207 protein-coding genes, 4 tRNA genes and 1 riboswitch (2 of these 212 running past the window's edge) are annotated in these 230,686 nt (G+C 58.8%); of the genes, 122 read left to right on the top strand and 89 right to left on the bottom strand.

Going from position 1 to position 230,686, the window contains the following annotated elements; translation table 11 throughout:
- On the bottom strand, positions 1-623 hold the 5' portion of the coding sequence (locus RAN89_RS12580; protein ID WP_313866633.1) for a hypothetical protein. The gene continues 1,276 nt to the left of window position 1, outside the view; the window shows 623 of its 1,899 coding nt (coding positions 1-623); the start codon lies at positions 621-623; its stop codon lies beyond the left edge, outside the window.
- Between the two features lie 3 nt (positions 624-626).
- Entirely contained in the window at positions 627-1,100 is a 474-nt protein-coding gene (locus tag RAN89_RS12575) for an EVE domain-containing protein (RefSeq protein WP_313866632.1), read from the bottom strand.
- 293 nt (positions 1,101-1,393) lie between these two features.
- Between RAN89_RS12575 and RAN89_RS12570 the strand changes: the two genes are divergently transcribed.
- Genes RAN89_RS12570 through RAN89_RS12550 form a run of 5 tightly spaced genes read left to right on the top strand, consistent with a single transcriptional unit; the run spans position 1,394 to position 15,105 of the window.
- A complete protein-coding gene (locus RAN89_RS12570; protein WP_313866631.1) occupies positions 1,394-2,920 on the top strand; it encodes a TolC family protein in 1,527 nt (508 codons plus the stop codon).
- Positions 2,917-3,690, top strand: a complete 774-nt coding sequence (locus RAN89_RS12565; RefSeq protein WP_313866630.1) for an efflux RND transporter periplasmic adaptor subunit — start codon at positions 2,917-2,919, stop codon at positions 3,688-3,690. The genes RAN89_RS12570 and RAN89_RS12565 overlap by 4 nt, the downstream gene beginning before the upstream one ends.
- 58 nt (positions 3,691-3,748) lie before the next feature.
- Positions 3,749-11,617 carry a tandem-95 repeat protein gene (locus RAN89_RS12560; RefSeq protein ID WP_313866629.1) on the top strand — a complete coding sequence of 2,623 codons (7,869 nt, stop codon included), beginning with the start codon at positions 3,749-3,751 and terminating at the stop codon, positions 11,615-11,617.
- Positions 11,614-12,993 (top strand): efflux RND transporter periplasmic adaptor subunit, encoded by a 1,380-nt coding sequence (locus RAN89_RS12555; RefSeq protein ID WP_313866628.1) that lies wholly within the window; start codon positions 11,614-11,616, stop codon positions 12,991-12,993. Before RAN89_RS12560 ends, RAN89_RS12555 begins: the two co-directional genes overlap by 4 nt.
- Positions 12,994-12,996: 3 nt before the next feature.
- Positions 12,997-15,105: a site-2 protease family protein gene (locus RAN89_RS12550; protein WP_313866627.1), complete on the top strand. Its 2,109-nt coding sequence runs from the start codon at positions 12,997-12,999 to the stop codon at positions 15,103-15,105.
- A gap of 30 nt (positions 15,106-15,135) precedes the next feature.
- Here RAN89_RS12550 and RAN89_RS12545 read toward each other — a convergent pair whose 3' ends face one another.
- The 4 genes from RAN89_RS12545 to RAN89_RS12530 all read right to left on the bottom strand — a co-directional run bounded on the left by RAN89_RS12545 (position 15,136) and on the right by RAN89_RS12530 (position 19,542).
- Positions 15,136-15,879: a carbon-nitrogen hydrolase family protein gene (locus tag RAN89_RS12545; protein ID WP_313866626.1), complete on the bottom strand. Its 744-nt coding sequence runs from the start codon at positions 15,877-15,879 to the stop codon at positions 15,136-15,138.
- A gap of 13 nt (positions 15,880-15,892) precedes the next feature.
- Positions 15,893-17,179 carry an amidohydrolase family protein gene (locus RAN89_RS12540; protein WP_313866625.1) on the bottom strand — a complete coding sequence of 429 codons (1,287 nt, stop codon included), beginning with the start codon at positions 17,177-17,179 and terminating at the stop codon, positions 15,893-15,895.
- Between the two features lie 99 nt (positions 17,180-17,278).
- Positions 17,279-17,932 (bottom strand): uracil phosphoribosyltransferase, encoded by a 654-nt coding sequence (upp, locus tag RAN89_RS12535; RefSeq protein WP_313866624.1) that lies wholly within the window; start codon positions 17,930-17,932, stop codon positions 17,279-17,281.
- Positions 17,933-17,952: 20 nt separating this feature from the next.
- On the bottom strand, positions 17,953-19,542 hold the full coding sequence (locus RAN89_RS12530; RefSeq protein ID WP_313866623.1) for a helicase HerA-like domain-containing protein: 1,590 nt from the start codon (positions 19,540-19,542) through the stop codon (positions 17,953-17,955).
- Positions 19,543-19,676: 134 nt separating this feature from the next.
- On the opposite strand from RAN89_RS12530, the gene RAN89_RS12525 reads away from it, so the two are divergent.
- The 23 genes from RAN89_RS12525 (at position 19,677) to RAN89_RS12415 (ending at position 42,433) form a co-directional block, all read left to right on the top strand.
- Positions 19,677-20,396, top strand: coding sequence for a YebC/PmpR family DNA-binding transcriptional regulator (locus RAN89_RS12525; protein ID WP_313866622.1), 720 nt, complete (start codon positions 19,677-19,679; stop codon positions 20,394-20,396).
- Positions 20,397-20,405: 9 nt separating this feature from the next.
- On the top strand, positions 20,406-21,698 hold the full coding sequence (gene purD / locus RAN89_RS12520) for a phosphoribosylamine--glycine ligase (RefSeq protein WP_138515354.1): 1,293 nt from the start codon (positions 20,406-20,408) through the stop codon (positions 21,696-21,698).
- Positions 21,667-22,356, top strand: coding sequence for a 1-acyl-sn-glycerol-3-phosphate acyltransferase (locus RAN89_RS12515; RefSeq protein WP_313866621.1), 690 nt, complete (start codon positions 21,667-21,669; stop codon positions 22,354-22,356). The genes purD and RAN89_RS12515 overlap by 32 nt, the downstream gene beginning before the upstream one ends.
- Positions 22,349-23,272, top strand: coding sequence for an oxygen-dependent coproporphyrinogen oxidase (gene hemF / locus RAN89_RS12510; RefSeq protein WP_313866620.1), 924 nt, complete (start codon positions 22,349-22,351; stop codon positions 23,270-23,272). Before RAN89_RS12515 ends, hemF begins: the two co-directional genes overlap by 8 nt.
- Positions 23,269-23,886 (top strand): nicotinate (nicotinamide) nucleotide adenylyltransferase, encoded by a 618-nt coding sequence (gene nadD, locus RAN89_RS12505; RefSeq protein ID WP_313866619.1) that lies wholly within the window; start codon positions 23,269-23,271, stop codon positions 23,884-23,886. Before hemF ends, nadD begins: the two co-directional genes overlap by 4 nt.
- Positions 23,886-24,617, top strand: a complete 732-nt coding sequence (gene rsfS, locus RAN89_RS12500; protein ID WP_313866618.1) for a ribosome silencing factor — start codon at positions 23,886-23,888, stop codon at positions 24,615-24,617. The genes nadD and rsfS overlap by 1 nt, the downstream gene beginning before the upstream one ends.
- An 8-nt stretch (positions 24,618-24,625) precedes the next feature.
- The gene (gene rlmH / locus RAN89_RS12495) at positions 24,626-25,093 is read left to right on the top strand and encodes a 23S rRNA (pseudouridine(1915)-N(3))-methyltransferase RlmH (RefSeq protein WP_313866617.1); all 468 of its coding nucleotides are present in this window, start codon (positions 24,626-24,628) and stop codon (positions 25,091-25,093) included.
- Positions 25,094-25,095: 2 nt separating this feature from the next.
- Positions 25,096-25,716: a Maf family protein gene (locus RAN89_RS12490; RefSeq protein WP_313866616.1), complete on the top strand. Its 621-nt coding sequence runs from the start codon at positions 25,096-25,098 to the stop codon at positions 25,714-25,716.
- Entirely contained in the window at positions 25,698-27,173 is a 1,476-nt protein-coding gene (gene rng / locus RAN89_RS12485; protein WP_313866615.1) for a ribonuclease G, read from the top strand. Before RAN89_RS12490 ends, rng begins: the two co-directional genes overlap by 19 nt.
- Before the next feature lie 9 nt (positions 27,174-27,182).
- Positions 27,183-29,654 carry a glycosyltransferase family 4 protein gene (locus tag RAN89_RS12480; protein ID WP_313866614.1) on the top strand — a complete coding sequence of 824 codons (2,472 nt, stop codon included), beginning with the start codon at positions 27,183-27,185 and terminating at the stop codon, positions 29,652-29,654.
- Between the two features lie 198 nt (positions 29,655-29,852).
- Positions 29,853-31,019 carry a nucleotide sugar dehydrogenase gene (locus tag RAN89_RS12475; protein ID WP_313866613.1) on the top strand — a complete coding sequence of 389 codons (1,167 nt, stop codon included), beginning with the start codon at positions 29,853-29,855 and terminating at the stop codon, positions 31,017-31,019.
- Positions 31,020-31,027: 8 nt separating this feature from the next.
- The gene (locus tag RAN89_RS12470; protein ID WP_313866612.1) at positions 31,028-32,008 is read left to right on the top strand and encodes a UDP-glucuronic acid decarboxylase family protein; all 981 of its coding nucleotides are present in this window, start codon (positions 31,028-31,030) and stop codon (positions 32,006-32,008) included.
- 56 nt (positions 32,009-32,064) lie between these two features.
- Positions 32,065-32,766 carry a DUF268 domain-containing protein gene (locus tag RAN89_RS12465; RefSeq protein WP_313866611.1) on the top strand — a complete coding sequence of 234 codons (702 nt, stop codon included), beginning with the start codon at positions 32,065-32,067 and terminating at the stop codon, positions 32,764-32,766.
- A 39-nt stretch (positions 32,767-32,805) separates the two neighbouring features.
- Positions 32,806-33,726: an alpha-1,2-fucosyltransferase gene (locus tag RAN89_RS12460; protein WP_313866610.1), complete on the top strand. Its 921-nt coding sequence runs from the start codon at positions 32,806-32,808 to the stop codon at positions 33,724-33,726.
- A 14-nt stretch (positions 33,727-33,740) separates the two neighbouring features.
- A complete protein-coding gene (locus RAN89_RS12455; protein WP_313866609.1) occupies positions 33,741-34,757 on the top strand; it encodes a glycosyltransferase family 2 protein in 1,017 nt (338 codons plus the stop codon).
- A gap of 33 nt (positions 34,758-34,790) precedes the next feature.
- On the top strand, positions 34,791-35,819 hold the full coding sequence (locus RAN89_RS12450) for a glycosyltransferase family 10 domain-containing protein (RefSeq protein WP_313866608.1): 1,029 nt from the start codon (positions 34,791-34,793) through the stop codon (positions 35,817-35,819).
- Between the two features lie 65 nt (positions 35,820-35,884).
- Positions 35,885-37,093, top strand: coding sequence for a glycosyltransferase family 2 protein (locus tag RAN89_RS12445; protein ID WP_313866607.1), 1,209 nt, complete (start codon positions 35,885-35,887; stop codon positions 37,091-37,093).
- A gap of 23 nt (positions 37,094-37,116) precedes the next feature.
- Entirely contained in the window at positions 37,117-37,890 is a 774-nt protein-coding gene (gene rfbF / locus RAN89_RS12440; protein ID WP_313866606.1) for a glucose-1-phosphate cytidylyltransferase, read from the top strand.
- Positions 37,887-38,960 (top strand): CDP-glucose 4,6-dehydratase, encoded by a 1,074-nt coding sequence (gene rfbG, locus RAN89_RS12435; RefSeq protein ID WP_313866605.1) that lies wholly within the window; start codon positions 37,887-37,889, stop codon positions 38,958-38,960. Before rfbF ends, rfbG begins: the two co-directional genes overlap by 4 nt.
- Positions 38,957-39,517 carry a dTDP-4-dehydrorhamnose 3,5-epimerase family protein gene (locus tag RAN89_RS12430; RefSeq protein WP_313866604.1) on the top strand — a complete coding sequence of 187 codons (561 nt, stop codon included), beginning with the start codon at positions 38,957-38,959 and terminating at the stop codon, positions 39,515-39,517. Before rfbG ends, RAN89_RS12430 begins: the two co-directional genes overlap by 4 nt.
- Positions 39,514-40,737, top strand: a complete 1,224-nt coding sequence (locus tag RAN89_RS12425) for a methyltransferase domain-containing protein (protein WP_313866603.1) — start codon at positions 39,514-39,516, stop codon at positions 40,735-40,737. The genes RAN89_RS12430 and RAN89_RS12425 overlap by 4 nt, the downstream gene beginning before the upstream one ends.
- Positions 40,738-40,752: 15 nt before the next feature.
- Positions 40,753-41,652, top strand: coding sequence for an NAD-dependent epimerase/dehydratase family protein (locus RAN89_RS12420; RefSeq protein WP_313866602.1), 900 nt, complete (start codon positions 40,753-40,755; stop codon positions 41,650-41,652).
- 1 nt (position 41,653) lies between these two features.
- Positions 41,654-42,433, top strand: a complete 780-nt coding sequence (locus tag RAN89_RS12415; RefSeq protein ID WP_313866601.1) for a cephalosporin hydroxylase family protein — start codon at positions 41,654-41,656, stop codon at positions 42,431-42,433.
- Positions 42,434-42,454: 21 nt separating this feature from the next.
- Here the strand turns inward: RAN89_RS12415 and RAN89_RS12410 are convergent, their stop codons facing one another.
- Genes RAN89_RS12410 through RAN89_RS12365 form a run of 10 tightly spaced genes read right to left on the bottom strand, consistent with a single transcriptional unit; the run spans position 42,455 to position 50,887 of the window.
- Positions 42,455-43,603, bottom strand: a complete 1,149-nt coding sequence (locus RAN89_RS12410) for a WavE lipopolysaccharide synthesis family protein (protein ID WP_313866600.1) — start codon at positions 43,601-43,603, stop codon at positions 42,455-42,457.
- A gap of 30 nt (positions 43,604-43,633) precedes the next feature.
- A complete protein-coding gene (locus tag RAN89_RS12405) occupies positions 43,634-44,365 on the bottom strand; it encodes a glycosyltransferase family 2 protein (protein WP_313866599.1) in 732 nt (243 codons plus the stop codon).
- The gene (locus RAN89_RS12400; RefSeq protein WP_313866598.1) at positions 44,362-44,691 is read right to left on the bottom strand and encodes a hypothetical protein; all 330 of its coding nucleotides are present in this window, start codon (positions 44,689-44,691) and stop codon (positions 44,362-44,364) included. Before RAN89_RS12400 ends, RAN89_RS12405 begins: the two co-directional genes overlap by 4 nt.
- A 22-nt stretch (positions 44,692-44,713) precedes the next feature.
- On the bottom strand, positions 44,714-45,454 hold the full coding sequence (locus RAN89_RS12395; protein WP_313866597.1) for a glycosyltransferase family 2 protein: 741 nt from the start codon (positions 45,452-45,454) through the stop codon (positions 44,714-44,716).
- Positions 45,451-46,086 carry an HAD family hydrolase gene (locus RAN89_RS12390; protein WP_313866596.1) on the bottom strand — a complete coding sequence of 212 codons (636 nt, stop codon included), beginning with the start codon at positions 46,084-46,086 and terminating at the stop codon, positions 45,451-45,453. Before RAN89_RS12390 ends, RAN89_RS12395 begins: the two co-directional genes overlap by 4 nt.
- Positions 46,083-46,712 (bottom strand): PI-PLC domain-containing protein, encoded by a 630-nt coding sequence (locus RAN89_RS12385; RefSeq protein ID WP_313866595.1) that lies wholly within the window; start codon positions 46,710-46,712, stop codon positions 46,083-46,085. Before RAN89_RS12385 ends, RAN89_RS12390 begins: the two co-directional genes overlap by 4 nt.
- Before the next feature lie 24 nt (positions 46,713-46,736).
- Positions 46,737-47,624, bottom strand: coding sequence for a DUF6492 family protein (locus RAN89_RS12380; RefSeq protein WP_313866594.1), 888 nt, complete (start codon positions 47,622-47,624; stop codon positions 46,737-46,739).
- Positions 47,621-48,337 (bottom strand): polysaccharide deacetylase family protein, encoded by a 717-nt coding sequence (locus RAN89_RS12375; protein ID WP_313866593.1) that lies wholly within the window; start codon positions 48,335-48,337, stop codon positions 47,621-47,623. Before RAN89_RS12375 ends, RAN89_RS12380 begins: the two co-directional genes overlap by 4 nt.
- A 10-nt stretch (positions 48,338-48,347) precedes the next feature.
- Positions 48,348-50,096: a lipid A export permease/ATP-binding protein MsbA gene (gene msbA / locus RAN89_RS12370; protein WP_313866592.1), complete on the bottom strand. Its 1,749-nt coding sequence runs from the start codon at positions 50,094-50,096 to the stop codon at positions 48,348-48,350.
- Entirely contained in the window at positions 50,093-50,887 is a 795-nt protein-coding gene (locus tag RAN89_RS12365) for a glycosyltransferase family 2 protein (protein WP_313866591.1), read from the bottom strand. Before RAN89_RS12365 ends, msbA begins: the two co-directional genes overlap by 4 nt.
- A gap of 95 nt (positions 50,888-50,982) precedes the next feature.
- On the opposite strand from RAN89_RS12365, the gene RAN89_RS12360 reads away from it, so the two are divergent.
- The 7 genes from RAN89_RS12360 to RAN89_RS12330 all read left to right on the top strand — a co-directional run bounded on the left by RAN89_RS12360 (position 50,983) and on the right by RAN89_RS12330 (position 55,492).
- Complete coding sequence (locus tag RAN89_RS12360) at positions 50,983-51,834, top strand: glycosyltransferase family 2 protein (protein WP_313866590.1); 852 nt, start codon at positions 50,983-50,985, stop codon at positions 51,832-51,834.
- A 14-nt stretch (positions 51,835-51,848) separates the two neighbouring features.
- Complete coding sequence (gene tolB / locus RAN89_RS12355) at positions 51,849-53,108, top strand: Tol-Pal system beta propeller repeat protein TolB (protein WP_313866589.1); 1,260 nt, start codon at positions 51,849-51,851, stop codon at positions 53,106-53,108.
- A gap of 27 nt (positions 53,109-53,135) precedes the next feature.
- Complete coding sequence (gene pal / locus RAN89_RS12350) at positions 53,136-53,678, top strand: peptidoglycan-associated lipoprotein Pal (RefSeq protein WP_313866588.1); 543 nt, start codon at positions 53,136-53,138, stop codon at positions 53,676-53,678.
- Positions 53,679-53,681: 3 nt separating this feature from the next.
- Positions 53,682-54,476 (top strand): tol-pal system protein YbgF, encoded by a 795-nt coding sequence (ybgF, locus tag RAN89_RS12345; protein ID WP_313866587.1) that lies wholly within the window; start codon positions 53,682-53,684, stop codon positions 54,474-54,476.
- Positions 54,477-54,532: 56 nt separating this feature from the next.
- Entirely contained in the window at positions 54,533-55,279 is a 747-nt protein-coding gene (locus tag RAN89_RS12340; RefSeq protein ID WP_313869393.1) for a tRNA threonylcarbamoyladenosine dehydratase, read from the top strand.
- A 44-nt stretch (positions 55,280-55,323) separates the two neighbouring features.
- Positions 55,324-55,399: transfer RNA gene (locus RAN89_RS12335), tRNA-Lys, on the top strand.
- A gap of 17 nt (positions 55,400-55,416) precedes the next feature.
- A tRNA-Lys gene (locus tag RAN89_RS12330) sits at positions 55,417-55,492 on the top strand.
- Between the two features lie 77 nt (positions 55,493-55,569).
- Here RAN89_RS12330 and RAN89_RS12325 read toward each other — a convergent pair.
- The 6 genes from RAN89_RS12325 to dapC all read right to left on the bottom strand — a co-directional run bounded on the left by RAN89_RS12325 (position 55,570) and on the right by dapC (position 62,977).
- Complete coding sequence (locus RAN89_RS12325) at positions 55,570-57,510, bottom strand: ABC-F family ATP-binding cassette domain-containing protein (protein WP_313866586.1); 1,941 nt, start codon at positions 57,508-57,510, stop codon at positions 55,570-55,572.
- A gap of 103 nt (positions 57,511-57,613) precedes the next feature.
- Positions 57,614-58,516 carry a 50S ribosomal protein L3 N(5)-glutamine methyltransferase gene (prmB, locus tag RAN89_RS12320; protein WP_313866585.1) on the bottom strand — a complete coding sequence of 301 codons (903 nt, stop codon included), beginning with the start codon at positions 58,514-58,516 and terminating at the stop codon, positions 57,614-57,616.
- A complete protein-coding gene (dapE, locus tag RAN89_RS12315; protein WP_313866584.1) occupies positions 58,513-59,700 on the bottom strand; it encodes a succinyl-diaminopimelate desuccinylase in 1,188 nt (395 codons plus the stop codon). The genes prmB and dapE overlap by 4 nt, the downstream gene beginning before the upstream one ends.
- On the bottom strand, positions 59,700-60,869 hold the full coding sequence (locus RAN89_RS12310; protein ID WP_313866583.1) for a PilT/PilU family type 4a pilus ATPase: 1,170 nt from the start codon (positions 60,867-60,869) through the stop codon (positions 59,700-59,702). Before RAN89_RS12310 ends, dapE begins: the two co-directional genes overlap by 1 nt.
- Before the next feature lie 23 nt (positions 60,870-60,892).
- A complete protein-coding gene (gene dapD / locus RAN89_RS12305; protein ID WP_087493920.1) occupies positions 60,893-61,717 on the bottom strand; it encodes a 2,3,4,5-tetrahydropyridine-2,6-dicarboxylate N-succinyltransferase in 825 nt (274 codons plus the stop codon).
- 48 nt (positions 61,718-61,765) lie between these two features.
- On the bottom strand, positions 61,766-62,977 hold the full coding sequence (gene dapC / locus RAN89_RS12300; RefSeq protein WP_313866582.1) for a succinyldiaminopimelate transaminase: 1,212 nt from the start codon (positions 62,975-62,977) through the stop codon (positions 61,766-61,768).
- 83 nt (positions 62,978-63,060) lie between these two features.
- Here dapC and RAN89_RS12295 point away from each other — a divergent pair, with 83 nt between their 5' ends.
- The 6 genes from RAN89_RS12295 (at position 63,061) to RAN89_RS12270 (ending at position 72,491) form a co-directional block, all read left to right on the top strand.
- Positions 63,061-63,432 (top strand): Hpt domain-containing protein, encoded by a 372-nt coding sequence (locus RAN89_RS12295; RefSeq protein ID WP_313866581.1) that lies wholly within the window; start codon positions 63,061-63,063, stop codon positions 63,430-63,432.
- A gap of 128 nt (positions 63,433-63,560) precedes the next feature.
- Positions 63,561-67,076: a chromosome segregation protein SMC gene (smc, locus tag RAN89_RS12290; protein WP_313866580.1), complete on the top strand. Its 3,516-nt coding sequence runs from the start codon at positions 63,561-63,563 to the stop codon at positions 67,074-67,076.
- Between the two features lie 22 nt (positions 67,077-67,098).
- Positions 67,099-68,136, top strand: a complete 1,038-nt coding sequence (locus RAN89_RS12285; protein WP_313866579.1) for a cell division protein ZipA C-terminal FtsZ-binding domain-containing protein — start codon at positions 67,099-67,101, stop codon at positions 68,134-68,136.
- A gap of 15 nt (positions 68,137-68,151) precedes the next feature.
- Positions 68,152-70,242 carry an NAD-dependent DNA ligase LigA gene (gene ligA / locus RAN89_RS12280; protein WP_313866578.1) on the top strand — a complete coding sequence of 697 codons (2,091 nt, stop codon included), beginning with the start codon at positions 68,152-68,154 and terminating at the stop codon, positions 70,240-70,242.
- Positions 70,239-70,781, top strand: coding sequence for a peptide deformylase (def, locus tag RAN89_RS12275; protein WP_313866577.1), 543 nt, complete (start codon positions 70,239-70,241; stop codon positions 70,779-70,781). The genes ligA and def overlap by 4 nt, the downstream gene beginning before the upstream one ends.
- An 87-nt stretch (positions 70,782-70,868) precedes the next feature.
- The gene (locus RAN89_RS12270) at positions 70,869-72,491 is read left to right on the top strand and encodes a sensor domain-containing diguanylate cyclase (RefSeq protein WP_313866576.1); all 1,623 of its coding nucleotides are present in this window, start codon (positions 70,869-70,871) and stop codon (positions 72,489-72,491) included.
- A 12-nt stretch (positions 72,492-72,503) separates the two neighbouring features.
- Here the strand turns inward: RAN89_RS12270 and RAN89_RS12265 are convergent, their stop codons facing one another.
- Positions 72,504-75,101 carry a [protein-PII] uridylyltransferase gene (locus tag RAN89_RS12265; protein ID WP_313866575.1) on the bottom strand — a complete coding sequence of 866 codons (2,598 nt, stop codon included), beginning with the start codon at positions 75,099-75,101 and terminating at the stop codon, positions 72,504-72,506.
- 13 nt (positions 75,102-75,114) lie between these two features.
- Positions 75,115-75,924: a type I methionyl aminopeptidase gene (gene map, locus RAN89_RS12260; RefSeq protein WP_313866574.1), complete on the bottom strand. Its 810-nt coding sequence runs from the start codon at positions 75,922-75,924 to the stop codon at positions 75,115-75,117.
- Positions 75,925-76,082: 158 nt separating this feature from the next.
- Here map and purL point away from each other — a divergent pair, with 158 nt between their 5' ends.
- From purL to RAN89_RS12245, 3 genes are all read left to right on the top strand, one after another.
- The gene (purL, locus tag RAN89_RS12255; protein ID WP_313866573.1) at positions 76,083-80,108 is read left to right on the top strand and encodes a phosphoribosylformylglycinamidine synthase; all 4,026 of its coding nucleotides are present in this window, start codon (positions 76,083-76,085) and stop codon (positions 80,106-80,108) included.
- A gap of 130 nt (positions 80,109-80,238) precedes the next feature.
- Positions 80,239-80,877 carry an NAD(P)H-dependent oxidoreductase gene (locus RAN89_RS12250; protein ID WP_313866572.1) on the top strand — a complete coding sequence of 213 codons (639 nt, stop codon included), beginning with the start codon at positions 80,239-80,241 and terminating at the stop codon, positions 80,875-80,877.
- Positions 80,874-81,110, top strand: a complete 237-nt coding sequence (locus RAN89_RS12245) for a hypothetical protein (protein WP_313866571.1) — start codon at positions 80,874-80,876, stop codon at positions 81,108-81,110. Before RAN89_RS12250 ends, RAN89_RS12245 begins: the two co-directional genes overlap by 4 nt.
- A 3-nt stretch (positions 81,111-81,113) precedes the next feature.
- On the opposite strand, the gene RAN89_RS12240 is transcribed toward RAN89_RS12245, so the two are convergent.
- Positions 81,114-83,132, bottom strand: a complete 2,019-nt coding sequence (locus RAN89_RS12240; RefSeq protein ID WP_313866570.1) for a peptidase U32 family protein — start codon at positions 83,130-83,132, stop codon at positions 81,114-81,116.
- 64 nt (positions 83,133-83,196) lie between these two features.
- Here RAN89_RS12240 and RAN89_RS12235 point away from each other — a divergent pair, with 64 nt between their 5' ends.
- Together RAN89_RS12235 and RAN89_RS12230 are read left to right on the top strand one after the other, a co-directional pair.
- Complete coding sequence (locus RAN89_RS12235; RefSeq protein ID WP_313866569.1) at positions 83,197-84,372, top strand: MFS transporter; 1,176 nt, start codon at positions 83,197-83,199, stop codon at positions 84,370-84,372.
- Between the two features lie 21 nt (positions 84,373-84,393).
- A complete protein-coding gene (locus RAN89_RS12230; RefSeq protein ID WP_313866568.1) occupies positions 84,394-85,140 on the top strand; it encodes an acetyltransferase domain-containing protein in 747 nt (248 codons plus the stop codon).
- A 52-nt stretch (positions 85,141-85,192) separates the two neighbouring features.
- Here RAN89_RS12230 and RAN89_RS12225 read toward each other — a convergent pair whose 3' ends face one another.
- From RAN89_RS12225 to RAN89_RS12205, 5 genes are read right to left on the bottom strand one after another with little or no spacing between them, the layout of a single operon-like run.
- A complete protein-coding gene (locus tag RAN89_RS12225) occupies positions 85,193-85,975 on the bottom strand; it encodes a foldase protein PrsA (protein ID WP_313866567.1) in 783 nt (260 codons plus the stop codon).
- Positions 85,976-85,996: 21 nt separating this feature from the next.
- A complete protein-coding gene (locus RAN89_RS12220; RefSeq protein WP_313866566.1) occupies positions 85,997-86,293 on the bottom strand; it encodes a BolA family protein in 297 nt (98 codons plus the stop codon).
- Positions 86,290-86,871 (bottom strand): septation protein A, encoded by a 582-nt coding sequence (locus tag RAN89_RS12215; RefSeq protein WP_313866565.1) that lies wholly within the window; start codon positions 86,869-86,871, stop codon positions 86,290-86,292. Before RAN89_RS12215 ends, RAN89_RS12220 begins: the two co-directional genes overlap by 4 nt.
- Positions 86,868-87,275, bottom strand: a complete 408-nt coding sequence (gene msrB / locus RAN89_RS12210) for a peptide-methionine (R)-S-oxide reductase MsrB (RefSeq protein WP_313866564.1) — start codon at positions 87,273-87,275, stop codon at positions 86,868-86,870. Before msrB ends, RAN89_RS12215 begins: the two co-directional genes overlap by 4 nt.
- 42 nt (positions 87,276-87,317) lie before the next feature.
- Positions 87,318-88,802 carry a protein adenylyltransferase SelO gene (locus tag RAN89_RS12205; protein ID WP_313866563.1) on the bottom strand — a complete coding sequence of 495 codons (1,485 nt, stop codon included), beginning with the start codon at positions 88,800-88,802 and terminating at the stop codon, positions 87,318-87,320.
- A 137-nt stretch (positions 88,803-88,939) separates the two neighbouring features.
- Here RAN89_RS12205 and RAN89_RS12200 point away from each other — a divergent pair, with 137 nt between their 5' ends.
- The 13 genes from RAN89_RS12200 to RAN89_RS12140 all read left to right on the top strand — a co-directional run bounded on the left by RAN89_RS12200 (position 88,940) and on the right by RAN89_RS12140 (position 104,791).
- Positions 88,940-90,568 carry a 3-(methylthio)propionyl-CoA ligase gene (locus RAN89_RS12200; protein ID WP_313866562.1) on the top strand — a complete coding sequence of 543 codons (1,629 nt, stop codon included), beginning with the start codon at positions 88,940-88,942 and terminating at the stop codon, positions 90,566-90,568.
- A 154-nt stretch (positions 90,569-90,722) separates the two neighbouring features.
- On the top strand, positions 90,723-92,822 hold the full coding sequence (locus RAN89_RS12195) for a 3-hydroxyacyl-CoA dehydrogenase NAD-binding domain-containing protein (RefSeq protein WP_313866561.1): 2,100 nt from the start codon (positions 90,723-90,725) through the stop codon (positions 92,820-92,822).
- A gap of 38 nt (positions 92,823-92,860) precedes the next feature.
- Positions 92,861-94,036: an acetyl-CoA C-acyltransferase gene (locus RAN89_RS12190; RefSeq protein WP_313866560.1), complete on the top strand. Its 1,176-nt coding sequence runs from the start codon at positions 92,861-92,863 to the stop codon at positions 94,034-94,036.
- An 83-nt stretch (positions 94,037-94,119) separates the two neighbouring features.
- Positions 94,120-95,952, top strand: a complete 1,833-nt coding sequence (locus RAN89_RS12185) for an acyl-CoA dehydrogenase (RefSeq protein ID WP_313866559.1) — start codon at positions 94,120-94,122, stop codon at positions 95,950-95,952.
- Entirely contained in the window at positions 95,952-96,176 is a 225-nt protein-coding gene (locus RAN89_RS12180) for a hypothetical protein (protein WP_313866558.1), read from the top strand. The genes RAN89_RS12185 and RAN89_RS12180 overlap by 1 nt, the downstream gene beginning before the upstream one ends.
- 95 nt (positions 96,177-96,271) lie before the next feature.
- Positions 96,272-97,063 (top strand): SDR family oxidoreductase, encoded by a 792-nt coding sequence (locus RAN89_RS12175; protein ID WP_313866557.1) that lies wholly within the window; start codon positions 96,272-96,274, stop codon positions 97,061-97,063.
- Complete coding sequence (locus RAN89_RS12170; RefSeq protein ID WP_313866556.1) at positions 97,060-97,524, top strand: PaaI family thioesterase; 465 nt, start codon at positions 97,060-97,062, stop codon at positions 97,522-97,524. The genes RAN89_RS12175 and RAN89_RS12170 overlap by 4 nt, the downstream gene beginning before the upstream one ends.
- An 82-nt stretch (positions 97,525-97,606) precedes the next feature.
- Complete coding sequence (locus RAN89_RS12165) at positions 97,607-99,289, top strand: isovaleryl-CoA dehydrogenase (RefSeq protein WP_313866555.1); 1,683 nt, start codon at positions 97,607-97,609, stop codon at positions 99,287-99,289.
- Between the two features lie 17 nt (positions 99,290-99,306).
- A complete protein-coding gene (locus RAN89_RS12160) occupies positions 99,307-100,245 on the top strand; it encodes a glutathione S-transferase family protein (protein WP_313866554.1) in 939 nt (312 codons plus the stop codon).
- On the top strand, positions 100,242-100,805 hold the full coding sequence (locus RAN89_RS12155; protein ID WP_313866553.1) for a GNAT family N-acetyltransferase: 564 nt from the start codon (positions 100,242-100,244) through the stop codon (positions 100,803-100,805). The genes RAN89_RS12160 and RAN89_RS12155 overlap by 4 nt, the downstream gene beginning before the upstream one ends.
- Before the next feature lie 40 nt (positions 100,806-100,845).
- Positions 100,846-101,754: an SDR family oxidoreductase gene (locus RAN89_RS12150; RefSeq protein ID WP_313866552.1), complete on the top strand. Its 909-nt coding sequence runs from the start codon at positions 100,846-100,848 to the stop codon at positions 101,752-101,754.
- Between the two features lie 74 nt (positions 101,755-101,828).
- On the top strand, positions 101,829-102,443 hold the full coding sequence (locus RAN89_RS12145) for a methylamine utilization protein (protein WP_313866551.1): 615 nt from the start codon (positions 101,829-101,831) through the stop codon (positions 102,441-102,443).
- A gap of 29 nt (positions 102,444-102,472) precedes the next feature.
- Complete coding sequence (locus tag RAN89_RS12140; protein WP_313866550.1) at positions 102,473-104,791, top strand: putative bifunctional diguanylate cyclase/phosphodiesterase; 2,319 nt, start codon at positions 102,473-102,475, stop codon at positions 104,789-104,791.
- Position 104,792: 1 nt separating this feature from the next.
- On the opposite strand, the gene RAN89_RS12135 is transcribed toward RAN89_RS12140, so the two are convergent.
- Positions 104,793-105,746 carry a histone deacetylase family protein gene (locus tag RAN89_RS12135; RefSeq protein ID WP_313866549.1) on the bottom strand — a complete coding sequence of 318 codons (954 nt, stop codon included), beginning with the start codon at positions 105,744-105,746 and terminating at the stop codon, positions 104,793-104,795.
- A 137-nt stretch (positions 105,747-105,883) separates the two neighbouring features.
- On the opposite strand from RAN89_RS12135, the gene RAN89_RS12130 reads away from it, so the two are divergent.
- Positions 105,884-106,045 (top strand): hypothetical protein, encoded by a 162-nt coding sequence (locus RAN89_RS12130; RefSeq protein ID WP_313866548.1) that lies wholly within the window; start codon positions 105,884-105,886, stop codon positions 106,043-106,045.
- 221 nt (positions 106,046-106,266) lie between these two features.
- A complete protein-coding gene (locus RAN89_RS12125; RefSeq protein WP_313866236.1) occupies positions 106,267-107,427 on the top strand; it encodes an IS30 family transposase in 1,161 nt (386 codons plus the stop codon).
- Between the two features lie 748 nt (positions 107,428-108,175).
- On the opposite strand, the gene RAN89_RS12120 is transcribed toward RAN89_RS12125, so the two are convergent.
- The 3 genes from RAN89_RS12120 to RAN89_RS12110 form a co-directional block, all read right to left on the bottom strand.
- Positions 108,176-108,589 carry a VOC family protein gene (locus RAN89_RS12120; protein ID WP_313866547.1) on the bottom strand — a complete coding sequence of 138 codons (414 nt, stop codon included), beginning with the start codon at positions 108,587-108,589 and terminating at the stop codon, positions 108,176-108,178.
- Between the two features lie 40 nt (positions 108,590-108,629).
- Positions 108,630-109,901 (bottom strand): class I SAM-dependent methyltransferase, encoded by a 1,272-nt coding sequence (locus RAN89_RS12115; RefSeq protein WP_313866546.1) that lies wholly within the window; start codon positions 109,899-109,901, stop codon positions 108,630-108,632.
- 63 nt (positions 109,902-109,964) lie between these two features.
- The gene (locus RAN89_RS12110; protein ID WP_313866545.1) at positions 109,965-110,717 is read right to left on the bottom strand and encodes a substrate-binding periplasmic protein; all 753 of its coding nucleotides are present in this window, start codon (positions 110,715-110,717) and stop codon (positions 109,965-109,967) included.
- Positions 110,718-110,800: 83 nt separating this feature from the next.
- On the opposite strand from RAN89_RS12110, the gene RAN89_RS12105 reads away from it, so the two are divergent.
- From RAN89_RS12105 to RAN89_RS12090, 4 genes are all read left to right on the top strand, one after another.
- Positions 110,801-113,242, top strand: a complete 2,442-nt coding sequence (locus tag RAN89_RS12105; RefSeq protein WP_313866544.1) for a Tex family protein — start codon at positions 110,801-110,803, stop codon at positions 113,240-113,242.
- Positions 113,243-113,316: 74 nt separating this feature from the next.
- Entirely contained in the window at positions 113,317-114,123 is an 807-nt protein-coding gene (locus RAN89_RS12100; protein ID WP_313866543.1) for an HDOD domain-containing protein, read from the top strand.
- 7 nt (positions 114,124-114,130) lie between these two features.
- Positions 114,131-115,294 carry a patatin-like phospholipase family protein gene (locus RAN89_RS12095; protein ID WP_313866542.1) on the top strand — a complete coding sequence of 388 codons (1,164 nt, stop codon included), beginning with the start codon at positions 114,131-114,133 and terminating at the stop codon, positions 115,292-115,294.
- A complete protein-coding gene (locus RAN89_RS12090; protein ID WP_313866541.1) occupies positions 115,291-116,274 on the top strand; it encodes an alpha/beta hydrolase in 984 nt (327 codons plus the stop codon). Before RAN89_RS12095 ends, RAN89_RS12090 begins: the two co-directional genes overlap by 4 nt.
- Here the strand turns inward: RAN89_RS12090 and RAN89_RS12085 are convergent.
- Positions 116,271-116,816, bottom strand: a complete 546-nt coding sequence (locus tag RAN89_RS12085; RefSeq protein ID WP_313869392.1) for an EAL domain-containing protein — start codon at positions 116,814-116,816, stop codon at positions 116,271-116,273. The two genes, RAN89_RS12090 and RAN89_RS12085, sit on opposite strands and share 4 nt — an antisense overlap.
- Complete coding sequence (locus RAN89_RS12080; RefSeq protein ID WP_313866540.1) at positions 116,698-118,683, bottom strand: diguanylate cyclase domain-containing protein; 1,986 nt, start codon at positions 118,681-118,683, stop codon at positions 116,698-116,700. The genes RAN89_RS12085 and RAN89_RS12080 overlap by 119 nt, the downstream gene beginning before the upstream one ends.
- 192 nt (positions 118,684-118,875) lie before the next feature.
- Here RAN89_RS12080 and RAN89_RS12075 point away from each other — a divergent pair, with 192 nt between their 5' ends.
- A complete protein-coding gene (locus RAN89_RS12075) occupies positions 118,876-120,036 on the top strand; it encodes an IS30 family transposase (protein ID WP_313866236.1) in 1,161 nt (386 codons plus the stop codon).
- 376 nt (positions 120,037-120,412) lie between these two features.
- Here the strand turns inward: RAN89_RS12075 and RAN89_RS12070 are convergent, their stop codons facing one another.
- Complete coding sequence (locus RAN89_RS12070; RefSeq protein WP_313866539.1) at positions 120,413-121,549, bottom strand: iron-containing alcohol dehydrogenase; 1,137 nt, start codon at positions 121,547-121,549, stop codon at positions 120,413-120,415.
- Between the two features lie 55 nt (positions 121,550-121,604).
- On the opposite strand from RAN89_RS12070, the gene RAN89_RS12065 reads away from it, so the two are divergent.
- A complete protein-coding gene (locus RAN89_RS12065) occupies positions 121,605-122,597 on the top strand; it encodes an alpha/beta hydrolase (protein WP_313866538.1) in 993 nt (330 codons plus the stop codon).
- A gap of 12 nt (positions 122,598-122,609) precedes the next feature.
- A complete protein-coding gene (locus RAN89_RS12060) occupies positions 122,610-123,476 on the top strand; it encodes a YbgC/FadM family acyl-CoA thioesterase (RefSeq protein WP_313866537.1) in 867 nt (288 codons plus the stop codon).
- Between the two features lie 13 nt (positions 123,477-123,489).
- Here the strand turns inward: RAN89_RS12060 and RAN89_RS12055 are convergent, their stop codons facing one another.
- Both RAN89_RS12055 and ygfZ read right to left on the bottom strand, forming a co-directional pair.
- Entirely contained in the window at positions 123,490-124,125 is a 636-nt protein-coding gene (locus RAN89_RS12055) for a protein phosphatase CheZ (protein WP_313866536.1), read from the bottom strand.
- Between the two features lie 104 nt (positions 124,126-124,229).
- Positions 124,230-125,159 (bottom strand): CAF17-like 4Fe-4S cluster assembly/insertion protein YgfZ, encoded by a 930-nt coding sequence (gene ygfZ, locus RAN89_RS12050; RefSeq protein ID WP_313866535.1) that lies wholly within the window; start codon positions 125,157-125,159, stop codon positions 124,230-124,232.
- Positions 125,160-125,169: 10 nt separating this feature from the next.
- On the opposite strand from ygfZ, the gene mltG reads away from it, so the two are divergent.
- From mltG to RAN89_RS12020, 6 genes are all read left to right on the top strand, one after another.
- The gene (mltG, locus tag RAN89_RS12045) at positions 125,170-126,186 is read left to right on the top strand and encodes an endolytic transglycosylase MltG (protein WP_313866534.1); all 1,017 of its coding nucleotides are present in this window, start codon (positions 125,170-125,172) and stop codon (positions 126,184-126,186) included.
- A gap of 10 nt (positions 126,187-126,196) precedes the next feature.
- Positions 126,197-126,853: a dTMP kinase gene (gene tmk / locus RAN89_RS12040; RefSeq protein ID WP_313866533.1), complete on the top strand. Its 657-nt coding sequence runs from the start codon at positions 126,197-126,199 to the stop codon at positions 126,851-126,853.
- Entirely contained in the window at positions 126,850-127,875 is a 1,026-nt protein-coding gene (locus RAN89_RS12035) for a DNA polymerase III subunit delta' (protein ID WP_313866532.1), read from the top strand. The genes tmk and RAN89_RS12035 overlap by 4 nt, the downstream gene beginning before the upstream one ends.
- Entirely contained in the window at positions 127,872-128,234 is a 363-nt protein-coding gene (locus tag RAN89_RS12030) for a PilZ domain-containing protein (RefSeq protein ID WP_087493824.1), read from the top strand. Before RAN89_RS12035 ends, RAN89_RS12030 begins: the two co-directional genes overlap by 4 nt.
- A gap of 70 nt (positions 128,235-128,304) precedes the next feature.
- Positions 128,305-129,096, top strand: coding sequence for a TatD family hydrolase (locus tag RAN89_RS12025; RefSeq protein ID WP_313866531.1), 792 nt, complete (start codon positions 128,305-128,307; stop codon positions 129,094-129,096).
- Complete coding sequence (locus RAN89_RS12020) at positions 129,093-129,752, top strand: ankyrin repeat domain-containing protein (protein WP_313866530.1); 660 nt, start codon at positions 129,093-129,095, stop codon at positions 129,750-129,752. Before RAN89_RS12025 ends, RAN89_RS12020 begins: the two co-directional genes overlap by 4 nt.
- Before the next feature lie 45 nt (positions 129,753-129,797).
- Here the strand turns inward: RAN89_RS12020 and RAN89_RS12015 are convergent, their stop codons facing one another.
- Positions 129,798-130,712, bottom strand: a complete 915-nt coding sequence (locus RAN89_RS12015) for an FHA domain-containing protein (protein ID WP_313866529.1) — start codon at positions 130,710-130,712, stop codon at positions 129,798-129,800.
- 99 nt (positions 130,713-130,811) lie between these two features.
- On the opposite strand from RAN89_RS12015, the gene RAN89_RS12010 reads away from it, so the two are divergent.
- The gene (locus tag RAN89_RS12010; RefSeq protein WP_313866528.1) at positions 130,812-131,285 is read left to right on the top strand and encodes a hypothetical protein; all 474 of its coding nucleotides are present in this window, start codon (positions 130,812-130,814) and stop codon (positions 131,283-131,285) included.
- 6 nt (positions 131,286-131,291) lie between these two features.
- On the opposite strand, the gene RAN89_RS12005 is transcribed toward RAN89_RS12010, so the two are convergent.
- From RAN89_RS12005 to guaB, 5 genes are read right to left on the bottom strand one after another with little or no spacing between them, the layout of a single operon-like run.
- The gene (locus tag RAN89_RS12005; protein WP_313866527.1) at positions 131,292-132,221 is read right to left on the bottom strand and encodes an LD-carboxypeptidase; all 930 of its coding nucleotides are present in this window, start codon (positions 132,219-132,221) and stop codon (positions 131,292-131,294) included.
- A 7-nt stretch (positions 132,222-132,228) separates the two neighbouring features.
- Complete coding sequence (gene tadA / locus RAN89_RS12000) at positions 132,229-133,425, bottom strand: tRNA adenosine(34) deaminase TadA (RefSeq protein ID WP_313866526.1); 1,197 nt, start codon at positions 133,423-133,425, stop codon at positions 132,229-132,231.
- A 10-nt stretch (positions 133,426-133,435) separates the two neighbouring features.
- On the bottom strand, positions 133,436-135,274 hold the full coding sequence (locus tag RAN89_RS11995; RefSeq protein ID WP_313866525.1) for a putative bifunctional diguanylate cyclase/phosphodiesterase: 1,839 nt from the start codon (positions 135,272-135,274) through the stop codon (positions 133,436-133,438).
- 56 nt (positions 135,275-135,330) lie between these two features.
- Positions 135,331-136,977, bottom strand: a complete 1,647-nt coding sequence (gene guaA, locus RAN89_RS11990) for a glutamine-hydrolyzing GMP synthase (protein ID WP_313866524.1) — start codon at positions 136,975-136,977, stop codon at positions 135,331-135,333.
- A 12-nt stretch (positions 136,978-136,989) separates the two neighbouring features.
- Positions 136,990-138,459, bottom strand: coding sequence for an IMP dehydrogenase (gene guaB / locus RAN89_RS11985; RefSeq protein ID WP_313866523.1), 1,470 nt, complete (start codon positions 138,457-138,459; stop codon positions 136,990-136,992).
- Between the two features lie 73 nt (positions 138,460-138,532).
- Between guaB and RAN89_RS11980 the strand changes: the two genes are divergently transcribed.
- Positions 138,533-139,042, top strand: a complete 510-nt coding sequence (locus RAN89_RS11980; protein ID WP_313866522.1) for a DUF4124 domain-containing protein — start codon at positions 138,533-138,535, stop codon at positions 139,040-139,042.
- 26 nt (positions 139,043-139,068) lie between these two features.
- On the opposite strand, the gene RAN89_RS11975 is transcribed toward RAN89_RS11980, so the two are convergent.
- Together RAN89_RS11975 and RAN89_RS11970 are read right to left on the bottom strand one after the other, a co-directional pair.
- Positions 139,069-139,416, bottom strand: coding sequence for an RnfH family protein (locus RAN89_RS11975; RefSeq protein WP_313866521.1), 348 nt, complete (start codon positions 139,414-139,416; stop codon positions 139,069-139,071).
- Positions 139,417-139,426: 10 nt separating this feature from the next.
- Complete coding sequence (locus tag RAN89_RS11970) at positions 139,427-139,870, bottom strand: type II toxin-antitoxin system RatA family toxin (protein ID WP_313866520.1); 444 nt, start codon at positions 139,868-139,870, stop codon at positions 139,427-139,429.
- 80 nt (positions 139,871-139,950) lie between these two features.
- On the opposite strand from RAN89_RS11970, the gene smpB reads away from it, so the two are divergent.
- The 4 genes from smpB (at position 139,951) to RAN89_RS11950 (ending at position 142,256) form a co-directional block, all read left to right on the top strand.
- A complete protein-coding gene (gene smpB / locus RAN89_RS11965; RefSeq protein WP_313866519.1) occupies positions 139,951-140,424 on the top strand; it encodes an SsrA-binding protein SmpB in 474 nt (157 codons plus the stop codon).
- Between the two features lie 91 nt (positions 140,425-140,515).
- A complete protein-coding gene (locus RAN89_RS11960) occupies positions 140,516-140,890 on the top strand; it encodes a COG4315 family predicted lipoprotein (protein WP_313866518.1) in 375 nt (124 codons plus the stop codon).
- Positions 140,891-140,896: 6 nt separating this feature from the next.
- Positions 140,897-141,427 (top strand): RNA polymerase sigma factor, encoded by a 531-nt coding sequence (locus tag RAN89_RS11955; protein ID WP_313866517.1) that lies wholly within the window; start codon positions 140,897-140,899, stop codon positions 141,425-141,427.
- Positions 141,428-141,437: 10 nt separating this feature from the next.
- Positions 141,438-142,256, top strand: a complete 819-nt coding sequence (locus RAN89_RS11950; RefSeq protein WP_313866516.1) for an anti-sigma factor family protein — start codon at positions 141,438-141,440, stop codon at positions 142,254-142,256.
- A 19-nt stretch (positions 142,257-142,275) separates the two neighbouring features.
- Here RAN89_RS11950 and RAN89_RS11945 read toward each other — a convergent pair whose 3' ends face one another.
- From RAN89_RS11945 to RAN89_RS11890, 12 genes are all read right to left on the bottom strand, one after another.
- Positions 142,276-143,388 carry an enoyl-CoA hydratase/isomerase family protein gene (locus RAN89_RS11945; protein WP_313866515.1) on the bottom strand — a complete coding sequence of 371 codons (1,113 nt, stop codon included), beginning with the start codon at positions 143,386-143,388 and terminating at the stop codon, positions 142,276-142,278.
- The gene (locus RAN89_RS11940; protein WP_313866514.1) at positions 143,385-144,257 is read right to left on the bottom strand and encodes a DMT family transporter; all 873 of its coding nucleotides are present in this window, start codon (positions 144,255-144,257) and stop codon (positions 143,385-143,387) included. Before RAN89_RS11940 ends, RAN89_RS11945 begins: the two co-directional genes overlap by 4 nt.
- A gap of 134 nt (positions 144,258-144,391) precedes the next feature.
- Positions 144,392-146,215, bottom strand: coding sequence for a translational GTPase TypA (typA, locus tag RAN89_RS11935; RefSeq protein WP_313866513.1), 1,824 nt, complete (start codon positions 146,213-146,215; stop codon positions 144,392-144,394).
- Between the two features lie 14 nt (positions 146,216-146,229).
- A complete protein-coding gene (truB, locus tag RAN89_RS11930; protein WP_313866512.1) occupies positions 146,230-147,231 on the bottom strand; it encodes a tRNA pseudouridine(55) synthase TruB in 1,002 nt (333 codons plus the stop codon).
- 4 nt (positions 147,232-147,235) lie between these two features.
- Entirely contained in the window at positions 147,236-147,604 is a 369-nt protein-coding gene (gene rbfA / locus RAN89_RS11925) for a 30S ribosome-binding factor RbfA (RefSeq protein ID WP_087493804.1), read from the bottom strand.
- Between the two features lie 14 nt (positions 147,605-147,618).
- Positions 147,619-150,549 (bottom strand): translation initiation factor IF-2, encoded by a 2,931-nt coding sequence (gene infB / locus RAN89_RS11920; protein ID WP_313866511.1) that lies wholly within the window; start codon positions 150,547-150,549, stop codon positions 147,619-147,621.
- Between the two features lie 24 nt (positions 150,550-150,573).
- Positions 150,574-152,070, bottom strand: a complete 1,497-nt coding sequence (gene nusA / locus RAN89_RS11915; RefSeq protein ID WP_313866510.1) for a transcription termination factor NusA — start codon at positions 152,068-152,070, stop codon at positions 150,574-150,576.
- A gap of 64 nt (positions 152,071-152,134) precedes the next feature.
- On the bottom strand, positions 152,135-152,734 hold the full coding sequence (gene rimP, locus RAN89_RS11910; protein WP_313866509.1) for a ribosome maturation factor RimP: 600 nt from the start codon (positions 152,732-152,734) through the stop codon (positions 152,135-152,137).
- Positions 152,735-152,881: 147 nt separating this feature from the next.
- Entirely contained in the window at positions 152,882-154,486 is a 1,605-nt protein-coding gene (locus RAN89_RS11905) for an ABC transporter ATP-binding protein (protein WP_313866508.1), read from the bottom strand.
- Positions 154,483-155,517 (bottom strand): ABC transporter permease, encoded by a 1,035-nt coding sequence (locus RAN89_RS11900; RefSeq protein WP_313866507.1) that lies wholly within the window; start codon positions 155,515-155,517, stop codon positions 154,483-154,485. The genes RAN89_RS11905 and RAN89_RS11900 overlap by 4 nt, the downstream gene beginning before the upstream one ends.
- A gap of 135 nt (positions 155,518-155,652) precedes the next feature.
- A complete protein-coding gene (locus RAN89_RS11895) occupies positions 155,653-156,678 on the bottom strand; it encodes a microcin C ABC transporter permease YejB (RefSeq protein ID WP_313866506.1) in 1,026 nt (341 codons plus the stop codon).
- The gene (locus tag RAN89_RS11890) at positions 156,675-158,441 is read right to left on the bottom strand and encodes an extracellular solute-binding protein (RefSeq protein WP_313866505.1); all 1,767 of its coding nucleotides are present in this window, start codon (positions 158,439-158,441) and stop codon (positions 156,675-156,677) included. The genes RAN89_RS11895 and RAN89_RS11890 overlap by 4 nt, the downstream gene beginning before the upstream one ends.
- Before the next feature lie 75 nt (positions 158,442-158,516).
- On the opposite strand from RAN89_RS11890, the gene fabI reads away from it, so the two are divergent.
- The gene (gene fabI, locus RAN89_RS11885) at positions 158,517-159,302 is read left to right on the top strand and encodes an enoyl-ACP reductase FabI (protein WP_313866504.1); all 786 of its coding nucleotides are present in this window, start codon (positions 158,517-158,519) and stop codon (positions 159,300-159,302) included.
- Positions 159,303-159,418: 116 nt separating this feature from the next.
- Here the strand turns inward: fabI and RAN89_RS11880 are convergent, their stop codons facing one another.
- The gene (locus RAN89_RS11880) at positions 159,419-161,689 is read right to left on the bottom strand and encodes an Orn/Lys/Arg family decarboxylase (RefSeq protein ID WP_313866503.1); all 2,271 of its coding nucleotides are present in this window, start codon (positions 161,687-161,689) and stop codon (positions 159,419-159,421) included.
- A 131-nt stretch (positions 161,690-161,820) separates the two neighbouring features.
- On the opposite strand from RAN89_RS11880, the gene RAN89_RS11875 reads away from it, so the two are divergent.
- Both RAN89_RS11875 and RAN89_RS11870 read left to right on the top strand, forming a co-directional pair.
- Positions 161,821-162,246: an NfeD family protein gene (locus RAN89_RS11875; protein WP_313866502.1), complete on the top strand. Its 426-nt coding sequence runs from the start codon at positions 161,821-161,823 to the stop codon at positions 162,244-162,246.
- Positions 162,247-162,258: 12 nt separating this feature from the next.
- The gene (locus RAN89_RS11870) at positions 162,259-163,167 is read left to right on the top strand and encodes an SPFH domain-containing protein (protein ID WP_087493795.1); all 909 of its coding nucleotides are present in this window, start codon (positions 162,259-162,261) and stop codon (positions 163,165-163,167) included.
- Positions 163,168-163,229: 62 nt separating this feature from the next.
- Here RAN89_RS11870 and RAN89_RS11865 read toward each other — a convergent pair.
- The 4 genes from RAN89_RS11865 to RAN89_RS11850 form a co-directional block, all read right to left on the bottom strand.
- Positions 163,230-163,319 (bottom strand) — tRNA-Ser (locus RAN89_RS11865).
- A gap of 104 nt (positions 163,320-163,423) precedes the next feature.
- Entirely contained in the window at positions 163,424-163,660 is a 237-nt protein-coding gene (locus RAN89_RS11860; protein ID WP_313866501.1) for a hypothetical protein, read from the bottom strand.
- A gap of 83 nt (positions 163,661-163,743) precedes the next feature.
- Complete coding sequence (locus RAN89_RS11855; RefSeq protein ID WP_313866500.1) at positions 163,744-164,178, bottom strand: DNA polymerase III subunit chi; 435 nt, start codon at positions 164,176-164,178, stop codon at positions 163,744-163,746.
- Positions 164,175-165,620: a leucyl aminopeptidase gene (locus RAN89_RS11850; RefSeq protein ID WP_313866499.1), complete on the bottom strand. Its 1,446-nt coding sequence runs from the start codon at positions 165,618-165,620 to the stop codon at positions 164,175-164,177. The genes RAN89_RS11855 and RAN89_RS11850 overlap by 4 nt, the downstream gene beginning before the upstream one ends.
- 23 nt (positions 165,621-165,643) lie before the next feature.
- On the opposite strand from RAN89_RS11850, the gene lptF reads away from it, so the two are divergent.
- The 7 genes from lptF to RAN89_RS11815 all read left to right on the top strand — a co-directional run bounded on the left by lptF (position 165,644) and on the right by RAN89_RS11815 (position 172,438).
- Complete coding sequence (gene lptF, locus RAN89_RS11845; RefSeq protein ID WP_313866498.1) at positions 165,644-166,747, top strand: LPS export ABC transporter permease LptF; 1,104 nt, start codon at positions 165,644-165,646, stop codon at positions 166,745-166,747.
- Positions 166,744-167,850: an LPS export ABC transporter permease LptG gene (lptG, locus tag RAN89_RS11840; RefSeq protein ID WP_313866497.1), complete on the top strand. Its 1,107-nt coding sequence runs from the start codon at positions 166,744-166,746 to the stop codon at positions 167,848-167,850. The genes lptF and lptG overlap by 4 nt, the downstream gene beginning before the upstream one ends.
- Complete coding sequence (locus RAN89_RS11835; RefSeq protein WP_313866496.1) at positions 167,847-168,227, top strand: sirohydrochlorin chelatase; 381 nt, start codon at positions 167,847-167,849, stop codon at positions 168,225-168,227. Before lptG ends, RAN89_RS11835 begins: the two co-directional genes overlap by 4 nt.
- Positions 168,228-168,276: 49 nt before the next feature.
- The gene (locus RAN89_RS11830; protein WP_313866495.1) at positions 168,277-169,242 is read left to right on the top strand and encodes a CysB family HTH-type transcriptional regulator; all 966 of its coding nucleotides are present in this window, start codon (positions 168,277-168,279) and stop codon (positions 169,240-169,242) included.
- Between the two features lie 125 nt (positions 169,243-169,367).
- Positions 169,368-170,528, top strand: a complete 1,161-nt coding sequence (locus tag RAN89_RS11825; RefSeq protein WP_313866494.1) for a pyridoxal phosphate-dependent aminotransferase — start codon at positions 169,368-169,370, stop codon at positions 170,526-170,528.
- Between the two features lie 77 nt (positions 170,529-170,605).
- Positions 170,606-171,790 carry a PQQ-dependent sugar dehydrogenase gene (locus RAN89_RS11820; RefSeq protein WP_313866493.1) on the top strand — a complete coding sequence of 395 codons (1,185 nt, stop codon included), beginning with the start codon at positions 170,606-170,608 and terminating at the stop codon, positions 171,788-171,790.
- Between the two features lie 78 nt (positions 171,791-171,868).
- Entirely contained in the window at positions 171,869-172,438 is a 570-nt protein-coding gene (locus RAN89_RS11815; protein WP_313866492.1) for a hypothetical protein, read from the top strand.
- 26 nt (positions 172,439-172,464) lie between these two features.
- Here RAN89_RS11815 and hrpA read toward each other — a convergent pair whose 3' ends face one another.
- Positions 172,465-176,619, bottom strand: a complete 4,155-nt coding sequence (hrpA, locus tag RAN89_RS11810; RefSeq protein WP_313866491.1) for an ATP-dependent RNA helicase HrpA — start codon at positions 176,617-176,619, stop codon at positions 172,465-172,467.
- Positions 176,620-176,691: 72 nt separating this feature from the next.
- Between hrpA and argA the strand changes: the two genes are divergently transcribed.
- Complete coding sequence (gene argA, locus RAN89_RS11805) at positions 176,692-178,041, top strand: amino-acid N-acetyltransferase (RefSeq protein WP_313866490.1); 1,350 nt, start codon at positions 176,692-176,694, stop codon at positions 178,039-178,041.
- Positions 178,042-178,088: 47 nt separating this feature from the next.
- Here the strand turns inward: argA and RAN89_RS11800 are convergent, their stop codons facing one another.
- The gene (locus RAN89_RS11800) at positions 178,089-178,580 is read right to left on the bottom strand and encodes a disulfide bond formation protein B (RefSeq protein ID WP_313869391.1); all 492 of its coding nucleotides are present in this window, start codon (positions 178,578-178,580) and stop codon (positions 178,089-178,091) included.
- A 178-nt stretch (positions 178,581-178,758) separates the two neighbouring features.
- Between RAN89_RS11800 and RAN89_RS11795 the strand changes: the two genes are divergently transcribed.
- Both RAN89_RS11795 and RAN89_RS11790 read left to right on the top strand, forming a co-directional pair.
- The gene (locus RAN89_RS11795; protein WP_087493783.1) at positions 178,759-179,031 is read left to right on the top strand and encodes an oxidative damage protection protein; all 273 of its coding nucleotides are present in this window, start codon (positions 178,759-178,761) and stop codon (positions 179,029-179,031) included.
- 19 nt (positions 179,032-179,050) lie between these two features.
- Positions 179,051-180,802, top strand: a complete 1,752-nt coding sequence (locus RAN89_RS11790) for an FAD-dependent oxidoreductase (RefSeq protein ID WP_313869390.1) — start codon at positions 179,051-179,053, stop codon at positions 180,800-180,802.
- A 16-nt stretch (positions 180,803-180,818) separates the two neighbouring features.
- Here the strand turns inward: RAN89_RS11790 and RAN89_RS11785 are convergent, their stop codons facing one another.
- From RAN89_RS11785 to RAN89_RS11755, 7 genes are all read right to left on the bottom strand, one after another.
- Positions 180,819-181,559 carry a hypothetical protein gene (locus tag RAN89_RS11785; protein WP_313866489.1) on the bottom strand — a complete coding sequence of 247 codons (741 nt, stop codon included), beginning with the start codon at positions 181,557-181,559 and terminating at the stop codon, positions 180,819-180,821.
- A 24-nt stretch (positions 181,560-181,583) separates the two neighbouring features.
- Positions 181,584-182,552 (bottom strand): ABC transporter permease, encoded by a 969-nt coding sequence (locus RAN89_RS11780; protein ID WP_313866488.1) that lies wholly within the window; start codon positions 182,550-182,552, stop codon positions 181,584-181,586.
- The gene (locus RAN89_RS11775; RefSeq protein ID WP_313866487.1) at positions 182,545-183,672 is read right to left on the bottom strand and encodes an ABC transporter permease; all 1,128 of its coding nucleotides are present in this window, start codon (positions 183,670-183,672) and stop codon (positions 182,545-182,547) included. The genes RAN89_RS11780 and RAN89_RS11775 overlap by 8 nt, the downstream gene beginning before the upstream one ends.
- On the bottom strand, positions 183,669-185,171 hold the full coding sequence (locus RAN89_RS11770; RefSeq protein WP_313866486.1) for an ABC transporter ATP-binding protein: 1,503 nt from the start codon (positions 185,169-185,171) through the stop codon (positions 183,669-183,671). Before RAN89_RS11770 ends, RAN89_RS11775 begins: the two co-directional genes overlap by 4 nt.
- 180 nt (positions 185,172-185,351) lie before the next feature.
- The gene (locus RAN89_RS11765; protein WP_313866485.1) at positions 185,352-186,335 is read right to left on the bottom strand and encodes a BMP family lipoprotein; all 984 of its coding nucleotides are present in this window, start codon (positions 186,333-186,335) and stop codon (positions 185,352-185,354) included.
- Between the two features lie 210 nt (positions 186,336-186,545).
- Positions 186,546-187,475 carry a pseudouridine-5'-phosphate glycosidase gene (locus tag RAN89_RS11760; protein ID WP_428984507.1) on the bottom strand — a complete coding sequence of 310 codons (930 nt, stop codon included), beginning with the start codon at positions 187,473-187,475 and terminating at the stop codon, positions 186,546-186,548.
- A gap of 2 nt (positions 187,476-187,477) precedes the next feature.
- The gene (locus RAN89_RS11755; protein ID WP_313866483.1) at positions 187,478-188,419 is read right to left on the bottom strand and encodes a carbohydrate kinase family protein; all 942 of its coding nucleotides are present in this window, start codon (positions 188,417-188,419) and stop codon (positions 187,478-187,480) included.
- An 82-nt stretch (positions 188,420-188,501) separates the two neighbouring features.
- Here RAN89_RS11755 and RAN89_RS11750 point away from each other — a divergent pair, with 82 nt between their 5' ends.
- The 22 genes from RAN89_RS11750 to RAN89_RS11645 all read left to right on the top strand — a co-directional run bounded on the left by RAN89_RS11750 (position 188,502) and on the right by RAN89_RS11645 (position 207,163).
- Positions 188,502-189,434, top strand: a complete 933-nt coding sequence (locus RAN89_RS11750; protein ID WP_313869389.1) for a ribokinase — start codon at positions 188,502-188,504, stop codon at positions 189,432-189,434.
- A gap of 36 nt (positions 189,435-189,470) precedes the next feature.
- Positions 189,471-190,469: a nucleoside hydrolase gene (locus tag RAN89_RS11745; RefSeq protein WP_313866482.1), complete on the top strand. Its 999-nt coding sequence runs from the start codon at positions 189,471-189,473 to the stop codon at positions 190,467-190,469.
- A 38-nt stretch (positions 190,470-190,507) separates the two neighbouring features.
- The gene (locus tag RAN89_RS11740; protein WP_313866481.1) at positions 190,508-191,353 is read left to right on the top strand and encodes a 2OG-Fe(II) oxygenase family protein; all 846 of its coding nucleotides are present in this window, start codon (positions 190,508-190,510) and stop codon (positions 191,351-191,353) included.
- Between the two features lie 240 nt (positions 191,354-191,593).
- Positions 191,594-191,962, top strand: coding sequence for a DUF2946 family protein (locus tag RAN89_RS11735; protein WP_313866480.1), 369 nt, complete (start codon positions 191,594-191,596; stop codon positions 191,960-191,962).
- A 72-nt stretch (positions 191,963-192,034) separates the two neighbouring features.
- Positions 192,035-192,316, top strand: a complete 282-nt coding sequence (locus RAN89_RS11730) for a copper-binding protein (RefSeq protein WP_313866479.1) — start codon at positions 192,035-192,037, stop codon at positions 192,314-192,316.
- Complete coding sequence (locus RAN89_RS11725; protein WP_313866478.1) at positions 192,313-192,963, top strand: hypothetical protein; 651 nt, start codon at positions 192,313-192,315, stop codon at positions 192,961-192,963. The genes RAN89_RS11730 and RAN89_RS11725 overlap by 4 nt, the downstream gene beginning before the upstream one ends.
- Before the next feature lie 10 nt (positions 192,964-192,973).
- A complete protein-coding gene (locus RAN89_RS11720) occupies positions 192,974-193,300 on the top strand; it encodes a heavy-metal-associated domain-containing protein (RefSeq protein WP_313866477.1) in 327 nt (108 codons plus the stop codon).
- The gene (locus RAN89_RS11715) at positions 193,297-193,692 is read left to right on the top strand and encodes a hypothetical protein (RefSeq protein ID WP_313866476.1); all 396 of its coding nucleotides are present in this window, start codon (positions 193,297-193,299) and stop codon (positions 193,690-193,692) included. Before RAN89_RS11720 ends, RAN89_RS11715 begins: the two co-directional genes overlap by 4 nt.
- A 248-nt stretch (positions 193,693-193,940) precedes the next feature.
- Positions 193,941-194,732, top strand: coding sequence for a sulfite exporter TauE/SafE family protein (locus tag RAN89_RS11710; protein WP_313866475.1), 792 nt, complete (start codon positions 193,941-193,943; stop codon positions 194,730-194,732).
- A gap of 19 nt (positions 194,733-194,751) precedes the next feature.
- On the top strand, positions 194,752-196,569 hold the full coding sequence (locus RAN89_RS11705; RefSeq protein WP_313866474.1) for a nitrite/sulfite reductase: 1,818 nt from the start codon (positions 194,752-194,754) through the stop codon (positions 196,567-196,569).
- 30 nt (positions 196,570-196,599) lie between these two features.
- Entirely contained in the window at positions 196,600-197,013 is a 414-nt protein-coding gene (locus tag RAN89_RS11700) for a DUF934 domain-containing protein (RefSeq protein WP_313866473.1), read from the top strand.
- Positions 197,010-197,810 (top strand): phosphoadenylyl-sulfate reductase, encoded by an 801-nt coding sequence (locus RAN89_RS11695; RefSeq protein WP_428984447.1) that lies wholly within the window; start codon positions 197,010-197,012, stop codon positions 197,808-197,810. The genes RAN89_RS11700 and RAN89_RS11695 overlap by 4 nt, the downstream gene beginning before the upstream one ends.
- Positions 197,807-198,739, top strand: a complete 933-nt coding sequence (gene cysD / locus RAN89_RS11690) for a sulfate adenylyltransferase subunit CysD (RefSeq protein ID WP_313866472.1) — start codon at positions 197,807-197,809, stop codon at positions 198,737-198,739. Before RAN89_RS11695 ends, cysD begins: the two co-directional genes overlap by 4 nt.
- A complete protein-coding gene (locus RAN89_RS11685; RefSeq protein ID WP_313866471.1) occupies positions 198,739-200,112 on the top strand; it encodes a sulfate adenylyltransferase subunit 1 in 1,374 nt (457 codons plus the stop codon). Before cysD ends, RAN89_RS11685 begins: the two co-directional genes overlap by 1 nt.
- 108 nt (positions 200,113-200,220) lie before the next feature.
- Complete coding sequence (fdxA, locus tag RAN89_RS11680) at positions 200,221-200,550, top strand: ferredoxin FdxA (RefSeq protein WP_313866470.1); 330 nt, start codon at positions 200,221-200,223, stop codon at positions 200,548-200,550.
- A gap of 13 nt (positions 200,551-200,563) precedes the next feature.
- Positions 200,564-201,637 carry an NAD(P)/FAD-dependent oxidoreductase gene (locus tag RAN89_RS11675; protein ID WP_313866469.1) on the top strand — a complete coding sequence of 358 codons (1,074 nt, stop codon included), beginning with the start codon at positions 200,564-200,566 and terminating at the stop codon, positions 201,635-201,637.
- 68 nt (positions 201,638-201,705) lie between these two features.
- A tRNA-Asn gene (locus RAN89_RS11670) sits at positions 201,706-201,781 on the top strand.
- A 78-nt stretch (positions 201,782-201,859) separates the two neighbouring features.
- Positions 201,860-202,135 carry a DnaJ domain-containing protein gene (locus RAN89_RS11665; protein WP_313866468.1) on the top strand — a complete coding sequence of 92 codons (276 nt, stop codon included), beginning with the start codon at positions 201,860-201,862 and terminating at the stop codon, positions 202,133-202,135.
- Between the two features lie 13 nt (positions 202,136-202,148).
- Positions 202,149-202,703: a hypothetical protein gene (locus RAN89_RS11660; RefSeq protein WP_313866467.1), complete on the top strand. Its 555-nt coding sequence runs from the start codon at positions 202,149-202,151 to the stop codon at positions 202,701-202,703.
- 32 nt (positions 202,704-202,735) lie between these two features.
- A complete protein-coding gene (locus RAN89_RS11655; RefSeq protein ID WP_313866466.1) occupies positions 202,736-203,485 on the top strand; it encodes a hypothetical protein in 750 nt (249 codons plus the stop codon).
- A 16-nt stretch (positions 203,486-203,501) separates the two neighbouring features.
- Entirely contained in the window at positions 203,502-204,719 is a 1,218-nt protein-coding gene (locus RAN89_RS11650; RefSeq protein ID WP_313866465.1) for a hypothetical protein, read from the top strand.
- Between the two features lie 96 nt (positions 204,720-204,815).
- A riboswitch (cyclic di-GMP riboswitch) is annotated at positions 204,816-204,900 on the top strand.
- Positions 204,901-205,057: 157 nt separating this feature from the next.
- Entirely contained in the window at positions 205,058-207,163 is a 2,106-nt protein-coding gene (locus RAN89_RS11645; protein WP_313866464.1) for a putative Ig domain-containing protein, read from the top strand.
- A 36-nt stretch (positions 207,164-207,199) separates the two neighbouring features.
- Here the strand turns inward: RAN89_RS11645 and RAN89_RS11640 are convergent, their stop codons facing one another.
- The 9 genes from RAN89_RS11640 to RAN89_RS11600 all read right to left on the bottom strand — a co-directional run bounded on the left by RAN89_RS11640 (position 207,200) and on the right by RAN89_RS11600 (position 215,881).
- Positions 207,200-207,544, bottom strand: coding sequence for an L-rhamnose mutarotase (locus RAN89_RS11640; RefSeq protein WP_313866463.1), 345 nt, complete (start codon positions 207,542-207,544; stop codon positions 207,200-207,202).
- Positions 207,541-208,317, bottom strand: a complete 777-nt coding sequence (locus tag RAN89_RS11635; protein WP_313866462.1) for an L-fucose dehydrogenase — start codon at positions 208,315-208,317, stop codon at positions 207,541-207,543. Before RAN89_RS11635 ends, RAN89_RS11640 begins: the two co-directional genes overlap by 4 nt.
- A 25-nt stretch (positions 208,318-208,342) precedes the next feature.
- Positions 208,343-209,227: an L-fucono-1,5-lactonase gene (locus RAN89_RS11630; RefSeq protein ID WP_313866461.1), complete on the bottom strand. Its 885-nt coding sequence runs from the start codon at positions 209,225-209,227 to the stop codon at positions 208,343-208,345.
- The gene (locus RAN89_RS11625) at positions 209,224-210,516 is read right to left on the bottom strand and encodes an L-fuconate dehydratase (protein ID WP_313866460.1); all 1,293 of its coding nucleotides are present in this window, start codon (positions 210,514-210,516) and stop codon (positions 209,224-209,226) included. Before RAN89_RS11625 ends, RAN89_RS11630 begins: the two co-directional genes overlap by 4 nt.
- A gap of 1 nt (position 210,517) precedes the next feature.
- Positions 210,518-211,372: a fumarylacetoacetate hydrolase family protein gene (locus tag RAN89_RS11620; RefSeq protein WP_313866459.1), complete on the bottom strand. Its 855-nt coding sequence runs from the start codon at positions 211,370-211,372 to the stop codon at positions 210,518-210,520.
- A 126-nt stretch (positions 211,373-211,498) separates the two neighbouring features.
- Positions 211,499-212,443, bottom strand: a complete 945-nt coding sequence (locus tag RAN89_RS11615) for an ABC transporter substrate-binding protein (RefSeq protein WP_313866458.1) — start codon at positions 212,441-212,443, stop codon at positions 211,499-211,501.
- Positions 212,444-212,533: 90 nt separating this feature from the next.
- Positions 212,534-213,532, bottom strand: coding sequence for an ABC transporter permease (locus tag RAN89_RS11610; RefSeq protein ID WP_313866457.1), 999 nt, complete (start codon positions 213,530-213,532; stop codon positions 212,534-212,536).
- A 47-nt stretch (positions 213,533-213,579) separates the two neighbouring features.
- Positions 213,580-215,091 carry a sugar ABC transporter ATP-binding protein gene (locus tag RAN89_RS11605; RefSeq protein WP_313866456.1) on the bottom strand — a complete coding sequence of 504 codons (1,512 nt, stop codon included), beginning with the start codon at positions 215,089-215,091 and terminating at the stop codon, positions 213,580-213,582.
- A 28-nt stretch (positions 215,092-215,119) separates the two neighbouring features.
- Positions 215,120-215,881, bottom strand: a complete 762-nt coding sequence (locus RAN89_RS11600) for an SDR family oxidoreductase (protein ID WP_313866455.1) — start codon at positions 215,879-215,881, stop codon at positions 215,120-215,122.
- A gap of 205 nt (positions 215,882-216,086) precedes the next feature.
- On the opposite strand from RAN89_RS11600, the gene RAN89_RS11595 reads away from it, so the two are divergent.
- Positions 216,087-216,935: an IclR family transcriptional regulator gene (locus tag RAN89_RS11595; protein ID WP_087493752.1), complete on the top strand. Its 849-nt coding sequence runs from the start codon at positions 216,087-216,089 to the stop codon at positions 216,933-216,935.
- A gap of 38 nt (positions 216,936-216,973) precedes the next feature.
- Positions 216,974-217,930, top strand: a complete 957-nt coding sequence (locus tag RAN89_RS11590; RefSeq protein ID WP_313866454.1) for a chemotaxis protein — start codon at positions 216,974-216,976, stop codon at positions 217,928-217,930.
- Positions 217,931-217,942: 12 nt separating this feature from the next.
- Here the strand turns inward: RAN89_RS11590 and RAN89_RS11585 are convergent, their stop codons facing one another.
- On the bottom strand, positions 217,943-218,524 hold the full coding sequence (locus RAN89_RS11585; protein ID WP_313866453.1) for an MOSC domain-containing protein: 582 nt from the start codon (positions 218,522-218,524) through the stop codon (positions 217,943-217,945).
- Between the two features lie 11 nt (positions 218,525-218,535).
- Positions 218,536-219,609: a 3'-5' exonuclease gene (locus RAN89_RS11580; protein ID WP_313866452.1), complete on the bottom strand. Its 1,074-nt coding sequence runs from the start codon at positions 219,607-219,609 to the stop codon at positions 218,536-218,538.
- A 97-nt stretch (positions 219,610-219,706) separates the two neighbouring features.
- Between RAN89_RS11580 and RAN89_RS11575 the strand changes: the two genes are divergently transcribed.
- From RAN89_RS11575 to RAN89_RS11565, 3 genes are all read left to right on the top strand, one after another.
- Positions 219,707-220,165, top strand: coding sequence for a flavodoxin domain-containing protein (locus RAN89_RS11575; RefSeq protein WP_313866451.1), 459 nt, complete (start codon positions 219,707-219,709; stop codon positions 220,163-220,165).
- A 61-nt stretch (positions 220,166-220,226) separates the two neighbouring features.
- Entirely contained in the window at positions 220,227-221,144 is a 918-nt protein-coding gene (locus tag RAN89_RS11570) for a CoA transferase (RefSeq protein ID WP_313866450.1), read from the top strand.
- Positions 221,145-221,176: 32 nt separating this feature from the next.
- Positions 221,177-222,262, top strand: coding sequence for an acyltransferase family protein (locus RAN89_RS11565; protein WP_313866449.1), 1,086 nt, complete (start codon positions 221,177-221,179; stop codon positions 222,260-222,262).
- A 9-nt stretch (positions 222,263-222,271) separates the two neighbouring features.
- Here RAN89_RS11565 and RAN89_RS11560 read toward each other — a convergent pair whose 3' ends face one another.
- The 3 genes from RAN89_RS11560 to RAN89_RS11550 form a co-directional block, all read right to left on the bottom strand.
- On the bottom strand, positions 222,272-224,149 hold the full coding sequence (locus tag RAN89_RS11560; RefSeq protein ID WP_087493746.1) for a potassium transporter Kup: 1,878 nt from the start codon (positions 224,147-224,149) through the stop codon (positions 222,272-222,274).
- Between the two features lie 76 nt (positions 224,150-224,225).
- The gene (locus RAN89_RS11555; protein WP_313866448.1) at positions 224,226-224,912 is read right to left on the bottom strand and encodes a response regulator; all 687 of its coding nucleotides are present in this window, start codon (positions 224,910-224,912) and stop codon (positions 224,226-224,228) included.
- The gene (locus RAN89_RS11550) at positions 224,909-226,423 is read right to left on the bottom strand and encodes an ATP-binding protein (RefSeq protein ID WP_313866447.1); all 1,515 of its coding nucleotides are present in this window, start codon (positions 226,421-226,423) and stop codon (positions 224,909-224,911) included. Before RAN89_RS11550 ends, RAN89_RS11555 begins: the two co-directional genes overlap by 4 nt.
- An 85-nt stretch (positions 226,424-226,508) precedes the next feature.
- Here RAN89_RS11550 and RAN89_RS11545 point away from each other — a divergent pair, with 85 nt between their 5' ends.
- Positions 226,509-227,222, top strand: a complete 714-nt coding sequence (locus RAN89_RS11545) for a YebC/PmpR family DNA-binding transcriptional regulator (protein ID WP_313866446.1) — start codon at positions 226,509-226,511, stop codon at positions 227,220-227,222.
- Positions 227,219-227,587: a DUF1294 domain-containing protein gene (locus RAN89_RS11540; protein ID WP_313866445.1), complete on the top strand. Its 369-nt coding sequence runs from the start codon at positions 227,219-227,221 to the stop codon at positions 227,585-227,587. The genes RAN89_RS11545 and RAN89_RS11540 overlap by 4 nt, the downstream gene beginning before the upstream one ends.
- A gap of 64 nt (positions 227,588-227,651) precedes the next feature.
- Here RAN89_RS11540 and RAN89_RS11535 read toward each other — a convergent pair whose 3' ends face one another.
- Both RAN89_RS11535 and glgA read right to left on the bottom strand, forming a co-directional pair.
- A complete protein-coding gene (locus RAN89_RS11535) occupies positions 227,652-230,132 on the bottom strand; it encodes a glycogen/starch/alpha-glucan phosphorylase (RefSeq protein WP_428984446.1) in 2,481 nt (826 codons plus the stop codon).
- Positions 230,129-230,686, bottom strand: partial view of a glycogen synthase GlgA gene (glgA, locus tag RAN89_RS11530; RefSeq protein WP_313866443.1) — the 3' portion only. 912 nt of this gene lie beyond the right edge of the window; only the last 558 of its 1,470 coding nucleotides appear in the window; its start codon lies off the right edge, out of view; it ends in the stop codon at positions 230,129-230,131. The genes RAN89_RS11535 and glgA overlap by 4 nt, the downstream gene beginning before the upstream one ends.

The raw sequence follows: 230,686 nt of genomic DNA, 5'->3' as shown, positions 1-230,686 counted from the left end.
GGGGCGAGTACGCGTTGCACCACGGCATCCCGCACCATCCTTCGGGTCGAGCCATCCAACTTGTCGCCCAGCAGGTAAAGCGCCTGAGCCAGTTCGTTGGCGGTGTCGGCGGCAAACAAATCCACCTCAAAACGCTGCCCGCGGAAATTGCGCAAATCCTTGTCATGGGCCGGCCACGTCCAGGTGGGCTGTGTGCTCAGGGCTTGGAGCAAGCGTGAGATGGCGGGCAGGTAGCTGCCCGCCCACTGGCTGCATTCCGCCAGCACCAGCACATGCAGCCCCGCTTTGCGCGCATTCATCATGCGTTCACCATCGCCACGAACGCCATTGCGGCTGTATTCGAGGTAGGCCTCGTCGTCCCACGGAGGCACGGTCTGCGCGGCGATTTTTTCAGCGGCTTTGGTGACTTCTTGCAGGCGCCGTTGAACGTCCGCTTGCCCCCAGGCGGAACGATCCTGACAAGCTGGCCCCAAACCGGATGGCTGCTCTGCCAATTGTTGGGCGAGGCTCGCCACCCGCGCGTGCGCAATGTCTGCGAAACGACCGGCATGGGCACTGGAAAGCAGCGCACCTGCCAGCCAAAGAACGCACGCCCACAGCTTCGGAAAACACGGCCTCGGCATCACTCAGACTCCCGGATGCCCGAGCACGCTCACGATGTGTTGCCAATGCGCAGGCTCCACCGGCGTGATGGACAGCCGGTTGCCTTTTTTGAGAATGAGGAGATCGGCGAGGGCCGCATCAGCCCGAAGCTCCGGCAACGTGAGGTTGCGCGTCTTGTGGACTACCTGGACATCGACCAGGAGCCAGCGGGGCGCTTCGGGCTTGCTCGCCGCATCGAAATAGGGTGACGCGGGGTCAAATTGGGTGGGGTCTACCTTGATGCCGGACGCGACCCGCGCAATGCCCACCACACCGGGCTGCGCACAACTGGAGTGGTAGAACAGCACCCCATCGCCCACCTGCATGCTGTCGCGCATGAAATTGCGGGCTTGGTAGTTGCGCACGCCGGTCCAGCCCACGGTGGCGTCGGGCATGGCCAGCACGTCGTCAATCGAAGCCTCGGCGGGCTCGGCTTTCATGAGCCAGTAGTGGGGCATTGTTTTCCTATCGCACTTTTTCAAGCATGGATAAAGCCTGTTGCTGCTTTCCTAGTGCTTCACTGTATGCCATGGCTGGCTTGTTGACATTTTTTGGCTGATTTTCGCTGGGTCAATGTCCAAGATCGGATCGCTTGGCAGCAGTGGCATCGGCCCCTCGTCATTCACTTGTGTCAACTCCATGACTGCAACATGGACTAATTTTTATGTTGGATGATTGAATAATTTGCTTAAATCATTTTTATTAAGCATAATTAACAAATACAATTTATTCAATTTTAAGGAGATGCGTAATGCGTCAAGGCAAGCTGATTCAAATTTTCACGTTGTCTGCCACAGTGATGGCGCTTGCGGGTTGCGGGACGATCACGCCCAGTCCCTTGACGCAAGACGAGCTCAACCAGACCAACCGGACTGACAAGTCCATGGCCTCCAGCGCGGTCGAGCCGATCGATGGACCGTTGACGCTGGACGAGGCCATGGCCCGGGCGCTCAAGTACAACCTTGATCGCCGAACCCGGTTGATGGAGGAGGCCCTGTCCATGAACCAGCTGGAGATGGCTGAATTTGATGCTCTCCCCAAACTGGTGGCCCAAGCGGGATATACCGCTCGGGACAAGGAGCGAGCCACCTACAGCAGCCAGTACACACCGAATCAGGTGGTGTCCAGTTTTCAGACTTCTTCCTATTCGAGCGAACGTAACCACGGAACCGCCGATCTCGGGTTGACTTGGAGTCTGTTGGATGCCAGCGTGGGCTACTACGGAGGGAAACAGCAGGCAGAGCGGGTGCTTATCGCTGCGGAAAAGCGCCGAAAGGCGATGCATGTACTTATGCAGGATGTACGCACGGCCTATTGGCGAGCAGCAAGCGCCCAACAATTGCGTAGCCAAGTGCAACAGACCATTGCGAATGCCGAAAGTGCCTTGGCTGACTCCCGAAAAGTTGAGGCTGAGCGGGTCCGCAACCCCATGGATGCACTGCGCTACCAGCGGCAGCTCCTGGAGAACCTGCGGCTGCTGGAATCCATAGAGCAAGAACTCGCAAGTGCCCAAGTCGATCTGGCGGCACTGGTGAACGCGCCTTTGGGCCAACCCATCACTATTGCGGAGACCTCTCTGGCCTTGTCGGAGGACAGCATGCTTACTTTGCCAATCCAGCGATTGGAGGATTTCGCGCTGGAGAACAACGCTGACCTGCGTGAGCAGCACTACAACAGCCGAATTGCCAGGCAAGAAGTGCAGAAAACCATGGCCCGCATGTTTCCAAACTTGAACTTTAACTACGGCTTCAAATACGACGCTGACCAGTACCTCGTCCACAACAACTGGAATGAAGCTGGTTTACAGCTTTCATTCAATCTATTCAACATTCTGACGGCTCCTACCCAGACCAAGCTGGCGGAGGCGGGGGTGAAATTGGCCGATCAACGCCGGGTTGCTTCCCAAATGGCCGTGATTACGCAATTGCATCTCGCTCGTCTGCAATTGATCAACGCGCGCAAGCAGTTCCTACGAGCGGACAGTGTGTACGAAACGGATGTGCGTATTGCGTCTTTGGTACGTAGTCGTGCCAACGCCCAAGCACAAAGCAAACTGGATGAAGTGGCGAACGACACCGCTGCGATTCTGAGTCTGCTTCGCCGTTACCAGGCTCTCGCCCAGGTCAATGTGGCAGAGAACCGTTTGATCGCAAATCTGGGGCTCGAGCCTCGTCTGGGAAGCACTGATGCTCTGAAATTGAAGGAGTTGACGCAACAAATTTCCATGAATAACCGCCAGCCTTGGGCGCCACTTCTCTCCGGAGCCGAAAAGCCATGAGAGTCACCCTCAAGTCTCTGACCGTGTTGTGGCTGGGCGTTTCAGCATGCGTCTCAGTATCCGCACAGGTCCCGCCACCGGCGCCTGCTCGCCCCGCCGTGGAACGGCAGGAAATCCGCGCACAGCTGATGCCCAGGCGCTTTACGACCTTGGCTGCAGAGCTTCCTGCAAAGGTGAGCAATGTCCATGTTCCAGAGGGCGGAGCCTTCAGGGCTGGTCAGGTCCTTGTTAGTTTTGATTGCACGCTTCCCCAGGCCCAGCTGAAGAAAGCGCAAGCCGAGTTGGACGGTGCTGAACAAACCCTGCAATCCAACAAGCGCTTGTTGCAACTCAATGCCGTAGGCCAATTGGACATGGAGCTGTCCGCTTCAGCAGTGAATAAAGCCAACGCGGAAGTCAGCACCCAGAAGGCCATGCTTTCCAAATGCCATGTCATTGCACCTTACGGCGGTCGCGTGGCTGAGCAAAAGGTGCGCGAGCAGCAATTCGTGCAAGCGGGTCAGCCGCTCATGGACATCCTGGATGACAGCGTTCTTGAATTGGAGTTTCTGGTTCCTTCGGCTTGGCTGGGGTGGTTGCGTGCCGGTGGGAGTCTGAAAGTCGACATTGACGAAACCCGCAAGACATACCCTGCAAAGTACATCCGTATAGGCGCAAGGGTTGATCCTGTGAGTCAGTCTATCAAGGTAGCAGCGGCAATTGATGGCAGATTTCCAGAGCTCATCGCGGGAATGAGTGGCAGAGTCAGTGCCAATCCGCCGCAACGTTAGACATCGCCGCCAGCCCTAGTCCCCCCCCCCCACTTATTTTCCGATTGACGGAGACATCATGAACCGCATTTATCAGAGCATTTGGAATGCCATCACTCAAACGTTTGTGGCGACGCCTGAGTCGGCTCGTTCGAAAGGCAAGAGTGGCAGCAGCGTCTGCGCCGCATCGCCAAATGTGACGGGAGTGCCCGCTTTCAGTGGCTTTCGTTCCATGGTCCTGGAGCAGCGGTTTGTGTTTGACGGCGCCGCCGTCGCGGATTTCGCATCCATGAGCGAGGTGACAGGTGTGAACGCACCGTTGATCAGCTTCGCGCTGGCAGACAAGTCGGTGGTAGCTCCCAATTTGCTCGCAGCCCAGGCTACTGCAGAGAGGCTGGTCACTGACTTCATCAGCCGTGGTGATGCCAAAGAGCAATTGTTCGCACTGTTTAACGGCGGTTCATCGGGTGCGCCGTCGGTCCAATGGACCACCGCTTTTGATCAATTTATCAAGAACATGGACTCCATGGACTCGCCAGTTCGTGTGGAGTTGCGGAGTGCGCAAGACATGGGCGGTGCAAAGGGGGCGTTTGCCCTGGTTGGTGTGGATGAAACTCCCACCATCTTTATAAACGCCGATTGGTTGTCGGGGAATCCGGCCACCGGCACCGCAGCGGCCGACGCTGCATCCATCACCAAAGTGCTGGTGGAAGAGTGGGGCCACTACATGGATTCGACCTTGAATCCCGAGTCTGACACACCGGGTGACGAGGGCGAAATGTTTTCGCGTGTCGTTGTTGACGGGGTTGACACCCAGACACTGTCCTATTTGTCCCAACAAGACGATCACGGAACCCTGTCCATCGATGGGCAAGACGTACAGGCTGAGTTTGCGAATTTCAATTTCAGCAACGCCTATGAGATGGTGTATGACCTGAACAATAACGGGGCCATTGATAACACTGAGCGCTGGGCTGACAAAGAGCAGAACTTGCACTACTTCAATTCGAATAACAGCCTGGGAGCGGTGCAGGTTCTGGATGGAACAAACAACCAGAATTTCAGTGGCAACGACGTATCGGCAACATCCATCGTCATCGGTGGCACCACTTACCACGGTTGGATCAGTCGCCCCATCAAGGCCAATGGCGACGTCAAAGGTTTCTATTTCTGGACCGATGTGGGCGGCAGTTTCGGTGGCAAGGCGGCGTTTACCAGTCTTACCATTGCGCAGGCTGACGGCAACATGGACGGCGACAGTAACTCCAGCGACAACCGGGGTTTCTTGTTGGTAGTGGATCAGTCATGGTTCGATTCGCAAATCCAGACCAACAGGACCCAATTCAATATCAACAATTCCAAGGACGGTGCCTTGGGTAATGTGTATGTGGCCAACGTCGGGTCGTCTTCCGATCGGGTGGACTCCGCCATCAATAGCCTCATCGTTCCCAACAGCGGTCCGACACCAGCCAACGACATCGGCACCGTGATCGAAGACCAGACACTGACAGTCAGCGCTGCCAATGGGCTTCTGGCTAACGATACAGACCCCAACCATGACCCGCTCACTGTGACGTCCTTTTCAGTCAATGGAGTGAGTGGAACGGTCGGATCTGCATTGCCGGTGACAGGCGGCAGTATCACGGTGAATGCGGATGGCAGTTACTCCTTTGTTCCTACTCAGGGATACACTGGCCCCATTCCGGTGGTGAGCTATACCATCTCTGATGGCCACGGAGGCATAGCCACCGCGTCACTCTCTCTCGTTGTGACCCCCGTGAATGATGCCCCCTCGGGGACAGACAAGACGATCACTACAAGAGAGGGGATTGCCTATACCTTTGGTGCGGGTGATTTTGGATTTGCTGACCCCGATGACAGTCCCGCCAATACACTTTCATCGGTCATGATCACCACCTTGCCGGGTGCCGGTTCCTTGACGCTCAACGGTGTAGCCGTGACCGCAGGACAAGAAATCTCTCTGGCCGACCTGAGCAAGTTGAAATACATATCCGCGGCGAATGCCAACGGCGCAGGATACGCAAGTTTTACGTTTCAAGTCCGCGATAACGGCGGCACCGCCAATGGCGGCGCCGATCTGGATGCGTCACCCAACACGATCACATTCAATGTGACCAATGTAAATAGCGCACCTGTCGCATTGGCGGACACGTCCAGCTCCAGTGGCGCGGTCGCAGCGGTCGAATCAGGGTACGGGGTTGCGGGCAGCAACGCCACGGGGAATGTCCTGAGCAATGACACCGATCCCGATAGTGGGGACAGCCAAACCGTGGTGGGTGCGACCGGCACCGGCGCGACCTCCGGAACCGGCCCGTTTACCGTGGTGGGGCGATACGGAACTCTCACCATCAATGCCGACGGTAGCTACAACTATGTGGTGGACGATACCAATCCGGCGGTGCAGGCTTTGCGCTTGACCTCCAACACGCTGACAGACCATTTCGGTTACACGATGGAAGATGGTGGCGGACTCCGGTCCAGCAGCACTTTGGCGGTGACCATTACCGGTACCAATGATGCGCCGTTCGCCAATCCGGACTTCAATCGTTTCACTATCAGCACCACGAGCAACGTCACTCTGACCGGCAATGTGCTCACCAATGACACCGACGTTGATACCAATGGCGAAACCAAGTCGCTGGTGGGGTTGGAAGCGACCGGCACCTATGTGAGCTACGCTGCAGGGGGCTCCAGCACGTCACTGGCCTTTGCCGCTTCCAACAACAGCTTTTTCAACGGCGTTGCGGTGGGTGATTTTGTCTACTTCCAAACCAGCGCAAGTCCCGCCCGTTACTACCACTTGCTCACGAGCGGTGATGCCAAGATCACGGTGACCTCCAAAGCGACCAATGCAGACGGAACCTTTGCGATCGGGCTGAGTGGAACCGTAGCCAAATACGGAACCACGGCTATCACCTTGTCTACCCAGACGCTGGTGTTTGCGACTAACGACGTTGCAGACAACTCGAATATCACAGGAACGTCGAAGGAAGCTTCCATCACAAGTTCCACAACGATCACCAAGTCCACGGTGACGCTGAGTGGAACTTCGGGGGAAATTGCGGCCGGCATGACCGTTTCAGGCACCAACATTCCTCCGGGCTCCAAGGTGTTGGACGTGACCAGCAGTGGTGGCAACCTGATCGTGACCCTCGATCAGTCGGTTACGAGTGCGCCCTCGGGGACGATCACTTTCACTGCCCTAGCGGGCTCGACCGTAACCGGCAAATATGGAACCTTGCAAATCAACGCCGACGGAAGTTACACCTATACCTCAGACGTAAACGCCTCCGGTGGTGTTTCGGGTGCCGACGCGTTTAGTTACAAGATGCAGGACGCCGGCGGTGTGACATCCGCGTCTACGCTGACCATCTATGCCCAATCGTCAGCCAGCGGCGCAGTGGTCGCCAGCACCGATGCCGCCACGGTGACGGAGGACACGACGCTGAGCAGAAACGCAGCGACGGGATTACTTGCCAACGACACAGCGAGCTCGGGCACGAAGTCCATCACGGCGTTCACATGGGGTGGAAGCAGCGGCACTCTGGGGACCCCCATGACGATCAGTGGTGTGGGTACGCTCACCATCAATTCCGATGGAAGCTACAGTTTCGCGCCCGCCGCAAACTACACAGGTGCCATTCCGGTGGTGGGTTACACGATGACGAACGGCACTACCAGTGCATCTTCCACCCTGACACTGACTATGTCTGGCGTCAACGATGCACCGGTCGGGGTTGCTGATACAGCACAGGCATATGAGGCTGGCGGTTACGCGAATGGTTTGGCGGGAATCAACCCCAGCGGTAATGTCTTGACCAACGATTCGGACCCTGACGGAAACACGCTCACGGTATCCGCAATATCAGGGGGCACCGTAGGTCAGGCCAAAGCCGGTTCGTATGGATCAATCACCCTCAACAGTGACGGAAGCTACACCTACACGGTTAACAACAGCAACAGTTCTGTTCAAGCCTTGGCTGTAGGAAGCACTCCACTGACCGACACGTTTACCTACACAGTGTCAGATGGCAGCTTGACTTCAACGGCCACATTGACGGTTTCCATCCGGGGAGCCAATGATGCACCTGTGAACACATTGCCGGGTACATCGCCCAGTATTGCGGAAGGGGCGACTGGCTCCATCAGTGGTCTCTCAATGGCAGATGTAGATGACACCAGCAACATGACCATCACGCTCAGCGTGAGCAATGGCACCATTTCTGTGAGCAATCTCAGCGGTACGTCCGTGTCAGCCGGAAGCAATGGAACAGCAACACTGACCTTGTCTGGCAGCAAAGCTGACCTCAATACCGCTCTCGGTTTTCTTACCTACACCGGTGCGGCCGGCTTCAGCGGCACAGATACCTTGAGCATGGAGACTATGGATGCCGGTGGACTGCTGGATCTGGATACCCTTGATATCAACGTGACCGCCGATAACCGCGCCCTTACCGTATCAGGTACGACGGTCAACGAGGCCTCCCCCTACGTGTTTTTCACTGTAGGGGGCGCGACGGGGCAGCAAGTGACGCTGGCTATCAACAGCGGCACGGCGACTCTGGCGGCTGACTTTTCACCCAATTTGGAATATTTCGATGGTACGAGCTGGCAGCCCTATGGTGGTGGCCCTCTGACCATGCCGGGAGCGACGCTTTTGGTACGCACCGCGGTGTACAACGATGCGGCCTTCGAAGGTTTGGAGTCCCTGACGCTGACAGCCAACAACAAATTCGGGACCTCAACCATTGGAAATTCCTACATCAAGGACGATGGGACCGGTGATGTGTTTCTTGCGTCAAACACTTCAGGAAATCCTGACACCTCAGGTACAGGCTTTCCCGCGAGCCTGGATGATGACCGGCCGGTTACAGTGAATAACGTATCTGTCAACGAAGCCTCTCCTTACGCCGTATTCACGGTAACTGGCGCCTCCGGCCAGGTGATTCAACTTGCGCTGGGCAGTCAGACCGCGTCGGTGGGGACAGACACAGGTAACACCCCTTCGGGCACAGAGCTGGAGTATTTCGATGGCTCTGCCTGGGTAGGCTATACACCATCCTCCAACATCACCATGACAAGTGCAACTCTGTTGGTTCGCACTGCCATTACGAATGACGGAACGTTCGAGGGGCAAGAGGCCTTTTACTTGGCGGTAACCAAAGCCAGTAACAGCAATGTCTCCTACGGAATTGGCAGTATTTACGACGACGGAACGGGTCAGATCTTCCTGGAGTCGAATACTTCCGGCAATGCAGATATATCGGGTACCGGTTACCCCGCCGCCTTGGATGATGACCGTTCTTTGAACATAGATTCGCCCGTTGTCAACGAAGCTTCCAATTACACGGTGTTCACGTTGGGCGGCAATTCAGGACAAACTGTCTCACTGGCTTTGGTAAATGAAAGCAGCAACGGGACCGTAACCGGCAAAGCCAATGTCAACGCCCTTCAGACGCTCAAAGTGTGGGATGGACAGACCTGGGCGGACTACAGCGCCGGCAATTTGCCCACATTCGACGCTTTCGGCAAGGTTTATGTGCGTGTGGACATCATTGCAGAGCAAGACAGCCCTTACGAGGGCGCGGAGAGCTACACACTGAATGCCACCTTGTCAGGTCGGGCGGGTGCAGTGACTGGCGTTGCAACCATCATGGACGATGGCACTGGAGTCAAACAGGACGGCACGTTCTCAGGTAGCGGCAATACTCTAAGTGTCAACACGAATACGACGGGACTGGATGACGACCGGACCATTTCCGTCGGGGATGTGGCCGTTGTCGAAGGCACGGACAACTACGTGACTTTCTCTGTGACGGGTGTGGCGGGGCAGCAGGTCGCATTGGTGTTGGTGTCTACTGGCAGCGCCAGCCTGGGTGTGGCGGGGACCAATGATGTGAGTGATGTCATCGAGATCAATGATGGTAGCGGCTGGGTGACTTATACCGGTTCGCTCGCTCTGCCGTCCAGTGGGGTCCTGCAAGCGCGTGTGGCACTCAGAAATGATGCGACCGTTGAAAGCACTGAATCGTTCAAGTTGCGTGCTACCAATCTCGGCGGGGCCACTTTTGACGGAACCGCGACCATTCTGGATGATGACGGGCCCGCGACTTTCAGCATTAACGACGTTTCGGTCAACGAGGCGGCAGGAACTGCCACATTCACTGCTACCCGCAGCGGAAATACATTCAGTTCAGTGAATGTGGACTACGCTACGTCGGGCGGAACGGCCATCTCTGGTACGGATTTCACCGCCGTTTCCGGCTCGCTCAACTTCGGGCCGGGTGAAAACTCCAAGACGTTTACTGTGGCAATCACGAATGATGTTGTCTTCGAGGGTTCTGAGGCATTTACTGTGACGTTGAGTAATCCAAGCGCTGGAGCAACCCTTACCCGGGCCACCGGAACTGGCACCATTCTTGATGACGGTAGCGGGGCGGGAGGTTCCGACGACGACAGGCCGACCGTCACAGTCAGCAGCGTGACGGTTAGTGAGGCCTCGCCGTATGCGGTATTTGAGATCAGCCTGAGTAACCCCAGCTCTTCGACAATCAGTTTCACTCCTACTTTGAATTCGGGTTCGGCGACCGTGGGTAGTGATACCGGAAATTCAGGTGCGCTTCAGTACTTTGACGGCAACCATTGGGTGGGGGCCAGTGGTGGGATCACGCTGGCGGCGAACACCACGAGTGTCCTGGTGCGCACGGCCATTACGCAAGACTCTGACTATGAGGTCAGCGAAAACTTTACCTTGACTACCGGCCTGATATCAGGCGGAGTCGCGAATACCTCTGGTGCTACCGGCACCGGTACCATCAAGGACGATGGCACCAGCACCAACATCTTCGACGAGAACAACCGCAGCCCGATCCCGACGGTTGGTCCCGCGGACAACGATAATCTGAATCCGCAAGCGGAAGCTGATTCTGCGCGCTACACCCCGGGTAGTGCGAAAACAATTTCCATTCTGGACAATGACACCGGAGGTGATGCAGTCGTACCGTTGAGCGTTGTGTTTGTCTCAGCCAATGCAACTGATGGTGGCAAGACATTGGTGGTTGCGGGCCAAGGAGTCTGGGTAGTTCAAACCAACGGTAGCATTACTTTCACACCGGAGGCCGGTTTCTCCGGTGATCCGTCTCCCATAACCTACTCGGTATCCAACGCGCAAGGCAACACTTCAACGGCGACCGTAACTCTGAAAGCAGAGCCATTGCCGCCAGCGGCTTCGCAGCCTCCTGCTCCCGTACCACTGCCGACTCCAATACCAGTTGCACCTGCAATCATTACCGAGCCACCCGCTCCGCAAGTTGCCAGCTTTGATTCTGCGACTCAGCTGATAGAGCGTACACCGCTGGCTGCGGTGGCATTCAGGGAGTTTTCAGATACCTTGACCAGCAGTTCAGGCTTCCGCGTGGCAGTGGAATCTGCTTTGGAGTCTGCAAGTGAGCCCAGGCTGAGTGTGTTCAATGGCGTTGCAAACCAGTTTGCGCTATCGGGCCGAACGACTTCGTTCTCCCTGCCATTTGACGCTTTCAGTCATACCCGCTCAGATGCTGTGGTGTCGCTCAAGGCCATGCAGCTGGATGGTTCTCCACTTCCCCCGTGGATTGCCTTCGACGCCCAAGCCGGCAAGTTTGAGGTCGATGCTCCCAACAACTTTACAGGTGAACTCAAAATCATCATTATTGCGACGGATGGCGCCCGTGAAGCAAGGGCACAGTTCACCTTCACCATTGGCGATGCCCAAAGCCAAGTCAAGCCCTTCGTGAAAGGGCGTCCGGGCCTGACAGAGCAAATGCTGAAGATGGGACGTGCGGAAAGTAGTTTCCACCTCGCAACAGGCAAGCCTGTGTGGTCTGACGGCAAAAACGCCACACGTATTGAGCGCTCTGCAGCTGAAACCGTAGAGGCACGACGAATTTGATCCTGAATCAGTCCAATCCGAACGCCACGCTGCCCACGTTGTATGAACTCGTCAGGCGGGCGAGGGCTGCAGCCAGCACTACTGAGCTGGGTTTTTTGTTAGTCAATGAAACCCACCTTTTGACGCCCTACAGGCAGGGAATGCTGTGGTTTGCAGATCAGGGGCTTCAAAGCCACTCTGGTGTGGTGGTGCCTGACGAACATGCGCCCTATGGCCAATGGGTCAATAAGGTATGCGACGGGATCGTCAAACGGGAAGAGCTTGCAAAAGTCTCCGCTGTGCGAGTGGGGCCTTCAAATGTCCCTTCCGAAATGGCGGCGGATTGGGCTGCGTGGTGGCCTGTGCATGGATTGTGGGTCGGCTTGCCCGGAACCCGAGGACTGAAGCCGGGCGGATTGTTGCTGGTGCGTGAGGAAGCTTGGTCTGACGATGATCTCTTGCTTCTGACGGAGTGGCTAGACGCCTGGTGGCATGCTTTCAGGGCGCTCCGTCCGACAACCCCTTGGAACTTGCGAAGCCTAGGCGCTCTTGTCGCAGATTGGTTCCGCCCCAAAGCGGGGCAAGCGTGGTGGAAGCAGCCGCTTGTGCGATGGGGGGTGGTGCTCTTGTTCGTTATGGTTTTTCCAGTGCGACTGAGTGTGTTGGCTCCCGGTGAGTTGGTGCCCGCGCACCCTACGGTCATACGTGCGCCGCTGGATGGCGTGGTCTCGGTATTCCACGTACAACCCAACCAATTGGTGAAGCAGGGACAGTTGTTGGTCGGCTTTGACGAGGCTTTGATTCAAAGCCGCGTGGATGTCGCCGAGCAGAATCTGGCAACGGCAGAAACCGAATACCGGCAAACTTCGCAGCAGGCGCTGCAGGACGCAAAGCTACGCGGTCAGTTGGCTTTGAGTACTGGAAAAATTGAAGAAAAACGCGCAGAAGTGGCGTTTTTGCGAGGGCAACTGGAGCGCTCGCGGGTGACTTCCCCCAGAGATGGGGTAGTGCTTTTTGATGACCCAGCAGAATGGATAGGCAAACCGGTTACCGTGGGTGAACGCATCTTGCGTATCGCAGAACCAGAAGATAGTGAAGTGGAGGTTTGGCTTCCGCTGGCAGATGCTATTGATTTATCCCCTGGCGATGCTGTGACGATGTATCTGAATGCTAGCCCACTATCACCCGTATCAGCGCGCGTTCGCTATGTGGCTCACGAGGCGATGCCGCGACCTGACGGCCTTTTTGCTTACCGGTTACGCGCCACCTTGTCAGAGAAAACAAGTCATCGGGTGGGCCTGAAGGGAACGGCTAAAGTTCAAGCCGGCTGGGTGCCATTGGGCTTCTGGATCTTGCGACGACCCATCGCCTCCTTGCGCACCACTTTGGGGATTTGATTGATGCCGCTTCCCAGCTTGCGAGAGGAGTTGGATCTGTTGGCAGGTCCCGTATTGGGAGATGGGCAGCCGAGCTGGACGCTGCATGACCCGGTGCGCAATCAATTCATACGACTTGATTGGCCCATGTATGAAATCTTGTGCCGATGGTCTTTGAACGATCCTGCACGGATCGCAGAGTCGGTAAGTGCTGACACGACCTTGAAGATAAGCTGCGCCGAGGTGGAGCAAGTCGCCGGGTTTTTACAAGATAACCAGCTAGTACATCTTGGCAGCCATGCAAGTGCCAGCCAATTGGCTGAGCGCAAAGCACGAATCTCAGGCGGTGTCTTCCAGTGGCTTTTGCATCACTATCTGTTTTTTCGTATCCCTTTGGTCCATCCGGATGCGTGGCTGACCCGATGGCTCAAAGTTGCAGGCGTTTTCTTTACACCAAAATTTTTGTGGCTGACTTTGGGGGCACTGGCGCTGGGCTTGGTACAGGTTTTCAGGCAATGGGATTTGTTCGTGACCACCTTGGTCGATACCTTCAGTTTGCCAGGTCTTTGGTCGTACGGCGTGGCGTTGGCATTGGTGAAAACGGCGCATGAGTTGGGCCATGCGTTTACGGCCAAGCGGCTGGGGTGCAAGGTTCCTGCGATGGGGGTGGCTTTTTTGGTGATGTGGCCGGTGGCGTACACCGATACCAATGACACTTGGCGTTTGACCGATCGTCTGCAGCGACTGCAGGTAGCCATTGCTGGTATTGCTACCGAGCTAATGATCGCTGCGTGGGCAACTCTGGCCTGGGCGTTGTTGCCCCATGGCGAGCTGCGATCGGCCGCCTTTGTACTGGCCACAACAAGTTGGATCACCTCGGTGGTGATCAATGCCAGTCCTTTCATGCGTTTCGATGGTTATTTTGTGCTGTCGGACTGGTTAGACATGCCGAATTTGCACTCACGTTCTTTTGCTCTTGCACGTTGGCATTTGCGAGAGGTGTTGTTTGGCCTCAATGAGCCCCCGCCCGAGCATTTTCATTCGGGAAAGCGCAACGGCCTGATTGCCTTTGCCTGGCTGGTCTGGTTGTACCGCTTGACCTTATTCTTGGGTATCGCCGTACTGGTCTACCACTTTGCCTTCAAGTTGCTGGGCATCTTTTTATTCTTTGTAGAAATTATCTGGTTTGTTTGGATGCCTATACGTCAGGAATTTTTGGCATGGTCCAGCCGCTGGCCGACCATTCGCCTCAGCCGGGTTGCCCGCCGGCGAGCCATTTTCGCTGCTTTGATCTTGTTGTTATTTTTTGTGCCTTGGCCGACACATGTGACCGCAAGCGGCATGTTGAAACCCGTAGACGTTTGGCCTGTGTACGCGCCCTCCGGTGCACGCGTTGAGGAATTACCTCTGCGGGAAGGCGTAAAAGTGGTGCCCGGAACTCCGCTAGTCAGACTGTTTGTTCCGGATCTTCAGCTCCGCAAAGAGGCGCTGATAGTCCGTATCGAGAATCTAAGGCTTCAGGCTGCTGCCTCCAATTTTGACGAAAACGCAAGGCAACGAATGCTTGCAACTGAGCAGGCACTGACAGGCGCTCAAGCAGAACTTGCAAGCCTGAACACAGAAATGTCGACATACTCACCCGTTGCACCATTTGCGGGCACCTTCAGGGACACAGATCCGGATCTGCATGTGGGCCAATGGTTGGGTCGTCGGGAGCGTATCGGTGTGGTAGTGCGCGATGACGGTAGATGGTTGGTTGAGACGTGGCTTGATGAGGAAGCAATTCAACATATCCACCCGGGTGATGCAGCCAGCTTTTCTGCCGATGGCTCTGGTATTGGGGCTTTGAACATGACGGTGAGCAGTATCGACAAGGATGCCAGTCATACGCTGCCACGACCAGAGTTGGCAACGGTAGCGGGGGGGCATATCCCTGTGCGCGAAAAGGCGGGGCAGTTGAACCCGGAGCGGGCCATCTTCAGGGTGGTGCTGGCGCCCGTCGAGGAAATTCCTGAGAGTGCGTCGCTGATGTCGCGTCGCGGAGAAATCAGTATCCGCGGAAGCTGGCAGGTTCCTGCATGGCGTTATGTGCGGCAGGCAGCCGCCGTACTTGTCCGTGAAGTGGGTTTTTGAGCTGGTAGAGAAACTGCTTCCGGGATGCCCTCAGTCGCGGCTGGCGATGACCAGGCAGTCTCCGGTACCCCTTGCCACGGCGAGTAATTCCCCTTGTGAATCCCATATTCCGCTTCTCCCTGCCGACAAATAGCCCCCCGATGGTCCCCCATGGTTGGCGATCACAACCGTCATCGCGTGTTCGCGCGCGTAGCGGGCCCACAGGGGTGCTTCGGCGGCATAGCCATTGGCAGAAGTGAGGATGCCCGCTGCGTAGACGCAGGCGCCTGCAGCAGCAGCTTGCGCTGCATGGCTGGGGTAATTAGTGTCGGCACAGATCGCACTGGCGATCTGCTGTCCTGCCCATGCCTGCAGGCCTACCTGCGCTGAGCCGGCGGTGGCGAATCGGGTTTCGCTGCCATGCAGGTGGTACTTCGCGTATACGTAGTGTTGGCCATCCGGTCGCAAGGTGATGGCGCCAACAAAGGGCAGGGCGCTGCCACTGTCCACTGGCGCGCCCACGGTGATGGCCATGCCCGTGCGTTGGGCTGCTTCGCGCAGGGGCGCCAAGAGCGCGTGGTCCGCGTGCAGCACCAAGTCGGGCATTGCGGCCAACTCGTAGCCGGTGAGGGACAGTTCCGGGAAGACCAGCCACTGCACGCCATGCTGCGCAGCGGCTTCCACAAAGCGCAGGTGGTTTTGCACATTGGCCGCCACGTCCAGCGGGACCGAGGTGCTTTGCGCAGCAGCTATCGCGAATGCTATGCTTTTGCTAGCTGCTTGCGCAATATCCATGAGCGCTAGAGACCTATTTGGTACGTAAGAAGGATGTGCTCGCCGGCCGGCCGGGCAGAGTCAACGTTGCTGTCCGCGCCGGTGTTTGTGCCACTAGAGTACCCCGCCGCCAGACCTTGAGGCGGGTGGCTTTGAGGCGGATGGCCTCGATGGGGTTTTGCGCTTGCAGCAGCACCAGGTCGGCGTGGCAGCCTTTTTCCAGGCCATAGCCCTGCAGGTGCAGGATGCGGGCGGGGTTGGTGGTGACGGCATCAAAGCACTGCTGCATGGCGGGCTGGCTGGTCATTTGCGCCACGTGCAGGCCCATGCTGGCGACCTCAAGCATGTCGCCGCTTCCCATGCTGTACCAAGGGTCCATGCAACAGTCCTGACCAAAGGCGACGGTCATGCCGGCTGCCATGATTTCAGGCACGCGGGTCATGCCGCGGCGCTTGGGGTAGCTGTCGTGCCGGCCCTGCAGGGTGATGTTGATGAGCGGGTTGCTGACCACGCTCAGTTGCGCCTCCGCCATGAGCGGCAGCAGTTTGCTCACATAGTAGTTGTCCATGCTGTGCATGGAGGTCAGATGACTGCCAGTCACGCGGCCGTGCAGGCCCAGGCGGTTGGCCTCAAAAGCCAGGGTTTCCACATGGCGCGAAAGCGGGTCGTCCGACTCGTCGCAATGCATGTCGACCAGCTTGCCTTGCTCGGCGGCCAGCTCACACAGCAGTTTGACGCTGGCAGCGCCGTCCGCCATGGTGCGCTCAAAGTGGGGAATGCCACCGACCACGTCCACGCCCAGCGCCAGTGCTTTTTTGAGGTTGTCTATGCCGCCTTTGCTTCTCAGGACACCGTCCTGTGGAAACGCGACCAGCTGAAGATCGATATAGGGCGCGACTTTCTTTTTGACAGCCAACAGGGCTTCCACCGCCAGCATGCTCGCGTCGCTGGTGTCCACATGGCTGCGGATGGCCAACAGACCGTTGGCGACGGCCCAGTCGCAGTAGGCCAGCGCGCGGTGCACCAGCGCATCAAAGGTCAGGTGCGGTTTGAGCTCGCCCCACAGCGCAATACCTTCCAGCAAGGTGCCGCTCTGGTTCAGCCGCGGCAAACCCAGGCTGAGCGTGGCGTCCATGTGGAAGTGCGCATCCACAAATGGGCTGCTGAGCAACATGCCGCCGGCGTCCACCACCTCCGCCGCCGCAGCGGCTTCTGGCGTGAGCCCTTGTGTCACCTCGGTAATGCGGCCGCTTTGTACCGCCACCGACATGTGGCTGCGCCCGTCGGGCAAGGTGGCGTTGTGGATAAGCAGGTCGAGCATGGTGAAAACTCCCGCACCCCGTGAGGCAGAGTGCTATCAAAAACCTAGCTGCCCGTGCAGATTCCACGGGCGCTAACGGTCATTTTTATTGTTTATCGCCTACTGGGTACCGAAGATGCGATCGCCCGCGTCACCCAGCCCCGGCATAATGTAACCATGGTCGTTCAGGCCCCGGTCGATGGCCGCGGTGAAGATGCGAACATCGGGGTGTTCCTTGTACATGGTGTTGATGCCCTCGGGGCAGGTCAGCAGGCACAGGAATTTGATGGACTTGGGCTTGCAGGCCTTGAGGCGCGTGACGGCCGCAGCCGCTGAGTTGCCGGTGGCCAACATGGGGTCCACGACGACAACATCGCGTTCTTCCATATTGCTGGGCATCTTGAAGTAGTACTCCACCGCCTGCAGGGTTTTGGGGTCGCGGTACAGGCCCACGTGGCCTACGCGGGCGCCCGGCACCACGGAGAGCACGCCGTCCAGAATGCCGTTGCCGGCACGCAGCACGCTGGCAAATACCAGCTTCTTGCCGTCAATAACCTTGCCGGTGGTGGTTTCCAACGGGGTTTCAATTTCCAGATCTTGCAGCGGCATGTCGCGACAGACTTCGTAAATCATCAGGCCGGCCAGCTCGTTGAGCAGCCGACGGAAGCTGCTGGTGCTGGCTTCCTTTTTGCGCATCAGGGTGAGCTTGTGCTGCACCAGCGGGTGGTCGATGAGGGTGACGTTGGCGCGTGCTGCGGGATCGATGGTGACCATGTTTTTGTTCCTTGTAGTGGTTATCGCTTGCTGCCGCCCAGAATGCTGCCCAGCACTCCTCGGATGATCTGGCGGCCCACTTCGCGGCCGATAGAGCTGGCCGCACTCTTGATGAGCTGCTCGCCCACGCTGGCGCGTGAACGGCGGGCGCCGCCACCCAGCATGTCACCAATGCTGTCCAGGATGCCGCCGCCAGCCGGCGCTGCCTCCGGCTCCGCAGCAGGCGCTGCGCGGCCGGCACGTGTACGCGGAGTGGCAGGGGCGGCATCGCCTTCAGCTTCCGCTTCCGCTGCAGCCGGCGCACGGTTTTGCGTGCGGCCTTTGAGTGCCTCGAAGGCCGACTCCCGGTCCACCGCCTTCTCGTAGACACCCGCGACGATGGATTCGGTGATCAGCGTCTTGCGTTGCTCGGGGGTGATGGGGCCGATCTGGCTGGCCGGTGGAATGACGAAGACGCGTTCTGTGAGAGAGGGGCGGCCTTTTTCATCCATCAGGCTCACCAAGGCCTCGCCCACCCCCAGCTCGGTGATGGCGGTCGCCACATCCAAGCCCGGATTGGCGCGCATGGTGTCGGCAGCGCTTTTGACGGCCTTCTGGTCGCGCGGGGTGAAGGCGCGCAAGGCGTGTTGAACGCGGTTGCCCAGCTGGGCCAGCACGCTGTCGGGAATGTCCAGCGGGTTTTGCGTCACAAAGAATACGCCCACGCCCTTGGACCGAACCAGTCGCACCACCAGTTCAATGCGCTCGATCAGCACCTTGGGCGCATCGGCAAACAAGAGGTGGGCCTCGTCGAAGAAGAACACCAATTTGGGCTTGTCCAGGTCGCCTACCTCGGGCAAAGCCTCGAACAGTTCGCTCAGCATCCACAACAAAAAGGTTGCATACAAGCGAGGCGACTGCATGAGCTTGTCTGCCGCGAGGATGTTGACTACCCCTTTGCCCGAGCCATCGGTCTGCATGAAGTCTTCGATGTTGAGCATGGGCTCGCCGAAGAATTGGTCGCCACCTTGCTCTTCGATCTGCATCAGGCCACGCTGGATGGCGCCAATGCTGGCGGCGCTGATGTTGCCGTATTCGGTGGTGTAGCTGGCGGCGTTGTCGCCCACGTCCTGGCACATGGCGCGCAGGTCTTTCATGTCGAGCAGCAACAGGCCGTCGTCATCCGCAATCTTGAACACTAGTTGCAGCACGCCGGCCTGGGTTTCGTTCAGGTTGAGCATGCGGGCCAGCAGCAACGGGCCCAGGTCGCTGACCGTGGCGCGCACGGGGTGGCCTTGTTTGCCGAATACGTCCCATAGCGTGGTGGGGAAGGCGGAAAACGCGGGTTCCTCAAACCCCCGTTCCTTGATGACTTTGGCCAGCTTCTCGGTCAATGCACCTTTTTGGGAGATGCCGGTCAAGTCGCCTTTGACGTCGGCCATGAACACCGGCACGCCTAAGGCAGAAAAGCCTTCGGCCAGGCTCTGCAGGGTGATGGTTTTGCCGGTGCCGGTGGCGCCCGTGATGAGGCCGTGGCGGTTGGCCTTGTCGGGCCGGAGGAAACATTGCACTGCAGACTTGCCTGCAGCGTGCTGGGCAATCAGGATGCCTTCGTCTTGGATGGAAGCCATGGATGTCTCTCAAGTAAATGCTGGGCCGCCCCAAGTTTACTTGCACCCCCTTGGGGGGCCAGCCGCAAGGCCGGGGTGGGGGCGCTGAACTTACAATCGGCGGGGTAGCGTAACGAATTTTTAAAGGGTTTCGTGTGGCAGGACATAGCAAATGGGCCAATATTCAGCACCGCAAGGGGCGTCAGGACGAGAAGCGAGGCAAGATTTGGACCCGCATCGTCCGTGAAATCACGGTAGCGGCCCGACAAGGCGGGGGCGACCCGGCCATGAACCCGCGTTTGCGCCTGGCCATCGAAAAGGCCAAAGCCGCCAACATGCCTGCAGACCGGGTGAAATACAACGTGGACAAGGCCACCGGCTCACTGGACGGCATGAGCTACGAAGAAATCCGCTACGAAGGTTACGGCATCGGTGGCGCGGCCATCATCGTGGATACCATGACGGACAACAAGGTGCGTACCGTGGCTGAAGTGCGCCACGCTTTCAGCAAACACGGCGGCAACATGGGCACCGAAGGCTCGGTGGCCTTCCAGTTCAAGCACGTGGGCCAGCTGATTTTTGCCCCCGGCACAAGCGAAGACAAGGTCATGGAAGTGGCGCTGGAAGCCGGTGCGGAAGACGTGATCACGGATGACGACGGAGCGATTGAGGTGATGACGTCGCCAGCTGACTTTGAGGCCGTCAAGGCCGCCCTGGAGGCCGCTGGACTCAATGCCGAGGTTGCCACAGTGACCATGCGCGCAGAAAACACGATTGAGCTCTCCCTTGAGGACGCCGAGCGCATGCAAAAACTTCTGGATGTACTGGAAGACCTGGACGACACCCAGGACATCTTCCACAACGCAGCACTCTGAACCATAGATATGAACGTACTCGTAATTGGCGGCGGTGGCCGTGAACATGCGCTGGCCTGGAAACTGGCCCAGTCCCCCAAGGTGCAGATGGTCTATGTGGCGCCCGGCAACGGCGGCACGGCCACCGACCCGCGCCTCAAAAACGTGCCCATCACCGATGTGGTGCAACTGCGCCAGTGGGCGCAGGACAACAAGATCACCTTGACCCTTGTGGGCCCCGAAGTGCCTTTGGCAGCCGGTGTGGTCGATGAGTTTCGCGCCCACAACATGCGCATCTTCGGCCCGACCAAGGCCGCCGCTCAGCTGGAAAGCTCCAAGGCCTTCAGCAAGGCATTCATGCGCCGCCATGGCATTCCGACGGCCGAATACGCCACCTTCTCCGACCCGGTGGCCGCCCACGCCTACGTGGACAAGATGGGCGCACCCACGGTGGTCAAGGCCGACGGCTTGGCTGCCGGCAAGGGCGTGGTGGTGGCCATGACCGTGGCCGAAGCCCATGAAGCCATTGACTTCATGCTGGTGGACAACACCCTGGGCGTGGCCCATAACGACGGTGGGGCCAGAGTCGTGATTGAAGAGTTTCTGGAAGGCGAAGAAGCCAGCTTCATCGTCATGGTGGATGGCAAAAACGTGCTGCCCCTGGCTACGAGCCAGGATCACAAGCGCTTGCAGGATGGCGACCAGGGCCCCAACACGGGTGGTATGGGTGCTTATTCGCCCGCACCGGTGGTCACCCCGGATGTGCATGCCAAGGCGATGCGCGAGATCATTCTCCCCACGGTCAAGGGTATGGAAGCCGACGGCATTCCGTTCAGCGGCTTTTTGTACGCCGGGCTGATGATCGACAAGAACGGCCAGCCTAAGACGCTGGAGTTCAACTGCCGCATGGGCGACCCCGAGACCCAGCCCATCATGATGCGCCTCAAGACCGATCTGGTGGACGTGCTGATGGCCGCCACTGAGCCCGGCCCGCACGGAAAGCTCGATGAGGTTGAGTTGCAGTGGGACCGTCGCACTGCGCTGGGCGTGGTGCTTGCTGCTCACGGCTACCCGATGAACCCGCGCAAGGGTGATGCCATTACCGGTATCCCCAAAGAGAGCGAAGACGCCGCCGTGTTCCATGCCGGTACCACCCTGCAAGACGGCACGGTGTTGACCTCAGGCGGTCGCGTGCTTTGCGTGACGGCTTTGGCCGACAGCGTCAAGCAGGCGCAGCAGCGCGCCTACCAAGTGATCGACGAGATTCAGTTCGACGGCATGCAATTCCGCCGTGACATCGGGTACCGCGCCGTCAAAGGCTGATCCGGTGGCATCCGCCGGACATGCGCCACACCCCGTCCAGCTGCGGGGCAGCCCTTTGGCCCGAAAAATTCTCGGGCTCCTGGGCTGGAGGGTCGACTTTGAGGGGCTTCCGGCGCTGCAGGGCGTGATGGTGGTGTACCCCCACACCAGCAACTGGGACTTCATCGTGGCCATCCTGGCCAAGTGGGCCGTGGGGCTACAGCTCAACTTTTGGGCTAAGGACACCCTGTTCAAATTCCCGCTGTTCGGCCGTTGGCTGAAATGGGTAGGGGGCATACCCGTGCACCGGCATTCGCCCCAAGGGGTGGTAGGGCAGGTGGTGGAGGGCGTTCAACGCGCCCGGCTGCAATCTGAACTCTACTGGCTGGGCCTGTCGCCTGAGGGGACCCGTAAACGCACCGAAGGCTGGCGCAGTGGTTTTTACCAGGTGGCACTCAAGGCAAATGTGCCTGTCGGAGTGGTCAGTTTGGACTATGGCCGCAAAGTGGTGGATGCCACCCGGTTCATGACCTTGAGTGGGGACCCGCAGGCAGACCTCGCCCACATGGCCGGCCTGTTGCAAGGCGTGCGTGGCAAACATCCCGAAGCAGCTGCGCCTGTGACATTTCTGGCAGCCCAACGGCCGGCCCCGCATGAAAGAAAGCAAGACCATGTCTGACACTACAGCGACCCCTGAGCGGGTGCGCGCCTACCTGATAGGTTTGCAGGACCGCATCACAACCGCTATCGCCGCGATGGATGGCGGCACCTTCCTTTCCGATGCATGGGAAAAAGCGCCCGGGGAGCCGTTGCAAGGCAATGGCATCACCCGCATTCTGGAGGGTGGCACCGTGTTTGAGCGCGCCGGCTGTGGTTTCTCACATGTGCGGGGCCCCAAACTGCCGCCCAGTGCGACTCAGCATCGTCCGGAGTTGTCCGGCGCGCCTTTTGAGGCCATGGGTGTTTCGCTGGTCTTTCACCCGCGCAACCCTTATGTGCCCACAGTGCATATGAATGTGCGCATGCTGGCTGCCAAGAACCCGCAGGGTGACACCGTATGCTGGTTCGGTGGCGGTATGGATCTGACGCCTTATTACGGTTTTAATGAGGACGCGGTGCATTTTCATCAGGTGTGCAAGGGCGCGTTATCGGATTTCGGAGACGACAAGTACCCCCGGTTCAAGAAGTGGTGTGATGAATATTTCTTTCTGAAGCATCGCAACGAACCCCGTGGTGTGGGCGGCATCTTTTTTGATGACTTTTCTGAGCTGGGGCAGGACCGCAGCTTTGCGATGCTGCAGTCGGTGGGCGATGCCTTTTTGCATGCCTACTTGCCCATTGCTGAGCGCCGCAAAGACATGTCGTACACCCAGCGCGAGCGGGACTTCCAGTTGTACCGCCGCGGGCGCTATGTGGAGTTCAACCTGGTGTGGGACCGGGGCACCCATTTCGGCCTTCAGTCAGGCGGGCGTACAGAGTCGATTCTGCTGTCCATGCCGCCGCACGCCAGCTGGTCCTACCAGCATGTTGCTGCTGCCGGCTCGCCGGAAGAAGCGCTGACCTCTCACTTCCTCACGGCGCGGGACTGGGTTTGACAGCTCCTGCCACCCGCTCCCTGCGCATTGGCGTGTTCGGGGGCGCATTTGATCCCCCACACCTCGGGCATGTGGCTCTGGCCAAGGCCGCTATCGCCGAGCTGTCGCTGGACCGGCTGCTGGTCATACCGACCGGGCACGCGTGGCACAAGGCTAGGGCCTTGAGTCCTGCGGAGCACCGCTTGGCCATGGCTACCCTGGCCTTTGCCGGTATTCCGGAAGTGCAGGTGGATGCGCGCGAAACCCGGCGCATTGGTGCCAGCTACACCGTGGACACCTTGCGCGAACTGCATGCGGAAAATTCGGGTGCGGCGCTGCATTTGCTGATCGGCGAAGACCAGGCGCGAGCCCTGCATACTTGGCATGAATCCGAGGCGCTGCCGGCACTTGCTATAATTTGTGTAGCTGCCCGCGCAGATTCAACGGGCGCCAAGGGTCAGTTTGATGCCTTGAGTGCCGAAATCCCCGGCCTGACTGTGCTGCACATGCCTCCCATGGCTGTCAGTGCCACCGAAATCCGACAACGTGTAGCCTCCGGCGAGAGCATTGCCCCACTGGTTTTTGAACCGGTTGCGCGTTATATTGACCAACACCTTCTTTACCGACCTCACTGATGACTACTTCCACCGTTGCCAAAAATACCCAGAAACTTCAACGTGCCGTCGTCGATGGTCTGGAAGATGTGAAGGCCCAAGATATTGTGGTGTTCGACACCGAGCACCTGTCTGCCTTGTTTGAGCGCGTGATCATCGCCTCCGGCACCAGCAACCGCCAAACCAAAGCCTTGGCTGCCAGCGTGCGCGATGCGGTGCGCGAAGCCGGTTTTGCCAAGCCGCGTATTGAAGGCGAAGGCAATGGCGAGTGGATCATTGTGGATTGCAACCAGGTCGTGGTGCACATCATGCAACCCAACTTCCGCCAGTACTACCACCTCGAAGAGCTGTGGGGCGAGAAGCCCGTTCGCCTGAAGCTGGGTGCCGCCAAACCCGTGGTCGCCAAAGCCAGCGAAGAAGCCAAGCCTGCTGCCAAAAAAGCCTCTGCGAAAACTGCTGAGCCGAGCATGCGCCGTTCCAGCGCGGCCAAGAAGGGCGTGGAAGAAGCCTTCCCGTCCAAAGCTGCTCTGAAGAAAGCTGCAGACAAAGCCGCTGGCGTGAAAGCACCTGCCAAGAAAGCCGCCTCCAAAACCAGCGCTGCAAAGCCCGCCGCCAAACCCGCGGCCAAGGCGGCGGTGAAGACGGTGGTGGTCAAGCCCGAAGTCAAAAAGACGGTCGCCAAAAAAGCTGCGGCCAAGCCCGCTGCCGCCAAGAAGGCGCCTGCGAAGAAAGCCGCTCCCCGTAAAGCCTGAGGTTCTGCGTGAAGCTGGTCATCGTCGCTGTCGGTCAGCGGGTACCGGACTGGGCGCAAACCGCGTGGGACGACTACGCCAAGCGATTTCCCCATGAACTCAAAGTAGAGCTCAAAGCCATCAAGACGGAGCCGAGAGGCTCCAAAACGGTGGAACAGCTATACGCAGCTGAACGCAAGCGCATAGAAGAAGCCATCCCCAAAGGGGCGCGAATTGTGGCGCTCGACGAACGCGGCACCAGCCTGCGCACCACGGCGCTGGCCGATCGTCTGAAAGAATGGCAGTTGGGCGGCACCGATGTGGCGCTCATCATAGGCGGCCCGGACGGTCTGGACCCCGAGTTCCGCCAGGCCTCGCACGAGCGCATACGCCTCTCCGACCTGACTTTGCCCCACGCCATGGTGCGGGTGCTGCTGATTGAGCAGCTGTACCGGGCTTGGTCGGTCAACGCCAATCACCCGTACCACAGGGAATGACCATGAGTGCCCCGGATTACATCTATCTCGCCTCCCAGAGTCCGCGCCGTCGCGAGTTGCTGACCCAGATCGGCGTTGCGCACGAGTTGCTCTTGCCCACCCCAGATGAAGATGCGGAGAGCCTGGAAGTGGTGTTGGAGGGCGATACGCCTGCGGTCTATGTGCAGCGGGTGACCACTCTTAAATTGATAGCTGCTCGCGCACGTCTGGCGGGCGCTAGAGGCCAAAATCGTCCTATTCTTTGTGCAGATACCACCGTCGCCTTGGGGGACACCATCCTTGGCAAGCCGGAGGATGCAGAAGATGCCAAGCGCATGTTGCGCGCCTTGGCTGGCGGCACCCATCGCGTGTTTACTGCGGTGGCAGTGGCATGGGGCGAAAAAACTGCGCAGGCATGTTCGGAATCGGTAGTCACTTTTTCGGCCATGAGCGAAGACGACATTGCCGCTTACGTGGCCAGTGGCGAGCCTATGGGCAAGGCCGGCGCGTACGGTGTGCAGGGCAGGGCGGCCGCGTTTATTGCGCGCATTGAGGGCTCTTACTCTGGCATCATGGGCCTCCCTTTGTTTGAAACAGCGCAGGCCTTGCGCGAGGTGGGCTTTGCATGCAACAAGACATCCTGATCAATTGGTCCCCGCAAGAGACGCGGGTCGCCATCGTGGAACACGGTGCAGTGCAGGAACTGCACGTGGAACGCACGCTGGAGCGTGGTCTGGTGGGCAATGTGTACCTTGGCAAAGTGGCGCGGGTGCTGCCCGGCATGCAGTCGGCGTTTATCGACATTGGCCTGGAGCGCGCGGCCTTTTTGCATGTGGCTGATGTGTGGCATCCCCCGGCAGAAGGTGAGTCGCTGAGTTCCTCCCGCGCATCGCAGCCCCAGATTCCGATTGAGAAGCAGGTGTTTGAGGGCCAGTCCCTCATGGTGCAGGTGATCAAGGACCCGATTGGCACCAAGGGCGCCCGCCTGTCCACGCAGATCAGCATTGCCGGCCGCCTGCTGGTGTTCCTGCCGCAGGACGACCATATCGGCGTGTCCCAAAAGATTCCTACCGCTCAGCGTGATGAGCTGCGCAGCCGCATGCAGGCGCTTGCGGGCAAAGAAGGCGGTGGATTCATCTTGCGCACCAATGGCGAGGATGCGTCGGACAAGGAGCTGGGCGACGATATTGCTTACCTGCGCAAGGCGTGGGCCCGGATCAAGGATGCATCGCTTCGTCTGCCGCCGCAAAGTTTGTTGCACCAGGACTTGAACCTGTTGCAGCGCGTGTTGCGTGACTTGGTGGGCGAAACGACGCAGACGATTCGCGTGGATTCGCGCGAGCAGTTTGATGCGCTAAAGACCTTTGGAGCGGAGTTCATGCCCGCAGCGGCTGAGAAGTTGCAGCACTACAAGGGTGAGCGCCCCATCTTCGACCTGTATTCCATTGACGAAGAAATTGCCAAAGCGCTGGCGCGCCGGGTGGAGCTCAAGTCGGGCGGCTACCTGATCGTGGACCAGACCGAAGCCCTGACTACGGTGGATGTGAACACGGGTGGTTTTGTCGGTGCGCGCAACTTTGACGACACCATTTTCAAAACCAATCTCGAAGCGGCACAGGCAATCGCACGTCAATTGCGATTGCGCAATCTGGGCGGCATCATCATTGTTGACTTTATCGACATGGCCCGCGAAGACCACCGCGAGGCCGTGTTGGCGGAGTTCCGCAAACAGCTGGGGCGTGACCGGGTGAAGACTATGGCGGGTGGCTTCTCGCAGCTGGGTCTGGTGGAAATGACGCGCAAGCGCACGCGTGAATCGCTGGCTCACATGCTGTGCGAGCCGTGCCCGACCTGCGAAGGCAAGGGCATCGTCAAGACGCCGCGTAGTGTGGCATATGACATCCTGCGTGAAATCTTGCGTGAAGCCCGACAGTTCACTCCGCGTGAGTTCCGGGTGGTGGCGTCACCCAAGGTGATTGAACTGTTGTTGGACGAAGAAAGCCAGCACTTGGCAGGCCTCTCTGAGTTCATCGGCAAACCTGTGTCGCTGCTAAGCGAGGCAGCCATGGCCCAGGAGCAATACGACATTGTGTTGCTGTGATGGTGGCTTGTGACTGAGCGTTTGCGTATCGCGGTCTTGAGCCGCAATTTTTCAGTGACCGGGGGGGGGGCTGAGCGCTATTCCATCTCGGTGGTGGAGCAGCTCGCGCAACAGCATGAAGTGCATGTGTTCGCGCAGACCATTTCGCATGATTTTCCCGGAGTGACCTACCACCAGGTGCCCAAGCCCCTGGAGCGCCCGCGCTGGATTAACCAACTCTACTTTGCCTGGAAGACCTGGCGCGCCACGCGCACGGGTTTTGACATCGTGCATTCCCATGAAAACACCTGGCACGGTAATGTGCACACGGTGCATGTGTTGCCGGTGAAGCACACACTGTTTGCCGGCAAGCAGGGGTTTGTGTTGGCTCTGCGGTGGTTGAAAGTGCTGACCAGCCCGCGACTTCTGGCTTACCTGTGGCTGGAAGAGCGGCGATTCGCTTTTGCCTACAAGAAGAAGGTGGTGTGCGCTTCGATCACGCTGCAAGAGGTCGTGGAGCGCGCATTTCCAAAATCGCGCCCCATGCTGGAGGTCATCACGCCAGGCGTGGATTCAGTGCCGGGCCCGGCCACACCAGATGCCAAGGCCCAAGCGCGGCGAGCCCTCGGCGTGTCGACAGACGTGCCCATGCTTCTATTTGTCGGCAATGACTTCGTAAAGAAAGGCCTCAAAACCTTGCTGGAAGCGATGGCCCATATCGAAGGCAAGGTGGAATTGCTCGTGGTCGGCCGCTCGGAAAAAACAAAAGAATATGAGCAACAGGCGGCGAATCTAGGACTACGTTCACGCATTCACTTCTTGGGGAGCCAGAAAGACATGTCGCTGGCCTACAGGGCCGCTGACATGCTGGTGCATCCCACCCTGGAAGACTCCTACGGCATGGTGGTACTGGAGGGCATGGCACATGGACTGCCCGCGGTGGTCAGCGACGCTCCTTACAGCGGAATTGCTCCCGATTTGACGGATGGCGTAAACGCATTTTTGCTCTCTGTTCCTGATAACGCCGCTCACCTCGCTGCCAAAGTTGCTTCGCTCTTGCAAGACAAAGACACCTGCAGGGCTCTGGTCGGTCATGCGACTGAATTTGCGAGAGGCAGGCAGTGGGCCCAAGCGGCTTTGCAGTATGACGGGCTGTTTGCTGCGGTGGCTCGCAAATACAAGCAACGCTGGCTAGTGCTATCCCATGCGTTCAACATGGACGGACGAGCGGCCAGCCAGACGATTACTGACAAGTTGCCCCATCTTGAAGCAGCTGGTATCGAGTTGGTAGTGCTGAGTGGTGTGTCCGGCAGTATCGATCGCCATTACGAACATTACCAGCTGTGGCCAGCAGGGCCAGCAGGAATACGGTTTGAAATGCGCCATGTATTGCGCCGGCGCATCGCTGCTCCAAGGGCGTACAGATGCGTCATGGTGTTGCTCTCGCTGCCACTACTGCCCTTCATGTTGGTGGAGAAGTTGCTTCGTCCTGTGGAAAGCTCGTGGTCATGGTGGCTGTCTGCTTATGTGAAGGGCCGGCAGCTGGCCCAGCAGCGCACATTCGACCTAATCTACTCGACGGGTGGCGCTTTTGCAGCACATATCGCCGGAAACGCACTAAAGCGGAGCTTGGGCGTGCGTTGGCTGGCTGAAGTGCATGACCCCTTGGTTATGCCCGGCAGTGAACCGTCTACCGCGCAAGAGAAGATGCAGGCGGAAGTGGAGCGGGTGATTTGTACGTATGCCGACGTTGCCATCTGGTTTACGGATCAGGCCTTGGCTAGTGCTAAGCGCCGCCACCCGCAGCTGGGGGACCGCGGCAAGATGATGCTGCCGGGCATTGATGCTCCGTTCAAGGAAATGCCTCCTTACGTCCCGGGCCCCAAAATGGTCATAGGCCATTTCGGTTCGCTGTCTGCCACACGCAACCTCACGCCCATCATCAGCGCATTGGAAGCTTTGATAGCGGAACGGCCTGAATTGAAGGAGAAGATCGAACTGCAACTCACAGGCGGGCCCTTGGACGCAGTGTCTGAGGCTGCAATCTCTCAATCTTCTGTGCGTACTATGGTGCGGCATCTTGGCAGAGTGGAAGCAGACCCGGTCACCGGATTATCGGGCCGCGAGCGGATTCTGCGGCGCATGCGCAGCGCAGATGTACTTCTGCTTCTGCATGGCACGGAGCCCATCTGCGCGGAATACATCCCGTCCAAACTGTATGAGTATCTTTGGATGCAGCGGCCCATCTTAGCGACTGTTCATATGAACACTCAAATGGTGAACCTCTTGCATTTACACGGACATACTGCGATTGAATCATTGAATGATTCGGGGCAGGACCAATTGATCGCAGTGATCGAAAGCTTAATTGCGCGGTGGAAAAATAACAATCTTTTGGACAACGGGAATGAAATTACCCTTACCACGCGAGCATCTGTTAGTCATCTGCTGATGGCAGTCGCTCCCGTGGATAGTCCCTGCGATGAGCTGGCCACCGAGTGAAAAAATGTTGAGCAAAAGGGCTGTTTTTTCCGAAGAAATCGATTGAAGCCGGTTCGTGTGACCTTTTAAAACGATAATTCACGTCACACTTCGACCCCCAATCCGCCAACCTAATTACACCCACCAAAGCTGCTAGGCTAAACAGCGTGCACCGAAATAACCCGTGTACAACGTGAGCGTCAGCGTAGAGTAAACCCCATGAAGATCGCAATAGCAGGAACCGGCTACGTAGGCCTGAGCAACGCGGTGCTGTTGGCGCAGCACAATGAAGTCGTTGCAATCGACCTGATTGCTGCCAAGGTGGACATGATCAACCAGCGCATCAGCCCCATTGAAGATGCAGAACTGCAAGACTACCTGAGCCACAAGCCCCTGAACCTCAAGGCCACACTCAACAAACAAGAGGCCTATTCGGGGGCTGACTACGTCATCATCGCCACCCCCACAGACTACGACGTTGAGACCAACTACTTCAACACCAAAAGCATAGAAAGCGTGGTGGCAGACGTCATGGCCATCGCCCCCGACGCGGTCATGGTCATCAAAAGCACCATCCCCGTGGGCTACACCCAGCGCCTGCGCGAGCAAACCGGCAGCAAGAACATCATCTTCAGCCCCGAATTCCTGCGAGAGGGAAGGGCGCTGTACGACAACCTGCACCCCAGCCGCATCGTGGTGGGCGAACAATCGGCCCGCGCAGAGAAGTTTGCCCAACTACTGCAACAAGGCGCCATCAAGCAAAACATCCCCGTCTTGCTGAGCGGCAGCACAGAGGCAGAAGCTGTCAAGCTGTTTGCCAACACCTACCTGGCCATGCGAGTGGCGTACTTCAACGAACTCGACACCTACGCGGCCATCCACGGCCTGGACACCCGGCAAATCATCGACGGCGTGAGTCTGGACCCGCGCATCGGAAACCACTACAACAACCCCAGCTTTGGCTACGGTGGCTACTGCCTGCCCAAAGACACCAAACAACTGCTTGCCAACTACAACGACGTACCGCAAAACATCATGCGGGCGATCGTAGAAAGCAACACCACCCGCAAAGACTTCTGCGCAGCAGACATCTTGAAGCGCAAACCCAAAGTGGTGGGCATCTACCGGCTGGTAATGAAAGCGGGGAGTGACAACTTCAGAAGCAGCAGTATCCAGGGCATCATGAAACGCATCAAAGCCAAGGGGGTGGAAGTGATTGTTTATGAACCGGCACTTAAAGAGGCCACCTTCTTCAACAGCAAGGTGCTGACAGACCTGGAGCAATTCAAGCGAGAAGCGGATGTGATTGTGGTGAACCGCAGTGCCGCTGAGCTTGCAGATGTTCCGGGGAAGATTTACACACGTGACTTGTTTGGTCAGGATTGATGGGTGATATGAGAAAGTACAACGCGCGAAAGCGCATTCTTGTGACGGGCGGTGCTGGCTTTCTAGGTTCACACCTTATTGACCGTCTCATTGCGCGCGGTGACGAGGTGCTGTGCGTCGACAATCTATTTACAGGGGCGAAACGAAATATTGAGCACCTGTTATCGCACCCACACTTTGAATTCATGCGACACGATGTAACTGTGCCGCTTCAAGTGGAGGTGGATCAAATCTATAACTTGGCGTGTCCCGCTAGCCCCATTCACTACCAGCACGACCCAGTGCAGACGACCAAGACCAGCGTGCATGGTGCCATCAACATGCTGGAACTGGCCAAACGACTGAAGGCCCGGACCTTCCAGGCCAGCACCAGCGAGGTATACGGTGATCCCAGTGTGCATCCGCAAACCGAAGCCTATTGGGGAAATGTGAATCCCATCGGCATTCGGAGTTGTTATGACGAGGGCAAACGTTGCGCTGAAACGCTTTTTTTTGACTATCACCGTCAATATGGGCTTGACATCCGTGTCGCCCGCATTTTCAACACTTATGGTCCCCGCATGCACCCCAACGATGGGCGTGTAGTCAGCAACTTCATCGTGCAGGCCTTGCGCGGGGAAGACATCACCATTTATGGCGAGGGCCAGCAGACTCGCAGCTTCTGCTTTGTGGACGACCTCATCGAAGGCTTCATCCGCTTCATGGACCTGCCGCGCGGTGAGAATGGCGCGCCAGGCTTCCCGGGGCCCATCAACCTGGGCAATCCGGGCGAATTCACGATTCGTCAACTGGCGGAGATGGTCATCGAACTCACGGGTGCGAAGTCGAAACTCGTGTTCCAACAGCTGCCGTCTGACGATCCCATGCAACGTCAGCCTGACATCTCCCGGGCACGGGAATATCTCAATGACTGGGAGCCTAGGGTCCAGTTGCGCGAAGGGCTGCAAAGGACCATTGCGTACTTCGATGGTCTGCTTTCCGCGGGCTGAGGGTAGTGTGTTGGTCCTTTAACCCAATCCGATTCAACTGACAGCAAGGTAAAACGGTGTCTCTCAAGTACAAGATCCGGTTCTTCCGAGAACTGCAGGCGTTCAAGGCAGCTGGCGGAAAGGTGGACAAACTCTTCCCCATCTACTCCGACTATAGGGAGCAGGCGGGCTCGGCAACCGGGCACTACTTCCATCAGGATCTGCTGGTAGCAGGTTACATTGCGACAAATAAGCCCGATCGCCATATTGACGTTGGATCGCGGATTGACGGGTTTGTGGCCCACGTCGCCGCATTTCGCCCCATCGAAATCATCGATGTGAGGGAGCTGGCGGATACGGGGCATGGGAACATCCGGTTCAAGCGCATGGATCTGATGAAGTCTGAAGCGGTCGAGGCGGAGATTTGTGACTCCCTGTCCTGCCTGCATGCCATCGAGCACTTTGGACTGGGTCGCTATGGAGATCCTGTCAATCCGTCGGGGCATCTGACAGGGTTTCGCAATCTATTGAAGATGCTGAAACCGATGGGAACACTTTATATCAGCTTCCCTATCGGTGACGAAGATCAGGTTCAATTCAACGCGCACCGGATATTCAAACCAGACAGCATTCTCAATTGGCAGTCCGAGTTCAGGCTGGAGTTGTTGAGTTTTTCATTCGTCGATGATGCAGGTTCACTGCACAAGGAAGTTCCAATCAATGCTGTCCCTGCCGGTACGCAGTACGGCTGCGGCATCTATACGTTCCGGAAGCACTGACGATAACTCGTCAGATCTATCCGCTTAGGCAGAAGTTCCATGTGGCCACGTCAGGTTATCGCGCGAATCGAAGGTGGTCTCGGCAACCAGCTGTTTCAGTATGCTGCGGCGAGATCGCTCGCTGATCGCCTGAACTGCGAGTTGGCGCTTGACCTCCGCGGTCTGGCCGAAAATGGCGACCGTCCGTACCAACTGGATCTGTACAAAACCCGTTGCGTCATTGCAGACACTGCATTGCTGGACAGATTGCCGCCATGGCGATCCTCCCGCGCCAGCAGAGTGCGGTCCCGCATTGCGCAGTGCCTGCCGGACATCTACTCCTATCCTGTCTTCTGGCCAAACGACTTTTCTTATGACCCACGCTTTGATTGCATCAAACGCCCAGTCTTCATGGTGGGTTATTGGCAGACGGAAAAGTACTTTTCCTGGAACCGTTCACACCTGTTGCAAGACCTGCAACTCCGGGTGCCATTGAATCCGCGTCATTCGGTTCTGACACGGATGAGTTCTGTAAACAGTGCGGCGCTCCATGTGAGGCGTGGTGATTATGTCAGTAATCCGGCTGCTGCCGAGTTCCACGGCACCTGCGATACCGCGTATTACATGCAGGCAGTTGCTGAGCTGAAGAACAGGCAAACGGATGTGGAACTGTTCGTGTTTTCCGATGAGCCAGAATGGGCACGAGCCAACCTGAAGTTCGATGTGCCGACGCACGTCGTGGACTGCCATACGCCTGAACAGGGGCACCTCGATCTGGAGTTGATGCGTCACTGCCAGCACCACATCATCGCGAACAGCTCCTTTAGCTGGTGGGGCGCCTGGTTGTGCGAGTCCTCTGGACAGCATGTCTATGCTCCCCAGCGCTGGTTTCAAGACGCGGGGACCAACACATCGGACGTCATTCCACCGCGTTGGCACATTGTTGGGGCAGAGCGTGGCCGGACAGGTACGCATATATGACGTCTCAAGAGACCATGAACCACCTAGTTCCCACACTATCGGTTGTCGTGCCTGTGCACAATGGCGCGCTCTGGCTGGCCGAAACTTTGACGTCCATCTACGGGCAAACCTGGTCGGACTTCGAACTCATTCTTGTAGATGACGCTTCGACAGACAACTTGCGCGAAGTGCTGTCTGCGCACCCTGATCGCCGGCTGCAAGTCCTGCATCTCGAGAGAAATGCTGGTGTGGCAGGTGCTCGGAACGCAGGTATTGCCAAGGCGCGTGGGCAGTACATTGCATTTTGTGATGCAGACGATCTGTGCGATCCCCGGCGTTTTGAGCTGCAACTGGCCTATCTGCAGACACATCCGGCCTTGGGAGCCTGCGGTACGGCGTTCACGTGTTTTGATACGGAAGAGCGGGAGACCGTCATCAATCCAGCCACAGATGCGGATATCCGGCACGCGCTACTGCGCGGCAACTGCTTTGGCATGTCGACCATGATGGGACGGGCTGAACTCTTTCGCTGCCATCCATTTGACCAGTCAGCCGCACCGACCGAAGACTACGACATGTGGACCCGACTGGCCAGTTCGGGCGTCCCATTGGCGAACCTGTCGCAAAGCCTGCTGCGCTATCGCATCCACGCCCAGCAGGCCAGTCAACAGAAAGCACAACGTTTGGATCAACTGGCACGCAAGATCCGCAGCCTCTATTGCGCGCGCCTGATCGGCGCAGATGGACTGGTCGAGCGGCTGCAGATGGAAAATATTGAGTTGGCCGACATGGATGAAGCGGCCAACCGCATCCTGGCGTTCTGCGCTGACACCCGCGAATTTGCACCGTCCGAATTCCGATTCATGTTCGCCTGGATGTACCAGAAGCTGCCTGCGCACGGCCTGCAGCCCTGGATGGCGTGGCGCCGCCTGCAGTCCAGGCTGGGGATTGCGCTGAACAGCACCTACCGTATCAATACCGCGTTACTCGCCTTGTTACCAAGGGTGCTGACGCAGCGCCATTTCGATACGCTGGTAAAGCTCAAGCGTTGACCAAGCTGCACATTCAATGCACAAGACTTCCACATGAGGCGCGTTCAATTCGTCAATACAGCAGGCACAGCCTGGCCTTGGGACAGGCAGTTCCCATCACCGAACGGTGTGTGGAAGGGCACGCAATACGCCTTTGACGAATTGAAGGAGGGGCAGCCAGACTGGCTCGTGGTTTACGACGGCTGGCCTGCCGGGAGCGAATTCCACACCTCGGTGCCATTGCAGCGGCGTATTCTGGTGTGTGCTGAGCCGGAAAGTTTCCACCGGTATCAGTCGCACTTTCTGAGACAGTTCGGCCACGTGATCACAAGCCAATCGAGAGTAAAACACCCGGGTGTCATCCGTAGTCAAGTGGGCATCAACTGGTTTGCAGGGGTGCGCTTCAATGGGGTAGCGGGCCCCCACACTGCGGTTCTGCGGTTCCAGGATTTTGAGGTCAGCAACCCGCCGAAGACCAAGTTGTGCTCCGTGGTCTGCTCCACTAAGGCAGTTACAGCGGGGCACCGCGCGCGGTTGGCCTTTGTGCGGCAACTCCAGGCGGAATTGGGCGACCAGGTCGACGTGTACGGACGTGGGTTTAGGGAGATCGCCGACAAGGACGAAGCCTTGGCAGATTACCGCTTTCACATTGCACTGGAAAACTCTGTACAGCAAGACTACTGGACCGAGAAGCTGGCCGATGCCTATCTGCGTGGCTGCTTTCCGATCTATGTAGGATGTCCCAATCTGGATGCGTATTTTCCGCATGCAAGTTACGACCGGATCGACATAAGCCATCCCCGACGTGCAATAGCCCGCATCAAGGAAATTCTTGCCAGCGATATGGATCACCATCAGGCGGCGGAGCTGGCCGAGGCCAAGCGCAGGGTTCTGTGGGAGCACAACATATTTGCCCTGCTTGAACATGTATACACACAGCTTGAGTCTTCCCCACAGAAGGGAGTCCTTGCGCCGCTAGAATCACCTGTGCCCTTGCTTAGCGACCATCAGGCCAAGGACTTCAAGCTGAGCCGACGCATAAAGCGCATGCTCTGGAATCTGTTTGGAAAGACCGGACGCTGAGCCGGTGTCCAGGCAATTGTCAGGCGCCTTGCGATGTGTGCGAAAAATGATGTGACTGAATCCAAATGAATAATCCGAGATTGACGGTGGTTGTGCCAACACGGGAGCGGGCTGATACGCTACGGCACACGTTGCGTACACTGATTGCGCAGGACTATCAGGACTGCGAGTTCCTTGTCAGCGACAACTTCAGTCAGGATGACACGTCTGCGGTGGTCGCCGAGTTCTCGGATACGCGATTACGTTATGTCAACACGGGCAAGCGCCTGAGCATGGCGCAGAACTGGGAGTTCGCGCTGGATCATGCGCGTGGTGAATTCATCACATACATCGGTGATGATGATGGCTTCATCCCTGGGGCGCTTGCCGGTGCCATGCGCATCATCAATACGCATGGCGGGCTTGCGCTGGTCTGGGAGAAGGCCGAGTACTGCTGGCCAGACTACATCGATGCGGGCATGCGCAATTCAGTTTCCACGCGTGTCACGGACTTTTCTCTGACCCACTTGTCGGGAGCTGAGGAGCGAGTCCGAGTACTGGCTTTCAAGACCGGCTACACTAGGCTACCGTGCCTGTACAACGGCATTGTCGCGAGGCAATGCATGCTGGACTTGAAGAAGTCTTCGGACAATGGGGTCTTCTTCAATGCGATTTCCCCAGACGCTTATTCTGCGATTGCCCTCAGTGTGAGGCTCGGGAAGTATCTGTCGTCAAACTATCCGTTTTCGGTCAGTGGTGCATCACGACACAGCAACGGCACATCCTTCATGAAACGTGGCACAGACGGGAAGGAAGACAACCCCACGACCAAGTTCTACTCGGAGAATCCGCTTTCCTATGACGAGCGTCTGCTGTTGGCACCGTCCATTCCGGTCGTCGTGATGGGGGAATATTTGCTGATCAAGCAACACATGCCCTCGCTAGGATTGAGCGAACCCGATTGGGGGCTGTACGTCAAAAAGCTCGTTAAGGATGCCGGCGACTCGGCCCGACCATCCGCGGTTTTGCGGTCCGCAAGGCACACTGCGGGCAAGCTCGGCCTGAACCTGACCGCACCAGACATCCCTGACCCGGAGCCGATGACCGCAACTGCTCGTACCAGTCTGGAAGGCGGTGTCATGCACCTCCGACCAAGTACGCAACTCGTGGAGAACATTTTTGATGCATGCCTGCTTGTGGCAACACTTGCGGGCGACCCAGAGTGGGTCAAGTACTCCTCCAAGTCAATCAACGGCCGATCTTGGGTTCCCAAGATCTTTCGAAAGACCCATTGACCAGGCAGCATAGGGCATTACAGATGAAAGCAGTGATACTTGCGGGCGGTCTGGGGACACGTATCTCCGAAGAGACGCATCTCAAACCGAAACCGATGATCGAAATCGGCGGCAAACCTGTGCTCTGGCACATCATGAAGACCTACTCAGCCCATGGGGTGAATGACTTCATCATCTGCTGCGGCTACAAGGGCTACGTAATCAAGGAATACTTCGCGAACTACTTTCTGCACATGTCAGATGTGACGTTCGACATGGCAAGTAACCAAATGGAGGTTCATCAGCGCAAGGCAGAACCCTGGCGTGTGACCCTGGTCGATACCGGGGACGAGACCATGACCGGTGGCCGCCTCAGGCGAGTGCAAGAGTATGTCCGGGATGAAGACGCTTTTTGCTTTACCTATGGGGATGGGGTATCGGACATTGACATTACGCGCGAGTTGGCTTTTCACAAGCAACACGGCCGATGGGCTACCGTCACGGCCGTACAGCCTCCGGGGCGCTATGGGGCGTTGCAGATGAAAGGCGAGCGCGTCGCCGGATTTGCCGAAAAGCCCAGGGGGGACGGGGGACTCATCAATGGTGGATTTTTCATACTGTCGCCCAGATGCATAGATTTGATCCCTGGTGATGCGACAAGCTGGGAAGCCGAGCCTTTGAGTCGACTTGCCGCCCAAGGAGAACTCATGGCCTTCCGGCATGACGGTTTCTGGCAGCCGATGGATACGCTGCGTGAGAAGAACATGCTCGAAGAGCTCTGGGCCGGAGGCAACGCGCCCTGGAAGGTTTGGTCATGAAGGCGGCATCTATGCCCTCCACCGACTTCTGGCGCGGCAAGCGGGTGCTGGTCACTGGCCACAGCGGTTTCAAGGGTGGCTGGCTCACACTTTGGCTACACCGTATGGGGGCGCAGGTGACGGGTATCAGCCTTGCACCGGCTACCAGCCCCAGCCTCTTTGAACGTGCAGGTATCGATGCCCTCTGCACAAGCCATTTCATCGATATCCGCGACAGGCAGCTTCTTACGTCGGCAGTACATCAGGCGGTACCGGAGATCGTATTTCACCTCGCTGCGCAGCCACTGGTTCGTGCCAGCTACCGTGACCCCTTGGGCACCTTCGAAACAAATGTTCTCGGAACGGCCCAGGTGCTGGAAAGCCTCCGTGCTCTGTCCAGCGTCCGCGTTGCCGTCATGGTGACCACAGACAAGGTCTATCGCAATGAAGAGTGGCAGTGGCCCTATCGTGAAACGGATCCCCTAGGCGGGCATGACCCCTATAGTGCCAGCAAGGCGGCCAGTGAAATCGTGATCGCCAGCTACCGCGATGCCTTTCTGGCAGCGCGGGGAGTCATCATAGGTAGCGCAAGGGCCGGCAATGTCATAGGTGGTGGGGATTGGTCCGAAGATCGCCTGATCCCGGATGCTGTCCGCGCCTGGGAGTCGGGCGCCACACTTCAAATTCGGCGCCCAGACGCAACGCGGCCATGGCAGCACGTTCTGGAACCCCTGGCGGGCTACCTTGTCCTGGCGGAAAGGCTCCACGATGGTCGTGCTGCAGCAGGGGCCTACAACTTCGGGCCCCTTACAAGTGAGGCTGCGTCGGTCAGGGAAGTCATCGATATTGCCCGCCAGGCTTATGGGGCCGGTCTGGTGCAGTACGGCAATGCCGATGCCGGGCCCCATGAGGCCGGATGGCTGGCGCTCGAGATCGCCAAGGTGCGCCACGCGCTCGGTGTGGAGCCGCGCTGGGCGCTGGACGCAACCGTGCACAGGACCATGGCCTGGTATCGGAATCTGCGCGAGGGTGTGGACGCCCGGGCTTTGTGCGAGGCCGAGATCCAAGCCTACGCGGAGTCGCAGGCATGAGCTGTTTTTCCTTTACTGCGCTGCCGATAAAAGGCCTATGTCGCGTCCAGCGTGAGCACATCGGGGACTCGCGAGGCTTCCTGTCGCGGTTGTTCTGTGTCGATGAACTGCGGGCAGCCGGCTGGGAGCATCCGGTGGCGCAGATTAACCACACATACACGGCCCGTCGCGGCACCGTTCGCGGAATGCATTTTCAGCATCCACCACACGCCGAGATGAAGCTGGTGAGCTGTGTACGTGGCGAAGTGTGGGATGTCGCCATTGATTTGCGTGCCGGCTCGCCGACGTTTCTTCATTGGTATGCAGAGCACCTGTCAGAAGAGAACGGCAGTGCCTTACTGATACCTGAGGGCTGCGCACATGGGTTTCAGTCGCTTACCGATGACGCGGAACTCATTTACTGCCACTCTATGGCTTATGCTCCCCAAGCCGAAGGTGGGCTCAACCCGCTCGATGGGCGCTTGGGAGTAAGTTGGCCCTTGGAAGTCGTGGAAATGTCGGCGCGTGACTCCGCTCATCCCATGCTTGACTCTCAATTCAAAGGTTTGACGCTATGAAGTGCCGCCACTGCGGAACAACGCTGGTTCACACGTTTCTTGATCTCGGTTTTGCCCCCCCCTCAAACGCCTACCTGAGCACTGAGGACCTGCGCAGGCCCGAGAAGTACTTCCCGCTCACGATCATGGTGTGCGATACGTGCTGGCTGGTTCAGACGGAGGACTACGCACAGGCTGATGAGCTTTTCAGCGCAGAGTACGCCTATTTTTCAAGCACTTCGACAAGCTGGCTCGCCCACGCGGCGGACTATGCGCGCAAGATGACGGCCACGCTGGGGCTGGGGGCTGACAGCTTTGTCATCGAGGTAGCGTCCAACGACGGTTACCTGCTCAAGAATTTTGTCGCCGCCGGCATTCCCTGTCTTGGCATAGAACCAACGGCCAGCACTGCCGCTGCGGCCGAGAAGTTGGGCATACCTGTCTGGCTCGAGTTTTTCGGCGAGCGCCTGGGGCGCGAACTCACAGCTACAGGGAAGCAGGCGGACCTGATTGCGGGCAACAATGTCTATGCACATGTGCCGGATATCAACGATTTCACGCGCGGCCTCAAGGCAGCGCTCAGGCAAGGCGGGACCATTACGCTGGAGTTCCCGCATCTGATGCGGCTGATCGATCAAGTTCAGTTTGATACCGTCTATCACGAGCACTTCTCATACCTTTCGCTGTACACAGTCGGTCGTATCTTCACGACTTGTGGCCTGCGCGTTTACGATGTCGAGCAACTATCGACCCATGGTGGGAGCTTGCGCGTCTATGGCTGTCACGATGACGACGCCCGCACCACGACAGTTGCAGTGCAGCAATTGTTAGTGCAGGAGCAGCAGCAGGGCTTGCAGCAACTGGAGACGTACCTGACCTTCCAACCCAAGGCAGATGCAATCAAGGATGCCCTGCTGGCATTTCTGCTGGAGCAAAAACGCCTGGGCCGCAAGGTTGCAGCCTACGGAGCGGCCGCCAAAGGCAACACGTTGTTGAACTACGCCGGCGTCAAGCCCGACTTGCTGGCCTTCGTGTGCGACGCGGCGGCGGCCAAGCAGCACAAGTACATGCCCGGCAGCCATATTCCCATCCTCCCACCATCAGCCTTGCAGCAGCGGCATGTGGACTACCTGCTCATCCTGCCGTGGAACATTGCTGCCGAGGTGCGCCAGCAGTACGCATGGCTGCGTGAGCAGGGTACCCGCTTCGTGACGGCGGTTCCGACCCTGGCGATCGACTAGGTGCCGGGTGCACACATGAAGATTCTTGTTACTGGCGCCAGCGGCTACCTCGGAAGGTACATACTCCCATTGCTGAAGGCAGCTGGCCATGAAGTGCACGCCGTGTCCAGCCACGACCGGGCAGGGGATGCAGGTGTGCCATGGGAGCCTTGTGACCTGCTGGCCCCCGGACAGGCCAGACAGTTACTGGACCGTGTGCGTCCCGAAGCGCTTATTCATCTAGCGTGGTATGCCAAACATGGCAGCTTTTGGACGGCACGCGAGAACCTGGCATGGGCAGATGCTACGGCACACCTGCTGGAGGCGTTCCGTGTCTCAGGAGGGCGTCGCGTTGTGCTGGCCGGCACCTGCGCCGAATACGATTGGTCGCAAGGGTATTGCGTTGAAGACCGAACGCCGACGAATCCGCGTACGCTGTACGGGAAGTGCAAGGATGCAACCCGCCAGTTCGTGCAGACCTATTGCGAAGAAAGTGGACTCTCGTATGCTTGGGGTAGGGTGTTCTTTCCCTACGGAGTTGGTGAGCCTGCCGGACGCCTGCTGCCTTCGGTGCTGCGTGCGCTGCACCAGAGTGAGCCGGTGCGGTGCACCCACGGGCGCCAGTTTCGCGATTTCCTTCATGTGAGCGATGTCGCGGCAGCGCTGGTGCACTTGGCCGTTGGGACGGCCGAGTCAGGTGTCTTCAATATTGCCTCCGGGCAGCCCGTGCGCCTGGGCACGGTGGTAGAGCTCTGTGCGTCGCATTTCGAGCGCGCTGAGCCCCTACAGCTTGGTGCGATACCCGTCCCGGCTGACGACCCACCAATGCTTGTAGGCAGTGCGGACAAGCTGATGGCGACGGGTTGGCGCCCGCGGGTTACGCTTGAAGAAGGTATTGCAGGCTATGCAAGGTCATATATTGATAAAGGAAGATGAGATGAACCCAGTCCAACAGTTTGCTGAAGAAAGAAATCAAATCTGTGCCGCGCTCGGCAGCAGCAGCCAGGCGCGCGAAGTAACGCGCGCCTGGATCAACTATGCCCAACAAAGCAAGTACTCCTACCAGTTCGACTGGATGGGTCGGCCGGTCATCCAGTACCCGCAAGATATCGTGGCCATGCAGGAACTGATCTGGCGACTCAAACCGGATCTGATCATCGAGACGGGCATTGCACACGGTGGTTCGCTGATCTTCAGCGCCTCGATGTTGGCACAGATTGACATGTGCGAGGCGATTGAGAGTGGGGAGAAGATGGATCCTCGCGTATCGCGTCGCAAGGTGCTAGGCATCGATATCGATATCCGCGTGCACAACAAGAGCGCCATCGAAGCCCACCCCATGGCCTCGCGAATCCAGATGATTCAAGGTTCCAGCGTGGCTCCCGAGATCGTGGATCAGGTGCGTGCAATCGCCAAGGACTTTCAGCGGGTACTGGTCTGCCTGGATAGCAATCACACGCATGAACATGTGCTCGCAGAACTCAAGGCCTACGCGCCTATGACAACGATTGGCAGCTATTGCGTGGTATTCGACACGGTAGTTGAAGACATGCCTGCCGAGATGTTTCCTGACCGTCCCTGGGGCCCGGGCGACAACCCCAAGACGGCTGTCTGGGAATACCTCAAGATGAACAAGAGCTTTGAGATTGATCGCACCATCCCCGACCGCTATCAGATCACTGTCGCTCCCGACGGCTTCCTGAAACGAGTTGGGTGATGGTCACAAAGTGGTTTCCCGTTAGGTGTTGCGCCTGCGGCTATGCGTCAGCAGACGCTGCCAGCGTAGCCACAGGCGCACGGCCCATTCGTCGCGAGGCATTTTTCCGGTCAGTAGGCTGAACACGGTCCGTGCGCCTTGATAGAGGTAACGCCGGCGGGTTGGGTGCCCTACTTGTAATTCGAGAGCCTTTTCGGGGCAGAAGTTCAGAAAATGGTTTAGGGTACCAAGTTGGTGATCCGTGCTGTACAGATTGGGTTGCATTTTCCGCATCCAGGCCTCTACATCCTTGCGTGCTTCAAGCCATTCCTGGTAGAACTCGCCGGCACTATGACGGCCTGTTTCGAAGCGTGCGCCGCGCCACTCGAGCTTATCCGTCGCGGCACGGGGAAATAGGGAAATGGAGTGGTTGAGTAGCTCGCGCCACAGACTCAGCATTTCGGGATGGTATTTGAAGTTGCTTGGCGGAGCGTGGAGATCAAGACGGAAGGCCGGTACTAGGTTAGGGAAGTAGCGGTCTTCCGGTACGTCCAGTTTGCCTCGTAGATTGCCGTACGCGTGACGCAGAATGATGTCCGAATGCACCCACGGCTTTGCGTTGACCAATGAGTGCTTCGAATAGCGGACCTGTGAATCGAAGAATCTGAGCATGTCCGAGGCGTGACCACCAATAAAGAAATCTCCAACACTGTAAGGCGACCAACTCAACATGTTCGGGAAGAACAGGAATCCCGACTGTCCCGAAGCACGGAAGTCGTCAAACAATTCGTCAACCTGTAGCATGTGATCGAGCAGTGTTGGGATGTCGACATACTGGTCCGTTCTGACTCGAAGTATGTAGTCTGGCGAAAACCTTCCGATTGCTTGGCGCACGCCCTCAAGACAGCCATATGCTTGGCGCAACTCGTTATTCGGTGCGTCCGAAAAGAAAGTCTGTTGTGGCCCAGGATCTTGCAGTTGCAGCACCTCCAATTTTTCGTCCCGTACAGTAACAGCCTGCCCATGCCAGGTTGAGAGGACGTAACCATCAACCACCGCGCGCGTCGTGTCGATCAGGCGCTGGACATTGGTATTGCAGTCGAAGGCCTGCGTCTGGGTTCCAGCACCGCTGTTCCCGGCTGAGACCATGGGCCCCTGAATGACGAGGGTGATACGGTGGTTGGCGATCATCTTGTGATCAAAGTGAAGTAGGTCGCAAACCTATACGACAGCTTGCTTCAGATAGACCAACAGATCCTCGGGTGTCCCGATGCCGTGCATCGCTTCGATGGAAATGTTGTAGGTGCCAATTCTCTTGCCCATGTTGATCGCATAGTTGTAGGTGGGGCAGGTGTAGTACTCGCTATTCACTCGGTCTCGCTCAATAAACATGTCGATGGCCGCATCCACAAAGTCGCTGCCATGACGGTAAAGATAGATGCCAACGGTGGCGTACTCAGAGATGGCCTTTTTCTCCTGTACTTCAGTGACCAGTTCGTTGGCGTCGAGCTTGGCGAACGACCACTTGGGGTCGCGTTGCGTATCAATGAACGTCAAAATGGAGCCGTCCAAGTTTCGTTCGGTGCAGTCGTCAATGAAGTCTGCGATGTTAGTGTCTATGATCTGGTCTGAGTTGGCGATCAGAAGCGGCGTCGAGTTGTTGATGTACTTGCGGGCGTAGAGCACGGTGCATGCAGTGCCTTCGGTCAGTTTGCCGATGGGGATGAAGGTGGCGTTGTAAGTCTGCTCAATTTCCTTCACCAACGCTGGCTCGGCATCCATATGTTCCTTGCGGGCGATAAGGATGTAACGCGCGTCCGGGTAAGCCAGGTTTTCAAGGACGCGAACAATCATGGGCTTTCCGCCCACATCAATGAACGGCTTCGGTTTGCTGTAGCCGGCCTGGCTGAAACGGCTGCCGGCACCCGCCATAGGAATCACAATATTGATCATGCGGGATCTCCCAAGTATTTGTCGTTGTTCGCGCCGGGAAATTTCACGACGGTGGTGATAGTGTCCTCAAGCACTTCAAAGTCTGTCGACTGGTTAGGTTCGATGACGATGATGTCACCCTTCAAATATTCGATTCCGTTCATGCGGACGCGGCCGCTCGCGATCACAGTGATCTCAGTCGATATCTTGTGGTAATGGCGGCTTTCGCGGTCGCCCTTGCGGTATTCCTTGACGGCGACCTCAACGTCATTAGTGCGGATCAATGTTGGGTCAAAGTTGCCGACAAACCAGCCTTTGACCATATCTTCAAGACGAGCAATTTTCATGGTGCAGTGTGTGGTGCAGCGACTAACAGTTCTCGCGTCGAAGCAGGTGGGCTTCGTAATCATTCACCTTCTGGGGTGTATAAAAGGTGTGGTAGCGCTCGGCATCAACGCCAATTGTTCGGATCTTTTTACCCTTGAGAATCATCTCATTGAGGCAGGGCGCAATGTAGAAGCTGCCGTTGACACTGGAGTCCTTGTGGATCATGCTCATAGCTGCTTCCACAAAGTCTTTGCCGTGACGGAAGTAGTACAGCCCCGCGATCGCGTGACGGCTGATGGGGCGTTTTTCTGCAGTCTCGGCGACAAGACCCTGCTCGTCGAGGCGGACATAAGACCAGCGGGGGTGCACCGATTCAAAGGTCACGACGCCCGCATCGGCATCACGCAGTTGATTGATCAGCGCCGAGACGGGGTCATCGAACAACTGGTCTGAGTTGGCAATTATGAGGGGGTGATGATTGGCAATATGGCTGATCGCCATAAGTGCGCTACATGCGGCACCTTTGGTGTCGTTATCCAGTTTGACAATTTTGCACTGGTGCTCAGTAATGATGTTCAGCGTGCTGTCGAGGTGAAACTTGCGGCAGTCCGCACTGCCCACGACGAAGATGAACTGTACTTTGGGTCCGGCGGCGGCAAGGTTTGCCACCACGCGCTCAACGATGGTTTTCTGACCGATTTCGATTAGTGGCTTTGGGAAGGGGTATTCAGTCTCGGGGAAATGCTGGCTTCTGCCAGCCATAGGAACCAGAATGTTGATCATGATGCACGTCCTTCGATGCGTGTGATGTGGGCCATGATGTTCTGGTAGTTGACCTCCTCGACTTCATCGACCTCCATCAACCAGGCACCGCTGGCCTTGGCTGCTTGGAGGCCTTTCTCATTGTCTTCAACCACAAGGCACTCCTGGGGCGACAGGCCCAAGCTCTCGATCGCCTTGGTGTAGATTTCCGGGTCGGGTTTGCCAATTTTTACGTCCTGATTGGACAGAAAGAGGTCAAGGTAGTCGATCAGCGCGGCTTGTTGCATCATCACCTGTACGGTCTGGCGGATAGAGTTGGATGCGACCGCGAGCTTGTAGCCCTCTTGCTTGAGGCGGGAAAGCGCATATTCGTGGAAGAAGCGTGGCTTGCAGCGGGCGTAGACAATCTCCATGGTGTATTGTTGCTTCATCTCGTTGATGAAGTCGTGCAACTCCACTGGCAGTCCGCGTTCCGTACTCAACATCTCAAGTTTCTTCTTGGTTGGGAGTCCGTCGTAGGTGACCAGATGGTCGTAGCGGCTGATTTCCATGCCAAAGAGTCCCAAGGCCTTATTCAATGCCTCGTAGTGCCAGTCCTTGGCTTCGATGAGTACGCCGTCCATGTCGAAGATGACGGCTTTAATTTTGGTCATTCAAAATACCTTTGTGCCTGTTCTGGAAAGTCTGTGCACAACATCATCTTGTTGCATCCGATACGTGCTTCCAGCTGTTTGTAGTGTTTCCACTCCTGCGTATTGTCTCTCCGGTGCAGATCAGGGGAAACAATGCATAAAGACTTTCCTTGCGCCAGATGCTGTTCGATGACAGTGTCAGTCAACCAGTGCCCATTGAACTCATCGAGCCAGACGCCCTCTGCCAGTTCATAGTAGGGCGGGATGGGTTCAAATTCGCTGTGGCGGGTATAAGTTCGGAACTTCAGGCGAGCGTATTGCAATCCGTCCGGAACTGCCATATCAAACACAAAGTAGTTCTCAATTTCGAATTGCAGTAGCAGTGTCTTTAGTTCCTGTTGCAAGCCGTCCGCTTTGATGTTCAGTGCCAAAGGCAGAGGCTTGCGAAATGAGCGATAGATATCGAAGAAGGTTTCGACGAGCATGGCGTCATGGTCAGGCATGTCATGCGATATCACGAGCCTGCTGCCACGGTCGCGCAAGTCCGTTTCTGTGCCGAAGCCCAACGAAAAGCTGCGCTCGAATGCGATTCTGGTGTTTTTTTCGGCTGCTTCCTTCCAGTAGCCGCGGTGAGAAAGGATGATCACGATGACTCAGGTTCTAGTAAGTGTTCAGATTCTGCCCAGGCCCCTGCGCAACCGACGCCCGCTGCGTGAAAACCAATTGCCACCCTCAGCCGGCCAGTCCATGTCCCGCTCCCAGGCGGATTGGTAAATGACGCCGCAGTAAAGACGGGCTAGTTGTTCGGCTCCGATTCCTCGACGCTGGTCTTGATCGAACTGCCAAGCATAGTGATACACCTTGAACAGTGCCTGGCAGGGCAGTAACGGCACGGCCTGGTAGGCCAACAGCGCCTCGCCATACCAGCGCGATTCGATGGGTGCTTGCGTTATGGCATCGGCAAAGCTCATGCCCTTGGGTTGCAGGTAGCGTTCATCCAGGCTATGCCAGACGTCGCGGTGCCAGACCAGCGGGAAGGGGCCAAAGCTGTAGCGCCGACCCACACGGCCAAAGAGTTGCTGCACCAGGTCTGCTTCGCGCTGAAAGGCATCCACAACACGCAGGCGCTTCTGGCGAAGGGCGTCCTCCAGCAAGTCGTGGGCTTCGTCCAGCATGGTGTAAGGCGTCCCACCAGGTGCCAAGAAATCGGCCTGGCCGAAGGGGCGGATGAAGAGTGCGTCAGAGTCCAGGCAGACGCAGGCGCTGGAGATGTTCATGCGCCAGAACTCGGACTTCACTACCTGTTGAGCCACGCTGCCCGGCATGTTGGTCACTTGTGCCGCATTTATGCGTGGTGAGGCGCGCAGGATGTCCTCGTCGGCCATCAGATCCACATTCAGGCCACTCAGGTGTTCGCGAAACAGCGGCAGTTCCGTCTGTGGAACCGAGACATAGAACGACAAGTGTTCGACATTGAATTCGCGGACGGACTGTGCGAGCCGCACCACACGGCGCAGATCGGTGCTGTAGCTCTTGCAGTAAAGGGCCAGGGGTTTCATCCGCGGCGGTCTTCGTAATCAGTGGCCACTTTCCAGTAGAACTGCAAAGGGTTGGTGGCGCGCGCCACCATGATGCGGCGCAGCGTGTAAGGGTCAGCACCAGCATGCACGCGACCACGGTGGGTGGTGGTGGCGGTAACGTAGCCGGCTTCGCACGCCATTTGCTGATGTGCAGGCAGATGCCACCCATACGGATAGCAGAAGTGGCGGACCTGGCAACCCAAGGCTCGTTCCAGTTCTGTTTTGGACTCGAAGATTTGCGCGCGCGCTTCTTCATCAGGCAGTTCTGTCAGCTTGGCGTGCGTGCGTGTGTGGGATCCGATGTCCATTCCGGAGTCACGCCAGCGCTGCCAGTCTTGCAGGGACATAAGAGGCTTTTCGGCCACGATGCCGCGATCCCAGCTGTTGGTACCGCCGATCAGACTGCTTACGCCGTAGCAAGTGGCCGTAAAGCCCTGTTGCTTCAATACGGGCAGAGCATGCTCCACGTTGTTGCGATAGCCATCGTCGAAGGTAATGCCAGCGACCTTGCCACTCCTCTCGCCTTTCAAATAGGGCTCCAAGTCACGCATGGACAGGCCTTTGTAACCCATCAGCCTGAGCATCTTCATCTGCCAGGTGAAAGAGGAGGGGGCTACGACCAGGCCGCGCAGGGGCGTACCACGCGGCGGCGGCGCATCGACCTGGTGATACATGAGGATTGGGATATTCACATTGCCCATCTCAGGTTTGCATCCGATTCAGGTTGGCGTAGTAGCTGCCTTTGGCCAATAACTCCTGGTGGGTGCCGCTTTCTACGATGCGGCCTTGGTCCAGTACTAAGATTTTGTCAGCATGCTCAATGGTGCTCAGCCTGTGGGCAATAACGAGCGTAGTGCGGTTTTGCATCAACGTGGTGAGAGCAGTCTGCACCTGACGCTCGCTCTCGGTATCCAGTGCTGAAGTTGCCTCGTCCAGGATCAGGATCGGCGCGTTCTTCAGCAGTGCCCGCGCGATGGCGATGCGCTGCCGCTGGCCACCGGAAAGCTTTGCGCCATCTTCGCCGATGGGGGTGTCCAGACCTTGCGGGAGCTGTTGGATGAAGTCCCATGCGTTGGCGGCCTTGGCCGCCGCAATAACGTCCTCTCGCGTGCACTCGTCACGGGCGCCAAAAGCAATGTTGGCCTCCACGGTGTCGTTGAAGAGCACAATGTCTTGACTGACCAGTGCTATGTTATGGCGCAGGCTTGCAAGGGTGAGTTCGCCGATGTCCACGCCGTCGATGCGAATCTTCCCGGCTTTTGGGGCGTAGAAACGGGGTATCAGCGCGCTGATGGTTGTCTTCCCCCCACCGGACGCACCGACCAGAGCATAGGTCTGCCCAGCAGGCATCCTAAAGTTCACATCAATTAAGGCCTGCCGTTCCGCGCCAGGGTACGCAAAACTCACCCGATCGAATTCGATTTCACCGCGGGCATGTGGCAGTTCCTTGATTCCGAGGTCAGGTTCGACTTCTGAATCCAAAAATCGGAAGACGCTTTCACATGAGGCCAAACCACGCTGTAATGATGAGTTGATGGTCGTCAGCTGCTTGATCGGAGAGATCAACATTAGCAAGGCAGTAATGAATGATACAAAACCGCCGGCTGATGCACTTGCACTCCCAGTCGTCTGGCTAAGCGCTAGGTAGATGATAAGTGCAACAGCGAGCGACGCTGCGAGGTGTGTGATAGGTGTGATGGCGGATGCAGGGACAGCCTCTCGCATCATCGAACGACGGTAACGTTCTGTCTCGTCGTAGAAGCGCTTTAGTTGTTGTGTATGGCCACCATAGATCTTGATCACCTTGTGGGCTGCCGCAGATTCCTCAATGCTGTGAAACAACTGTCGAACCATTTCCATGGTCGCCCTGCTGGTAGCTCGCATACGATTCCCGAAACCTCTGACTATCAGCGCGACTAGAGGCGCAATCACGAGTGTAAGCAACGTTAGCTTCCAGTCGAGGTAAATCAAATATGAAAACAAAGCAACAGCGGTCAAGGACTCCCTCACGGCTGTTACAAGAACATTAGTTGATGCATCACTAAGATTTCCCGAGTCCACCATAACTTGAGAAATAAGCTTAGCTGGCGACAGATCATGAAACGTGTGGGTCTGTAGCAAGAGTATTTTTGCCAACATCTGTCTCCGGATGTCAGTTGTGAGCCTTGCAGAAACCCAAGTCATTAGATAGCTAGTGCTGAAGGAGAGTAGTCCTCTTACCGCAAAAAGCAGAACAATCCCCATTGGAATTGCCCAGATAAGGCGAGAATCCTCCATCTTGAAACCTTGATCCAAAAGGTACTTCATGATGGCGGGAAATACTGGTTCAGTGGCGGCTGTCCCCACCATACCAATGATCGCTAGTGTGAAAGCTTTCCAATATGGTTTTAAGTAACCAAGTAGTCTGAGATACAGCTCACGGTTACTTGCCTCGGTGCGTTGCGTTGTCATGAACTATTTCCTGTTGTGTGAGGCAATGGCGCTCTCCAAGCACTCCCTTTTTGCACTTCTAACGCTTTCACATACCGATAGAAGGTGCCTTCAAAATTTCCAACTGCAATCACAAAGCCTGCCCAGCCGTCAAGAAAACCAAGCTTGAATACGTAGTGCTTCCAAAAAGCCCAAGTCCCGTGCCCCAATGCACTCCACATATTGATTCTCTTGTGCTTTATCTTCTCGGCCCCAAGACTGGAATAGCGATTTGCCTTGTGCATAACCTCGGCCATGTTCTTGAAGGGAAATTGCCAAATGGCAGATTTCATGTGCCCGATGGGTAACTTGGAGTGCAATACATACCCCTCGTGCACAGGCTTTAAGTCATAGCTCATTGCTCCGCGACGGAACAACTGAGGTTGGCGGTAATTGGGGTACCAGCCGGAATGTTTTATCCACCGCCCCATGAAAAAGTTGCGTCTTGGAGTGTGATACACCTCATGAACATCGTGGCTCTTCACCAACTGTTGGATTTCTGCTGCGGCCTCCGGGGTGCAGCGCTCGTCGGCGTCCAGACTGAATATCCAGTCCATGCTGCATGCTTTGATGGCCTGGTTGCGCAAATCGCCAAACCCCTTGAAATCCACTTGAATCACCTTAGCTCCCAAACTCTCTGCTACCTCCGCGGTTCCGTCTGTACTGTGTGAGTCCACGAGGATGAGCTCGTCTGCCCATTGGACGCTTTGGATGGCGGCACTAACTTTCTCAACTTCGTTGAAGGCAATGATGTAGACAGATATGGTGGGCATGGGGTGGTAACATCCGGCGGGCACAAGCCACTGGGCTTTGAAGTGGGCGCCGAGAGTGATTTCTGACTTCAAGCGGCGGCCTAGTCTAGTCGAAAATGCCTTCCAAAGAGCTAATCTCCATAGTCATTACAACCTACAACCGCAGTGATGCGCTTGGATGTGTGCTATCCGCGCTCGAGCGGCAGTCGGACCGTGACTTTGAGGTGATCGTTGCAGATGATGGCTCCAGCAATGCGCACGTTGCCAACACACGCTCCATACAGAGCAACGTCAATTTTCCTGTGATTCATGTTTGGCATCCGGATGTTGGCTTTACCGCTGCCAAGGTGCGTAATCTGGGGGTAGCCCAGGCTTCGGGTGACTACCTTGTTTTGCTGGATGGGGATTGCGTCCCTGAGGTTGACTTTGTTAGGCGCCATCGAATGCTGCAAGAGAAAGGGCATTTTGTGAACGGCAGCCGCGTCTTATTGGGTGAAGGATTGACCCAAAGTGCGATTTCTAAGGAAGTCGACTTGACAGATCAATCCACGTGGTGGTGGCTAGGAAGAAGGTTGAGTGGACAAGCAAGTAAGTGGACTGCCAAGTTCCGCTGGCCTGATTTGTCTATCCGCCGGCAACCCGAATTTCGGTGGAAGGGCATCCGAAGTTGCAACATGGCTTTACGCAAATCGGACTACGTAGCGATCAACGGGTTTGATGAAAGTTTTGTGGGGTGGGGGCATGAAGATGCCGACTTTGTATTGCGCCTGCACAATGCGGGGCTTTGTCGCAAGAACGGTTTTTTCTCAACCGAGGTCTATCATTTGTGGCACCCCGAGAGTAGCCGTGACTTGGAAAATGCGAACGCGCTGCGAGTCAGGGAACGAATCACGAGCAAGCAGATCGTAGCCACGATTGGTTACCAGCAAAGCTTGGGGTTTGATCAGGTACAGGTCTACAGACGGTGATAATTCGGGACACGATGAAAAAATTCTGGTTCATTTGCTTTTGGAGTTTGGCTGCGTTGCATGCGCACGCCCAGTTTCGCGTAGAGGTTTCTGGTGTGGGAATGACACAAATTCCCATCGCAATCGCAGCTTTTCGTGGGGAGGAGCAATCGCCCCAAAAAATTGCCGCCATTGTCCAGGCCGACCTTGAGAGAAGTGGTCAATTCAAAGGGGTGGAGTCCGTTCCCGGCTTGGATGAGAGCGCCCGACCAGATATGGGCGTCATGCGACAACGGGGAGCCGACGCATTGGTGGCCGGAAGCATTTCACGTTTGGCAGACGGGCGGTTCGATGTCCGTTTCCGCTTATGGGATGTGGTGCGAAATCAGGATTTGGGCGGTCAAAGTCACGCTGTGCTGTCTGGGGATCTACGTCTGGCGGCTCACCGAATTGCGGATTTTGTCTACGAACGCATGACCGGCGATAAAGGCGTTTTCTCCACCAGGATTTCCTACGTTACCAAGGCCGGTGCCAACTACAACCTGTGGGTCGCGGATGCGGATGGTGAGAATGCGCAGAGTGCATTGAGTAGCCCTGAACCTATCATTTCACCCGCTTGGGCTCCGAATGGCAATCAATTGGCGTATGTATCGTTTGAAGCACGCAAGCCCGTCGTGTATGTGCATGATGTGGCGACCGGGCGTCGTCGTCTTGTGGCCAGCTTCAAAGGCTCCAACAGTGCTCCCGCTTGGTCTCCAGACGGGCGGTCTATCGCGCTGACGCTCAGCCGCGATGGTGGGTCGCAGTTGTATGTGATGGATGCCAACGGTGGGGAGCCCAAGCGTTTGATGCAATCCCCAGCAATCGATACAGAACCCGTTTACACCTCGGATGGCAAGACCATTTACTTTGTGAGTGACCGGGGTGGATCCCCGCAGATCTACAGGGTTCCTTCAAACGGCGGAAATGCGGAACGCGTAACTTTCACGGGGAACTACAACATCTCTCCCGCCTTGAGCCCGGATGGAAAGTGGTTGGCTTACGTATCCCGGGTGAACGGCGCGTTCAAGCTGCATGTGATGGATATTGCAAGTGGAGCGGTGTCCGCGATCACAGAGACAGTGGCCGACGAAAACCCCAGTTTTTCGCCGAACAGCCGACTCATCATTTACGCAACTTTGTTGCAGGGAAAAGAAGCACTCATGACTACCACCTTGGACGGGCGTATCAAAGCGCGTCTTGCGGGCCAAAGTGGTGATATTCGGGAGCCCGATTGGGGTCCGGCTCAAAAATAACTTGGCTATTTAACTTGGAGTTACAAAATGAAAAAGATGGTTTTGCTGGTGTCTGTAGTCGCTCTTTTGAGCGCTTGTGGTTCTTCGGTCAAGCTGGACAAAGTGCCTGTGGAAGACAAATCTGGGCAGGCAGTCAATGCTGGTTCATTGGGCACTGGCACGAATGATGGAGCAGGCGTTGCAAAGAGCAACGTTGCAACGGTGACCTTGGACAAAAACGCGCAGGACCCCGCATTAAGCGCTGCATTGAAGACGGTCTACTTCGACTACGACAGTTTTGTGATTCGCTCCGAGTTCCAAGCGACCTTGGAGGCGCATGCCAAGTACTTGAAGGCTGACAAGGCCCGCAGGGTGAGTATTGAAGGTCATACCGACGAACGCGGTGGCCGCGAATACAACTTGGCGCTGGGCCAGAAGCGGGCAGAAGCTGTGCGAAAGGCGCTGCAACTTCAAGGCGTTCCTGACGCACAAATGGAGGCTGTCAGCTATGGTAAGGAAAAGCCGGCCGTTCTGGGTAACTCCGAAGCCGCACTGGAAAAGAACCGTCGCGCCGAGTTCAGCTACCGATAAATCATGATGTCTTCTTTGATGAAGCGATTTGCGCACGCTGCCCCGGTAGCGCTTTTATTGTGTTTAGGGGCAGGGCAGGCATTTGCAGGCCTGTTTGACGATGAAGAGGCACGTCGCGCGATTCTTGATCTACGCCAGCGCATAGATGTAATGCGCAACGACAGTGATCAAAAGATCTCGGAAGAGTCGAAGCGAAACGCCGAGGAGGTTGCGCAACTTAGACGCTCACTCCTGGAGATGCAGAATCAGCTTGAGGCTAGTCGTGCAGACACGGCCAAGCTTCGTGGCCAGGTAGAACAACTTGCGCGAGATCTGGCGGAGGCACAGCGCAAACAAAAAGACTCTTCGCAACTTCTTGAAGATCGTCTGCGAAAACTGGAGCCTTCGAAGGTGTCCGTGGACGGTCGCGAGTTCTTTGCAGAACCCTCTGAGAAGCGCGATTTTGAAGCAGCGCTTGCTGTATTTCGCAAAGGCGACTTTGCTGCTGCGCAGGCAGTGTTTCTTGACTTCCTGAATCGTTATTCCACCTCCGGATATCGCCCTTCGGCCCTGTTCTGGTTGGGTAGTGCGCAGTACGCGACCAAGGATTACAAGGACGCGCAAGCCAATTTTCGTAGTCTGGTGCAGCAATCGTCCGATCATGTGCGTGCGCCAGAGGCTTTGCTGGCGCTGGCCAACTGTCAGTCCGAGTTGAAAGACACCAAGGCCGCCAGAAAGACGTTGGAAGAACTAATGGCGAGTTATCCGTCGTCAGAAGCTGCGAGCGCTGCCAAGGACCGTTTGGCTCGTTTGAAGTGACCGGCATTTCTTCAGGATCGGTTGAGGCGGCTGACCTCAACCGCCGCTTTTCGGGCATGGACCGGCTCTTTGGAGTTCAGCCGGCTGAGCGCTTGCGCAATTCGCATGTCGCTGTTGTAGGAATCGGCGGTGTAGGTTCCTGGGCTGCGGAAGCTCTTGCTCGGAGCGGAATTGCTGCGCTGACATTGATCGATATGGACCATGTGTCCGAATCAAACATCAACAGGCAGTTACATGCTCTGACCCGCACAATCGGTATGTCCAAGATCGAAGCGATGCGGGAACGCATTGCGGAGATCAATCCTGCCTGTCGTGTGGCGCTTGTCGACGACTTCGTTGATGAGGACAACTGGCCCGCAATTTTGGGTGGACAAGTAGATGCAGTCATTGATGCGTGTGACAACGTCAAGGCGAAAGTGACAATGGCTGCGTGGTCACGTGAGACCAAGGTCCCATTGGTGTCTGTCGGTGCCGCTGGTGGTAAGCGTCTGGCGCATCTCGTGGATATCTCTGATTTGAGTCAAACCACGCATGACCCCCTGTTGGCGCAGCTACGCTACCGCCTTCGGAAAGCACATGGGGCGCCCAAAGATGGAAAGAAAATGAATGTCGCCTGCGTGTACAGCAAGGAGGCCGTTCGTGGGCCAGATGCCTCCTGCGCTGTGGAAGGGGATGGAACGTTGAATTGCCACGGCTACGGTTCCTTGGTGAGTGTGACGGCCACCTTTGGAATGTGCGCAGCTGGTTGGGTTATCGATAAATTATCAGCCTCAACTCATTTAGCCTCAAAAAAGACGCTATAATTTGAGGCTTCGCAGGGTTCAATAAGCAATTAGTGAGCACTGTCGGGACCATAGCTCAGTTGGTAGAGCAGCGGACTTTTAATCCGTTTGTCGTGGGTTCGACCCCCGCTGGTCCCACCAGATTTTTGACGACGTTAGGGAATTTAGCTCAGCTGGTAGAGCAGCGGACTCTTAATCCGTAGGTCGAGAGTTCGAATCTCTCAGTTCCCACCACTGATATAGTGGACATTAAAACCCGCCTTCATTCGAAGGCGGGTTTTTTATTTGGGGCTTGCGCCCCGTCAGTCGTTTCATCCCTCCAACTTGGCCGTCAGTTCGAGCCAAAGCTCTTCCAGCTTTTGCAACTCCGCGTTCACTGCCTTTAATCGCTTGCCGGCTTCCGCAATCTCTGATGGATGCGGATTGGTAGAGAGCTTGGCCTCCAACTCTGCACCCTCGGCATTGAGAGTTTCCATGCGTAACTCGGTTGCAGCGAGGTCTTTTTTCCACTTCTTCAGTTCGTCTGCAGTTGGGCCAACTTTCACAGCGACAGGGGCCGTCACAGATACTGCAGGAACTCCAGCCTTGGCCTCTTCTTTGGCAAGCTCTCGCTGACGCTTGGCTTCATCCAACAGGTATTTCTGGTAATCGTCGAGATCGCCATCGAAGGGCTCGACCCCACCTCGGGAAACCATCCAGAACTCATCGCAGACCGATCGCAACAAGGCCCGGTCATGACTCACCAGCATCACGGTGCCTTCGAATTCGTTCAGCGCCATGGCCAGCGCTTCGCGTGTTGCCAGATCCAGGTGATTGGTCGGCTCGTCCAGTAGCAGCAGGTTGGGGCGTTGCCACACGATCATGCACAGCACAAGTCGGGCCTTCTCACCACCGCTCATACTTCCCACGGCCTGCTTGACCATGTCGCCGCTGAAGTTGAATGTTCCCAAGAAGCTGCGGAGGTCCTGTTCACGGGTCTGCTGTCCGGCAATTTTGCCGGCAGCGGTCATGTCCTTCACCAACCGGATCATGTGCTCCAGCGGGGTTTCGTCAGGCCGGAGCACGTCCAGTTCCTGCTGGGCGAAATAGCCGATGTTCAGGCCCTTGCCTTCGGTCACTTCGCCACCCAGAGGCGCGAGATCCCGGGCCACGGTTTTGACCAGCGTGGACTTACCTTGTCCGTTGGCACCCAATATGCCGATACGCTGTCCTGCGAGCACCGATTTGCTGACGTTATGGACGATAGTTGTAGGTGGAGTGCCCTTGGGCGCTTCCTCAGGCGCCGGGTAGCCGAAACTCACGCCTTGCATGGAGAGCATAGGGTTGGGCAGGTTGGCCGGCTCCTTGAACTCAAAGCTGAAATCGGCTTCCGACAACAGCGGCGCAATCTTCTCCATCCGGTCCAGGGCCTTGACCCGGCTTTGAGCCTGCTTGGCTTTGCTGGCTTTGGCCTTGAAGCGTGCGATGAACTTTTGCAGGTGGGCGATCTTGTCTTGTTGCTTGGCGTAGGCGTTTTGCTGCAGCTCCATCTGTTCGGCGCGCATATCTTCAAACTTGCTGTAATTGCCGCCGTAGCGCACCAGCTTGCCCATGTCGATGTGCAGGGTCACGTTGGTCACCGCATCCAGAAACTCGCGGTCGTGGCTGATGACGACCATGGTGCCCTCATATTTCTTCAGCCAGGCTTCCAGCCACACCAGCGCGTCCAAGTCCAAGTGGTTGGTGGGCTCGTCCAATAGCAGCAGGTCACTGGGGCACATGAGGGCACGGGCGAGCTGCAGGCGCATCCGCCAGCCACCGGAGAAGCTGTTCACCGGTTTGTCCAGTTCGGTAGTTTTGAAACCCAGACCCAGAATCAGCGCTTGAGCGCGCGCAGCCGCGTCATACTCACCGGCGTCGTGCAGGGCTGTGTAGGCATTGGCCATGCGCTCGTAGTCCTCAGTCGCCTCTGCGGCAGCCACCTCTGCGCGCGCAGCGCCAAGTTGCGTATCGCCTTCGACCACAAAGTCGGTGGCGCCTTGCTCGGTCTCCGGCATGTCCTGTGCCACCTGGCCCATGCGCCATTGGGCGGGGATGTAGTACTCGCCTGCATCTTCATGCAAATTGCCGTTGAGCAAAGCAAACAGTGAGGATTTGCCCGCCCCGTTGCGGCCCACAAGGCCGACCTTTTCGCCTGGATTCAAGGTCACCGAAGCGCCTTCGAGCAACACCTTGGCGCTACGGCGCAGGGTGACGTTTTTCAATGTAATCATGGTCTGGGAAGGGCTGTGACGCCGTCAATAAAAGGCTACCGGATGCACTTCATCGGGTAGTTCGGGGTATCCGGCGTGCGCTCACCGGACCCTTGGTAAAAACTTAATGCTGCTGGAAACGTGCCAGTGCGTCTAGGGTCAGTAGCAGCACCTGATCTTCACCGGCACTCGTCTCTAACCACACCACTTCCAACCCCGGAAAGGCCGCTTCGAAATATGCACGCTCGTTGCCGATTTCCAGCACCAGTACGCCGTCTTCCGACAGCTTGGGCGGAAGCTCTGCGAGCAAGGTCCGGATGAAATCCATGCCATCACCGCTGCCGCCTGCCTGATTGCCGTCGAGGGCAATAAAGGGTTCCGCCAAATATTCGGCGGGCAGAGCGGCCATGCTCTTTGCATTCACGTAAGGCGGGTTGCACAGAACCAGGTCAAAGACGCCGGGGATGGCCTTTAAGCCATCAGACTCCAACAATTTCACCCGGTTTTGCATTTGGTGCTTATCCACATTGATACGTGCAACTGCCAAGGCGTCCATCGAAATATCAGCACCAGTCACTTCCACGTCCGGATAGACCATGGCGGCCAGAATGCCCAAGCTGCCGTTGCCCGTACACAAGTCCAGCACGTGATGGGTGCTTTCTTGGAGCCAGTAGTCGATGCTGCCATCGACCAAGAGTTCTGCGATCAAGGAGCGCGGAACAATGACGCGTTCGTCTACATAAAACGGCACACCTTGCAGCCATGCCTCCTGGGTCAGGTAGGCCGCTGGTTTGCGCGTGCTGATGCGTGCTCCCAAAAGCGTAGCGGCTCGCGCATATTCCTCGGGCGCTACAGGCCGATTTGACTCTACATCCTCGTCTGACAAGCCCGTATCCAGCGGCAAGCCGAGTGCGTGCAGTACCAGCCAAGCGGCTTCGTCCGCCGCGTTGGTGGTGCCGTGGCCGAAGGACACGCCAGCTTCTGTGAGTTGCGCGGTGGCCTGTGCGACCAGTTCTTTCACATTCATGCGGTTTCCGCCTGGTTCAGGTTCTCAAGTACCCGGCGGTAAATGTTTTTCAGAGGCTCGATGTCCGCGAGCTTCACGTATTCGTTGATCTTGTGGATGGTGGCATTGGGCGGACCGAGTTCAATCACTTGCGGGCACACCTGGGCGATGAAGCGCCCGTCACTGGTACCGCCGGTTGTGGAAAGCTGGGTCTCCAAACCGGTTTCGGACCGAATGGCGTCGCGCACGGCATCCACCAAGGGGCCTGGCGTCGTCAGGAATGGCAGGCCGCCTATTGTCCATGCCAGGTCATAGTCCAGCTCATGTTTGGCCAGCACGCTGGCCAGCCGTTTTTGCAGGCTTTCGGGGGTGGACTCGGTGGAGAAGCGGAAGTTGAAATCAATCACCACATGGCCGGGAATGACGTTACTGGCCCCGGTACCGCCATGGATGTTGCTGACCTGCCAGGTCGTCGGCGGGAAAAACGCATTGCCCTTATCCCATTCGATGCCCACCAACTCAGCTAGCGCGGGGGCAAACCGATGGATCGGATTTTTGGCAAGGTGCGGGTAGGCGATATGGCCTTGCACTCCTTTGACCGTGAGTTTGCCGCTCATGGTGCCGCGCCGTCCGTTTTTGATCATGTCGCCGGTTTTTTCCACTGAAGTGGGCTCGCCCACAATGCAGTAGTCCAGCACCTCACCGCGCGCCTGAAGTTCTTTGCAGACCACGACGGTGCCGTCCAGAGCAGGGCCTTCTTCGTCACTGGTCAGGAGCATGGCGATGTTGAGTTCTGGGGCAGGGTGTGCAGCCAAAAACTCTTCAATAGACACCACAAAAGCCGCCAGGGAGGTCTTCATGTCGCTCGCGCCGCGGCCGAAAAGTTTTCCGTCACGGTGACTGGGGACGAATGGCGCACTGTCCCATTGCTGGGCAGGGCCGGTGGGCACCACATCGGTATGCCCGGCAAACACCAAGGTTTTTGCTATGCTTTTGGAAGCTACTTGCGCAGATCCCGTGAGCCCTGCAGGCCGCTTGGCCCACAAATTGGTGACTCGAAAATCGTCCGGTCCACTTTCGATGGTTTCACACACAAAGCCCAAAGGGCGCAAGCGATCGGCGATCAAGGCCTGGCATCCGCCATCAGAGGGCGTCACCGAGGCCATGGACAACAGTTGCTCGGTGAGCTGCAGCGTTTGCGTCATCAGTGTTTCACATCCAGGGTAATTTCCGTGAAGGAGGCTTCGTCATCTTCTTCCGGCACCGCGGCAGCCTTGGCCACCTTGGTGAAATCGTTTTGCAAGCGCCACATGAGGTTGGTGGGCGAGTCGGCGTGGGCCAAACCTTCTTTGCGGTCGACCAGTCCGTCCTGAATCAGGCGGGCGATGTCGGCTTCGAAAGTCTGAGAGCCCTCGGCCATGGACTGCTCCATCGCTTCCCGCACCGCTGAAAAGTCGCCTTTTTCAATCATTTCGGCCACGAGCTTGGTATTGAGCAACACCTCTGCGGCCGGTGTCCGCAGTCCGGATGTGGTGCGGAGCAGGCGTTGCGAGACGATGGCCCGCAGGGCGGTAGCCAAGTCTCCCAGCATGGTGGGGCGCACCTCCACCGGGTAAAAGCTCAAGATGCGGTTCAGCGCTTGGTAGCTGTTGTTGGCGTGCATGGTGGCCAGGCACAAATGCCCTGATTGGGCATAAGCAATCGCTGCCGACATGGTTTCCTGGTCCCGGATTTCACCGATCAGAATCACATCCGGAGCTTGGCGCAAGGCGTTCTTCAAGGCCACCTGCAGGGAGGCGGTGTCGGTTCCGACTTCGCGCTGATTGACCACCGACTTTTTGTTCTTGAACAAAAACTCCACCGGGTCTTCAATGGTCAGGATGTGGCCGGACACGCTCTCATTGCGGTGGTCCAACATCGACGCCAGCGTCGTGCTCTTGCCCGCACCTGTGGCGCCCACCATCAGCAGTAGGCCACGCTTTTCCATGATCAGGTCGGCCAGCACCGGGGGTAGCTGCAAGCTGTGCAAAGGAGGTACGTCCACGCTAATGAAACGGATCACCGCCGCAATGGTGCCGCGCTGGCGCATGGCGCTGACCCGGAAACGGCCTACGCCGGCCAGGGGGAAGCCTACGTTGAGCTCACCATCGCGCTCCAGAATCTCAATGTGTTGGGGTGACAACACCTCCGCCAACAGATTTCTGGGCGCATCGGAAGGCAGGGTCTGGCTGTTGATCGGTACACACTGGCCGTTGATCTTGATCAGCGCAGGGGCGTGCGCCGACAGATATACGTCAGACGCCTTCTTCTCACTCATGAGGCGCAGGATGCGCTCCATGGTGCCTGAAGGCTGGGGTGTGGTGGTCGTGGCCATGGTTGCCTTCCGGTTGGGGGAACTTAGTCGCGCAGCAAGTCGTTCAGGCTGGTGGTTGAACGGGTCTTTGCGTCCACCTTCTTGACGATGATGGCGGCATACATGCTGTATTTGCCATCGCCCTTGGGCAGGCTGCCGCTGACCACCACAGAACCTGCGGGGATGCGGCCATAGCTTACGGTGTCGGTTGCGCGGTCATAGATCGGAGTGCTTTGGCCGATGTAAACGCCCATGGAAATCACCGAGTTTTCTTCGACGATCACGCCTTCCACCACTTCGGAGCGCGCGCCCACAAAGCAGTTGTCTTCAATGATGGTCGGGCCGGCCTGCATAGGCTCCAGCACACCGCCTATGCCCACGCCACCGGACAAGTGCACGTGCTTGCCGATCTGGGCGCAAGAACCCACAGTCGCCCATGTGTCGACCATGGTGCCTTCGTCCACATACGATCCGATGTTGCAGTAAGAAGGCATCAGGATCACTCCCTTGCCCTGGAAGCTGCCGCGACGCGCCACGGCAGGCGGAACGACGCGAACACCGGTCGCCTTCAGGGCTTCAGCGCTCATGCCGGCGAACTTGGTGGGAACCTTGTCATAAAAGCCCAGATCACCGGACTGGATGACTTCGTTGTCCTTGAGGCGGAAGCTCAGCAACACCGCCTTTTTGATCCATTGGTGGGTGGTCCACTGGCCCACGCCCTCGCGGGTGGCGACGCGCAAGCGCCCAGCGTCGAGTTCGTTCAGCACATGTTCCACGGCTTCACGCACTTCAGCGGGTGCGGATGCCACAGAAATGTTGGCGCGGTCTTCCCACGCGGCTTCGATAACGGATTGCAATTGTTGGCTCATGGTTTTTTCAGGGTTGTAATCGGAGAAAAGGCTTCGAGGTCCGGCACTTCAAGCGCTGCGACCCCGAACGAATTGGACGATGCGCTGCGCTGCTTCCACGCATTCGGCGGTCTCAGCCACCAATGCCATGCGGATGCGCCCGGCGCCGGGGTTGTGCCCGTTCGCCTCACGCGCCAGGTAGCTGCCGGGCAAAACGGTCACATTGTAAAGAGCGAGCAGTTCCCGGGCGAACTCGGTGTCACTGCCATTGACATCCGCCCACAGGTAGAAGCCAGCGTCCGGCAAGGTGACGTCCATCACGTCTGCCAACAATGGTGTGACTTGGGCGAACTTGGCGCGGTACTTGGCGCGGTTGTCCACCACGTGGTTCTCATCGTCCCAAGCAGCAATGCTGGCCGCCTGTACGACAGGGCTCATGGCACTGCCATGGTAGGTGCGGTAAAGCAAAAACTGCTTGATCCAGTGTGCATCACCTGCGCAAAAACCGCTGCGCATGCCGGGCACGTTGCTCCGCTTGGACAGGCTGGTGAAGGACACCAGATTCTTGAAATCGGCGCGGCCCAATTTGGCTGCAGCTTCCAATCCACCCAGTGGCGCCTCATCGCGGAAGTAAATTTCGCTGTAGCACTCATCCGAGGCAATGACAAAGCCGTACCTGTCGCTCAACGCAAAGAGCTTTTCCCACTCGGACAGAGGCATGACCGCGCCGGCAGGGTTTCCGGGGGAGCACACATACATGAGCTGCGTAGACGCCCATATGCTTTCCGGAACGCTGTCCCAATCCTGGGCGAAATTGCGGGAGGGCACAGAAGGCACAAAGTACGGCTGCGCACCTGCCAGCAGGGCAGCACCTTCGTAGATTTGATAAAACGGATTCGGGCACACCACCTGCACGGTGCCATTGCTAGCTGCCGGATTAATGACTGTCTGCGCGAAGGCAAATAATGCTTCCCGGGACCCGTTGATGGGCAATATTTGCGTCGCGGCATCCAACTGCAGGCCATAGCGTCGCTGAATCCAATTCGCCATGGACAGGCGCAGTTTTGGATCACCTGCAGTGGCGGGGTAAGCCGCCAAACCACTTTCACCCGATTGGATGGCATGGCAGTAGGCGTCTTTGATGAGTTGGGGGGTAGGGTGACGGGGCTCGCCGATGCCCAAGCTGATAGGGCTGAACGCCGGGTTGGGCACAACGCCCGCAAACAACTGGCGCAGGCGCTCAAACGGGTACGCCTGCAGGCTGGACAAATTCGGATTCATGGGGCGGCATTATCCCTGAGTCGTCGTTAAACTTGGGGCTTCGGCCCTCGGGGTCCATTCAGATCGATTTTGAGGAGTAAGCCATGTCTGCAGTTCCGACCAATGGTGCCGGCAACCGTTATCTCAATATTGCCGGTGCATTGGAGCAAATCGGTGACGAAGGCGCTTTGCGCGAAATGCTTCCCATGGTTCTGGACTCCTTGCAGCGTGACGTTCCCGCGATCACGGAGCTGCTGACAAAAGGGGATGTGCAGGGCGCCAACCACCTGCTTCACCCGCTCAAGGGCTTTATTCCCATCTTTTGCACCGCTGAATTGGTCGCGAAGGTATCGGAAGTGGAATTCATGAGTAAAAAGGGGGATGCTCCCACCGTAGCTGCCGCGTATGCCACGCTGGCGCCTGAGTTGCGTGTGTTGGAGGCAGAAGTGGCCGCCTATCTGGGTAGCCCGACCTGAGAGGGTTCGCGGCTGGAGGTATGCCGAACTGCGGGTTGCTGCACGGTATGATCCAGCGCTTGCGAGCCACTGGGAAGGCTCTGCAATTCTCAATAAAATCAATTACTTAGCGCTTTCTACATCTTCCTGTGCGTCTCAACTCCATCAAGCTCTCGGGTTTCAAGTCTTTTGCTGAACCCACCAACTTCCTGCTGCCCGGCCAGCTGGTAGGCGTGGTCGGCCCCAATGGCTGCGGTAAGTCCAACATCATGGATGCGGTGCGCTGGGTGTTGGGCGAGAGCAAAGCCAGCGAGTTGCGTGGTGAGTCCATGCAGGACGTGATTTTCAACGGCACCACTTCCCGCAAGCCTGCGAGCCGCAGCAGCGTGGAACTGGTGTTTGACAATGCCGACCACCGGGCCGGCGGCCAATGGGGCCAGTTCGGTGAAATTGCGGTTAAACGGGTGCTGACCCGCGATGGCACAAGCAGCTATTTCATCAATAACCAACCAGTTCGCCGCCGTGACGTCCAGGACGTGTTCCTCGGCACCGGTTTAGGGCCCCGTGCTTACGCGATCATCGGGCAGGGCACCATTTCCCGCATCATCGAGTCGAAACCGGAAGAACTTCGCTTGTTCCTCGAAGAGGCTGCGGGCGTCTCCAAATACAAAGAGCGCCGCCGTGAGACCGAAAATCGCCTCTCCGACACCCGTGAAAACCTCACGCGCGTGGAAGACATCCTGCGCGAGCTGGGCACCAACCTGGAACGCCTGGAAAAGCAGGCCGAGGTTGCGCAGAAATACAACGCGCTTCAGGCCGAGGTCACACTCAAGCAGCACCAGCAATGGTTCTTGAAGCGGGCCGAAGCATTGGCCGACAAAGCCAAGGTGCAGTCCGAAGGTCTCGCTGCCGTCAACGCTCTCGAAGCCCGAATGGCTGATCTTCGTCACATCGAGGCAGATCTGGAAACGGTGCGCCAGGCGCACTACGCCGCAGGTGACCAGGTCAATCAAGCGCAAGGCTTGTTGTACGAAGCCAGTACCGATGTGGGCCGCTTGGAAGCGGAAATCCGATTTGTGGTCGAAGGCCGTCAGCGCGTCGAGCAGCGCTTGATCACCCTCAAGGAACAGATCGCCCAGTGGGCCACCCGCAAGGACGATGCGCAGGCCGAAATGGAGCGCCTGGCAGAGCTGGCCGCCTTGGGTGAAGAGCAAACAGAACTGCTGGCTGCCCAAGTGGAAGAACAGGCCCAGCAACTTCCCGACCTGGAAGAGGCATTGGCCAAAGCGCAGAGTGCCGCCAACGACCAACGTGGCTCTGTGGCGCAGGTGCAGCAACAGATTCAGGTGCTGGCCGCGGAGCAACGCGGCATCGAAGAGCAAAGCCGCCAGTTGGAGACCCGCCGCGACCGGTTGATGACTGACCGCAATGCACTGTCTGCACCGGACGAATCCCGGTTGACAAGTCTGCAAGAGCAGCTGGAAGCCGTGCAGGAAGCGCATCAGGTGGCGGATGCGCGGCTGCAGGACCTGCAGGACGCGGTCCCCCAGCTGGATGAGGCCCGCAAGGAACAGCAGCTTGCCGTCAACACCGAGTCCTCCCGCCAAGCGGACCTCTCGGCGCGCCTGGAGGCGCTCAAAGCGCTGCAGGAAAAGGTCAAGACCGATGGCAAATTGCAGCCTTGGCTGGCCAAGCATGGCTTGGATCATTTGCAAGGCCTGTGGAGCCGCATTCACATTGAGCAAGGCTGGGAGAGCGCCCTGGAAGGCGCATTGCGGGAGCGCTTGGGTGCGTTGGAGGTGTCCCGTTTGGAGATGCTCAAGGCATTTGCCGTGGACGCGCCGCCTGCCAGACTGTCCTTTTACACCCCACCGCAAACCACTTTGCCCGAACGCGCGGGTGCCTTGCCCCGTTTGGCGGACTTGCTGCGCGTGAATGACGCGGGCCAGAAAGCGGTTCTGACCGACTGGTTGCAAGGCTGCTTTACTGCAGGCAGCTTCGAAGAAGCGTTAGCTCAGCGTGAGAAGCTGCAGCCCGGTGAGAGCATCTATGTGAAAAGTGGCCATGTGGTCACAAGCCACAGCGTCAGCTTTTATGCCCAGGACTCCGAGCAAGCCGGCTTGTTGGCCCGCGCCCAGGAAATCGAGAACTTGGAGAAACAGCTCCGTGCCCAGGTGTTGATTGCCGACGAATCCCGCGTCGCGCTAAGCCGCGCAGAGAGTGCGTACGCCGAGAGTGCCCAGCGATTGGTCAGTGCCCGCCGCGAGGCCGCCGAAAGCCAGGGGCGCGTGCATGAGTTGCAGGTCGAGACTCTGCGTCTGTCCCAGATGCTGGAGCAAACCCGTGCCCGCAGCGCCCAGATTGATGCCGATATGGCGGAAGTTGAAGCCCAGTTGGACGATCTGCAAGAGCGTCGCGTAGAAGCCGAAGCACGCTTCGAGTCACTGGACATGCAGCTGGCAGACAGCCAGGAACGTCATGCCCAGCTGGACGAGCGCGTGATTGAGGTCCAAAACAAGCTGAGCCAGTGCCGCGAACAGCAGCGCAGCCTGGAGCGACAGGCGCAGGAGGCGGTGTTTGCCCAGCGCAGTTTGCAAGCGCGCAATGCAGAACTCTCTCGCGCAATCGAAACAGCCATTCAACAGAACCAGAGCATCCAGGCCGAAGAACAGCGTGCGCAGGACGAGCTGCACCGCCTGACGGACGCAGCGGCCCAAGCCGGCCTGCAGAATGCTTTGGCCTTGAAGCTGGAGCGGGAACAGGCCTTGGCCGCCAAGCGCAGCGAATACGACGATCTCACCGCCAAGTTGCGTGCCAGCGACGAACGCCGCTTGCAACTGGAGCGCGAGCTGGACCCGCTGCGCCAGCGTATTACCGAATTCCAGCTCAAGGAGCAGGCTGCGCGGCTGGGCTTTGAGCAGTTTGAGGCCCAGCTGGCGGATGCGCAGGCGGACCTCGAGGCTATTGAGCAGAGCATCAAGGACGGCAATGTGCGCCTGTTCGGCATGCAGGGGGACATCGACCGCCTGAACCGCGAGATCGCAGCCTTGGGTGCCGTGAACCTGGCGGCATTGGAGGAGCTGGCTGCTGCCCGCGAGCGCAAGCAATTCCTGGACATGCAAAACGTGGACCTGACCCAGGCCATGAACACGCTGGAAGACGCCATCCGCAAGATTGACGCGGAAACCCGTGAGTTGCTGTCCGGCACCTTCGACCAGGTGAATGCCCATTTCGGCCGCATGTTCCCCGAGCTCTTCGGTGGGGGCAACGCACGACTGGTCATCACCGGTGACGAAATTCTGGATTCCGGGGTGCAGGTGATTGCGCAACCACCCGGCAAGAAGAATCAGACCATCCATTTGCTGTCAGGTGGCGAAAAAGCACTCACCGCGATTGCATTGGTGTTTGCGATTTTCCAGCTCAATCCTGCGCCTTTCTGTCTGCTGGACGAGGTGGATGCGCCGCTGGACGACGCCAACACCGAGCGTTATGCCAAGTTGGTCGCCAGCATGAGCAAGGGAACTCAGTTCCTGTTTATCAGTCACAACAAAATCGCCATGGAAATGGCAGAACAACTCATCGGTGTCACGATGCAGGAGCAGGGCGTATCGCGTATTGTTGCGGTGGACATGGAGTCCGCTGTCCACCTCGCAGAGCTCACTTGAACACCGCAAAAGCTAAACCTACATGAGCAATTTACAAATCGGATTGGCAATCGCAGGTGGTGTGGTGCTGGCAGCAGTGGTTGCCCACGGCGCTTGGTCGTCGCGTCGCAATGCCCCTCGTCAGGCCTTGCCGCCCCAAGACCCTGTGGATGGTGAGCTCGCACAAGAGCCTGTGCTCACCGAGGTCGATGCTGAAACGCCAGCCTTCAATCTGCCCCGACCTCCGGTGCGACCGGCTATGGACTCGTTGATCGACGTGATTGCCACGGTAGCACTCGACCCATCAACGCCTGCCGTATCCGGCGAAGCGGCCATGGCTGCCATGCCTGCGACCCGCCGTGCGGGCACCAAGCCCTTCTCCGTCGAAGGCTACAACTTGCACACGCTGGTGTGGGAAGTTCCTGCTCCCGGGCAGCGCTACGGCGGCTTCCAAGCGGGTGTGCAGCTGGCCAACCGCTCCGGTGCGCTCAATGAGATCGAGTATTCCGAATTCGTGGTGAAGACGCAGGCGTTTGCAGACGCGATCAACGCGACGCCTGAATTTCCTGAAATGTTGGACGAAGTCGCCCGCGCCCGCGAGCTGGACCACTTTGCCAGCGCCCATGACGCCCAGCTTGGCTTTACTATTCGCGCCCGCAATGCATCCTGGAGCCCCGGTTACATCCACCAGAATGCAGCCAGGCTTGGCTTTGTGGCGGGCGTTATTCCCGGTCGCATGGTGCTGCCTGCATCCGTGGAAGGTTTGCCTCCTGTGCTGGTGCTGGGCTTTGACTCTCAAGCTGCTTTGGCAGATGACCCGGCCCAGAGCGCTATTCGAGAACTTTCGCTGCACCTCGACGTAGCGCAGGTGGACAGGGCAGAGCGGCCGTTCGAGCGCATGCGCGAAACGGCGGATGCGCTGGCGCTTGCCATGGAAGGCGTAGTCACAGACGACAACGGCCAGCCCCTGGCTGCGCAGACGATGGACGTGATAGCGGCTGACCTCCAGGTACTTTACGACACGCTGGAGCAGCGCGACATTGCCGCCGGTTCGCCGATTGCCCGTCGCCTTTTCAGCTAAGTTTCTTTCCGATTTATGGCAACGCTGGACTTGTTTTCATCCGAGCCGGCAGCGCCGGACTCTAGCTTTCACGAACGCCTGCTTTACCTGCGGGAAGAATTGCACCGCCTCGGCCATGCCTACTACGTGCTGGATGCGCCTTTGGTGCCCGATGCTGAATATGACCGGCTGTTTCAGGAGCTCCAGGAGTTGGAGGCCGCTCATCCTGAGTGGGTGACACCTGACTCCCCGACGCAACGGGTTGGCGGGCAAGTGCTGGATGCCTTCACCAGCGTGCGCCACGCGGTGCCCATGCTCAGCATACGCACCGAAACCGACACCGAATCCACCGGCGCACTCGCATTCGATACCCGCGTCCGCAAAGAGCTGGAGCTGAGCGAGAGTGACGCTCCGGTGGAGTACGTCGCTGAGCTGAAGTTTGACGGCTTGGCGATGAACCTGCGCTACGAGCAGGGCGTGCTGGTGCAAGCGGCCACACGGGGCGACGGTGAATATGGCGAAGACGTGACCCAGAACATACGCACCATCGGCCAGATTCCCTTAAGGCTGCCAGCGGGCGTGCCTGCCGTTCTGGAGGTGCGCGGTGAGGTCTATATGCGCCGCGATGATTTCGAGGCCTTGAATGAACGCCAGCGCGCGCGTATTGCCGCAGGCGAGAAGGGTGAAAAAACCTTTGTGAACCCGCGCAACGCGGCGGCAGGCGCTGTGCGGCAGCTGGACCCGGGCATTGCAGCCCAGCGGCCCCTGAGCTTCTTTGCTTACGGACTGGGGGAAGTCACTCCGGCCAGCGAGGGCGGGCCCGTGTTCGGCACCCACTACGCCATGCTCCAGACCCTTAAATCATGGGGTTTTCCGGTTGCAGCGCAGGTGAAAATTGCGCGAGGCGCTCCTGAATTGATAGCGTATCACCAGCGTATTGGAGTGGGCCGCGATAGCTTGCCATTCGATATTGACGGCGTCGTCTACAAGGTAAATAGTCTAGCCTTACAGCAAAGGCTGGGCTTTGTCACGAGAGAGCCGCGCTGGGCTGTGGCCCACAAGTACCCGGCACAAGAGCAACTTACCACCGTGCTCGCTATTGATGTGCAAGTGGGGCGCACCGGCAAATTGACGCCAGTGGCCAAGTTGGCTCCGGTCTTTGTGGGTGGCGTCACCGTTACCAATGCTACCTTGCACAATGAGGACGAGGCCCGCCGCAAAGACGTGCGGGTGGGCGATACCGTCATCGTGCGCCGTGCGGGAGATGTGATTCCTGAGGTTGTCTCTGTCCTGCTGGAAAAACGAGCTGGTGAGGCCCCCCCGTTCACCATGCCTCGCATTTGCCCGGTGTGCCAGTCCGCTGCGGTGCGGGAGGAGGGCGAGGCCGACTACCGCTGCACCGGTGGCCTGTTTTGCAGTGCCCAGCGCAAGCAAGCCATCCTCCATTTTGCGCAACGCCGCGCCGTCGAGGTGGAAGGCCTGGGCGACAAACTCGTTGAGCAACTGGTGGATGCGAACGTGATCCGCAATCTGCCAGACCTCTACCGCTTGGGCTTGAGCGCTTTGGCCAGCCTCGACCGCATGGCCGACAAGTCAGCACAAAACATCGTGGATGCGTTGGAAAAGTCCAAACAAACCACCTTGCCACGCTTCTTGTTCGGGCTGGGTATCCGCCACGTGGGCGAAGCCACGGCCAAGGAACTCGCCCGCCATTTCGGCACGCTGGACGCCATAATGGATGCGGATGAGGAAGCACTGTTGGCCGTGTCTGACGTGGGTCCCATCGTCGCCCAAAGCATTCGCACCTTTTTCGACCAAGCCCACAACCGGGAAGTGGTGGAGCAATTGCGTGCGTGCGGCGTCACCTGGCCCGAAGGTGCCCCTGCGGATGCCGGCCCCAAACCTTTGGCTGGCAAAACGCTGGTGCTCACCGGTACCTTGCCCACCTTGGGGCGGGATGCAGCCAAAGACCTCATTGAGGCCGCTGGTGGCAAGGTCAGCGGCTCTGTGAGCAAGAAAACGCACTACGTGGTCGCAGGAGCAGAAGCCGGCAGCAAACTGGACAAAGCCAATGAGCTGGGTGTTCCCGTGTTGGATGAAGCAGGCCTCTTGGAGTTGCTGAAATGACTGTGCGTGAGATTCTCAAGATGGGCGATCCACGCCTTTTGCGTGTGGCGCAACCGGTCACTGAGTTCGACACCGATGCGCTGCACCTGTTGGTCACCGACATGCTGGACACCATGCGGGCTGCGAACGGTGCGGGCTTGGCTGCGCCGCAGATCGGTGTGGATTTACAACTCGTAATCTTCGGTAGCAACGATCGTAATGCCCGCTACCCGGACCGGCCTATTGTGCCGCCTACCGTGCTTTGCAATCCGGTGATTACCCCACTGGGTGATGCAGAGGAGAACGACTGGGAGGGGTGTCTATCCGTTCCGGGCTTGCGGGGCCTGGTGCCAAGGTGGTCGCTCATCCGCTACACCGGCATTGACCAGTACGGTGACGCTATTGACCGCACCGTGGATGGTTTTCATGCTCGGGTAGTGCAGCATGAATGCGACCATGTGTGGGGCAAGCTGTACCCCATGCGGGTGCGGGACTTCCGTCAGTTCGGCTACACCGAGGTATTGTTTCCGGGCATCGCAGCCGCAGAAGACGATGGATGACTCTCTCCATGCACCCGCTTTGAGGCACTGTGCTGTACCAAATGCAGTTTTGCGAATAAGCTCTAGCGCAACCTTGCAGGAATGCGGATGTATCGACGAATCAAAAATCATCTGCGAATGAATGTGGCCAGTCTCGGACTTGCATCCCGGGTGGTGGCTTCGTTCATCCTGGTGTTCGGACTCATGGGGAGTGTTGGTCTTTATTTGATGAAGCGGAGTCTCTTGCCGACCTTCGAGACCATTGACCGCAAGGCCGCCTATGACGCGGCGAAACGGGTATTGAGCGGCATTGACGAGCAACTTGTTTCCCTCAGTGTGTTGAACCACGACTGGGCGTACTGGGATGAGATGTATGAGCACCTACTCAAACCCAATCAGAAATTCCAGGTGAGCAATATCGGACCGGCGGCGATGGCCACGTCGAATCTGAATGCAGTAATGCTGATGAACCTCAAAGGTGAGGTGATCGGTTTCGGGGCCCGGGCGCTGAGCAATGAGCGTACCCCGCAAATGCGGGACATCTTGGGTATCTTGCTCGGACGCTGGCAGGGGGAGGCCCAGCACATTCCGGTCACGAAATGTGGCCTATCCTGGGTGCTGGAGCGTCCTGCCAGCATATGCTGGACTGGCGTCGTTCACAGTGATGGAAGCCACCCACCGTCAGGGACCGTCGTGATGGTCAGAGAGTTAGAGCCCGATTCCCTGAAAAATATAGCTGCGAATGCCGGGATCGATTTCAAGCTGGATGCCCTAGGCGAGGTAAAGGGGCGCTCTTCTGAAAAGGAATCCTCACTACAGATGGCTAAGTTCCAGTATCTTCCGGCGCTTGAGTTGACGTTGATCAGTCAAGACACAGTGATTGACATACAAAGTGCCCTTCCAGGCCTCAATGGAAGAAGTTTCGCTCGTGTTGACATGAGGATCGAGCGTCAATGGATGGTTCAGGCCGAGAAGCTCCTCACAGACATGATGATGCAGTGGGCCGTGGTTGCTTTCGTTTCGGGGTTCATGCTGATCAGCGTAATTCAGCGTTGGCTGGTGCGTCCCGTTGCCCGTCTACGCACTGATCTGGCTTCACTCGGAGAGAGCAAACGGTGGGACAGTGTTTTGAAGTACGACCGTCCAGATGAAATTGGTGAACTCACCAAGGGAATCAACGCCTTGCTGTTGGTACTTCACGAGCAGGTCCGCAAGCTTGAAAGTGCCTCCCGCACTGACGCCTTGACCGGGATTGCCAACCGCCGGAAGCTTGACGAACGTATGACGCTGGAATTGAGCCGTTTGGCTCGTCATGCGGTTCCGCTATCACTGCTACTGATTGATGTTGATCATTTTAAAAGATACAACGATACATATGGTCACCCCGAGGGGGATGCCGCTTTAAGGAAGGTCGCCGCAGTACTGGCTTCCTGCTCGCGACAGCAGGACCTCGCAGCGCGCTTTGGCGGCGAGGAATTCGCCGTCCTTCTTCCGAATACCGACGAGTCCGGAGCCCGGTCTGTCGCTGAAAAAATCATGCAAGGCATGTCCGCGTTGAACATCCCGCACGCACAATCTCCGACGAGTCCGCGATTGTCAGTGAGCATTGGCGGGACAACCTGGTCGGAGATCCAGTCAGGTGGCGCAGAAACACTGATATCGCAGGCGGATAAGGCGCTTTACGTTGCCAAGCGCGACGGACGCATGCGGGCGAGCTTCTATAACGGCTGAAGAGGTCGAGGTTTAGACCGACAGGGCGTCCAAAATCTCGGTCTCGATATCGATTTGTGCCCTGTTGTGTTGAAGCTGTGCACCATGGATCAAAAAGGTGTCCTCCACCCGCTCACCCAGCGTAGCTACCTTGGCCAGTTGCACCACGATCTGGTGCTTGGCCAGTACACGGGCAATGCAATAGAGCAGGCCCAGCCGATCACTGGCAGAGATGTTCAGCAGCCAACGCTGCGCCTTTTCATCCGGCTTGAGCGACACGCGCGGCGCAATCGGAAAGCTCTTGACGCGGCGTGACACCCGGCCTCGGCTGGGCGCCGGCAGCGGCCCTGCCTCGGCAATGGCTTGCGCCAAGCCGTTTTCAAGCAGGCTGGTCATTTCGCGATAGTGCTCATCCATGTCGGCTGAAGTGACGACCTGGAATGTATCGAGTGCGTAGCCTTTATTGGTGGTGTGGATACGGGCATCCAGAATGCTGAAGCCACCCTGATCGAAATAGCCGCAGATTCTGGCAAAAAGGTCTGGCTGGTCTTGGGTATAGACCACGACCTGCAAGCCTTCGCCCACCGGCGAGCGGCGTGCTCGGACAATCGGATGGTCAGTTGCCACCAGCCGGGACAGCTGCTTGGTGTGCCAGGCAATGTCCGTCGCATCATGGCGCATGAAGTAGCCCACATCGAGCGTGTCCCACAAGGGCTTGTGGGCCTCAAAGGGCAGGGCGTACAGGGCCACCATCACCAGTGCCTCGCGCTTGCGTTGCTCCACTTCCGCATCGGGATCCGGTGCACGTCCGCCCAAGGCTCGGGCGGTATATTTGTAGAGGTCCTCCAGCAGCTTGCCCTTCCAGGCATTCCAAACTTTGGGGCTCGTGCCGCGAATATCGGCCACCGTCAACAAATAGAGGGCGGTGAGGTAACGCTCGTTGCCCACCCGCTTGGCAAATTCCCGGATCACGTCCGGGTCCGACAGATCCGACTTTTGCGCAATCCGGCTCATGGTCAGGTGTTCCCCGACCAAAAACTCGATCAGCTTGGCATCTTCGGTGGGCACACCGTGTTCCTTGCAGAAACGGCGCGCTTCGACGATGCCGAGCTCGGAATGATCGCCGCCCCGCCCCTTGGCAATGTCGTGAAACAGGGATGCGATGTACAGAATCCAGGGCTTGTCCCAGCCGGAAGCCAGTTGGGAGCAAAACGGGTATTCGTGCGCGTGTTCGACCATGAAGAATCGCCGCGCATTGCGTAGCACCATCAGGATGTGCTGGTCCACGGTGTAGACGTGGAACAGGTCATGCTGCATCTGCCCGACGATTTTGCGGAACACCCACAGGTAGCGCCCCAGCACCGAAGTCTGGTTCATCAGGCGCATGGCGTGGGTGATACCGTCCGGTGCCTGCATGATCTGCAGAAAAGTCGCCCGGTTCACCGGGTCGCGCCGGTATTTGGCGTCCATCAGGTCACGGGCGTTGTAAAGCGCCCGCAAGGTGCGTGCTGACAGGCCTTTGATGCCCACAGTGGTCTGATAGACCAGAAAGGTTTCCAGAATCGCGTGCGGGTTGCGGCGGTACAGGTCATCACTGACCACATCAATCATGCCGGCTTTGTCGTTGAAGTGATCATTGATGCGGCGGGGCGCATGGGTGGAGGGGTTGAGCCGCTCCTCAATGTTCATCAACAGAATCTGGTTGAGCTGGGTCACGGCCTTGGCTGCCCAGTAGTAGCGCTTCATCAGCGCCTCACTGGCGCGCACCAGTTGCCTGCGGTCGCCCTCCGGCGAGCCAGCGGTGTATCCGAAGGACTCGGCCACGGCATTCTGGAGGTCAAAAATCAGGCGATCTTCGCGCCGCTTGGCAACATAGTGCAGCTTGGCACGGATCAGCAGCAGCAACGCTTCATTGCGCTCGATCTGCTTGACCTCGAACTCGGTGGCCAGGCCGCCACGTGCCAGGTCGCCCCAGTTGTTGCCATAGCCGGCCGCCTTGGCCACCCACAAGATGACCTGCAAGTCACGCAGCCCACCGGGGGATTCCTTGCAGTTCGGTTCCAGTGAATAGGGGGTGTCTTCAAACTTGGTGTGACGCTGGCGCATTTCCAGCGTTTTGGCAACAAAAAAGGCCTTGGGGTCCATAGCCTCGGTGAAGGCTTTGCGGAAAGCCTGCACCAAATCTGCGTTGCCTGTGATCAACCGGCACTCCAGCAAGGCAGTCTGAACCGTGACGTCTTTTTCGGCTTCTTGCAAGCAGTCCGCCAAAGTGCGCACGCTAGAGCCGATTTCCAAGCCGACATCCCAGCAATTGCCAATGAAGGCCTCAATGCGCTTTTTGAGCTCCGAGTCTGCGTCGGCCGAGTGCCCATCGGGCAACAAGACCAACACATCGACGTCAGAGTGAGGAAACAACTCCGCGCGACCGTATCCGCCCACCGCCAGCAGCGCATAGGGTTCCGCCAAGCCGGCGCCCGACCAGAGCTGCCGCAACACCTCGTCCGTCAGGTCCGCCATGCGCTGCAAGACCTTGCGCACCTGGCGCACCGTTGCTTTCGGGGATGCAACCAAATCCAGCAGTTGTGCTTTGCGCGCCCGGTAGTCGGTGCGCAGGGCTTGCAGCTCGGTCATTCGCAGAAGCCGGTCAGGCAGTCACAAAATCAGGCGTCGCAGGGCTGCCGGCGGAAAGGGTCAGCACCTCGTAACCGGTCGGTGTGACCAGCACCGTGTGCTCCCACTGTGCCGATAACGAGCGGTCCTTGGTGACAATGCTCCAGCCGTCTTTCTCGGGGCCTTCCTTGATCTCTTTGCCACCGGCGTTGATCATGGGCTCGATGGTGAAGGTCATGCCTTCCTTGAGCTTCTCCAGGGTGCCGGGGCGGCCGTAGTGCAGCACTTGGGGCTCTTCGTGGAAGACCTGGCCGATGCCATGCCCGCAAAACTCGCGCACCACGCTGAAGCCCTTGCCCTCGGCAAACTTCTGGATAGCATGGCCAATGTCACCCAGATGCACACCGGGTTTCACCATCTGGATACCCACCCACATCGCTTCGTACGTCACCGAGCACAAGCGCTTGGCGGCAATCGAGCAATCCCCCACCAGGAACATGCGGCTGGTGTCGCCGTGCCAGCTGTCTTTGATGACGGTGATATCAATGTTGACGATGTCGCCCTTTTTCAGAGCCTTGTCATTGGGAATGCCGTGGCACACCTGTTGGTTCACCGAGGTGCAAATCGACTTGGGGTAGGGCGTATTGCCGCCACCGGTGTAGTTCAGGGGCGCAGGAATGCCACCCTGGACCTGGGTGATGTAGTCGTGGGCCAGTTTGTCGAGTTCGTTGGTCGTCACGCCGGGTTTGACAAAAGGCGTGAGGTAGTCCAGGACTTCGGAGGCCAGTCTGCCCGCGATGCGCATGCCGGCAATGCCTTGGGCGTCTTTGTATGTGATAGTCATGGGGCAGGATTATCCCATCCGGCAGGGCCGCGTGAGGATGCGGGGAAAAGCGCGTCGCGTCGGCGGGTAAAATCCGGAGCTTCCATGCGCGTCCCCAGTCAGCGGCCGTGTGTGGATCACCACTCCCCAACGCTCCAGCCCATTACAAGGCCACCACCGTGACCCTGCACATCACCTCTTTCGAGGGCGGTAACGCCCTGAGCAATTTCCGCGTCCAACAACTCCTGCCCGCCTTGCAAGGTGTGAGCGACAAGATTTCCGGCATTGCAGCCCGTTTTGTGCACCTGGCCGCCACCGAAGCGGCTCTGGACAAGCCCCTGGCCGACAAGCTGGCCGCCTTGCTGACTTATGGTGACCCGTACACCGGTCCGTCTGAAGGCCCCGCGATCGTGGTGAGCCCCCGGTTCGGCACGGTGAGCCCCTGGGCCTCCAAGGCGACTGACATCGCCCACAACTGCGGCCTGGCCGTGAAGCGCGTAGAGCGTCTGGTGGAGTACCGCCTGACCCTCAAAAGCGGTTTGCTCAGCAAAACCGCGTTGACGCCCGAGCAGTTGCAGGCCGTGGCCGCCTTGCTGCACGACCGCATGACCGAGAGCGCGATGTTAGATCGCACTCAAGCACAAGAGCTGTTCAACGCCCTGCAACCCGCGCCCATGGACCATGTGGACGTGTTGGGAGGCGGCAAAGATGCGCTGGTGAAGGCCAATACGCAATTCGGTTTGGCCTTGGCTGCTGACGAGATTGACTACCTGGTGAACGCCTTCACTACGCTGGGCCGCAACCCCACTGACGTGGAACTGATGATGTTCGCGCAGGCCAACAGCGAGCATTGCCGCCACAAAATCTTCAACGCCCAGTTCACCATCGACGGTGTGGCGCAGGACAAGAGCATGTTCGGCATGATCCGCAACACGCACCAGCTGCACCCCCAGTACATGCTGGTGGCCTACTCGGACAACGCCTCCGTGATGGAAGGCGTGCAGGTCGAGCGCTTTACAGCCAAATCGGCCACTGGCGCCGGTGAAGTCAGCGCGGCCAGCTATGAAAAACATAGCAAAACCAATCATATCCTGATGAAGGTGGAAACCCACAACCACCCCACAGCCATCTCCCCATTTCCTGGTGCCTCCACCGGTGCGGGGGGCGAAATCCGTGACGAAGGTGCGACCGGCCGCGGCTCCAAGCCCAAGGCGGGTCTGACCGGCTTTACCGTCTCCAAGCTATGGGGCAGCACGCTTGGCAAGCCCGAGCACATTGCCAGCCCGCTGCAAATCATGGTCGAAGGCCCCTTGGGCGGTGCGGCGTTCAACAACGAGTTTGGGCGGCCCAACCTGCTGGGCTATTTCCGCGAGTACGAGCAGACAGTCGCTAGCGATGTGGACACCGTGGCACGCGGCTACCACAAGCCCATCATGATTGCCGGTGGCTTGGGCGTGATTGACGCCGACCAGACCCACAAGATTGAATTCCCCGCAGGCAGCCTGCTGATCCAGCTGGGCGGCCCCGGCATGCGCATCGGCATGGGCGGCAGCGCGGCCAGCTCCATGGCCACCGGTGCCAACGCGGCCGAACTGGACTTTGACTCGGTGCAGCGTGGCAACCCCGAAATCGAGCGCCGCGCGCAAGAGGTGATCAACCAGTGCTGGATGCAAGGCGATCAGAACCCCATCCTGGCGATCCATGATGTGGGGGCGGGTGGTTTGTCCAACGCATTCCCCGAGCTGACCAACGACGCGGGCCGCGGTGCGCGCTTTGATCTGCGCGCCGTCAAGCTCGAAGAGTCCGGCATGGCACCCAAGGAAATCTGGTGCAACGAGAGCCAGGAACGCTATGTGCTGGCCATCGCCCCTGAGTCGCTGGCCACGTTTGAAGCGCTGTGCGAGCGCGAGCGATGCCCGTTTGCGGTGATTGGCGTGGCCACTGAAGGGCGCCAACTCCAATTGGTAGACGAGGGCGCAGAGTCGCCCGTGGACATGCCGATGAACGTGCTATTGGGCAAGCCGCCCAAGATGCACCGCGACGTCAAGACGGTGGCTCGCCAGTTCAAACCGCTCGACCTGACCGGCGTGGACTTGCAAAAAGCCGTCATCGATGTGCTGGCGCACCCCACTGTGGCCTCCAAGCGATTCCTGATCACCATTGGCGACCGCACCGTGGGTGGCCTGACCCACCGCGACCAGATGGTCGGCCCCTGGCAGGTACCCGTGGCCGACTGCGCGGTGACCCTGGCCGACTTCAAGGGTTTTGCCGGCGAAGCCATGTCCATGGGCGAGCGCACGCCGCTGGCAGCTTTGGACGCGCCCGCTTCCGGCCGCATGGCGGTGGCAGAAGCCATTACCAACCTGCTGGCCGCCCCCATTGAGCTGCCCCGTGTGAAGCTGTCCGCCAACTGGATGGCCGCCTGCGGCGAACCCGGCGAAGACGCCGCGCTGTACGCCACGGTGAAAGCCGTGGGCATGGAGCTGTGCCCCGCGTTGGGCATTTCCATCCCGGTCGGCAAGGACAGCCTGTCCATGCGCACCCAATGGAAAGACGCCGGCACCGACAAAAAGGTGACTTCTCCCGTGTCCCTGATCGTCAGCGGTTTCGCCACCTTGCAAGATGTGCGCGGCACGCTGACGCCTCAGCTCAACGCGACGGAAGACACCACGCTGGTGTTGATCGACTTGGGTAAGGGCCAGCACCGCATGGCCGCCAGCATCCTGGCGCAAAGGCTCGACCAAGTGGGCGACAAGGTGCCCGATCTGGACGACGCCCAAGACTTGGTGAATCTGGTCAACGCTGTGAATGCACTGCGCGCCAAGGGCCAAGTGCTGGCTTACCACGACCGTGGCGATGGTGGTCTGCTGGCCACCGTGGCCGAAATGGCCTTTGCCGGTCGTGTGGGTGTGGCCCTGAATGTGGACATGCTGGTCACCGAGGGCGACGGCATTTCTGACAGCCGCATGGACGTGGGCGACAGCAAGAACTGGGTAGGGCAGGTGGGTGCCCGCCGTGAAGAAGCCACGCTCAAGGCCCTGTTCAGCGAAGAGCTGGGTGTGGTGTTGCAGGTGCGCACGTCAGAGCGCTCGGAAGTGATGGCCACTTTGCGTGAGCACGGGCTGTCCAAGTTCAGCCACTTCATCGGCAAGACACGTCCGGCCGCTGACAGCATCGATGCAGGCAAGGGCGAGCTGCAAATCTGGCGCGATGCGAAGAGCATCTTCAGCGCCAAGCTCTCCGACCTGCACCAGGTGTGGGATGCCGTGAGCTGGAAGATTGCGCAGCAGCGCGACAACCCCGTGTGTGCCGATGCGGAACACGCAGCCGCTGGCGCTGAGAACGATCCTGGCATGCATGTTTACATGCCCAACAAGGCCCTGGCGCTCGTGGAATCTGCGCAAGCAGCTATCAAATCAGGAGCGCCTGCTATTCTGAGCAGCCGCCCCAAGGTGGCGGTCCTGCGAGAGCAGGGCGTCAACTCCCATGTGGAAATGGCTTACGCTTTCACCGAAGCTGGCTTTGAGGCCTATGACGTGCACATGACCGACTTGCAGACCGGCCGCGCCAAACTGCAGGACTTCAAGGGAGTGGTCGCTTGCGGCGGTTTCAGCTACGGCGACACCTTGGGTGCAGGCATTGGCTGGGCGCGCAGCATCACGTTCAACGACGTTCTGTCTGAACAGTTCAAGGCCTTCTTTGCCCGCCAGGACACCTTTGGCTTGGGCGTGTGCAACGGTTGCCAGATGTTTGCCGAGCTGGCCGACATCATCCCCGGCGCGCAAGACTGGCCACGCTTCACCACCAACCAGAGCGAGCGCTTTGAAGCCCGCCTCTCGCTGGTGGAAGTGCTGGAGTCACCATCCCTGTTCTTCACCGATCTGGCCGGCATGCGCCTGCCGATTGCGGTGGCGCACGGCGAAGGCTACGCCAACTTCAAGTACCGTGGCAATGCGGACAAGGCGATCGCCGCCATGCGCTATGTGGACAACACAGGTGCTGCGACCGAAACCTATCCGTTCAACCCGAACGGCAGCGCCGGTGGCCTGACAGCGGTCACCACCGCAGATGGCCGCTTCACCGCCATGATGCCGCACCCCGAGCGCGTGTTCCGCAACATCCAAATGAGCTGGACCAGCCTGGACAAGAACGAATTCAGCCCCTGGATGCAGCTGTGGCGCAATGCGCGCAAGTGGGTGGGTTAATCCCCTGAGCGGGACACCTGTTTGAATCAAGGGGCCTGCGGGCCCCTTGTTTTTGGATTTACAGTCCCCAGCTGTCGACTTCCGGCGGCAGTCAAGGTGGTTGCCGCCGCTCAACTTTAGAAAGTACCTGATGTCCGATCTGATCAGCAAACTGCAGTGGCGCTACGCTACCAAGAAATTCAATCCCGCCAAGGCAGTTCCCCAGGAAAAGCTCGACCGCATCCTGGAAGCCATCCGCCTGACCGCGACCTCCAGCGGCATGCAGCCTTATGAAGTCATCGTGGTGAGCAACAAGGAAGTGCGCGAGAAGATCGTGCCGGTTGCATGGAACCAGGCGCAAATCACCGATGGCTCACACCTTCTGGTGTTCGCGGCGTGGGACAACTACACAGCCGACCGTATCAACGCAGCCTTCGACTTGGTCAACACCGAGCGCGGTTTCGTCAACGAAGGTTGGGAAAACTACCGCAAGATGATTTTGGGTGCCTACGTGCCCCGCGACGCTGAAGTGAACTACCAGCATGCTGCTCGCCAAGCCTATATCGGCGTGGGTACAGCGTTGATTGCCGCTGCCGAAGAGGAAGTCGATGCCACCCCCATGGAAGGTTTTGACCCCAAGGCCGTGGACGAGATCCTGGGCTTGGACAAGCGTGGCCTGCGCAGCGTGGTGATCATGCCCCTGGGCTACCGCGCCGACGAAGGCGACTGGCTGGTGAACCTGAAGAAGGTGCGCCGCAGCCGCGAAAACTTTGTGACCGAAGTGAAGTGATACGCCTGCGCCGTCTGATCCAGCCGCGCAAGGCAGCCTTCTGGCTGATGCTTGCGCTCAATGGATTGTCGACGGCGCTGGTCTGGATTGTTCAGAACCGCAACCTGTCACCGATCGCTTCGGTGATCGTTGCGGTTTTTGCCATTGGCAATGCGGTGCTGGGACTGCGGTTTGCGTGGCATCTGCTGAATGCACCTGCAGAAAACGAAGACCCGACGCCGGGCCCGCGCTAGCCCTTAGTGCCCGAACTCCTGCTTGGGTCGGGTCTTGTGGAAAGTCATGGGCACGCCCTGTGCCGCTTCCAGCAGCTCTTTGCGACTCTGGTTGGCCACACTGGTTTTCATCTTGCCCACCACATGCATTTCGCAGGGTTTGCAGTCAAAGCGCAGAGTGAGCTTTTCTTTTCCGTTGATGAGTTGCAAAGGCTCCGCCTTCACTTGGCCTTGCACACCGGTCACGCCTTTGGCCTGCTTGGGGCAGAGACTTAAAGAGAAGCGCACACAGTGCTTGGTGATCATCAGGCTCACTTCGCCCAGTTCTTCCACCGCCTCATAGGCCGGGGCGATGACTTTGACGCCATGTTTGACATAAAAACCGTGGGCCGCCTGGTTGAACACGTTGGCGAGGTAGCTGAGCGTGTCTTCGGGGTAGGCGACCGGTGGCTCCACCGCCACACCGGGCTGCAGGCGCACAAAGCCGGTTGCGCGGGCCCGCTCCAGGGATTCCACCGCTTCACGCCGCAGCGGGTTGAGCACAGAGGCGGGCACAAACCAGGGTTGGCTGAACTGCACTTGCACGTCAAGCGCCGCAAAAATGGTGGTGCCCATTTTGCGGACGTTGTCCTTGAGGGTGTCCATCGCCGAGCCATTATCCTTGGCCAGTTCGCGGAGCAGGGTGGTGCGGGCGGTGGCGGCGAAGCCGTCCTCATCGGTCACGGTGAGCGCAATGCCCTCTGGGACTTCTGTCAACACGGCCCACACGCCGATGCGTCGGTCGCTGCTCTTTTTGTCGAGGGTGCGGGTCCAGTTGACATCGCGGTTGCGGTTCACTTCCACGCCTTTGCGCAAGTCTTTGAAGCCGGGCATCGGGTCTTTGGGGAACACGCGCCACAGGCCTTTGACGGCATTGATGGCTTCTGCGCGGTTGATGGCCAGGCCCACCAGTTCTTTTTGCAGGTCGTAGTAGCACAGGCCGTCGCCATTGCTTAAGTGTTTGCTGCGGTCCATCAGCTCCAGTTCCACGCTGTCAGCATTGACCTTGGTGACGTAGCCTATGGGCTGGCCCGGGTTCTTGGGGGTGTCGAATGCCCCGATATCGATCTGGCGGCCCTGCACAAAGTAATCCGTGAACTCGCGGTTGAAGTTCTGGTTAGGGTCGGGCTCGAAGGTGAAGGTGGTGGTGCCACTGCTGCTTCGGGCCAAGGGTTGGTCAGAGTACTGACGGTCCTCGATCAGCCGGTCCAACAGCTTGCGGTAGTGGGCGGTGATGTTTTTCACATAGCCCATGTCCTTGTAGCGCCCTTCGATCTTGAAGCTGCGGATGCCTGCGTCCACCAAAGCGGCCAGGTTCTCGCTCTGGTTGTTGTCCTTCATGGAGAGCACATGCTTGTCGTGCGCCACAAAGCGGCCCTTGTCGTCCACCACCTGGTAGGGCAGGCGGCAGGCCTGGCTGCATTCACCGCGGTTGGCGCTACGCCCGGTATGGGCCGCGCTGATGTAGCACTGGCCGCTGTAGGCAACGCACAAGGCACCGTGGATAAAGAACTCCAGCGTGCATTTCTCAGGATCGGTGGCGGCTCGGATGGCCTCAATCTGCCTGGTCGTGAGTTCGCGTGCCAGCACGATTTGCGAGAGCCCCACGTCCTGTAAAAAGCGTGCTTTCTCAGGCGTGCGGATATCCGTCTGGGTGCTGGCATGCAGCTGAATGGGCGGCATATCGATGGCCAGAAGCCCCATGTCCTGCACGATGAGGGCATCTACACCGGCTTCGTAGAGCTGCCAGGCCTGCTTGCGCGCAGGCTCCAGCTCGTCATCCCGCAGGATGGTGTTCATGGTGACAAAGATGCGGCTGTTGAAGCGATGCGCATGCTGCACCAGCCGCGCGATGTCGGCCACGCTGTTGTCGGCACTCGACCGTGCCCCGAAGCCGGGTCCGCCGATGTAGACCGCATCGGCGCCATGGTTGACGGCTTCGATACCGATGTCAGCCGTGCGGGCAGGCGCCAGCAATTCGAGTTGGAAATCTTGCAAAGACATGGGGCGGAATTATCCCGCAGGTGCCTGGCGTATGCATTAGAGCTGGCTACACTCACCCGCTCCCATGAGCACATTACCCACTACCCATTGGCCGCGCGTATTCCTGTTGTGGGGCTGTGGCATTCTGGCGGCCCTGCAGTTCGCCAAAATCTCCCTCGCTTTCCAGCTCCTCCAAACCCACTATGGAGTGAGCCCCGCACAGATGGGGTGGGTACTGTCGATGGTCGGGGTGGTGGGGCTGACTCTGGGTGTCAGCATGGGCTTGCTGGCTACCAAGGTCGGGTACCGGCGGCTGCTCGTGGGTGGTTTGTCGCTGGGGGCCGTTCTGGCTGCGCTTCAAGCGCTGGATTTGCCCTTTTATGCTTTCTTTGCAACCCGTGTGCTCGAGGGCGCCTCCCATCTGTCCGTGGTGGTCGCCGCCCCCACGCTGATGGCAGCTGCTGCCGGACCACAACACCGCTCGGTGGCGATGGGCTTGTGGAGCACCTTTGTAGGTACCGCGTTTGCCTTGTGCGCCGCCTTCGGTCCCTCTTTTCTGACGTTGTACGGCGTTCATTCGCTGTTTGCCTTGCATGCGGCACTCTTGTTTCTGGCATGCGCAGGGGTCTGGCGCTTGATTCCTGAAGACGCTGCGCGGTTGCCGGATCCCGTACGCACCAGTCTCTTGGCACGCCATGTGCGCATCTACACCCAGTGGTCCACGGCCTTGCCGGGCCTGTGCTTCTTTTGCTACACCGGTATGGCCGTCGCATTGCTGACTTTTCTGCCCCAAGCCTTGCCGCCCGGCCAACAGTGGGCCGCTGCAGCGTTGCCGTTTACCGGCATGGCAGGCACCTTCGGGGCGGGCTGGCTTACCCGGCGCTTAAGCCCCATGCGCCTGCTTCGCTGGGTGTATCCCTTGCTGGCCTTGACGGGTTTTGCTTGCGCTTTGGCAGCGTCGGCCCAATCGGGTTACACGGCAGCTGCTTTGTTGCTGATGGCTATCTCCGGCTTGGCGGGTGGCACGGCCTTCGCGTTGATTCCGTTTTTGAACAAAGATGCGGCTCAACAAGCGCGTGCCAACGGGGCTGTCGCCCAGATGGGTAATCTGGGGGCGACCTTGGGTCCGCCCACTTTTGCGTTTGTTCTGGCTCAGCAGCCCGCATGGGGACTCGCACTTCCGGTGGTGGTTTTGGCCGTGCTCGGAAGCACCATCTTGCGTTGGGGCAGGCGCCAACAAGATACCCCGGTTGTGCACTGAGCTGCCGTTTAGACTGCAGGCATGACTGTTCGCCGCTTTGAGAATCTGGACGTGATCCGTGGCTTCGCCATGGTGTGGATGACGTTCTTTCATTTTTGCTTCGACCTGAATAACGCCCGCCTCATCCAGCAGGATTTTTACCGGGACCCGCTTTGGACCTGGCAGCGCACCTGCATCCTGAGCCTGTTCCTGTTGTGTGCCGGGGCAGGGCAGGCCGTTGCACAGCGCCAAGGTCAAAGCTGGCGCCAGTTCGCTCGGCGATGGCTGCAGATTGCGGGTGCGGCCGGGCTGGTATCGCTGGGCTCATGGTTCATGTTTCCCAAGAGCTACATCTATTTCGGGGTGCTGCACGGCATGGCCGTCATGCTGCTGCTCGTGCGCCTGATGGCACCGTTGGGTGTGTCGTGCGCAGGCGCCGGAGGGCTGGTGATTGCTACCCATTTGATAGCTGGCTCCGCAATATCTGCGGGCGCCAGCAGCTTGTTTGGCTTGGATTTTGATGGACGCGGGCTCAATTGGCTGGGTTTGATTACCCGCTTGCCCATCACTGAAGACTATGTGCCCTTGTTCCCTTGGCTGGGCGTGATGTTGCTGGGATTTGCGGGCATGCAGTTGCTGCTGAACCGATCCCCCCATCTGTCCCCCAAAACGCCCGGCACCAGAGCCCATAGGGCATTGGCACGCTTGGGCCGCTACAGCCTGAGCTACTACTTGCTTCACCAGCCGGTGATGCTGGGCCTCTTGTGGCTGGCCGGCTTTGGGTTTTAGGCAACAAAAAAGCGGCCTGAGCCGCTTTTTTGAGTGAACCGGAGTCCGGGACTTATTCGACCTTGGCTTTGGCGCGCAGGTCTTCCTGGAACTTGGCCAGCTTTTGCTGCTGAAGCTGCTGGGCGATCTGGGGTTTCACGTCTTCGTACTTGGGCAGCTGGGCTTCACGCACGTCTTCCAAACGGATGATGTGGTAACCGAACTGGGTTTTGACGGGGGCGTCTGTCATCTTGCCCTTGGACAAGCCGGTCAGCGCATCAGAGAACTCTTTCACGTAACTGCTGGCATTGGCCCAATCCAAGTCACCGCCGTTGGCGCCGGAGCCCGGGTCCTTGGAATTCTTCTTGGCTAGGTCTTCAAACTTGGCGCCTTTTTTGAGCTGGGCGATCAGGGCTTTGGCCTGATCTTCTTTTTCTACCAGGATGTGGCGTGCGCGGTATTCCTTGCCGGCGTTGGCAGACGCAAACTTGTCGTACTCAGCCTTGGTTTCTTCGTCGGTGACGGGGTTCTTTTTCTGGTAGTCCGCAAACAACTCACGGATCAGGATGGACTGACGGGTCAGTTCCACCTGGTTTTTGTACTCTTCGGTCGCATCCAGACCGCGGGCCTGGGCTTCTTGTACAAATATTTCGCGGGCAATTACCTCTTCCCGCAACTGACCCTGCATTTCAGGGGTCACAGGGCGGCCGGAACGGGCCACCTGCTGGGCCAGGGCATCCATGCGTGTCTTGGGAACTGCCTTGCCATTCACGATGGCGACGTTTTGCGCCAAGGCGGAGGAGGCGACCACCATCAGGCTGGCTGCAGCCAAGGCGGACAAAATGTACTTCTTCATACCGTTTCCTTCAGGAATGCTTTAAATCTGAGAGTTGCCAGAGGGCGAGGCTTCGGCCTCAATGGCCAAGGCGTGCAGGCCCTGATCAATGAAATCTTGCAACGAATCATACACAAGGCGATGCCTTGCTACGCGGCTCACACCGGTAAATAAGGGTGAAGCAATCTTCACCCGGAAATGGGTTCCAACCCCGCTGTCATTGGCCCCGACGTGGCCTGCGTGCTGGTAGCTTTCGTCGATCACTTGTAGTGTTACAGGTTGCAAACGTTCGCGCAGCCGTTGCTCGAGGTTGGCGGCGGTGGGTTCGTTGGCGCTCATGGGGTGGGCGGGTCCTGTTTGGAGTCATCGCCTTTCAAGTAAGGCGAGATGTACAGCCCCTGTCCGATCAGAAAGGCCAAGGGAAACACGTAGCCCCAAAGCTTGAAATTAGCCCAGGCGTCTTCGCTGAAATAAGTGGCCACATAGGCATTGCTGAGGGCCATGAAGGCGGTGTAGAAAACCCATGCCACATTGAGCTTGTTCCAGACGGCGTCAGGCAGCTCCAGCTGGCTGCCCAGCAGGGTTTTCAAGTAATTGATTTTCATGCCCCAAAGGGCCACAGCCAGCGCGATCGCCATGCCTGCATAGAGCACCGTGGGCTTCCACATGATGAAGCGTTTGTCATGCAGCGCGAGCGTGATGCCACCGAACACCAGAATCATGCCCAGCGTGATCTTGTGCATGGTGCTGAGCTTTTTGTCGATCCAGTAAATGATCGCCATCTGGGCCACCGTGGCGGCCATCAGCACCGGGGTGGCAAAGTAAATGGCTTCGTCTTTGCTGATGCCAAACCAGTCGTGCAGCTTGTAGGCTGCAAAAAACAGCAGGATGGGGATGAAGTCGAGTAAGGTTTTCATTTGGGGGTGAAGTGTAGCGAGGCCGAGTTCATGCAATAGCGCAAACCGGTCTCGGTGGGGCCGTCGGGAAACACATGGCCCAGATGCGCGCCGCATTGGCTGCACACCGTTTCCACCCGCACCATGCCGTGGCTGCGGTCGGTGATCTCGGTAATGGCGCCCGGGATCGCCAGCGAGAAGCTGGGCCAACCGCAATGGGCGTCAAACTTGGTGTCCGAGTCAAACAGCTTGGCACCGCAGCACATGCAGTGGTAGCTGCCATCGGCCCAGTGGGTCTCGTACTTGCCGGTGAAAGGGCGCTCAGTGGCTGCGTGGCGCGTCACCTGGTAAGCAACCGGCTCGGCGCCTTTCTCGGCCAACAAGGTTTTCCATTCGGCGTCGGTTTTCTGGATGGGGAATGTCATGGGAACTCCTTCAATGGGTGGATGCACGGCAGCCCTTAAAGTTCAGGAACTGCAGCTGATGGAGATGTGCGCGGCCCAGTCCGGGGGAAAGCCTGCCCACGCATCGAACTCAATATGTTCGTCGTACGGCGTCTCCAGAACTTTCAGCAAATCAGCCACCATGCTGAAATCTTTTTGCCGCGCCGCCTGAATAGCTTGCTCGCCCAAGTGATTGCGCAGCACATACTTCGGATTCGACTTCAGCATCAAATCGGCTGCCATCGCCTGTGGAATATGCGCGAGCAGCTCTGAATATGATAGCAACCAAGTATCAAACCCGGCACGGTCCAGGAAGAGGTCGCGCACCGAATCGCCTGCCGAGGCTTCATCCCTCACCCAGTGGCTCAGTCGGCGCCAGAAGATACTGAAGTCCACTTTGTCAGCGGCCAGCAACTTCAGGATGCCTTCGATCACCGGCTTGTGCGCCACTTGCACTTCGCTGAAGCCCAGCTTGGCGGCCATACGCCCGGCAAATGCACGGGGATAGATGTCCTTGAACGTCTCCAGCGCGGCAATCGCATGCTCCTGCTCGTCAATCAAGGGCATCATGGCCTGGCCCAGGCAAAAGAGGTTCCAGTAGGCCACATTGGGCTGCTTGTAAAAGGCGTAGCGGCCGCCCGTGTCAGAGTGGTTGCAGATATGAGCGGGGTCGTAGGCGTCCATGAACTGGAAGGGGCCGTAATCGATGGTCAGGCCCAGGATGCTCATGTTGTCGGTGTTCATCACCCCATGGCAAAAGCCCACCGCTTGCCAGTGTGCCACCATGTGGGCGGTGCGCTCCGTCACGGCGGCGAGCAGCGCGACGTAGGGGTTGCCGTTCCAGCGCGCGTCTGTGCGGCAGTCGGGGTAGTAGTGGTCGATCACAAAGTCGGCCAAGATTTTCAACTCGCCCGGCATGCCGTGGTGACAGAAGTGCTCAAAGTGCCCGAAGCGGATGAAGCTGGGGGCCAGTCGCGTGACGACTGCGGCGGTCTCTACGGTTTCCCGCCGTACCGGAGCATCCGACCCGGTCACGCACAGCGCGCGGGAGGTGGGGATGCCTAAGCCGTACATGGCCTCGCTGGCCAGAAATTCGCGGATGCTGCTGCGCAATACCGCCCGGCCATCGCCCATGCGGGAAAACGGTGTCAGCCCGGCGCCCTTGAGCTGCACTTCCAAGCCATTGAGCTCCCCCAACAGGATGGCACGGCCATCCCCCAGTTGCCCGGCCCATTGGCCGAATTGGTGGCCGCTATAGACGCTGGCCAACGGTTCACTGCCCTGTAGAAGCCGGTTGCCCGTAAGGGCTTGCAGCACTTCGGGGCTATCCAGATGGTTCGCATCCAGCCCTGCCCAGCGGGCGGCTGATGCGCTGGTGCCTACCCAATAGGGAGCGGGGAGTGGCGTGGGTTGCAGAGGAGCGTAGAAAGCTTCACCGAGGCCCGCGAAGCGGTTATTCCATGGGAGAGGGAGGTCCAGCGGCTCTGGCGCGGGGGGCAAATGGGGCATGGGTGAATTGTCCCGCATATGACTAATTCAGCGTCTTGCAAGGGACTTGCGCGCAGTACTATGTGTGTCGCCGAAGTTGCAACAGAATGTTTCCAGCCTTGGTGTGTTCTCCATAAAACGTAGATAGAGGTGACTTGATGTTAGGTCTGATGCAAAGCCAGCAGTTGCTGATCTCCACCTTGATGGACTTCGCCGAGCGCCACCATGGCGAGGGCGAAGTGGTGTCGCGCAGGGTCGAAGGCGATATCCACCGCACCAACTACCGGGAGGTCGCCGCCCGTTCCCGCAAAGTCGCAAATGCTCTCGATGGTCTGAACCTTGCCTTCAGCGACCGTGTGGCCACCCTGGCCTGGAACGGTTACCGCCATCTGGAGCTCTATTTCGGGGTGAGCGGGTCCGGTCGTGTGTTGCACACCCTGAACCCGCGCTTGCACCCGGACCAGATCGTCTGGATTGCCAACCACGCCGAAGACCAGGTGCTGTGCTTTGACATGAGCTTTCTGCCCATCGTGCAGGCTGTGCATAGCCGCTGCACCACCATCAAGCATTTCATTGCGCTCTGCGATGCGGACAAGCTGCCAGCGGACACCGGTATTCCCGGTCTGCAAAGCTACGAAGCCTGGATCGCCCAACAGCCCGCCACCTACACCTGGCCCGAGTTTGACGAGAACTCCGCCTCCAGCATGTGCTACACCAGCGGCACCACTGGCAACCCCAAGGCTGCGCTGTACAGCCACCGCTCCACCATCCTGCATGCCTTCGCCAGCGCATTGCCGGACTCCTTGAACATGAGTGCCCGCGATTCGGTGTTGCCCGTCGTTCCCATGTTCCACGTCAATGCCTGGGGCCTGCCGTACTCGGCGGCCATGACTGGCGCCAAGCTGGTGTTCCCCGGTCCTGCGATGGATGGCAAATCCATTTTCGAATTGATTGAGGCTGAGAAAGTCAGTTTCGCAGCAGGTGTGCCGACCGTCTGGCAAATGATGTTGTCCCATGTGCAAGCAGGAGGGCTGCGTTTTTCGACCCTGAAGCGCACGGTGATCGGTGGCTCGGCCTGCCCGCCGGCCATGATCACCGCCTTCAATGATGTCTACGGTGTGGAGGTGCTCCATGCCTGGGGCATGACAGAGATGTCCCCTTTGGGCACGGTGTGCACCTTAAAGAACAAGCACCTGACGCTGGAGCCCGCTGACAAGATGAATGCACGCCTCAAGCAAGGCCGTGGCATTTATGGCGTGGACATGAAGATTGTGGACGGCGAGGGTGCCGAGTTGCCTTGGGACGGCAAGGCCTATGGGGATCTGCTGGTCAAAGGCCCCTGGATCATCAGCGAATACTTCAAAGGCGAGGGAGGCTCACCGCTGGTGGATGGCTGGTTCCCTACCGGTGACGTTGCCACGATCGACGCCGATGGTTTTATGCAAATCACCGACCGCAGCAAGGACGTGATCAAGTCCGGCGGTGAGTGGATCAGCTCCATTGATGTGGAAAACATCGCCATGGCACACCCAGCAGTGGCCATGGCCGCCTGCATTGGCATGAAACACCCCAAGTGGGACGAGCGCCCCATCATTGCCGTGGTCAAAAAGCCGGGCAGTGAAGTCACCCGTGATGATCTGATTGCTTTCTACGACGGCAAGACCGCCAAATGGCAAGTGCCGGACGACGTGGTGTTCGTCGAAGCCATTCCTTTGGGTGGCACGGGCAAGATGCAGAAGAGCAAGTTGCGCGAACTCTTGCGTGAGTACAAGCTACCCGGTACCTGAGTCGCTTCCGAGCGGGCAAAGCAGGTTTTTTCCATAGGGAAAACCCTTTGTCCCAGCGGTGACAAAGGGGCTTTGCGGGGCGGGCAAAGCTCCTACAATCTTTAAAAAAGAACGATCGTTCTATTTTGAGATAAACCTCACCCACGGAGCCTGCATGACCGCCCAGTACCAAGTCCATGGCGATATCGCCGTCATCACCCTGAACAACCCACCGGTCAACGGTTTGGGCCTTTCCACCCGCCAGGGAATTGCAGACGGCATGGCCCAGGCTCATGCCGATGCGGCGGTCAAAGCCATTGTGATCACCGGCGCCGGCAAGGCGTTTTCCGGCGGTGCGGACATCACGGAATTCGGCAGCCCCAAGGCCCTGCAAGAACCCAACCTGATCAGCGTGATCAAGGTGCTGGAGAACTCTGCCAAACCGGTCGTCGCAGCCATCCACACCGTGGCCATGGGCGGTGGTTTGGAGTTGGCATTGGGTTGCCACTACCGCATTGCAGCGCCCGGCACCAGCATTGCATTGCCGGAGGTCAAACTCGGCCTGGTACCCGGTGCCGGCGGTACCCAGCGCCTGCCACGCGTGCTGGGCGTAGAGCCCGCACTCAACATGATTGTCAGCGGCGAGCCCGTCAAGAGCGAAATGCTCGCCATGCTGCCTGGCCAGAAGCTCTTCGACAAGCTGTCTGCTTCCGCCGAAAGCCTGGCTGAAGAAGCCCTGGCCTTCGCCCGCTCGGTGGCGGATGTGCGCCCCTTGCCACTCGTGCGCGACCTGAAGTGCAAGCATCCGCAAGGCGATGCTTATTTCCAGTTCGCCCGCAACATGGTCAAGGGCATGAGCAAAAATTTCCCGGCACCTGCCAAGTGCGTGGATGTGGTGGAAGCCGCTACCAAGAAGAAATTTGACGAAGGCATGCTGGTCGAGCGCGAGGCGTTCATCAACCTGATGTTCACTGCGGAGAGCAAGTCCCTGCGCCACCTGTTCCTGGCGGAGCGTGCAGCATCAAAAATCGCGGATGTGCCCTCGGATACAGCGCAACGCGCTATCAACTCGGTAGCAGTGATCGGCGCAGGCACTATGGGTGGCGGCATTGCCATGAACTTCCTGAACGCCGGCATCCCCGTCAAGATGCTGGAAATGAAGCAAGAAGCTTTGGACCGCGGCATTGCCACCATCCGCAAGAACTACGAAGCCCAAGTGGCCAAGAAAAAGCTCAAGCAAGACAAGTACGAGCAGCGCATGAGCCTGCTGACTACTACCCTGAGCTACGATGACCTCACCGGTACTGACATGGTGATCGAGGCGGTGTTTGAAGAGCTGGGCGTCAAGGAAGCCGTGTTCAAGGAACTGGACCGCGTGATGAAGCCCGGTGCCATCCTCGCCTCCAACACCTCGACCTTGGACGTCAACAAAATCGCCAACTTCACCCAACGCCCTGAGGACGTAGTGGGCCTGCATTTCTTCAGCCCTGCCAACGTGATGAAGCTGCTGGAAGTAGTGCGTGGCGAAAAGACCGCCAAAGACGTCATGGCGACCGTCATGTCGGTCGCAAAGAAGATCAAAAAGACCGCTGTGGTGTCCGGTGTGTGCGACGGTTTCATCGGCAACCGCATGATCGAGCAGTACGGCCGCCAGGGCGGTTTTCTGCTGGATGAAGGCTGCACCCCCGAGCAGGTGGACAAGGCCATGGAAAAATTTGGCATGGCCATGGGCCCCTTCCGCATGGGCGATCTGGCGGGCAACGACATCGGCTGGGCCATTCGCAAGCGCCGCTATCTTGAGAAGCCGCACATGAAGTACAGCAAAACGGCTGACTTGCTGTGCGAAAAAGGCCGCTTCGGCCAGAAGACCGGCGCAGGCTGGTACGACTATGTGCCCGGTAAGCGCGAGGCCATCCCGAACGCCGAAGTAGTGGCCATGATTGAAGAGCACCGCAAGGCGCTGGGCATTACACCCCGCAAGATCTCGGACGAAGAAATCGTGCAGCGCTTGGTGTTCAGCCTGGTCAACGAGGCCGCCCACATTCTGGAAGAGGGCATCGCCGCCAAGGCCAGTGATATCGACATCGTTTACATCTTCGGCTACGGCTTCCCCGCCCACCGCGGTGGCCCCATGAACTACGCCGACGAAGTCGGCCTGTTCAATGTGGTGCAAGCCATGAACCGCTTTGCCCAGAACCCGCTGGACGATGCCAAATTCTGGCAACCCGCTCCTTTGTTGGCCAAGCTGGCCGCTGAAGGCAAAACCTTCAACTGAGCCGCCGCCGTTCAAGCCCACAGAATCAAGGAATTACCATGACATCAGCAGTAATCGTTTCGACCGCACGCACGCCTTTGGCCAAAAGCTGGAAGGGGTCCTTCAACATGACGCACGGCGCCACGCTGGGTGGCCACGCCGTGGAGCACGCCATTGCGCGCGCCGGCATTGATGCCGCCGAGGTGGATGACGTCATCATGGGCTGCGCCACACCCGAAGGGGCGACAGGCGCCAACATCGCACGCCAGATCGCATTGCGTGCCGGCTGCCCGGTCACCGTCTCGGGAATGACCATCAACCGTTTCTGCTCCTCCGGCCTGCAAACCATTGCGACTGCGGCGCAACGCATCATCTCCAATGAAGGCGATGTGTATGTCGCGGGTGGTGTGGAGGCCATCTCTTGCGTGCAGCAGGAAATGAACATCCATATGCTCAATGACCCGTGGCTGAGCAAAAACAAGCCCGAGATCTACTGGAACATGTTGCAAACCGCTGAGAACGTGGCCAAGCGCTACAACATCAGCCGGGACGCCATGGACGAGTACGGCGCTGCCAGCCAGCAAAAGGCCACCGCTGCATTGGAGGCGGGTCTGTTCAAGGCCGAGATCGCCCCCATCACCGTGACCATGGGCGTAGCCGACAAGGTCATGGGCCTGATGACCAAGCAGGTCACCGTGAGCGACGACGAAGGCATTCGCGCCGGCACCACCAAAGAGGGCATTAGCGGACTGCGTTCTGCCGTGCCCGGCGGCCTCATCACGGCAGGCAATGCCAGCCAGTTTTCCGATGGCGGTGGTGCTGTGGTCCTGATGCATGAAAAACTGGCTGAGCAAAAAGGCCTGCAACCGCTGGGCCGTTTCCTCGGCTTTGCCGTGGCCGGTTGTGAGCCTGACGAAATGGGCATTGGCCCCGTCTTCGCCATCCCCAAAGTCTTGAAGCGCCTGGGCCTGACCATGAACGACATCGACCTCTGGGAGCTCAACGAAGCTTTTGCAGTGCAGGTGCTCTATTGCCGCGACAAGCTGGGCATCCCCGCAGACCGCCTCAATGTCAACGGCGGTGCGATCGCCGTGGGACACCCCTACGGCGTGTCCGGCCAACGCTTGACGGGCCATGCACTGCTTGAAGGCAAACGCCGCGGCGCCAAGCGCGTCTGTGTGACCATGTGTATCGGCGGCGGCATGGGTGCTGCAGGTGTGTTTGAAGTGCTGTAACCCGCACGACAGCTTTTGCCATCTGAATCGAGCCGGCCTGCGCACAATTCGCAGTCCGGCTTTTTTTCTATGAGACCTTGTCCATGACCCTGCGCACCACCCTCGATTTCCTGCTCCACGACTGGCTGGACACCACCGGCCTCACCAGCCGTGAGCGTTTTGCAGACCACAACCGCGAAACCATTGACGCCGTGTTGGACACCTGCGAACGCATTGCGCGGGAGAAGTACGCGCCGTTCAACCGCCTGGTGGACACGCAGGAGCCTCACTTTGATGGCGAAAAGGTCACCCTGCCGAAGGCCACCCACGATGCGTTCAAAGCCTATGCAGAATCCGGCATGTTGAGCGCTGCGCAGGACTACGACATAGGTGGCATGCAGCTGCCCTACAGCGTGGAGGCCGCAGCGAATGCATTTTTTGCCTGTGCGTCCGTCAGCATAGGCTCCAGCTTGCTGTCGGTGGGCAATGCGAATTTGCTGATGGCACACGGCACCGAATTGCAAAAGCAGGTGTTCGCCCACAAGGAGTTTTCCGGTCAATGGTCCGGCACCATGTGCCTGAGCGAGCCCCAGGCCGGCTCGTCTCTGAGTGATGTGGCCACGCGCGCAGTGCCGGATGGGGAGGGCTTTGAGTCTGACCCGCTGGGCGCGCGTTACCGCCTGCGTGGCAACAAAATGTGGATCTCCAGCGGCGAGCACGAGCTCACGGAAAACATTGTGCACCTGGTGCTCGCCAAGATTCCGGATGCGGACGGCAAGCTGATTCCGGGGACCCGCGGCATCTCGCTCTTCATCGTGCCCAAGAAGATGGTGAATGCGCAGGGTGAGTTGACGGGCGTGCGCAACGACGTGGCCCTCGCCGGGCTGAACCACAAGCTGGGCTGGCGCGGTACGACCAACACCTTGCTGAACTTTGGCGAGGGCAAGTTCCCCGTCGATGGCCAAGCGGGAGCCGTGGGCTACCTCGTGGGGCAGCCGGGCAAGGGTCTGGCGTGTATGTTCCACATGATGAATGAGGCCCGGATTGGCGTGGGCATTGCAGCCACCATGCTGGGCATGGCGGGCTACTACGCCTCACTGGACTACGCCAAAGGTCGCCCGCAAGGGCGCCCCATTACCGGTGCCGGCAAAGATGCCGCCGCTCCGCAAACCCGCATCATTGAGCACGCCGATGTGAAGCGCATGCTGCTCACGCAAAAGGCCTATTGCGAAGGTGCATTGGCTTTGGAGCTGTACTGCGCCCGCCTGATTGACGAGCAGCACACCGGCTCCGCACAAGACGCGGAAGAAGCCCGCCTGTTGCTCGAGGTGTTGACCCCGATTGCCAAAAGCTGGCCCAGCGAGTGGTGCCTAGAGGCCAACTCACTGGCCATCCAGGTGCACGGCGGTTATGGCTATACCCGCGACTTCCCGGTGGAGCAGTACTGGCGCGACAACCGCCTGAACATGATCCACGAAGGCACCCACGGCATTCAAGCCATGGACCTGCTGGGGCGCAAGGTGCTGATGGAGGAGGGCAAAGGCCTCACGCTGCTGAGCCACCGCATCATGGCCACCGTGAACCGCTGCAATGGTATTCCTGTACTGGCGCCCCATGCCAAGGCTTTGGCCCGAGCGTTGCAGGATGTGGGCGTTGCTACCCAGAAGGCGTGGTCCACCGGCGTGCCCGGCGAGGCCTTGGCCAATGCCGTGCCGTACATGCAAGCTTTCGGCCACACCGTGCTCGCCTGGATCTGGCTGGACGTGGCCGGCTGCGCGCTGGACAACGACCCGCAGCAAGAGTCCTTGGTGACGCAGGGGCATGTGGGGTGCGCAAAATTCTTCTTCCACTATGAGCTGCCGAAGATCAATGCCTGGCTGGGTGTGGTGCAATCGAGGGATCTGACTTGTGCAACATTCCCCGAAGGAGCTTTCTGATGGCATTTTTCAAGAAATACAACGGCACCACCAACGCCCGCTTGGTGCGCATGGAGCGCCTGATCTGGACGCTGATTTACGGCGGCCTGCTGGCTATCGTCTTGGGCTATTTCATTGACCAGCAAGAGGCGCAGGACGCAGCGCTGTTCTACAACTTGGGCGGCCTGGCGGTGGCCGGTGGCGTGGTGATGGTGTTCATCCGCTCACGCCTGCGCGAGGAATAGTCCCCGGAGTGACGGCATATCGCCGCCGGGACAGGCGGCATGCACGGCACTGCGCACAATGCCGTCCACGTTTTTGACAACCAAGGGCAGACACCATGACACGCACCATCCAACAACTCTTTGACCTCACCGGCAAAACCGCGCTCATCACCGGCGGCTCCCGCGGCTTGGGCCTGCAGCTGGCCCATGCTTTGGGAGAAGCCGGCGCCAAGGTGCTGATCAGTTCACGCAAAGCAGCAGACTTGGAAGAGGCGTGTGCCGAGTTGCAAGCCGCGGGCATCGACGCGCGTTGGGTCGCTGCCGACTGCGCCAAAGAGTCCGAGATTCAGCGCTTGGCCGATGAAACTCTGCAGCGCCTCGGCCACGTCGACATTCTGGTGAACAACGCCGGCGCCTCCTGGGGCGCACCCGCTGAAGACCACCCGCTGGAGGCCTGGGACAAGGTGATGAACCTGAATGTGCGGGGCTACTTTTTGCTGAGCCAGATCATCGCCAAGAAGAGCATGATCCCGCGCAAAACCGGTCGCATCATCAACCTGGCCTCGATTGCCGGGCTCAACGGCAACCCGCCTGCCATGCAAACCATTGCCTACAACACCTCCAAGGGCGCGGTCATCAACTTCACCCGCGCTTTGGCTGCCGAATGGGGCAAGTACAACATCACCGTCAACGCCGTGTGCCCGGGTTTCTTTCCCAGCAAGATGACAGCCGGTTTGTTGCAAGCCATGGGCGAAGATAACCTGGCCGCTGCCGCACCACTCAAGCGCCTGGGCGACGAAGAAGACCTCAAGGGCCTGTGCGTCCTGTATGCGTCCGACGCCGGCAAACACATCACCGGCCAATGGCTGGCGGTGGACGGCGGCGTGAGTGTGGTGACAGGGGGATGAGCAGCCTCTGGGAAAAAGCGGTGGGCTTCGGCGTTGAGATTCCCTTCGTCACCCACCTCGGTTTCGAGCTCAAGGTGTTTGAGGGCGGGCGCTCTGAGATCCGCTACACACCACGGCCTGAACACCTGAACTCGTTCAACGTCACCCATGGTGGCGCGCAAATGACCCTGCTGGACGTGACCATGGCCAGCGCGGCTCGCAGTGAAACACCTGAGCTGGGTGTGGTTACGATCGAGATGAAGACCAGCTTTATGCAACCCGCTGTCGGCGCCCTGACTGCCAAGGGCGAGCTCATGCACCGCACCGCCACCATGGCCTTTACCCAGGCCACGGTCTATGACGCAAACGGAAAAGCCTGTGCCCACGCCACCGGCACCTTCAAGTACATGAAACGCCTGGCCACCGGCGCACGCAGCGTGAACACACTGAACGCACCGGGCACCGGCATTGCCACCGACTAGCGCTTTATGGGCCAAATGTGCCTCTGGCGCCCGTTAAGCAAGCGCGAGCAGCTATCAAAAGAATAGCGTTTGAGGAGATAGCATGCACAGCGAGACCGATTTCCCGGCGACCCACACGGTGTTCAACCAGGCCGAGCCCTTGGCAGATACCGATCTGCTGGCGGGCAACCAAGCCTTGCAGAGTGCACTGGTGTTTCATGCTCCGGGCATGGATACGTCTGCGCTGCATTCCCTAGGCAAGCAAATGGGCAGCCGCGCCATGCAGACCCATGCGCGCTTGGCCAACGCCCACCCACCGGTGCTGCATAGCCACGACCGGCTGGGCCGCCGGGTGGACCAGGTCGAATTCCACCCCAGCTACCACGCGCTGATGGATGCCGCCGCCCAAGCCGGCCTGCATGGCAGCCCCTGGGACCCGGCGGCGGGTGAGGGCGCCCACCTGCGGCGGGCGGCTGCGTTCATGCTGTTCACCGAGGCTGAGCCTTCCATCCTATGCCCGATTTCCATGACTTACGCAGCGCTGCCGGCGCTGCGGGGCAACCCGGCTGTGTTTGAAGCCTGGGCACCGGGCCTGATGGCGCGGGCCTATGACCCCGGGTTCAAGCTCTACCGCCACAAACGCGGCCTGACCATGGGCATGGGCATGACCGAGAAACAAGGCGGCTCTGACGTGCGGGCCAACACCACGCAAGCCATCCCCGATGGCGAAGATGCATGGGGCCCGCGCTTCAAGCTGCTGGGCCACAAGTGGTTTTTCTCGGCCCCCATGTGCGACGCCTTTCTAGTGCTGGCGCAAAGCCCGGCGGGCTTGTCCTGCTTTTTTGTGCCCCGCATCTTGCCCGACTTTGCGGATCCGCAGTCACCCGGCACCGTGAATGCCATCCGCATCCAGCGCCTGAAAGACAAGCTGGGCAACCACGCCAACGCCAGCTCCGAAGTCGAGTTTCAGCACGCCACTGCCTGGCTGGTGGGCGTGGAGGGACGCGGCGTGCCGCAGATTCTGGAAATGGGCACCATGACCCGGCTGGACTGTGCCCTTGGCACCACCGGCCTGATGCGCCAGGCGCTCAGCATCGCGCTGCACCACACCTCGCAGCGCCAGGCCTTCGGCAAGGCCCTGATCGAGCAGCCGCTGATGCGCAATGTGCTGGCCGACCTTGCTATCGAATGCGAAGCAGCTTGCGCACTCTCCATGCGGCTCGCAAGCGCTTTTGACCATGCATCTGACCCGCATGAACTGATGATGGGCCGCCTGCTGACGCCGGTGGCCAAGTACTGGATCTGCAAGCGCGGCGCTGCTTTTGCCCAAGAAGCCATGGAATGCCTGGGCGGCAACGGCTATGTGGAAGAGGGCGGAGAAGGCACCATGGCCCGCATCTACCGCGAGATGCCGCTCAACTCCATCTGGGAAGGCGCCGGCAACATCATGGCGCTGGACCTGCTGCGCGCCCTGCGCAAGGGTGATACGGCCGCAGCCCTGGCCCGTGAATTGGCTCCCGCCCGCGGAGCCCACCCCGCACTCGACAGGCTGGCAGCATCCTTGCCCACGCGGGTGGAACTCATGGCTACCGAGATGGAAGCCCGCCGCCTCGCACAAGACGTGGCACTCGCCGTGCAAGCTGCGCTCTTGTACCAAACGGCTCCCTCTGCGGTGTTCGAGGCGTTTTGTGATTCACGGCTGGGTGGCAACTGGGGCTACAGCTTCGGCACCCTGGGTGCTGAGGTGGACTTTGACGCCATCCTGCAGCGCGCCATGCCTTATTGATTTTTCTGGAGAAACCCATGACTGACCTCATTCTTCACCACTACCCCACCTCGCCTTTTTCTGAAAAGGTGCGCCTGGTGCTGGGCTACAAACAGCTGGCCTGGAAGTCGGTCATCATCCCAGCCATCATGCCCAAACCCGATGTGGTGGCCCTGACCGGCGGCTACCGCAAAACGCCGTTTCTTCAAGTCGGCGCTGATGTGTACTGCGACAGCGCCCTGATCTGCGAAGTGCTGGAGCAGCTGCGGCCCACACCGACCCTCTACCCCGAAGACGACAAGGGCCTGAGTCGCATCGTTGCGCAGTGGGCGGACAGTACTTTGTTCTGGGCCGCCATGGCCTACAACCTGCAGCCCAAAGGGGCGGCCAGCATGTTTGAAGGCGCCCCCCCAGAGGCGGCCAAGGCCTTCGGCGCCGACCGCGCCGCCATGTCCAGCGGCATGACGCGCCTGCGCCCTGGTGACGCTGCTGCGGCCTACAAGAGCTACCTGCGCCGCATCGCCAGCATGCTCGAAGGCCAGGACTTTTTGCTAGGCAGTGCCCCCTGCGTGGCCGACTTTGCCGCCTACCACCCGTTGTGGTTTACCGCCAAACGGGTGCCAGTGATGGCCGACATCCTGAACGCGACCCCCTCAGTACAGGCCTGGATGGCACGCATGGCAGCCATCGGTCACGGTAGCTTTGAGAAGCTGTCTGCTACAGAAGCCATAGCAGCTTGCGCAAATGCGGCGGGCGCTACAGCCCCATTGGACACCTATTTCCAGGACGAACACGGTATCCCTTTGGGCAGCGAAGTGACCATCGCCGCCGAAACCTTCGGCCAGGAAACGACGGCCGGCACCTTGGTCGCTGCCACCCGCACCCGCTTTACCTTGAAGCGCGTGGACGAGCGCGCCGGTACCGTGCATGTGCACTTTCCGCGCATCGGCTATGTGCTTAAGGCGGCGCAGGCATGAGTTTGGACATCCAATGGCATTGGCTCACTTTTGATGCGCTGAGCTGCGACCAGTTGTACGAATTGCTGCGACTGCGCAGCGAGGTGTTTGTGGTCGAACAGAACTGTGTGTTCCAGGACATGGACAACCTCGACCAACAAGCCATGCACCTTCTGGGAGTGAGGGTGGCGGCGGGTTCTGCGCAGGTCAAGGAGGAGCCCGCGAAGCGGGCGGGGGACACGGAGCAGAGCCCGCTGCCACTCTCACTCCCCAGCGAGTTTGTTGGGCAAACTAACGCGGAACTCATTGCTTACGTGCGATGCTTTCCCGCCGGCGTAACGTTCGACGAAGCCAGCATTGGCCGCGTGGTGACCAAGCCCGACACCCGCGGTGGTGGGCTCGGCCACTTGTTGATGGCTGAGGCCGTCAAAGCGCTGGAAAGCGAGTGGGGCCCTCAACCGATTCGCATCGGCGCGCAAGCCCACCTCAAGTCCTTTTACGAGCGACACGGCTTTGTGGATGTGGGCAAGCCCTACATCGAAGACGGCATTCCGCACCTGGAAATGCTACGCGGCGCCTGAAAAGCAGCGCTGACCTATACCCATAACGAGGAGACCCCCTGTGATTCCAAACTTTCAAGGCAAAACCGCCGTACTGACCGGCGCAGGTTCCGGCTTCGGGCTGGAATGCGCTCGCATAGGCGCCCGGCTGGGTATGAACCTGGTGCTCGCCGACGTGCAGCAAGACGCGCTGGACAAGGCGGTTGCCGAAATGGAAGCCGCAGGCGCCCGGGTGCTGGGTATGCGGGTCGACGTGTCGCAGGCTGCGCAGGTGGAGGCGCTGGGTGCTGCCACGCTGCAGCGCTTTGGCGCGCCGCATCTGGTGTTCAACAACGCGGGCGTAGGAGCAGGGGGCCTGATCTGGGAGAACACCGCCCGCGACTGGGAATGGGTGCTGGGCGTCAACCTCATGGGCGTGGCCCACGGGGTGCGGGTGTTCACCCCCATGATGCTGGAGGCCGCCAAGCAGAACCCTGCTTGGCAGGGCCACATCGTCAACACCGCCAGTATGGCCGGCCTGCTGAACGCGCCCAACATGGGGGTTTACAACGTGAGCAAACACGCCGTGGTGTCGCTGAGCGAGACCCTGTACCAGGACCTGGCGCTGGTCACTGATCAGGTGTCTGCCAGTGTGCTGTGCCCCTTCTTTGTGCCGACCGGCATCAGCCAGAGCGAGCGCAACCGCCCCTCGGATGCGGCTCCAGCCCAGCTCACCCGTAGCCAGATGATCGGCCAGGCCATGACCGACAAGGCAGTGACGAGTGGCAAGGTGACTGCCGCACAGGTGGCGCAAATGGTGTTCGATGCCGTGGCTGAAGGCCGTTTCTACATCTACAGTCACCCCAAAGCCATAGGCTCCGTCCAGACCCGCATGGAAGATGTGATGCTGGCCCGCAACCCTACCGACCCGTTTGCCCACAAGCCCGAATTGGGCATAGAACTGCGAAAAGCCCTGCGAACTCCAGCCTGAAGCGCGGCAGCTTGAGGTAGAGTAATCTCCAACGCAGAGGCATCATTTTTGATGCAGCCAACTTGGAGCCATCGATGCGCTGGAAAGCCCTTACCCGCCGGTTTCTTCTACTCGCAGGCCTGGCCTCCGTGGGGCTCAGTGCTTCTGCTGCGGGCCTGCAAGTTCAGGTGCAGGACAAGAACGGCAAACCCCTGCCCAATGCGGTGGTGTTTCTGGAGTCGGCAGACGCCAAGTCGGCCTCCAAGCCCCTCAAGGGCATTGAGGTGGTGCAGGCTGCCAAGCAGTTTTCACCCGCGGTAACGGTAGTAACCACGGGCACTTCGATTCTTTTTCCCAACAACGACACGGTGCGGCACCACGTGTATTCGTTTTCGCCTGCCAAGACCTTTGATTTGAAGCTGTACGCCGGTGTACCTGCTAACCCAGTGGTGTTCGACAAGAGCGGCATCGCTGTGCTGGGCTGCAACATCCACGACAACATGGTTGCTTGGGTAGTGGTGGTGGACACGCCCTATTTCGGAAAAACCGATGCCCAGGGCCATCTCACCATCGATGCACCCGCCGGCAGCTACAAGCTGCGCACTTGGCACGCCAGCTTGCCGACCGGCGCAGCCGCCGCAGAGCAGGCCCAAACCGTCGGCGGTGGCAATGCGCCCGTCGTCATCAAACTCGCGGGGAGTGCGGCTTGATTCTGGGTAGGATTTACGACCGGTGGGGAGTGGGAACCAAATTTGTCGCGTTCTCACTGGTGCTTTTGTTGCTGATCCAGGCTGCGGTGTACGGCGTAGTGCAGGGCAGTATCAAAAGCAATGTAAGAGCCCAACTCCAACAGGAACTCGCAATCGGCGACCGGGTGTGGTGGCAGCTCATTGACCAGAACACCGAACGGTTGCGCTCGGGCGCGGATGTGGTGGCCAAAGACTTTGGTTTTCGCTCCGCCTTGGGGACGGGTGACATTGAAACCATTCGCTCCACCATGGAGAACTTTGGTGCTCGTGTGAAGGCCACGATCACTGCCTTTTACGACCCGCAGTTTGAACTCAAGACAACCGGGGCCGATATGGCGTTGGAAGACAAGCTATTGCCTGTGCTTCGCCGTGTGGCCTCCGAATTGGGTACCACAGACGCCAGCTACAAGATCGAGCTGATTGACGGAAGGCTGTACCAGTTTGTCATGGTTCCCGTCAAGGCACCGCTTACCATCGGGTGGGTGTTGATGGGCTTCGAGCTGGAGCAAGCGCAGGCAGACGCCATGTTCAAACTCTCCGGCGTACATATCGCGTTGCTAAGTGATGGCAAGCAAGTCCTGCTGACCAGTGTGTCATCGGATAACGCATCGGAACTCAAGGCGCTGAATCCTGCCACCGACCTAGAGATCGCTGGAGAAACCCTGGTCGTACAAGAGAGTGCCCCGCGGCCCCAAGTCAACGGCTTTCACACTTACGTGCTTCGTTCGCTCGATGAGGTTGTGGCGCCTTACAGAAACGTTCAACTCGCTTTGCTGCTGATCACTGCGGTTGGTCTGGCACTTTTTGCAATAGGCAGCGCCCTGCTTGCGCAGCGTGTAACCGTTCCGCTGCGCGCCTTGGCAGGCGCGGCAGAACAACTCAGTCGCGGAGACTATTCGCAGTCTTTGCCGGCCATGCGCCACCGGGACGAGGTCGGGGACTTGTCCCGCGCGTTTGACCAGATGCGCACCAGCATCCAGGGCCAGCAACACGAAATCATGCAGCTGGCTTATTGGGATCGACTGACTGGTCTGCCCAACCGCACCCAGTTTCGCGATCTCATCAAGCAATCCATTCAGGCCAGCAGCGCAGGGGGCGGCCCGGCTCATCCCGTCACCGTGATCATGCTGAACCTGGACCGCTTCAAACACGTCAACGATGTGTTGGGCTATGCCTTTGGCGACCAATTGCTCAAGGCGGTGGCAGACCGCTTGTCTACCCATATCCCTCCCGACCTCGGGACGGTGGCCCGCCTGGGTGGCGATGAATTTGCCGTCATGGTGGAAGACCAAGACGCCACCCAGGCCACCCCGATTGCACACCGCATTGCCATTGCCTTTGAGGCCCCGCTCAAGCTGGAAGACCAGACCGTCGATCTGAGCGCCGGCATCGGCCTCGCATCCTGGCCGCAGCATGCGCAGGATGTGGACATGCTACTCAGCCGTGCCGAGATTGCCATGTACGTGGCCAAACGCAAAACGACCGGCATCCAGATTTACGATCCTGCGTTGGATTCTTCGAGTACCCAGACCCTGTCCTTGCTGACCGAGCTGCGCCATGCAGTGGAAGACGGTCAGTTGCGTCTCTATTTGCAGCCCAAGCTCAACCTGTCGGACAACACGGTGATTGCTGCCGAAGCACTGGTACGCTGGCAGCACCCTGTGCGTGGCCTGGTGCCGCCCATGCAGTTCATTCCGTTTGCGGAGCAGACTGGCTTTGTCCGCCAACTCACTTTGTGGATGTTTGAAGAAGTGGCCAAAGAGTTGCCGCGCTTGCGAGCTGACGGCCGCCCCCTGCGCGTGGCTATCAACCTGTCTACCCGTGACCTGCTGGACCAGGACTTCCCGGCCAAGCTGGATGCCATGATGCTCAAGCACAACGCACCGACCAATGCCTTCTGCCTAGAAATCACCGAGAGCGCCATCATGGACGACCCGCAGCGTGCGGAGGCCACCTTGAATCGTCTCTCGGAACGTGGATTCAAACTCTCGATTGACGACTTCGGCACAGGCTATTCGTCCTTGGCCTACCTCAAGCGGCTACCAGTCAATGAACTCAAGATCGACAAATCGTTTGTGATGGGCATGGAGAACGACGAGAGCGACGCCAAGATCGTACGCTCCACCATCGATCTGGCGCACAACCTGGGCCTGAGCGTGGTGGCTGAGGGGGTAGAAAACCAGGCCATTCTGGACAAGCTGGTGGAACTGCAATGCGACGAGGCGCAGGGCTACTTCATGAGCAAGCCGATTCCGCTGCCGGACTTCATTGCCTGGCGCGCCAAACACCAGGCGTCGCAGGCCGCTTGATCTACGCGGCCACTAGCAGGCCGGCCCAGCGGCTGCGGTAGCTTGCAGCCACCCGGTACGTGTTGAGCTGCACACCCACGGTGTCTTCCAGATTCACCCCGTAGCCGCCCCCCATGGTGATGACCGCCGGAATCCGGCGCTGCCAGCACCAGTCCAGCACACGGCGGTCGCGGGCCTCCAGACCATCAGCCGTGAGCTTTAGGCGGCCCAGACGGTCGCCTTCATGCGGGTCCGCACCCGCGAGAAAAAACACCATGCCGGGGGTGAAGCGGCCTTCCAGCTCTTGCAAAGCATGCTCCAGGGTGCTCAGGTACTCCGCATCCGCGCAGCCATCGGGCAGCGGAATGTCGAGGTCGCTGTCCTCCTTGCGGAAGGGAAAGTTCTTGTCACCGTGCAGTGAAAGTGTGAACACCGATTCGTCGTGCCGGAAGATGCTGGCCGTGCCGTTGCCTTGGTGCACGTCGAGGTCAATTACCGCCACTTGCAGGGGCTGCCGGCGGCTGCCATCGGGGTGGCGGCTGCGGCCCCATTCGGCTTGCAGCACACGGGCAGCCACTGCCAAGTCGTTGAACACACAAAAGCCGCCACCCTTGTGGGCATAGGCGTGGTGTGTGCCGCCGGCAAGGTTGGCCGCCAAGCCCTCAGTCATTGCCACACGCGCCGCAGCCACGGTAGCACCCACCGAGCGCAGGGCGCGTTCGGCCATCGCCGGGCTCCAGGGGAAGCCGATTTCGCGCAGTACGGCGGGCTCAGCGGTGCCCTGAAGAATGGAATCTATGTAGGCCGGCGTATGCACCAGCGCCAGCTCGCCCTCGGTGGCAGCGGGTGCTTCTGTTAACTGGATGGACGACAGCTCTGCGGCGATGCGGTCCCGCAGCATGCGGTACTTGGCCATGGGGAAGCGGTGGCCCTCGGGCAAGGGCAAAACGAACTGGTCGGAGTAAAAGGCCTGCATGCGAGGATTGTGGCAAACCACGCCCATCCACGGGCCTTGAGGGCTATGCGTTGGGGCCTTCCATCAAGGGCTTGGAAATAGCGCCCGAAAAAATGAGAAAATACGTGTTTTCACACCAACCTCAACAGGATCGCCACATGGGCAACAAAATCTTTACCGAAGCCGACCGCAAAGCCACTCCACGTCCTACCCCTCTGGCCGGACAAAGCCTGCCCACCCCCGGACGTGGTCAGCGCGTGAGCTTGGAACGTGGTGTTGCCACACGCAGCAAGAAGAACCCCGGCAAGCGTCACCGCTAAGCCCTGCATCCGCTGGCGACCCCGCGTCGCCGCATGCAAAACAAAAAGGCCCTCTGTTGAGGGCCTTTTGCTTTTGGGGCGATGCGCTGTGAGTTAAAGAGACAGCATGACACCGATATTGCTGCGGGGTTTTTTATCTTTTTGAATGGCTGCAACAGGCGGCGGATTCAACCGGTCGATGCAACACACTAAAACCTGCGCGAGCAGAAGGAGTGTTGCAGATGAAGTATCGAACGCGAACCTACTACACAGACAGTCAGAAGGCGCTCATGTGGGAGCGCTGGAAGCAAGGGTGGACGCTGCACGAGATTGGCAAGCTATTTGATCGCCACCATGGATCGGTGCGCCAAATCCTGGCAGAGACAGGTGGAATCCGCCCACCAGAGCGTCGCCGTTCCTGTCTTGCACTGACGTTGGCAGAGCGTGAGGAGATTTCGCGTGCGGTGGTGGCTGGCTTGTCGATTCGAGCGATAGCGACGACGCTCGGACGTGCCCCTTCGACTGTCAGTCGTGAAATTAAGCGTAACGGCGGCCAAGAGAACTACCGCGCGAATCAAGCCGACCAAGCTGCATGGAATCGGGGGCATCGCCCCAAGGTCTGCAAGTTAGTGCATAACCGTGCCTTGGCTCGCATCGTGGCAATGAAGCTGCGGATGCTCTGGTCACCGGAACAGATCGCAGGCTGGCTCAAGCATACTTATCCGTGCGACGAAAGCCATCACGTGTCACACGAGACCATCTACCGCAGCCTGTTCATCCAAGCACGTGGCGCCTTGAAGAAGGAGCTTTTGGCCCATCTGAGGCGTACTCGTGGCATGCGTCGGTCTCGTCACTACACGCAGAAGACGGCAATCCACGGACAGATCATCGACGCTGTCTCGATCAGTGAGCGGCCACTCGGCGTTGAGGATCGAGCAGTACCTGGTCACTGGGAAGGGGACTTAGTCTTTGGCAGTGGCAATAGCCAGATCGCAACACTGGTTGAGCGTCAGACGCGGTACGTGATGCTAGTCAAACTCGATGGAAAAGACTCGCAAACAGTTGTCAGCGCGCTAATCAAGAACGCTCAAAAACTGCCGCAAGAGCTCTATAAGTCATTGACTTGGGACAGGGGTACGGAAATGCATGGACACAAGAAGTTCACCGTAGCCACCGACATCCAAGTCTACTTCTGCGATCCGCAAAGCCCATGGCAACGTGGAAGCAACGAGAACACGAATGGGTTGCTAAGACAGTACATGCCAAAGGGCATGAACCTCTCGGGTTTCTCTCAGGTTCAACTCAATGCAATTGCCAGACAATTGAATGAGAGGCCGCGCAAAACGCTCGGCTTCCATACACCCGCTGAAATGTTCAGCGAATGTGTTGCATCGACCGGTTGAATCCGCCGCTGGGAGCGGACTTTGGTTACTCTCTGAAGCAAACCTTCAGCAGGGTGCACCAATGGCATTGGAAGCGAAATCCAAATACTCCCAAAAAGCTGATAGCGGTCGAGAATTTGTCTATCTACTCAACTTTAGAGCGGAGCCATATTTGCCCCAGTATTGACAAAGCTAGTGATATTGGGGGAATCGCAAGTGAAAAGTGGTATGGGCCTGTCAGTACAGACGCTGCTCCAAAGAGGCAACCGACAGAAATCCATCTCGGTAGGGTCTTCCAATCACGCCCTGCATATCGACAAAGTGCAATCAATGCAATCCATCCAAACAACCCAGCCAGCGTTGCAAAATAATCTCTCAATAAATATGTCAACAACTTGAAGTTTGAGTTCGTGTATGCGCCCCAAACGTCATTAATGGGGTTGTCAACATCCCACATGACGAAGTGACTTATGAATAAGGGAATCCACCAAAAAAAGAGAAAGGCACTAACAAGCGCAGAAAGCAGGGCAATGACGGATAGCAGTATTCCTAGGATTCGCATTAGTTATTAAGTCAAAAGTTCAATATTGGTGACTGTGGGCATTGATTTGCGCAAATTGAAATAGCTTAAGCCTACCAACTGAGATGACAAGCCCAATGACCGCTCCCGCTGCAAAGCAGTCGAGGCAATGCCTAGGGACATGCAACGCCAGAATCTCAAAGTGATCGGCTGGCTGCTAAGCGGCGCTTATCGGGATTCATGTATTCATCAAGCCGCATACACCGCCTCCCAAGACACAAACCCTTTCACCTCAATCGGGTTGCCGCTTGGGTCGCGGAAAAACATGGTGGCTTGCTCGCCCGGTTCCCCCGCAAAGCGGATTTGAGGCTCCAGCACAAAGGCCACCTTGTGCTGCTTGAGACGGTCCGCCAGCGCATTCCAGTCGTCCATCAGCAGGATCACGCCCAAGTGCGGCATGGGCACCATGTGCGCGCCGACCTTGCCGGTGTTGGTGGTGTGAAAGGGCTCGCCCAGATGGAGTGAAATCTGGTGGCTGAAGAAGTCGAAGTCCACCCACGTGTCGGTGCTGCGGCCTTCGCGGCAGCCCAGCACGGTGCCGTAGAAGGCACGGGCCTCGTTCAGATTACGGACATGAAAAGCCAGATGAAACAGTGCGCGCATGGCGTCCTCACAAAACACAGTGCGGCCAATGGTAGCCGCGTTATTGCAGGGTCGCAGGTGCCACGCCCAGCCGCCACAGCGTGGTAACTTCGCGGCTGCGGGCGCGGTGCAAAGCATCCTGTACGTCGAGCGCTTTGGCGTGTTGCGGGCGGGCGTCACAGCGGCCCAGCACCACAAGGCCGGCAGCACCGATGGCATCCGCCAGCATGGTGGCGCTGCGAAGGCCCAAGCGTTCTGCCAAGTCGGAAATGATGAGCCAGCCTTCGCCGCCCTCCCGCAAGTGGGCGGGCAGCCCTGCCAAGAACGCCAGCAGCATGCGGCTGTTTTCGTCGTAAACGGCGTATTCCACAGGCGCACTCGGGCGCGCGGGCAGCCAGGGCGGGTTGCAGACCACCAAATTCGCACGGCCTGCCGGAAACATGTCGGTCTGCTGCAGGTCTATGCCCGCGGTCACCCCCAAGCGGGCAAAGTTTTCCGTGGCGCAGGCCATGGCGCGGGCGTCCTGGTCAGTAGCGACGATGTGCATGTCCTGGCGCCGGGCCAGCACTGCCGACAACACGCCCGAGCCGGTGCCTATGTCAAAGGCCACAAAGGGTAGGGCGTTGCGCACGTCCTTGCCTGACTGGGCGGGCAGAGGCGCGGCGGCCACCAAGTCGATATATTCCCCTCGCACCGGCGAGAACACGCCGTAGTGCGGGTAAATGCGGTTGTCGGGCCCGATGCCCAAAGCGGCTATTTCGACGCCGTTTTTGCGCCACTCGCTGGCGCTGCGCATGCCCAGCAGGTCGCGCAGGGAGGCGACGCTGGCCGGTTCGTCCACCGCCGCTGCGCCCCAGGCCTGGGTGCAGGCCAGCTTGGCGTCCGGCGCGCGGCGCAGGGGGATGGCGTAGACCGCATCAAACGGCAGCAGCACCATCGCCAGAATGCGGGCGCGCTGGGCTTGGGCCTGGCGGTGCAGGTGAAAGACTTGCGGGTCCATGGCTACGTCGGCGGAGGCGGGTGGCGTTTTGTTGGGTGTTACGCCGCGGTTTTTGCGCCGGGGCGGGGTGTCTATGCGGCGCTGCAGTGCTTGCAGCAGTTGGCGGGCGTTGTTGAAATCGCCGCGCCACAAGAGGGCTGTGCCGCCGCAGGCCAGCTGGTAGGCGGCGTCGGCCGTCATGGTGTCGTCGGCCAGCACGACTTTGGCCGGGGCTGCGGCGTCGCGCTCCGAGCGCCAGAGGGCGGAGCAGGGCTGGCCGTGTTCGGTCCAGTGCACAAGCGGGCGGGGGGCGGCAGAAGGCGGGGTGCCGACGCTGTGGGGGGAAGAAAGCATCGGTTTGCCGTCTGAAAGGAATGGACAGCGTTTGTAACCCAGAAAGCGCCTCTGCACGCGGCTTTATTGAAAGTTGGCGTACTTCTTCAGAATGCCGTCATAGACGCCGTTGGCCTGAATCAGCTTCAAGCCCGTGTTGAACTGGTCGCGCAGCGCGGCATCCTTGAAAACCGCTTTGCGCGGACTGAGAGGAAAGATCGGGTGAACAGTAACTGGCTTGCTGACATCGACCTTGGCATCCAGTTGGCTGGAGAGGTAATGCAGGATGCGTTTGTCACCGACGATGACATCCACCCTTTCGGTGAACAAGAGGTTGTTCTGAATGACCTGTTGCGGGTATTCCTGGTAGCGGGCATGCCGGCGGGCCACCGCTGCAAAGCGCTCACCCAAAATCATGCTGGCATTCTGGAAGGCGCCTACCGAGTAGCTGGACAAATCCTCAATCCGCTTGATGCTCAGCTTGTTCGCCGAAAGCGACATGGCAACGTTCTGGTAATTGATGTAGGGCTCCGAGAAAAAGCCGTCCCCCCCTATGCCTTCGTCCACCGTGAGCAGGATGTCAATTTGGCCGGCTCTGTGCAACATCAGCCCGCGGGCCGGTGGCAGCTGTTGGGGCCGCATGGTGAGCCCCACTGCAGCCAGCGCTTCACGCGCGATGTCCACTTCCAGGCCCGATGTGCCTCCGTCCATGACATACGGCGGCTTGTTCAGGCCCATGGCTACCGTTACCGGTTGGGCCTGTCCACGCAGCGGCAAGACAATGCCCAGTACCCCAACCAGGGCGGCCAGAACTACTCGGAGACTTTGTCTGCGCATGGGGACAGTGTAAGGCGATCGGGTGTGGCACACTCCCGCCCTTGATCGATTTCCCGTGCCGGTTTTGACCGGCTTTTTTCGCAATGCAGAAAATCATCGCGCAGATTGCGCAAGAAATCCGGGTGCGCCCCCAGCAGGTCGAGGCCGCCGTGGCCTTGTTGGATGGCGGTGCCACCGTGCCCTTCATCGCCCGCTACCGCAAAGAAGTGACGGACGGGCTGGACGATATCCAGCTGCGCGAGTTGGAAGCGCGCCTGAGCTACCTGCGCGAGCTGCGTGACCGCAAGGAAGCAGTGGTCAAAAGCATTGAAGAACAAGGCAAGCTCACACCCGCTTTGTTGGCCGCCATCGACGCAGCCGCGACCAAGCAGGAAGTGGAAGACATTTACCTGCCCTTTAAGCCCAAGCGCCGCACCAAGGGCATGATCGCCCGCGAAGCCGGCATTGAGCCGCTGGCGGACAAGCTGTTTGCCAACCCGCAGCTGGTGCCCATGGACGAGGCACAGGCCTTTGTGCTCAAGGAAAAAACCGAAGCCGGCGACGACTTCACCACCGTGCTGGCGGTGCTGGACGGCGTGCGCGACATACTGAGCGAGCGCTGGGCCGAAGATCCGGTGCTGGTACAGGACCTGCGCGAGTGGCTGTGGCAGGAGGGTCTGTTCCGCTCCAAGCTTATGGATGGCAAGGACGAGAACAACGCCGACGTGGCCAAGTTCCGCGATTACTTTGACTACGACGAACCCATTGGCCGCGTGCCCAGCCACCGTGCGCTGGCGGTGTTCCGGGGACGCTCGCTGGACATTCTTGATGCCAAGCTGGTGCTGCCCGAGCCGGTTTCTGCATCAAATCAGGCTTTAGCGCCCGCAGCATCTGCGCAAGCAGCTACAAATTCTGTAGCAAAACGACCTGCAGCGGTGGTGTCTTTGGCGGAAGGCCGCCTGGCGCTCAAGCTGGGCTGGAGCCACCAGGGCCGCCCCGCCGATGACTTGATCCGCAAGTGCGTGGCCTGGACCTGGAAGGTCAAGCTCAGCCTGTCGACTGAGCGCGACCTTTTTGCCCGTCTGCGGGAAGACGCCGAGAAGGTGGCCATCAAGGTGTTTGCTGACAACCTGCGCGACCTGTTGCTGGCAGCACCTGCCGGCCCGCGCGTGGTGATGGGTCTGGACCCCGGCATCCGCACTGGTGTGAAAGTGGCCGTGGTCGATGCCACCGGCAAGCTGGTGGACACCGCCACCGTGTTCCCCCACGAGCCACGCAAGGACTGGGAGGGCTCGCTGCACACCTTGGGCAAGCTGTGCGCCAAGCACAGCGTGAATCTGATTGCGATTGGCAACGGCACCGCCAGCCGCGAAACGGACAAGCTGGCTGCCGACCTGATCAAGCTGCTGGCCAAGATGGCCGCCCAGGCCGGCGCGCCCGAGATCAAGGTAGACAAAGTGGTGGTGAGCGAGGCAGGCGCCTCGGTGTACTCTGCCAGCGAATACGCTTCTCAAGAAATGCCCGATGTGGACGTGAGCCTGCGCGGTGCGGCCTCGATTGCCCGCCGCCTGCAAGACCCACTGGCCGAGCTTGTGAAGATCGACCCCAAGAGCATTGGCGTGGGCCAGTACCAGCACGATGTGAACCAGAGCGAACTCGCCAAGACGCTGGACGCGGTGGTGGAAGACTGTGTGAACTCGGTGGGTGTGGACCTGAACACGGCCTCCGTGCCGCTTCTGAGCCGCGTATCCGGCCTGTCCGGTACCGTGGCCAAAGCGGTAGTGCGCTGGCGCGAGTCCAACGGCGCCTTCAGCAGCCGCCAGGATTTGATGAAGGTGACCGGCCTGGGCGCCAAAACTTTTGAGCAGAGCGCAGGCTTTTTGCGCATTCGCGGTGGCAGCAACCCGCTGGACATGACAGGCGTGCACCCCGAGACCTACCCGGTGGTGGAGCAAATCATGTCCAAAACCGGCAAGCCGGTGGCCGAGATCATGGGCCGGGCAGACATGCTCAAGACCCTGAAGCCCGAGCTGTTTGCCAATGAGCAGTTTGGTGTGATCACCGTCAAAGACATCTTCACCGAGCTGGAAAAGCCCGGCCGCGACCCGCGCCCGGACTTCAAGGTGGCGCGCTTCAACGACGGCGTGGAAGACATTGCCGACCTGAAGGAGGGCATGATCTTGGAAGGCACCGTGAGCAACGTGGCCCAGTTCGGCGCCTTCATCGACTTGGGCGTGCACCAGGACGGCCTGGTGCATGTAAGCCAGCTGGCGCACAAGTTTGTGAACGATGCACGCGAGGTCGTGAAGACCGGCGACATCGTCAAAGTGCAGGTGGTGGAAGTGGATGTGGCCCGCAAGCGCATCGGCCTTACTATGAAAATAGGAGCTGCTCCCGCAGGTGCCAAGGGCGCTGGAGGCCAAAGAGCCGGTGATAACCGCTACCAGGGCCCGGCCCGTGGCGAGCGCCAGGTGGGCCGCTACCAGGACAGCGCACCGGCTGCCGGCAACGCCATGGCCGCGGCATTCGCCAAGCTCAAGCGCTGAGTCTTTGCCAGCACGCGGCGCCCTCTGCAGGCCATAATCGAGCGTCATCGTTTGTAGCTTGCGGAAGGCCCGTCATGAATCTCAGCGCCTTGCTGGAGCAGCAGTTCCATCTGCCCAGCATTCCCAAAGTGGTCGCCTTGCTGCTGAGCGAACTGGAACGCCCGGAGCCAGACCTCCACAAAATCAACCGGCTGATCAGCACCGACCCGGCGCTGACCACCCGTTTGCTGCAGCTCGCGAACTCCAGTTTTTTCCAGCAATCCGGCAAGATCAGCACCGTGTCGGAAGCTTTGGCCCTGCTGGACCTGAGCCACGTGCAGACCATGGCGCAAGCAGCCGCTGCGGCCGCGTCGCCCAAGGCCGTGCCAGGGGTGCATTTGCCGCAGTTCTGGGACTACAGCCTGAACGTGGCCAAGCTCTCGCGCTCGCTGGCCACCTTGGTGCGGCTCAACCCACAAGCCGCCTTCACAACTGGACTGATTCACGCGGTGGGCGAACTCGCCATGCACCTGGCCATGCCCGAGGTGTGCGTCATGTTGGACAACGAAGTGCCCGCCCTCGGCCTGAACCGTGCGTTTGTAGAGCGCAGTGTGCTGGGCTACTGCTATGCCAGCGTGGGCGCCGGCTATGCCCGCATGTGGCAATTCCCCAAGCCCATGGTGGACGCCATTGAGCACCAGTACGCGCCGTTTGATAACAACGTCTACGAGCCCCTGGCCGGCGTTATCCACCTGGCGGCGTGGCGCGCACGCGGCAAGGAGGCCCACTTGAACGACAAAGGCCTGGCCGTGACCTACCCCGACGCGGTAGGTGTGGCACTGGGCCTGAACATCGATATGGTGCTGCAGCAAGACCCTTTTGACTGGGCAGCCCATACCTGACTGGATCATGAAAGCACTTCGAATTTATGCGGGCCCGGTGGCCCGCGCGTCTTTGGCGGCCCACGGCCTGCAACCTCAACATGTCGCCACCATTCCCGGTGCCGCCGGTGGCCCCAAGGGGTTGATTCTGGGCGCGATGGACCGTTTTTTGTTCGGGGAATGGCTGCCTCGCTCGGACCAGGCGGTGGATCTGGTCGGTGCGTCGATTGGTGCCTGGCGCATGGCAACCGCTTGCCTGAACAACCCGGTGACTGCGTTTGAACGGCTGGAGCACGACTATATTCACCAGCATTACGAGCTGGCACCCGGCCAGAAGCGGGTGACCGCGGACCAGGTGAGCGAAACCTTCGGCCGCAGCCTGCAATCGTTTTACGGCGGGCGTATTCCCGAGGTGCTGAACCACCCACGCTACCGGCTGCATATCGTGACTTCGCGCGGACGCCACGTGTTGCACACCGAGCACGGACTGCGCACGCCACTCGGCTACCTCGGCGCCTTCCTGACCAACACCGTGCGGCGCAAAGCCATGGGTGCCTGGCTGGAGCGGGTGGTGTTTTCCAGTACGGTGGCCGGTCAGGGTAGGGCAGCGGCCTTGCCGTTTGCTACCGGTGATTACCGCACCCGCCAGGTGGCCTTGAGTGAAGGCAACTTCAACCCGGCGCTGCAAGCCAGCTGCTCGATTCCCTTTGTGCTTCGCGCCATCCAGGACATTCCGGGTGCCCCCAAAGGCGCCTATTGGGATGGCGGCATCACCGACTACCACCTGCACCTGAACTACCCCGGTGCCGGCAGCACGCAAAACGCTATCAATTCAGGAGCTTCTCGCGCACATTCCACGGGCGCCAGCGGCCAAATGAATGCCCCAAGGCTGGTGCTATACCCGCATTTCCAGAAGAGCGTGGTGCCTGGCTGGCTGGACAAAGGCTTGAAGTGGCGGCACCGCAGCAGCCCGTTTCTGGACACCATGGTCGTACTGGCGCCCAACCAGGATTGGGTAAAAACTTTACCGAACAGCAAACTACCGGACCGCACAGACTTTACGCACTACGGCAATGATCTGGATGGACGGGTGAAGGCATGGACAGCCGCCACCCGTGCCAGCCAGCAGATGGTGGACGAGTTCATCGCCTGGCTGGACAAGCCCGACATGAACCTGGTGCACCCCTTATGACTTCGCTGCGACTTCCGACTCTCGCCCTTGCTACCTGTCTCGGTTTTGGCCTTTTCAGCTTCACTGGCCCGGTGCAAGCGGGCCCCTTGCTGGACCGTATCAAACAGCACCTCGTGGAGCGGCGCGAGGCCATGGGCAAGGGAGCGTCCGAAGAGGCCTTGGAGAACCCGGACGGAATCACCATCAGCGACAGCCGCCTGAAGGTGCTGCGCGACGTCCCTTATGGCAACGACCCCAAGCAAAAAATGGATGTGTACTTGCCGGACAACCCGGCAGGCGGACCTGCGCCGGTCATCTTCATGGTGCACGGCGGCGGCTGGCGTACCGGCGACAAGCGCCACAGCAATGTAGTGGACAACAAAGCGGGACGCTGGGTGCCCAAAGGCTTTGTGCTGGTGTCGGTGAACAACCGGCTGTTGCCAGAGGCCGATCCCCTGGACCAGGTCCGCGATGTGGCCCGGGCCCTGGCCAATGCGCAATCCAGAGCGCCGGCCTGGGGCGCCGACCCCAAACAGTTTGTGCTGATGGGGCACTCTGCCGGTGCGCATCTGATTGCCCTGCTTTCTTCCTCCTCCAACTACGGCCCCCAAGCGGGCGCACAGCCCTGGCTGGGGTCTGTGCTGCTGGACAGTGCGGCGCTGGATATCGCTCCCATCATGCAGGAGCGCCACTTCAAGCTCTATGACGCGGCCTTCGGGACGGACCCGGAATTCTGGAAAGCGGCCTCGCCCTTGCAGCAACTCCACGCGGCGGCCAAGCCCATGCTGGCGGTATGTTCCACCCGGCGCGAAGATTCCTGCGCCCAAGCCAAAGCCTTCAGCGCGCATGCCACCACGCTGGGCGTGCGGGTACAGGTATCAGGGCATGACCTGAGCCACGGGGACATCAACAAGGAACTGGGCCTTGCCAGTAGCTATACCGAGGGAGTCGAAGTGTTCATGGGCACTCTCTCTCCACAGATTGCGCAGCGGTTGCGCTAGGTTTTAACGGCGAGGTACCGGGCGGCCCATTCCAGGACGGTGTCTGCAGGCATGGGTTTGGCGATGCCATAGCCCTGTCCCAGTTCACACCCCAGGGACAACAACTTTTCGGCTTGCGCGGAGTTTTCCACCCCTTCAGCGATCACAGCGCGATCGAATGCCCGAGCCAGTCCCACAATGGCGCTGACAAGGGTGCTGTCTTCAGGATCGGTAAGAATGCCATCGACAAACATGCGGTCAATTTTGATGGTCTCGGCCGGCAGCCGCTTCAGATAGGAGAGGGACGAGAAACCGGTGCCGAAGTCGTCCAGCGCGAAACTGACGCCCAATGCCTGGCACTCTCGCATCATCTGCCGCATCTGCTGGACATCTTGCAGGGCTGCCGACTCCAGGATTTCGAGTTCCAGCTGCTGAACCGGAGCATCAGGGTACTTCTGGAACAGGGCGCGCAGTGCGTCCACAAAGTCCGGACGATGGAAATGTCGAGCCGCGATATTGACGCTGATGACCCAGTGCTGGCCCGCGGCAACCCATTCCTGCAGCTGGAGCAAGGCCTGCTCCATCACCCAATGGCCTGTTCTCGACGATGAGATCTGTGTTCTCAATGAGTGGGAGAAAGGTATTGGGACCGAGCAGGCCATCTTGCGGATGTTGCCAACGCAACAGAGCCTCAAAACCGATGATCTTTCCGGTTCGCATATTCACCTTGGGCTGGTAGAACAAGCGGAACTCTTCGTCAAGCAGTGCCTGGCCGATTCTGGATACACGGTTGAAGGTGGTCTGGACTTCTTCATCCAGCCGCGCATCAAAGAAGTGCAATCCACCACGACCAGCCTGCTTGGCCTGATACATGGCTTGATCCGCGTGGCGAAGCAATGTGTCAGGACTGGCCTTGTCTTGGGGATACAGCGCAACGCCTGCGCTGGCCGTGCAACTGACAGTAACTTCATCAATCTCATAGGGTTGCGCAAGCCTGTCCAACAACACCCGGATCCTGGCGTCCAGCTCTGGGCTAGCCGCTGCACTGCCGCGCAGCAGGACAACGAACTCGTCGCCCCCCAGTCGGGCGATGTCACTGCTGTCGTCTACCAAGCTGCGCAAGCGCAAGCCGACTTCTTTGAGGAGCCGGTCGCCCACCCATTGCCCATGGAATTCATTGATACGTTGGAAGTCATCGAGATCCAGCAAACAGACGGCCAAAGATTGGCCGGCTTCGCGGGTCTGGAAAATGGCATGGGTGAGACGCTCCGCCAAGGCTGTCCGGTTGTTAAGCCCTGTAAGAGCGTCATGCCGGGCTTGCCAGGAAATTTTCTTTTGCAGTTCCTGGGTCTCGGTCACATCACGGAACACCAGTACGCAACCGGATACGTTGCCACCGTTTTGGCGTATGGGGGAGGCGGTGAACTCAATGGCGTAGCGCTCACCCGAGCGATGCACCAGCAATTGGTTGAGCGCATGGACCGGCGCATGGACCTGATGCAGCCGGTTGACCTGCAAGCCCTGTGGCAAGGGCTGGGAGCCGTGGTCGAGGCGAAAAATGGACGACAGGGGGAGCCCCAAGGCCTGATCAAGGATATGACCCGTCAGGTATTGGGCGGCTTCGTTCATGCTTTCAATGCGACCGTCAGCGTCAGTCGTAATGACCCCATCTGCGATGGATGACAGGGTGACGAGTGCCCTCTCTTTTTCTGCCTGCAGCGCTGCTTGGGCATTTTTGCGATCTGTGATGTCAACCAGCGCGCCTATAGTTCCCGCTTGGGTTCCGTCTCTCAATGTAAAAGGTGCCCGGAAATACGCCATGTCCCGAACCTGATGTTCATCCACTTGGATTTGAATCTCGTGGTCTTCCCTCGGAACCGCCTCTTTTCGAAAAAGGTTTTGCCCTCTTGGAAAATTGGCAAAGTCACTGCGCAGACGTCCACCGACCACGGTACCGGATGAGAGGTTAAAGAAATCCTCCCAGGCTTTATTGACCCCCAGGCAGGTACCATCCTGGCCGCGCACAAATACTGGCAAGGGCAGGGCATTGATGAACTGGTGGGTGAAATGCACCTGTTCGCTGTGTTCTGATTTGCTTTGCTGAAGTGAGAGCACCAGTCTTTGGATCTCTGCGGCCATGGCATTGAATGTTTTGGCGACTGCACGCATCTCCAGCGTACCTGTTTCCTCCATGCGAGCATCAAGCGCCCCGGAACGCAGGGCATTGGTCGCAAGATTCAGGCGGTGCAGCAAGCGCGCATTCACGCGCAATAGCAAGGTCAGCAGGGTGAATACAGTGACGATGATCAAAGCTGACACAGGCAACTGTCGCATGACGGTATGCCAGCCCTGCTCCAACGCGTGGTCAGCGCGCATCTCAACGTGCAGTGTTGCAAGCGATCCATCAGGTGCTTGCAAATCGAATTGCATGCGAACCGGAGGCAAGGTCGCCAAGGAGGCAAACCACGCAGGCACTACCGGCTCGTTGGTACGGCTCCTTTGGGCTGTTTGGGTGTTTCCAAAAGCGGACCACTCCAGAGATTGAATGTCCGGATGCGCATGGCGGATTCAACCGGTCGATGCAACACACTAAAACCTGCGCGAGCAGAAGGAGTGTTGCAGATGAAGTATCGAACGCGAACCTACTACACAGACAGTCAGAAGGCGCTCATGTGGGAGCGCTGGAAGCAAGGGTGGACGCTGCACGAGATTGGCAAGCTATTTGATCGCCACCATGGATCGGTGCGCCAAATCCTGGCAGAGACAGGTGGAATCCGCCCACCAGAGCGTCGCCGTTCCTGTCTTGCACTGACGTTGGCAGAGCGTGAGGAGATTTCGCGTGCGGTGGTGGCTGGCTTGTCGATTCGAGCGATAGCGACGACGCTCGGACGTGCCCCTTCGACTGTCAGTCGTGAAATTAAGCGTAACGGCGGCCAAGAGAACTACCGCGCGAATCAAGCCGACCAAGCTGCATGGAATCGGGGGCATCGCCCCAAGGTCTGCAAGTTAGTGCATAACCGTGCCTTGGCTCGCATCGTGGCAATGAAGCTGCGGATGCTCTGGTCACCGGAACAGATCGCAGGCTGGCTCAAGCATACTTATCCGTGCGACGAAAGCCATCACGTGTCACACGAGACCATCTACCGCAGCCTGTTCATCCAAGCACGTGGCGCCTTGAAGAAGGAGCTTTTGGCCCATCTGAGGCGTACTCGTGGCATGCGTCGGTCTCGTCACTACACGCAGAAGACGGCAATCCACGGACAGATCATCGACGCTGTCTCGATCAGTGAGCGGCCACTCGGCGTTGAGGATCGAGCAGTACCTGGTCACTGGGAAGGGGACTTAGTCTTTGGCAGTGGCAATAGCCAGATCGCAACACTGGTTGAGCGTCAGACGCGGTACGTGATGCTAGTCAAACTCGATGGAAAAGACTCGCAAACAGTTGTCAGCGCGCTAATCAAGAACGCTCAAAAACTGCCGCAAGAGCTCTATAAGTCATTGACTTGGGACAGGGGTACGGAAATGCATGGACACAAGAAGTTCACCGTAGCCACCGACATCCAAGTCTACTTCTGCGATCCGCAAAGCCCATGGCAACGTGGAAGCAACGAGAACACGAATGGGTTGCTAAGACAGTACATGCCAAAGGGCATGAACCTCTCGGGTTTCTCTCAGGTTCAACTCAATGCAATTGCCAGACAATTGAATGAGAGGCCGCGCAAAACGCTCGGCTTCCATACACCCGCTGAAATGTTCAGCGAATGTGTTGCATCGACCGGTTGAATCCGCCCATCCAAAGTGGCGAGCAAGTACCGTTGTCTTTCGGTGGCTGAGGCATTCAAGCTTTGCTGAAGCAAATTTTCCGGAACGTATCTCCCTATCATTTCCAGTTGCAGCGCCCTTTGTTGTGAGGCGTCGCTGACCGTGTCTCTGATGAGCAAGTGGTAGCGTAACAAACTCACCACAACCATGATCACCAGGATGGCGATGTACAAGCGCGGGTATGTACCGCGCAGCAGCTGCGTTTTGACTGAGTCACGAGGCTTTTCTTGGGGCATGGATAACGAACTTCATCAAAGCCCTGAGCACCATATCTCAAGGTGAAACGCAGTGTATCTGTCCCACTGACATTGAAATTACTCGTGGTGCACTGAGTGACTCAAAGTGATTGCAGCAGCATGTGCCGGTAATCGTCTGCGGTCGCGAGACGGGGATTGGTTTTGTGGCAGTGGTCCGCCAGGGCGCCGGTGATGATGCGGTCAAACAAGTCCCCGGTGACGCCCATGGCAGCCAGACCGGTGGGCAAGCCCAGCCGGGCGTTCATGTCTTTTACCGCCTCACCCAGGTCAGAGGCGGACGCCACACCCATGGCGTGGGCCATGCGTTGCAAGCGCTTGTCTTTTTGCACGGATTCAGCCGCCGCATTGAAGGCGATGACTGCCGGCAAAAACATGGCATTCAGGGTGCCATGGTGCAGGCGAGGGTCCACACCGCCCAGACTGTGGCTCAAGGAGTGAACACAACCCAGCCCTTTCTGAAAGGCCATGGCGCCTTGCATGCTGGCGCTCATGAGTTGGGTGCGGGCCTCCACGTCACTGCCGTTGGTGGTGGCACGCTCGATGTGTGCCCATGCCCGCTCCAGACCATCCAGCGCAATGCCGTCTGCCGGCGGGTTGAAGGCCGCCGCCATGAAGGTTTCCATGCAATGCGCGACGGCATCCATGCCGGTGGCCGCCGTCAGACGCGGTGGCAGGCCCAAAGTGAGTTCCGGGTCGCAAATCGCAGTTTTGGGCACCAGGTGCCAGCTATGAAAGCCGAGTTTGCGATGGTCATCCACGATGATGATGGCGCCGCGCGCCACTTCGCTGCCGGTGCCGCTGGTGGTGGGTACCGCGATCAAGGGAGCGACCCGCTCGGTGATGCGCGCGGAGCCACCCTCGATGGTGGCGTAGTAGGTGAGGGGGCCTTCATGCGTGGCGGCAATAGCAACACCCTTGGCGCAATCGATCGCGGAGCCGCCGCCCACCGCAATCAGCCCATCACAGCCCTGCGCGCGGTAGAGGGCTGCCGCCGCTCGAACCGCGGCCTCTGTGGGGTTGGAGGGGGTCTGGTCAAAAACCGCCACGGGCATGCCACCCAAGGCATCCAATGCTTTTTGCAGAATTCCGGCCGATTTGACACCTGCATCGGTCACGATCAATGGGCGGGTGATGCTGGTGCGCTCGCATTCGCTGCGTAATAACCGGATGGCGCCACACTCGAACTGAATCTGGGTCACGTAATAGATCAAAGCCATGGTGCCGCCGTGTAGGATTGAACGAATCCCCACTGTAGCGATTCTTCCGCCTGCCATGAGTCACCATTTTGACCACCACGCCAACCCGCGCACGCTGCTCACGCCGGCCACCCTGAAAGTGGTGGACAGCATCGCCCGCGCCGGCCATGTGCCCATGCACGCGATGAATGCAGCACAAGCCAAAGCGGCCTACGCGGCAGCAGCCAATGTGCTGGAACTCCCGGTACAAAAGCTGGCCCGTGTGGAGGACTTCACCATCCCTGCACGGGATTGCTACGCATTGCCGGCACGCCACTATGCGCCCACCCACGGCACCTTGCCGGTGCTGCTGTACTTGCACGGCGGCGGCTTTACCGTCGGCAACATAGCCACCCACGACGGCTTGTGCCGCCGATTGGCCCACCTGGCGGGATGTGCAGTGGTGTCTCTGGACTACCGGCTGGCGCCGGAGTTCAAATTTCCCACCGCCCATGAAGACAGCTGGGACGCACTGCAATGGATTGCGCGCCATGGCGCGGCCAGGGGGCTGGACGGCACCAAACTGGCCATCGGAGGGGACAGTGCAGGGGGCACTTTGTCTGCAGCTTGTGCCATCGAAGCGCGTGACCATGCGCTCCCACTGGCATTGCAGTTCTTGTTCTATCCGGGCTGCGCCGGCCACCAGAACACGGCCTCCCACAGGCGATTTGCCAAGGGCTTTGTGCTGGATGAAGCAAACATTACCTATTTCTTTGAACAATACATCCGCACACCCGCTGACCGTGATGATTGGCGCTTCGCCCCTCTGGACGGCTTACGCGCGGATGGATTCGAGGCAGACCTGAGCGGAGTGGCACCGGCTTGGATCGGCCTGGCGGAGTGTGACCCGCTGGTGGACGAGGGGGTGCAATATGCAGACCGGCTTCGCATGGCGGGAGTGGCTGTGGACTTGGAGATTTACCGCGGCGTCGTACATGAATTCATCAAAATGGGCCGTGCCATCAGCGAGGCCGCGACGGCCCATGCGGATGCGGCCAGAGCCTTGCGCGCCGCTTTTCACCTGACTTGAGGAAGCTCAGCCATGACCCTTACGCGCAATGACTTCCGCTTCTTTCACACCCTGCGGGTGCGTTGGTCTGAAGTGGACATGCAAAAGATTGTGTTCAATGCCCACTACCTGACCTATCTGGACACTGCCATGGCCGACTATTGGCGCGCCTTGGCGGTACCTTATGAGGCTGCGATGGTGATGCTGGAGGGCGACCTCTACGTCAAAAAGGCCACAGTGGAATACCACGCCTCTGCCCATTACGACGATCTGTTGCACGTGGGCTTGCGTTGCGAGCGCATTGGCACCAGCTCAATCCACTTCAGTGGGGCGATTTTTCAGGGCGAGAAGCTGCTGATCACGGCCGAGTTGGTTTACGTGTTCGCACACCCCGCGACCCAAACCTCGCGCTCAGTTCCTGAACCGCTACGCCGCTTGATGACAGACTATGAAGCGGGCAAGCCTTCTGTTCGTGCTCACACCGGGGCATGGGAGTCGCTGGCGGAGCAGATTGTTCCACTGCGCCACCGGGTGTTTGCAGCCGAGCAGGGGATTGATGAAGCGCTCATGTGTGACGAGGCGGACGCTACCGCCATCCATGCCGTCGCTGAAAATGGACTGGGCCAGGTCGTGGCAAGCGGGCGTCTCATGCAGCATGAGCCTCGCATGGGCCGCATTGGGCGCATGGCCACCGAAAAAGCATTGCGGGGCCAAGGTCTGGCCCGGCAAGTTTTGCATGCGTTGATGGCCGTCTCCAAAGACCGGGGAGACACAGGCATCGTCTTGCATGCGCAAGTAAGCGCGGTGGGCTTTTATCTCCGGGAAGGATTTGTCCGGCAAGGCGCTGAATACATGGAAGCCGGCATTGCGCACCAGACGATGGAATTGCGCTGGGCCTGAAACCTTGGAAAACTTAAAAACCCAGTGATGCCAGCAGGTCGTCCACGTCGTCCTGCTTGAGCGCAGTCTCTGCCGTTTGAGGTCCTTCCAGGACATGCGTATCTACCGAAGCGGCAGCGCTTGATTCATTGGTTTTCGGCGCTCCCACCGTTTCGGGGGAGCTATCGATCAGCAACTGGACCAACTGCATTTCGGTGCGCGTGATGATGTCGATCACCTTTTTGATCACCTGACCAGACAAGTCCTGAAAGTCCTGCGCCATCATGATGTCGCTCAGGATCTCGGATTGTTTGGACGAGAAGGCCGCCGTGGAGTGGGCGAACTTTGCGCAAGTGACCAGCATTCCGCGGGCTTTGTCCGTGCTCAGATCGGGAGTCTGGGCCAGGCGGCTCAGCGCCTCGCCCAACTCATTGCCACGACCGGAAAGATCGTCACAGTCGGGCTTGGCCACCTCAACCAAAGTCAATACCTTGTTGGCGGCGTCCTCGGTCATTTTGCCGACGTAGGCCAGGCGGTCACGCGCATTGGGAATTTCCTCCACGATGTTGTGGAGCTGGTTGTGTCCCAGCACCGACAAGGCCTCGTGCATTTCCCGGGTGATTGCACCCAAGCGGGCGAAAGCTTCTTCTTTGGTGAGCGATGTGGACATAGGCGGGCGGATTCCCTTCGGCGCGTTGTCTTTCTTTACCTATTATGAGGGGCTAAGGGGGCAACGTCATCCGTCTAGCCGAAAATTCAGAGGATGAATACCCCTCAAATATCTTCCAAGAGGGGATACGGAAGTGGCAGAAGCTGGATCTCGGCATCTCCGACACGCAAAAGTCCATCGGTGGCCGCCAACTGAAGAGACACGATGACCACGGATCCCCCCTGAGGATCATGCGCCGCCTGGACGACCAGCCCCACGGGCTGTTCAGCATCGCCATTGGCGAAGACCTCCTGCCCAGCCGAAAGTAGCGATGCGCTTTGGCCGACGAAAGCCCGACGCTTGAGGGTGCCGCGGAACTGGCTGCGCGCCACCACCTCCTGACCCGGATAACAACCTTTTTTGAAGCTCACGCCCCCCACCGATTCGTAATTCAACATCTGGGGCACAAAGGCTTCAACCACAGGAGCGGTCAATGTGGCGACTCCACTCATTACCTCGCCCCATTGCCAGACCGGCAATCCCATTTCCGGCCCTTCCGGTGCGCCAAGATTAGCCGGCCGGATCAGGAGCTGACGAGGCACGCCCGCCGCAGGATAGAGGTTGATGATCGAATCATGATCAATATCCCACTTGGCCCACGCCGGATATGCACCAGCAGCTATATTTTTTGTAGCATTACCCGCAAGTCCCCAAAGGGCGAAATCTTCCGATGCATCGGTAAGTTTGGCCTTGGCACGCATGACGAACATCGACAGTCGCTTCAAGGTGGTGGGCAGCAAATCCCGGCTGCACACCAAAAGAATATCCCCATCAGGGGCTTTGATACCAACAAACGATGCTTGCATGCGTCCCTTGGCGGAACAAAAGGCGGCAAGACGGGCTTGGTCAGGCCCAAGAAGCGCAAAGTCTTGCGTCAATTGACCATGAATAAACTTGGCGGCGTCTTCGCCATGGATAAGGATCACGCCCAAATGGTTCAAGCGAGCGATGCCGTCGGGCAGGGAAGTGGAGGGCAACAGGTTCTGACTGGTCATAGGCTGAATTATGATTCCCCGTTTCATCCTGACTGAGAGTAGGGCTGTGCGCTTTTTGATTGCGGTTGTTCTGGCAGTAGCTGCCCTGTTTGCCGCAGGATTTGCGTGGGTCCATGCACCACTGGCGCAAAGCGCTGCCAGCGTGGACCTGAATATTGAGCCAGGTAGCAGCCCCAGAGACGTGGCGCGCTTGGTCGCCGCTGCCGGAGTCAAGGTCCAGCCCGACCTGTTGTATTGGTGGTTCCGGATTTCAGGGAAGTCCCGCAACATTCGGGCGGGCAGCTATGAGTTGCCGGAGGGCACCACGCCCATGACGCTGCTGCAAAAGGTAGTTCAAGGTGATGAAGCCTTACGTTCCGTGACCCTGGTGGAGGGCTGGACCTTCCGCCAAGCCAGACAGGCACTGGCCAAGGCCGAAGGTCTGCGACCTGACAGCAAAACCATGTCTGATGAATCAGTGATGGAAGCCTTGGACAGGAGTGGTCAACACCCCGAAGGGCGCTTTTTCCCGGACACTTACACCTACTCCAAGGGCAGCAGTGATCTGGCTGTGTTGCGGCGGGCCATGCGCTCCATGGATCAACACCTGGAAGCGGCATGGAAACTCAGGACTCCCTCGTTGGCGCTGCAGAGCCCTGACCAGGCACTGGTACTGGCGAGCATCATCGAAAAGGAAACAGGGCGCACTGCAGACCAAGGCCTGATTTCAGCCGTATTCAACAACCGCCTGCAGATCGGCATGCGTTTGCAAACAGACCCGACGGTAATTTATGGCTTGGGTGACAAGTTTGATGGCAACCTGCGGCGTACTGATTTGCAGAACGACTCGCCCTACAACACCTACACACGCAACGGCCTGCCACCCACACCTATTTCGCTTCCCGGCCGCTCAGCATTGCTGGCGGCGGTCAACCCGCAGAGCTCCAAGGCCCTCTATTTCGTGGCCCGCGGGGATGGCAGTAGCCACTTCAGCAATACCCTGGACGAGCACAATAGGGCAGTTGACAAATACCAAAGAGGGCGCTGAGTTGTCGGCTATGCAAGGACTATTCATCAGTTTTGAAGGTATCGATGGTGCGGGCAAGTCCACACACATTGATGCTGTACGACAAGCTTTTTTGGATGCAGGCCGTACCGTCACATTGACCCGGGAACCGGGTGGAACGCCCTTGGCCGAACAGTTGCGCAACATGGTGTTGAACGACCCGATGGACGCCATGACCGAGGCCCTGCTGGTGTTTGCAGCGCGTCGTGACCATGTGCAAAAGGTGATCGTTCCAGCGCTGCACAAAGGGGATGTCGTGTTGTGCGACCGTTTTTCGGACGCCAGTTTTGCATATCAAGGTGCAGGAAGAGGCTTTGACTGGCAAATGTTGGAAACCCTGGAGTATTGGGTGCAGGGTAAGCTGCCTTCGCAAGGTGGCAACTCCCCGGCAGACCTATTGAAGCCTCAAACCACCATCTGGTTCGATTTACCCCCGGCCGTTGCTGCTGTCCGGCTTGCTGGCGCCCGGGTTCCGGACAAGTTTGAGTCGCAGCCACAAGCTTTTTTTGAGCAGGTTGCAAAGGGCTATGCACGTCGTGCCTCATCGGATCCAGTACGTTTTGCGCGTATTGATGCGGACCAAACGCCTTCAGAGGTCCGACGTGACGTAATAGCGGTCCTATCCGAACGAGGCTATTTTCCGGCATGACGCAGGACAAGACCTTTCCAATGGCGCCTTGGATTCAACGGCAGACGAGGTCGCTCTTAAGCCAGCGCGGTCATGCATGGCTATTGCAAGGTCCCTCGGGGCTCGGGCAATACACTTTGGGCCTAGCCTTGGCCAGGGCATGGCTATGTGAATCCCCAGGCCCCCATGGCGCCTGCGGTACTTGTGGAAGCTGCCATGCCATCGATGTGCGCACCCACGCAGATTTGTGTGTATTGATGCCGGAGACCACCATGCTCGAGCTGCTTTGGCCGCTCAGTGAGAAAGCGCAATCCGAAATCGACGACAAGAAACGCAAACCGAGTAAAGAGATTCGTGTTGACGCCATGCGGGAAGCCGTAGAGTTTGCGCAGCGAACAAGCGCGAGGGGCAGGGGGAAAGTGGTGCTGGTATTCCCCGCGGAAGACATGAACCACATCACGGCGAATGCCTTGCTGAAGACCTTGGAAGAGCCGGTGGGCGATGTGCGGTTTGTATTGGCCAGTGAATCTGCGCATCAGTTGTTGCCTACCATCCGTAGCAGGTGTATAGCTCACACCATGGAATGGCCATCCCCAGATGAGGCCAGCGATTGGCTGGTGGCGCAGGGCCTTTCACGGGACGTGATTCCTTTGGCACTTCAGGCTTCAGGCGGCAGGCCAGACGATGCCTTCGCTATCGCGAGTGCCGGTTCCGCGCTGGAAGCCTGGCCCCTGATACCCAAAGCCTTGCTGGCAGGAGATACGACTGTCTTCAAGGACTGGGGAGCTGCGCTTCAGATCGACGCTGCACACAAGGTGTGCCACGATTTGATGCTTCAGTTTTCCGGGGCTGAGCCCCGGTTCTTTCCAAAGACCTCATTGCAAGGCATAAAGACGGATATCAAGTTGCTAGCTCAATGGTCCAAACAGTTAGCTGGTGCAATGAAAACCATGGAACATCCCTTAAACGCAGGGTTGATGGCGGAAGCTCTTGTCTCTCAGGCGCAATCCGTCCTAAACTCTGGCGACCCAAGGAAAAAATGAGCAGCACCTCTACCCCCAGCGCCCGGCCCAGCGTTATCCAGCTCTCCATCAAGGAAAAGGCTGCACTCTACGCTGCGTACATCCCCATGTTTACCGAGGGTGGGGTTTTCATACCTACTACCCGTGACTACAACTTAGGTGACGATGTCTACGTGCTTTTGTCCTTGCCTGAAGATATGCAGCGCTACCCTGTTGCAGGGAAAGTAGCATGGATCACTCCGGCAAAAGCTGCCGGGGGAAGAACCCAGGGCGTGGGCATTCTTTTTCCCAAGGACGAGAAGTCGAGAGCACTCAAGCTCAAGATCGAAGAGATTTTGGGTGCCCATATGGCATCTGATCGTCCCACCCAAACAGTCTAAAGATTCACTTCATCGGGACTGCCTGCGACTCCGTTCCTATGCATGCACCCGATATCACATCGGGTACCGCATGTTTACAGACTCCCATTGCCACCTTACTTTTCCAGAGCTGGCACTCAGTTGGCCCAGTATTTCCGAAGCCATGCGGGCCGCCAAAGTGGACCGCGCTTTGTGTATTTGCACGACTCTGGAAGAGTTTGAAGCTGTTCATTCATTTGCACTTTCCGTTCCGCACATCTGGGCTAGCGCAGGCGTACATCCTGACAACGAAGGGGTCAGGGAACCGGACCTAGAAACGCTGTTGTTTCTCGGCTCACTTCCCAAGGTAATTGCGATTGGAGAAACGGGTCTGGACTACTACCGTCTCGGCGACAGAAGCATTGCTGATATGGAATGGCAGCGTGAGCGCTTCAGACTCCACATCAGAGCAGCGCGCCAATTGGGTAAACCGCTGGTTATCCACACGCGAAATGCATCGGAGGACACCCTTAGGTTGCTCAAGGAGGAGGGGGAGTGCGGAGATAGCCGGAGCGCCGGTGGCGTGTTCCATTGTTTTACCGAAGATACATTGGTCGCCCGCCGTGCGTTGGACCTAGGCTTCTACATTTCTTTCTCTGGAATTGTCACCTTCAAGTCAGCGCAAAGCATCCGGGATGTTGTTGCCATGGTTCCCCTCGATCGCCTGTTGATCGAGACGGATAGTCCTTATTTGGCTCCAGTGCCCCACCGCGGAAAGACCAACAATCCTTCCTACTTGCCCTTCGTCGCACAAGAACTTGCCAGGATCAGGGACTGTTCCATTGAAGATATTGCGTCCGTTACCAGCAGGAACTTTGAAGAATTATTCAAGGTAAAGACATGAGAAATTACATTAAGTTTCTGGTCTATGCCTATGTTTTCATTGGATTTTCTGTCTGTAGAGCTGGATCCTATGAAGATTTTTTTCTCGCCATAGACAAGGACAACGCGGTCGTCGTTGAATCGTTGCTGCAGCGTGGCTTTGATCCCAACACAGTCAATCCCCGTGGCTTGCCGGCACTGTTGGTTTCTATCAAGGCACCAGCGCCGAAGATTGTGAAGCTTCTCTTGGCCCATCCGGAACTCAAGGTGGAAGCTCGCAGCCCCCAGGATGAAAGCGCCTTGATGCTTGCAGCCTTTGCCGGTGATCTGGCACTCTGTGAGGCATTGGTCGCACTGGACGCTGATGTGAATAAGCCCGGATGGACTCCATTGCACTATGCAGCGACGAATGCACATCTTGCTGTTATGCAGTATTTGTTGGATCAATTTGCCTATGTGGATGCGACTTCTCCCAACGGGACAACGCCGTTAATGATGGCCGCAATGTATGGGAATAGTTCCGCGGTAAAGCTTTTGCTGGAAGCTGGTGCAGACCCTGGCTTGAAGAATGACAAGGGTCTAGGCGCTTTAGAGTTTGCCCAGCAAGTAAAGAAAGAAGAATCTGCAGCCATCATTGCGGCCTTCATACGGGCAAGACGACCCAAAGGTGCTTGGTAGCTGCTATATACGATGTATATTATGTTAAGTTAAATCACAAAACAACTACCGGATTTCGAAATGAACAGTCGGGACCGTTGAATCGGAAAATGATGCTCCAAGCGCTAATTGACCGCTTCCATGCAACACGCACTCCTCGCGTCTAAGCAAAATATCACCGGGAGCATCATCCGAAAAACGAACCCATGTCCCATAGGTACTTAAGTCGACCAAAATAACCCCGCCATTTCGCCAAACCAATTTGGCATGGTTACGGGATACACGGGGATCTGAAACGACAAACTCCGCAGACTTGACACGACCGATCTGCGCAGGCAACTCATACGATCTAAACGAGGCCACGGTTTCGCCCCAACGCAGGCAAACCTCCTTGCCCAACACATCACGGTCATTCCCGAAATCAGTCACCAATTGAGCCTGCATAGTCAAAAAGTCTGAGGGCTCTTCCTCACGCCACTCAATCTGGTACACACCGCAAGCCTCAACCCGTCCACGTATATGAATGGGCCCGAGAGAACGGGTAGACACACCACGCCCGAGCGAAACTGAATCAACTACAGAATCACTCGCCCAAATCTGATTGGGGCCACAAAGATCACAAAGTCTTGCAGCCACATTGACTGCATCACCGTAGCAATCACCTGCCAGTTCCTCGATCTCACCCCTGGAAACACCGATTCTGATCGGTAACCGAACATCGCTACTCTGGCGATGCTGTCCTTTGGAGTGCGCCCTCTGCGCTTCAACAACAAAATCTATAGCTTTCGCGTTATCGGCAAACACCACCATCACACCATCACCCAAAGTCTTGACCAACCGCCCCCCGAAAGATTGCGACAAATTCGCAATCCACGAGGTGATAGCAGTGATGGTTTCGGTAGCACGGACGTTTCCAAGCGCACCAAAAACAGCGGTGCTCCCATGGAGATCCGTAAATACAACAGTGGATTGAACGCCCATCAACTCTTTCCGAAACTTTGACTATCAGGTCGGAGTTTATTGCATAGACATGGCCTGAATGATGCTTAAGTGTTTGCTGTCATGTAATGTTCATGACCTTTGGCTATCCTCAAAAAACTGACGCTAAGGCGACATGGATGTTGCAAAGTGATGACAGGCTCAGGCGTAACCCTATTGCGCACGAAAGCGACTTTCTCTATCGTCTGGCAAAACCAAAAAGCAGGAAATATGCGTTGGACATCATCTAGTTTCATCAATGGAATACAAACCCTGTTCAGGGGCAACTCTAATGAAAGAGGCGAAGCCTCTTCAAGTTCAATCCAAGAAATACGCGAAGCAATGTTGCGCGCCATGGGCAGCGCAGCCTCTACCCAATTTCCAGTCATCCAGCTCAGGGTGACTTACGCGGACGATGTCCAAGACCTCTGGTACTTGCGAGGAGATGTACTCGCAGCCATTGCGAGTTTCGACGGCGAGGCATTGGCTCGGGAAAAATTAGCTGCTATCAGTGAACTTTTTGTAGGTCTGGTACCGAGTACGTTGACCGCCAAGTCTGGGATGCTAAAACGCTAACCAAATCTAGTGTCCCCAAAAAAGCATTGCATCTCTGCCCGACACAGCAAGATCGGATTTCTTCCCAAATGGAATTAACACTTTCGTTTGAACATGTCCATACGGCAAGTTAGTCAGTATTGGAACGTTGACTCGAGTTCTAAGCCACTCGATCACCGTAGAAAACTTAAAACCCTTGTCGTGGGACCCCAACTGATATCCAGTGAATTGTCCAAATAGGATAGCTTTTTGACGACTCAAAACACCCGAGTACAAAAGTTGCGTCAACATGCGTTCTATGCGATACGGATGCTCGGCGATATCTTCGAGGAACAAAATTCCTCCGTTAATGCTTGGTAAGAATTCTGTACCAATCAAGGTGGAAAGCACGCAAAGGTTCCCGCCCCAAACGACTGAATCACTTGCAAGCTGGACATCTTCAGGCGGAATAAATCCGGATTTATCCTGACGCCAACCTGCGCCCTCCCCCTGCCCCAACATCAAGTCGTGGAAGCAGTCTTCCATGATGTCGTCCGGCTGTGAGTCCTGTGTAACAGGCACTCCAAAGCCCTCACAAAGTGCTGGGCCGGCCCAAGTGATACGTCCTGTCTTTGCAAAAACGGCTGCTTGGAATGCTGTGAAATCACTGATGCCTACAAAAGATGTGCCGAGATCGATCGCCTTTGCTACATCCGCATAGTTAATCTGCCCAAGTATCCGGGTGATTCCATACCCTCCCCTGCTAATCAGGGCAATGTCTGCCCGACTTTCACACGCCCGCGAAATAGCCCTCAAGCGTGATTCATCATCGCCAGCGAATCGCATATGACTCGATAAAGCGTCCGAATCTACTTCGACTTCATAACCCAGGGCTTGGAGTCGCCGGACGCCTCGCCTGAATGCAGCTTTGTCCCTAACTGCGCCCGATGGAGAATAGATATATACAGATTTATTCACTCGCCCATTATCCCTGTTCGACCATACGAAAAAGCGCCTCTTCGACTTCCTCGCCCAACTCGAAACGGTTGGAACTGACTGGACGGTGTAAACAAATAGACCCGTCGATATATTTGTGAGCGAACGAACTATGCAACCTACCCTTAAAGATTGCAGTATGCCCGGCGTCCGGAAACGGGGCCGTTGCAACTCGATACTGAGTGGGGCTTAAGTCTGCCAGAAAATGCTGTTCGCCCGCCCGCCAGGGTCCGATCATTGTTTTCACAGAATGGGCTTTACCGGCGTCACGATAGGAAACCTCGCTATCGCAGCGATCCAAATGCACGAGTTTTGTTGCGACCCAATTAGTTGCTTGAACCAATGCTGAAGCTATGTTTGCGCTTGCACCTAACGCAATGATGGTTTGGGGGATCATGTTCAAGTGGGAAAGCAAATCGCGGAGTACCCCAGCATGCGCCTCATCGCTATGCCATGCAGCCTTCTTGGGCTTGTCACTAAGTCCGCACCCAATCAGATCCGGGCAAATGGTGCGCCATCCCGAAGACTCAAACTTCGAAACCAGTGAGACAAATTGCTCAGACCAATACGGGAACTCATGAAGACAAAGTACGGTTTTACCTGAGATTGCAGGGTGGACATCTCGATAGTGCAACCTGAAACCTTCACGCCCTAAATGGAAATGGCTGGGCATGCTGCTAGACAATAAACCTTTGAAACGGGACTCTGACGTACGGAGCGAATCCTCTCTCAATGGAATTGAGGATACGATTTTTCTCGCACGGCTACGTTCAAAAAAACGCACTAGGATGTCAGAGCACTCCTGTGAAAGCACGCCACCTGAGACCTCGGCGTGATGATTGAGCGTGTCCACCGCAAACAAATTCAATACAGACCCAGCGCAGCCTGTTTTGGGATCGGCAGCGCCAAACACAACACGCGCTATCCGGCCGTGGAAAATCGCACCACTGCACATAGCACACGGCTCAAGCGTCACGAATAGCTGAAGTCCGGATAGTCGGTGAGTGCCACAGACTCTAGCCGCTTCTTTGAGCGCTACTACTTCTGCATGGGCGCTTGGATCATTCCATTCAATGGTCCTGTTACGCCCTCTCGCGATAACTTGACCACCTTTTACGACGACTGCACCGACTGGTACCTCACCAGCCGACTCTGCCTCGATCGCTTGCTCTAGGGCCAGCGACATGAAATATTCGTCAGATTGAAGCAAAAGCACCGCGGGCTAGTAGCCATTCTTTTAACAAGGATGAAGTCATCGGCTTGGCATAAAAATAACCTTGACCCTCATGGCACCCCAGATCTTTGAGTCGCGCCGCCTGCTCAGGAGTCTCAATACCTTCAGCAATGACCTTTAGCTGAAGATTACGTCCTAACTCAATCACCATCGAAGCAATATGACCGCCCAAAACATCGCCACCCAACTCTGACACGAAAGCGCGGTCAATTTTCAGACGGTCGATGGGTAATTGACGGAGCTGACTGAGCGAAGAATATCCAGTACCAAAGTCGTCAATGGCAATAGAGATGCCGAGTTGACGTACTCCATGCAAGGTCTCCAGCATGAACTCGGCGTCTTCCATCGCCACAGATTCTGTAATTTCCAGCTCTAGGCAACTGGGACTGATCCGGGTATCGAGCAATGCCGAATTCAGCTTTTCAAGAAACTCTGGGTGACGGAACTGGATCTGCGAAACATTCACTGACATCCTTACTTCGCCGAGCCCCATTCCCTGCAACCTGACCAATTCATGGCATGCCATTCTGAGCACCCAATCCCCTATCGCCACAATCATCCCCGATGCCTCTGCAAGGGGAATAAAACGGTCAGGTGGCACAAATGTGCCGTCCTCATTACGCCAGCGAATCAAGGCCTCCATTCCGGTCACCGCACCTGAGACGAGATCGACTTGTGGCTGGTAGACAATGAACAGTCGCTCACTTTCGACCGCACTACGCAGACTCTGTAGCAATCGGACTCGCTCTCTTATGTCAGAGCCCATTTCAGCTGAGAAGAAAACAAAGCTGCCTCGCCTGCTTTTCTTAGCCCGCTTGAGTGCGATATTGGCATCCTTTAATGCATCTCGACCGCAAACGCTGCCAGCAAACAAACACGTCAACCCCATGGTCGCGGTGACCACCATGGCGTCGTCCTGTACGAGAAAAGGTGTCCGAAACAATGCCAGTACGCGAACCGGATCGACCACTTCAGATGGGCCCATTAAACCGAAAGTATCACTCCCAATCCTTGCCAATACGGCATCAGGACCAAGTTCCAACTTTAATCGGTCTGCAACCGCTTGAAGCAATCGGTCACCTTGCTGATGCCCAAGTGCATCATTGATTTCCGAAAAGTCGTCAATGTCGAGAATGGCCATCATCTCGTTGTGAAGGGACGGGTTGGCCAATCTCTCATCACTGATATCGATGAACTTGTTACGGTTGGGCAGACATGAAAGACGGTCGTAGAATGCCATCTCGTCAAGCTTGCGGATCTGCTCATAGGCACGCAATGCCGCAGTGACGGTGGCGTAAAGTTTGGTCCGTGTCAGCTCTGACTTCGTCTTGTAGTCGTTAATATCGAAATCATGAATGGTCTCGATTTCAGGCGCGTATCCGGGCTGCCCTGTACGCAAAATAATGCGTAAATCCGTTAGTTTCAGTTCCTTGCGTATGGTTTTTACCAACGCAAGTCCGGCGTCTTCGCGCTCCATCACCACATCAAGAAGCACGATGGCTACGTCAGCCTCTGTGCGGAGGATGTCCGCTGCCTCGGTAGCAGAATAAGCATGCAAGAACTCTAATTGACGCCCAAGAATCAGAACACCCGACAATGCAAAAGTCGTTGCCCTGTGAACATCTGGCTCATCATCAACAATCAAAAGCCTCCAGGTCAACTCCTTTTCGAAGCCGATGGTTGCGTCATCATCCAAAAACTGAAGTGCATCAGTGTCTGGATGTGGTTCCAACAGATTCCCAGTACTCATGGAAACATTGTGCATCAAGCCGCGAACGAAAGCCAAATGAAAAACGGACATCAGGGCTAGTCCCTAGATGTCCGCTTCTTGCCTAACACGTCTGAACTACAGAGACATCACTCCCACTCAATAGTGGCAGGAGGCTTGCTACTCACGTCATAAGTCACCCTATTGATGCCACGAACCTCGTTGATGATTCGTCCTGACACTGTCTTCAACAGGCTGTAAGGAAGTTCCGCCCAGTCGGCGGTCATGAAATCACTGGTTTGAACCGCTCGCAAAGCAACAACATAGTCGTAAGTACGACCATCCCCCATCACACCAACGCTCTTGACCGGCAGAAAAACGGTGAACGCCTGGGACACTGCGTCGTACCAGGTTTTTGGCGGCTTCCGGGGGTTTACCCCCGGCAATGTCGCACCCTCGTAAGGAGTTTTGCGAAGCTCTTCAATAAAAATTGCATCTGCGCGACGCAACAGATCGGCGTATTCCTTATTCACAGCACCCAGAATGCGAACCCCCAGTCCGGGCCCAGGGAAAGGATGCCGGTACACCATATCGGCAGGCAGGCCAAGGGCGACACCCAGTTCACGCACCTCGTCTTTAAAGAGTTCACGCAGTGGTTCGAGAAGCTTCAAGCCCAACTGCTCCGGCAAGCCACCAACATTGTGGTGACTCTTGATGGTGACTGCTTTTTTGCTCTTGGCCCCGCCGGACTCAATGACATCCGGATAAATGGTGCCTTGCGCAAGCCACTTCGCACCATTTTTGCTTTCGCCAGCAGCCGTGAGTCGTGCAGCTTCTGCTTTGAAAACCTCGACAAACTCCCGGCCGATAATTTTTCGCTTGGCTTCCGGATCACTGACACCAGAAAGGTGGCCCAAGAACTGGTCAGACGCATCCACACGAATCACTTTGGCATGCAGCTTTCCTACAAACATGTCCATGACCATGTCGCCTTCGTTCAATCGAAGCAGACCATGGTCAACAAACACGCAAGTCAATTGGTCGCCGATGGCCCGGTGAATCAGGGCGGCGGCCACCGAAGAATCGACCCCACCACTCAGTCCCAAAATGACTTCTTCGTTGCCGACCAGCTCCCGGATTTTTTCCACGGCCTCAGCAATGTAGTCACCCATAATCCAGTCAGGACGAGCGCCACATATCTCGAGTACGAAGCGCTCCAGTAATTCCTGCCCTTTGCGGGTATGGGTCACTTCCGGGTGAAACTGAACTGCATAAAATCCGCGCGCCTCATCAGCCATGCCGGCAATAGGGCAAGAAGGATTGGACGCCATCAGAGTGAAGCCCGGCGGCATTTCTGTAACCTTGTCACCATGGCTCATCCAGACATCCAGCACGCCATGGCCTTCGGAATTGGTGCTGTCCTGAATCCCCTCCAGAAGCTTGGTGTGACCATGTGCACGAACTTGGGCCGAACCAAACTCACGGGTATGACCGGCCTCAACCTTGCCCCCCAATTGTTGGGCCATGGTTTGCATGCCGTAGCAAATCCCCAGAACAGGTACGCCCAAATCGAAAACGGCTTGCGGAGCCTTGTCTGTAGCCTCTTCGTAGACGCTCGCATGACTTCCGGACAAGATCACACCCTTAAGATCTCCGTCTGCAGCATAGGATTTAACCCACTCACCTGTGACGTCGCAGGGATGCACTTCACAAAAGACATGGGCTTCGCGAACCCGGCGTGCGATAAGCTGAGTGACTTGCGAACCGAAATCAAGAATCAGTATTTTTTGGTGCATGAGTGTGCGGAATCAGTCAGCGCGGTAGTTGGGGGCTTCTTTGGTAATCTGCACATCGTGCACATGGCTTTCACGGATGCCGGCAGTCGTAATCTCAACAAACTCTGCCTTGTCCTGCATGTCGGCAATCGTCGCGCAACCACAATAGCCCATGCTGGCCCGGATGCCGCCAGCCATCTGAAACACAATCGCCACCATGGAGCCCTTGTAGGGAACACGACCTTCGATTCCCTCGGGCACCAATTTATCGGCGTTGGGATTACCTGTGCTGGACTCTTGGAAATAGCGGTCTGCACTGCCTTGTTGCATGGCGCCGATACTTCCCATTCCACGATAGCTCTTGTAGCTGCGGCCTTGGTAAAGAATAACTTCACCCGGGGCTTCCTCGGTCCCAGCGAACATGCCTCCCATCATCACCGTGCTGGCTCCGGCTGCAATGGCTTTTGCAATATCGCCGCTGTAACGGATGCCACCGTCGGCAATCAAAGGCACACCGGTTCCACGCAATGCAGTGGCAACGCTGTCAACCGCCATGATTTGAGGGACACCCACACCAGCCACAATGCGCGTGGTGCAAATCGAACCAGGGCCGATACCGACTTTGACAGCGTCAGCTCCAGCCTCCACCAAGGCAAGCGCTGCGGCTCCAGTGGCGATATTGCCACCCACCACGTCCACTTGAGGGAAGTTCTGCTTCACCCAGCGTACCCGGTCGATCACACCCTTGCTGTGTCCATGCGCCGTATCCACCACAATGGCATCCACCCCGGCAGCCACCAGCGCTTCGACGCGCGCCTCTGTGCCCTCACCCACCCCCACTGCAGCCCCGACGCGCAAGCGTCCTGTGGCGTCGCGCGCGGCGTTGGGGAAATTCAACTGCTTGGTAATGTCTTTAACGGTAATCAGTCCCTTGAGCTCAAAAGCCTCATTGACGACCAGCAGACGCTCGAGCTTGTGCTTGTTCAGTAGCGCTTTAGCGGCCTCTGGCGTCGTGCCATCGGGTACGGTGATCAAGCGCTCACGGGGGGTCATGATCTCACGCACAGTCTGGTCGTACCGGGTCTCAAAGCGAAGGTCGCGACCCGTCACGATACCGACGACTTTACCGCCATCGCAAACGGGGAAACCGGATACACCTAACTGGTCTGACAGCGCCATGACTTGGCGGACGGTGGTTTCAGGCGTGATAACCACTGGGTCACGCAGCAATCCGGACTCATAGCGCTTGACCTTTGCCACTTGCGCGGCCTGTTCGGCTGGAGTCAGGTTTTTGTGAACAATGCCCATACCACCCTCTTGCGCAATGGCAATTGCCAGGCGGGCTTCGGTCACCGTATCCATCGCGGCGGACACCAGCGGCAGATTCAGTGCGATATTGCGGGAAAAACGGGTGGCGAGACTGGTGTCCTTAGGCAGGACTTGGGAGAACGCTGGTACCAACAACACATCGTCGAAGGTCAGCGCTTTGCCGAGAAGGCGCATGTCAAAGCTCCAAAAATCGAATTGTACCCGCGCCGTCATGGTCGCCTCACGCCCAAAGCGCTAAACTTCGGATATGAACCTGATCAAGCCCCTCTTAGCCATAACCTTGACCATCGCCTCATTCAGCGCTGTGGCTCAGTGGCAGTGGATAGACAAGGATGGAAGAAAAATTTTTAGCGACCGGGGGCCCGGACCTGAGGTTCCCGAGAAAAACATTCTGAAACGTCCAGCCGGCAGCAAGCCTGCTACAGCGTCAGTTGCCCCGGAGGCGGCGAACACCGGCGCTTCTGCGCCAGACGCAGTGCCCGTCCTCCCAAAAGACGCAGGTGTAGACAAAGCATTGGATGCCAAGAAAAAACAGGCAGAAGCAGCGGAAGCAACCAAGAAAAAAGCTGAAGACGAGCGCATCGCCAAAGCCAAAGCCGACAACTGCAAACTGGCACGCCAAGCGAAGGCAACGTTTGATTCAGGCGCCCGCATATCTCGTACCAATGCGGCCGGCGAGCGCGAGTTTCTGGATGACGCAGCCCGAGCAGCTGAGGCGCAGCGCATTCAAGGTGTCATCGACGCTGACTGCAAGTAGCAGAATCAGTCAGACCGCAAAGAGCGTCAGTATCCAGCCTTGCCACCCACACGGCGCCGCGCAAACAAACCTGCTGACTTCGCGCCTTGTTTTGCGAAGCGCTCTCTGCGAGCTACTTTGGGATCTACCCTCAGATCGCGAAGGATTTCAATGCGATCTCCATCCCGCAATCGGTCCTTGAGGCCCGCCTTCCGCCCCCAGACACTCACGAGCAAAGCGTCAACCAGGTCCGCCGACAAGGCGTTCAGCAACTTACTTTCAAAAATGGCCTCTGCCACCAGAGCACCGTTTTTCATCGACAGTTGACACTGCTCGATTCGACGCGTTGCAGGAGCATAAACCACCGTCACTGACAGTGTGCCGTCTGGCGTCAACGTCGTCGCCTCAGTCGCCATAGACCTGCTGTGCGCGCTTTACGAATGCATCCACGAGGTTTGCAGCGATCTTGTCAAAAACAGGTCCCACCAGCTTGCCGAGTGTGGCATTCTCGAAACCGTAATTCAGCGCAAGGCTCACTCTGCAGGCACGTTGGCTGCCATCGCCCACCGCCGCAAAGCTCCACGCGCCATCGAGATTTGAAAAGGGGCCTTTGACGAGCTGCATGCCGATACGCTGCGCATCCACATGGGTGTTGCGTGTGACAAAAGTCTGCCGGATACCGCCGAATGAAATGCCCACCTCGGCGGTCATGCCAGCTTCATCCTGCTCGAGCACTTGGGCGTGATCACACCATGGCAAAAACTGGGGATACCTCGCGACATCCGTCACCAAAGCATACATTTCGGCAGGGGTGTACCAGATCAGGACGGACTTGTTGACAGTTTTCATAGAATGCAGAGTTGCGCGGGATTGTAGACAAGCCCCAATGCGTGTCTTTCAATTCTGCCCGTTGCCCCCACTTTCACTCCATGGCCAAAAAACCCGAAACTGCCTCCCGCATCGCCGACAACAAAAAAGCCGCCTTCAATTATTTCTTTGAGGAGCGCTTCGAGGCTGGCCTTGTGCTCGAAGGCTGGGAGGTCAAATCCCTGCGCGAAGGCAAAGTGCAGTTGACCGACGGCTATGTGGTCATTCGCGATGGTGAAATGTTCATCATCGGCCTACAGATCAACCCTTTGCACACGGCCTCCAGCCACGTCAGTCCGGACAAAATCCGCACCAAAAAGCTGCTGCTACACAAGGAAGAAATCAAGCGCCTGACCGGCAAAGTTGAACAAAAGGGCTATACGCTAGTGCCCATCAACCTGCATTGGAAAAACGGGAAAGTGAAGTGCGACATCGCCCTGGCCAAAGGCAAAGCCGAGCACGACAAGCGAGACACCATCAAAGACCGCGAGGGCAAGCGGGAAGTCGAACGCGCCATGAAAGACCGAAACCGTTGAATTTTTTCTGGCGGCATGGAATAAACCGTCATGGTCCGGCGTTTATCTGGTAAGCACGCATCCCGCGGGCTTTACAACTCCGGAGTACTCCATGAAATTTCTCGCGATCGCCACACTTTCCGCCGCCTTGCTGGGCGGCTGCGCGGCCATGGCGCCATCGGCACCCGTTGCCGTGAATGGCGGCATTTTGACGGGCAGCAACGGCATGACCCTGTACACCTTTGACAAAGACACAACCGGCAGTGGTAAATCGGTGTGCAATGGTCAATGCGCGATCAATTGGCCCCCACTGATGGCCTCGGACACCGACAAGGCCAGCGGCGACTACAGCATCATCACCCGCGATGACGGCAAGAAGCAGTGGGCTCTCAAAGGCAAACCCCTGTACTTCTGGATCAAGGACGCCAAGCCCGGAGACGTCACCGGCAATGGCGTGCAAAACGTCTGGCGCACCGTCACCCCCTGATTGACCATGGATGCAGCGCAGCTCAAAAATCAGATCCCTGCGCTGCGCCGCTACGCCAGAGCGCTTACCGGCAGCGTATGGGCCGCGGATGATCTCGTGCAGGACACACTAGAACGTGCCTGCACGAAATGGACCTTATGGACCGCAGGCAGCAACCTGCGCGCATGGTTGTTCACCATCATGCACAACATCTACGTCAGTGATGTACGGCGAATCATCCGGCATCAAGCGGCGACCGATCCGGAAGGGCTTGAGGGAGAAGCCTCCGGCCTCACTGCGCCCACGTCTCACGCTGACAGTCGCTTGGACCTGCAACGTTGCCTGCTCCAACTCCCCGAGGACCAGAGAACCGTCCTCCTGCTGGTGGCATTGGAAGACATGAGCTATGCAGAAGTGGCCAAGATCACCGGCAGCCCCTTGGGTACCGTGATGTCAAGGTTGTCCCGGGCCCGGACACGTTTGCAACACCTGATGGATGGATCGCCCGCCAGCAGCAAACGCGGTGCGGACGTTGTTCCTCTCCAACGAGTCCGTTGAGAGTCTGCCTATGAATCACCCCTCTTCCCCTCCCCCGCGCCCGGATGATGTGCATGCCTGGGTTGACAGGCGCCTGCCGGAGGATCAGCGCGCGACATTGGAAGACCAACTACGGGAGCACCCCGCATTACTGGCAGATGCACAGGAATGGAAACGCCTGAACCAACGCATCAGTGAATTGCACGCTGACGTTCTGGATGAACCATTGCCGACGCATCTGCTGCAGGCGGCGTCACAACTCGGTCAGCGTCAACAGCAAAGAACCCAATGGATTCTCTGGGGTGGTATGGCTGCCAGCGTGTTGTTTGCATTCGGAATGGGCTGGTTTTTGCAACCTGTGCTGAGCGGGTTCAATAATGGCACTTACGCCAGCCAACAGCGCAGCGAAAAGGCATTTGTCATGCAGGCTAGTGTGGCCCATGCCGTGTTTTCGCCGGAAGTGAAGCACCCCGTCGAAGTCAGTGCAGCAGAACAACAGCATCTGGTTCAGTGGCTTTCCAAACGCTTGGGGCGCGAACTCAAAGTGCCCGATCTGTCTGCCCAGGGCTTTCAGCTGATGGGCGGGCGTCTTTTGTCGGGGGATAGCGGTGCCCGCGCCCAGTTCATGTTCGAGAATGCCACGGGCAAGCGCGTCACCTTGTATGTGGGGGGGCTCACAAGCACGACCGACGCATCCCCCACCGCGACCTCGTTCCAGTTCAGCCAACAGGGCCAGAACCTCAGCTTTTACTGGGTAGACCGCAATTTCGGTTATGCCCTGACCGGCGATTTGGACCGCCCTGCCCTCATGGCCTTGTCCGAAACTGTGTACGCCCAACTTCCGCGCTGAGCGAAGTCGCAGGTTCGCCTCAGAAAAGCGTACGCAAGGGGTGAGCGTTCGTGGGCCATGGGCTGTCAAAGAAAGGGGCCACCATGGCGGTGGTCACATCCTCAATCCGTGCCGGGTTCCACTGTGGCTGGTGGTCCTTGTCCACGGCAAGTGCACGGATACCCTCCACCGTTTCACTGCGCGCTCCGGCGCGATCCAAATGGCGGGTGACGAAGCAGTGCCGCACCATGTCACGCTCCATCCGCAAGTCCTCGGCCAGGCTCATGGTGCGCGCTCTGCGCACCTGCTCCAGCACCACATGCAGCATCAGCGGCGAACGCTTGCGCAAAGTAGCCGCCGTATGTTGCGCCCACTCAGACCTGTCGGCCTCCAGAGCACCCACGATAGACTGCACATCCGCCAGAGAAAAATAGGCATCAATTTGATCTCTAGCGACCATGGAATCTGCGCGAGCAGCTATGGAAAATGTAGCAATCCAAGCGTCAAGTGAACCTGCAGACTCCCAATCCACACCAGCCAAGGCATCCCAGGCTTCCTGGAGTCGGCCTGCGTCCAGCACGTAGTCCGCCAAACGCACCGCAATGGCAGCGTCTGCGCCAATCACCTCACCGGTCAAGGCCAACCACTCGCCGGTACTACCCGGACAACGGCTCAAAAAATAGCCCCCGCCTACATCCGGAAACAGGCCTATATTGGTTTCGGGCATGGCCATTTTGGTTCGCAAGGTCACGAAACGGTGTGATGCACCTTGGCTGATACCCATGCCCCCGCCCATCACGATGCCGTCCATGAATGCCAGGTAAGGCTTGGGGTAGGTGTGGATGAGGTGGTTCAGTGCGTACTCCTCCGTGAAGAAGTCCTCCAGCGCCGGGTCGCCTGCCAGTGCCGCAGCGTGGAAAAAGCGGATATCCCCGCCTGCACAAAATCCTCCGAAGGGGCCTTCTTTGTTGCTGCCGCGGATGGCCACTGCATGGATACTGGAATCGTCCTTCCACGCCAAAAGAATCGTGGTGAGCGAGCGCACCATACCCAAGCTCAAGGCATTCAATGCTTTTGGCCGGTTCAAGGTGATGTAACCCACCCCACCGCTCACCTCGGTAACGACATCCAGACCCCAGTCTCCGTGTTTCATTTGCGTTGTCTCCATCCAATCAGTTCATTCACCAGCAGTGCACCGATGACCAAGGCACCGCCGGACAAAACAGCACTCCCAGGCACTTCGTTCGCGCCCAGCCATGCCAGCAGAATGCCGAAAATGACCTCCAGCAATTGAAGCAAGGATATCTCTGGCGCCTTCAGCACCTGGGCGACCCGCACGCTCAACACACAGGGCACGGCGAGCTGAAAGACGCCCAGAAATCCCAACAGGGCCACGTCATGTGCAGTTGCCTGCAAGGGCAGCGCCAAGGGCAAGGTGAGGATGCACGAAATCACGCCGCCCACCCACACGGCGGGCATCAGGTCGATGTCATGCCCATGGGTGTGTGCGTGTTGCGTCACCGTCCAGTTGGTCGCGCCTGCAATCGGCACACACAAGGCGACCAGGGTTCCCCACAGCGTGATGCTGTCGACTTGGGACGCATACATATACACAATGCCCGCGCCTGCCACCATCACCGCCACCCAGGTGCGTGCCGGTATCCGGTGCCCGATGAAGATGCGCGCCATCAATGCGGTGAGCAGCGGCCCCATGGACATGGTGACCAACACATTGCCTACCGAGGTCAGGGTGAGCGCCACCATGAAGGCGGTGAACATCACGCTCCAGCACACGCCTGAAAGCCAGAAGGCCGGTGTGGCACTGCGCAGTTTGGCGAACACACCCCTTCCGCTGACCACGGGCAGGATCACCAGCAAACTGATCACCGTAAAAAACGAGCGCCAAAAGGTCACCTCGAAGCTTCGCGCAGATTCCAAATGGCGTGTCACCACGCCGGCGGTGGACCACATCAGGGCGACCAACACCATCAGCAAGACAGCGCGGTTGTGGGTGAGCTTCATGCAGTTTCCTGTGCTGACATGCCTTGAAAGCAGGCATGGTGAAAACAACAACGCCGCGGGACCAGCTGAGCCGGACCGCGGACGTTGATTCCCCCTGCGGGGCGTTCATGCACCGGCTCTCGCCGGCCCATGAATTACTCGCGGGATGCGCGCTTGCGCTCGTGCTCTTTCAGGTAGCGCTTGCGCAGACGCACCGATTTGGGCGTGATTTCGACCAACTCGTCGTCCTCGATGAATTCGACGCCGTATTCCAAAGTCAGCTCGATCGGGGGAGTGATCTTGATCGCATCTTCCTTGCCGGACACGCGGAAGTTGGTCAGCTGCTTGGTGCGGGTTGCGTTCACCACCAGGTCGTTGTCACGGTTGTGGATACCCACAATCATGCCTTCGTACACCGGATCATTCGCCTTCACGAACATGCGACCGCGGTCGTCCAGCTTGCCCAAGGCGTAGGTGAAAATTTCACCGTCGTCCATGGAGATCAACACACCGTTCTTGCGGCCACCGATGTCACCCTTGTGCGGCTCATAGCTGTCAAAGATGTTGGAGATCAGGCCGGAACCACGGGTCAAGTTCAGGAATTCGTTAGAGAAGCCAATCAAGCCACGGGCAGGAATGCGGTATTCCAAACGGACACGGCCACGGCCGTCCGGTTCCATGTTGATCAACTCGCCTTTGCGTTCGCCCAGTGCCTGCATCACGCCGCCCTGGTGCTGTTCTTCGATGTCCGCGGTCACCAGCTCGATAGGCTCGTGCTTCTCGCCATTGATGTCCTTGAACATCACGCGGGGCTTGGACACGGCCATTTCATAGCCTTCACGGCGCATGTTTTCCAGCAGGATGGTCAGGTGCAGTTCACCACGACCCATGACTTCAAACACGCCTTCTTCATCGGTTTCGTTGACGCGCAGCGCCACGTTGTGTTGCAGTTCCTTTTGCAGGCGGTCCCAGATCTGGCGGCTGGTAACGTACTTGCCTTCACGACCGGCCAAGGGGCTGGTGTTCACGCAGAAGTTCATGGTCAGGGTAGGCTCATCGACCTTCAGCATGGGCAGTGGCTGGGGATTGGCTGGATCGGTCACCGTCACGCCGATACCGATATCTTCGATACCGTTGATCAACACGATGTCACCAGGACCGGCCAGAGGTGTTTGCATGCGGTCCAGGCCCTGGAAGGTCAATACCTGATTGACACGGCCCTTCACCGACTTGCCGTCCGGCCCCTCCATCACCACCACATCTTGCATGGGCTTCAGCGTGCCTTGGCTGATACGGCCCACGCCGATGCGTCCGACGAAGCTGGAGAAGTCCAGTGCAGAGATTTGCAACTGCAAGGGTGCTGTCGGGTCACCGGAGTTCGGTGGAACGTGCTTCAGGATGGTGTTGAACAGGGCCGACATGTCGGGGCCCCACTGCTCACCGGGAGCGCCTTCTTCCAGGGAAGACCAGCCATTGATACCGGAGGCGTACACCACGGGGAAGTCCAGCTGCTCGTCGGTCGCCCCCAGTTTGTCAAACAGGTCAAATGCAGCGTTCACCACCTTGTCGGGGTTGGCGCCGGGTTTGTCCACCTTGTTCACAACCACAATAGGCTTCAGACCCAAGGCCAAGGCCTTCTTCGTCACGAATCGGGTCTGGGGCATGGGGCCTTCTTGCGCATCAATCAACAGCAACACGCTGTCGACCATGGAAAGGGCACGTTCCACTTCACCGCCGAAGTCCGCGTGTCCGGGGGTGTCCACGATGTTGATGTGGGTACCTTCCCAGCTCACGGCGCAGTTCTTGGCCAGAATCGTAATGCCGCGTTCTTTTTCGATGGCGTTGTTGTCCATCACGGTGTCAACCACTTTTTCGTGCTCGGCAAAGGTGCCGGACTGACGCAGCAACTGGTCAACCATGGTGGTTTTGCCGTGGTCAACGTGCGCAATGATGGCGATGTTTCGGATTTGTTTACTCATGGTTCACTTTCTGCTTACGCCCCAAGGGCCAAGGTTTCGTTACTCTGTTTCAAACTCTGTTCCAGGGCCTGCTGCTGGCCCAAGGTTTCGCTGATCTCCTGCGGACTCAGCAAACGCACGGGGATCAACTCCCCGGCTTTCACCTGTGCCGTGCCCAACAGGGCCTTCGGCATCGTGGCGTAGACCGCCACTTGCTCGGCATCCGCCCACGCTCCGCGCCTGCGCATGCCACTCAAAAATCGTGCCGCATTCTCACTGTCCAATGTGACAGACACATGCTGCGGCAGCATAGCCTCGACGGGCAAGAGACACGCCAGCCGCTGCTCTTCGGTCATGGCCTCCAGGGCCTCCAGACTCACACACTGGCTGGTATCGAACCCACCCGTGCGGATCCGGCGCAAGGCGCTCAAATGCGCACCGCAACCCAAAGCCTCGCCAATGTCCTCACCCAGGGTTCGGATATAGGTTCCCTTGCTGCACTCCACTACTAATTTGATAGCTGGTTGTGCAGTATCCATGGGCGCTGGCAGCTGTTTCAATGCATAAATCACCACATGGCGGGGCTCGCGCTCCACCTCAATCCCTGCTCTCGCGTACTCGTACAACGCCTTGCCGTCCTTCTTCAAGGCACTGTGCATGGGCGGCACCTGGGCGATGGGCCCGGTGAACTGCTGCAACACGGCATCCAACTTTGCTTGCGAAACATCTACCGGCCGCTCACTCAGCACATCGCCTTCCGCATCGGCCGTACTGGTTTTAATGCCCAGCCGCACGGTAGTTTCATAAGCTTTGTCCGCATCCAGATGCATCTGGCTGAATTTGGTCGCCGCGCCAAAGCACAAGGGCAACACGCCTGTAGCCAAAGGATCCAGCGTTCCGGTGTGTCCTGCTTTTTCAGCCCGCAACAACCATTTGGCTTTCTGCAAAGCCTGATTGCTGGACAGGCCGATCGGCTTGTCCAGCAACAGCACCCCATGCACAGGGCGCCTTGCAACCCGTGCACGTGGCGCGTTCATGTGTTTAATCCTCTTTGGCGCGCGATGACACCGCGCGTGCTATCAAGGCATTCATGTCAGCCGCACGTTCCGTGGTCTGGTCAAAAATGAAATGCAATGTAGGCACCGTGTGGATATGCAAACGCTTGAACAGACCGGCGCGCAAAAAGCCCGCAGCCTGGTTCAGACCTTCCGCCGTCTCCACCGGATCGCCAACCAGCAAGCTGAAGAAGACCTTGGCATGGGCGTAGTCAGGCGTGACTTCCACGCCCTGGATCGTGACCATGCCTACCCGCGGATCCTTGAGCTCACGCGCGATCAGCTCGGCCAGATCCCGCTGGATCTGGTCGGCTACCTGAAAGCTGCGATTGGGTGTAGCTGACTTTTTGCGCACTCGGGTTCTCTCGCTTACAGGGTACGGGCGATTTCTTTGACTTCGAAGAACTCCAACTGATCACCTTCTTTGATGTCGTTGTAGTTCTTGAGCTTGATACCGCACTCGAAGCCTTCCTTGACTTCGCGTACATCGTCCTTCATGCGCTTCAGGGAGTCCAGCTCGCCGGTATAGATAACCACGTTGTCGCGCAGCAAACGGAAATGCGCGTTGCGGGTCACAAAACCGTTGGTCACCATACAGCCAGCCACCGTGCCGATCTTGGACGCCACGAACACGGTGCGGATCTCGGCCATACCGATGATCTCTTCCCGCTTCTCGGGCGCCAGCATGCCGGACATGGCTGCCTTCAACTCGTCTACAGCGTCGTAAATGATGTTGTAGTAACGAATGTCCACGCCGTTGCCTTCAGCCAGTTTGCGTGCACCGGCATCGGCACGGGTGTTGAAGCCGATAACGATCGCTTTGGATGCAATGGCCAAGTTGATGTCGGACTCGCTGATACCACCCACGGCGGAGTAGACCATTTGCACTTTGACCTCTTCGGTCGACAGCTTGAGCAAAGAGGTTGCCAATGCTTCCTGGGAGCCCTGCACGTCGGCCTTGACGATGATGGGCAAGGTCTTGACGTCGCCAGCACCGATATCGGAGAACATGTTTTCCAACTTGGCGGCTTGTTGCTTGGCCAACTTCGTGTTACGGAACTTGCCAGCACGGTAGGTGGCGATTTCACGGGCACGACGTTCGTCGGACAACACCATGAATTCATCGCCGGCCTGAGGCACTTCGGTCAAGCCCTGAATTTCCACCGGGATGGAGGGGCCGGCGGTTTCGATCTTGTGACCGTTTTCGTCCAACATGGCACGCACGCGGCCATACGTCTGACCCGCCAACACCACATTGCCCACCTTCAAAGTACCGGACTGCACCAGCATGGTGGCCACAGGACCGCGACCTTTGTCCAGCTTGGCTTCAATCACCAAGCCCTTGGCCATGGCGTCTACGGGAGCCTTTAGCTCCAGCACTTCAGCCTGCAGCAGCACTTGCTCCAACAACTCGTCAATGCCCATGCCGGTTTTGGAAGACACAGGCACAAACGGAGAGTCGCCACCATATTCTTCCGGCACCACTTCTTCGACCACCAGCTCCTGCTTGACGCGATCGGGGTTGGCATCCGGCTTGTCGGACTTGGTAATTGCCACCACCAAAGGTACGCCAGCCGCTTTCGCGTGCTTGATCGCTTCCTTGGTTTGGGGCATCACGCCGTCGTCGGCCGCAACGACCAAAATGACGATATCGGTAGCCTGTGCACCACGGGCACGCATGGCAGTAAACGCCTCGTGACCCGGGGTATCGAGGAAGGACACCATGCCTCGGGGGGTTTCCACGTGGTAGGCACCAATGTGCTGCGTAATGCCACCGGCTTCGCCCGCAGCCACTTTGGCACGGCGGATGTAGTCCAACAGTGATGTCTTGCCGTGGTCCACGTGGCCCATCACGGTCACCACAGGTGCGCGTGGCAAGGAAGGCGCTTCCTGGCCTTGCACTTCGTCGTCGGTAAACGCTTCCGGATCATCCAGCGCAGCTACCACTGCTTTGTGACCCAGCTCTTCCACCACAATCATGGCGGTGTCCTGGTCCAGAGGCTGGTTGATGGTGACCATCTGACCCAACTTCATCAACTGCTTGATGACTTCAGATGCCTTGATCGCCATCTTGTGCGCCAGCTCGGCAACCGTAATGGTTTCTGGTACGTGCACTTCAATCACACGTACTTCCACCGGAGCAGATTGCTGGTTGTGGTGGTCATCACGATCACGGTCATTGCCGCGACGGCCCTTGGGACCTGCGCGCCAGTTGCTGGAACGTCCAGCGCCTGCGGTGGTGTCACCACGGGTTTTGAGTTCTTTCTTCTTGGCAGTGTCGCCTGCCCAGCTGCTGGACAGCTTGGCGGACTTGACTTCCTTGCCATTGCCGGCCGGTGCGCCCGCACCCGGTGCGCCGGCTGCAGGTTTTGCCGGTTTGGCAACCGCGGAACCGTTGGCAGGCTTGTGCAATGTGCCTTTCATCGCGGCCTTGGCGTCCGCTGCCGGCTTGGGTTCTTCCACCTTCTTGGGCGCAACCATGACCTTCTTGGGCGCAGCCATCATCGAGCGGATGGCGGCAGCTTCGGCTTCCGCCTTGCGACGACGCTCTCCCAAATCGGCAGCACGTGCCGCCTCTTCAGCAGCAGCGGCCTTGGAGGCCTGTGCAGCGGCAGCAGCCCGCTCCTGGGCCGCAGCCTTGGCCGCAGCTTCGCTAGCCTGCGCGGCAGCCACGGAATCGACGGTTTCTGCAGCAGGCGCAGCAGCAGCCTTGACTGCAGACTGTGCTTGTGCCATCGCCTGTTCTTTGGCCAATCGGGCCGCAGCTTCTGCCTCGCGCTCAGCGGCAGCAGCCTGTTCTGCCGCCGCCTTGGCGCGAGCTTCCTGTTCTTCGCGCTCCCGTCGGCGTTGAGCCAGCTCCTCCTCTTGGCGACGGATCAGCTCAGCCTGACGGCTGGCCTCTTCTTCGCGTCGCGCCAACTCCGCGTCTTCCAACGCTTGAGCCGCCTGCGCAGAGACAGCATCCTGCTCCTCCACCTCGGTTGCGCCTTCAACACCATCATCACGGCGGACAAAGGTGCGCTTCTTGCGCACTTCCACCTGGATGGTCCGGGCCTTACCGGTAGCGTCAGCCTGCTTGATCTCGGTAGTCTGCTTCTTCACCAGTGTGATCTTCTTGCGTTCAGGGCTGGCGGTGCCATGGCTGCTTTGCAAGTAGTTCAGGAGGCTGTGTTTGTCAGCATCAGTCAGCACGTCGGCGGCGGAGGCTTTGGGCACTCCGGCAGACTTCAGCTGTTCGAGCAAGGTATCGGTAGATTTTTTGAGTTCATTGGCAAACTCGGCAACGGTCGTACTGGTCATATTCTGTGAAACCTTTCATGACCGTTACTCTTGAGAAGCGCCGTCATTGGTAAACCAATGCTCACGCGCCTTCATGATCAGGGCCTTGGCCTCGTCCGCAGACTGGCCGGTAATATCTGTCAATTCGTCCACGGCAAGGTCAGCCAGTTCATCGCGGGTGTGAACACCGCCATCTGCCAGTTTGCCGATCAGTTCAGGCGTCAAGCCCACCAGGTCGCGCAGATTCTGCGAAACCTCTTCCACGCTCTCTTCGTGGGCAATTTCCATGGTGAGCAACGCGTCTTTGGCGCGATTGCGCAGTTCATGCACGGTGTCTTCGTCGAAAGACTCGATTTCCAGCATTTCCTGCAGGGGCACATAGGCCACTTCTTCGAGGCTGGTGAAGCCTTCGGCAATCAGGATGTCGGCGATTTCCTCATCCACGTCCAGCTTTTCCATGAACAGCTTGCGACCGGAATCCGTTTCGTTTGCCAGTTTCTGGGCAGACTCGGCGGCGTCCATGATGTTGATCTTCCAGCCGGTCAGCTCAGAGGCCAAGCGGACATTCTGACCACCACGGCCGATGGCGATGGCAAGGTTCTCTTCGTCCACCACCACGTCCATCGCATGACGCTCTTCGTCCACCACGATGGAAGTCACGTTCGCGGGCGCCAGGGCTCCGATGACGAACTGCGCGGGATCTTCGCTCCACAACACGATGTCGACACGCTCACCAGCCAACTCATTGGTCACACCATTGACGCGGGTTCCACGCACACCCACACAGGTACCGATGGGATCTACGCGCTTGTCATGGGACAACACTGCGATCTTGGCGCGGGAACCCGCATCACGTGCGCAGGACTTGATCTCCAACAAGCCTTGTTCGATCTCTGGCACTTCCTGGCGGAACAGCTCGATCATGAACTCCGGCGCAGAGCGCGACAACACGATGGGCGCACCGCGCAATGTCAGGTCCACTTCCATGATCATGGCGCGAACGCGGTCACCTGTGCGCAGGTTTTCCTTGGGGATCATTTCGCCGCGGCGCAGACGGCCTTCCACACGGCCGCTTTCGACAATGATGTCGCCCTTGTCCATGCGCTTGACGGTGCCGACAAAAATCTTTTCGCCGCGCGACATGAAGTCATTGAGCAACATTTCGCGCTCGGCATCACGGATCTTTTGCAAAATGACTTGCTTGGCGGCCATTGCACCGATACGGCCGATAGGCACCGACGCCACAGGCTCTTCGATGTACTCGTCAACTTCGATATCGGGGATTTGCTCTTTGGCTTCAAACAGCAGGATCTCTTGGTCAGGCAGTTGCAGACCGGCCTCATCAGGCACCACATGCCAGCGCCGGAAAGTTTCGTAGTTGCCGCTGTCACGATCCAATGCGACACGGATGTCCACATCACCGGCGTACAACTTTTTGGTCGCCTGGGCGAGGGCCGCCTCCACGGCGCCCAACACCACATCACGCTCCACGTTCTTCTCACGGGAAATTGCTTCCACCAGCATCAACAGTTCGCGATTCATGCCATGACTCTCCTGAACACTCTAATCAACCAATACAAAAACGGATGGTGTGACAAACGGGCACTCAGGCCTCGTCCGCCCGCCCTTGGCCGCCACGGCCTTTGAAATTCACAATGGGTGCCAAACGGGCATCCCGCAATTCGTCGAAAGCAAAGCCCAGCGCCTGCAGGGGCGGCGGCACACGCTTTTTGCTGACTTTCTGACCGGGCTTGACTTCAGGGGCATCGCTCCAGACGATCTGCCATCCTGTGCTGCCATCAGCCGCTGCCACTCGCTCCAGCGTGCCACGGAATTTTTTGCGATTCGCATTGACCTGGCCATTGGCGGCAGCCCCCATGGGCGCCTTCAAGGTAATGTCAATCACATGACCAACAAAACGCTCGAAATCCTGGGTGTGACGCAGGGGGCGATCGATACCGGGCGAGGACACCTCGAGCCGCTTGTATTCCACGCCATCCACTTCCAGCGCGAACTGCAACTGGCGAGTCACTTTTTCACAGTCTTCCACGTTCACAAACTGCTCGGACACAGGCTGCCCTTCAACAGGCGCGACCCAGGGCAAATCGATGGTAATGCGCAGCAAGCCTCCTGCAGAGCGTTCAATCTCTACCAAGTCATATCCCAGTCCTGCTACGGTTTGTTCAACGATTTCCTGTAATGCCACGTCTGTAAAGCCTGCCTAATGTTGAGCAATGAAATGCGAGTGAAAAACGATAGCCCAAAAAAAACGGGCGGTGATTACCCGCCCGTTTGGTCGTGAGCTTTGGATTGTACTCGAAAAGCGCGCTAAGTCCCTTGATTCTTAAGGAAATTACGTACTCGCCGCGAGAAGCTTGACCGTGTAAGGGTGCACAGGTGCCTCCATGACGGCTTCAACACTACCGGATTCCACAATTTTGCCCCCCTGCATCACCAGTACCCGGTGCGCCATGGCCTTGATGACCGCTACATCGTGGGTGATCAACAGATAAGCAAGCCCACGTTCTTTCTGGAGTGACTGCAAAAGACGCAACACCTGCTGCGCCATGGTGACATCCAAGGCGCTGGTGGGCTCGTCCAGCACGATGACGGAGGGCTCCAGCACCAATGCCCGCGCTATCGCCAAACGCTGGCGTTGCCCACCGGAGAACTGATGGGGGTAGCGCTGCAGAATGGCGGGAAACTGCTGCTCTCCCATGCCGACCACTTCCAGCGCGGTCAACACGCGCTGCCGCCGCGCGTCTGCAGCCAAGTCCGGCATATGCACATCCAGACCCTCGCCCACCAGCTCCTCCACCGTCATCCGTGGCGATAGGGAGGAAAAAGGATCCTGAAAAACCACTTGCACCTGTTTGCGCAGCCCAACATCACGCGCAGCTTTGCCGGACCACGTTTTGCCGCCTACCCGGACCACTCCCTCAAAAGCCGTCAAACACAGAGCCGCCAGCGCCAAGGAGGACTTGCCAGAGCCTGACTCCCCCACAACGCCAAGCGTCTCGCCGCGATGCAACTGGAAGTCGGCGGAGTGCACCGCAGTGAATCGCCCGCTGGAGAACCACCCCCGAAAACCCGGCCTGGGAATGGGGTAGGTCACTTGGACCGATTTGGCTTCGAGCAAAAAGGGTGCACCGGGTGCCACGGCAGGCACATTGCGCACCGGCAGGCTGTCCAACAGTTGGCGGGTGTAGACGTGCTGGGGCCGTGCAAACACTTCTGCCACTACGCCCTGCTCCACGATTTCACCCTTTTCCATCACCGCCACGCGATCCGCAAACTTGCGGACCAGATGCAAGTCATGGGTGATCAGCAACACGGCCATGCCCTTGCGTCGTTGCAAGTCGGTGAGCAAATCCAAAATCTGCTGCCGAACGCTCACGTCCAGCGCGGTGGTGGGCTCGTCCGCCAGCAGCAGTTTGGGCGCACAGGCCAAAGCCATGGCGATCATGGCGCGCTGGCGCTGTCCGCCGGAGAGCTGGTGCGGGTACGCAGCGGCACGGCGCGCAGGGTCGTCAATGCCCGTTTCCGCTATCAATTCAATAGCTGCTTGCACAGATTCCTTGGGCGCCAGCCCCTGTTTTTCTTCCAAAACTTCTGCAATCTGCCTGCCAATGGTGAATAGCGGATTCAGCGCCGTCATGGGCTCCTGAAACACCATGGAGATGTCTTGCCCGCGTATGCCGCGCAGCTGCCGCTCCGGCAGGGCCAACAAATCAACAGGGCCGGATGCGGACACAAAGTCCGCAAGCCCCGTCACGCTGGCACCTTGCGCCAAACCCAGCAAACTCAATGCAGTGATGGTTTTGCCGGAGCCGGACTCTCCCACGAGCGCCAGCTTTTCCCCCGGCTGGATGTCGAAGTGGATGCCGCGTACCACCTCCCGGCCACCGAACGCAACCCGCAGCCCTTCCACGGTTAGCAAGGCAGTTGGATTGCTCATGTGTCCTGCTTCCGGGGATCCAGGGCGTCTCGCAGTGCATCACCCATCAGGGTGAGCAGCAGCAAAGTCACTACCAGCACACAAAACGTGGACAACGAAATCCACCAGGCATCGATATTGTTCTTCCCTTGGGACAGCAGCTCGCCCAGTGAAGGGGTACCGGGCGGAACGCCGAGGCCCAAAAAATCCAAAGAGGTAAGCGCCAGAATCGCCCCACTCATGCGGAATGGCAGGAAGGTCACTACCGGCGTCAAGCTGTTGGGCAGGATATGCCGCAGGATGATGGCCCGGTTGGACACCCCCAGGGCTCTGGCTGCGCGCACGTAATCCAGCTGGCGATTGCGCAGAAACTCGGCCCGCACATAGTCGGACAAGCCCATCCAGCCGAACAGGCTCAGCAGTATCAGCAGCAAGCCCACACTGGGGGCAAACAGGGCGCTGAAAATGATCAACAGATAAAGCTCCGGCATGGAGCTCCAGATTTCGATGAAGCGCTGAAACACCAAATCCGTTTTGCCGCCCAAAAAGCCCTGAATCGCTCCGGTCAGGATGCCAAGCAAGACACCGGTCACGGTCAGCGCCAACGCAAACAACACGCTGACCCTGAAGCCATAGAGCAGCTGAGCCAGCAGATCACGGCCCCGGTCATCTGTGCCCAGCCAGTTGGCGGCGCTGGGCGGTGCCGGGTTGGGCGCGGTCGCAAAGTAATTCAGTGTCTTGGGGCCGTAGCGGTTGGGAGCGAACAGCGCCCAGTTGCCCGGCTCGGAAAGCTTTTGCTGAATGAAAGGGTCCAGGTAGTCGGTCGGCGTGGCGAAGTCGCCGCCGAAGGTGGTCTCCGGGTAGTCCCTCACCAAGGGCCAATAGGTCGTGCCTTGGTACACCACGACCAGCGGCTTGTCGTTGGACACCAGCTCGGCCGCGAGGCTCAGCAACACCAAGGCACAAAAAATGATGAGACTGGCAAAACCCAGTCGGTTGCTGCGAAAGCGCCGCCAGGCGCGCAGGGAAAGAGACGAGGACAAGGAATTCACTGAGACACCCCATCATCGAATACCACTGCGTTACTGCCGAGGTAACGCACGCTCAGAATGCCGTGGAACCGGCTCTGCCGGGCCACAGACATGGCCCCCCTGAGGGGGGAGGCAACCAGAGGTTGCTTCAGGGGGCTAATCGAAAGTAACACGCGGGTCCACCCAGGCATAACAAAGGTCTGACACCAGCTTGGTCACCAAGCCGATGAGCGTAAACAGGTACAGGGTGCCCAAGACGACCGGGTAATCACGCCGGATCACGCTCTCGTAGCTCAAAAGGCCCAGGCCATCAAGCGAAAACTGGGTCTCGATCAGCAGGGACCCCGTAAAAAAAGCGCCTATGAACGCAGCCGGAAACCCGGTCACGATGGGAATCAAGGCGTTGCGCATCACATGCTTCCACAGTACTTTGCGCTCGGGCAGGCCTTTGGCTCGGGCGGTCAAGACATACTGCTTGCGGATTTCTTCCAGAAAAGAATTTTTGGTGAGCATCGCGATGGTGGCAAAGCTGCTCATCACCATTGCTGCGACCGGCATGGCGATGTGCCAGAGGTAGTCCGTCACTTTGGCGCCCCACGACAAGCTCTCCCAATTTGCCGATACCAGCCCGCGCAGCGGAAACCACTGCAACTGCCCGCCAAACACCACCAGCAACGCCACGCCCAGCACGAAACCGGGAATGGCGAATCCCACCAGCACCACGATGCTGGTCACCAAATCAAACCGGGAGCCCGCGCGGACCGCCTTGGCGATGCCCAGCGGGACCGCAATGCCGTAGCTCAAAAAGAAAGTCCACAGACCCAGACTCATGGAGACCGGCAGCTTCTCCCAGATCAGCTCCGAGACTTTGCGGTTCTGGAAAAAGCTGGTACCCAGATCAAAGCGGGCGAACTGGGTAAGCATCTGCCAGAAGCGCTCTGGCGCCGGTTTGTCAAAACCATACAGCGCTTTGGCCTGCTCCAAACGCTTGGGGTCTACCCCTTGCGCGCCGCGATAACTGATGCCGCCTTCCGCACCCACACCGGCACCTGCCTTGGCTTCCGCCAGATACTGCTCCACGGGTCCTCCGGGCACAAATTGCACCACGACAAAGGTCAGCAACAGCACGCCGAACAGCGTGGGCAGCATCAACAACAGCCGTTTGAGTGTGTAGACCATCATGGCTTGGCCCACCAGGTGTCAATGGCCCAACCTTCGCCCTGGGCGTAGGGCGGCATCTGCGCGGGCTTCTCCAGGCGCCAGGCGTTGTAGGCAATACGGTGTGTCGCCGCAGACCACTGGGGTACCAGCACATGGCTGTGGGCGATCACCCGGTCCAGCGCGCGGCAGGCGGGCAACAAAGCTGCCTTAGATTTGGCGCCGGTCATGTGCTGAATCAAAGCGTCCACTGCCGGACTCTTGATGCCACTCAAATTGCCGGAGTCTTCCTGGTCTGCCGCTTTGCTGCTGAACAAATCCACAAACTCCTGACCGGGATTCTGGGTACCCGCGTAGGCGATGGAGGTGATGTCGAATTCGAACTTCTGCAGTCGTTGCTGGTACAGCGCAAAGTCCACCGGGCGGAACTTGAGCGTGACGCCGATCTTCTCGAGATTACGCGCCCACGGAGTCACCACCCGTGCACCGGCCTCATTGCTGTCCAGGTACTCCAGCTCAAAGGCCTGGCCTTTGGCGTTGCGCAAGGTGCCGTCGCGGTAGGTCCAGCCGGCCTCTTTGAGCAAGGCTTGGGCTTTGCGCAAGTTATTGCGCAGGGAGTCTTCACCGTCAGTGCGCGGAGGTATCGCCATATTGCCGAAGGCAGCGTCCGGCACTTTGCCTCGCCACGGATTCAGGAGTGCCAACTCTTGTTCTGGGGGCAGACCGGTGGCCTGGCAGTCGGTGTTGCCAAACAGCCCCTGCACGCGCTGGTAGGCGCCGTAAAACATCTGGCGGTTCATCCACTCGTAGTCCAGCGCCAGACCCAGGGCTTGGCGCACCCGCACGTCCTGCAACAAGGGCTTGCGGGTGTTGAGTACATAGCTCTGGAAACCCGTGGGCAACCGGTGTTTGAACTCCGCCTTGACCAACTCGCCGCTGTCAAACTTACGCCCGGTGACGCGTCGCGCCCAGTCCCCCGCAGAAAAAAAACGCATCAGGTCGAACTCGCCCGCCTTCAAGGCCTCCAGTCGGGCCGTGCTGTCTTTGTAAATCTTGACCGTGATGCGGTCAAAGTTAGCGGTACCCCGGCGCACGTTCAGATCACGCGCCCAGTACTGCGGGTCACGCACATAGGTAATGTCTTTGCCGAAGTTCACCGGGCCCACTTTGTAAGGCCCGCTGCCGATGGGAATATCCATCACGATCTGGTCGAAGGGCTTGGGCTTGCCACCCTCCTCGCCCCATCGGTGGCTGAAGACTGGCAGCCCGCCCACGGTCAGCGGCAGGTCGCGGTTGGGCTTGGCAAAGCGGTAGCGCACGGTGCGTTCATCCAGCACATCCACCCCCACCACGTCTTCCAGCAGGGTCCGGAAGCCGGGGGATGACAGCGGGCCTTTAAGCATGTCAAAGCTGTGCTTCACATCGCGCGCGAGCACCGGATCGCCATTGTGAAAGCGCGCTTCAGTCCGCAATACAAAGGTGGCGCTCAAGCCATCTGCTGACACGCTCACGTCTTTGGCAAGCAGCCCGTAACCTGCCGCGGTCTCATCCAATGCGCCGGCGAGCAGACTGTCAAACATCAGGCTGCTGAGGTAGGCAGGCGCCGAGCCCTTGACGGTGAACGGGTTGTACTTGTCGAAGGTGGAGACTCGCAAGTTGCTGACCAGCCGCAACTCACCACCTTTGGGTGCGGCCAGATTGACGTAACTGAAGTGGGCAAAGCCCGGCGGATATTGCAGGTCGCCCCAGAGTGCATAGCCATGCGCTGCCCACGCGCTGCCTGCCATGAAACTCCACAGTAATGCCACCCATTTCCGCATGCGACAATTCTGCACCAGACCACGCATTTTTATGAGGACGATATGGGCTTTTTAGCAGGCAAGAAGTTGTTGATCACCGGAGTGTTGTCGAACCGCTCCATCGCCTACGGCATTGCCAAAGCATGCAAAGAACAAGGCGCCGAATTGGCCTTCAGTTATGTAGGCGAGCGTTTCAAGGAACGCATCACTGAGTTTGCTGCCGACTTCGACTCCAAGCTGGTCTTTGACTGCGATGTGGGTAACGATGAGCAGATCGACCAGTTGTTCAAGGACCTGTCTGTTCACTGGCCCACCTTTGACGGATTTGTACACAGCATCGGCTTCGCACCCCGTGAAGCGATTGCAGGTAACTTCCTGGACGGCCTGACCCGCGAGAATTTCAAAATCGCGCACGACATCAGCGCCTACAGCTTCCCGGCGATGGCCAAGGCAGCCCTGCCCTACCTGACACCCAAAGCGGCTTTGCTGACCCTGTCGTACCTGGGCGCCGAGCGCATCATCCCCAACTACAACACCATGGGCCTGGCCAAGGCCTCACTGGAAGCCAGCGTGCGCTATCTGGCGGAAGCCGTAGGCCCCAAGGGCATTCGCGTGAACGGCATCAGTGCCGGTCCGATCAAGACACTGGCTGCCAGCGGTATCAAGGACTTCAGCAAGTTGCTGAACATGGTGGCCGGCGCCTCCCCCATCCGTCGCAACGTGACGATTGAGGATGTAGGCAATGTGGCTGCCTTCTTACTGAGCGACTTGGCCGGTGGTGTGACTGCAGAAATCACCTACGTGGACGGCGGCTACAGCCAGACCATGGGCGTGACCGCAGAGATTTAAGCCAAATACGCCGCTCGCGCCCATGGAATGTGCGCGGGCAGCTATCAAAAAAAGAGCGCCTGTAGAGTGATCTGCCGGCGCTCTTTTCTTGGGGACTCTGGTCCCTTGGGGGTGAATCAAGCCTTCACACAGTCAGCGTAGTATCGGACCTTGCCGTCTTCTCCCACTTCACTTACCAGACCGTGCACATCGGTCTCAAAGCCGGGGCACTGGGCGTTGAACTCGCGCGAGAACTTGAGGTAGTCCACCACTTTCTTGTTGAACACCTCGCCAGGCACCAGCAATGGGATACCGGGTGGGTATGGGGTGACCATGCCCACTGACACACGGCCTTCCAGGTGGTCGATTTCCACACGTTCGGTCTTGCGCAAGGCAATGTGCGCGTAGGCATCACTGGGTTTCATGGCAGGCACCAGATCGCTGAGGTACACCTCGGTGGTCAGGCGGGCGATGTCGAACTTGGCATACAGCTGGTGAATGTGGTGGCACAAGTCCGCCAGACCCATCTTCTCGTAGCGCGGGTACTTCTGCACAAACTCAGGCAACACGCGCCACATGGGTTGGTTCTTGGCGTAGTCATCCTTGAACTGTTGCAACGCGGTCAACATGCTGTTCCAGCGGCCTTTGGTAATGCCGATGGTGAACATGATGAAGAAGCTGTACAGGCCGGTCTTCTCGACCACCACGCCGTGCTCAGCCAAAAACTTGGTCACGATGGAAGCGGGAATACCGGTCTTGGCGAACTTGCCGTTCAGGTCCAGACCGGGCGTCACGATGGTGGACTTGATCGGGTCCAGCATGTTGAAGCCGTTGGCCAGCTTGCCAAAGCCGTGCCAGTTGGCCTTTGCGCTCTTGGACTCGCCCTTGATGATCCAGTCCGCGGCCTTGCCGATGCCTTCGTCGGCCAATTTGTCCGGTCCCCAGACCTTGAACCACCAGTCGTCGCCGTACTCTTCGTCCACCTTGCGCATGGCGCGACGGAAATCCAGTGCTTCGGCAATGCTTTCTTCCACCAACGCAGTTCCACCGGGTGGCTCCATCATGGCTGCGGCCACATCGCAGCTGGCAATGATGCTGTACTGCGGGCTGGTGGAGGTGTGCATCAGGTAGGCCTCGTTGAACAAGTGCTTGTCCAACTTGACAGTCTGGGAGTCCTGCACGAGCACGTGGCTGGCCTGGCTGATGCCGGCCAGCAGCTTGTGGATGGATTGCGTGCTGTACACCACGGCCTCCTTGGGGCGCGCGCGGTTCTTGCCCATGGCGTGGTAGGTGCCATAGAACGGGTGGAACGCCGCATGCGGCAGCCAAGCCTCGTCGAAGTGGATGTTCTCCACGTAGCCATCAAGCATGCTCTTGATGGTTTCGGTGTTGTAAAGCACACCGTCGTAGGTGGACTGCGTCAGCGTCAGGATGCGTGGCTTGATCTTTTTGGCGTCCACGCCCTTGAGCAGCGGATTGGCCTTGATTTTGGCCTGAATGTTGGCAGGCTCAAACTCACTTTGCGGAATCGGACCGATGATGCCGAAGTGGTTGCGCGTGGGCTTCAGGAACACGGGAATCGCCCCGGTCATGATGATGGCGTGCAGGTTGGACTTGTGGCAGTTGCGGTCCACGATCACGATGTCACCGGGCGCTACCGTGTGGTGCCACACCATCTTGTTGGAGGTCGAGGTGCCGTTGGTCACAAAGAAGCAGTGATCCGCATTGAAAATGCGTGCCGCATTGCGCTCGGAGGCACCGATGGCTCCGTTGTGGTCCAGCAACTGACCCAGCTCTTCCACTGCATTGCACACGTCGGCGCGCAGCATGTTTTCACCATAAAACTGGTGGTACATCTGGCCCACCGGGCTCTTCAAGAAGGCCACACCGCCCGAGTGCCCCGGGCAGTGCCAGCTGTAGGAGCCGTCTTCGGCGTAATCCAGCAGCGCCTTGAAAAACGGAGGCTGCACGCCCTCCAGATAGCCCTTGGCCTCACGGATGATGTGGCGCGCCACGAACTCGGGCGTGTCCTCAAACATGTGAATGAAGCCATGCAGTTCGCGCAGGATGTCGTTGGGAATGTGGCGGCTGGTCTTCGTTTCGCCATACACATAGATCGGTACATCCAGGTTCTTGCGGCGCACTTCTTCAATGAAGTGGCGCAGGTTCAACACCGCAGGGTCCAGATCCGGACCGGGGGTGAACTCTTCATCGTCAATCGACAAAATGAAAGCACTGGCGCGGCTTTGTTGCTGGGCGAACTGGCTCAAATCGCCATAGCTGGTCACGCCCAGAACTTCGAACCCTTCCGACTCGATAGCCTGTGCCAGGGCACGAATGCCCAAGCCCGACGTGTTTTCCGAACGGAAATCTTCGTCAATGATGATGATGGGAAAGCGAAACTTCATCGAAAGGCTCCAACGACGGGCTAAAAAAGGCAAACAGGCGCGAAGTGTAAGGACTTATTGCGGCAAGTCCGCGGCACGGTCATTCAATTGGCCCACAATGTGGCGTCATCAATACAACCGGAGTCCGCCCCATGTCAGAACCCACCCTCTGGTGGCTGCTCACAGGTGCCATCGTGGCGATTGAGCTGCTCACTGGCACGTTTTACCTGCTTATGTTGGCAGCGGGAGCCGTGGCAGCAGCACTTGCGGCCCATGCCGGCGCCAATGTCACCACGCAGCTCGTGCTGGCAGCTCTTGTAGGCGGCGGCGCAGTGGCAGCATGGCACTTGAAACGGACCCGCCGGAATGACGAGCCCCCTGCGCAGGCCAACCCCAACGTCAACCTCGATATCGGTGAAACTGTGCAAATCATGGCTTGGAATCCGGATGGAACCGCCAGCGTGCAGTACCGTGGAGCCCATTGGACCGCTATTCATCGCACCGGAGTCATTCCGGTACCGGGAGCGCACCGCGTGGCAGAAATGGTGGGCAACCGCCTGTTGGTCGACAAATCGTAAGAAGGAAACCCTATGGAAATCGCAATCGTACTTTTGGTTATCGCCGTGATTTTTGTGACGCGCTCCGTCAAGGTCGTGCCGCAGCAGCATGCATGGGTGATAGAGCGGCTCGGCAAGTACCACGGCACCCTCACCCCAGGCTTGAACTTTCTGGTGCCCTTCATCGACAAGGTGGCCTACAAGCATGTGCTGAAGGAAATCCCGCTCGATATCGCCAGTCAGGTCTGCATCACCAAGGACAACACCCAACTGCAGGTGGATGGCATTCTGTATTTCCAGGTCACCGATGCCATGCGCGCCAGCTACGGCTCCAGCAACTACATCGTCGCGATTTCTCAACTGGCGCAAACGTCCTTGCGCTCGGTCATCGGCAAGCTGGAGCTGGACAAAACCTTTGAAGAGCGAGACATCATTAACGCCCAAGTCGTCGCAGCGATTGACGAGGCGGCCTTGAACTGGGGCGTAAAAGTACTCCGCTATGAAATCAAGGACCTGACGCCGCCCAAAGAGATCCTGCATGCCATGCAGGCCCAGATTACGGCAGAGCGCGAGAAGCGAGCCTTGATTGCAGCTTCTGAAGGCCGTCGCCAGGAGCAGATCAACATCGCCACCGGTGAACGCGAGGCCTTCATCGCGCGTTCGGAGGGCGAAAAGCAGGCCGCCATCAACAGCGCACAAGGTGAGGCTGCCTCGATTACTGCGGTGGCAGAAGCTACCGCCTCCGCCATTGAACGCATTGCAGCAGCCATCCGGCAACCCGGCGGTGAACAGGCAGTACAACTCAAGGTGGCCGAACGCGCGGTAGACGCCTATGGCAAAGTGGCCGCCGATGCGACCACGACCTTGATCATCCCCGGCAATATGAGCGAGGTGTCCGGCCTGATCGCCACCGCCATGAAAATGGTGCAGTCCAGCAAATAGGCCTAAGACGGCGGGCAACAAAAAAGCCCGTAACGCTTGCGCGCTACGGGCTATCTGTTTTCTGGCGGAGCAGGCGGGATTCGAACCCGCGGTGGGTTTTACCCCACGCACGCTTTCCAGGCGTGTGACTTAAACCGCTCATCCACCGCTCCAGAGCCTCGTATTCTAGCCCGTAATTTTGCGCATTCCGGACTCCAGCGAAAACTTTTTGGAAAAAGTCCGTGCGACTGAGCACGCGATTCCTGCACACCACGCACTACGATTGCTTGGCATCCCGCGAACGGGTGGCAGCTTCTCTGACCGCGGAACGCACTGCGTCTTCGAGGTCCGCCATCACAGCGGGCAAAAGCAGTTCCACCTGAGCCTGCAAGCTCTGTCGCAAAGCATTCTGCACCTGGTGCTCCAGATTGGGTAACAGACGCTCCATCACCGCAGCCACCAACGCATCTTGAGTCAAAGGACTTGGCACGGGCGCTTCAGCCGACGGCTGCATGGGCTCCTCAGAAAGAGGTGCCGATGGCTTTACAACCTCAGTCAAGGTCGGCAAAAACCGCGGAGTCGCCTTGGGTGCCTGCATCACTCAGCCCCTTTCAGCTTCAGATCGTGCCGCTGAATCTCGTAACCTTGCTGCACATAGTGCTTCCATCGGTTGCGCGCCAAAGCCCGGTCGTCATCGTCTACGGATACCACTTCAATAACCCGCTCAAACTGCACAAAATCGGCCGGAACCGCGGTCGTCAAATTTACCAATACGCTATGGTTTTTCAACGCACCGTGCACCCTGGACGTCAAAACTACCGGGCACATCGCATGCGGTGCTTGCCCGTCATCCACGGCGTGCACCAGAAAATCGGTGGGAGAGGTCGCCCAAAGGCTCGCATCCAGGTACTGCACCTGCGCAGGTGGTGCCAGGACCGTCAACCGGGCACCCCTTGCTACTGCCTTGCGCAGCAGGCGCCCCACATATTCCAATTTGTTGGGCGCACCGAAATGGAACGCGATGTCAGTCACTTGCCTGCAACCCGGCTCAAAAGAAACTCGACCAAGAGGGGCACAGGACGGCCGGTAGCGCCTTTTGCACCGCCGCTCTTCCATGCGGTCCCCGCGATATCCAGGTGAGCCCAAGAGTATTTGTCGGTAAATCGTTGCAAAAACTTGGCAGCGGTGATGGCACCGCCCGCCCGTCCGGCCACATTGGCAACATCCGCAAAGTTGGTCTTGAGGCCTTCTGCATAGTCATCGTCCAGGGGCAGGCGCCAGCACAGGTCGCCAGTGGCCTCACCCGCATGGAACAGTGCATCACCCAATTCCGGCTTGTTGGCAAACAAGCCGCTTCGTACGCCGCCCAAAGCGACCATGCAGGCACCTGTCAGTGTGGCGATGTCAACCACGGCTGCAGGCTTGAAGCGCTCGGCATAAGTCAGAGCGTCGCACAAGACCAAGCGCCCTTCGGCATCGGTATTCAGTATTTCAATGGTTTGCCCGCTCATGCTGGTGACAACGTCCCCGGGTTTGACCGCCTTGCCATTGAGCAGGTTCTCACAGGCAGGAATCAAGCCCACCACATTGATGGCGGGCTTGAGCTCTGCCAGAGTCCGGAATGTGCCCAGTACGCTGGCAGCACCCGACATGTCAAACTTCATTTCATCCATCTCGGCTGCAGGCTTGATGGAAATGCCGCCGCTATCAAACGTGATGCCCTTCCCCACCAGAACCACCGGAGCTTGCGCCTTGGGCGCTCCGGAATACTGCAGCACGATGAAGCGCAAGGGCTCGTCGGAACCTTGTGCCACGGCCATGAAGGAGCCCATGCCCAACTTGGCCACTTCTTTGGGCCCGAGTACCTCGCAACTGATCTTGGCAAACTTGGCCAGGCTTTGAGCGGCCTGCCCCAGCAGCGTGGGGGTTGCGTAATTGGCAGGGCGATTCGCCCATTCCTTGGCAAATTCCACACCACTGACGGTGGCTGCGCCTGTATCAAAAGACGCTTTCACTTCAGACGCATTGGTGGCAGCCACCAAAACCTTCTGCAAAGTCCGGGGCTCAGGCTTGGATTTGGTGTGCGTATAGACGTAACTCGCATCTGCAACCGCCAGAGGTACCGCGCGTACTGCATCTTCCTGCGCGGGGGCGGCAAACGCTACCACCAGCTTTTTGAGACTGGTGGCCTTCAGGGCAGACGCACAGGCGGCCAGCGCACTGCGCACTTGGCGCGCGCGGCCTTCACCGATTCCTGCCAGCACGACCTTGGTGGCGTTGAATTGCACCGGCCGGTACATAGAGAGCACGGTGCCCGGCTTGTCGGCAAAGTCCCCCTGCTTCAGGGTTTGGGCCACGAGCATGGACAATTCATCTTTGCCGGCCTTGAAATCCTGCGCGACCAGCAGGATCAGCAAATCAGCTTTTTCATTGGCAAGGGCGACAAGGTTCAGAGGCTTGAGTTCAAAGTTCATAATTCACGCTTTCGTTCTGCACAATGTTATTCCATTCCTCCATCCGCAAAGAACTAGGCCGCAGTTTCGGTGCCACCCTGGTGGTGCTTGTCACGGTCGTGATGACCATGACCTTGTTGCGCACCTTGGGCGAGGCATCGCGCGGCACCTTCAATCCGGCGGACGTCCTGATCATCATGGGCTACACGGTGCTCTCGGACATGCCCACCATACTCTCCATGAGCCTGTTCATTTCCGTGTTGAGCGTGGTGACACGCATGTACCGGGACAGCGAGATGGTGATCTGGTTCGGCAGTGGCCGTGGGCTCTTGGGCCTAGTGCGCCCGCTCATGCGATTTGCCTGGCCCGTATTGGTCGTGATCCTTGCCCTCGCATTTTTGATCCTGCCCTGGTCGTTCAGCAAGATTGAAGATCTGCGCGACAAATACGACAAGCGTGGAGACATCGCCCGCATTGAACCCGGCCAGTTCCAGGAATCTGGCAATGGCGATCGCGTTTTCTTCATTGAGAAAGACAGCAAAGGCCAGCAGACCGGCAAGAACGTCTTCATAGCCACCCATGAGGGCAACAAGGAAACCATCACCAGTGCGCAATCCGGAACGGTGGAAGTGATGAACGGAGACAAGTTTCTGGTGCTGCAAAACGGTCAACGTCTGGAGCGCAGCACCGGCAAAAATGACATCACCCTGAGCACCTTCGAACGCTACGGGGCCCGGGTAGGTGCTGACGACAACTCTGCGCGGGACTATGCCCCCTCCAATGCAAAAACCACACTCGAGCTGATGAAGACGCCCACAGCGCTTCATTTGGGCGAATTGTCCTGGCGCGCCGGTTTGGCACTGGCGGCCTTCAACCTGATCTGGATCGGTTTAGCTGCCGCCGGCGCCAATCCACGGGCAGGTCGCAGCACCAACCTCATCTTCGCGTTTCTGGCGTTTGTGGTGTATTTCAACTTGCTGGTGCTGGGCAAGAATTGGGTGGAGAACGGCAAGGCGGAGCTCATTCCCATGCTGCTGCAGTTGCACGGCGGCGTTTTTCTGCTGTCCATGCTGTGGCTAGCCAAACGGCATAACCACTGGACCCTGCGCCTGCCCCGCCGAAAAACGGTTGTTGGGAGCCCCTCATGAAGACACTGCGCAAGCTCCTGTATGGGGAAGTCATTACCGCGGTGGCTTTGGTGACACTGGGCTTCATGGCGCTGTTTTTCTTCTTTGACATCGTCGAAGAGTTGCAATCGGTCAGCCGCATTGCGTCCAGTGGCTACCAGGTGCCGCAGGCGTTGATCTATGTGGCGTTGATGATTCCTGCCCACGTCTATGAACTCTTTCCCATCACGGTGTTGATTGGGACGATTTTTGTGATGGCACGCTTGGCACGCAGCTCGGAATTCACCATTCTGCGCACCAGTGGCCTCGGCCCTTGGCGGGCCCTGCGTACCTTGCTCGCGCTGGGCTTGGGCTTTGTCCTGTTCACTTTTGCCGTTGGCGACTATGTCGCTCCCTTGGCTGACAAAACTGCGCAACTGCTGAAGTCCCGTTTCCAGGGAAAGATCAGTGTCGGCAAGACAGGTGCTTGGCTCAAAGAGCGGCAGGCCTATGGCAGCTATTCAGTCAATGTGGGGGCACTGTCGTCTGACGCGACCTTGAAAGATGTACGCGTCTATGAATTCGACAACCAAGGCAAAGTGGTGTCCCTGACCGAAGCCAAAGCCGGCACCTTCGGCGATGACGAATCGTGGATGCTGACGCAGGGGGTACGCACCGAATTCACCAGAGGGCCGGACCAGGTTTCGAGAGTAGACCGGGTGGCTTTTGAGAGCTTCCGGTGGCCCACCCAAATCAGCGCGGAAATGGTGGCGGCAGCCGTGCTCCGCCCCGAGCGCATGGGCACCATTGATCTCTTCCAGTACATCCGCCACCTGAACGCCAACGGACAGAGTGCGCAAAAATATGAAATCCAGTTCTGGAAGAAGGTGTTTTATCCACTGAGCTGTCTGGTGATGGTCGTGTTGTCCTTACCTTTCGCCTATCTGCATTTCCGCTCAGGCAGCATCGCGGGCTACACCTTTGGCGGCGTGATGGCGGGCATCAGCTTTGTGCTGCTGAACAACGTGCTCAATGACCTGGGCAACCTGCAGGGCTGGCAGCCGTGGATTACGGCGGCGCTCCCGGGCTTGATTTATTCCTTCTTCTCTTTGGCTGCCTTCACCTGGCTGGTACTCCGACGATGACAAGTTCCTCCCCCCGCAACGCCATCGTGCTGTTTGCCCATGGCTCCCGCGACCCTCTTTGGCACAAACCCATGGAGGCGGTTGCCGAGCGTATACGCGCGCAGTCCCCTGAGGTGGAAGTCACTTGTGCCTACTTGGAACTCAGCCAGCCAGACCTGCCGGATACGGCCGCCAAGTTGGTGGCAAACGGCGTGAACCACATCACCATCGTGCCCATGTTCCTGGGCGTGGGCCGTCATGCGCGCGAAGATTTGCCGGAGTTGGTGGTGCAACTGAAAGCGCAACATCCTTCAGTCACATTCCACCTGCAAGCCGCAGTGGGTGAAGATGCGCGCCTTCTGGACATGCTGGCAAAAATAGCGCTCAGCCCCGCTTGAAGCCATACCCCTGAGGCATAATGAATTCCATCTTTAGTTGGAATTCGATATGAACCTCCACCAATTCCGCTTCGTCCAAGAAGCCGCGCGACGCAACCTCAACCTCACCGAAGCCGCCAAGGCGCTGCATACCTCGCAGCCGGGGGTGTCCAAAGCCATCATCGAGCTGGAGGAAGAGCTGGGCATAGACATATTCGCCCGGCACGGCAAGCGCCTCAAGCGCATCACCGAGCCCGGCCAGCATGTGCTCAAAAGCATTGAGCTGATTCTGCGGGAGGTCAACAACCTCAAGCGCATCGGCGAGCAATACAGCTCCCAGGACAGCGGCACACTGTCGATCGCCACCACCCACACCCAGGCGCGCTATGTGCTGCCCGAGAAAGTGGCCCAGTTGCGCACCGCCTTTCCCAAAGTGAACGTCAGCCTGCACCAAGGGGCCCCGGACCAAGTGGCGCGCATGCTGATCGACGATGTGGCTGAAATCGGCATCGCCACCGAATCGCTCTCCAACTACACCGAGCTGGTGACCCTGCCCTGCTACGAATGGCAGCACGTGCTGGTGCTCCCCACCGACCACCCGTTGGCCCAGAAGGAACGCGTCACCCTGGAAGACGTAGCCGCAGAGCCGCTGATCACTTACCACCCGTCTTTCACTGGCCGCACCAAGATCGACCAAGCCTTTGAAGCTCGCAAGCTGGAGCCCCGCATATCGCTGGAAGCCATCGACTCCGACGTGATCAAGACCTATGTGCGCCTGGGCCTGGGCATTGGCATTGCAGCCGAAATGGCAGTGACCGATGTGGTGGAAGACATGGAGAAAAACGGGTCTAGGGGCGGCCTGGTGGTACGGCCTGCCGGCTACCTGTTCGGCCAGAACGTCACGCGCGTGGCCTTCAAGCGCAGTGCCTACCTGCGCAACTTCGTGTTCACTTTTGCCGAGTTGCTCAGCAACCGCCTGAACCGCGCCCTGATTGCCAAGGCGATGGAGGGCCATGTCAACGACTATGAGCTGTGAGCTAGCAGCCCCCCAAGGCGGCCTGCGGCCACCTCCCCCCTCAAGGGGGCGCCACCTGCGGCCCGGCGAAGCCGGTTCCGCGTTGGCAATGAACAAGACACTTCACTCCTGCTTTGTGTGATTTCATGACTATTGCATTTACACCCACCCTGACGAGCCGTCTGCCGAATGTGGGCACGACGATCTTTACCGTCATGTCAGCGCTCGCCGCCGAACACAAGGCGGTCAATCTCGGTCAGGGCTTTCCGGACTTTGCGTGTGACTCCAAACTGGTTGATGCAGTGACATCAGCCATGCAGGCCGGGCACAACCAGTACCCGCCCATGACCGGTGTGCCGGCATTGCGGCAAGCGGTGTCGGCCAAAATTGCGGGCCTGCACACCAAGACCTACCAGCCCGACAGTGAAATCACCATCACCGCAGGTGCCACACAGGCCATCATCACGGCCATTCTGGCCATCGTGCATCCGGGCGACGAAGTGATCGTTCTGGAACCTTGCTACGACAGCTACGTGCCCAACATCGAACTGGCCGGGGGCGTGGTGGTGCGCGTACCCCTGACGCCCGGTACCTTCCGGCCCGACTTCGTCAAGATCAGCGCGGCCATCACGTCCAAGACCCGCGCCATCCTGATCAACACGCCCCACAACCCGAGTGCGACAGTGTGGAGCCGCTCCGAGATGCTGGCCCTCCAAGACCTGCTGGCGCCCACCAACATCCTGCTCATCAGTGACGAGGTCTACGAGCACATGGTGTTCGACGGGCAGCCTCACGAGAGCGCTTCGCGCTTTTCTGGCCTCGCGGCGCGGGCGTTTGTGGTGTCCAGCTTCGGTAAAACGTTCCATGTCACCGGCTGGAAAGTGGGTACTGTCGCGGCACCCGCAGCATTGACTGCCGAGTTCCGCAAGGTGCACCAATTCAACGTGTTCACCGTCAATACCCCGGTGCAGCATGCGCTGGCGGCCTACCTGGGCGACCCCGCACCGTATGTCAACCTGCCGGCGTTCTATAGCGCCAAACGCGATCTGTTCCGCGCAGGCTTGGCCAGCACCCGCTTCAAACTGCTGCCCAGCCAAGGCAGTTACTTCCAGTGCGTGGACATTTCTGAAGTGAGCGACCTTAACGAGGCGGACTTCTGCCAGTGGCTCACCCGCGAAGTGGGCGTGGCAGCGATTCCGCTCTCCGCCTTCTACGGCAACGGCTTCGATCAACGGGTCGTGCGCTTCTGCTTCGCCAAAAAGGACGAAACCCTGGAACTGGCGTTGGAAAGACTCAAAAAGCTATAAGTTCATCTGGCGAGAAGCTCCGCTATTGTTTTTATAGCTTCTCGCGCATATTCAGCGCGCGCTGGAGGTCTATACAGATGAAATTCTCAGTCTTTGCGTGGCTCAAACCGTATGTCGGCCGGTGGCGTGTTGGGGGCGCATGCCTGGCACTCTGTCTAGCCTTCGCAACCCCCTTGGGGCACGCAGATTCACTGCGCACCGAGACCGTGGCGCAGGGACTGGAGCACCCTTGGGCTTTGGCGTTTTTACCGGACGGTCGGTTTCTGGTGACCGAGCGCCCCGGCCGTCTCCGTATGGTGGATGCCCAAGGTCGGATAGGGGTTCCGATCACGGGGCTTCCCAAGGTGGACGCCCGAGGACAAGGCGGCCTGTTGGACCTGCAGCTCGACAGCGAGTTTGCCGGCAACCGGCTGATTTACCTCTGCTATGCCGAGGCAGGGGAAGGCGGCAACAGCACAGCGCTTGCGCGTGCACGCCTGAGCCCGGATGGCAGCCAACTGACAGAGCTACAGGTGCTGTTCCGGCAACAACCCAAGGTGCAGAGCAGCGCTCATTTCGGCTGCCGCATCGTCGAAGGCAAACGCAACGGGAAGGCGGATGGCACCCTGTACCTCGCCCTCGGTGAACGCTTCACCCGCAAGGAAGACGCCCAGACACTGAACAACCACCACGGCAAAGTCATCCGCATCCTCAAGGACGGCAAGGCTCCGGCAGACAACCCGTTTGCCACCCCTGAAGCTCGCCAAGCAGGCGCACTGCCCGAGATTTGGAGTTATGGCCATCGCAACCCTCAAGGGCTGGTGCAGGCTCCGGACGGCAGGCTGTGGGAGATGGAGCACGGCCCCCAAGGCGGTGACGAAATCAACCTGATAGCACCCGGCCGCAATTACGGTTGGCCAGTGATTACCTATGGCGAAAACTACGGTGGTGGAAAAATCGGCGCCGGCATTACCACCCAAGCGGGCATGGAACAGCCGCTGTATTACTGGACGCCATCCATCGCCCCTTCCGGCATGGCCTTCGTATCCAGCCAGCGCTATGGAAAAGAATGGGTTGGCAATCTGGTCGTGGGCTCCCTCAAGTTCGGTTATCTCGTCCGCCTGGAGCTCAGCGCACCTTTCGCCGGCACCGTGGTCCGGGAAACCCAACACCTGCAGTCGCTGGGCGAACGGGTGCGCGACGTCCGCCAGGGACCGGACGGTTGGCTCTATCTGCTGACGGACCACCCGCAGGGCCGCTTGTTGCGTGTACTCCCCCGCTAAATCAGGTCGCTGCTAACGCAAGTTTCACCGCCTTGTCATTGAAGTTGGCTGTAATGCGCCCTTCGTTGGAGAAGGACCATGCAACTACTGAAAACCGACAAAGCGCGGACGGAATTGCAAATCGGCAACCGCACCCTGGGTCAGCGCGAACGTGCCCTACTCATTCTTGCGGACGGCCGAAATACCGTGGAGACGGTGAACCACCTCTTTGGTGGTGAGGCCCTGCGGCTGGCCACGCACCTGATGCACAGCGGCTATCTGGTTCCACCGCAGGAACCTGCTGTCCGGACAGAACCCGCCAAACTTGCCAGAAAACCAACACGCGTTCCAGAAACCGCGCCCGCTGGGCCCCCTGCCCCCTTGATGACCGAAGTAGTCACCCCCGCCGTGTCGGCCGACAACTTCGAGGGCAAGCGCTCGCTGGCAACGACACGGATGTTTCTGTTCGACATCTGCGAGCGCATGTTTGTGCGGCGTGACCCGGAGCGCGCCGAAGCGTTCCGCGAAGCGCTGCGCAACGCCAAAGACCGCGAATCCATGTTGGCTGCAGCGCGCGACATGATCAGCGCCGTGGAAGACATCGCCGGTCATGAGCGCGCCGACTCCATCAGCGAGCGCATAGCCATGCTGCTGCCGCCCGAGGGCTAAACCCAAGGGATCGGGAATGAGTCAAGTCAGCTCTGGATCTGCGCCCAGGCCTTGTCCAGTCGCTTCACGCTCACCGGCTGGGGGGTGCGTAGCTCTTGGGCAAAGAAGCTGACACGCAGTTCTTCTAGCAACCAGCGGAACTCCTGCATGCGCTCATCCACCGCGCCTTTGCGTTCCGCCACCAGCCGCCAGTAGCGTTGCTCCTGCGGGCGCAGTTCGGTCAGGCGGGCTGCGTCACGGGCCGGGTCGGCACGGTACTTGTCCAGCCTCAGCGTGATGGCCTTGAGGTAGCGGGCCAAATGCTGCAGGCGGTCCCAGGGCGTGGTCTGCAAAAACTTCTTGGGGATCAGGCGGTTGATCTGCTGCTGGGCGTCACTGGTGGCATCCGGCGCGTTTTTGGTGTCCTTGATCTTGCGGGCCGCGGTGGCGTACTCCAGCAGGATCACGCTCGCCATACGGGCCACTTCGTTGGCGATCAGGGTCAGGCGGCCCCGCCCTTCTTCAATCCGCCGTTTGAAAGCGAATTCGTCGGTGGGCAGCGGGTCCAGCAGGAAGGCCCGGTCCAGCGCCACCGCGATGATCTGCTCGCGCAGCTCTTCTACGGTTCCCCCACCGCTGCCGTTCTCGGCCTTGCCCACATTCATGTAGCTGACCGCCATTTTTTGCAGGTCCGGGATGTTTTTTTCCAGGTACTTGAGGGCGTCCTTGATCTGGATGGCAAACAGGCGTCGCAGTCCGGCGCGGTGCTTGGCGGCGGCTACTTCGGGTTCGTCAAACACTTCCACGGTCACCGCATCTCCGGCGTCTATGAGTGCGGGAAAGCCGATCAGCGTTTGGCCGCCTTTACGGATTTCCAGCAACTCAGGGAGTTCGCCGAAGGTCCAGGCGGTGAAGCGGCCGTCGAGGATGCTGGGTGTGTTGCTTTTCTGCGAGGTGGCATTTGCTACGGATTTTGTAGCTGCTTGCGCAGGATTGGCGGGCGCTGAGCGCGGGTTTGACCGGGCGCCCTGCTCCCTGATGTCAATTTGCCCCGCCCGCTTTGCGGGCTCCTCCTTGACCTGCGCAGGACGCCCGGTCAAACCAGCTCCTGGCGTTGCACTGGCTTTTGTGCTCGCTGACTGGTTTTGTGCCAGCTTCAAGCTGGCCAGCGCTTGGAATGCGCCGCGGGCCTGGCTGCCCAGCTCAGCTTTCAATGCACCCAGGTTGCGGCCATGGCCAAGCTGTCGGCCGTGTTCATCGACCACCCGGAAGTTCATGAAGAAGTGCGGGCTGAGCATGTCGACCTTGATGTCGGCTTTCACAATGTCCAGCGAGGTTGCTTCCCGCACCAGCTTCAGCACGGCTTCCACCAGCCCGCCGGTGCCAAACTTCTCAGGCGCATTCAGGGCTTCGGCAAACTTGGCTGCGGTGTCGGGCAGCGGCACCAGGCGGCTGCGGGGGCGCTGGTGCAGGGTCTTCAGCAGGGCCTGCACTTTGTCCTTGAGCATGCCGGGCACCAGCCATTCGCAGCGCTCGTCGTTGACCTGGTTCAGCACAAACAAGGGCACGGTCACGGTCAGGCCGTCGCGGGCATCGCCGGGTTCATGAAGGTAAGTTGCAGCACAGTCCACGCCACCCAAACGGATGGTTTTGGGGAAAGCCGCGGTGGTAATGCCTGCCGCCTCGTGGCGCATCAGCTCTTCGCGAGTGAGCTTGAGCAGGTTGGGTTGCTTTTTGACTTCCTCGCGGTACCAGCGCTCCAGGCTGTAGCCGCTGCACACATCGGCTGGCAACTGTTGGTCGTAAAAGGCGTAAATCAGCTCGTCGTCCACCAGCACATCCTGGCGGCGGGCTTTGTGTTCCAGCTCTTCAACCTGCTCGATGAGCTTGTGGTTGGCGGCCAGAAAAGGCAGCGTGGTTTCCCACTCTTTGCCGACGAGCGCTTCGCGGATGAAAATTTCCCGCGCACCAGCCATGTCCACACGGCTGTAGTTCACCCGCCGGCCGCTGTAGACCACGATGCCGTAGAGCGTGGCCCTCTCCAGCGCCACGACTTCGGCGGCTTTCTTTTCCCAGTGCGGGTCCAGCAGCTGTTTTTTGAGCAAATGGCCACCCACCTGCTCCAGCCATTGGGGCTCAATGGCAGCGATGCCGCGGCCGAACAGGCGTGTGGTTTCCACTAGCTCGCTCGCCACGATCCATTTGCCCGGCTTTTTGGTCAGGTGGGCGCCGGGGTGGGCAAAAAACTTGATGCTGCGTGCGCCCAGGTACTCGCCGTTCTGCCCTTCTTCGAGCTTGCAGCCCACGTTGCCCAGCAGGCCGGACAGCATGGACAGGTGCAGCTGCTCATAGCTGGCGGGCTTGGTGTTGAGGCGCCATTTGTGTTCGGCCACCACGGTGTGGAGCTGGGTGTAGATGTCCTTCCACTCGCGTACGCGGCGGATGTTGACGAAGTTTTGGCGCAGGAGTTGTTCGTATTGGCGGTTGGTGAGTTTGTGGGTGGCGGTGTGCGCCGACCCTTGTGCGCTCGCTGGGAGCTGGGGTCGGCGGGCGCTCTGCTCCGTGTCCCCCGCCCGCTTTGCGGGCTCCTCCTTGACCTGCGCAGAACGCCCACCGCCCCCAACTCCGGGGTGTGCGGGCGAACTTCCGCCTCTTGCGTCATGAATCCACTTCCACAGTTTCAGATAGCCGGTGAACTCGCTTTTTTCGTCGTCAAATTTCTGGTGTGCTTGGTCAGCCTGTTGCTGGGCCTCCATGGGGCGGTCGCGGACGTCTTGCACGCTCAAGGCGCTGGCAATGACCAGTGCTTCGTCCAAGGCTTCGCGGCCACGGGCTTCGAGCAGCATGCGGCCTACGCGCGGGTCCAGCGGCAGGCGGCTGAGCTCCTGGCCCAAGGGCGTGAGTTCATTGGCATCGTCCACCGCGCCTAGCTCATTGAGCAGCTGATAGCCATCTGCAATCGCACGGCCGCTGGGGCGCTCCAAAAACGGGAAGTCTTCCACTTGCCCCAAGTGAAGCGACTTCATGCGCAGGATGACGCCTGCAAGCGAGGACCTCAAAATTTCCGGGTCGGTAAAGCGCGGGCGACCGTCAAAGTCTTTCTGGTCGTACAGGCGTATGCAGATGCCGTTGGCCACGCGCCCGCAACGGCCGGCGCGCTGGTTGGCGGCTGCCTGGCTGATAGGCTCTACCAGCAGCTGCTCCACCTTGCTACGGAAACTGTAGCGCTTCACGCGCGCGGTGCCTGCGTCAATGACGTATCTTGTGCCTGGCACTGTCAGCGAAGTTTCGGCCACGTTGGTGGCCAGCACGATGCGACGACCAGTGTGGCCGTCAAAAATGCGGTCCTGCTCGGCCGGGCTCAGGCGGGCAAACAAGGGCAACACTTCGGCATTGCGCATGACCGGCTGGTGGCTCAGGTGCTTGCGCAGGTGATCGGCCGCTTCGCGGATTTCGCGCTCGCCAGGCAAGAAGACCAGGATGTCGCCTTGGTTATGCGGGTCGCGCCACAGCTCATCGACGCCATCGGCGATGGCGTTGTTCAGGTCGTACTCGCGGCTTTCTTCAAAGGGGCGGTAGCGCTGCTCCACGGGGAAAATGCGGCCGGACACAAAAATCACCGGCGCAGGGCCTTTGGATGACTTGAAGTGATCCGCAAAGCGCTGCGCATCGATCGTGGCTGAGGTGACGATGATCTTCAGGTCCGGGCGGCGCGGCAGGATCTGGCGCAAATAGCCAAGCAGGAAGTCGATGTTGAGCGAGCGCTCATGCGCCTCGTCGATGATGATGGTGTCATAGGCATTGAGCAGGGGGTCGGTCTGCGTTTCGGCCAGCAAAATGCCGTCCGTCATCAGCTTGACCGAGGCGTCCTTGCCCAGTCGGTCGTTGAAACGTACCTTGTAGCCCACTACCTCGCCCAGTGGTGTTTTCAGCTCCTCGGCAATGCGCTTGGCCACGCTGCTGGCCGCAATGCGGCGGGGCTGGGTGTGGCCGATGAGCTTGCCACGCTGGCCAGCGGGGTAATTGAGCTTGCCGCGCCCCATGGCGAGCGCGATTTTGGGCAGCTGGGTGGTTTTGCCCGAGCCGGTCTCCCCGCAGACGATGACCACTTGGTGCGCCGCAATGGCGTCCATGATTTCGTCGCGTTTGCCCGACACCGGGAGCGACTCTGGGAATTCGATTTGCAAGGGGCTGGCAGTCAAGGCGTGGTCTTCGTAGAGAATTGCGGATTATCCCAGTCCTGACAAACCCTTACCGGCCTCCCCCGCCCCTCAATGACCTCTGTCTTCAACTTCACCTTTGTGCCCTGGTTCCGTTCGGTTGCGCCTTACATCCACAAGTTCCGCAACCAGACCTTTGTGGTGGGCATTGCCGGTGAAGCGATTGCGGCGGGCAAACTTCCGCACTTGGCCCAGGACCTGGCCATGATCCAGAGCATGGGCGTGAAGATTGTGTTGGTGCACGGCTTCCGGCCGCAGGTCAATGAGCAGCTTTTGGCCAAGGGCCACACCCCCAAATACAGCCACGGCATCCGCATTACCGACGAGGTCGCGCTGGACTGCGCGCAAGAGGCCGCCGGCCAGCTGCGTTACGAAATTGAGGCCGCTTTCAGTCAAGGATTGCCCAATACGCCCATGGCGGACTCCACCGTACGGGTGATTTCGGGCAACTTCATCACCGCGCGCCCGGTGGGTATCGTGGATGGCGTGGACTTCCAGCACAGCGGTCTGGTGCGCAAGGTGGACATTGCCGGCATCACCAAAACCTTGGACATGGGTGCCATGGTGCTGCTCTCGCCCTTCGGCTTTTCGCCGACCGGCGAGGCCTTCAACCTGACGATGGAAGAAGTGGCGACCAGTGTGGCCACGGCCCTGCAGGCGGACAAGCTGATCTTTTTGACCGAGGTGCCCGGCATCCGCATGGACCCGACGCTTCCCGCCAGCGAGGACAACCCGATTGACACCGAACTGCCCCTCGCAGCAGCCGAAAAGCTGCTCAAGGAGCTGCCCACCGCCAACTTGCCCACGGACACCACCTTCTATTTGCAGCATTGCGTGAAGGCATGCAAAAACGGCGTGGAGCGCAGCCACATCATCCCCTTTGCGGTGGATGGTGCCATCCTGCTGGAGGTGTATGTGCACGACGGTATCGGCACCATGGTGGTCGATGAAAAGCTCGAAGAACTGCGCGAGGCCACAGAGGAAGACGTGGGCGGCATCCTGCAACTGATTGAGCCCTTCGAGAAGGACGGCACGCTGGTCAAGCGCAGCCGCACCGAGATCGAGAGGGACGCCGGCAACTACACCATCATCGAGCACGATGGCGTGATCTTCGCCTGTGCGGCGCTCTACCCCTACCCGGAAGCCAAAACGGCCGAAATGGCAGCACTCACCGTGTCACCTGATGTACAGGGTCAAGGCGATGGTGAACGCGTGTTGAAGCGCGTGGAGCAGCGCGCCAAGGCGGCAGGGCTGGACAGCATTTTTGTGCTGACCACCCGCACCATGCACTGGTTCATCAAGCGCGGTTTTGTGCAGGTGGATCCGGACTGGCTGCCCGAGGCCCGCAAGCGCAAATACAACTGGGACCGCAAGAGCCAAGTGCTGGTCAAGAAACTGAGCTGAGGGCGTCTGGGCTCATTGCCGGCCGCCAGCGCGGCCGGATTCCCGAATCAGCGCTGGCGGGCGCTGCGCCAGACCATCAGGCTGCCGAACACGGCAAAGGCGCTGAAGCACACGAAGGACCAGTTGGCGATCGTGCCACCCAGGAAGGTCCAATCCACCTTGCTGCAGTCGCCCCCACCCCGGAATATCATGGGCAATGCGCGCTTGAGGGGGAAGGTCTCGATCATGCCGTAGAGGTCGCGCCCGCAGGACACCACCTCGGGTGGGTACCACTGCAGCCAGCTCTGGCGAGCAGCCACATAGGCACCCGCCACGGCGAGTACAACCATGAGAGCCCCACCTGTGACATGCAAGCCTTTTCGGCTGCTAGCGCTCGTCAGTGCTGCGCAAACAGCTACCAAAATGAGAGCATATCGCTGCACGATGCACATGGGACAAGGCTCCAAGCCAACCACATGTTGCAGATACAGACCAAACACCAGCATGGCCACACAGGCCAGTGCCACCATTGCGAACGCGCGGCGGGGCGCGTTGTCCATCCAGCTGAAAACCAAATTCAAAATTGTGTCCTTGTGGGTTGAGCCCAGCCCGCTGTGGGCACAGGCTTTGTGCATTTTGGTGCCATCTTAGGTGCTGAAGTTCCCGCAATCGCCGTGGGTGAGTTCAAAGCGAATAAGATTCGGCCTTTCGTTTTCACACCATCGATGAGGTTTCCCCATGGCACGCACCGTTAACTGTATCAAGCTGGGCAAAGAGGCTGAAGGCCTGGATTTTGCGCCCTACCCCGGTGAGCTGGGCAAACGCATCTGGGAAAGCGTGAGCAAGGAAGCCTGGGCCGCCTGGCTCAAGCACCAGACCATGCTGGTCAATGAGAACCGTCTGAACCTGGCCGATGCACGCGCGCGCCAGTACCTTGCGCGTCAGATGGAAAACCACTTCTTCGGCGACGGTGCCGACGCTGCACAAGGCTACGTTCCCCCGAGCGCCTGACAGGCAGCCCGCGGTGCAGATGCACGCCCCAGCGTCTGCGCTGCTTCACACCAGTGGCTTGCCCGCCGCATGGGCGGAGCGAAGGGCCTGGTCGGTTCTGGACACCTCTTTTGGAGCCGGAGATCGCTTCATGGCCACCTGGCTGGCTTGGCGGGCAGATCCGCAGCGGCCGACCATGCTGCACTACGTGGGACACATTAGCCTTGAGGACTACGAGCAATATTTCTCGAAGCCCTCTCTCCGTACATCCGATGACTATCAGGCGCTTCACAAAGCGGCATCAGACCGGGTGCAGGGCATTCACCGGCTGCTCCTGGACAAAGGCCGGATCTCGCTGACTCTGTGCATCGGCGATAGCAAAGCCTTCTTTGCAGACCACCACCTGTTTGCCGACACCCTTTGGGTGGATGCCCACCATCTGGGTTGGGACAAATGGACCGCCAAGGCACTGGCGCGTCTCTGTAGCCGTGGCGCAACATTGATCTCCGACCTACCCGAGGGGCCGAATACTGCCTGGCTGCGAGAAGCGGGCTTTGTGCAGATCACGGCAACACCCACATCGAACGCTCTTCGGGCGACTTTTGACCCGCCTTGGAAACTGGGCGCCAAAGAACCGCCAGTCGCGAAGTTGCGTTCCTCGTCAACCTCGCACTGTTGCGTGGTAGGTGCCGGCATTTCCGGCGCCAGTGTGGCCTACGCCTTGGCACGCCGGGGATGGCGAGTGACGGTACTGGACAAAGCAGCACATCCGGCAGCTGGTGCATCGGGCCTACCCGCAGGTTTGGTTGTGCCTCACATCTCGGCGGATGACAGTCCACGCTCGCGTTTGTCTCGGGTTGGTGCCCGCCTGATGCTTCAACACGCAGAAGAGCTGCTAAGCCAAGGCGCGGACTGGGCCATGAGTGGAGTCTTGGAGCACCGGTTCAGCGAGGGGCCTGACCGGTCGCATACCCATGCAGGCTGGATCAAGCCCCGTGCTTTGGTAGATGCGTGGCTCGCCCATCCATGCATCACGGTGCGATATGGCGCCGAAGTTCATCATTTGGAACATCAAGACACTACGTGGTCGCTATTGGATACAGCAGGCGACAAGCTTTTGGATGCGGACATGGTGGTGTTTGCCAATGCCTATGGTGCACGAGCCATGCTCAGCGCATCTGAGATGGCACCCCACAGAGCAGCGACCCTGCCCCTCACACTGGGCGATCTGCAAGCCGTGCATGGCACCGCCAGCCTGGGAACGGTGCCGACAGACGTAGCCCGTGCGTGGGGCACCCTGCCGCACAACGGCAATGGATGCTTTATCTCGATTCAGCAAAGCAGTGATACGTCTTATTGGCTAGCCGGCTCCAGCTTCGAGCCCGACACAGAACCCACTGCTGCAACCATGGGCTTGCATCGAATCGCACCATTGTCGGAACAACATTCCAACAACTTGGCCCGGCTCCATGTGCTGTTACCAGATGTAGCCGATGCCTTGGCCCCTCAGTTCCACGGCGGGGGACCCGACAGCTGGTCAGGCACACGGTGTGTCACGCACGATCGCTTGCCGCTGGCCGGTCCCGTGGATGCGCAGGGGCGCAATGGTTTGTGGATGCAGGTGGGCATGGGGGCCCGGGGACTCACCTTCTCCGCATTGGGGGCGGAACTGATCGCGGCCCGTATCTGCGGCGAGCCTTGGCCTGTCGAGTCAAGTTTGGCCCGCTCCATGGACTCTCAGCGTCTACGAAAACGCCGCGCCGTACGCGAAGTGGAAAGTGATAGAACCTAGGGCGGAGCCCGAGGCCTCAGACCTTCTGAAACGCAGCAAGAACCTGCTGGGGATTGAAAGGCACTTCCAACAAGGCCGAACACCCCATGCTCTCTGATAACCGCACCGACTTCCAATCAGGGCTGGGCATCACCCCGATGACATTCGGCAACGGCTCGGGAAGATCCTGAAAATATTTTGCATATCGCCAAGGATCCTGGGTGACCGGATCCACGTACACGACGGCGAGGTCATAGCGGCGCGTGGCCAAGCGGTCCGCGCAGTCCTCAAGAGATTTCACTTCGTCCACGACCAACAGTCCGGCCAAGGCCAAGCGCGTGCGCAGGTAATACGCCCCAACGAGCGGAATGCCTACAAACAGGGCACAACGGATACCCGGCGGTGTTGGGGCTTGCGGGGGGGGCGACTCCGCAAAAATGTCGATGTCGACATCCTGGGAGCTCGCGAACAATTCGTCCAGCATCTGCACCAGTGCCGCCCAGTCGACAGGGCGCTGCAGCGCACGCCATGCACCGAGCGGAGCTGAATCGCCGACGGCAATCATTTTCAGGTGCGGGTTAAATCCCGGAGAAACCAAGTCCAGACCGGCTTCATAGCTGTCCACATCAATCACCGCCACATTGGGCGACGCGGCGTCCTCGGGCTTCCAGAGCACGTAATTCGGCCCGTCGGTCCGCGACACCCGGAAGATGGTGTTCAGCGAATGCCGCTCGGCATCGCTGAAACCCACCACTTTGACCCAGACCGTGATTGCCATGTCGAATCGGAACCCGCGAAGGCCTCAACGCTCCTTGGAGTAAGGACGGCCCAGAGCTTGAGGTGCCACGGCCTTGCCAATAAAACCTGCCAACAGAATCACTGTCAACAAATAAGGCAAGGCTTGAATCAGCTGCACGGGAACCTCACCCAAACCGCTGATCTGAACACCTTGCAGTCGGATCGCGGCCGCATCAAGGAATCCGAACAACAAACATGCCCAGAACGCCCCGACCGGATGCCAGCGACCGAAAATCAGCGCCGCCAATGCCATGAATCCACGCCCTGCCGTCATATTGGCTGAGAAGTTGGCACTTTGAGCCAACACGAGATAACTACCCGCAAGTCCGCAGAGCACACCGTTGATGGTTAATGCCGCATACCGAAGCCCGGTGACCGAGACTCCGGCGGCGTCCACCATCTGCGGGTTCTCGCCGACCGCACGCAGGCGCAAACCGAAGCGCGTGCGGAACAACACCCACCATGACACGGGCACCAGCGCCAGCGCCAGGTACACCAGAGCGTTATGGCTCAGCAAGCCCTCCCCCACTACGCGACCTATAAAAGGAATTTGGGCGAGCGCCTGTTGCAAGCCCGGGAACAGGGCCTTGATGCGCACCTCGGTACTCACAGGTGGTGTCTGTCCACCCTGGGCAAACCAGGCAATTCCCAGTACGACGGTCATCCCGGCCGCGATGATGTTGATCGCCACGCCCGAGACCACCTGATCACCCTTGTGGCTGACGCAGGCCAACCCGTGCATCCAGGACAAAACGACAGCCACCATGACGCCCAGCAAGAGAGCCAAGGTGGTGGACTGGTACGCTGCGCCGGCTGCACCGGCTGCGAATGCTGCGAACAGCATCTTGCCCTCCAGTCCAATGTCCACCACACCGGAGCGCTCAGAGAACATGCCAGCCAAAGCGCACAAGATCAGCGGCGTGGACACCCGCAGGGTGGAGGCCAACATGGCCGCAAACAATGCCTCATCCATGTTGCACCCCCGACTTCACGCCTTTCACCGAGATCTTGCCCAAAACCCAAGCCAGAACCGGTGCGATGACGTACACCATGGCGCCCGAGAACAAAACAATAAAGCCCTGCAACATGACCACCATCTCCCGGCTGAAACCCGGTACTTCGAACGCCACTTCTGCGCCACCTTGGAACAAGGCACCGAAAAGCACGCTCGCAAAAATAATCCCCACCGGATGGTTACGCCCCATCAGTGCCACTGCGATGCCGGTAAAGCCTGCACCACTGACGAACTCCAACAGCAGCTTGCCGTTGACACCCGCAATCTCGTTCATACCCACCATGCCTGCCAGCGCCCCGGAAATCGCCATGGCAATGACGATCTGGTGGCGTACGTTGATGCCGGCATACTCGGCAGCGCTTTGGCTGGAACCGACGGCGCGCAAACGGTAACCAGCGCGCGTACGCCAAAGAAACAGATAGACCGCCAGTGAGGCCAGCAGAGCCAGAATCAGGCTGGTGTTGAGAGGGGAAGCGTCCCACTCAATACCCATAGCCGCAAGCGCATCCTGCATGCTGGGCAATTTGGCCGATGCAGCAAAAGCCGCCGTTTCCACCGCCATGGAACCTGCCGGGCGCAACACATTCACCAACAAATAAACCAACAAGCTACTGGCGATAAAGTTGAACATGATGGTCGTGATCACCACGTGACTGCCGCGATACGCCTGCAGATAAGCGGGTACCGCAGCCCACGCCGCACCGAACAAGGCACCGCTCACCAGCATCAAAGGCAGCATGGCCCAAGCCGGAAGGCTATTTGATAGCCACAGGGCAACCAAACCGGTGCCCAGCCCACCCAGAATCGCCTGCCCCTCTCCACCGATATTGAACAAGCCACCGTGGAAAGCCACGGCAACGGCGAGGCCGGTGAAAATGAATGTCGTGGCGTAGTACAGGGTATAGCTGATACCCCGCTGGCTGCCGAAAGCGCCGTTAACCAGCACCGAGAGTACTTCCGCAGGATCCTGCCCCACCAAAGCGACCACGCCTGCCGCAGCCAACAAAGCCACGGCAAGACACACCGCAGGCAACAGCACCAAATCCGCCCAACGCGGCAAGGTGTAATTGGCGTTCATTGCGGGCCTCCCGTCATCAACAGGCCGATACCTGCCTCGGTGCAATCTTCAATGGCCAACTCACCCGTCACCCGACCTTGGTTCATCACAATCACTCTGTCTGATAGCGCCAGGATTTCGTCCAGTTCGCTCGAAACCACCAGCACCGCGCAGCCGGCATCGCGCATGGCCCGCAGCTGGGAATATATGAATTCAATCGCACCGATGTCCACCCCACGCGTGGGTTGACCGACCAACAAGACTTTCGGCGCCTGCCCCAGTTCACGGGCGAGCACCAGCTTCTGCTGATTACCACCGGAGAATTTGCTACTCTTGAGTTCTGGGTCACGTGGGCGCACATCAAAGCGCTCCATCAATGCCGCAGTGGCTTTGCGCATGCCGGCATGCGACATCCAGCCTCCGCTAGAGTACTCCGGCAGGCCATCGTAGCCCAGCACTGCCGATTCCCAGGCCACGAAGTCCATCACCATGGCACGCGCATGTCGGTCTTCCGGCACATGGGCCAGACCCAGCTCCCGTGCCTTTTGGGGATCCAGCCATCGGGGCGCCTCAAACTGGGCCGCACCCAGCGCCAAACTGCCGGAATCTGGGGTCAGTAACCCGGACAGCACATCCAGCAGCTCACTTTGCCCATTGCCGGACACCCCAGCAACACCCACAATTTCGCCGGCACGCAAGTCCAGGTTCAGACCATGAAGGCGCACGACCTTCAGAGCGTCTTTCACCACCACATTACGCACGGACAGCAAGGTATCGCCCGCCTTGCGGGCTTCGCCCTCCAGCCGCCCCATGTGTACCTTACGGCCCACCATGGCTTCAGCCAAACTTTCCACCGAGGCCTGCGCAATCGGCAGCTCCTGCACCACCCGTCCACCGCGCATGACGGTCACGTTGTCACACAAACCCATCACCTCCTTGAGCTTGTGGGTGATCAGCAAAATGGTGGTTCCCTGGCTGCGGAGCACCCGCAACACCTTGAACAAATGCTCGGTTTCCTGCGGAGTCAACACCGCAGTGGGCTCATCCAGAATCAGAATCTTGGCGCCGCGGTATAGAGCTTTCAGAATCTCTAGCCGCTGCCGGTCACCCACCGGCAAATCAGCCACCAGACTATCCAGCTGCACTTGCAAGCCCGTGGCCTGCATCAAGGTATCCAGCTTGCTGCGCACTGAGGCATCCGCCTTTTGGAGCAACCAATGAGGCTCAGCACCGAGCATGACATTTTCCAAGGCCGTCAAAGTGTCCACGAGCATGAAGTGCTGGTGGACCATGCCGATTCCCTGCGCAATAGCGTCATCTGCATTGCGAATGATCACGCGCTGGCCTTGCACCTCAATCACGCCGCTATCGGCCTGATAAAAGCCGTACAAAATGGACATCAGGGTGCTCTTGCCCGCGCCGTTCTCGCCCACGATCCCGTGCACCGTTCCGGCGGCTACACGTAAATCCACATCTGCATTGGCTGCAACTGCGCCGAAACGCTTGTTGATACCCTGCATATGTATCGCCGGTGGCGTCGATGCCGTTGGCGTTGTGCTCTCTACACTCAAATCCTGCTCCTCAAGAGGCTCTTGCATTGAAGCGAAAAGCCCACGGCACGTGCAAGCACCGCGGGCTTTGAAATCGAACCCGGACTGGCACCTGCGAGCATGTCAGCTGCAGGTCCACAGTCCGTCAGATTACAGTTTGCAGGCGTTATCTGCCATGAAGTCTGCAACCTTGATCTTGCCGCTGATAATGTCAGCCTTGGCAGCTTCCACCTTCTTCTTCATTTCAGGGGTGATCAACTTGGCGTTGTTGGCATCCACTGCGTAGTCCACGCCGCCTTCTTTCAGGCCCAACACCGTCACCCCGGCCTTGTGGCCCTTGGCAACGTTGTACACGGCGGTGTCCACGCGCTTGAGCATGGAAGTCAACATGGTGCCGGGTTGCAGGTGGTTCTGGTTGCTGTCCACGCCGATCGCCAACTTGCCGCTGTCTTTGGCAGCCTGGTACACACCGATGCCGGTGCCGCCGGCAGCCGCGAAGACTACGTCCACGCCTTGAGAGAACTGTGCTTTGGCCAATTCACCGCCGCGTGCGGGGTCGTTCCATGCTGCACCTGTGGTGCCGGTCATGTTGCCGACCACTTCAGCCTTGGGGTTGGCAAACAGGGCGCCCTGCTTGTAGCCGCACTCAAACTTGCGGATCAGGGGAATGTCCATGCCGCCAACGAAACCGACCTTGCCAGTCTTGCTGGCCATGGCAGCGATCGTACCCACCAGGAAGCTGCCCTCTTGCTCCTTGAACACGACGGACTGCACGTTAGGCAGGTCTACCACCATGTCAATGATGGCGAATTGCAGCTTGGGGAATTCCTTGGCCACTTTTTCAATGCTGGAAGCCTGGCCGAAACCAATGCCGATGATGGGGCTGGCACCACGCTCTGCCATGCGGCGGATGGCCTGCTCGCGCTGGGACTCGTTGGTGATTTCGAAAGACAGGTATTTCTTGCCTGTTTCCTTTTTCCACTTTTCGATACCGTTGTAAGCCGCTTCGTTGAAAGACTTGTCGAACTTGCCGCCCATGTCGAACACAACGGCAGGGTCTGCAGCGATAGCCTGGAAACTGGCGGCCAAGGTAGCGGCCAACAGTGTCATGCGTACAGGAGATTTAACGTTCATAGCTTCTCTCAGTTCTCAATCAAGTTAAAAAATCAGTTTTACCAACCAGTCAACGGCAGGAATGCCGTCTTTTCCACCCATTTGCCGCTTACCGCAGACAACGCCACACTGTAGTTCAAGAATCACAGCGGACTCCAGTGTCTGCATCAGGGCTTCTCCGTATATAACTTAATTGTTATACACCTCTTAACCCGTTTCCATGCAGGCGGTTTACAAAGTTCCGCGCCCCGCCTCCAACAACGACGCCCCGATCGCGCTCGCCAATCGGGCATTGTTCAGCACCAACTGGATGTTGGACGCCAGACTGTCCCCGCCGGTCAACTCGCAGACCCGTGCCAACAAAAACGGAGTGGACTCTTTGCCACCCACCCCTTGGGCCTTGGCTTCCGCAAGCGCCTGCTCAATAGCTGCGTCAATCGCATCCCGCGGCATGGCAAATTCAGGAGGGATGGGATTCGCAATTACCATGCCACCGTCCAGACCCATACTCCACTTGGCGTGCAGTACTTGAGCAATGGCAGCAGGAGTATCCAAGCGGTAATCCACCCGGAACGCGCTATCGCGTGTAAAGAAGGCTGGCAGTGAGGAAGTTTGGTAACCCACAACGGGTACGCCATGCGTTTCCAGGTATTCCAGGGTCAAGCGCAAATCCAGGATGGACTTGGCTCCGGCACATACCACGGCGACCGGCGTGCGCGCCAGTTCCTGCAAGTCTGCAGACACGTCAAAACTTTCTTGAGCGCCACGGTGTACACCGCCGATGCCACCTGTGGCGAACACGCGAATGCCGGCCATCGCCGCGATGATCATGGTGGACGCCACGGTAGTCGCCCCTGTGGCGCCGGCCGCCACAATAAAAGGCACATCACGGCGGCTCACCTTCACCACCTCGCGCCCGCTACGGCCCAGTTGCTCGATATCCGCTTCAGACAGGCCTGCTTTCAACCGGCCATTCACGATCGCAATGGTGGCCGGAACCGCGCCATGTGCACGAACCTCGGCCTCTACCATCAATGCGGTCTTCACGTTTTGCGGGTACGGCATGCCGTGGGAAATGATGGTCGACTCCAACGCCACCACGGGAGTCCCGTTGTCCAAGGCGTGGCGCACTTCGGGTGCGATGTCTAAGTAAGGATTCAAAGTCATGCTGGTAGGCCCATTTGCTGCCGCACGGCGGCATGTGTCAATTCCGGAGAGTTGGCGAATGTACTTGATAGTGTGAGCTCTGCGCAGGCCACACCGTAATCCACGGCATCTTTCATCGGTGACCCACGCACCAGGGAAGCCACAACCCCGGATAACAATGCGTCCCCTGCCCCCGTACTGCTTACCACTGGAACGTGGCGGGACGGCCGGAATACAGGCCCCTCACCACGCTGCCCCCAAGCCGAGCCGGATGCACCACAACTGATAAGCACCCGCTCAACGCCCGAATCGAGGAAATGCTGGACCGCCGCGATGCATTGCTCAGGGGTACCCACAGGGAGACCACTCAGGGCTACTGCTTCCATATGGTTGAGTTTGAGCAGTTGAATGGATGGCAGCGCCCCGGCAATGCGCCTGCACTTGGCCACTGATACACCATCCACAGCCACCTTGCGGCCAAGGCGCAGAAGGTAAGCAATCGTCGCCCCAGGCAAATTGCAATCGAGGAGCAGCCATGCTCCGGTGTTTTCCAGCGCGGGTGCAAGAGAGCACGCTGATGGTGTCAGGCTCTCCAGAATGCCCATGTCATTCACGGCCATGGCCACCTCGCCGTCTGGCTGGTGCATGGCCAGGTAGGTTGCAGTGCGTTGGCCAGGCACCGTCACCACGGATGAAACCCCTACTCCCGCCGCGGCGGTACTGGCGAGCAGTTGTTTGCCGAAGGCGTCATCACCGACTACTGACACCAGGTCGACGGAAATACCCAAGCGCGCGATATTCTCGGCCATATTGCGGCCAACGCCCCCTGGTGAGTAGTGAATGGCGCCAGGCGTGGAGTCACCCGCGCTCATGACGCTGCCCGCTTTGGCACTGATATCCATGTTGGCACCCCCGACGACGGTGACAGGGCAAAGAACATCAGGCGCAGCAGAAGTCATTAGGGTCTATATCAAAGAACTTATCCGGGGCTTGCAAATTCAGCGTCAAAATAGACGGTTTCGCAATCAGAGAGTGCTGTTGATGATACTTGTGGCTGGCTCTGCCAATCTGGACTTTGTGGTCCGCGCCCATCACATTCCCGCCCCGGGCGAAACCGTACTCGGACGCGATTTCCAAACCTTCCCCGGAGGCAAAGGCGCCAACCAGGCAGTGGCCAGCGCGCGGGCGGGCGGGGCCGTCACGCACATGCTGCTCGGCTTGGGGCAAGACGCCTTTGCCACCCCACTTGAAAACTCCCTCCAATCGGCTGGCGTGCACATGCACATCGTGCGCACGCCCGGTCACCCTACCGGGACCGCTTTTATCTGTGTCTCCGATGACGCGGAAAACGCCATCACGGTGGCTCCCGGCGCGAACGCGGAGTTACGCCCGGACCATTTGCCATCTTTGGCGGGCTTCACGCACCTCCTGCTGCAACTCGAAACCCCTTTGGACACAGTCACGGCATACGCCCGTGCCGCGCGCGCCCAAGGGGTGAAGGTCGTTTTGAACGCAGCCCCCGCCCGCGCTTTGCCCCCAGAGCTGTTGGCCCATATCGATGTGCTGGTGGTCAACGAAGGTGAACTGGCCGTGGTGTCGGGTCATGAAGGCAGCATTGCCGACTGCCTGAGCCGTGTGGCGGTGCGTACCGTGGTGGTCACTTTGGGGCACCGTGGTAGCTGCGCGCGCCACAACGGTGCATTCGCACTCCAAAGCGCATTCCCCATTTCACCGGTGGACACTACGGGTGCCGGAGACACCTTCTGCGGCAGCTTGGTCGCCGCCCTCAGCCAAGGGCAGCCATTGGTCGACGCCCTGCGCTTTGCCAGCGCTACCAGCGCCATTGCGTGCACCCGCTGGGGTGCCCAATCCAGCATTCCTGAAACCACGGAAGTGGAAGCCCTCTTGGCGTCTACGCCCCCGACCAGCACCGAAGAAGCACAAGCACTGCGCACCTTCTGCGGCCTGAACTGAAACCCAACTGTTCCAGTATTTTCAAAGAGTCACCCCATGAGCACCAATACCTCCGCACTCGCAGCACGCAAAGTGATTTATGACACCGACCCCGGTGTCGATGACGCCATGGCCCTGTATTACGCACTGGCTCACCCCGGCATCGATGTCGTGGGTATCACTACCACCTTCGGCAACGTCACCGTGGAGCAGGCAGCTACCAACGGTCTGTACCTGACAGAAATTGCAGGCCGCAAAATCCCCGTGACCCTGGGCGTCAAGACCCCTTGGCTCAAAGCCCCCGGCACCCCGCCCGACTTCATCCATGGTGGCGATGGCCTAGGCAACCTGCCCTCCCGCGTGGCAACCACCAGCGTGCTGGACCCCCGGCCCTCCGCGCAATTTATTGTGGACATGGCCCGCGCCCACCCCGGCGAAATCACTCTGGTCGCTGTCGGCCCCTTGGGCAATCTGGCCACCGCGCTGAAGCTGGAACCCAAGCTGCCCCAGCTGCTGCAAGAAGTCATCATCATGGGCGGCACCGTCGCGGAACCCGGTAACGTGTCCCCCGTGGCGGAAGCCAATATCTGGAACGACCCGCACTCTGCAGACTTTGTTTTCACCGCCGGCTGGAAGCTCACCATGGTGGGCCTGGATGTGACCCACCAGCTGATCGTGCCCCTGGCTCTGTTCAAAAAAGTGGCAGACCACCACAAGCACGTCGCGACAGACACCCTGCACCATGCCGTGAGCTTCTATGCGGACTTCTACAGCGGCATCTACCCGCATGTGGCCAAAATCCACGGCTGCTTCGGTCATGACGTGCTGGCCTTTGTGGCGCTCACCAACCCTGAGCTGTTTGAAATCCAGACCGGCCGCATACGCGTGGCGACGGAAGGACCCGCCAACGGCCAAACCATGATGCGCCGCAAGGACATCTTCTACCCCCAACCCGGTTGGGGTGACGAGGTGCCCGACACCCACGCCTGCTTGCAGCTCAAGGCCGATGAGGCTCTGCAGCTGATTGAATCCACCCTGATGTCCAACTGGCTGTAAACGCCTGCTCAACCGATCTGATTGCGCGAGAAACCGCCATGCACTTACCCGTCGTTGACTTCACCAGCCCCACCGCTCCACAAGAGTTTTGCAAAAGCCTGCATGAAACAGGCTTCGGCGTCCTGAAAAACCACCCCCTGAGCCAGGAACTGGTGGAAAGCATCTACGCCGAATGGCTGGGCTTTTTCAAAACCGAGGCCAAGGCGAAGTACCCCAATGACCCGGTTAAGCATGACGGGTATTTTTCGCCCAGCGTGTCAGAAACGGCCAAGAACTTCACCAAAAAGGATTTGAAAGAGTTCTTTCATATTTACCCTTGGGGCCGCTACCCCGCTGAAGTGAGTGATGCTGCCCAACGCTACTACGCTGAAGGCGCCAACTTGGCCGCCACACTGCTCAACTGGGTGGAAGAAAACTCCCCCCCGGAGGTGAAGGCACGGTATTCCATGCCCCTGCCCGCCATGATTGAAGGCAGCGATCACACCCTGCTCCGCGTGCTGCATTACCCGCCCCTGCGTGGCGACGAGGAGCCCGGCGCCGTGCGTGCCGCGGCCCATGGCGACATCAACCTGCTGACCATCCTGCCCGCCGCCACCGAACCCGGCCTGCAGGTCTTGGGCAAGGACCAGGCTTGGCACGATGTGCCCTGTGACTTTGGTCTGCTGATCGTCAACATCGGCGACATGCTGGCCGAAGCCTCCGGCGGTTACTACCCCAGCACCGTGCACCGGGTGCTCAACCCCACCGGCGAAGGTGCGACCAAGTCACGCATTTCACTGCCGCTGTTTTTGCACCCTCGCCGCGAAGTGGTGCTCTCCGAGCGCTACACCGTAGAAAAATACTTCAACGAGCGCATGGAAGAGCTGCGCGGCAAAAAGTACTGAGGTGCGCCCGGGCTGTGATGTGCAGACTTCCGGCCCGGGTGAACTTTGGCAGCGCATTGCTTGGCGCTGCTGTTTTAGACAAAATTGGCCGCTAGCGCTCTAGGAATATGCGCAAGTAGCTACTTTTTTTGTAGCGAATGGAGCGTGCGAGCGTTCAGGATAGACCTCAGTAAGGCAGCTTTGGGCCAACTGCAGTCATCCATGAACGACTGCTTTCGGGCAATGGGATACCATTCACCCATGGGACGCCTTTTGCTCATCCTGCTGGTCATGTTGCTACCTCTGCGCGGTTGGAGCGCGGAGCGCATGGTCCTTCAGATGATCCTGAGCCAGGCAGCGCTGCAAGTGGCTGATGAGCAGATGGCCATGTCTGGTATGCCCGCAGACTGCCCCATGATGGCCCGGCCCGCATCGGAAGCGGAGAAGTCACCCACACCGTCCAAGAGCCACATCGGCTGCCAGACCTGCCAACTGTGCATGACGCTGGCAACACCGAGCTTTCCATCCACCGATCTATTGACCTATGCGCGGCAGACCCATCCAGCGTCCACCAGCGCCAGCTTCATCAGCGCCGACCTCGCGCGCCAGGTCAAGCCACCCATCCTCTAGTCCTTACAGCACAAGTACGTCCGCACCACGCGGGTTTTGTTGGGGCTGAGTGCCCCGCTGACAAGGATTGTCATGAAACATTGGATTTTGGCCATCGTGCTGGCCTGTACTACGTCCGTCTGGGCCGCCCCTGACTGGACACAAGCACGCATAGTCACCCTCGAACCGGAGCGACCCCGGGTCACACTCAAACACCAGCGCATCGAGAGCATCGGCATGGAGGCCATGACCATGCCCTTCAAGGTCGATGGAGCGATCAAGCTGGATAGCTTCAAAGTCGGTCAGAAGGTCCGCTTTACCGTCGCTGCAATGGAAAACCACCTGGTAGTGGACCAGATGGAGCCCGTCAAATGAGCGGCCGCGTACGCAGCCGGATGCTGGGCTGCCTGGCTCTGACGCTATCCCTTCCAGCCTTCAGCGGGCCCATGGGGTTCAAGGACAGCTGGATGGCGATGGGCGACTTCAGACCCAACTGGCAGGAGGCCTTTACCAACTACGCACTCACACCACGGGATGCGATTGGGGCTTCTACGCTCTACATGCGCTCGGATGACGAGAGCAAGAGCCGCCAGCTGGTGGACGCCACCTACACCCGGTTGGTGAAGCGCTGGAACCTGCCAGACGCCCAAGCCAACATCTGGTTCCTGGGTGGCCTGGGCAACGTGACCGGCAATGACTTCTCCGGCTCCAAGGCCATGGCATCTCCGGGGATTCAGGTGGACTATGAAACCACCCGTGTCTACGTGTCGGCTACGACCAGGCTGTACCGCGCTGACGGCATCAACCATGACTACGCATCTGCCCGCCTGGGTTTCTCGTTCTACGAGGTGGATTACGACGAGATCCAACCCTGGTTGATTGTTGAAGCGCGGCGCATGAACGGCCTGTCAGACAAGACGGAGGTCACTCCCATGCTGCGCCTGATCCACAACCGCTACTTCGTCGAACTGGGGGTCAACAACAGCTCCCAGGCTCGCATCAACTTTATGTACATTTTTTGAGGAGTTCATCATGAACAAACTAGTCATTACCTTGGCACTCGCGCTTGCCGCATTGCCGTCCTTCGCCACCACCAGCATCAAGGCGACCGTCAACGGCATGGTGTGCGCCTTCTGCGCCCAGGGCATTGAAAAACGCGTCTCCAGCATGCCGGCCACCAAAGCGGTCTATGTAGATCTGAAAAAGAAGACAGTCGCCATTGAGGCCAAGGAGGGATACTCCTTGGATGCGAAGGCAATCACCGCCGAAATAACCGACGCCGGCTATGACGTGGTGAAGCTGGAAACCGTGCAGAAATCCGTTGAGGAGATTAAGGCTGAAATCAAGGGGGGTAAATGAGTGCGGATGGCGTCACAGAATCCCGCAGCAGCTTCTGGACTTCGGTGGCGAGCCTGTTTGCCACCTCCAGCACCCTGGTGTGCTGCGCCATTCCGGCACTTCTGGTGGCCATGGGTGCAGGCGCGGCGTTGTCCTCACTGGTTGCGATCTTTCCGCAGGTCGTCTGGTTGAGTGAGCACAAGGAGGCTGTCTTCGCCCTGGCCGGCGTGATGATGGCGGGAAGTGGGGCCTTACAGTGGCGCAACCGCCATGCGCCTTGCCCTACCGATCCGGCCTTGCGCGATGCCTGCATGCGGACTCGCAAGGTCTCTTGGAAGGTGTACCTGCTGAGCGTGGCTTTCTATCTCATGGGCGGTTGGTTCGCCTTTATTCAGCCTTGGTTGAGCGAATGAGGCGGCGAAGGGCGTCCACGGACGCCTTTTTTACGCAATTCACAGTTCGCTCTTTCGCTTTAACGCAACCCATGAATCGAATGTCTGCTATTGGGTGGAAAATTTCAGCTCAGCACTTCCGCTTTGGATCGAAAGCCAGCATCCCTCAACCCCTTTCCCCCACTCCCTGCCCCCATATAACCAACCCTCATACCTCCATAGCTAAAAAGTAGTTTTCAATCTAAGCTGGCCCGCCTACATTCGCCTCCATGCAAGATTTGGCGTTTGTATTGGCGGGCTTTTTTGTGGGCTCCATCGTAGGGCTCACCGGTGTAGGGGGCGGCTCGTTGATGACGCCAATCCTCATTTTCTTTTTCGGAACCAAGCCCCACCTGGCGGTAGGCACTGACCTCCTGTTTGCGGCCTTCACCAAAATGAGCGGAACGGTCAAGCTGGCGCGCTCACGCCACATCGACTGGCCTGTGGTTCTGAATCTGTCCGCTGGCAGCATCCCGGCCGCACTCACCACTCTGTATGTGTTGAAGCAGATGGACTCCACCAGCAACACGGTGCAGCACATCATGACCACCACCTTGGGCTTTGCGCTCCTGCTCACGGCGGCGGCCACCTTGTACAAGGCTATTCGCGGAAAAGTAGGTCCGAAGACGATTGCAGCGGGGAATGAAGCCGCAGCGGCACGCCCCCGCCATTGGAGCCTGCCGCTGTTGTTCGGCGCCCTGATTGGCACGCTGGTTACACTCACGTCCGTGGGCGCGGGCGCCATCGGCGTCACGGTGTTGATGCTGCTTTACCCCATGTTGCCCCTGCCGCGCATCGTGGCGGCGGACATTGCGTATGCAGTGCCCCTCACCCTGGTGGCAGGCATGGGCCACGCGTCCCTCGGCTCGGTGGACTGGCCCATGTTGGCCAAACTGCTGGCAGGTTCGCTCCCCGGTATCTGGGTGGGCTCGCACCTGATGTTCAAAACCCCGGAGCGGGTGATCCGCTCCCTGTTGTCCCTGCTACTGGCTTATGCCGGTTTGAAACTCATCGCTCTCTGATCTTTGCTGCACCACGTCTATGTACCAATACACCGAATTTGACCGCCAGTTCATCCGCGCCCGCGCGGCCCAGCACCGCGACCAACTGGAGCGCAACCAGGCCGGCACTTTGAGCGACGACGAATTCCGCCCCCTGCGACTGCAAAACGGTTGGTACATCCAGCGCTACGCGCCCATGCTGCGCGTGGCTGTGCCCTACGGCGAGCTGTCCAGCGCCCAGCTGCGCGTGCTGGCCCGCATTGCCCGCGAGTACGACCACCCGAGCAAAGAGGTGTTTGACAAAGCCATCGGCACCCAGGCCACATGGGGCACCACCCACCTGCCGGTGGGCTACGGCCACTTCACCACCCGCCAAAACGTGCAGTTCAATTGGATTCCGCTGGCCAAGAGCGCCGACGTGATGGACCTGCTGGCCACTGTGAACATGCACGGCATCCAGACCAGCGGGAACTGCATCCGCAACATCACCAGCGATGAGCGCGCCGGTATCGCCCCCGACGAGATTGCCGACCCCCGTCCGTTTGCCGAAATCATGCGCCAGTGGAGCACGCTGCACCCTGAGTTCGCCTTCCTGCCCCGCAAATTCAAGATCGCCATTACCGGCGCGACAGAAGACCGCGCTGCGGTGCGTTGGCACGACGTGGGCCTGCACCTCATCAAGAACGAGGCGGGCGAGCTGGGTTTCCGCGTGTTTGTGGGCGGCGGCATGGGCCGCACCCCGGTCATCAGCACCGAGATCCGCGCCTTCCTGCCCTGGAACCAGATCATGAATTACCTGGAGGCGGTGGTGCGCGTTTACAACCGCTGGGGCCGCCGCGACAACCTGTACAAGGCGCGTATCAAGATTCTGGTGAAGGCAGAAGGCCAGCGCTATATCGACGAGGTGGAAGCCGAGTACGAGCAAATCATCACCCGCGACGGTGCGCCGCACACCATTACCCAAGCCGAGCTGGACCGCGTTACCGCATGTTTTGTGCCGCCAGCGCTCACCGAACGTGCGCCAGCAGCTACCAAAACTGTAGCAATCCCCGCAGAGCGCCAAAAGGACTATGACCGCTGGTTGCAGCAAAACGTGGCCCCGCACAAGAATCCTGCGCTGCGTGCCGTCACCCTGTCGTACAAGCGCCTGGGCCAAGCCCCAGGAGACGCGGATGCCGACCAGCTCGACACCGCTGCCGCTTTGGCCGATGAATTCAGCGCCGGTGAAGTGCGCGTGACGCACGACCAGAATTTGCTGCTGCCTTGGGTGCGCGCAGAAGACCTGCCTGCCCTGTGGGTGGCTGCCAGCCACGCCGGCTTGGCCCGCAGCAATGTGCGCCTGCTGACCGACATGATTGCCTGCCCCGGTGGCGATTTCTGTGCCTTGGCCAATGCCCGCTCCATCCCGATTGCTGCCGCCATTACTGAGCGCTACCAAGACATGGACGAGCTGCACGACCTGGGCGAGATTGACCTGCACATCAGCGGTTGCATCAATTCCTGCGGCCACCACCACAGCGGCCACATCGGCATTCTGGGCGTGGATAAAGACGGCAAGGAGTGGTACCAGGTGTCCCTGGGCGGCTCGGACGGCTCTGCACTGAGCGGCGAAGCTGTGCCCGGCAAGGTGGTGGGCCCCTCGTTCGGAGCCCTCGAAGTGCCCGGCGTCATCGAAGCCCTGCTGGACACCTTCCGCCAACACCGCGTTGGCCGCGAAACCTTTATCGACTGCGTCAAGCGCGTGGGCTTTGACACCTTCAAGGCGGCAGCCAACAGCGCCCGCCTGGCCGACAAGCACGAAGACCTGCACGCCCTGCCCAAGTCAGCTGGCTACGCCAAAGACGCCCAAGAAGCCTGAGCCACAGGCCGCCGAAAGAAAGAAAACACTATGAAATTGATAGCTGCTTCCGCACACTCCACGGGCGCTGAGGGCCTAAAAGTCATCGAACTGGCAAACACCGAAGACCCCCGCGCGCTGGACCTCTCAGGCGTCGCCCGCATCGACCTGAACTTTCCTAAGTTCACCGACGGCCGCGCGTACAGCCAGGCCTTTTTGCTGCGCCGCCGTTTGGGCTTCACCGGCGAGCTGCGTGCTACTGGTGACGTGCTGATCGACCAGCTGGTGCAAATGGAACGCACCGGCTTTGACGTGGCCGTTCTGCGCGCTGACCAGAACATCGACTTCGCCCAGCGCCAGTTCGACCGTTATCGCGGCTTCTACCAAGGCGACGCGGTGACCGTGAAGCCGCACTTCGCCCGCGAGGGCGATTCCATTTCCACCCGTGAAGGCGAAGCGGCATGAGCGCCGAAACATCCTCTTTAGGCAACCGTTTCGCGGTGCAAGTGCAGCCTGCAGGCAGTGCCATGGCTCGCAATGCTGAAGCCAGCGGCGAGTACGTCATCAAGCTGGCGGAGGCCCAAGGCGTGCTCGCCCAAGCGGCAGCCCAATACGCAGGTGTAGATGGTGGGGCTGCCACCGTCACCCAAGCGTCCAGCCTGGGCGCTGAGGACGTGGTCATCAGCCACCTGATCAACAGCCTGAAGTTGGACATCGGCATCTTCGTACTGGAAACCGGTGCCCTGCACAAGGAAACCCTGGATCTGCTGGAGCGCTTCAAGGCGTCCAGCCGTGCCGCGGTCACGGTGTACCAGCCGGTGAATGAATCGGTGGTCCAGTTTGTGGACCGCGAAGGCAAAGACGCGATGTACAAGAGCATCGCCCTGCGCAAAGCCTGCTGCGGCATCCGCAAGATGGAACCGCTGGAGCGCGCGCTCAAGGGCAAAGACGCCTGGATCACCGGCCTGCGCCGTGAACAAAGTGGCGCCCGCGCCGATGTGCCCTTGGTGGACAGCAGTGAAAAGCGCGTCAAGATCAACCCCCTGGCCAACTGGACCTGGGGCGATGTCTGGCATTACATCCAGACTAACAAACTGGACTACAACCCCCTGCACGACCAGTTCTACCCCAGCATCGGCTGCGAGCCTTGCACCCGTGCCATCAGCCTGGGTGAAGACTTCCGCTCCGGCCGCTGGTGGTGGGAAGACGAAGCTGCCAAAGAATGCGGCCTGCACGTGAAACATGAAGAAGCCAAAGCATGAACGCCATGACTGAACCCACCCATTTCGACCGCCTCTCCAACCAGCATCTGGATGCGCTGGAAGAAGAAACCATCTTCATCCTGCGCGAGGTGGCGGCTGCGTTTGAGCGCCCCGCCCTGCTGTTCTCGGGCGGCAAGGATTCGCTGGTCATGCTCAAGTGCGCAGAGAAGGCCTTTGGCGTCGGCCGCATTCCCTACCCCCTGCTGATGATCGACACCGGCCACAACTTCCATGAAGTGACCGACTTCCGCGACTTCCGCGCCAAGGAACTGGGCGCCGAATTGATCGTGCGCAGTGTTGAGGACTCGATGGCCCGTGGCACCGTGCGCCTGGCCCACCCGGGCGAGAGCCGCAATGTGCACCAGTCGGTCACGCTGCTCGAAGCCATCGACGAGTTCCGCTTTGATGCCTTGATCGGCGGTGCCCGCCGTGATGAAGAAAAGGCCCGCGCCAAGGAGCGCATTTTTTCGCATCGCGACAGCTTCGGCCAGTGGCAGCCCAAGGCCCAGCGCCCTGAGCTGTGGACCCTGTTCAACACCCGCTTGCAGCCCGGCGAGCACTTCCGCGTGTTCCCCATCAGCAACTGGACCGAGCTGGACGTGTGGCAGTACATCGAACGCGAAAAAATCGCGTTGCCAAGCCTCTACTACACCCACAAGCGGGATGTGGTCGAGCGCAAAGGCTTGCTGGTCCCGGTCACCGACCTAACCCCGGCCAAGGAAGGCGAAACCATCGAGAGTCGTGACGTGCGTTTCCGCACGGTAGGCGACATCACCTGCACATGCCCGGTGGAAAGCCTGGCCGCCACCGCTGCCGACATCGTGATCGAAACCCTGCAAGCGGACGTGAGCGAGCGTGGCGCCACCCGCATGGACGACAAGACTTCTGAGGCTTCCATGGAGAAGCGCAAAAAGGACGGATACTTCTGATGACTGCTACAAATACGATTGCTGCTCCCGCACATTCCACGGGCGCTGGCAGCACAAATGACACTTCATCCGCCCTGCGTTTCATCACCTGCGGCAGCGTGGACGATGGCAAGAGCACGCTGATCGGCCGCCTGCTGGTCGACAGCAAGGCGGTGCTGCAAGACCAGTTGGCCAACGTCTCCAAGAGCGGCGAGGCTGACCTGGCCCTGTTTACCGACGGCCTCTCCGCTGAGCGCGAGCAAGGCATCACCATCGACGTGGCCTACCGCTACTTCGCCACGCCCACCCGCAAGTTCATCATTGGCGATGCGCCCGGCCACGAGCAGTACACCCGCAACATGGTCACTGCCGCCAGCAGCGCCCACGCTGCCGTAGTGCTGGTGGACGCGACCAAGCTCAAGTGGAATGTGGACGGCTTGGTAGACCTGCTGCCCCAGACCCGCCGCCACAGCCTGCTGGTCAACCTGCTGCGCGTGCCAGGCATCATCTTTGCCGTGAACAAGCTAGACGCCTTGGGCGATGACGCCACGGCCGCCTTCGCCAAGATCAGCGAGGCGCTGCAAGCCTTTGCAAAGCAAGCCGGCATCGCCGTGACAGCCACCATTCCCATGTCCGCCCTCAAAGGCCACAACGTGGTGGAAGCCACGCCCGGCTGGTGCGGCTACCAAGGCCCGAGCCTGTTGGCTTTGCTGGAGACCCTGCCCGTCACCGCCGCTGAGACCGATGTGCCCTTCGCCTTCCCGGTGCAGTGGGTGGAAAAGTTCCACAACTCTGCCGACACTAGCCAAGGCCGTCGCGTGTTCTGGGGCCGTGTGGCGACCGGCACGGTGCAAGTTGGCGACACCGTCAGCATCCACCCTAGTGGCCAGACTGCCGTGGTAGCCCAGGTCGTGAACCACGCCCGCGTGCCTGGCAGCGTCACTGCAGGCCATGGCGCCGGCATCACGCTGGACCGCGAAGTAGATGTGTCCCGTGGCGACTGGCTGTTGGCGCAAGTCACGCCGGCTGCAGACTCGGACGACGAATTTGCCGACACGCCCAAGCCCCGTGCTTTTGCCGAAGCCACCCGCGAAATCAAGGCCACTGTGGCCTGGATGGACGATGAGCCCCTGGTTGCCGGCCGCGTGTACCTGGCTCTGCATGGCCACCGCTGGATCAAGGCCAAGGTCAAGCGCATCGTGCACAGCCTGGATATCAACACCTTGCAAGAGCACGATGCCACCGAGATTGCGCCCAACGCCATCGGCCATATCGAGCTCGCTTTGCAAGAGGCGATTACCGCGGTTCCGTACGCGCAAAGCCGTGTGTTGGGCTCGCTGATTCTGGTGGACACCGCCAGCCACAAGACCTCCGGCGCCCTGCTGCTGAGTTGATGCAACGCAAAGGAGATGCCCCTGTGACAAGGGGCGTCTGCAAAACCCAATAAAATCAAGGGCTTGGCATTTATCCGCCAGCCCTCTCATCTACTGCTCTCAAACAACATGACACACATCGTCACCGAAGCCTGTATCAAGTGCAAATACACCGACTGCGTGGACGTGTGCCCCGTGGATTGCTTCCGCGAAGGCCCCAATTTCCTGACGATCGACCCCGATGAGTGCATCGACTGCGCCGTCTGCATTCCTGAGTGCCCAGCCAACGCGATCTACGCTGAAGAAGACGCACCCAAGGACCAGCAGCACATGATTGCCCTGAACGCAGAACTCGCCCGCCTGCCCGGCTGGAAGAGCATCACCAAGCGCAAGGCCCCTCTGCCGGATGCCGACGACTGGAAAGACAAAACCGGCAAGCTGTCGCACTTGATCCGCTGATCACTGAGTCGGCATGGCTGCCCCTGTGATTGAAGCCGATGCCGTCGTCATCGGAGCAGGCCCGGTAGGCCTGTTCCAAGTGTTCCAACTGGGCCTGCACGAAGTGCAGGCCCATGTCATTGATGCCCTGCCCTACGCGGGCGGCCAATGTATGGAGCTCTATGCCGACAAGCCGATCTACGACATTCCTGGCACCCCGGTCACCACCGGCCGCGGCCTCACACAAAGTCTGCTCCAGCAGATAGCGCCCTTTCAGGCGCAGATGCATTTCTCCCAGTTGGTGGAGTCCGTCAACCGCCTCGACGATGGCCGCTTATGCCTCGTCACCGACGCCGGCACCACCTTCATCACCAAGGCCCTGATTGTTGCCGCTGGCGTGGGCGCATTTGTTCCGCGCAAACCGGCCATCCCCGCGCTGGAAGCCTTTGAGGGCCGGCAGGTGCACTACCTGCATGACCGAGCGTTAGCGGACGGTAGCTTTGCAGATAGCCATGTCGTCGTGTTGGGTGGTGATGAGTCCGCCGTCGTGGCGGCACTGGAGGCTGCACAGCCCTCAGGAAACGCGCGTGGCCCCGCCAGCGTGACCCTGATTCACCGACGCGATGTATTTGCCGGAGAACCCGACACTCTGCAATTGCTGGAATCAGCCCGCGCAGCAGGGAAAGTTCGGGTGCTCGCTGCCCAAGTCACGGGTTGTGTGACAGCGAGTGATCAGCTCAAAGCATTGCAGGTATTGACCGCCGAGGGAACAGAGACCTCTGTCACAGCCGACCATGTGTTGGTGCGTTTGGGCATGTCACCAAAGATGGGCCCTATTGCCGAATGGGGTTGGACCCTCGAACGCAAGCAGGTTCCGGTCAACACCGAGAACTTCCAAAGCGAGATTCCGGGAATTTTTGCAGTCGGGGACATAAATTTTTATCCCGGAAAGCGAAAATTGATTTTGAGCGGCTTTCATGAGGCTACACTAGCGGCCTTCGGCGCGATGGCCTTTATTTCTCCCGAGAAAAAAGTGCACTTGCAGTACACCACCACGAGCCCGCGTTTGCACCAGCTCCTAGGTGTTGGAACCCAAGAAAAAAGTTAGCGTCAGATTCAAAAATTTAGCGTGTTTCCAAAATCACCGAAAAAACACGCTATAATTTGAGGCTTCATTCCTCAATAGCTCAGTCGGTAGAGCGCCGGACTGTTAATCCGTAGGTCCCTGGTTCGAGCCCAGGTTGAGGAGCCAAAACAACCCGCAAGGGTATTTAAAAACCCCGCTGCGAATGCAGTGGGGTTTTTTCTTTTACGGCAGGATAGTTGCTGCATGAAAGACCATTACGCCAGTCTCGGATTGAACAGCGCGGCCACCTTGGCTGACATCAAAAAAGCCTTCCGCCAAAAGGCTGCGCAGTTTCACCCGGACCGCAATCCTGATCCGAACGCTGCGCTGTACTTCCGAGAAGTGCAGGAAGCCTACGATGTGCTGTCGGACACCGACAAGCGTCAGGCCTATGACGACAATCGCAGGCGTGGCCTGCTCGATAGTCCGATCGATACCGCCCGCGACATCTGGTCCACCTATTTCTCCCGCATTCTTTGAATTGGCAAACTGCATGAGCCTCTCCCCTTTCTTTCACCATCTGCGCAGCGCTTACCAAGCCGAGCTGGACGATCTGGCCTCGGATTCCGAAGGCACCAACGTTCTTGCCAAGAAACTCGCGGAACGTCGCAAAGAGCTCAGCTTCCTGATGAGCATGCTGGAACTGAGCCCTGAGATGGTGGCCGTGGTGTTCCACCAGGGCTTCCGCTTCAAGCGCACCACCGTGATGGAAGACTTAGTGCGCCAGGAGTCTGAAGACCTGCCGGAGTGGGATGCCGTATCGGATTCGGTGGACTTGATGCCTTGGGCTCAAAACCTCGCGCAACAGGTCTTGCAACAACCTGCTGGCCCCTGGTTCATGAGCGTGGCAGCAGCCTTGGAATACTTGCTGACCAAGCCGGACGCCCGATTCGCGCAATCGGATGGCGCCGATGACGAAGACGGCGACGACCGTGACGACATCGAACGCGACCCCGAAGGCATGGATGAAGACGAGCGCCAAAGCCGCGTGAGCGAGGAAGAAGGCGCTGCATGGATGGTTGAGCAAGGCTTCGACCACAAAGACTGATCCCCCACCTGTCACCCGGAGAGAACACCCCCATGAGCCAACTAGCCCTGATTGAAAAAACCCAGGCACTTATTGCTGCAGGCGATATCGTCGGTGCGGAATCGGTGTTGACCGAACTGGCCGACGCCGAGGGAGATGGTGCCTTGATGGTGGTCTTGGAGCAATTGCCGCCCAAAGACATTTTGGCTGTGATACGCGAGTACGACGACTCCAAAGCGTCCATCGTCAATTTGCTGATCACACCCCAGCAGTTCGCGCATGCAGTGGTCATCGAAAAGCAATACAAAGACCTGACTCGCACCCACCTGCGCGGCATGATGAATTCGGTAATCTTCCGGGAAGACGCAGACCCCATCGAGTTCTTGACCGCTATTGGCGACCTGGAAGGCGGAAGCGAGGCCTTGGCCGACTACTTCACTGAAAAGTGGAGCCGGGTAGAAGCCTTTGCCCGCAGCGGTACCTTCGACACGGTAGAAGACGATGGCGAGATCTTGTCGGAGCAAGCTTTGTACCAGTCCGCCTACGTACGCCCCAAGATGGATCTGGACGAAGTGGCCGACCAGGACTGGATGCAAATGGCGTGGTTGCTGCGCAATGAACTACCCGACTTGTTCATCGAAATGCTGCTCGTACTGCGCGCCAAGGCCCGGGCATTCGACTTGGGACTGGACGAAGAAGATGAGCCGGAAGAGGAGGACGACGGCAAAGTCGAGACTGGCGATACCGACCGCGGCAAGGCCACACCTGCCGCCCGGGAAGACGACGAAGAATCTGCCATCTAACCCTCACTTTCCCGCCATGTCAGCCGCACAGCAAGCTGTTTCGCTTTTTGACGATCGCCCATTTTTCGAAAAGGCACTGGCCCACGGTGTGCGCCACGGCCTGATCGGACAAGACAAACTCGATGCCATTTGTGCCGAAGCGCCCAAAGGCATGGTGCAGATCGCCCGCTATTTCGGTACCGAATTTTTGCGGCCTGAGCTGGAGCTGGCCAGAGACCGCATTGTCAATCTGGTGAGCCTGCACCTCGCACACGCCTCACAAGGCGACCTGCAAAAAGCGGCTGAACTCCTGCGCGATAACAGTTTCCTGTCCCGCTCCAAAGCGGGCTCAGACATGCTGAAAGCGCTGATCACCATGCCGCAGACCACGCACTTCGGCATGAACGAACGCAGCGGCTTTCGTGATGAACACATTCCCCTGCTGGCCAAATGGAGCCTGCGGCCGCTGGCCGACTACCAGGCAGAGCTGGCCAGCCGCAGCCATGCGACGGCCGTGGTCGAAGCCGCCATCTGGATCGCAGGCCGATTGGGAGTGGATGCAGACGAGCTAGAGGAAGCCGGTAAAGACGCTGAGGCCGTGATCCGGACTGCATTGCTTGCTATAGCCTGTAAACGCAGCACATTGCCGGACTGGGTTACCTTTGAAAAGATGATTCTTGCGCTGCGCAAGCGCTACCTTGCCAAACCCGGCAAGCTGCCCTTGACGCTGCCTGCAGACCTACCCTCCGAATGGCTTCCAGTGGTGGAGTCCGTGCGTGATTCAGTCTGGGAAGACTCCGCAAAATGGTTGGAGTCGGCCGTTCCTGCCCGCAAGCTGTTCGACCAGACGCCCGCATTCATGGGGCGGTACTTCTGGGTGGAAGACGCTATCAGCGAAGTGGAGCAATTCGATCGATCAGTCTCTAAAGCCTGGGCCAAGGCCACCGGTGGGAATGACGACGAGAGCTCACTACTCACCCTTTTCCTGTGCATGGCCGCAGGCAGTGCAGCGAAAACCGTATTGACCGAAAAAGCGGCCTCCACCTTAGTGAAGAAAATTCGCAAAACAGGGCTGCAAACCGCCCTTCCCCTGCAATTCATCCAGGACCATGCACCTGCAGAACATCTGGAAGACTATGCGAGCCTGTGGACCAACTTCATCGAAGAGGCGTCGAGCACTCTGACCAGCGACCACGATTACACCTTCAATGACGCGGTAGCCTTGTTGCGCCGTGAATGCAACATCCAAAGCTGATCGCGTCAAGGCGGAGTTGAGGGATAAACACCCGCCAATATTTGCCAACTCCGCAAAAAAAGTTAAAATTAACAAATCGAGTGCTGCCGACCTGGCAGTGCTTATGGGTAAACCCGTTGAAAGACGGGGACACAAAGCCACCGACCTACAGCAGCAATGCCATGGTAGCGGGGCCGCCGATGAGAACATGTGTACGCACGCATTCCATTGAACGTTGTGGCCCTCCCTTGTTTCCCGGAGCAGTTGCCATGACGAGATTCGAAATCCAACGCAATCATCAAAACCAAAGCGTCCATACCAAGTGGCCATTGGCTGCAGTTTGCCTTTCTGCAATTGCAATGCTCAGCGCCTGTGGGGGCGGCTCCAATCCGGCAGATCAGGTGGCGTCAGGCACCGTGACCATGCAAATGGACGTGCCAACCCTGCCCAGCGCTGTTGCAGAGCAGGTCGCAACGCCTTTTTCTCAATCGGAGCCCAGCCCGGACGCAGAGCCTGTTTTCACGCCTATGGCGGCTGGAACGAATACCGCAACCTACACACCTGCGCAGATACGGGCTGCTTACAGCCTTCCCGACCTGCCTGCGAGTGGCACGGCAGTCACAGCAGTCAAGGCTGCACAAATGGGTGCCGGACAGACCATCTACATCGTCAACGCATACCACAACCCTAATGCGATTGCCGAGCTAGCCGTGTTCAACCAAAAATTCGCGCTACCGACATGCGCTACCAAAATCATAGCACCCACCGCAGCATTACCGCTGGCTGCAGCATCAACTAATGCATGTGAATTCTCTGTGGTGTACAACACTGCCGCTGGAGGCATGACTGCGACAGCGCCTGCTTACAACTCCGGCTGGGCGACTGAAATTGCACTCGACGTGCAATGGGCGCATGCCACCGCTCCGCTCGCGCGCATTGTCTTGATCGAAGCGCCGGACGCCTCCCTCAACAGCTTGTTGGGCGCCATCAAGCTGGCCAACTCCATGGGACCCGGGATTGTTTCCATGAGTTTCGGCGCAGCAGAAGGCAGTTGGACAGCGTCGGTGGACTCGGTATTCACCGCACCCAAGATGACCTATCTCGCCGCAACGGGTGACTCCGGTATGGCTGTCTCCTGGCCTTCGGTGTCCCCGAACGTTTTGGCCGTAGGCGGGACGACATTGAACTACAACGGCACAGGCACACGGTCAGAAGTGAGCTGGTCCGGCACCGGAGGCGGCATCAGCGCCTATTCCGCGACGCCCAGCTACCAATCGAATGCCGTCCCGGGCATGGGCTTTACCAGCCGCCGCGTGGTAGCGGATGTGGCCTTCAACGCCGACCCGGCCACTGGCCAATACACCGCCGTGATGACACCCGGCAGCTCCACGGTGAACTGGATGAGCGTGGGGGGCACCAGCCTGTCGACCCCACAATGGGCCGGGCTGATTGCCATTGCCAACGCGAGCCGCGCGCAGGCTTCCAAAGCAGCGCTGGGCCTACCCCACTCTGCCCTCTACAGCCAACTGGCCACAGTACCCGGCACTTACGCGAGTACTTTCGCCGACATTACCCGGGGCAGCCATGGGACCTGCAGCACATGTGCATCGAAGGTGGGATACGACCAGCTTACCGGCCTCGGGACACCCAACGCCACCAGCTTGGTGAACAGCCTTACGGGGACCAACGCCAGCGCCGCGCCTGTCGTACCTTCGGCAGCCGTTAGCGGAACGGTAGGAACTGCGCTTTCTTTCACTGTATCGGTGAATGCATCCAACCCCGTAACCTGGACCCTGAGTGGCGGACCAGCGGGCATGACCATTAGCAATGCGGGTGTTATCACCTGGCCCACGCCATTGGTAGGCACCTACGGCCCGGTCATCACAGCGAAGGACACTGCGACTGGTTTGACCGGCCAAGGCACCTACAGCGTAACGATTGCAGCCGCCAAAGCGCCTACCCTGACAGCAACCAGCGTGATCGGGCGCCCCGGCGTTGCCCTCTCCTTTGCAGCGACTGCCGTGTCCAGCAATCCGGTGACCTACGCCATCAGTGGCAACCCTGCGGGTATGAGCATCAACACCGCAGGCTTGGTGACGTGGGCATCGCCCGCGCTGGGGACTTACTCCGTCACGGTATCAGCCAAAGACACCAAAACCGGACTGACCGGCACAGCCGTCTACTCCGTCAAAATAGCGAATGCAGGTCCGGTCATCACCTCAGCAGCCATCAATGGCACGGTGGGTAAGGCCCTTAGCAGCAGCATCAACATCAGTGACGCGACTGCAACATCCTTCCGGATCTCCATTTCAGGTGTTCCACTGGGCATGACTTTCTCTTTGAGTGGCATGAACGTCATCGCAAGTTGGACCAAGCCTGTTGCCGGGACCTACAGCCTTAAAGTAGTGGTCACCAACAACAACGGTTTGAGCACTCAGGCGACTATTCCTGTCACCATCAAATAAGGAATGCCGCTTTGCGGCTATCCAAGCGCGAAGTCGCTATCGAAGCTGAAAGATCCGGCGCATGGGTACCCACTTCTGGCCCTCCGGGGTCCAAGGGGTAGGCGCCTGGAATGTCCACATCAGCGTTTCCCACCTGACAATGGCTTCGTTGTTCAGCGAGGCATGCGCCATTCCAGCCTCTGAATACACATTGGGGTCAACTTCCATGACCATGAACATGCGTGTTCCGAGCCGGTAGATTTCCATACCCAGAACGCCTTGCGCCAACAAGTGCTCGCGTACTTCGGGCCAAATGGATTCATGGGCTTTTTCGTACGCCGCAATCTTGGCTTCATCGTCCACCAAGTCCAAAGCCAAGGCGTAGCGGGTGTTCACATTCATGACAATGCCCGGTCCAGGTGGGTATAGCCGCCATCCACAAACACCCATTGCCCGGTCGTGTGTGAGGATGCATCCGACAACAGGAACACGCACATGCGCGCCATCTCCTCTGAAGTGGTCATGCGTTGACCCAAAGGAATTTTTGCCGTGATACCGGCCAGCTTGTCTGCAGGATTCTCAAAACTGTTGATCCAACGTTCGTAGAGGGGAGTCATCACCTCCGCAGGGATCAACGCATTGACGCGTACCCCATCGTTCAACAAAGCTGCCGCCCACTCTCGCGTCAAGGACAGTTGCCCCCCCTTGGAAGCACAGTAACCGCTGGTATTGCCTTGCCCAGTCAAGGCTGTTTTGGATGACACATTCACGATGGCACCTTTGCTTGCCTTCAGGTGCGGAACACAGTAATGCGCCATCACGTAGTAGTGAATCAGATTCCGCTCGAGGGACGCAACGAATTCGTCACGACCGGCCTCCAGACCCACACTGTCATTGACGCCCGCGTTGTTGACCAAGCCATCCAGTCTTCCGAAGCGCTGCATGACCTGTTCTACGCCCCGGCCACAGGCAGCCTCATCGGATAACTCAAGCTGAAAAAACATGTAATCCGTCGCGCTTGCCTTGAGTTGCGCCTCGAACTCAGGAGAGAGTGCGCTTTTGCCGAACACGACTGGAATCGCGCCTTCATGCGCCAGCGTCAGGGATATGGCGGCACCGATTCCACTGCCTCCGCCGGTCACGATGAACACTTTGTCTTTCAGATGCAGGTCCATTTTCTTCCTTCAAATTCGAAGCTTTTCAGGCTTCCGAATGCACACTCAATCCGTAGCAGCGAATCGCATTACCTGACCAGAATGCCTCCTGCTCGGCCATGGTGAGCCGGGTTTTGGCCCACTTCTGCACCAAACCATGCACGACGTCATAAGGGGCAGCGAGTTGACACACCGGCCAGTCAGAACCGAACATCAAGCGATGGGGCCCGAAAACCTCCAGCGCATGGTCAAAACAGGTCCACATGATTTTGTTGTCGGTCTGGCTGATCCCGTTGCCGGACTTCCAATCTGTTTCCGTGACGAGCCCAGATAACTTGCAGACCACATGCGGCAGGGTGGCGAGACTCCGCATGCTGCTCAACCATCGCGAAGGGATTTCAGGGTTGGTCACCCAATCCCGGATTGCCGGTTTTCCAAGGTGGTCCAAGACCAACCAATGACCATCGTGCTTCGCGCAAAAGGATGCAACTCCAGGCATCTGATGATCGAACACCAGCAGGTCATAAACCAAGCCTGCCTGTTGCACTGCCCGCAACCCCTTCGAATTTGCCGGATTGTTGAGCCACGCATTGACGTCGGCCTCGTCCTGCAGGATGTGGCGGATGCCACGCATCGCAGGGTGCGCGGTCCAGCGCTGCAAATGCGCCTCAAGATCCGGCGCCGCCAGATCTGCCCAACCCACCACGCCTAAAACTTCAGGGTGGGTATCAGCGACCTTGAGCAAAAAGTCGGTTTCCTCCACCAGGATGCGTGCTTGCACTGCGACCACACCATCAACACCTGCGACGCGCATGGCACCCTCGCAATCAACAGGCATGCAGTCCCTCTGCAAATCCGGCATGGTGTCGGTGATCCACGGGAACTCCTCAGCCCGGTAACGCCAATAGTGCTGATGCGTGTCGATCTTCATGCTGTCGCCAGGCGGAGCTTGTGGGTGTAATGAAGGAGTGACTCCGCCTTCATCTCGATGGAAAAACCGGGCGCCTTGGGTGGCATGTAGGCTGCGTTTTCGATCACACAGGGTTCGAGGAAATGCTCGTGCAAGTGGTCCACAAACTCGATCACCCGCCCCTCGCGTGTGCCGGCAATGCAGAGGTAATCGATCATGGACAGGTGCTGTACATACTCACACAAGCCCACACCGCCTGCGTGCGGGCACACCGGCAAGTTGTATTTGGCCGCCATCAGCATGACCGCCAAAATTTCATTCACGCCACCCAGTCGGCAAGAATCAATTTGCACCACATCGATGGCACCTCGCATGATGAGCTGCTTGAAGATGATGCGGTTCTGGCACATCTCGCCGGTTGCCACCTTCACAGGGTGTACCCCTTCACGGATGACGCGGTGACCTTCAATGTCGTCCGGGCTCGTGGGCTCTTCAATGAACCATGGCTTGGCAAAGGCCAGCTCACGTACCCATTCCACCGCCTGATTCACCTCCCACACCTGGTTGGCGTCAATCATCAAATGCCGGTCGGGCCCCAGCACCTCGCGAGCGATGCGCAAACGACGGATATCGTCCGCCTTGTCGCGACCGACTTTGAGCTTGATATGGTTGAAACCAGCATCGGTAGCCTCTTTGCACAAGCGGCGCAGCTTGTCGTCGTCATAACCCAGCCAGCCTGCCGAAGTGGTGTAACAGGGGTAGCCCTCACGTCGCAATGTTTCCATGCGCTCTGCTTTCCCCACCGCACGCTCCCTCAACAAGGCCAGTGCCTCCTCTGGCGTAATGCAGTCGGTGATGTAGCGGAAGTCAATCAGCTTCACCAGTTCTTCAGGGCTCATGCGCGCCACCAGTTCCCACACCGGCACACCTTGGAGCTTGGCCCACAAGTCCCACACCGCATTCACGACTGCGCCAGTTGCCAGGTGAATGGCCCCTTTGTCCGGGCCGATCCAGCGCAGCTGGCTGTCTGAAGTGATGTGACGCCAGAAACGCCCCATATCAGCAGCTACCCAGTCCATGTCCAGACCGACCACCAGATGCCGCATGGCCTCGATCGCCGCACAGCAGATCTCATTGCCGCGCCCGATGGTGAACGTCAAGCCGTGACCCTCCACGCCAGGACGGTCGGTTTCAAGGACCACGTAGGCTGCGGAATAGTCCGGATCCGGGTTCATCGCATCCGAGCCATCCAAATGTTGGGACGTAGGAAAGCGCACGTCCACGACGCGCATGCCGGTGACTTGGGTCATATCAGGCCTGTTTGGTTATCTGTGTTTGGCTTCCCAGGCCTTCGATGCCCAGGTGAATGGTTTGACCTGCACGCAGGTAAACCGGAGGTTTCTGACCCATGCCGACGCCGGGTGGAGTACCTGTAGAAATCACGTCGCCGGGCTGCAAGCTCATGAATCGACTGAGGTACGAGATGAGGAACTTCACCCCGTACACCATGGTGGACGTGCTTCCGTTTTGATAGCGCTTGCCATCTACCTCCAGCCACATGGACAAAGCCTGTGGATCTGGCACTTCATCTGCGGTAACCAGCCAGGGGCCCGTCGGACCAAAGGTATCGCAACCCTTGCCCTTGTCCCAGGTGCCGCTGCGGTCGAGCTGGTATTCGCGTTCGGACACATCGTTCACTACGCAATAGCCAGCAACATGGGACATTGCATCGGATTCGTCAATGTAGCGGCCGCCTTTTCCAATGACCACGCCGAGCTCCACTTCCCAGTCGGTCTTGACCGAACCACGAGGAATTTCGACGTTGTCATCGGGACCCACAATGGCACTGGTCCATTTGTTGAAGACCACGGGCTCGGGTGGCACCTGCATGCCGCTCTCGGCCGCGTGGTCGGAGTAGTTCAGTCCAATGCAGATGAACTTACCCACGTTGCCCACACAGGCACCCAGGCGCAAGTCTTTCTGCGGAGTGCCGGCCACCAGGGGCAGGCTCTCAATATTCACGCCACGCAAACGCGCCAGGCTCTCAGGCAGGAGCGCGGCACCAGCCACATCAGCAATGTGCCCGGAGAGGTCGCGCACGCGGCCCTGGGCATCCAATACACCGGGCTTTTCCTGTCCTGGCAATCCGTAGCGTACTAGTTTCACAGTTCTTCCTTTTCAGTCAACAAAATTCAGGGCACCCGCGGAAGTGGCCCTGCCAGACCGCCGGGTACGCCCCTCTCTCGCAACCGGCAAGAGAGGGGGAGCGGCAAAGCCGCTCAGGGGGTGATTTCAGTCGTAAAGAACGGCCGCGATCTTGGCGTCCTTCATGTTGGTCTTGTCGTAATAATAGAAACCGGTGTCGATGATCTTGGGCAACTTCTCACCCTTGAGCGCCTTCACAGCTGCTTCCACCGTCTTGTAGCCGATGCCCACGGGGTTTTGGGTGATCGCACCGGCAATGGTGCCGTCGTTGATCATGTCCTTCTGGGCCTTGCCGGAATCAAAACCGATAATGACCACACCAGTTTTCTTGGCTTCCTTCAGGCCCTTGCCGGCGCCGATCGCGGAGCCTTCATTGGTGCCGAAGATACCCTTGAGCTTGGGATAGGCTTGGGTCAGGGTCTTGGCGATTTCAGCCGACTTCAAGTGGTCACCACCGCCGTACTGGATGTCCACCACCTTGATCTTGGGGTACTTGGCCTTGATCTGGTCCACGAAACCATCACGGCGACCTGTGCCGGTAGTGCTGGTCTGGTCGTGCCCGATCACGGCCACTTCACCTTCACCACCAATTTTTTCAGCCATCTTGTCGGCGGCCAACGCAGCTGCCGCTTTGCTATCGGTCTGTGCAGTGGTCAACACAATGTCACTGTCCACACCCGAGTCGAAAGCAATGACCGGAATCTTGGCGGCCTGGGCCTTTTTCAGCAGAGGAATGGCAGCCTTGCTATCCAACGCAGCAAAGCCGATAGCTTTGGGGTTCTTGGCCAACGCAGCAGAGAGCATGTCAATCTGCTTGTCCACTTGCTGTTCGGTTTCTGGACCCTCAAAGGTTACCTTGACTTTGTAGTCTTTGGCAGCCTGGTCAGCACCTTGCTTCACGGCTTGCCAGAACTGGTGCTGGAAGCCCTTGGAGATCAAGGGAATGTAGATTTCCTGTGCGGTAGCGAAGCTGGAAAAGCCAGCCAGTGCGAGGCCGGCGGTCAGTGCCAGCAATTGACGTTTTGCATTCATGGTTTGTCTCCTGATGGATAGGTTTATTGCTTTCAACGGAATCACGAAAAACTCAAACAGGGTGGTGGCGTAATCGGTGGCCTGGTCTCCTTACTTCTTGTTGCGGCGCAGGTTGTCGGTGTAGACCGCGAGAATGATGATGAGACCTGTCAACACCATCTGCCACTCCTGGGCGACCGACATGATGCGCAGACCATTGATAAGAACACTCATGATGAAGGCGCCGATGATGGTGCCCAGAATCGTGCCCACACCGCCGCTCAGCGACGTGCCGCCGATCACCACCGCGGCAATCGCGTCCAGCTCATACCCCTGCCCCAAAGCGGGCTGCGCAGAGTTCAGGCGCGATGCAATCAACAAGCCGGAAATGCCGCAGATGCCGCCAGCAAAGGTGTAGATGATGACTTTCCAGCGGTCCACATTCACCCCGGACAAGCGCACGGCCTCTTCATTGCTGCCCAGTGCAAAGGTGTAGCGCCCCAAGGCTGTTTTGTTCAGGACAATGGCACACACCACTGCCACGATGAACATGATCAGCACTCCGTTGGGGATGGGCAGTGAGGGAATCAATTCGCCGATCAGTGAGCCCAGCGCGATCTGGTCAAAGCCTGCGACATCGCTGAAATAGATGGGGCGTGTATTCGTGATGATGAGTGACACGCCTTTGAGCAGCATCATCATGCCCAAGGTCGCGATAAAGGGGGGCACTTTCAGTTTGGTGATAGCCAGTCCCGACAGGGCACCGCACAGGCATCCCATCCCAATCGCCAGCACGATGCCGAGCGGCATCGGCAGGCCCAGGTTCACCATAAACACCCCCGCCATCACGGCGCAGAAGGTCATCAGCACGCCAACCGACAGGTCTATCCCCGAGGTGATGATGATGAAGGTGCTGGCTATCGCCAGCACTCCGATCACGGTGGTCGACTGCAAAATGCCGATGATGTTGTCTTGCGTCATGAAGGCGTCGGGCTTGAGTACCGTGAACACCACGATCAGCGCAATCAGGCTGGCGAAGGCCAGCAGTTTCTGCTTGGCCTGCCCTCCCCCTGCGCGAACAGGTTCTGTAGAGTCTTTTTTGGCATTCATATAGCGGTTCTGTCCCATTCGAAATAAGTCTGATCCATGGTTGCCACTCAAGCCGCCATGGTTTCCCTGCGCGTGGCGAGTTCCATCAGGGTTTCCTGAGTGGCTTCATCGCCGCGCACCTCACCGGTAATCCGTCCTTCGCACATCACCAGGATGCGGTGGCTCAGTAGCAGCACCTCCGGCAGTTCACTGGAGATCACCACAATCGCCCGCCCTTGTGCGGCCAGGTCATTCAGCAATTTGTAAATTTCGCTTTTGGCACCCACATCGATACCGCGTGTGGGCTCATCAAAAATCAGCACTTCACAGTCCTGCACCAGCCACTTCGCGATCACCACTTTCTGCTGGTTACCGCCGGAGAGCAACCTGGACATCTGGTGAATGGAGGGAGTCTTGATGCGCAGCTTGTCCACCATCGTGCGGGAAACATCAGCGATGGCACTCTTGTTCAAGAAAACGCCCCAACGCAACCACCGTGACAGACTGGGCAGAGTAATGTTGGCCGCTACGTCCATGCCGGTAGCCAAACCGAAATGCTTGCGGTCCTCCGACAAGTAACCAATCCCTGCATTCACAGCATCTTGCGGAGAACGCAATGGCACCGGCTTGCCGGCGACACGCACTTCCCCCGAATCCACGGGGTCCGCACCGAATACGGCACGTGCAACTTCGGTACGACCCGCACCCATCAAACCGGCAAAGCCCAGAATCTCGCCACGGCGTACGCGAAAATTCACATCCCGGATGGCGCGACCGCGGTTGAGCCCCAGCACCTCCAACAGAACCTCATTGGCAGAGGTATCGGGTATGTGCTTGTCTGATTGCTCCAGCTGGCGCCCCACCATCATCGCAATCACTTGCGACATGGGTGTGTGTGCAGGTACGGTGTCGATGTAACTTCCGTCCCGCATCACGGTGATGCGGTCTGCAATGCGTTGAATCTCGTCCATCTTGTGCGAGATATAGACGATGCCAACACCTTCACTCTTGAGCTGCCGGATGATGCGAAACAGCTCTTCAATCTCTGCATTGTTCAAGGCTGCGGTCGGCTCATCCATGATGAGCACACGCGATTTGAAGGAGAGTGCTTTCGCAATTTCCACCATCTGCTGTTTGGCCACCGTGAGGTCTGCAATCCGGGTCGATGGCTCCATGCGCAGATTCAGGCGCGCAAACAATGCATGCGTATCCTCGTTGAGTTTGGCCTCGTCCAGCAACCAACCTCCCGCCTTGCGCGGCTCACGCCCGAGAAAGATGTTTTGTGCCGCTGTCAAATGCGGCATCAGATGCAGCTCCTGGTGAATGATGCCGATGGCCAGCGACTGCGCGTGGGCCGGACTGTGAATATCCACTGCCTTTCCATCCACCAGCACTTCGCCATCATCTTTCTGGTAAACGCCCGCCAGAATCTTCATAAGGGTCGATTTACCCGCACCGTTCTCGCCCATCAGGGCATGCACCTCACCGCCAAGCAAATCAAAGCGCACACGGTCTAGTGCCTTCACTCCAGGGAATGACTTGCTGAGTTGACGAACCTCGATCAGTGGAGCCGTCGACATGGTGGAGTTGCTCATCATGTGCCCGGCGTTAGATCGTGACACCACCATCGACCAGCATCGTCTGCCCCGTCACGAAACGCGATTCGTCACTTGAAAGGTAGACCACCATGGGCGAGATATCTTCCACCAGCGCCAGACGCCCCATGGGTTGGCGGGCGATGAAATCTTTTTCCGCCTGCACAGGGTCTGCTGCAGAGGCAATGCGCCCTCGCAAAGAAGGCGTGTCTACCGTGCCGGGGCACAAGGCATTGGCGCGCAAACCGGCCTTTACGTAGTCTGCCGCCAAAGATTTGGTCAAGCCGATCACTGCGGCCTTGGTGGCTCCATAAGCACAACGATTGGCAAAGCCTTTGATACTGGACGCCATGGATGCCATGTTGATGATGGACACACTGCCCTGCTCTGCAGCGGCCTTGGCCAGCATGCCCGGCAAGAATGCCCGGGTCATCCGAAACATGCTTTTCACATTCAAGTCAAAGCTCAAGTCCCAGTCTGCTTCTGTGCAGTCCAACACCGATCCGTTGGCCACCATTCCGGCGCAATTGAACAAGGCATCCAATGCAGGCATGCTTGCTGCCAGTGCAGAAACAGCTTCGTTACTCCGCACATCCAACACCGAAGTACGAATGGATGGTTGCTCAGCAGCCAGCGTCTCCAGAAAAGCTGCATTGATATCGGTAGCGATGACATGGGCACCTTCCCTCGCACAGGCCAGCGCACTGGCACGACCTATGCCTTGTGCAGCCGCCGTGATCAACACCGTTTTACCTTCCAACCTGCCTGCACCCATGGATGACACCCCGTTTGCTTAAATTCAAATATGAATAAATAATTCACCGATGAAGAAACTGTAATTCGAAAGTAAAAACCTGCGCTCAGTACTTTCCCTAGATTTATGAAGACAGTTGACACGTGCACCCTGCATCGAAAATACAGCGGCGAGTTGACATGCAATTGGTGCGATAACGACAAGACCACGAAAACAGAGACAAGCGATGACCGACAAAGAACTGAAGCCCCGTGGCAGACGCCCCAAAACCGAAGAGATTGATGAGTCCGGCCTCCCACCAGAGGACCGTTATCGGGCCCCGGCCCTGGACAAAGGCCTGGACATTCTCGAGCTGCTGGCGAGTCAAGCCCACGGCCTGACCCGCGCGGAAATCGTGAAAGAGATGGACCGCAGCGCCAGCGAGATCTACCGCATGTTGGAGCGCCTGGTGGCGCGACAGTATGTGATGCGCAACCCGTCCGGTGACCGCTATGCCCTCAGCCTCAAACTGTTTGCATTAGCGAACATGCACCCCCCCCTCAGCCGCCTGATTAACCAGGCATTGCCGGTCATGGACGAGTTCACCCGCAAGGCCGAACAAAGCTGCCATATGGGTGTGTATGACCGCGGCAATGTGCTCATCAGCGCCCAAATCAGCAGCCCCAGCGGATGGAGCTTTTCGGTACAACGCGGTGCGCGCGTGGGTTTGCTCGACACGGCGTCCGGCCATTTGCTGCTGGCGTATGCCAACCCCGACAGTTATCAGCGCATGCTGGCCGAGCACACCCCTCTGGATGGCGAGGTCCCGATTTCGCACGAAAAACTTGCTGCCACCCTGCAGTCCATCCGCGATCAAGGTTACCTGGAGCGGGACAGTGCGCAGACTTTCGGTGTGACGGATGTTTCATTCCCTATCCTGGGACCGGACAACACAGCGCTGGCGACCTTGACCTGCCCCTACATACGGCGGATTGACCGTCACGTGGGGCCTGATATCGCCCAAGTGCGCCAGTTCCTGAGAGAAGCTGCAAAAACCCTGTCTTTTAGCCAAAGCGCTGTCCACGGAAAGGGTTAAAGTGAAGGTGCCCATCCCCAGTTACCAAAGGCACGACCATGAGCACGCCACTCAACACCAAAACAGCGCCTAGCAGCAGCCACACCGCCGACAGCAAGTTCCAGCTGCTGCTCTTCCGACTCGGTGACTCTGCCGGCAGCGGGCGCAGCGAGCTCTTCGGCATCAATGTGTTCAAGGTGCGTGAAATTGTGGTCGCCCCCGAAATCACCAGCATCGTCAATGCTCCGGCCCATGCCATGGGCTTGGCCAATGTGCGGGGGCAATTGATTCCAGTCATTGACCTGCCCGCCTTGTCCGGTTGCGTGCCCAAAACCAACTCCAAGATCGTGCTGGTTACAGAGTTCGCACGCACAACCCAAGCCTTCCTGGTGGATGAAGTGGTAGAGATCATCCAGCTGGACTGGAAACACCTTCTGGCCGCAGACAACAACAGCTCAGGTCTGCTCTCCGGCGTGGCCCGGATTGATGGCGATGTCGCGGATTCACGTCTCGCACAGGTGCTCGATGTAGAGCAGATCATCCGCAACGTATTCCCCAATTCACAAACGGACTCTGCCAACAGCAACATCCAGAAAATCAAGCTGCCCGAGGGCACCAGCATCTTGTTTGCGGACGACTCTGCCATTGCCCGCATGCTGGTGGAAGAGAGCCTCAAGACCATGGGTGTGGCTTATTCAGCAGTGAAGAACGGCAAAGAAGCGTGGGAGCGCTTGGGTCAAATCCACAGCGATGCCGTCAACCATGGCAAGCGCGCCAAAGACGAGGTGGCCCTGGTGCTGACCGACCTGGAAATGCCGGAGATGGATGGCTTCACCCTCACCCGCAGCATCAAGAACGACAGCCGCTTTGCAGGCATTCCGGTCATCGTGTATTCGTCGCTCACCGGCAGCGCCAGCGAAGGCCACGCCAGTGGTGTGGGGGCGGACGCCTATGTCGCCAAGTTCGAACCCAACGAACTGGCCAACGCGATCAGCACCACCCTGACCCGGGGTTGAGCATCCTGCGCACTAGCGCAGGTGCTTGAACAACTTGGCCTTGAACAGCTCGGGGATGCCCATCTGCCGGGGCCCGGGCTGCACTGTGAAAGACTCGCCCGCTTCCAAAGTGCCGGGCGCATCCACTGCAAGGTAAAACCCGCAGCGCCCGCTCAGGGCCATGGCTTTCACCGCCGAGCTGAAGCCCATTGCCGCATTGAACTTGAAGCACGGCTCCCGCGGCTGAACCACCCGCAAGGCACAGTGTTGAAACCGCAGCACATCGCCCACCCACACATCCTGCTCCAGCAGACCGGACAACGTGAGGTTCTCCCCCATGGCACCGAAGGGCAGTTGATCATCGATGTCGGCCACGCCCGCCTCCCGACGCGCCTCGCGCCAGAACTCGTAGTGTTCTGAGGGATAGGCGTAGACCGCCTTGTCCAAGCCCCCGTGAACCGACGGGTCGGCCTGTTCGTCGCCCAACAGCCCCAGAGGCATCACCGGCACCGGGCCGGTCACCGCGGTTTTGCGGATCGCCGTCAGAATGCTTCGCCCCTGGATCTGCACCTTGCGGGCAGTGCCGGTTTGCACACTGAGCAGTTGGCAGTTCATGCGCTGACGCCTTACAGCTGTTGATGGGTCGTCTGACCGCTGCGGCTGGAGTACTTCGTCAATGCATCCATCTTCTCGACCTGCACCGCAGCGTGCCGGCCGTGATAGACCTGCTGACGCAGCCAATCAAACTCTGCATGTAACGCAGCGTCGTCACTCAAACGGGTGGCCCACACACGCTGATCGGCATTCCAACGGTAGCCCCGTGCTTTGAGCAGGTCCTTGGCTTCAAACGGTGCGTTCGTCGCGCTTAAGCGATAGCTCGGGTTGCGCGCGGACTGCAGCAAATGGGCCAAGCCGGTGCGGGTTGCGCCCGAGAGTGCTGGCTGGATTTGCGGCAAAGGGGCGGCTAACACTGCCAGCAAGGCGTGGCAATCCATCTCAGCGCGGTGTGCGTCGTAAAACAAGCCCAGCTCTTGCGCCAGGCTCTCCAGTTTGGCGGAGCTGCGGCCCATTGACTTCCAATCCAGATCAGCAAACGAGCACGCCCAGGGCAGCGCCGCAAAGGCCGGCAGGCGGCTCTCCACAAACGGACGGTCAAACCCTGCGTTGTGGGCGATGACCACATCCACCTCTTGCATGAGCTCTGCCACGCGCGCCTCGTCCAGTGTTTGGCCCCGCACATCCGCATCCTGAATACCGGTGATAGCCACCACCTCGGGGGGAATGGCTTTGCCCGGGTCCTCCAAGCCGTCATACACCTGCACGGGGCCCACGGGCAAGCCCGTGGCGGTGTCGATATCAACCCTCAATAGTGCGAGTTCGATGATCTTTTCTTTGGCCTGATCCAAGCCTGTGGTTTCCGTGTCCAGCACCAGAATGGTTTTCACCTCGCCCGGCGCTGCGCCGGGCCAATTCAGGCAGGGCTTCAACCTGCGCAGCAGCTTGTAGTCCGGGTGCGCCTCCAGCGCGCGGGCCATGGCTTCCACATCCATAGGCGTCGTCACCGTGGCTGCAGGTGTCACGGGTTTGGCGACTTTGGCTGCCTTGGAATTGCGAGTGGCACGCTTGGGCGGCTCCAGATCGAGCGTGGGCAATTCAGCCAAAAAAGAGAAGCCGAGTTGGGGATGGGGGGCTTGGGTCACGGGGCACCTGCAAATGACGGGAATCCCGTTGCCGGGAGAGGCCGCCATTATTGCCCCTATCATCCCTGCCAACTGCCCTTCACCCCCAACTACTGCCATGCAAATCACGATTCTTGTCGGCACGGTCAATGGCAATGCCAGCAGCGTCGCCCAAGCCCTGCAATTCTGTGTGGACGACATAGACGCCACCATCGACATCCTGCCCATGGACGGGCTCACCATCAGTGCGTTCGATGCCCCTGGCGTCTTTATCGTTTGCACGTCCACCACCGGGGTGGGCGATGTGCCTCCCAACGCCGCCGGACTGCTCAACAGCCTGGACACTGAGGCCAAGTTCCTGGGCCATGTCCGCTACGGTCTGGTCGCCTTGGGGGATAGCAGCTATGGCGACAGCTTTCTTGGCGGCGGCAAACAGTTTGACGCCAAGCTGCAAGACTTGGGTGCCCGCCGAGTGGGCGACATCTGCGAGATTGACGCGATGGAGACGATGCAGCCCGAGGAAGACGCAGTGGAGTGGCTCAAGACCTGGGCCGTCCAGTTGGCGACACTTACATAACAAATAAGCCTCCAGCGCAGGCAGAATATGCGCGAACAGCTTCTTTTTTGATAGCAAAACCATGCCCGAACCTATTGCCGCCACACCCGCCAAAATCATCCGCCCGCTCAAGGGCACCCGCATACTGAGCCTGGCACTCAACCTGCCGGGGCCGGCTGCGCTGATGCGCTGCCTTGACATGGGTGCAACCTGCGTCAAGCTGGAGCCCCCCGCCCCCGCAGGCGCACCGGTCGGGTCGTCTGGCGACCCCATGGGCCTGTACAACCGCAAAGCCTATGACCAGATGCACCGCGGCATGCGGGTGCTGGCCGCCGACCTCAAAACCGAGAAAGGCCAGCAGGCACTGCACAAAGAACTGGCCAAGGCCGACGTGCTGCTCACCTCCTTCCGGCCCAGTGCGCTCAAAAAACTCGGGATGGAATGGAAGGCCCTGCGTAAGCGGTACCCCCGGCTCTCCATGGTCGCCATCGTGGGGGCACCGGGCGAGCGAGCCGAAGAGCCCGGACACGACCTGACCTACCTGGCAGAAAACGGCCTGGTGACCGGCCTCGACTTGCCCCCTACCCTGTATGCCGACATGGGCGGCTCGCTCATGACCAGCGAAGCCGTGCTGCAAACCCGGTTGCACCAGCACCAAAAAGGTAAAGGTGTGTATCTGGAAGTCGCCCTCTCCGAGGCGGCCGCTTACCTCGCCCTGCCCCGCAGCTGGGGTCTCACATTGCCGGGTTCTGCAGTGGGCGGAAGCCATGCAGGCTACCGCGTCTACCCTTGCAAGGACGGGCGCGTGGCACTTGCAGCGCTGGAGCCGCATTTTTCCAAGGCGCTGGCTGAGGCCGCGGGTCTGCGACAATCGCACCCCTTGGCCATGTTCTCCCCGGAGACCCATGCCGCCGTTGCCGCTTTTGTGGCCGGCAAAACCCGCAAGCAGCTTGATGCGCTTGCCACATCCAAAGACATACCCTTGTTCACGCTGGCTTAAAGAGGCCGGCGGGGCCTTTTTTGCTTGCATTGATGACCGCTGTTCGCCTGCCCGCCCACCACCAGTTCCGCCTGATCGATATCCTCAAAGTCGTTGCAGCCCAGTGCATCGTGCTGCATCACTTTTCGGCCTACGGGCCTTTGTCTGAAGCCGCGTCGGACGCTCTGCCCGATGTGATGGCTTGGCTCTATGACAACGCCCGCATGGCCGTGCAAGTCTTTCTGGTGGTCGCCGGTTACCTTGCCGCACGCAGCTTCGCCCTGACCAAACGACCCGCCACCGCCATGCTGATGGGCCTGTGGCAGCGCTACGTGCGGCTGGCGTTCCCCTTTGTGGCTGCACTGCTGCTCACCGTGCTGTGCTCGGCGCTGGCACGTCCATTTCTGGACACGGCAGTGGTACCCGCCGCGCCCACTTTCACCCAGTTTTTGGCCCACGCCAGCTTGCTGCACAGCGTGCTGGATGTGGAGTCGCTCTCGGCGGGCGTGTGGTACGTGGCCATTGACTTCCAGCTGTACGCGGCTCTGGCATTGCTGCTTTGGGTGAGCCGGGGCAAACGCTGGCTCAGCATGGGCTTGGTGGCACTGCTGTGTATCGCCTCGGTAACCTGGTTCAACACCGATGCCAGCTGGGATGCGTGGGCCTTGTACTTCTTCGGTGCTTATGGCCTGGGTGCCTTGGCCTGGTGGGCCGGGCTGCGGGCTCGCCATGGACTCTATGCCATCGTGCTCTATGCCACTGCCTTGAGCGCGGGCTTGGCATCGCTTACGGTGAACTTCCGCGAGCGCATGGCCCTGGCCATCAGCGTGTCAGCCGTGCTGGCCAGTTTCGGCAGTTGGCAGCTGCGGCTGCCCCGGTGGCTGGACTACTTATTGGGTCAACTCAGCCGCACTTCGTATGCACTCTTTCTGGTGCACTACTCGGTGCTGCTGTTGGCCAATGCCGCTTGGGCCGAGTTGGGCTGGGAAGACGGCGATGCCGCCCTTTTCTTCATCGCCGGCAGCTGGTTTGTAGCGCTAGGCGTGAGCTACCTGTTTCACACCCAGGTGGAGCAGCGTATCGAGCAGTGGCGTAGCGCGCCCAAGCCCGTGCTGCAAGGCCCCACGGCCCGCCCCTAGCCCCTGCCTTTAAATCTGCACCCGTGTTCCGAGCTCCACCACACAGTTGTCGGGCAGGCGGAAGAAGTCCGCTGCATTGCCGGCATTGCGTGACATGAGGGCAAACATGCGCTCGCGCCACAAAGCCATACCGTGCCCCTTGGTAGGCACCACAATTTCCCGGCTCAAGAAGTACGAAGTTTCAAACAGGTTGATGGCAATGCCATGCGCCTTGCACAGCTCAAGGGCCTGCGGGATGTCCGGATTGTTTTTGAAACCGTAGTGCACCTCGACCCGCCAGAAGCCACTGACCAGCGGCTGCACCTTGACGCGCTCTTCAAATGGAATCCAGGGCACGTCATGGAAGACCACCGTCAGGATGATGTTGCGCTCATGTAGCACCTGGTTGTGCTTGAGGTTGTGCATCAAGGCTTGGGGTACCGTGTCCGGGTTGGCCACGGCGTACACGGCGGTGCGGGGCACCAGATGCATGCTGTCCTGGCTCAGCGACTGCACAAAAGGCAAGAGTTCAGGATCGTCCTGACGCAAGGAACTCAACAAGAGTTCGCGTCCGCGACGCCATGTGGCCATCACCATGAAGATAGCCGCGCCCATGACCAAGGGGAACCAACCACCTTGAAAGAACTTGAGCGAACAAGCCACCACCAGCATGCCGTCCACGATGATGAAAAAGGCAGTCGACGCTATCGCCAGCGGCAAGGGCAGACGCCAGCCCTGGCGCACAACAAAGAAGGTCAGCACCGTCGTAATCAACATGGTCACAGTGACTGCGATGCCATAGGCGGCGGCCATGGCCGACGAGCTGCCGAACCCGAACACCGCCAGCAATACGGCCACCAGCAATAACCAGTTCACCCCGGGCATGTAGATCTGGCCAGCCTCTTTGGCAGAAGTGTTGATAACCTGCATGCGTGGCAAAAGCCCCAGCTGCATGGCCTGGCGGGTCATGGAATAGCATCCGGAAATTACGGCTTGCGAAGCAATCACCGTTGCGAGCGTCGCCAGAACCACGGCAGGAATCAGCCAGGCTTCAGGAAACATGCGAAAAAACGGACTTTCCAGGGCAGAAGGGTCACGCATCAACAAAGCGCCCTGGCCCATGTAATGGATGGCCAGCGCTGGCAGCACTAGGCCGGTCCACGCCCATTGGATAGGACGCTTGCCGAAATGCCCCATATCGGCGTACAGCGCCTCGGCGCCGGTGAAAGCTAGAACAATGGCACCCAAAGCCACAAAGAGGTGCCAACCCTGTGCCGCGAGAAACGAGAATGCGTTTAGAGGATTCAGTGCCGCAAGTATGGCTGGCTCCTGCGCAATTTGGGCCACCCCCGTCGCTGCCAACACGCCGAACCACACCACGATCACCGGTCCGAAAAATTTGCCTACTGCCGAGGTGCCGAATCGCTGGAATGCGAACAGCGCGATCAACACACCGGTGCAGATAGGCAGCACATAAGGCTTGAACGCAGGGGTAATCACTTCCAAGCCCTCCACCGCACTCAACACCGACACGGCGGGCGTCAGCACACTGTCCCCATAGAAAAGGGCTGCCCCCATGACCCCGATGAGCAGCAGCGTGATGCGTCGGCGCGGCGTGGTACCGGCCGCTTTGGCCGCCAGGGCGGTGAGCGCCATGATGCCGCCCTCCCCGTTGTTGTCCGCACGCAGTATGAGTAGCACGTACTTGAGAGTGACCACCAGCATGAGGCCCCAGAACACCACCGACACCGCGCCTATGAGGTGCTGTGCATCCAGCGGGATGCCCGTGGCGGGTCCGAAGATTTCCTTGACGGTGTAGAGCGGGCTGGTGCCTATGTCGCCGTACACCACACCCAGTGCGCCCAGTGTCAGCGCGGCAGTGCCGCCATGATGTTCTGCATTCCGCATACATTCTTTGAGAGTTGTGAGGACTCTCACTGTGCGCCTGAACGCATCAGGATCGCATAAGGAATAGGTGCGAGGGCTACACCGTGGCCAGCCGGTAGCCCACGCCCACTTCCGTCAGCAGGTGGCGGGGCTCCGCGGGGTTGCGCTCCAGCTTGGCGCGCAACTGCCCCATATACAGCCGCAGGTAGTGGGTGTGGTCCACAAATTCGGCACCCCACACATCCAGCAGCAGTTGCCGGTGGGTCACCACTTTGCCCGCACTGCGCACCAGGCGGGCCAGGAGATTGAATTCGGTGGGAGTGAGGTGCAGCGCCGCACCTGCCAAGTGCACCGAACGGGCTTCAAGGTCGATCTCCAGCCCATCCAAGGTGTGGCGCGTGACCGCCGCGGCCACGGTGGTGCCCCGGTGGCGCAGCGCCACGCGGATACGGGCTAACAGCTCTGCCACGCTGAAGGGTTTGACCAGATAGTCGTCAGCCCCGGCATCCAGCAGCTGCACTTTTTGCGCCTCTTGGTGTCGGGCCGATACCACCAGCACCGGGAAGTTGTGCGTCAGCCGGACGCGCTGCAAGAGCGCAGCGCCGTCGCCGTCCGGCAAGCCCAAGTCCAGCAACATCAGGTCCGGCGTGGCGTTCTCCACCATGGAGCCGGCCTCACTCAGCGACACCGCCGTGCGCACGGTGAAACCCTCCAGGCTCAGGGCCTGGCGCATCATCTCGCGGATGCTGCGATCATCCTCCACCACCAGCACTTGCAAGCTCATGGTGCATCTCCCGAGGGTGCCAAGCTTGGCTCAACCGACAAAGGCAGGCACACCCGGAAGCTGTTGCCGCCTGCTTGGCGGGCCCGCAGGCTGATGCGGCCACCGTGGGCTAGCACGATAGCGCGGCACAGCGCCAAACCCAAACCCGCGCCCTGTTTTCCTGACCGATCGCCGCGGGAATAAGGTTCAAAGATTTGCGTCTGCAATTCTTTGGGAATTACAGGGCCACGGTCCTGCACCAGGATCTGCATGTGGCCGTTATACACGCGCACTTTGAGGTCCACCGCGTCTTCGCTGTATTTCAGGGCGTTATCCAACAGGTTGTCCAAAAGCTGCGCTATCAACACGGCATTCACCCGCACCAGCGGGAGACCCGCAGCCAAATGCAAGCGCAAGCGTGTTTCTCCACCCGCCTGCCGATGACGCGCCACACAAGCACCGGCAATCTCTTCCATCGATTCCCAATCCAGCGCCAGAGGCTGGTCGCTGTTGGCCAGTTGCACGAGCTGCAAGGTGTTTTCGGTGAGGCGCGACAAATGGGTGGCCGAGAGCACGATACCGTCCAGCAAGGTGGCTTGCTCATCCGTCGTCATCTTGTCGCGCTGGGTGAGCAGTGAACTGGCATTGCCTACCATGGCTGCGAGGGGTGTACGCAAGTCGTGCGATACGGCCGCCAGGAAGGTGTTTTGCAGTTGCTGACGGGTGTTGCGTTCGTTGGCCATGGCCATCTCGCGGCCCAAGCGCAAACGCTCCAGGGCTTGGGCGAGCAAAGCACTGAGGGCTTGGGCATGTTCCCGTCCTGCGTCATCCGATGCCTCGATGTTTTGCACACAGACCGCTCCATACATTTGCTGCCCGCTTCCCAAGGGCAGGTACCAGGCATTCAAGCCGGGCCAGCGTCCGGTGCCGGGCCCCAACACTGCCGCTTCACGCATGGCCGCACGCAGACCGTCTTGCATCGAGGGCGTGATCTCTGTAGCGGCGTCGACTCCCGACAGTTGCCCGTCAGATTGCAGAGCCAGCACGGTAGGTCCGTCAAAGGCCTGAGCCACATGCCGTGCGCCTGCGCGGGCTGCGGCAGCGGCGTCAGTGCAAAGCGAAAGCTGCGAGGCCAGGGTTTGCAACTGCTCGGCACGGCGGGCATGCAAACGGGCCAGTGCCGTGTTGCGGCGCAGGCGCTGGCTGAGCTGGCTGATGACCAGTGCCACCACCATCATGACGACCAGCGCCACCAAGTGTTCCTGGCTGTCCACAGCAAAGGTCCATCGCGGCGGCACGAAAAAGAAATTCAAACCCACCACCGCCAGCACCGCGCAGGCCATGGAGGCAGCAGCTGGCAATACGTAGGCGCCGACCACCACGGCCAGCACATACAACATGGACTGGGTCATGACGGTGATGTGCGCGTCCAGCAACAGACCAACGCCAGTTGGCACGGCCAGCAGCACCAGGAGCCAAACTGCATATCGGCCAGTACGGTTATCGGGAGTAAGCGTGGGGCTGTTTGTCATGATGGGGCAGCGTATCACCGCGGGTATCAGGATGGCATAAGTGCCCAAGTAAAATCGCGCCTTACAACTCAAGGAAAGACTCGCTATGGGCGCGCAATGGAAAGCAAAGGGCAAAGCCCTGGTGGCCGATGCCAAGGGCCGGCTGTTTACCAAGCTGGTGAAAGAAATTACAGTGGCCGCCCGTGGCGGCGCGGACCCCGCTGCCAACGCCAAGCTGCGCTTGGTGGTCGAGCAGGCCCGCAAGGTCTCCATGCCCAAAGAAACGCTGGAGCGTGCCATCAAAAAAGGTGCCGGGCTGACAGGCGAAGTCATCAATTACGAGCACGTTATCTACGAAGGCTTTGCGCCTCACCAAGTGGCAGTGATGGTGGAGTGCCTGACCGACAACGTGAAGCGCACTGCCCCTGAAATGCGCGTGCTGTTCCGCAAAGGCCAGCTAGGCACCAGCGGCTCGGTGGCGTGGGATTTCAACCACCTGGGCATGATTGAAGCCGCCCCGACCGCCGCCGACTCCGACGCTGAAGTGGCCGCGATTGAAGCCGGTGCGCAAGACTTTGAAGCCGGTGATGAAGAAGGCAACACCGTGTTCTACACCGACCCCGCCGACCTGGACCTGGTCGCCCGCGCCCTGCCCAACTTCGGCTTCAACGTGCTGTCGATGAAGCTGGGCTACAAGGCCAAAAACCCTGTAGACCCCACCAGCCTGAGCGCCGAAGCGCTGGAAGAAGTGGAAGCCTTCCTGGCCGCCATTGACGAAAACGACGACGTGCAAAACGTGTACGTGGCGCTGGCAGGTTGAAGCAGTTTCCCACCGCCACCCTGGCGGCACTCTGGGCGGCAGTGTTGGGTTGGGGCATCTACCAACACCGCCTGCCGCCCTTGGTTTTGGGGCTTGGAGTTGCGCTAAACCTAGCCACCTTCTTTGCTTACAGGTTGGACAAGCATGCCGCCCGCAATGGCCAGTGGCGAACTAAAGAAGACACGCTGGACCTGTTCGGCTTGGCCGGCGGCTGGCCCGCTGCGCGACTGGCGCAGCAGATGCTGCGACACAAAACCGTCAAGCCCGGTTTTCAGGCGATGTATTGGCTGACGGTGTGGTTGCACCTCGCTGCACTGGGCGCCTACGTGTTCTGGGACCGGATCAAACCGCTCCTGAATTCATAGCTGCCCGCGCATATTACACGGGCGCCAGAGGCAGATTCGACTCAAATCCGCCTCTGCACACCTATCAGGAAGCCAGTTCCAGCGGTTTGCTCTTCCAGATCTTGTCAGCGTATTCGCCGATCGTGCGGTCCGCTGAGAACGGCCCCATGGCGGCCACGTTGCGCAGGGCCATGACAGACCAAGCCTCTTTGCTCTGGTAGGCCACGTCCACCTGCTCTTGCGCGGCGATGTAGGCGGCGTAGTCGGCAAGCAGCAGATAGTGGTCACCCCAGTTCACCAGCAGGTCGTAAATGCTCTGGAAGCGGCCGGGCTCGTCCGGGCTGAAGACGCCATCACGGATGGCTTCCAGCACCGCAGTCAACTCGGCGTTGCCCTCGGCGATGGCGCGTGGCTGGTAGCCGGCGGCGCGGGTGGCGGCCACTTGTGGCGTGGTCAGGCCGAAGATGAAGATGTTGTCGGCACCCACGTTCTCCAGGATTTCAACGTTGGCGCCATCCAGCGTGCCAATGGTGAGCGCACCGTTCAGGGCGAACTTCATGTTGCCCGTGCCGGACGCCTCGGTGCCGGCGGTGGAGATTTGCTCCGACAAATCGGCCGCAGGGATGATGCGCTCGGCCAGGCTCACGCTGTAGTTGGGGATGAACACGACTTTGAGCAGATTGCCCACACGAGGGTCGTTGTTGACGACCTTGGCAACGCTGTTGATCAGGTGAATGATTTGCTTGGCCATATGGTAGGCCGAGGCTGCCTTGCCGGCAAACACCACGACACGGGGCACCGTCACCGAGCCGGGGTTGTTGATGATGCGCAGGTAGCGGGTGATGACGTGCAGCACATTGAGTAGCTGGCGCTTGTATTCGTGAATGCGCTTGACCTGCACGTCGTAGAGCGCATCGGTCGGGATGGTCAGGCCCATGTTGGCCTGCACCCAGGCAGCCAGGCGCTGCTTGTTGACCAGCTTGGCGCCCTGGAAGGCCTCGATCACCTTGGGGCTGGTCAGCACCGCATTCAGGCCGCTGAGCTGGGTCAGGTCACGGCGCCAACCGGTGCCGACCTGCTTGTCCAGCACGGCCGACAAGGCCGGGTTGGCCTGCGCCAGCCAGCGGCGCGGGGTGATGCCGTTGGTTTTGTTGTTGAAGCGCTCAGGCCAAAGATTGGCAAAGTCAAAGAAGATGCTTTCCTTCATGAGCTCGGAGTGCAAGGCCGACACGCCGTTGACCGAGTGACTGGTCACCACCGCGAGGTAGGCCATGCGCACACGGCGCTCGCCGGCTTCATCCACCAAACTGACCTTGCGCAACAGCTCGGGGCTGCCGCCGCGCAGCGATATCTGGTGCAAAAACTGGGCGTTGATGTCGTAAATGATTTGCAGGTGGCGCGGCAGGATGCGGCCCATCATCTCGACTGGCCAAGTCTCCAGTGCCTCGTGCATGAGGGTGTGGTTGGTGTAGCTGAACACACCCTGGCACAGGCGCCAGGCATCCGCCCAGGGCAGGTGGTGCTCGTCGAGCAGCAGGCGCATCAACTCAGGAATCGCCAGCACCGGATGGGTGTCATTCAAGTGGATGCTGACTTTGTCTGGCAAGCTCTCGAAGTTGTCATGGGTGCGCAGGTAGCGGCGCAGCAAGTCTTGCACGCTGGCGCTGCAGAAGAAGTATTCCTGGTGCAAGCGCAGCTCGCGGCCGGAGGGCGTGGAGTCGTCCGGGTAGAGCACGCGGGACACGTTCTCGGAGTGGTTCTTCGTCTCCACAGCGGCCATGTAGTTGCCGCGGTTGAAGGCGCCCAAATCAATCTCTTGGGTAGCCTTGGCGGACCACAGACGCAAGGTGTTGGTGGCCTTGGTGGCGTAGCCGGGGATGATGGTGTCATAGGCCATGGCTTGCACATCGTGGCTGTCCACCCACTTGTAAGCGTCACCTTCTTTCACCACATGGCCGCCGAACTGCACGCGGTATGTCACCTCCGGGCGAGGGAACTCCCAGGGGTTGCCGTGGGTGAGCCAGTAGTCCGGCACTTCCACCTGGCGGCCGTCCACAATGGTTTGCTTGAACATGCCGTAGTCGTAGCGGATGCCGTAGCCAAAGCCGGGAATATTCAGCGTGGCCATGGAGTCCAGGAAGCAAGCGGCCAAGCGGCCCAAGCCACCATTGCCCAAAGCAGCGTCGGGCTCCAGCTCGGTCACCGCGTCGATATCCACCCCGAAGTCCGCCAAGGCTTGCTTGACTCGCTCGCGCAGGCCCACGGCCAGCATGGCGTTGCTGAAGGTGCGGCCGATCAAAAATTCCATGCTGAGGTAATACACGCGCTTGGCGTCCTGGGCGTACTGGGCGCGGGTGGTGGTCATCCAGCGCTCGACAAGCTGGTCGCGCACGGCATAGGCGGCGGCGTGCAGCCAGTCCTCAGGGCGGGCGGCTTCCGGGTCTTTGCCCACCACAAACATCAGTTTGTTGGCGATGGAGCGTTTCAGGGATTCGAGGTCGCGCCCGGGCGCATCAAATTCAAAAGTCACAGGGGCACTCGCAGTAGGGGAAGAGGTGTGGGTCATTCTTGAATCAACCTTTGGTAAAGCTGGGTGTAGTGCCCGGCGGCAGTAGCCCAGTCGAAGGCAAGCTTCATGCCGGTTTGGCGTACGCGGTTCCATTCCGCCTTGCGGTGGTAAAGGGCAAAAGCGCGGCGCACCGCTTTGCGGTAGGCGGTTTCGTCAAAGGCATCAAATACAAAGCCGGTGGCAGTGCGGTCTTCCAGGGTTTCGAGATCGCTGTCCACCACCGTGTCTGCCAAGCCGCCTACGCGGCGCACCAAAGGCAGGCTGCCGTATTTGAGGCCATACATCTGGGTCAGGCCACAGGGCTCAAAGCGCGAGGGCACCAGGGTCACGTCACTGCCTGCGAATACCCGGTGGGCAAAGGATTCGTCGTAGCCCAGTTTCACGGCCACCCGGCCGGCATGGGTTTTGGCGCGCTCGGTGAAAGCCTGTTCCAGCCAGGTGTCGCCGCTGCCCAGCACCAGCAATTGGCCACCTCGGGACACAATTTCGTCCAGCCCGGCCAGCACCAGCGGCAGTCCTTTTTGTTCAGTGAGGCGGCTCACCACGGCGAA

The organism is Rhodoferax mekongensis (genome assembly GCF_032191775.1).
GTDB lineage: Bacteria > Pseudomonadota > Gammaproteobacteria > Burkholderiales > Burkholderiaceae_C > Allorhodoferax > Allorhodoferax mekongensis.
This window is presented reverse-complemented; position numbering and strand designations above follow the sequence as displayed.

What these genes read in the sequence shown, in the direction of transcription:
- RAN89_RS12575 (WP_313866632.1), bottom strand. Translation starts at nt 1,100, where the DNA reads ATGCCCCACTACTGGCTCATGAAAGCCGAGCCCGCCGAGGCTTCGATT.
- RAN89_RS12570 (WP_313866631.1), top strand. Translation starts at nt 1,394, where the DNA reads ATGCGTCAAGGCAAGCTGATTCAAATTTTCACGTTGTCTGCCACAGTG.
- RAN89_RS12565 (WP_313866630.1), top strand. Translation starts at nt 2,917, where the DNA reads ATGAGAGTCACCCTCAAGTCTCTGACCGTGTTGTGGCTGGGCGTTTCA.
- RAN89_RS12560 (WP_313866629.1), top strand. Translation starts at nt 3,749, where the DNA reads ATGAACCGCATTTATCAGAGCATTTGGAATGCCATCACTCAAACGTTT.
- RAN89_RS12550 (WP_313866627.1), top strand. Translation starts at nt 12,997, where the DNA reads ATGCCGCTTCCCAGCTTGCGAGAGGAGTTGGATCTGTTGGCAGGTCCC.
- RAN89_RS12545 (WP_313866626.1), bottom strand. Translation starts at nt 15,879, where the DNA reads ATGGATATTGCGCAAGCAGCTAGCAAAAGCATAGCATTCGCGATAGCT.
- RAN89_RS12540 (WP_313866625.1), bottom strand. Translation starts at nt 17,179, where the DNA reads ATGCTCGACCTGCTTATCCACAACGCCACCTTGCCCGACGGGCGCAGC.
- upp (WP_313866624.1), bottom strand. Translation starts at nt 17,932, where the DNA reads ATGGTCACCATCGATCCCGCAGCACGCGCCAACGTCACCCTCATCGAC.
- RAN89_RS12530 (WP_313866623.1), bottom strand. Translation starts at nt 19,542, where the DNA reads ATGGCTTCCATCCAAGACGAAGGCATCCTGATTGCCCAGCACGCTGCA.
- purD (WP_138515354.1), top strand. Translation starts at nt 20,406, where the DNA reads ATGAACGTACTCGTAATTGGCGGCGGTGGCCGTGAACATGCGCTGGCC.
- hemF (WP_313866620.1), top strand. Translation starts at nt 22,349, where the DNA reads ATGTCTGACACTACAGCGACCCCTGAGCGGGTGCGCGCCTACCTGATA.
- rsfS (WP_313866618.1), top strand. Translation starts at nt 23,886, where the DNA reads ATGACTACTTCCACCGTTGCCAAAAATACCCAGAAACTTCAACGTGCC.
- RAN89_RS12490 (WP_313866616.1), top strand. Translation starts at nt 25,096, where the DNA reads ATGAGTGCCCCGGATTACATCTATCTCGCCTCCCAGAGTCCGCGCCGT.
- rng (WP_313866615.1), top strand. Translation starts at nt 25,698, where the DNA reads ATGCAACAAGACATCCTGATCAATTGGTCCCCGCAAGAGACGCGGGTC.
- RAN89_RS12475 (WP_313866613.1), top strand. Translation starts at nt 29,853, where the DNA reads ATGAAGATCGCAATAGCAGGAACCGGCTACGTAGGCCTGAGCAACGCG.
- RAN89_RS12470 (WP_313866612.1), top strand. Translation starts at nt 31,028, where the DNA reads ATGAGAAAGTACAACGCGCGAAAGCGCATTCTTGTGACGGGCGGTGCT.
- RAN89_RS12460 (WP_313866610.1), top strand. Translation starts at nt 32,806, where the DNA reads ATGTGGCCACGTCAGGTTATCGCGCGAATCGAAGGTGGTCTCGGCAAC.
- RAN89_RS12455 (WP_313866609.1), top strand. Translation starts at nt 33,741, where the DNA reads ATGAACCACCTAGTTCCCACACTATCGGTTGTCGTGCCTGTGCACAAT.
- RAN89_RS12450 (WP_313866608.1), top strand. Translation starts at nt 34,791, where the DNA reads ATGAGGCGCGTTCAATTCGTCAATACAGCAGGCACAGCCTGGCCTTGG.
- RAN89_RS12445 (WP_313866607.1), top strand. Translation starts at nt 35,885, where the DNA reads ATGAATAATCCGAGATTGACGGTGGTTGTGCCAACACGGGAGCGGGCT.
- rfbF (WP_313866606.1), top strand. Translation starts at nt 37,117, where the DNA reads ATGAAAGCAGTGATACTTGCGGGCGGTCTGGGGACACGTATCTCCGAA.
- rfbG (WP_313866605.1), top strand. Translation starts at nt 37,887, where the DNA reads ATGAAGGCGGCATCTATGCCCTCCACCGACTTCTGGCGCGGCAAGCGG.
- RAN89_RS12430 (WP_313866604.1), top strand. Translation starts at nt 38,957, where the DNA reads ATGAGCTGTTTTTCCTTTACTGCGCTGCCGATAAAAGGCCTATGTCGC.
- RAN89_RS12425 (WP_313866603.1), top strand. Translation starts at nt 39,514, where the DNA reads ATGAAGTGCCGCCACTGCGGAACAACGCTGGTTCACACGTTTCTTGAT.
- RAN89_RS12420 (WP_313866602.1), top strand. Translation starts at nt 40,753, where the DNA reads ATGAAGATTCTTGTTACTGGCGCCAGCGGCTACCTCGGAAGGTACATA.
- RAN89_RS12415 (WP_313866601.1), top strand. Translation starts at nt 41,654, where the DNA reads ATGAACCCAGTCCAACAGTTTGCTGAAGAAAGAAATCAAATCTGTGCC.
- RAN89_RS12410 (WP_313866600.1), bottom strand. Translation starts at nt 43,603, where the DNA reads ATGATCGCCAACCACCGTATCACCCTCGTCATTCAGGGGCCCATGGTC.
- RAN89_RS12405 (WP_313866599.1), bottom strand. Translation starts at nt 44,365, where the DNA reads ATGATCAATATTGTGATTCCTATGGCGGGTGCCGGCAGCCGTTTCAGC.
- RAN89_RS12400 (WP_313866598.1), bottom strand. Translation starts at nt 44,691, where the DNA reads ATGAAAATTGCTCGTCTTGAAGATATGGTCAAAGGCTGGTTTGTCGGC.
- RAN89_RS12395 (WP_313866597.1), bottom strand. Translation starts at nt 45,454, where the DNA reads ATGATCAACATTCTGGTTCCTATGGCTGGCAGAAGCCAGCATTTCCCC.
- RAN89_RS12390 (WP_313866596.1), bottom strand. Translation starts at nt 46,086, where the DNA reads ATGACCAAAATTAAAGCCGTCATCTTCGACATGGACGGCGTACTCATC.
- RAN89_RS12380 (WP_313866594.1), bottom strand. Translation starts at nt 47,624, where the DNA reads ATGAAACCCCTGGCCCTTTACTGCAAGAGCTACAGCACCGATCTGCGC.
- msbA (WP_313866592.1), bottom strand. Translation starts at nt 50,096, where the DNA reads ATGACAACGCAACGCACCGAGGCAAGTAACCGTGAGCTGTATCTCAGA.
- RAN89_RS12365 (WP_313866591.1), bottom strand. Translation starts at nt 50,887, where the DNA reads ATGCCCACCATATCTGTCTACATCATTGCCTTCAACGAAGTTGAGAAA.
- RAN89_RS12360 (WP_313866590.1), top strand. Translation starts at nt 50,983, where the DNA reads ATGCCTTCCAAAGAGCTAATCTCCATAGTCATTACAACCTACAACCGC.
- tolB (WP_313866589.1), top strand. Translation starts at nt 51,849, where the DNA reads ATGAAAAAATTCTGGTTCATTTGCTTTTGGAGTTTGGCTGCGTTGCAT.
- pal (WP_313866588.1), top strand. Translation starts at nt 53,136, where the DNA reads ATGAAAAAGATGGTTTTGCTGGTGTCTGTAGTCGCTCTTTTGAGCGCT.
- ybgF (WP_313866587.1), top strand. Translation starts at nt 53,682, where the DNA reads ATGATGTCTTCTTTGATGAAGCGATTTGCGCACGCTGCCCCGGTAGCG.
- RAN89_RS12340 (WP_313869393.1), top strand. Translation starts at nt 54,533, where the DNA reads ATGGACCGGCTCTTTGGAGTTCAGCCGGCTGAGCGCTTGCGCAATTCG.
- RAN89_RS12325 (WP_313866586.1), bottom strand. Translation starts at nt 57,510, where the DNA reads ATGATTACATTGAAAAACGTCACCCTGCGCCGTAGCGCCAAGGTGTTG.
- prmB (WP_313866585.1), bottom strand. Translation starts at nt 58,516, where the DNA reads ATGAATGTGAAAGAACTGGTCGCACAGGCCACCGCGCAACTCACAGAA.
- dapE (WP_313866584.1), bottom strand. Translation starts at nt 59,700, where the DNA reads ATGACGCAAACGCTGCAGCTCACCGAGCAACTGTTGTCCATGGCCTCG.
- RAN89_RS12310 (WP_313866583.1), bottom strand. Translation starts at nt 60,869, where the DNA reads ATGGCCACGACCACCACACCCCAGCCTTCAGGCACCATGGAGCGCATC.
- dapD (WP_087493920.1), bottom strand. Translation starts at nt 61,717, where the DNA reads ATGAGCCAACAATTGCAATCCGTTATCGAAGCCGCGTGGGAAGACCGC.
- dapC (WP_313866582.1), bottom strand. Translation starts at nt 62,977, where the DNA reads ATGAATCCGAATTTGTCCAGCCTGCAGGCGTACCCGTTTGAGCGCCTG.
- RAN89_RS12295 (WP_313866581.1), top strand. Translation starts at nt 63,061, where the DNA reads ATGTCTGCAGTTCCGACCAATGGTGCCGGCAACCGTTATCTCAATATT.
- RAN89_RS12285 (WP_313866579.1), top strand. Translation starts at nt 67,099, where the DNA reads ATGAGCAATTTACAAATCGGATTGGCAATCGCAGGTGGTGTGGTGCTG.
- ligA (WP_313866578.1), top strand. Translation starts at nt 68,152, where the DNA reads ATGGCAACGCTGGACTTGTTTTCATCCGAGCCGGCAGCGCCGGACTCT.
- def (WP_313866577.1), top strand. Translation starts at nt 70,239, where the DNA reads ATGACTGTGCGTGAGATTCTCAAGATGGGCGATCCACGCCTTTTGCGT.
- RAN89_RS12270 (WP_313866576.1), top strand. Translation starts at nt 70,869, where the DNA reads ATGTATCGACGAATCAAAAATCATCTGCGAATGAATGTGGCCAGTCTC.
- RAN89_RS12265 (WP_313866575.1), bottom strand. Translation starts at nt 75,101, where the DNA reads ATGACCGAGCTGCAAGCCCTGCGCACCGACTACCGGGCGCGCAAAGCA.
- map (WP_313866574.1), bottom strand. Translation starts at nt 75,924, where the DNA reads ATGACTATCACATACAAAGACGCCCAAGGCATTGCCGGCATGCGCATC.
- RAN89_RS12250 (WP_313866572.1), top strand. Translation starts at nt 80,239, where the DNA reads ATGTCCGATCTGATCAGCAAACTGCAGTGGCGCTACGCTACCAAGAAA.
- RAN89_RS12240 (WP_313866570.1), bottom strand. Translation starts at nt 83,132, where the DNA reads ATGTCTTTGCAAGATTTCCAACTCGAATTGCTGGCGCCTGCCCGCACG.
- RAN89_RS12235 (WP_313866569.1), top strand. Translation starts at nt 83,197, where the DNA reads ATGAGCACATTACCCACTACCCATTGGCCGCGCGTATTCCTGTTGTGG.
- RAN89_RS12230 (WP_313866568.1), top strand. Translation starts at nt 84,394, where the DNA reads ATGACTGTTCGCCGCTTTGAGAATCTGGACGTGATCCGTGGCTTCGCC.
- RAN89_RS12225 (WP_313866567.1), bottom strand. Translation starts at nt 85,975, where the DNA reads ATGAAGAAGTACATTTTGTCCGCCTTGGCTGCAGCCAGCCTGATGGTG.
- RAN89_RS12220 (WP_313866566.1), bottom strand. Translation starts at nt 86,293, where the DNA reads ATGAGCGCCAACGAACCCACCGCCGCCAACCTCGAGCAACGGCTGCGC.
- RAN89_RS12215 (WP_313866565.1), bottom strand. Translation starts at nt 86,871, where the DNA reads ATGAAAACCTTACTCGACTTCATCCCCATCCTGCTGTTTTTTGCAGCC.
- msrB (WP_313866564.1), bottom strand. Translation starts at nt 87,275, where the DNA reads ATGACATTCCCCATCCAGAAAACCGACGCCGAATGGAAAACCTTGTTG.
- RAN89_RS12205 (WP_313866563.1), bottom strand. Translation starts at nt 88,802, where the DNA reads ATGCCCCATTTGCCCCCCGCGCCAGAGCCGCTGGACCTCCCTCTCCCA.
- RAN89_RS12200 (WP_313866562.1), top strand. Translation starts at nt 88,940, where the DNA reads ATGTTAGGTCTGATGCAAAGCCAGCAGTTGCTGATCTCCACCTTGATG.
- RAN89_RS12195 (WP_313866561.1), top strand. Translation starts at nt 90,723, where the DNA reads ATGACCGCCCAGTACCAAGTCCATGGCGATATCGCCGTCATCACCCTG.
- RAN89_RS12190 (WP_313866560.1), top strand. Translation starts at nt 92,861, where the DNA reads ATGACATCAGCAGTAATCGTTTCGACCGCACGCACGCCTTTGGCCAAA.
- RAN89_RS12185 (WP_313866559.1), top strand. Translation starts at nt 94,120, where the DNA reads ATGACCCTGCGCACCACCCTCGATTTCCTGCTCCACGACTGGCTGGAC.
- RAN89_RS12180 (WP_313866558.1), top strand. Translation starts at nt 95,952, where the DNA reads ATGGCATTTTTCAAGAAATACAACGGCACCACCAACGCCCGCTTGGTG.
- RAN89_RS12175 (WP_313866557.1), top strand. Translation starts at nt 96,272, where the DNA reads ATGACACGCACCATCCAACAACTCTTTGACCTCACCGGCAAAACCGCG.
- RAN89_RS12170 (WP_313866556.1), top strand. Translation starts at nt 97,060, where the DNA reads ATGAGCAGCCTCTGGGAAAAAGCGGTGGGCTTCGGCGTTGAGATTCCC.
- RAN89_RS12165 (WP_313866555.1), top strand. Translation starts at nt 97,607, where the DNA reads ATGCACAGCGAGACCGATTTCCCGGCGACCCACACGGTGTTCAACCAG.
- RAN89_RS12160 (WP_313866554.1), top strand. Translation starts at nt 99,307, where the DNA reads ATGACTGACCTCATTCTTCACCACTACCCCACCTCGCCTTTTTCTGAA.
- RAN89_RS12155 (WP_313866553.1), top strand. Translation starts at nt 100,242, where the DNA reads ATGAGTTTGGACATCCAATGGCATTGGCTCACTTTTGATGCGCTGAGC.
- RAN89_RS12145 (WP_313866551.1), top strand. Translation starts at nt 101,829, where the DNA reads ATGCGCTGGAAAGCCCTTACCCGCCGGTTTCTTCTACTCGCAGGCCTG.
- RAN89_RS12135 (WP_313866549.1), bottom strand. Translation starts at nt 105,746, where the DNA reads ATGCAGGCCTTTTACTCCGACCAGTTCGTTTTGCCCTTGCCCGAGGGC.
- RAN89_RS12130 (WP_313866548.1), top strand. Translation starts at nt 105,884, where the DNA reads ATGGGCAACAAAATCTTTACCGAAGCCGACCGCAAAGCCACTCCACGT.
- RAN89_RS12125 (WP_313866236.1), top strand. Translation starts at nt 106,267, where the DNA reads ATGAAGTATCGAACGCGAACCTACTACACAGACAGTCAGAAGGCGCTC.
- RAN89_RS12120 (WP_313866547.1), bottom strand. Translation starts at nt 108,589, where the DNA reads ATGCGCGCACTGTTTCATCTGGCTTTTCATGTCCGTAATCTGAACGAG.
- RAN89_RS12115 (WP_313866546.1), bottom strand. Translation starts at nt 109,901, where the DNA reads ATGCTTTCTTCCCCCCACAGCGTCGGCACCCCGCCTTCTGCCGCCCCC.
- RAN89_RS12110 (WP_313866545.1), bottom strand. Translation starts at nt 110,717, where the DNA reads ATGCGCAGACAAAGTCTCCGAGTAGTTCTGGCCGCCCTGGTTGGGGTA.
- RAN89_RS12105 (WP_313866544.1), top strand. Translation starts at nt 110,801, where the DNA reads ATGCAGAAAATCATCGCGCAGATTGCGCAAGAAATCCGGGTGCGCCCC.
- RAN89_RS12100 (WP_313866543.1), top strand. Translation starts at nt 113,317, where the DNA reads ATGAATCTCAGCGCCTTGCTGGAGCAGCAGTTCCATCTGCCCAGCATT.
- RAN89_RS12095 (WP_313866542.1), top strand. Translation starts at nt 114,131, where the DNA reads ATGAAAGCACTTCGAATTTATGCGGGCCCGGTGGCCCGCGCGTCTTTG.
- RAN89_RS12090 (WP_313866541.1), top strand. Translation starts at nt 115,291, where the DNA reads ATGACTTCGCTGCGACTTCCGACTCTCGCCCTTGCTACCTGTCTCGGT.
- RAN89_RS12080 (WP_313866540.1), bottom strand. Translation starts at nt 118,683, where the DNA reads ATGCAATTCGATTTGCAAGCACCTGATGGATCGCTTGCAACACTGCAC.
- RAN89_RS12075 (WP_313866236.1), top strand. Translation starts at nt 118,876, where the DNA reads ATGAAGTATCGAACGCGAACCTACTACACAGACAGTCAGAAGGCGCTC.
- RAN89_RS12070 (WP_313866539.1), bottom strand. Translation starts at nt 121,549, where the DNA reads ATGGCTTTGATCTATTACGTGACCCAGATTCAGTTCGAGTGTGGCGCC.
- RAN89_RS12065 (WP_313866538.1), top strand. Translation starts at nt 121,605, where the DNA reads ATGAGTCACCATTTTGACCACCACGCCAACCCGCGCACGCTGCTCACG.
- RAN89_RS12060 (WP_313866537.1), top strand. Translation starts at nt 122,610, where the DNA reads ATGACCCTTACGCGCAATGACTTCCGCTTCTTTCACACCCTGCGGGTG.
- RAN89_RS12055 (WP_313866536.1), bottom strand. Translation starts at nt 124,125, where the DNA reads ATGTCCACATCGCTCACCAAAGAAGAAGCTTTCGCCCGCTTGGGTGCA.
- ygfZ (WP_313866535.1), bottom strand. Translation starts at nt 125,159, where the DNA reads ATGACCAGTCAGAACCTGTTGCCCTCCACTTCCCTGCCCGACGGCATC.
- mltG (WP_313866534.1), top strand. Translation starts at nt 125,170, where the DNA reads ATGATTCCCCGTTTCATCCTGACTGAGAGTAGGGCTGTGCGCTTTTTG.
- tmk (WP_313866533.1), top strand. Translation starts at nt 126,197, where the DNA reads ATGCAAGGACTATTCATCAGTTTTGAAGGTATCGATGGTGCGGGCAAG.
- RAN89_RS12035 (WP_313866532.1), top strand. Translation starts at nt 126,850, where the DNA reads ATGACGCAGGACAAGACCTTTCCAATGGCGCCTTGGATTCAACGGCAG.
- RAN89_RS12030 (WP_087493824.1), top strand. Translation starts at nt 127,872, where the DNA reads ATGAGCAGCACCTCTACCCCCAGCGCCCGGCCCAGCGTTATCCAGCTC.
- RAN89_RS12025 (WP_313866531.1), top strand. Translation starts at nt 128,305, where the DNA reads ATGTTTACAGACTCCCATTGCCACCTTACTTTTCCAGAGCTGGCACTC.
- RAN89_RS12020 (WP_313866530.1), top strand. Translation starts at nt 129,093, where the DNA reads ATGAGAAATTACATTAAGTTTCTGGTCTATGCCTATGTTTTCATTGGA.
- RAN89_RS12015 (WP_313866529.1), bottom strand. Translation starts at nt 130,712, where the DNA reads ATGGGCGTTCAATCCACTGTTGTATTTACGGATCTCCATGGGAGCACC.
- tadA (WP_313866526.1), bottom strand. Translation starts at nt 133,425, where the DNA reads ATGTCGCTGGCCCTAGAGCAAGCGATCGAGGCAGAGTCGGCTGGTGAG.
- RAN89_RS11995 (WP_313866525.1), bottom strand. Translation starts at nt 135,274, where the DNA reads ATGTCCGTTTTTCATTTGGCTTTCGTTCGCGGCTTGATGCACAATGTT.
- guaA (WP_313866524.1), bottom strand. Translation starts at nt 136,977, where the DNA reads ATGCACCAAAAAATACTGATTCTTGATTTCGGTTCGCAAGTCACTCAG.
- guaB (WP_313866523.1), bottom strand. Translation starts at nt 138,459, where the DNA reads ATGCGCCTTCTCGGCAAAGCGCTGACCTTCGACGATGTGTTGTTGGTA.
- RAN89_RS11980 (WP_313866522.1), top strand. Translation starts at nt 138,533, where the DNA reads ATGAACCTGATCAAGCCCCTCTTAGCCATAACCTTGACCATCGCCTCA.
- RAN89_RS11970 (WP_313866520.1), bottom strand. Translation starts at nt 139,870, where the DNA reads ATGAAAACTGTCAACAAGTCCGTCCTGATCTGGTACACCCCTGCCGAA.
- smpB (WP_313866519.1), top strand. Translation starts at nt 139,951, where the DNA reads ATGGCCAAAAAACCCGAAACTGCCTCCCGCATCGCCGACAACAAAAAA.
- RAN89_RS11960 (WP_313866518.1), top strand. Translation starts at nt 140,516, where the DNA reads ATGAAATTTCTCGCGATCGCCACACTTTCCGCCGCCTTGCTGGGCGGC.
- RAN89_RS11955 (WP_313866517.1), top strand. Translation starts at nt 140,897, where the DNA reads ATGGATGCAGCGCAGCTCAAAAATCAGATCCCTGCGCTGCGCCGCTAC.
- RAN89_RS11950 (WP_313866516.1), top strand. Translation starts at nt 141,438, where the DNA reads ATGAATCACCCCTCTTCCCCTCCCCCGCGCCCGGATGATGTGCATGCC.
- RAN89_RS11945 (WP_313866515.1), bottom strand. Translation starts at nt 143,388, where the DNA reads ATGAAACACGGAGACTGGGGTCTGGATGTCGTTACCGAGGTGAGCGGT.
- RAN89_RS11940 (WP_313866514.1), bottom strand. Translation starts at nt 144,257, where the DNA reads ATGAAGCTCACCCACAACCGCGCTGTCTTGCTGATGGTGTTGGTCGCC.
- typA (WP_313866513.1), bottom strand. Translation starts at nt 146,215, where the DNA reads ATGAGTAAACAAATCCGAAACATCGCCATCATTGCGCACGTTGACCAC.
- truB (WP_313866512.1), bottom strand. Translation starts at nt 147,231, where the DNA reads ATGAACGCGCCACGTGCACGGGTTGCAAGGCGCCCTGTGCATGGGGTG.
- infB (WP_313866511.1), bottom strand. Translation starts at nt 150,549, where the DNA reads ATGACCAGTACGACCGTTGCCGAGTTTGCCAATGAACTCAAAAAATCT.
- nusA (WP_313866510.1), bottom strand. Translation starts at nt 152,070, where the DNA reads ATGAATCGCGAACTGTTGATGCTGGTGGAAGCAATTTCCCGTGAGAAG.
- RAN89_RS11905 (WP_313866508.1), bottom strand. Translation starts at nt 154,486, where the DNA reads ATGAGCAATCCAACTGCCTTGCTAACCGTGGAAGGGCTGCGGGTTGCG.
- RAN89_RS11895 (WP_313866506.1), bottom strand. Translation starts at nt 156,678, where the DNA reads ATGATGGTCTACACACTCAAACGGCTGTTGTTGATGCTGCCCACGCTG.
- RAN89_RS11890 (WP_313866505.1), bottom strand. Translation starts at nt 158,441, where the DNA reads ATGGCAGGCAGCGCGTGGGCAGCGCATGGCTATGCACTCTGGGGCGAC.
- fabI (WP_313866504.1), top strand. Translation starts at nt 158,517, where the DNA reads ATGGGCTTTTTAGCAGGCAAGAAGTTGTTGATCACCGGAGTGTTGTCG.
- RAN89_RS11880 (WP_313866503.1), bottom strand. Translation starts at nt 161,689, where the DNA reads ATGAAGTTTCGCTTTCCCATCATCATCATTGACGAAGATTTCCGTTCG.
- RAN89_RS11875 (WP_313866502.1), top strand. Translation starts at nt 161,821, where the DNA reads ATGTCAGAACCCACCCTCTGGTGGCTGCTCACAGGTGCCATCGTGGCG.
- RAN89_RS11870 (WP_087493795.1), top strand. Translation starts at nt 162,259, where the DNA reads ATGGAAATCGCAATCGTACTTTTGGTTATCGCCGTGATTTTTGTGACG.
- RAN89_RS11860 (WP_313866501.1), bottom strand. Translation starts at nt 163,660, where the DNA reads ATGCAGCCGTCGGCTGAAGCGCCCGTGCCAAGTCCTTTGACTCAAGAT.
- RAN89_RS11850 (WP_313866499.1), bottom strand. Translation starts at nt 165,620, where the DNA reads ATGAACTTTGAACTCAAGCCTCTGAACCTTGTCGCCCTTGCCAATGAA.
- lptF (WP_313866498.1), top strand. Translation starts at nt 165,644, where the DNA reads ATGTTATTCCATTCCTCCATCCGCAAAGAACTAGGCCGCAGTTTCGGT.
- lptG (WP_313866497.1), top strand. Translation starts at nt 166,744, where the DNA reads ATGAAGACACTGCGCAAGCTCCTGTATGGGGAAGTCATTACCGCGGTG.
- RAN89_RS11835 (WP_313866496.1), top strand. Translation starts at nt 167,847, where the DNA reads ATGACAAGTTCCTCCCCCCGCAACGCCATCGTGCTGTTTGCCCATGGC.
- RAN89_RS11830 (WP_313866495.1), top strand. Translation starts at nt 168,277, where the DNA reads ATGAACCTCCACCAATTCCGCTTCGTCCAAGAAGCCGCGCGACGCAAC.
- RAN89_RS11825 (WP_313866494.1), top strand. Translation starts at nt 169,368, where the DNA reads ATGACTATTGCATTTACACCCACCCTGACGAGCCGTCTGCCGAATGTG.
- RAN89_RS11820 (WP_313866493.1), top strand. Translation starts at nt 170,606, where the DNA reads ATGAAATTCTCAGTCTTTGCGTGGCTCAAACCGTATGTCGGCCGGTGG.
- RAN89_RS11815 (WP_313866492.1), top strand. Translation starts at nt 171,869, where the DNA reads ATGCAACTACTGAAAACCGACAAAGCGCGGACGGAATTGCAAATCGGC.
- argA (WP_313866490.1), top strand. Translation starts at nt 176,692, where the DNA reads ATGACCTCTGTCTTCAACTTCACCTTTGTGCCCTGGTTCCGTTCGGTT.
- RAN89_RS11800 (WP_313869391.1), bottom strand. Translation starts at nt 178,580, where the DNA reads ATGGACAACGCGCCCCGCCGCGCGTTCGCAATGGTGGCACTGGCCTGT.
- RAN89_RS11795 (WP_087493783.1), top strand. Translation starts at nt 178,759, where the DNA reads ATGGCACGCACCGTTAACTGTATCAAGCTGGGCAAAGAGGCTGAAGGC.
- RAN89_RS11790 (WP_313869390.1), top strand. Translation starts at nt 179,051, where the DNA reads ATGCACGCCCCAGCGTCTGCGCTGCTTCACACCAGTGGCTTGCCCGCC.
- RAN89_RS11785 (WP_313866489.1), bottom strand. Translation starts at nt 181,559, where the DNA reads ATGGCAATCACGGTCTGGGTCAAAGTGGTGGGTTTCAGCGATGCCGAG.
- RAN89_RS11780 (WP_313866488.1), bottom strand. Translation starts at nt 182,552, where the DNA reads ATGGATGAGGCATTGTTTGCGGCCATGTTGGCCTCCACCCTGCGGGTG.
- RAN89_RS11775 (WP_313866487.1), bottom strand. Translation starts at nt 183,672, where the DNA reads ATGAACGCCAATTACACCTTGCCGCGTTGGGCGGATTTGGTGCTGTTG.
- RAN89_RS11770 (WP_313866486.1), bottom strand. Translation starts at nt 185,171, where the DNA reads ATGCAGGGTATCAACAAGCGTTTCGGCGCAGTTGCAGCCAATGCAGAT.
- RAN89_RS11765 (WP_313866485.1), bottom strand. Translation starts at nt 186,335, where the DNA reads ATGAACGTTAAATCTCCTGTACGCATGACACTGTTGGCCGCTACCTTG.
- RAN89_RS11755 (WP_313866483.1), bottom strand. Translation starts at nt 188,419, where the DNA reads ATGACTTCTGCTGCGCCTGATGTTCTTTGCCCTGTCACCGTCGTCGGG.
- RAN89_RS11750 (WP_313869389.1), top strand. Translation starts at nt 188,502, where the DNA reads ATGATACTTGTGGCTGGCTCTGCCAATCTGGACTTTGTGGTCCGCGCC.
- RAN89_RS11745 (WP_313866482.1), top strand. Translation starts at nt 189,471, where the DNA reads ATGAGCACCAATACCTCCGCACTCGCAGCACGCAAAGTGATTTATGAC.
- RAN89_RS11740 (WP_313866481.1), top strand. Translation starts at nt 190,508, where the DNA reads ATGCACTTACCCGTCGTTGACTTCACCAGCCCCACCGCTCCACAAGAG.
- RAN89_RS11735 (WP_313866480.1), top strand. Translation starts at nt 191,594, where the DNA reads ATGGGACGCCTTTTGCTCATCCTGCTGGTCATGTTGCTACCTCTGCGC.
- RAN89_RS11730 (WP_313866479.1), top strand. Translation starts at nt 192,035, where the DNA reads ATGAAACATTGGATTTTGGCCATCGTGCTGGCCTGTACTACGTCCGTC.
- RAN89_RS11725 (WP_313866478.1), top strand. Translation starts at nt 192,313, where the DNA reads ATGAGCGGCCGCGTACGCAGCCGGATGCTGGGCTGCCTGGCTCTGACG.
- RAN89_RS11720 (WP_313866477.1), top strand. Translation starts at nt 192,974, where the DNA reads ATGAACAAACTAGTCATTACCTTGGCACTCGCGCTTGCCGCATTGCCG.
- RAN89_RS11715 (WP_313866476.1), top strand. Translation starts at nt 193,297, where the DNA reads ATGAGTGCGGATGGCGTCACAGAATCCCGCAGCAGCTTCTGGACTTCG.
- RAN89_RS11710 (WP_313866475.1), top strand. Translation starts at nt 193,941, where the DNA reads ATGCAAGATTTGGCGTTTGTATTGGCGGGCTTTTTTGTGGGCTCCATC.
- RAN89_RS11705 (WP_313866474.1), top strand. Translation starts at nt 194,752, where the DNA reads ATGTACCAATACACCGAATTTGACCGCCAGTTCATCCGCGCCCGCGCG.
- RAN89_RS11700 (WP_313866473.1), top strand. Translation starts at nt 196,600, where the DNA reads ATGAAATTGATAGCTGCTTCCGCACACTCCACGGGCGCTGAGGGCCTA.
- RAN89_RS11695 (WP_428984447.1), top strand. Translation starts at nt 197,010, where the DNA reads ATGAGCGCCGAAACATCCTCTTTAGGCAACCGTTTCGCGGTGCAAGTG.
- cysD (WP_313866472.1), top strand. Translation starts at nt 197,807, where the DNA reads ATGAACGCCATGACTGAACCCACCCATTTCGACCGCCTCTCCAACCAG.
- RAN89_RS11685 (WP_313866471.1), top strand. Translation starts at nt 198,739, where the DNA reads ATGACTGCTACAAATACGATTGCTGCTCCCGCACATTCCACGGGCGCT.
- fdxA (WP_313866470.1), top strand. Translation starts at nt 200,221, where the DNA reads ATGACACACATCGTCACCGAAGCCTGTATCAAGTGCAAATACACCGAC.
- RAN89_RS11675 (WP_313866469.1), top strand. Translation starts at nt 200,564, where the DNA reads ATGGCTGCCCCTGTGATTGAAGCCGATGCCGTCGTCATCGGAGCAGGC.
- RAN89_RS11665 (WP_313866468.1), top strand. Translation starts at nt 201,860, where the DNA reads ATGAAAGACCATTACGCCAGTCTCGGATTGAACAGCGCGGCCACCTTG.
- RAN89_RS11660 (WP_313866467.1), top strand. Translation starts at nt 202,149, where the DNA reads ATGAGCCTCTCCCCTTTCTTTCACCATCTGCGCAGCGCTTACCAAGCC.
- RAN89_RS11655 (WP_313866466.1), top strand. Translation starts at nt 202,736, where the DNA reads ATGAGCCAACTAGCCCTGATTGAAAAAACCCAGGCACTTATTGCTGCA.
- RAN89_RS11650 (WP_313866465.1), top strand. Translation starts at nt 203,502, where the DNA reads ATGTCAGCCGCACAGCAAGCTGTTTCGCTTTTTGACGATCGCCCATTT.
- RAN89_RS11645 (WP_313866464.1), top strand. Translation starts at nt 205,058, where the DNA reads ATGCTCAGCGCCTGTGGGGGCGGCTCCAATCCGGCAGATCAGGTGGCG.
- RAN89_RS11640 (WP_313866463.1), bottom strand. Translation starts at nt 207,544, where the DNA reads ATGAATGTGAACACCCGCTACGCCTTGGCTTTGGACTTGGTGGACGAT.
- RAN89_RS11635 (WP_313866462.1), bottom strand. Translation starts at nt 208,317, where the DNA reads ATGGACCTGCATCTGAAAGACAAAGTGTTCATCGTGACCGGCGGAGGC.
- RAN89_RS11630 (WP_313866461.1), bottom strand. Translation starts at nt 209,227, where the DNA reads ATGAAGATCGACACGCATCAGCACTATTGGCGTTACCGGGCTGAGGAG.
- RAN89_RS11625 (WP_313866460.1), bottom strand. Translation starts at nt 210,516, where the DNA reads ATGACCCAAGTCACCGGCATGCGCGTCGTGGACGTGCGCTTTCCTACG.
- RAN89_RS11615 (WP_313866458.1), bottom strand. Translation starts at nt 212,443, where the DNA reads ATGAATGCAAAACGTCAATTGCTGGCACTGACCGCCGGCCTCGCACTG.
- RAN89_RS11610 (WP_313866457.1), bottom strand. Translation starts at nt 213,532, where the DNA reads ATGAATGCCAAAAAAGACTCTACAGAACCTGTTCGCGCAGGGGGAGGG.
- RAN89_RS11605 (WP_313866456.1), bottom strand. Translation starts at nt 215,091, where the DNA reads ATGTCGACGGCTCCACTGATCGAGGTTCGTCAACTCAGCAAGTCATTC.
- RAN89_RS11600 (WP_313866455.1), bottom strand. Translation starts at nt 215,881, where the DNA reads ATGGGTGCAGGCAGGTTGGAAGGTAAAACGGTGTTGATCACGGCGGCT.
- RAN89_RS11595 (WP_087493752.1), top strand. Translation starts at nt 216,087, where the DNA reads ATGACCGACAAAGAACTGAAGCCCCGTGGCAGACGCCCCAAAACCGAA.
- RAN89_RS11590 (WP_313866454.1), top strand. Translation starts at nt 216,974, where the DNA reads ATGAGCACGCCACTCAACACCAAAACAGCGCCTAGCAGCAGCCACACC.
- RAN89_RS11585 (WP_313866453.1), bottom strand. Translation starts at nt 218,524, where the DNA reads ATGAACTGCCAACTGCTCAGTGTGCAAACCGGCACTGCCCGCAAGGTG.
- RAN89_RS11575 (WP_313866451.1), top strand. Translation starts at nt 219,707, where the DNA reads ATGCAAATCACGATTCTTGTCGGCACGGTCAATGGCAATGCCAGCAGC.
- RAN89_RS11570 (WP_313866450.1), top strand. Translation starts at nt 220,227, where the DNA reads ATGCCCGAACCTATTGCCGCCACACCCGCCAAAATCATCCGCCCGCTC.
- RAN89_RS11565 (WP_313866449.1), top strand. Translation starts at nt 221,177, where the DNA reads ATGACCGCTGTTCGCCTGCCCGCCCACCACCAGTTCCGCCTGATCGAT.
- RAN89_RS11560 (WP_087493746.1), bottom strand. Translation starts at nt 224,149, where the DNA reads ATGCGGAATGCAGAACATCATGGCGGCACTGCCGCGCTGACACTGGGC.
- RAN89_RS11555 (WP_313866448.1), bottom strand. Translation starts at nt 224,912, where the DNA reads ATGAGCTTGCAAGTGCTGGTGGTGGAGGATGATCGCAGCATCCGCGAG.
- RAN89_RS11550 (WP_313866447.1), bottom strand. Translation starts at nt 226,423, where the DNA reads ATGACAAACAGCCCCACGCTTACTCCCGATAACCGTACTGGCCGATAT.
- RAN89_RS11545 (WP_313866446.1), top strand. Translation starts at nt 226,509, where the DNA reads ATGGGCGCGCAATGGAAAGCAAAGGGCAAAGCCCTGGTGGCCGATGCC.
- RAN89_RS11535 (WP_428984446.1), bottom strand. Translation starts at nt 230,132, where the DNA reads ATGACCCACACCTCTTCCCCTACTGCGAGTGCCCCTGTGACTTTTGAA.